Here is a 230,686-nt window from a genome sequence, read left to right on the forward strand (position 1 = left end):
CAGGGTGCCCCAGCTTCTTTCGCTACTCGACGTACTTACTTGCGTTTTCACACAGCCTGGGTCGAAAGCGGTCGGTCGCGATCAGCTACCTGCGACCTGTAGCCGGTCAGCGGCGACACAGGCGGGGACGTTGTAATCGACCACTCGCTTGACGCTTACCAATACCCTCATAGGTTCTCCAGTCATTGATGTTGGGGCGGCGGGCAGGGGGTTGGCAACGACGGCAGCGCAGTATTGGCGGGCGGGGATCGTCCGTTTCGAGTAGCGGGGTGAATCAGGAGGAGCCGGGCTGGGAGGCGCAGGCATCGAGGTCTTCGAGGAACGCCTGCAGGATGGGTGGGCGCGACACGCCGCGGCGGGTGACCACATCGAACGGCGAGCAGAGGTCCAGCAGGCTGGCACCCAGGCGGCGCATGTCGCCGGTCTTGATCCATTGCTCGGCGAAGTGCACCGGCAAGAAGCCGATATAGGCGCCGGAAATGATCAGGATCGCCGCTGCCTCGATGTTCTCCACGGTCGCATCGGCCTTGGTGATGCCCAACTGCTCCAGGTCGTACTGCTGCATGTAGCCGCGCACCACGATCCGGCTCTGGCGCACGTCCTCCATCAGCCGACCGTTGCTCGCGTTGCTGGCGAACAGCGGGTGGCGCCGGCCACAGTAGAGTCCCAGGGCCTCGTCATACAGCGGCTGGTAGGACAGCCCCGCGACCCGCAATGGGAAGTGGCCGATGGCCAGGTGCAGCCTGCCGTCGAGCACGCGCTCTTCGAGTTCCGCCGGGGCACCGATATAGATGTGCAGGTGGGCATCGTGCCCACGCGAAACAAAGCGCTGGGTGGTGCGCGGCAGGGGCGAGACGGGGTCGGTCAGGGTGGAGTCGATGATGCCCAGGTTGAGCTTGCCGCTGATGTGCTGCTTGAGCACGTCGGCGTCCATGCAGAAGCTCTCCACGGCACTGAGCAGGCGCAGGGTCGCTTCATGGATGGCCACCCCTTGCTCGGTCAGGCGAAAGCCACTGCGCCCGCGCTGGCAGAGCTTGACCCCCAGGCGGGTTTCCAGATGCGACATCTGTTCGCTTATGGTCGACTGGCCGGCATTGAGCGCGGCCTGTGCCGCAGAAAAGCCGCCGCACCTGACGATCGTGGTGAATACCCTGAGCAGTTTAAGGTCGACATCGTGCAGCTGGATCACCGTAGCCTCCCGGCCGGGTGTCACATCGCCAGTGCTGATATGAACACCCGTGCATTGTTCTTGTCGCGCAAGCTAACCATGAGTACCTGGCCGCTGCAATGCCTGGTATCGCCGGGTTTAACCACCGGCAGATACTTCGGATAGGGCGATGTATGTATCTGCACTTGCGCATTTTTCCTTGCTGGCACGGTTGCCATAGTGGATCGCAACGGTGGTCGAGCAGTCGCCCCGTCTCCTGAAACAGAACAAGAACTGGAGAAACCAGAACATGGCAAAGCACGGTTACGAGTCCGGCCGCCTGAACCTGCCCTTCGTGGGCCATTGCACGTTTGCCAAGGCCCCGGTGTGCACCGACTGGGCGGCGATCGACGCCGATGTGGCAATCCTCGGCGCGCCCAACGACATGGGCACCCAGTGGCGTTCGGGGGCACGTTTCGGACCCCGCGGCATTCGCGAGGCATCGACCCTGTTCTCCTTCGGCCATGCCGGCGCCTACGACTTCGAGGATGACACCACCTACCTGACCGAAGACCAGGTCCGCATGGTCGACGTTGGCGATGCCGATATCGTGCACACCGACATGGCCAGCAGCAACGCCAACATCGAGTCGGCGGTGCGGCAGATCCTTGCCGCGGGGGCCATGCCGGTGGTGCTGGGTGGTGACCATTCGGTGCACGCCCCGGTCATCAAGGCGTTCGAAGGCCATGGGCCGATCCATATCGTGCACTTCGATGCCCACCTGGATTTCGTCGACGAGCGCCATGGCGTGCGCTACGGGCACGGTAGCCCGCTGCGCCGCGCTTCGGAGCTGGAACACATTGTCGGCATGACCCAGATGGGCATCCGCAACGTGTCGTCCTCCAACCGCGACGACTACGATGCCGCACGTGAGGCCGGTTCGCAGATCCTGTCGGTACGTGACGTGCGCCGCCTGGGCTGCGCGGGCGTGCTGGCGAAAATCCCCGAAGGCCGCAACTACTACATCACCATCGACATCGACGGCTTCGACCCGTCCATCGCCCCGGGCACCGGCACGCCGAGCCATGGCGGATTCTTGTACTACGAAGTGCTGGAAATCATCCAGGCTCTGGCGCAGCGCAGCCACGGCCGGATTGTAGGCATGGACCTGGTAGAAGTGGCCCCGGCCTACGACCCCACCGGCATGACCTCGATCCTCGCCGCGCAACTGCTGATGAACAGCATCGGCTTCATCTTCCACGCGCGCGCCAAAGCCCGCTGACCCGGAGACTGTCCTGTGGACCACAAGGTAAAAGACTACTTGCAGGCCTTTGGTGTATCCGAGGCGACCCAGCACTTTCTCGGCAAACCGCAGCGCATGTTCATTGCCGGCGCCTGGCTTGAGGCCAGCGACGGCGGCAGTGCCGAGGTGGTCGAGCCGTCCACCGAGGGTGTGCTGACGCGCATCCCCATGGCCACTGCGGATGACCTTGATCGCGCCGTGCGCGCAGCACGTGCGCAGTTCGATGGCGGTGCCTGGAGCCAGCTCAAGCCACTGGAGCGCGAGCGCCTTATCCATCGCCTGGCCGACCTGATCGAGACCCACGGCGACGAGCTGGCGCAGATCGAAGCCATCGACATGGGCAAGTCGGTCGCCCAGGCACGCGCGGTCGATATCCAGGGCACGGTCGATACCCTGCGCTATTTCGCCGGCTGGGCCAGCAAGATCCACGGCCGCACGGTCGAGCCTTCGCTGCCTGGGAATTACCTGGCGTACACGCGCAAGGAGGCGGTGGGGGTGGTCGGTGCCATCGTGCCGTGGAACTTCCCGCTGCAGACCATGGCCTGGAAGCTCGGTGCGGCGCTGGCGACCGGTTGCACGGTGGTGGTCAAGCCGGCAGAGCTGACTTCGTTGTCGGCGCTGCGCTTTGCCGAGCTGGTGCAGGCCTCGGGTATTCCCGACGGGGTGGTGAACATCGTGACCGGGCGCGGCAGCGTGGTCGGCGAGGCGATGTCCCGTCACCCGGGCATCGACAAGCTGAGTTTTACCGGTTCGACACCGGTCGGCTGCTCGGTGGGCAAATCGGCGATGGACCAGATGAAACGCCTGACCCTGGAGCTGGGCGGCAAGTCGCCAGTGATCGTGTTCGCCGATGCGGACATCGAGGCAGCGGCGCAAGCCGTGGCCAACGGGGTGTTCTTCAACTCCGGGCAGGTGTGCGACGCCGGCACCCGTGCGTATGTCGAACGCAGTGTCTACCCGGCGTTCCTCGAAGCGCTGGCCAGGTACACCGCCACCCTGAAGATAGCCCCGGGCCTGGATCCGGACTGTTTCATAAGCCCCATGGTGTCGCTCCAGCAACAGCAGCGGGTGCTGGACTACATCGCCCTGGGCAAGGCCGAAGGCGCGCAGGTGTACTACGGCGGCGAGCCGCTCGACGGCCCGGGCTTCTTCGTGCAGCCCACGATCTTCGCCAACTGCAGCAACGACATGCGGGTGGTTCGCGAGGAGATCTTCGGCCCGGTGCTGGTGACCCAGCCGTTCGACACCCAGGAACAGGCGCTGGCCCTGGCCAACGATTCGGAGTTCGGCCTGGCGGCGGCGATCTACTCCAACGACCTGGGCAAGGTCCATGGGCTGATTCCGCGCCTGCGTGCGGGCACGGTGTACGTCAATGCCCACAGCACCCTGGACCCGTCCATGCCGTTCGGTGGTTACAAGCAGTCGGGCTATGGCAAGGACATGGGCGCAGAACAACTGGAGTTCCTGCTGGAGACCAAGGCGGTCTGGATCACCTTGCCCTGAGGTAACAGGGCCGTCCTGCGCCGCTGAAGGTTGGCGAGCGGCGCAGGTTTATCGAACGCATCGAATTTCAAGAACAAGAACCTGTCGAGGTGATGCCGATGAACAGCCAAGTGGATATCGAGCGAGCGCAAGACCTGGAAAGGCGCTTGCGTGCCTATGAAGAACTGGAGAACAAAGCGCACTGGCCGGGCGCATTGACGGTGGCCGACGTGGTGGCACTGGCCCTGCTGACGCTGGTGATGGTTGCCGGCGCGTACTACCTGGGAGGCCAGCCATGAGTGCTTCCCGCGAGCAAGAATTTCGCCTGAGCGCGGAACGTGGCGACACCCCCTTGCTGCCCAATGAGCGGGTTTGGGGTTTCTGGGGGTTTGCCTACGCCAACTCGGCGCTGGCGGTGGCCACCTGGGTGTTCCTGATCGGCGGCGCCACCGCGCTGTTCGTCGGGCCCTTGCAAGGGATTGCCGCAATCATCATCGGCAACATCATCGGCGTGGTCCTCGCCGCGTCGTCCACCTGTCTGCCGTGTGGCAAGTACGGCGTCGAGCAGTTCACCTTCCTGCGTAGCATGTTCGGCCTCAATGGCAGCCGCCTGGTGTACTTCCTCTCGGTGGTGGTGCTGACCATGGGCTGGCTGGCGGTGCTGGGGCTGATGTGCGGGCGGGCGCTGGACAACCTGGAAACCCTGGTGCAGCAGAGCCAGCCCAATGGTGATGGCTGGCTGGTAACCGCGGGAGGCTTGCTGGCCATCGTGCTGGCGGCGCTGGTGGCCATGCGCGGGCCGGACATGATCCGCCGGCTGAGCGCGGTGATCGCGCCCAGCCTGATCCTGATCATGCTGGCACTGATGTACTTCATCTCCGGTCGCTACAGCTTCGACGAACTGCTGGCCATGCCGCCTTTGCAGCCACCGTTCGAGAACCCGCACGTCAACTTCATGGTCGCGGTGGAGATCAACATCGCCGCGGGCTTCTCCTGGTGGCCCTACATCGGCAACCTGTCGCGCCTGTGCAGCAACCAGCGCACGGCCTTCTGGCCCAACCTGGTGGGTATCTTCGCTGCGGCGTCGCTGGGCGAGTCAATCAGCCTGTTCGCCGCCACTACCCTGGGCAGCAGCGACCCTACCGCGTGGATGCGCCTGGCCGGCGGCATGGGGTTCGGCGTCATCGCGCTGAGCTTCCTGGCGCTGGCCAACCTGACCGGCATGGTCAACATCCTCTACACCGCGGTGATCGGCTTGCGCCAGCTGGGCGGCGAGCGCCTGCGCAGCGTGGGCTGGGGGGTACTGATCGGGCTGTTCTGCATCATCCCGGTATTGATCGTGGTGTTCCTGCCGGGGATCTACGACGGCTTCTTCATCTTCCTGGTGTGGACCTCCGCGCTCAACAGCGCCCTGGCCGGCATCGGCATCGCCGATTACTTCTTCCTGCGCAAGCAGCGCCTGAACCTGCGCCAGCTCTACGCCGAACAGAGCGTGTCGCCGTTGCGCTACTGCAAAGGCTTCAACCCCATCGCGCTGCTGGCGCTGGTGGCGGGCTTCGCGATCTATGTGGTGGTGTTCAACCCGCAGACCCTGGCCCATACCGACTTCTTCACTTTCGCCACCGCCTCGCTGCCGTCCTGCCTGCTGGCCGGGCTGGTGCATTACGGCCTGACCCGGCTGCTGGCGACGCGCCTGGGCTGGGGCGGCTACCCAAAGCGCAATGAACACAACATCCAGGCTGCCGGCCTTCGTGTACAGGACTAGAACCATGACCAAGCGATACGACTACATCATCATCGGCGCAGGCTCTGCTGGCTGCGTCCTGGCCAACCGCTTGAGCGAAGACGCCGGTACCTCGGTGCTGGTTCTGGAGTTCGGCGGCAGCGACCGCAGTGTGCTGATCCAGATGCCCAGTGCCTTCTCGTTGCCGATGAACACCAAGAAGTACAACTGGCGCTACGAGACCGTCGCCGAAGCGCACCTGGACAACCGCCGCCTGCATTGCCCGCGGGGCAAGGTGCTGGGCGGCTCGTCCTCGATCAATGGGCTGGTCTACATCCGTGGCCATGCCTGCGACTTCGATGAATGGGAAAGCCTGGGGGCGAAGAACTGGAGCTACCGTAACTGCCTGCCGTACTTCAAGCGTGCCGAGCAGTACAAGTTTGGCGGTGATGACTACCGCGGCGGCATGGGGCCGCTGGCCACCAACAACGGCAACAACATGCAGAACCCGCTGTACGGCGCCTGGGTCGAGGCCGGTGCCGAAGCCGGCTATATCAAGACCGACGACTGCAACGGCTACATGCAGGAAGGCTTTGGTGCCATGCACATGACGGTCAAGGATGGCGTGCGCTGGTCCACGGCCAACGCCTATCTGCCCCCGGCCATGAGCCGGCCGAACCTGACCGTGATCACCCATGCCATGACCCGGCGCATCCTGCTCGATGGCAAGCGGGCGGTGGGCGTGGAATATGATCACGGCGGCCAGACCCACAAGGTCCTGTGCAACCGCGAGGTGCTGGTGGCGTCCGGCCCGATCGGTTCGCCGCACTTGTTGCAACGGTCCGGCATCGGCCCCGAGGCCGTGCTGAAGAAGGCTGGCATCGAGGTGCGCCACCCCTTGCCTGGGGTGGGCGAGAACCTTCAGGACCACTCGGAAATCTACATCCAGTATGCGTGCAAGGAGCCGGTGACCCTCAACGGCAAGATGAACCTGCTTGGCAAGGCGATGATCGGTCTGCGCTGGTTGCTGTTCAAGGACGGTCTGGGCGCCAGCAACCACTTTGAGGCGGGCGGTTTCATCCGCTCATCCAAGGGCCTGCGCTGGCCGGACATCCAGTTCCACTTCCTGCCGGCGGCCATGCGCTATGACGGCGACAAACCGTTCAAGGGCCATGGTTTCATGGTGCTGACCGGGCCCAACAAGCCCAAGAGCCGTGGCCATGTGCGGGCGCTGTCGGCCGACCCGTACCAACATCCGGAAATCCGCTTCAACTACCTCGAGAGCGAGGAAGACCGGGAGGGCTTTCGCCGCTGTGTGCGGCTGACCCGCGAAATCATCGCCCAGCCGGCCATGGACCGTTTCCGCGGCGAGGAGCTGGCGCCTGGGCCGCAAGTGCAGACCGATGAGCAAATCGACGCATTCGTGCGCGCCAACATGGAAAGCACCATGCACCCGTGCGGCTCGTGCCGGATGGGCGAGGATGACATGGCAGTGGTCGATTCGACATTGCGTGTGCATGGCCTGCAGGGGCTGCGGGTGATCGACTCCTCGGTGTTCCCGAGCGAGCCCAATGGCAACCTCAACGCGCCGACCATCATGCTGGCCGAACGCGCTGCCGACCTGGTGCGCGGGCGCCAGCCGCTGGCACCGAGCGATGTGCCGGTTGGCCTGGTTGGGGGCTGGGAGGAGCAGCAACGCAGCCGTGCGCCGCTGCGCGAGATGCCTGTCCGCTAAATAGCCGGGCTGACGCTCCTGCAGGGGATCGCGTCAGCCTGGCGGACTGAATGCGCTCCATTGGAATGATTTCGATACAGAACGGGGAGGGGTAGCGCTCAGTGTGCCCGGGGCTGCTCGAACGCCTGATTGGCACGGTTTTCTGGAGTGACTTCTTTACAGCCACGAAAGCCCTGATTGAATAAAACCCCGCCAACTAGCGCTATTGGCGTTTGGCACAGAGCTTGCTCCCTACCTTGCACGCGATCGGACTTGAAAGTTGTTCATCCGGTCTCGAGGTTTGAACTTGTGACGTTATAAAAACAATTAGACTAGCAAGGTAGAAAACAATGAATAACTTGCCCCACGGTCACCGCCCGCCTGATGGTGACGCACACGAACTCAAGCGTAACCTGTCCAACCGCCATATCCAGTTGATCGCCATTGGCGGTGCTATCGGCACCGGCCTGTTCATGGGCTCTGGCAAGACCATCAGCCTGGCGGGGCCCTCCATCATCTTTGTCTACATGATCATCGGCTTCATGCTGTTCTTTGTCATGCGGGCAATGGGCGAACTGTTGTTGTCCAACTTGAAGTACAAGTCGTTCATCGATTTCTCGGCTGACCTGCTCGGCCCGTGGGCGGGGTTCTTCACCGGCTGGACCTACTGGTTCTGCTGGATTGTCACCGGTATCGCCGACGTGATCGCCATCTCTGCCTATTCGCAGTTCTGGTTCCCCGACATCCCCTTGTGGATACCGGCGTTGGCGTGTGTCGGCCTGTTGCTCAGCTTGAACCTGATGACGGTGAAGATGTTCGGCGAAATGGAGTTCTGGTTCGCCATGATCAAGATCGTCGCCATCTGCGCGCTGGTCTGCACCGGGTTCTACATGGTGGCGCTGGCTTACCAGTCGCCGGCCGGGCATGCGGCATCGCTGGCCAACCTGTGGAATGACGGTGGCATGTTCCCCCATGGCGCCATGGGCTTCTTTGCCGGCTTCCAGATTGCGGTGTTTGCTTTCGTAGGCATCGAACTGGTGGGGACCACCGCCGCCGAAACCAAGAACCCGGAACGCAACCTGCCACGGGCGATCAACTCGATTCCCTTGCGCATCATCGTCTTCTACGTGCTCGCGCTGGTCGCCATCATGGCCGTCACGCCCTGGCGTGAAGTGGTGGCCAACAAGAGCCCCTTCGTCGAGCTGTTCGTACTGGCCGGTCTGCCGGCAGCCGCGGGCATCATCAACTTCGTGGTGCTGACCTCGGCCATGTCGTCGGCCAACAGCGGCGTCTTCTCGACCAGCCGCATGCTTTACGGCCTGGCAGTGGATGGCGATGCGCCTGGCAAGTTCGGTGCGCTGTCCCGCCGCGCGGTACCTTCCAACGGCCTGATCTTTTCCTGTGTGTGCCTGACGGGCGGGGCGCTGGTCATCTACCTGGTGCCGAACATGCTCGAGGCCTTCACGCTGATCACCACGGTGTCGGCACTGCTGTTCATGTTCGTCTGGTCGATCATCCTGCTGTCGTACCTGGCGTACCGCAAGCAGCGTGACCCGTTGCACCAGGCGTCGACGTACAAGATGCCGGGCGGCACGTTCATGTGCCGGGTGTGCCTGGTGTTCTTCGCCTTCATTCTGGCCTTGCTGGCGCTGGAGGCCGACACCCGCAGCGCGCTGTACCTGATGCCGGTCTGGTTTGCCGTGCTGGGCCTGGCCTATCGATCGATCTGGCGGAAAAGGCAGCAGGCCATGCAGCTGTCATTCGATGCCGATTGATCACCTTGTTCACGTTTTGCCCAAGGGGGACGGCGCGCTGCGCTGTCCCCCTGTCGTCTTTTTGCCAAGCAGGGAATCTTTATGAGAATCCACGTCAACTTTGTCGACCGTGTCGGTATCACTCAGGAAATCCTCTCGCTGCTTGGGGCGCGCAACCTCAATCTTGATGCGGTGGAGATGATTCCGCCCAACGTCTACATCGATGCCCCAACCTTGTCCCCGGTGGTGCTGGACGAACTCTACGCTGCCCTGATGGAGGTGGACGGCGTGCAGGAGGTGGCGCTGGTCGACTTCCTCCCCGGCCACCGCCGGCGCCTGCAGCTGGAGGCATTGCTGGCGGCGATGAGCGACCCGGTGCTGGCGGTGGACCCTGGCGGTCATGTGCTGCTGGCGAACCCGACCCTGGTCGCCCTGGTGGGGCGCGAGCCGGCCGGTGAGCCGTTGAACAGATTGTTTGCCGAGCCGGACCTGGCCCAGACCCTGATCGACAAGGGCTTCCGCCTGCCAATGTGCGAGGTGGGCTTTCAGGGCCAGGCCCTGCTGCTGGAGGCCACGCCGATCAGCGGTGGCGCCGATGGCCTGGTGGGTGGCCTGCTGACCTTGTACCCACCCAGCCGCATCGGCGAGCGCCTGGCCTCGCTGCTGCATGACAACAGCGAAGGCTTGGGGGCGTTGCTGGGCGAGTCGGCGGCGCTACAGGCGCTCAAGGCCCGCCTGCACAAGGTGGCGAGCCTGGAGGCGCCGGTATTGATCCAGGGCGAGACCGGTACGGGCAAGGAACTGGTGGCCCGTGCCTGCCACGCGCTGAGTGCCCGGCGCGATGCCTCGTTCCTGGCGCTGAACTGCGCGGCGTTGCCCGAGAGCCTGGCCGAAAGCGAGCTGTTCGGCTACGCCGCCGGTGCCTTCACCGGCGCCCAGCGGGGCGGCAAACCGGGCCTGCTGGAACTGGCCGATGGCGGTACGGTGTTTCTCGATGAAGTGGGCGAGATGTCGCCGTACCTGCAGGCCAAGCTGCTGCGTTTTCTCAATGACGGCAGTTTTCGCCGGGTGGGCGGTGGCAGCGAAGTGCAGGTGAATGTGCGGGTGGTCTGCGCCACCCACCGCAACCTGGAAAACATGGTGATCGAGGGCGGCTTTCGCGAAGACCTCTACTATCGCCTCAACGTGCTCAACCTGCAGGTGCCGCCGCTGCGTGAGCGCGGCAAGGACATCCTGCTGCTGGCCGAGCATTTCCTGCGCCAGGCCTGTGCGCAGATCCAGCGCGCCCCTTGCCGGCTCGCGCTGGCCACCCATCCGCTGCTGCTGGGCAATCGCTGGTCCGGCAATGTGCGCCAGTTGCAGAACGTGATCTTCCGTGCGGCGGCCATCAGCGAAGGGGACGTGATCGACTGCGATGACCTGGAGCTGGCTGGCACCGCCCTGAGCAGCCAGCAAACCGAGGGGCAGGAGATCGTCAGCCTGGAAGCGGCCGTGCAGGCATTTGAAAAATCCTTGCTGGAAAAGCTGTACACGAGCTACCCCTCGACCCGGCAACTGGCGGTGCGCTTGCAGACTTCGCACACGGCGATCGGCCAGCGTTTGCGCAAGTACGGCATCGCCAGTCGGGTCTCGTAGCCGGCCCGGTGCGAATACGCTCCGCTGGAGTGATTGTGCTCCAGGCGGGCGTGGTCCCGGCTTCATTGGCCCGTGCTGTCAGGGTTGGCTGCCGGGGCCAGGCCACGGAGCGAATACGCTCCATCGCGCAGGCTTGGGATGGACCGAAATAGAACAGTAAGACATTGATTTATAAGGGTTTTAGTGAGTTGGCATCACCCTTGCTCTGTATCAGTCGGTCCTGCATCAGGACCTATCTGATAACAAGAGAGGAAGATCCATGAGCACGCTGCGTTTTACTCCTGAACACGAATGGCTGCGTCTGGAAGCGACTGGCGAGTTGACCGTCGGCATCACCAGCTATGCCCAGCAGGCCCTGGGTGACGTGGTGTTCGTGCAACTGCCGGAGCCGGGCGAGTACGGAGAGGGCAACGAAGTCGCGGTGCTCGAGTCGGTCAAGGCCGCCAGCAACATCACCATGCCTTTGCGCGGCACCGTGGTGGCCGTCAACCAGGCCCTGGCCGACGACCCCGAGCTGGTCAACACCTCGCCCATGCAGGACGGCTGGTTCTTCCGCATCCAGGCGGCCAACCCGTCGGAGCTCGACAGCCTGATGGACCAGGACGGCTACGACCGCTTCCTGGCCGACAACGCCTGAGCCAGGGGGCAGAGATGACCAACGCATCCATCCCGCTGGGCACTGACAACGAATTCATCGCCCGCCACATCGGCCCGCGCGAGGGCGACATCGACGCCATGCTGGCGCTGGTCGGCCATGACTCACTGGAAGCCCTGATCGACAGCGTCATCCCCGCCAGCATCAAAGGCAGCAGCGTGCTCGAGCTGAGCAAGGGGCAGGGCGAGGCTGAAGCCCTGGCCGCACTCAAGGCCATCGCTGCGAACAACCAGCTGTTCAGCAACCACATCGGCCAGGGTTATTACCCTTGCCACACGCCCACGCCGATCCTGCGCAACCTGCTGGAAAACCCGGCCTGGTACACCGCCTACACGCCGTACCAGCCGGAAATCTCCCAGGGCCGCCTGGAGGCGTTGCTGAACTTCCAGACCCTGGTCAGCGACCTCACCGGCATGCAGATCGCCAACGCCTCGTTGCTCGACGAAGCCACCGCCGCCGCCGAGGCCATGACCTTCTGCAAGCGCCTGGCGAAGAACAAGGCCCCGGCATTCTTCGCGTCCAGCCATTGCCACCCGCAGACCCTCGATGTGCTGCGTACCCGTGCCCAGCCACTGGGTATCGAAGTGGTCATCGCTGATGAAGCGTTGCTGGATGGCCAAGCCCTGGACGGCTATTTCGGCCTGTTGCTGCAGTACCCGGCCAGCACTGGTGCCATCACCGACCACCGCGCCCTGGTACAACGCGCCCATGCGGCGGGTGCGCTGGTGGCTGTGGCCGCCGACCTGCTGGCACTGACCTTGCTGACCCCACCGGGTGAGTTCGATGCCGATGTGGTGCTGGGCAGCGCCCAGCGCTTCGGCGTGCCGCTGGGCTTTGGCGGCCCGCATGCGGCGTACTTCGCCACCCGCGATGCGTTCAAGCGCGACATGCCCGGCCGCCTGGTCGGCGTATCCATCGACCGCTTCGGCAAGCCGGCCCTGCGCCTGGCCATGCAGACCCGTGAGCAACACATCCGCCGCGAAAAGGCCACCAGCAACATCTGCACCGCGCAGGTGCTGCTGGCCAACATCGCCAGCATGTATGCGGTCTACCACGGTCCCCAGGGCCTGGAGCAGATCGCCCGGCGGGTGCACCGCCTGACCGCGATCCTGGTGCAAGGGCTGAAACAGCTCGGGCACAAGGTCGAGCAGGCGCACTTCTTCGACACCATCAGCGTGGTCACCGCGAGGCCTTTGGCCGATGTGCTGGCTGCCGCCAATGCGGCACGCCTGAACCTGCGCCTGATTGACGAACTGCGGGTTGGTGTGTCGCTGGATGAAACCTGCGAACAGGCCAGTGTCGAGGCCCTGTGGCAGGTGTTCGCCGAACCCGGCCAGGCGCTTCCAAGCTTCACCGCGTTGGCCGCCGGCAGCAGCGATTGCCTGCCCGTGCCACTGCTACGCGCGACCCCGTTCCTGCTACACCCGGTGTTCAACCGCTACCATAGCGAAACCGAACTGATGCGCTACCTGCGCCGCCTGGCCGACAAGGACCTGGCCCTGGACCGCAGCATGATCGCGCTCGGCTCGTGCACCATGAAGCTCAATGCCGCCAGCGAGATGGTCCCGATCACCTGGCCCGAGTTCGGCGCCCTGCACCCATTCGCCCCGGCTGAGCAGTCGCAGGGTTACCGCCAGCTGACCGATGAACTGGAGGCCATGCTCTGCGCGGCCACCGGCTATGACGCCATGTCGCTGCAGCCCAATGCCGGTTCCCAGGGTGAGTATGCCGGCCTGCTGGCGATCCGCGCCTACCACGCCAGCCGTGGCGAGGCAGGGCGCGATGTATGCCTGATCCCGTCGTCGGCCCATGGCACCAACCCGGCCACGGCGCAGATGGCCGGCATGCGGGTGGTGGTGGTCAACTGCGACGAGCGTGGCAACGTCGATGTCGCCGACCTGCAGCTCAAGGCCGAGCAGCACAGGGCGCAGCTGGCTGCGCTGATGATCACCTACCCCTCGACCCACGGCGTGTTCGAAGATGCCATCACCCGCATCTGCGACATCATTCACGAGCACGGCGGCCAGGTGTATCTGGATGGCGCCAACATGAACGCCATGGTCGGCCTGTGCGCCCCGGGCAAGTTCGGTGGCGACGTGTCGCACCTGAACCTGCACAAGACCTTCTGTATCCCCCATGGCGGTGGCGGCCCCGGTGTCGGCCCGATTGGCGTCAAGGCGCACCTGGCGCCGTTCCTGCCCGGTCACGCCCATCTGGCGAGCCCGCAGGGCGCGGTCAGCGCGGCGCCTTATGGCAGTGCCAGCATCCTGCCGATCACCTGGATGTACATCCGCATGATGGGCGGGGAAGGGCTCAAGCGCGCCTCGCAGCTGGCGATCCTCAATGCCAACTACATCGCCCGCCGCCTGGAGGAACACTACCCGGTGCTGTACACCGGCGAGAACGGACTGGTCGCCCACGAGTGCATCCTCGACCTGCGCCCGCTCAAGGACAGCAGCGGCATCAGCGTCGAGGACGTGGCCAAGCGCCTGATCGACTTCGGCTTCCATGCCCCGACCATGTCCTTCCCGGTGGCTGGCACGCTGATGGTCGAGCCGACCGAGAGTGAGTCCAAGGAAGAACTGGACCGCTTCTGCGCAGCGATGATCTGCATCCGCGAGGAAATCCGCGCCGTGGGAAACGGCACCCTGGACAAGCTCGACAACCCGCTGAAGAACGCCCCGCATACCGCCACCGAGCTGGTGGGCGAATGGCCCCACGGCTATGCCCGGGAGCTGGCGGTGTACCCGCTGGCCGAACTGCGCGACAGCAAGTACTGGCCGCCGGTGGGGCGCGTGGACAACGTCTACGGCGACCGCAACCTGGCCTGTGCCTGCCCGCCGCTGTCGAGCTATCAAGATGCCTGACCCTGCTGGCCCGGACGCTTCCGGGCCGTGCTTGCCGACCGAACAACAAGGAATCTCACCCATGTTCCACAAGAGCCTGACCCTGTCCGATTTCGACCCTGCACTGTCCGCGGCCATCGGCCGTGAAGTGCAGCGCCAGGAAGACCACATCGAGCTGATCGCTTCGGAAAACTACACCAGCCCCCAGGTGATGCAGGCCCAGGGCACCGAACTGACCAACAAGTACGCCGAAGGCTACCCGGGCAAGCGTTACTACGGGGGCTGCGAGCATGTCGACGTGGTCGAGCAGCTGGCCATCGACCGCGCCAAGCAGTTGTTCGGTGCCGGTTATGCCAACGTCCAGCCACACTCGGGCTCCCAGGCCAACGCGGCGGTCTACCTGGCCCTGCTGCAGGCCGGTGATACCTTGCTGGGCATGAGCCTGGCTCACGGCGGCCACCTGACCCACGGGGCCAAGGTGTCGTCCTCGGGCAAGCTGTACAACGCCGTGCAATACGGCATCGATGCCAACGGCCTGATTGACTACGACGAAGTCGAGCGCCTGGCGGTCGAGCACCAGCCGAAGATGATCGTGGCTGGTTTCTCGGCTTACTCGAAGACCCTCGACTTCCCGCGTTTCCGGCAGATCGCCGACAAGGTCGGGGCCTACCTGTTCGTCGACATGGCCCACGTCGCCGGGCTGGTCGCGGCAGGCCTGTACCCCAGCCCGCTGCCGTATGCCGATGTGGTCACCACCACCACCCACAAGACCTTGCGCGGGCCGCGTGGCGGCCTGATTCTGGCCAAGGCCGACCCGGAGCTTGAGAAAAAGCTCAACTCGGCGGTGTTCCCAGGCGGGCAGGGCGGGCCGCTGATGCACGTGATCGCGGCCAAGGCGGTGTGCTTCAAGGAGGCCCTGGCGCCTGGTTTCAAGGATTACCAGCGCCAGGTCATAAGCAACGCCCAGGCCATGGCGCAGGTGTTCATGCAGCGCGGTTTCGACGTGGTTTCCGGTGGCACCGACAACCATCTGTTCCTGGTCAGCCTGATCCGCCAGGGCATCACCGGCAAGGATGCCGACGCGGCACTGGGCCGTGCGCACATCACGGTGAACAAGAACGCGGTGCCCAACGACCCGCAGTCGCCGTTCGTGACCTCGGGCCTGCGCATCGGTACCCCGGCAGTGACTACCCGTGGGCTCAAGGAGGCAGAATGCCGCGCCTTGGCGACCTGGATCTGCGACATCCTCGACCATCTCGGTGATGCCGACGTCGAGGCCCAGGTGGCGCGCCAGGTGGCAGCGCTGTGCAAGCTGTTCCCTGTCTATCCGGCCTGACCTCAGGGCTTGGCGGCTGCCGGCAGTGTGCCGGCAGCCCATATCATCGAAGGCCAGGAGCCAGCCATGACCACAGAACAACTGCAACAAACCCCGCTGCACGACCTGCACCTGGCGCTGGGGGCACGCATGGTGCCATTCGCCGGTTATGCCATGCCGGTCCAGTACCCGCTGGGTGTGCTCAAGGAACACCTGCACACCCGTGAACAGGCTGGTCTGTTCGACGTTTCGCACATGGGCCAGATCCGCCTGCGTGGCGCAGAGGCCGCCAGGGCGTTGGAAGCGCTGGTGCCGGTCGACATCATCGACCTGCCGGTGGGCATGCAGCGCTATGCGCTGTTCACCAATGACGATGGCGGCATCCTCGACGACCTGATGGTGGCCAGGCTGGGTGACGACGAACTGTTGCTGGTGGTCAACGCCGCCTGCAAGGAGCAAGACCTGACCTACCTGCGCCAGCACCTGGAAGGTTATTGCGAGGTCGAGTCGCTGTTTGCCAGCCGGGCCTTGCTGGCCCTGCAAGGCCCGGCGGCGGCCAAGGTACTGGCGCGACTGGCGCCCCAGGTTGCCGGCATGACTTTCATGCAGTTCGCCAGTGTGAGGCTGCTGGGTGTCGACTGTTACGTCAGCCGCTCGGGCTACACCGGCGAAGACGGCTACGAAATCTCGGTACCGGTCGAGGCGGCGCCCATGCTTGCCCGTTCGATGCTGGCCGAAGCCGAGGTCCAGCCCATCGGCCTGGGGGCCCGTGATTCGCTACGCCTGGAGGCCGGGCTGTGCCTGTACGGCCATGACATGGCGGTGCACACCACGCCGATCGAGGCCAGCCTGGGCTGGGCGATCTCCAAGGCCCGACGTGCCGAGGGTGAGCGCGCTGGCGGCTTCCCCGGCGCCGAGCGCATCCTTGCCCAGCAGCAGGAAGGCGTGGCCAGCAAGCGCGTGGGCCTGCTGCCTGCAGAGCGCGTGCCGGTGCGTGAAGGGGCAGTGATCGTCGATGCTCGGGAGCAGGTGATCGGCCGGGTCACCAGTGGCGGTTTCGGACCCAGCCTGGGCGCGCCGCTGGCGATGGGCTACCTGCAGAGCGAGCAGGCAGCGCTGGGCACGCAAGTGTTCGCCCAGGTGCGCGGCAAGCAAGTGCCGATGCAGGTGGTGCGCACACCGTTCGTGGCGCAACGTTACTACCGTGGCTAAAGGCCAGACTGTCGGAGCATGAGCATGAGTGAAATCCAGACTGCCCCTAAGCGCCCGCAGCCCTTGCAGGCCGGGGTGAAACTGCGCGGCGCCGACAAGGTGGCGCGCATCCCGGTGAAAATCCTGCCCACCGAGCAGGTGCCGCGCAAACCCGACTGGATTCGCGTGGAGATTCCCACCACGCCGGAAGTGGCACGGGTCAAGGCCCTGCTGCGCAAACACAAGCTGCACAGCGTGTGCGAAGAGGCGTCCTGCCCGAACCTGGGCGAGTGTTTCTCGGGCGGCACGGCGACGTTCATGATCATGGGCGATATCTGTACCCGCCGTTGCCCGTTCTGCGATGTCGGCCATGGCCGGCCCAAGCCACTGGATGCCGATGAGCCGACGAACCTTGCCATCGCCATTGCCGACCTTGGCCTGAAGTATGTGGTGATCACCTCGGTGGACCGTGACGACCTGCGCGATGGCGGTGCCCGCCACTTCGCCGATTGCCTGCGCGAGATCCGCAGGCTGTCGCCGGGTATCCAGCTGGAAACCCTGGTGCCGGATTACCGTGGCCGTATGGACGTTGCTCTGGACATCACTGCGCAAGAGCCGCCAGACGTGTTCAACCACAACCTGGAGACCGTGCCGCGCCTGTACCGGGCGGCACGGCCGGGCTCGGACTTCGAGTGGTCGCTGGACCTGCTGGAGCGCTTCAAGCAACGCCTGCCGGCGGTACCGACAAAGTCCGGCCTGATGCTCGGCCTGGGCGAGACCGATGCCGAGGTGGTCGAGGTGATGCAGCGCATGCGTGAGCATCAGGTTGACATGCTGACCCTGGGGCAGTATCTGCAACCGTCTCGCAGCCACCTGCCGGTGCAGCGCTTCGTGCACCCTGACACCTTCGCCATGCTTGCCGAGCAGGCCTTGGCGATGGGGTTCAGAAACGTGGCCTCCGGGCCGCTGGTGCGCTCGTCTTACCACGCTGACCGGCAACTGCAAGCAGTTTAAGGGTTCAGATCAGCATCATTCGCGGTAAGTGCCTTTTTGCTTGGCGGCGTGAACCGCGAGTGCATCCATGAGTGGGGGCGACAAGCAGTCGCAAGGTTCCAGGCCAAGTTCACGCAGACGCTCGCGAATCGCCGACCATCTGTGCCGGTGGCGTGCCGCTTTCGATCACCGAGGACACGAAAGCGGCAAATGCCAGGATGAGGCCTCAGTTCACCATCACTTCGTCCAGTGCCTGCTCAAGGGTGCTGACCGTGCGCTCGATATCGTGCAGTTTTTCGAGCCCGAACAGACCGATTCGGAAGGTCTGGAAGTCGGCCGGCTCGTCACATTGCAACGGCACTCCGGCGGCTATCTGCAGGCCGTGCTCGACAAATTTCTTACCGCTCTTGATATCGGCATCATCGGTGTAGCTCACCACTACGCCCGGGGCCTGAAAGCCGGCGGCGGCCACGCTCTTGATGCCTTTGCCGGCCAACATGGCGCGCACCCGATCGCCCAGAGCCTGCTGTTCGCCGCGGACCTTGTCGAAACCGTAGGCTCGCATCTCGTTGATTACTTTGTTAAATCGCGCGAGAGAGTCGCTGGGCATGGTCGCATGGTAGGCATGCCCGCCCTGTTCGTAGGCCTGCATGATCTGCAGCCACTTTTTCAGGTCGCAGGCGAAACTGCTGCTTTGCGTCTGCTCGATGCGCTCCAGAGCCAAGGCACTGAGCATCACCAGGGCGCAGCAAGGGGAGGCGCTCCAGCCTTTCTGTGGAGCGCTGATCAGCAGGTCGACTGCGCACTTTTGCATATCAACCCAGATCGTGCCTGAGGCGATGCAGTCGAGCACGAACAGGCCGCCCACCGCATGCACAGCGTCGCCGACGGCCCGCAGGTAATCGTCGGGCAGGATAATCCCGGATGAGGTTTCAACGTGGGGGGCGAAGACAATCTGCGGCTTGTGCGCCTTTATCGCCGCCAGCACTTCGTCCAGAGGGGGCGGAGCGTAGGCAGCCTGGCGACCAGTGTCGACCGGTCGGGCTTTCAGCACCGTGGTGGCCGCCGGGATGTTGCCCATCTCAAGGATCTGGCTCCAGCGATAACTGAACCAGCCGTTGCGTATCACCAGGCATTGCTGACCGGTGGCAAACTGGCGCGCTACCGATTCCATGCCGAATGTACCGCTGCCGGGCACTACCGCAACAGCCTGGGCGTTATAGACCTGTTTCAGGGTCCTGGAAATGTTCTTCATCACGCCTTGAAACGTCTGCGACATGTGATTGAGCGAGCGGTCGCTGTACACCACCGAGTACTCGACCAGCCCCTCAGGATCAATGCTGGGATAAAGCTTCGACATGGGTGACTCCTTTGGCAGAGATGTCATTGGTATCGACCCTGTCCTTAGCCTTGTCAAATGCCAAGATTGACCGGGACTGATGAAATCCATGTGATACCGCGGCGCCTGCTTCGCGGCTGAAGCCGCTCTCACAGGGGGGGCGTGGCGTTATTGCCGGCCAAGCGTGAAAGCCCATGCTGGGCCGAGGTTGCAGCAAAGCATCGGCCGCTGGGCCGCCTGGCATCGTGTTGATCTGCGACCGATTGTGGGTGTCTTTCGTCAGCTTGTATTGGCTGGTGTGGTGCATTAAGCACCATCGAGGAACGTCTCGGCGTGCCGCTGTTCGTGCGCCAGCACAATGCCCTGATGGCGAATGATGCCGGGCTTTGTGTGGTGCACTATGCACTGTTGATCCATAGCCTGGGCTATTTGCGCGATGAGGTGCTGGGGATCGTGCTCAGAGGCTGTCAGGATCCCCAAAGAACATTTGGACATCCATATAAATCAAAAGGTTACGAATGGGGAGTTGATTTTGTACTCCAGATGTACCCTTTTTTACAGCAGCTGCGAGTGGATTACAGTGCACGCACCGAGGGGAGGGCCGGTGTCAAACGTGCAATCCCTCACCAGTCGCGCAGCTCATGCTTTGGGCTCATCCCAGTCGCTACGCGTTGCAGTAATCAGCGCATCCCAGTCATCAGGAGGGTTGCCGCGGCCGAGCATCTTCAATACGGCGTAGGGATCGGATTTGCTGCCTGCGGACCGTAAGGTGTTTTCGTCGTTGACCCATGCATAGACGATGACCTTGGACCTTGAGTCGTAGCGAAAGAACAGCCGAAAGCGCCTGCCGATTTTTGCGCGGCGCCAATGTCTGTAGGCGGTGCCCAGCGTGTTGCCTTGGCGGAACTCATCACGGCCCGGGTCGGCAGGCACAGCCTCCATGATCAGATGGCTCAATGCCCGAAGCAGCTTGACGTTGGCGTTGCTTTCAAAACCTTGCGGATCGTTCTGCTCGGCCCGGGCGGCGGCTTCTTGCAATTTGCGTAGCTGTAAAGTCACACCCTCATGGAACAACAGTGTCCAGCCATGTCGCAGCATCAGATCGCGACCTCACCGTCGATATCTTCGTCCAGGTTTACAGGGTGGTTTGCATTGGCGAGCATGGTTTGCGCTAAGTCTTCCGGCAGGGTGGTGAGGTTGCGTCCGTTTCGGATATCAGCCTCCAGCAAACCCAGGAACGCACCGATGGCAGGGTCTTCGTGAGTGGTTTCTACGCGGCTGACCACGATTTCACCCCCGCGCACGTCGAATGCAATCTTGCCACCTGTGTCAACGCCCAGTAGCTGGCGAACGGATTTTGGCAGTGTGACCTGTCCCTTCGAGGTCAACGTGGCGATTTCGTGGATGGCAGGCATGAGTGTTCTCCCGGATGTATTGATCGGATGGTAAGGAATAATCCTTACTCGGTCAATCTTGGTTTTCTGCTGATCAAGGATAGGCGGGGAGGACGCTCAATAGCGCCGCAGGATGAGTTACACCACTTCCAGGGACGCGATCGGCGCGAAGCCCCTAAAGACTGTCCGGGTCGCCGAAGAACATCTGTATCCGCGACCGCAACCACCGCTCTGCCGGGTCATTGTCCTGCGCCCCGCGCCAGGCCATGTGCAGCTCGAAACTGCGCACATCCAGCGGCAGATCCTCAGCCCGCAACCCACCCGCCGCGGTCAACGCATCCGCCGTGTAGTCCGGCACCGTAGCGACAATATCGGTGCCCGCGAGCAAGCTCCCCAGCCCGTTGAACTGCGGCACCGCCAGCACCACGTGGCGCTTGCGGCCAATCTCGTCCAGCGCCTCGTCGATGAACCCCGACAGGTCCCCGGCAAACGACACCAGCGCATGCGGCCGCGCGCAGAAGTCGTCCAGGGTGATGGCGCCGGGCACGCTGTCGGCGCGCAGCAGTTTCGGCATGCTGCGGCGCAGCACCTTGCGCTTGGCGTTGGCTGGCAGTTCGCTGGTGTAGCTGACCCCCACCGAGATCTCGCCCGAGGCCAGCAGCGTCGGCATCAGCAGGTAATTGACCCGGCGTACCACCAGCACGATACCCGGCGCTTCGGCGCGGATGCGCTTGAGCAGCTGCGGCAGCAGGGCGAATTCGGCGTCGTCCGACAGGCCGATGCGAAACACCGCATTGCTGGTGGCCGGGTCGAATTCGGCAGCGCGGCTGACGGCGGTGGAAATCGAGTCCAGCGCCGGGGACAGCAGGGCGAAGATTTCGTGGGCCCGGGCCGAGGGCTCCATGCTGCGGCCGGTGCGCACGAACAGCGGGTCGTCGAACAGGTTGCGCAGGCGCGACAGGGCCGCGCTGATGGCGGGCTGGCCGAGGAACAGTTTTTCCGCGGCACGGGTCACGCTGCGCTCGTGCATCAGCGTTTCGAACACGATCAGCAGGTTGAGGTCTACGCGACGCAGGTCGTTTCGATTCATCGGTGCGCTTCGCCTAAAGTGGGGCAGAGGTGAATCTTAAGGCCAAAGGCTGGTACCCTGCACGGGTTTAGGGGGACCAATCGCAGGGAAAGTCAGGTGCCCAATCGATGACAAGCATGTCGACTATTAATGACCACTGATGGTCTAACCGGCAAAGCCCGGATAAAGTCCGTGGTAATTAGAGGTTCACAAAGGCGAGGTATGCGATGTCCCGCATGATCCGTTTCCACAAGTTCGGCGCTGCCGATGTGCTCCGTTGCGAGGAGCAGGCCGAACCGTCACCTGCTGCCGACGAGGTACAGATCCGCGTCGAGGCGGTTGGCGTCAGCTGGTATGACGTGCTCTGGCGCCAGAACCTGGCACCGTCCCAGGCACGCCTGCCGGCGGGGATCGGCCACGAGATGGCCGGGGTGGTGACCGCGGTCGGCGAAGGGGTCGAGGATATTGCGGTGGGTGACCGGGTTGCCAGCTTCCCGGCCACCAGTGCCAACGACCACCCGGTGTATGGCGATGTCATCGTGCTGCCGCGTTCGGCCATTACCCGTTATCCGGATGTGCTCACCCCGATCGAGGCCAGCGTGCACTACACGCCGCTGCTGATCGCCTATTTCGCCTACGTCGACCTGGCCCGGGCCAAGGCCGGGCAGACTGCGCTGGTCACCGACGCCAGCCACTGCGCGGGCCCTGCCTTCGTGCAACTGGGCAAGGCCCTGGGGCTGAAGGTGTTTGCCGCCACAAAAGAGGCGGATCAGCGTGAGTACCTGCTGGGCCTGGGCGCCGACAAGGTGATTGTCACCGAAGAGCAGGACCTGTTGCTGCAGGTTGGCAAGTACACCGATGGCCGTGGCGTGGACATGGTCCTCGATGGCATGGGCGGGCCGCAGATGTCGCTGCTGGGCGATGTCCTGGCACCGCGTGGCAGCCTGGTGCTGTATGGCCTGCAAGGCGGCAATCAGACGCCGTTCCCGGCTTGCGCGGCGTTCCAGAAGAACATCCAGTTCTATGTGCACTGCATTGGCAACTTCACCGGCAAGCCGGAGCTGGGTATCAGCCAGGACCAGGTGGCGCTGCAGCGCGCACTGCGTGATATCAACCAGTTCACTGCCGACCAGTTGCTGACACCGCAGATCATCAAGGTGTACCCGTTCGAGCAGGTGGTCGAGGCGCATCGCTACATGGACCAATGCCCGTGCGGCGGGCGTGTGGTGCTGGACATGGCGCAACGCTGACAGCAGTCTGCATCTATCAGGAAACCCGGGCAGAGTCCCGGGTTTTTTGTGCCCAATACAGACTGGGTTTACGTTAAAAAAAGAAATTTCCTACAAGTAAATACGACACGGACTATCTTTTAATTGTTTGCTCCGTGGCTTGCCGAAATATCCCGCCAAGTTTTTTGTCTTGTACTGTTCCCGCCTGGCAGTCAATGTGTTTTCTCACTTCCGCTGAATGGTTTTTTTACCCTGATCTGTATCTTCTATTCGCTTTGCATCCCTCGATAATGGCTCAATGATAGTTTGCGCAAGGAGCGTGGAATGAGCATGGCTATGCCCAGGCCAGGGCGGTGTATGGCAGCGGCGGGGCGTCGCGACGATGCGTTTTTCTCGATGTCATGGCGACAGTGATGGTTACGTCATTACTTCCAATTAGTTGTAGGAAATTTCTTCTGAAAAAGTTCAGGGCATGTTGATGTTCAGGTCCTCTGATCAACGTGCGCTGGCTGCATGAAGTTGATGAGGTGATCTCGTGACTGCTATTCACGACCAGGCAATGCACTATATCTACCAGCAAGTACTCGAGCGCTTGCTCAGTCATATGTCACAAGCGCAGCGTGCTTCCTTGCAATTGCTGATACAACGGCTGCTGGTTGCTGCAGGCGGGCCCGACTACATCGGTACCTGCCGCTTGCTGGTGCTGCAAGGCAACGATCGCCGCAGCGCCCGGCTGCTGGCCATGCTGCGTGCCGCACAACTGAGTATCGCCCTGCGTGCGCCGGTAACCTTCCAGCTGCGGGTGCTGGTGGTGAGCCTGCCCGTGGCTGACAGTGCCACGCTCGAATGCCATGAGCGCAGCTTCAATGCGCTGTTCTTGCAGGATGACCCGCGGGTGCAACTGCAGATGATCAAGGGGCGTGAAGTGGTGCCGTTCAGCCGGCATGCCCCTGCCGCGCCCGACAACTGGCTGTTGGCGAGGGACGCCATGCTGATGTTCGGTCACCTGGTCGACGCCAGGCCCGAAGCGCTGCTGGGGTGTCGCCTGCACCTGGAACTGGCAGCGGCCGTGGGCTTTGCGCTGCAGGCCCATTCACCTGCGGATGTATTTATCACCGCCATCCCTGCGCGCCAGCGCCGCCGGTACCTGGCCTGGGCACGGCGCAGCTTGCGCCTGGCAGGGGAGCGTGGCCCGCATGTGGTGCACCAGTGCCTGGCGACGCTGGCACAGGGGCTGAGCCGCCTGCACGGCAGTATCGGGTTGCCATCGGGTGCCTTGGCGGGGCCGACCTCGGCGAGCGTGCCGCAGAGTACGCCGGTGCGGTTGATTGCCATTGACGACCTGCTGCCGCCATTGCTCGAAGAGCAGCAACTGGATCTCATGCTCGGTTGTCGCTTCGAGGGGGGGCAGGACGCCTGGCCATTGGCCGCGTTCGTCGAGCCGTTGGCCCCGGTGCAGCTGCGGGAGCTGCATGCACGCAGTCTCGAGCCGCAGGCCAGTCGCCCGGCATTGCGGCTGGCTGGCCAGCCGGGCGCCAACAAGCGGCGCGACACGCATCAGCTGCAGTTCGGCAAGGCATATGGCATCAACCAGATCCAACAGGTGTGCCTGCTGTTCAGCCCGTTTGCCCGGCAGGGGAAGAACCTGGAGCGTTTTCTGCAGTGCTGGCATGCCGACATGCTGGTGGCGCTGCCGTACCTGCATCGAGCCTTGCAGGGTAAACCCTGCCCTGAAGCGGTGAAAAACTGGCTGGTGAATACCAGCGGCCTGCCGCTGGGGCAACTCCGGTTGATCTATGGCGGAGGCCTGCCGCTGGCCTCCTGGCGCCTCATGAGCCACCTGGCCCGTCGCGATGTACAGCTGAGGTTGCTGCCACGGCGGGCAGCGGGGCGGCGGCGTGGTCATGCGGGGCCGCCTTGATGGAGCAATCGGGCTCCGGCGAGTTCGCCTATCGCAAGGTCTATCGCTACCTGGAAGCCCTGATCGACCAGGCGCCACGCAGTGGCCCGTGCCGATTGCCGTCGTTGCGCGTGTTGGCCCGGCGGTTACGGGTGTCATTGGCCACCGTGCAGAGTGCCTACAGCCTGCTGGAAGAAGAGGGCCGCGTGCAGTGCCTGCCCAGGTCGGGCTATTACGTACAGGGCGCTGCCAAGGGGGATGCTGCGGCCATGCCCCGGCAGGCACCCTTGCCGGCACAGCCGATGCTTGAGCGCACCCTGTTCACCCACGAGCGGCGCCTGGCACGTCAGCGCACGCACAGTGTCGCCCCGTGGGACGCGCCCGGCAGCGCCCGCCTGCGCAATGCCGTCGCCGAACGCTATACCCGTTCCTCCAACCAGTACTGGCGTGCCGAGGACGTCCAGCTGGCGCCAGATGTGCAGGCGTTGCTGGAGACTTTGCTGGCGGCGCTGGCCCTGCAAGGCGGGACCGTGGTGGTGCACTCGCCCTGTTGCTGGCAGGTGCTGCGTGCGTTGGCCCGTGCCGACATGCGAGTGCTGGAGGTACCACTGGATACCCGCGGTAACCCGGACCTGCGCGCCCTGGCCCGGCTGCTGGCCAACGAGCCGGTGTGCATGCTGGTCATGCCGTCGTGCCTTGGCATGCCGCAGGGGCGGCTGGTTTCACTGCACTATCAGCAGCAGCTTGGCCAGCTGCTTGGCCAGCACCCTGTATGGTTGCTGGAGAACGACCTGGACAGCGAGCACTGTTACAGCGGGCCGCCGAATACGCGCCTGCGCGATTGGGTCGACCCGCGTTGGCTGTTGGTGATGGGGGCGTTCGATGCCGCAGTGGGGAGCGAGGCGCCCTATGCCTACCTGCTGGGCCATGATGCCGGCCTGACCAGGGCTTTCGCTGAGCGTGCATTTCGGCTTGCACCGCTACGCCTGCAAGCGCTGGCGCACATGCTGGGCAAAGGCGAAATCGAGGCGCAACTGGTGCGGCTGCGCACCGACCTGCAAAAGCGCATGCAATGCCTGGCGCGTGAGTTGCAGTTGCAGTTCGGCCAGCGGGTGGTGTTGGAAATGCCGGAGGGTGGCCGGACACTGTGGGTGCGCTTTCGCCAGCCACTGCCGTGGGAGGGTATTGCAGCAGCGCTGGCTGGTTCAGCACTGCATGCCCTGCCGGGCGAGCAGTTCAGCCTGCAGGGTCGCTACCAACAGTGTCTGGCGATGGCGTGGCTGGGTGATCACCCGGGGGAGCTGCAACAGGCGGTAGAGCGCCTGGCCCAGGTGCTGGAACTGCGCTGTGGCCGGCCTGCCGGCGCTACACCTTGAGCCGCCGGGGTTGCGTTGCAACCCATCGCCGGCAAGCCAGCTCCCACGGGGGCAGCGATGAACTCAAGGTTGTCGCTGTACCTGTGGGAGCCGGCTTGCCGGCGATTAGGCCCTGGCAGGCAAACGCCTCCTGTCAGCAATTCACTTGCTCCTGCCCTTGCCGCAAGCGGGTACTGACCAGCGCTGCCACCACCAGCAACGCGGCGATGATCCACAAGCCATTGCGGGTACTGCCGGTGGCCTGCTCGATCAGGCCCATCACCGATGGGCCGACGAAACCGCCAAACAGGCCGCAGGTGGTGACAAAGGCCAGCCCTGCCGCCAGGGCGCTGCCACTCAGGCGGCTGGAGGGGAAGACGAAGATGATCGACTGCACCACGAACAGCATCAGGGCAGTCAGCGAAAACCCGATCAGGCCGATGAACGAGTTGGCCAGCGACGCCAGCAGCAGCCCGGCCGCCATGGTCAGCAGGCCGCAGAACAGCAGGGTGCGGCAACGACTCGGCGAGGTGGCCAGGCGTGGGAAGGTGGCGGCGCCGATGGCGGCAGCAATCCACGGTAAGGCGGTCAGCAGGCCGACCTGGAAGGGCGACAGCGCGCCGTAGGTGCCGATGATGCCCGGCAGGAAGAAAATCACCGTGTAGATGGTGATCTGGTGCACGAAGTACACCACGATCGCCAGCCAGATCTGCCGGTCGCGGAACATCTGCCCCAACTTGCTCTGCTGCGGTGCGGCGGCCCGCTCCGCAGCCAGGCGGCGCTCGATGTCCTCGGCTTCGGCGGCCGACAGCCAGGGCGCCGAGGCCGGGCCATCGGGCAGTTTCTTCCATACCACATAAGCCAGCGCCACTGCCGGCAGGCCCTCGAGCACGAACAGCCATTGCCAGCCGTGCCAGCCCAGCACACCGTCCATTTCCAGCAGGGCACCCCCCAGCGGGCCGCTGAGGATGTTGGCCAGGCACACGCCCAGCAGGAAGTAACCCGTGGCGCGGGCACGCTGTTCACGGTCGAACCAGTAGGTCAGGTACAGCATCACGCCGGGGAACAGGCCCGCTTCGGCGACCCCGAGCAACAGGCGCATGACGTAGAACGAGGTTTCGCCCTGGACGAAGGCCATGCCCGCCGAGAGCAGGCCCCAGGTGATCATGATGCGGGTGATCCAGAAGCGTGCGCCCACCCGATGCATGATCAGGTTGCTGGGTACTTCGGCCAGGGCATAGGTGAGGAAGAACAGGCCGGCGCCCAGGCCATAGGCCGCTGCCGACAGACCGAGGTCGATGCCCATGCTGGCCTTGGCCAGGGCAATGTTGGTCCGGTCAAGGAAGCTCATCACGTAGACAACGATGAGCAGTGGCATCAATTTGCGCAGCAGCAGGCCGTTCAGGCGCTGTTCGGTGGTGGCGGCAGGGGCGGGCGCCGCTGCAGTACCGGTGAGGATTGTCATTGTTTTTTCCCCGTGAAAATTGCTGGTGGCGTGCCGCGCAAAGGCGGCACACCCAGGTAGGTGGGTCAGGAACGGTTGATGTCGAGCCACACCGCGCCGTTGGGGTACTGGTAGCGCTCCAGGGTCTCCGCATGCATTTCGATGCTGTAGCCCGGGCGTCGCGGTGGCATGTAGCGCCCGCGGCGGATCACCACCGGGTCGATGAAATGCTCGTGCAGGTGGTCGACGTACTCCAGCACCCGGTTGTGCAGCGAGGCCGACACCGCGATGTAGTCGAACAGGGCAATGTTCTGCACATATTCGCACAGGCCGACACCGCCGCCGTGCGGGCACACCGGTACGTCGTACTTGGCAGCCATCAGCAGCACGATCAGCACTTCGTTCAGGCCACCCAGGCGGGCCGCGTCCAGTTGGCAGAAGTCCAGCGCGCCGGCCTGGAACATCTGCTTGAACATCACCCGGTTGTGGCAATGTTCACCGGTGGCCACGCCAATCGGCGCAATGCGCTGGCGGATGGTGGCGTGCCCGAGGATGTCGTCCGGGCTGGTCGGCTCTTCGATCCACAGTGGCTCGAAGGCGGCCAGGCGGCGCATGTTGGCGACGGATTCCTCGACGCCCCATACCTGGTTGGCATCCATCATCAGGGTGCGCTCCCAGCCAATTTCGTCGCGCAGGATGCGGGCGCGGCGAATGTCTTCCTCCAGGTCCGCACCGATCTTCTGCTTGATGTGGGTCCAGCCATCTTCCACCGCCTCGCGGGCCAGCTTGCGCATCTTTTCTTCGCTGTAGCCCAGCCAGCCCGGCGCGGTGGTGTAGCCGGGGTAGCCTTCGCGCAGCATCTGCGCTTCGCGCTGGGCCTTGCCCGGGGCCTGGCGGCGCAGTAGGGCGATGGCTTCTTCGGGGGTGAGCACATCGGTGACGTAGCTGAAGTCCAGGCAGCGCACCAGCTGTTCGGGCGTCATGTCGGCCAGCAGCTTCCACACCGGCTTGCCTTCGTGCTTGGCCCACAGGTCCCACACGGCATTGATGATCGCGGCGGTGGCCAGGTGGATCACGCCCTTTTCCGGGCCCAGCCAGCGCAACTGGCTGTCGCTGACGGTGAAGCGGTGCCAGAAACCGCCCATGTCGGCCGTGATTTCCTCCAGGGTGAGGCCGACGATCAGCGGCGCCAGCGACTGCACTGCGGCCGCGCAAATCTCGTTGCCACGGCCGATGGTGAAGGTCAGGCCGTGGCCTTCCAGGGCCTCGGCGTCGGTGTGCAGCACCACGTAGGCCGCCGAATAATCGGGGGCGCTGTTCATGGCGTCGGAGCCGTCCAGCGACAGCGAAGTGGGGAAACGAATGTCGCGAACGCTCAGGTGGGTAATACGTATGCTCATGGTCGACTCTTGTTCTGTTCAAGCACTGGGAGGCCTGACTGTAGGTTGTCGAGCGATACAGGCATAATCGCCAAATCTTAACCAGCGATACCGGATTCGATATGTCTCGCTTGCCACCCGATAGCGCCCAGGCGCCTGCCAGCCTCGGCGCATTGAAGATCTCCAGCCGGCAGATCACGCTGCTCAACGCCTTGGGCGAGTTCGCTAACCTGCGCCGTGCTGCCGCGGCGATGCACACCACGCAACCGGCAGCGAGCCTGTTGCTGCAACAGCTCGAGGAGCGCCTTGGCGTACGCTTGTTCGAGCGTTTGCCACGGGGCATGCAAGCGACGCTGTATGGCGAAGTGATGATCCGCTATGCGCAGAACGCGCTGCATGAGTTCGAGCACGCCCAGGCGCAGATTGCCGAGCTGGCGCGCGGGGCTCAGGGCCTGGTGCGGGTGGGCAGCGTCATGGGGCCGGTGCCGGGCGTGCTGACCAAGGCGGTGCTGGCCTACAAGCGCGACCACCCCAAGGTGCGCATTTCCCTGGAGGTCGGCACCAGCGACACCTTGCTGCCGGCCTTGCTGCGGGGCGACTTCGACATGGTGGTGGGGCGCCTGCCGGACCAGAGCGACAGCCAGGACCTGAACATCGAGCTGTTCGAAGGCGGTGAGCAGATGCGTGTTATCGCTCGCGCCGGCCACCCGTTGGCCAATGCCGCCGGGCTGCAACTGGCCGACCTGGTGGCCTTGACCTGGATCCTGCACCCCATCGGCAGCCCGATGCGCCGCCGCGTCGAAAGCGCGTTGCAGGCTGGCGGCATGGTGCAGTCGCTGGATATCGTCGAAACCGCCTCGATCCTGGCTACCACCGCCATGCTCGAAGCCTCCGAGATGATTGCGGTGGTGCCCGATGACGTGGCCAAGCATTATGCCCGCTATGGCATGGTCGCCATCCTGCCGGTGGAACTGCCACTGGCCATGGCCAACCTGGGCGTGTTGACCCTGCGCTCGCGGCCCAACTCGGTTGCCCTGGACACCTTGCTGCACTACCTGCGGGCGCAATAGCCCTGCCTTTTCACTTGCCTGAGGCCCTGCGTCAATGCCGCCGGACATGACCCATTCCAGCTTTTGCAACTGGATCCGCTACAAGCACCTGGTGCTGATCGACACCCTGGCGCGCACCCGCAACATGCACGCCACCGCCACGCGCATGAACCTGAGCCAGCCGGCACTGAGCAAGATGTTGCGTGACCTTGAGGAGCAGTTCGGCTTCGCCCTGTTCGAGCGCCTGCCGCGGAGCATGCCACCCACCGAGCTGGGCGAATATGTGGTGCGTTATGCCCAAGGCGCGCTGGCCGAGTCGCAACAGTTCGTCGATCAGGTAAACCGCCTGCGCAACGGCGGGCACGGTTTTATCCGCGTCGGCGGGATCTTTGCCGCCACCGCACTGGTGCTGCCGCAGGCCATCGCCGCGATCAAGGCGCGCAGCCCGTTGCTGTCGATCGAAGTGGTGGAGCATTCCAGCGATCACTTGTTGACCATGCTGGAGCAGAACAAGCTCGACATCATGATTGGCCGCTTCACTGAAGAACGCTTCAGCCAGCTGTTCGACTTCCAGCCCCTGGAGCCGGAACCGTTCAGCCTGGTGGTCAACAGCGAGCACCCGCTCAACCAGCTGGAAAGCACGCCGCTGACTGCGCTGGGCGACTGGCCGTGGGTGCTGTACCCGGTGGGCACGCCGATCCGCAACCGCCTGGAGCAGGCCTTCCGGGTTGCCGGCATCGCCACGCCTGCCGACAGCGTCGAAACCATATCCATGCCGATGTTCCTGCAATTGCTGCAGGCGGCGCCGATGATCGCCATGTTGCCGCGCTCGATGGTTGCCGCGCAGCTGGCCAGCGGCCAACTGAAAGAACTGCGCAGCCCCTTGCACCTGGCGGCGCTGGAGTACGGCGTGGTTACCCGCAAGGACGAGCCGCTGAGCGCTTCGGCCCGGGCTTTTGTCGAGATTTTGCTGGAGGGCGCGCGGCGCCGTCAGCAGGAGCAGAGATAAAGCCCATGGGGCCGCTGCGCAGCAGCGCATGGCTTGATGCCAATGCAGTCGGTGTGGGAGCGGGCAAGCCCGCGAAGGGCTGCGCAGCGGCCCCAATGGCCCTCAAATGTGATTGATAAACGCGCTCTGATACCTGTTTTTGATAACCCAAGGTTATCGCACGATCGGATCATCTCATTGGGAATGTTGCCCAAGGCTTCTTACAGTGGTCGCAGCCATAACAAGAAGCCAGCCGCAGCGCCCTGAGAGGTCTCATGCAACTGATTGCCAAGTCCGGTGACCTTGCCGTCATCCGCCTCAACCCGCTGGACAACGTGCTCATCGCCCGCCAGGCCCTGCCGCAAGGCCTGCGCCTGGACGCCGAGGCGATTACCGTGCGCCAGCCGATCCCCTCGGGCCACAAGCTTGCTACCGAACGTGTGGAGCAGGGCCAGCCCCTGCGCCGTTACGGGCAGATCATCGGTTTTGCCTCGCAGGCCATCGACGCCGGCGAACACGTGCATGTGCACAACGTGCAGATGGGCGATTTCGCCCGTGACTACGCCTTCGGTGTCGACACCCGCAGCCAGCCCGGCCGCGAGGCGCAGTTCCAGGGCATCGTGCGCGCCGATGGCCGGGTCGCCACCCGCAACTACATCGGCATCCTCACCTCGGTGAACTGCTCGGCAACCGTGGCCCGGGCCGTGGCCGACCATTTTCGCCGCGACATCCACCCTGAAGTACTGGCCGATTACCCGAACATCGACGGCGTGGTAGCGCTGACCCACGGCGCCGGCTGTGCGGTGGACCCCAGCGGTGAAGCCTTGGGCCTGTTGCGTCGCACCCTGGCCGGGTACGCCGTACACCCCAATTTCGCTGCCGTGCTGATCATCGGCCTGGGCTGCGAAACCAACCAGATCGAAAGCCTGCTGGAAACCCAGGGCCTGCAGGCCAGCGCCCAGCTGCGCGCCTTCACCATCCAGGGTATCGGCGGCACCAGCAAAACCATCGCCGCCGGTATCGAGCAGGTCAAGGCGCTGCTGGCCGAGGCCAACCAGGTGCAGCGCCAGCCGGTCAGTGCGCGGCACCTGGTGGTCGGCCTGCAATGTGGCGGTTCCGATGGCTATTCCGGCATTACCGCCAACCCGGCGTTGGGCAATGCCGTCGACCGCCTGGTGGCCGCCGGTGGCACCGCGATCCTCTCCGAAACCCCGGAAATCTACGGTGCCGAGCACCTGCTGACCCGCCGTGCGGTCAGCCGCGAGGTCGGCGAAAAGCTGGTGGCCCGCATCCGCTGGTGGGAAGACTACTGCCAGCGCATGAACGCCGAACTGAACAACAACCCCTCGGCCGGCAACAAGGCCGGGGGCCTGACCACCATCCTCGAGAAGTCCCTCGGTGCGGTGGCCAAGGCCGGCTCCAGCAACCTGGTCGATGTGTACCAGTACGCGGAAGCGGTACGCGCCCAGGGCCTGGTGTTCATGGATACCCCCGGTTACGACCCGGTTTCGGCCACCGGCCAGGTGGCTGGCGGGGCCAACCTGATCGCCTTCACCACCGGCCGTGGCTCGGCCTACGGCTGCGCTCCGGCGCCGTCGATCAAGCTGGCCACCAACAACCGGGTGTTCGAGCACCAGGAAGAAGACATGGACGTCAATTGCGGTGGCATCGCCGATGGCTCCACCAGCATCGAGGAGCGCGGCGCGTTCATCTTCGAACAGATGCTGCGCATCGCTTCCGGTGAGCGCAGCAAGAGTGAACTGCACGGCTACGGGCAGAACGAATTCGTGCCCTGGCAGATCGGTGCCGTGACCTGATCGCCAGCCCTGTTCCATTTCCGAGGCAACCGCAATGACTCAAGCCACACATTACAACGTGCAAGCGCTGACCACCTTCGTCGAGCGGCTGTTCGAAAAGGCCGGCGCCGATGCCGAAGTCGCCCAGGTAGTGACCCGGGTACTGCTCGAAGGCGAATTGCTGGGCCATCGCACCCATGGCCTGAACCTGGTCAGCCGCTACATCGACGGCATGCTCGGCGGCCAGGTCAAGGCCCGCGCGCTGGCACTGGAGCAGGTGTCGGACAGTGGCATTTCCAGCCTGTTCGATGGCCACTACGTGCTGGGGCCGTACTGCGTCAGCCGTGCCCTGGACTGCGCGGCAAAGGGCGCCACTTCGCAGGGCATCGGTATCGCCGTGGTGCGCCGTGCCGCGCATATCGGCTGCCTGGCAGCCTACCTCAAGCCCTACACCGACCAGGGCCTGGTGGCCATGCTGTATTCCTCGGACCCATCGGTAGGGCTGGTCTGCGCCCATGGTGGCGCCGACCCGGTGTACACCCCCAACCCGATTGCCGCGGGCATCCCGACCCAGGGCGAGCCGATTCTGCTGGACGTCAGCATGTCCACCGTCACCCTCGGTCTGGTCGGCCAGTGCCGCGATGCCGGCAGCCGCCTGCCGCACCCGGTGCTGGTGAGCAATGACGGGCAACTGAGCGACGACCCGCGCGACTTCTTCGCCAGCCCGCAAGGCAGCATCCTGCCCTTGGGTGGCCAGGCTTTTGGCCACAAAGGTTTCGCCCTGGCGCTGCTGGTCGAAGCCCTGACCTCGGGGCTGGCCGGTCATGGCCGCAAGGATGCACCAGACCAGTGGGGTGCATCGGCCACCGCCGTGGTCATCGACCCGCGTTTCTTCGGCGGCCTGCAAGCGTTCACCGACGAAACCAGCTTCCTCGGCCGGCTGGTCCTGGCCAGCCGGCCACTCGATCCCGAGCGCCCGGTGCGCCTGCCTGGGCAGGCTGGCCTTGCCTTGCGCCGCCAGGCACTGGAGCAGGGCGCAAGCCTTTCGTCACAGCTGGTGGCCGACCTTGACCGCCTGGCCGGGCAGCTGCAACTGCCGGCACTTTCCCAATGAATGACAGTAAGGGTACACAGATGACTGATCGAGCGAACGGCAAGCGACCGCTGCCTCTGAATCACGATGCCAGCGCGTTCGACAGCGGCAGTTGGGTAGGGCGGGTCTGGCTGCCGGAGCAGGGCCCTGCGGTGGTGCTGGTGAAGGCCGGCGCCGTGCACGATATCAGCGCCCATGTAGCCACCGTCTCGGCCCTGCTGGAAGTGGCCGACCCGGTGGCCTACCTGCGCAGCCTGCCGCTGGCCGAGCCGCTGATCGGGCTGCCAGCCTTGCTGGGCAACAGCGACCCGGCCCGGCGTGACCCGCACCAGCCATGGCTGCTGGCACCCATCGACCTGCAGGCGGTGAAGGCTGCTGGAGTGACCTTCGCCACCAGCCTGCTGGAGCGCGTGGTGGAAGAGCAGGCCAAGGGCGACCCGGCCAAGGCCGATGCGATCCGTGACACCTTGGCCAGCCGCATCGGCGCCGACCTGTCGCAGATCGTGCCGGGCTCGGCCCAGGCCGAAGCGCTGCGCAAGGTGCTGGTGGAGCAGGGCCTGTGGTCGCAGTACCTGGAAGTGGGTATTGGCCCGGATGCCGAGGTATTCACCAAGGCCCAGCCGCTGTCGGCGGTCGGCCACGGCGCCGACATTGGCATCCACCCCGAGTCGAGCTGGAACAACCCCGAGCCTGAAGTGGTGCTGGCGGTGTCGAGTGATGGTCGCATCAAAGGTGCGATGCTCGGCAACGACGTCAACCTGCGCGATTTCGAAGGCCGTAGCGCCTTGCTGCTGTCAAAAGCCAAGGACAACAATGCCTCCACTGCGCTCGGCCCGCTGCTGCGCCTGTTCGACGAAAGCTTCGGCCTGGATGACGTACGCGCCGCCGAGGTGGACTTGCAGGTGGTGGGCGAAGACGGTTTCATCCTCGCCGGGCGCAGCTCCATGCGCCAGATCAGCCGCGACCCGCAGGACCTTGTGCAGCAAACCCTCAACGAGAACCATCAGTACCCCGACGGCCTGGTGCTGTTCCTCGGTACCTTGTTCGCCCCCCAGCAGGACCGCGACCAACTGGGCAACGGCTTCACCCACAAACCGGGCGATGTGGTGAGCATCAGCAACCCGCAACTGGGTACCCTGTGCAACCGCGTGACCACCAGCAACCTGGCACCGCAGTGGCACTTTGGCCTGCGTGCGCTGATCGACAGCCTCGGCCGGCGCGGGCTGCTGGACGTTGCAACAACCGCACGCCAGCCTTGAGCGGCGCGCTGCGTCAGGGAGGGCGCAGCTTGAACGAAGGACCGCCAAGGCGCTGACAGCGCGGCAACAATAATAATAAAGGTCATCACATGAACCCTATGAAGAAGTACCAACGCGTCACCGTCGTGTTCCTGCTGTTGATCGGCATCGTCAACTACCTGGACCGTAGTGCGCTGTCGATCGCCAACACCTCGATCCAGAAAGACATGATGATCAGCCCGTCGCAGATGGGCATCCTGTTGTCGGCGTTCTCCATTGCCTATGCCTTTGCCCAGCTGCCGATGGGCATGATCATCGACCGCCTGGGCAGCAAGATCGCCCTCGGCGCCTCGCTGCTGGGCTGGTCGGTGGCCCAGGCAGCGTTCGGCATGGTCAACAGCTTTGCCGGCTTCATGGGCCTGCGGGTGCTGCTGGGGATTGGCGAGGCGCCGATGTTCCCGTCGGCCGCCAAGGCCCTGTCGGAGTGGTTCGATGCCAATGAACGCGGTACTCCGACCGGCGTGGTCTGGTCCTCTACCTGTCTGGGGCCGTGCCTGGCGCCACCCTTGCTGACGCTGTTCATGGTCAACTTCGGCTGGCGCGGCATGTTCATCATCACCGGCGTGATCGGCGTGGTGCTGGCGCTGTGCTGGCTGACCTTCTACAAAAGCAAGGCCCGCTACCTGGCGGAGCTTGCTGCCGAGGGCAAGCCGTTGCCGAGTGGGCAGCAGGCGCCTGCAGCTACTGCACAAGCGCCGAAGGCCTCGTACTTCGCCGGCTGGCTCGACCTGTTCAAGCACCGCAGTACCTGGGGTGCGGTGCTGGGCTTCATGGGCGTGATCTACATGCTCTGGCTGCACCTGACCTGGCTGCCTGGCTACTTCGAGCGTGAGCACGGCCTGGACCTGTACAAGACCGCCTGGGTAGTGTCGCTGGCCTATGGCTTTGGCGCAGCGGGCACGATCGTTGCCGGGCGCTTCTGCGACGTGCTGGTGAAGCGCGGCATGAGCGTGCTGGCCAGCCGCAAGTTCAGCGTCATCACCGGGCTGGTGCTGGCGGCGCTGTTTACCCTGCCGCTGTCGTTCGTCACCGGCCTGACCGGTTGCATCGTCCTGCTGTGCCTGGCGCTGTTCAGCATCAACATGGCCAGTGCCACTGCCTGGATGATCGTCAACACCATCGTCGACAGCCAGCGCGTGGCCTCGTTTGGCTCGATCCAGAACTTCGGCGGCTACATTGCCGGCTCGGTGGCGCCGATCGTCACCGGCTTCAGCATCCAGTACTCGGGCTCGTTCACCACGGCGTTCATGATAAGTGCGGTGGTGGCGCTGTGTTCGGCGGTTGCTTACTTCCTGCTGCTGCAGGCGCCGATTGGCAGTGCCAAGGTCAAGGTGGCGGAGATGGTCGGGGCGACGGAACAGGGGTGAATTCCGGGGGGGCGCTTTGCGCCCCAATCGCGACGCAAGGCCGCTCCCACAGGTATCGCGCTGGTTTCAGCAGCACTGCAATACCTTGTGGGAGCGGCCTTGCGTCGCGATTGGGCTGCAAAGCAGCCCCCAAGCCGACAGCCGATCGTTGAGCGACCCACGGCACTTGCCAGGCATACTGGTCTGTATGTATAACCAGTATCCATTCCAGCCGCCTGACCCCCAGCCCGTGATCGCCCATTCCGTCGACGACCCGTTCTACTACCTGCACAACTTCCGCCAGGTGCTGCTGTGGGTCGAACAGCGCTACGAAGACCTGCTCGACGATCAGGAACTCGCTTTCATCCGCACCTTCAGCCAACTGGACGCCCCGGCACAGGCCCTGATGGTGCGCATGGTCATGCGCAAGGGCGAGCTGTTTCGCAGCGATCGCCTCGACTATGCCGAAATCGGCGATACCGGGCAGGCCCTGCAGCCGTTGCTGGCCCTAGGCTGGGTACGGGAGCCCGCGCAACTGGAACTGCAGCAGCTGTTCGCCCTGCTGCGCAAGGACGAACTTGCCCGTTGTTTTGCCCCGCAGCTGAGCCGACCTCGCGCTGCCAAGCATGACCTGCTTGCACAACTGCAACCCCTGGGCCTGCAAGCCCGTTCATTGGCCGAGTGGTTTCCGGACAGCGGCGTGCGCATCCTCCAGTGGTGCCTGCAACCCTTGTGCGACCGCATGCGCCTGCTGTTCTTCGGCAACCTGTACCAGGACTGGTCGGACTTCGTCCTCGCCGACCTCGGCTTGTTGCGCTACGAACAGGTGCCGTTCAGCACCGATTCGCGTGCCCTGCAGCAACGCGCCGAAGTCGACCTGGCCATGGCCTTGCACCAGTGCGCCGAGCGCCTGGAGCAGGGCGACGACCCGCTGTCGATCCTGGCAGCCATGCAGGGCCTGCACAGCGACAACCCATGGTTGGCCCGGCGCCATGCTCGCCTGCAATTCGCCCTGGGCCAGCAATGCGAGCGCCTGGGCGACTGGGCGCAGGCCATGGCTGTGTACACGCAGTGCAGCCATGCCCAGGCGCGCATCCGCCAGGTACGGGTGCTGGAGCGCAGCGAGCAGTGGCCCCAGGCCCATGCACTGGCGCTGCAGCTGGCGGCGGCGCCGGCCAATGCCCTGGAAGTGCAGGCGCTGGAACGCATGTTGCCACGCCTGGCACGCAAGCTCGGTGGCCCGCCACAGCGGCGCCAGCGTGTCGCGCCCCTGGAGCTGATCGAGCTGGAACTGCCCCGGGAACTGGCAGCGCTGGGTGTGGAGGAGGCGGTACGCCAGCACCTGGCCGAAGCCGGTGGGCCGGTGCATTACGTGGAGAACACGCTGTTCAACAGCCTGTTCGGCCTGCTGTGCTGGGAGGCGATCTTCGCCCCGGTGCCTGGCGCGTTCTTCAACCCGTTCCAGGCCGCCCCGCAGGACCTGCACGACGGCGACTTCCAGCAACGCCGCAGTGCTCTGTTCGAACGTTGCCTGGGGCGGCTGGACGATGGCAGCCATCACCGGGCGATTCTCGACTGCTACGCCGCCAAGCAAGGGCTGCAGTCGCCGTTCGTGTTCTGGTCCGTGCTCAGTGAAGCGTTGCTTGAGCAAGCCTTGGCCTGCCTGCCGGCGGCCCATTTGAAACAGTGCTTCCTGCGCCTGCTGCAGGACATCCGCAACAACCGCGCCGGCATGCCCGACCTGATCCAGTTCTGGCCCGAGCAAGGTCGCTATCGCATGGTCGAGGTCAAGGGCCCTGGCGACCGCCTGCAGGACAACCAGCTGCGCTGGCTGGAGTTCTGCCGGGCCCACGGCCTGCCTGTCGCGGTGTGCCACGTGCGCTGGAGCGAAACACCGTGAGCTACAGCGTGGCGGTACGCGCCTTGTGTGAATTCAGCGCCAAGGTCGGCGACCTGGACCTGCGCTTCACGCCATCACCCACCGCCCAGGAGGGGATCGAGGGGCATCGGCGGGTGGTGGCGCGACGTGCTGCGGGCTATGAGTCGGAAATTGCCCTTGAAGGCCAGTTCGAAACCCTGAAAGTGCGTGGCCGCGCCGACGGTTACGACCCCGCCTGCAACCGCCTGGAAGAGATCAAGACCCACCGTGGCGACCTGTCGCGCCAACCGGCCAACCATCGCCAGTTGCACTGGGCGCAGGCCAAGGTCTACGGCTGGTTGATGTGCCAGGCACGGCAACTGCCGGCCATCGAGGTAGCGCTGGTTTACCTGGACGTGGACAGCGATGGCCAGACTCTGATCAGTGAACACTGCACGGCAGCCGAACTGCAGGCCTTCTTCGAAACCCAGTGCCAGCGCTTTTTGGCGTGGGCACAAGGGCAGGAGCAGCGCCTGGCCGAGCGTAACCTGGGCCTGCAAGCACTGGGCTTCCCCTATCCGGCGTTCCGCCAGGGCCAGCGACAACTGGCGGAAACCCTGTACAAGGCCGTGAGTACCGGCCGTTGCCTGATGGCCCAGGCCAGCACCGGAATTGGCAAGACCGTCGGTACCTTGTTCCCCCTGCTCAAGGCCATGGTGCCGCAGCAGCTGGACAAGCTGTTCTTTCTCACCGCCAAGACCCCGGGCCGGGCCCTGGCCCTGGATGCCATGCGCCAGATCACCGATGCCACGCCGCAGCCGGCCTTGCGCACGCTGGAGCTGATCGCCCGCGACAAAGCCTGCGAGCACCCCGACAAGGCCTGTCATGGCGAGTCCTGCCCCTTGGCCGCAGGCTTCTACGACCGCCTGCCGGCCGCGCGGCAGGCAGCGGCAGCGTTGCCCTTGCTCGACCGCGCCCAGCTGCGCGAAGTGGCCCTGGCGCACCAGGTATGCCCGTATTACCTGGGCCAGGAAATGGCGCGCTGGGTAGACGTGCTGGTGGCTGACTACAACTACTACTTCGATGCCCATGCCTTGTTGTTCGGCCTGACCCAAGCCAACCAGTGGCGGGTCGCGGTACTGGTGGACGAGGCGCACAACCTGGTCGAGCGCGGCCGCGGCATGTACAGCGCCAGCCTCGACCAAGGCCAGTTGCAGGCCCTGCGCCAGAGCAAACCGCCCGGGCTGGTCAGTGCGCTGGACCGGTTGAACCGGCAGTGGAACGCCCTCTACAAGGAGCAGCGTGCCCCGTACCAGGCCAGCGAGTCGCTGCCAGAGGCCTTGCTGCGTGCCCTGCAGCAATGCATCGGGCTGATCCAGGAACAAATGAACCAGGCGCCTGCGCAAATGGACCCGCAGGTGCTGCAGTTCTTCTACCAGGCGTTGCAGTTCAGCCGGGTTGCCGAGCTGTTCGACGAGCACTTCCTGTTCGACATCAGCCAGCGCCAGGGTCCGCGCAAGCGGCGGCTGGCCACCCTGTGCCTGCGCAATGTCACCCCGGCGCGCCTGTTGGGCCCACGCATGCAGGCGGCGCGCAGCGTGACGCTGTTTTCCGCCACCCTGAGCCCACGGCATTTCTACAGCGACCTGCTGGGCATGCCGGCCGATACCGCCTGGCTGGAAGTGGCCGCGCCGTTTCGCGCCGAACAGCTGGAAGTGCACATCGCCAGCCAGGTATCCACCCGTTACCAGCAACGCCAGGCTTCGCTGGCGCCAATCGTCGAGCTGATTGCCCGGCAGTATGAGCGCATGCCGGGCAACTACCTGGCGTTCTTCAGCAGTTTCGAGTACCTGCAACAGGTGGCCGGGCTGCTGGCCGAGCGGCATGCACAGATACCCATGTGGGCCCAGGAGCCGGGCATGGACGAAGCGGCCCGCCAGGGCTTTCTCGACCGTTTTGTGGCGGATGGCCGTGGGGTGGGCTTTGCGGTGCTGGGTGGTGCATTCGGGGAGGGGGTGGACTTGCCGGGCACACGGCTGATCGGCGCGTTTGTCGCCACCCTTGGGCTACCCCAGGTCAACCCGGTCAACGAGCAGTTCAAGCAGCGCCTGGGGCGGCAGTTTGGTGCGGGGTTCGATTACGCCTATCTCTACCCGGGCGTGCGCAAGGTCATTCAGGCGGCAGGCCGGGTCATCCGGGGCGACCAGGACCGTGGCGTTCTGGTCTTGATCGACGAGCGCTTCGCCGAACCCCGGGTGCAGCAGATGTTCCCGGGGTGGTGGCCAGCGCCGGGAGGTTAACGCGGTCCCGGCAATTTGTGCGTCTGCGCTGAAACCTTGGGGCTGCTTCGCAGCCCATCGCCGGCAAGCCAGCTCCCACAGGTACAGCGCAGGCCTTGAAGTCGGCGCGGTCGGTGTGGGAGCCCATCGCCGGCAAGCCGGCTCCCACAGGTACTGCACAATGCTTGAGGTCGATGCAGTCGAGGTGGGAGCTGGCTTGCCGGCGATGGGCCGCAAAGCGGCCCCAATCTGGGCATCAAGGCTAGCCAGGCATACCGTCAGCCCGTGGCCGCAGCAAGATGGGCAGGTAATGTTGCAGGAACAGCAGCAGCGCCAGGCTCCAGCACACTACTGAAAGGCTCACCCCCAGCGGCGTGAACAGCGGCAGCACCACCCGCGCCAGCGTCGCCAGTTGTATCAAGGCAAAGGCCCAGGCAATGCTGGTCGGCACCTGCAGCGGCCTGCCGGTGTGGCCCAGGCTGACCCGTGCCATCATCGCCAGGATCAAGCCGCTCATGGCGCCCACGGTCAGGGCGTGGGTCACCAGGCTCGGGCTCACCGCCACCCCGGCATGCCACAGCGCCATGCCCAGGCAGGCAATGGCAATCCAGGCATAGGCCAGGTGCAGCGACCACAGCAGGGGCACCCGCCACAAGCCACGGTCATGCCACAAGGCCAGGCGGGCCGTATGCAGGGCGAACAAGGCGCTGAACAGCAGGGCCAGGGCGATACGTGGCGTATCGGCCAAGCCCGAGGCAAAGGCCAGCGGTACCGCCACGCTCAGCAGCAGGCAGGCCCGGTCCAGCCAGGGGCGGGCAGGGGCCGGGGCCATGTTGCCCAGGCCGCGCCGGGTGAAGAACGGGATCACCCGCCCGCCAAGCACGGTCATCATCGCGGCTACCAGCCACAACCCGGCAAACACCCCGCGGCGCTGCCACAGTTCGTCCTGGCGCAGCCAGCCGACCAGCGTCAGCCACTGGCAGGCGGCGATCAACAGCACCAGGCCGACGATCGGGTAGTTGTTACGCAAGCGCCGTTGCACGATCGGCCGTGCCAGGGCCAGTGCCACCAGTGGCAGGAAGCTGCCCTCGATCACTACCAGCAAGCTGCCCGGTAATGGCAGGAACCAGCTCGCCCGGGCCAGCAGCCAAAGCAGGAACAAACCCTGCAGCGCACGCCCGCTCAAGCCTGGGGTGCCGCTCCAGTTCTGCACGGCAGTCAGCAGGAAACCGGCGATGATGGCGGCAGCAAAGCCATAGAGCATCTCGTGGCGGTGCCAGGCAAGCATGCCGCCGGGGGGCGTGGGCTCCAGCGCCCCGGCCAGTACGCCGGCCCACAACAGCAAGGCGAGCAGCGCAAACAAACTGCCACCCAGGAAGAATGGGCGGAAACCCAGGCCCCAGACGGCCTGGCGTGGGCGTGAAGCGATCGGCTGCACAAGCATGGGCGGACCTTCGTTCGTTCAGTAGGCTCAATTGGGGTAAGATCACGATCCGTGCCAGCTCCGAACCCCTTGTATATCAAGGTGATGGCACCTCTCCGGGTCCGAATGACATGCGTTTTCTGCTGTTATTTGGACCTGCTTGTATGTCGTATTGACTTGCTTCAGGGTCTGGCCGGTTCGCCGCTGGCCAACGCTTCGCTACAGGATTCACGTTTTGTCCGACCTCTCGAAAAATCCACTGCTGCAGTACATGGCCCGCCTGGCCCCATCCAGCCAGCAAACCATGCGCTACATCCTTCAGGACGCTGCCGACCGGCTGGGTTTTGTCGACTGCAATATCGTCGATGTGCCCTGGCATCGGCTCGAGCCCGGCCATGTGATCGCCCTGGTGGCGGCGCTGCGTGCCGACGGTTACGCACCCAACAGCTCGTCGCTGTACGTCAACGCCATCCGCGGTGTGATGAACGAAGCCTGGCGCCAGGGCCTGATCGATCACGAGCAGTTGTTGCGCATCCGCGAGGTCAAACCGGCCACCGGCAGCCGCCTGCCACCGGGGCGCAACCTGCGCCGCAGCCTGATTCGCGAGCTGATGGATGTGTGCGCGGCCGACCCACGGCCGCAGGGTGTGCGCGACGCGGCGATCATCGCCTTGCTGTACGGCACCGGCATGCGCAAGTCGGAGTCGGTGGACATCGACCTGGACCAGGTCGACTTCGAGGCGCGCAGCCTGCAGGTGCTGGGCAAGGGCAACCGCCAGCTGATCAAGTACGCCCCGCCATGGGCGTTCGAGAAGTTGCAGGCGTGGCTGGACCTGCGCCGCCAGGACTTGCCGGCAGGGGCCGAAGACGACCCGTTCCTGTTCAACCGCATCCGCCGTGGCAGCCATATCACCCGGGCGCGCATCACCAAGCATGCCATTTACTACATCGCCCGCCAGCGTGGTGCGCAGGTGGGCGTAAAGATCATGCCGCACGATTTCCGCAGGGCATTCATCACCCGGGTGATCGAAGAGCACGACCTGTCGATTGCGCAGAAGCTGGCGCATCACGCCAACATCCAGACCACGGCCATCTATGACCGGCGTGATGACAACGAACGCCGGCGTGCGGTGGACCGCTTCGATTACTGAGTTTCGTCACACTTGGGGCTGCTGTGCAGCCCATCGCCGGCAAGCCAGCTCCCACGCCGACCGCGCTGACCTCAAGCCATGCGCGATCCCTGTGGGAGCTGGCTTGCCGGCGATGGGCCGCGTAGCGGCCCCAGCATTCTCTCAGTCCAGCACCTAAACAGGGCCTGAGTGCGCCCCCACTTTGTGCGCCATCCCCCTGTATGCCCGATGCCAGAGCGGCTTGGGCAAAAGTTTCATCTTCGTTCACCTGCGGAGTTGGCCCGCAACCTGCTATATCCAGCCTGCGAATTTGATCGAGTGGTCAGGCCGCGCGCGCCGTAGCCGTGCGTGCCTGCCCTTCTAAACGGCCAGCAGGCCACGGATTTCAGGGGCCGCAGGATGTCGCTCGCGGAGCAGATCGAACAAAAACACGACGATGCCGGCTGGAGCGCTCACCTGCAGTTGCGTTTCGTCAGGCGTGACGAGGTGACCCGCCTTGGTGCGTGGCGGCATTTCGGACCTCTTTTGGTGCAGCGCCCGTTCTATCCGGAAGGTGCACCGTGCCATGTCTACGTGCTGCACCCACCCGGTGGGATCGTCGCCGGCGACCGCCTGGAGCTGGATATCCAGCTGGAGCCGGGCAGCCACGCGCTGCTGACCATGCCAGGCGCCAGCAAGTTCTACCGCAGCATCGGCCCGACCGCGCGGCTGGCCCAGCGCTTTCACCTGGCCGCCGGCAGCACCCTGGAGTGGCTGCCGCAGGACAGCATCTTCTTCTCCGGCGCCCGCGCCAGCCTCGACAGCCGTTTCACCCTCGAACCGGGGGCGCGCCTGCTGGCCTGGGAAACCCTGTGCCTGGGGCGCCCGGTGATGAACGAGCGTTTCGAGCAGGGTGCCCTCGACAGCCGCCTGCACATCGAACTGCCTGGCGAAGTGGGCCTGCACGAGCGCCTGCGCGTCGAAGGCGGGCGCCTGGACAAGCTTGGCGGGCATCCGTTGCTGGCCACCTTCTGCGCCGCACCCGCCGACCAGGCCGTGCTGGATCTGGTGCGGCCGCTGCTCGACGAGATGGCCAACCCGGCCGGCGCGACCCTGCTTGGGTCGTTGCTGGTGATCCGCGTGCTCGACCATGACAACCAACACCTGCAACGCACCCTGCAACGCCTGTGGCATGTGCTGCGCCCGGCCGTCCTCGGCCTGCCGGCCTGCCCGCCGCGTATCTGGGCCACCTGAGAGAGCGCCATGGAGCTGACCCCGAGAGAGAAAGACAAACTGCTGCTGTTCACCGCCGCGTTGCTGGCGGAGCGGCGCCTGGCCCGTGGCCTGAAGCTCAACTACCCGGAAGCGGTGGCGCTGATCAGTGCCGCCGTGCTCGAAGGCGCCCGTGATGGCCGCACCGTCGCCGAGCTGATGAGCCTGGGGCGCGAAGTATTGAGCCGCGAGCAGGTAATGCCTGGCATCGCCGAAATGCTCCACGACGTGCAGGTCGAAGCGACCTTCCCGGATGGCACCAAGCTGGTGACCGTGCATGACCCCATCGTCTGAAACTGCCCAGGAGCCCCGCATGATCCCAGGTGAAATCCAGGTCGCCGCCGGCGACATCGAGCTGAACAGCGGCCGTGCGACGGTCAGCGTCAGCGTGGCCAACCATGGCGACCGGCCGGTGCAGGTCGGCTCGCACTACCACTTCTATGAAGTCAACGAGGCGCTGGTGTTCGAGCGCGCACCGACCCTGGGCTTTCGCCTGGACATTCCCGCCGGTACCGCCGTGCGTTTCGAGCCGGGTCAGGCGCGTACCGTGCAACTGGTGGCCTACGCCGGCAAGCGCGAGGTCCATGGCTTCCAGGGCAAGGTGATGGGCGCGCTGGAGGGCAGGGCATGAGCCGCATTTCCCGCCAGGCCTATGCCGACATGTTCGGCCCCACGGTAGGCGACCGCGTGCGCCTGGCCGACACCGCGCTGTGGGTCGAGGTGGAGCGCGACTTCACCATCTATGGCGAAGAGGTGAAGTTCGGTGGCGGCAAGGTCATCCGCGATGGCATGGGGCAAGGCCAGATGCTGGCCGCCGAAGCCATGGACCTGGTACTGACCAATGCTCTGATCATCGACCACTGGGGCATCGTCAAGGCCGATATCGGCATCAAGCACGGGCGTATCGCGGTGATCGGCAAGGCTGGCAACCCCGATGTGCAGCCGGGCGTGAACGTGCCAGTGGGCCCCGGCACCGAGGTGATCGCGGCCGAGGGCAAGATCGTCACCGCCGGTGGTGTCGACTCGCACATCCACTTCATCTGCCCCCAGCAGGTGGACGAGGCGCTGAACAGCGGTGTCACCACCTTCATCGGCGGCGGTACCGGGCCGGCCACCGGCACCAACGCCACCACCTGCACGCCCGGCCCCTGGTACCTGGCGCGCATGCTCCAGGCCGCCGACAGCCTGCCGATCAACATCGGCTTGCTGGGCAAGGGCAACGCCTCGCGGCCGGAAGCACTGCGCGAGCAGATCGCGGCCGGCGCCGTGGGCCTCAAGCTGCACGAAGACTGGGGTTCGACACCAGCTGCCATCGACTGCTGCCTGGGCGTGGCCGAGGAAATGGACATCCAGGTGGCGATCCACACCGACACTCTCAATGAGTCCGGCTGCATCGAAGATACCCTGGCGGCCATCGGCGACCGTACCATCCACACCTTCCACACCGAGGGCGCTGGTGGCGGCCACGCCCCGGACATCATTCGCGCTGCGGGGCAGGCCAACGTGTTGCCGTCCTCGACCAACCCGACCCTGCCGTACACGGTCAACACCGTGGACGAGCACCTGGACATGCTCATGGTCTGCCACCACCTGGACCCGAGCATCGCTGAAGACGTGGCCTTTGCCGAGTCGCGCATCCGCCGCGAAACCATCGCCGCCGAGGACATCCTCCACGACATGGGCGCCTTTGCCATGACCTCGTCCGACTCCCAGGCCATGGGCCGGGTTGGCGAGGTGGTGCTGCGCACCTGGCAGGTGGCCCACCAGATGAAGCTGCGCCGTGGGCCACTGGCGCCGGACACCAGCTACAGCGACAACTTCCGGGTCAAGCGCTACATCGCCAAGTACACCATCAACCCGGCGCTGACCCACGGCATCGGCCACGAAGTGGGCTCGGTGGAAGTCGGCAAGCTGGCCGACCTGGTGCTGTGGGCGCCGGCGTTCTTTGCGGTCAAGCCGGCCCTGGTCATCAAGGGCGGGATGATCGTCACCGCGCCCATGGGCGACATCAACGGTTCCATCCCCACGCCGCAACCGGTGCACTACCGCCCGATGTTCGGCGCCCTGGGCGCGGCGCGGCATGCCACGCGCATGACCTTCCTGCCCCAGGCGGCGATGGACCGTGGCCTGGCCGAGGAGCTGAACCTGCGCAGCCTGATCGGCGTGGCCCACGGCTGCCGCCGGGTGCGCAAGCCCGACATGGTCCACAACACCTTGCAGCCGCTGATCGAGGTCGATGCGCAGACCTACCAGGTGCGTGCCGACGGCGAACTGCTGGTCTGCGAGCCGGCCCGCGAACTGCCGCTGGCCCAGCGTTACTTCCTGTTCTGAAGGAGCACCGATGATTGTCTTGACCCGCCGTATCACCGACCCCGGCCAGCTGGGCGAAACCGGCACCGTCACCCTGGACGTGGACAGCCGCATCAAGAGCCGCCTGCGGGTGACCCTGGATGATGGTCGCGAGGCCGGGCTGATGCTCGAGCGCGGCCACCTGCTGCGCGGGGGCGAACTGCTGGCCGATGCCGAGGGCACCCAGCTGATCCGCGTGCTGGCGGCGCCCGAGGCGGTGTCCACGGTGCGCTGCGCCGACCCGCACCTGCTGGCCCGCGCGGCCTATCACCTGGGCAACCGCCATGTGCCGCTGCAGATCGAGCCCGGCCTGTTGCGCTTCCAGCACGACCACGTGCTGGACGACATGTTGCGCGGCCTGGGCCTGACGGTAGAGGCCGAACAGGCGCCGTTCGAGCCTGAAGCGGGCGCCTACCAGAGCGCGCCGCACAGCCACAGCCATGCCCACGGCCACGATCACCCGTTCGTGCGCCTGCCTGCCCATTCCTGAACTGCCTGGAGCAACCGATGAAAAAGACTTTCGCCCTGTTTCTGCTGATGCTGGCTCTGCCTGCCTTCGCCCACCCCGGGCACGACGCCAACCCGCTGCAGGACGGCCTGCTGCACCCGCTGACCGGTCTTGACCACCTGCTGATGCTGCTGGGCACCGGTGTGCTCGCCGCGCTGACCCGGCGCAGCCTGACGCTACCCCTGGCAACCCTGGCGGCGATGTTCGGCGGCGCGGTGTGCGGCCACCTGTTCGGCGATGTACTGGGCATGGAAACCCTGATCGCCGTGTCGCTGCTGGTGGCTGCCGGTGCCGTGCTACTGCCCAGCCGCCAACTGCTGCTAGCCATGGCCATGCCGGTGTTCGCCCTGTTCCATGGCTGGGCCCATGGCGTGGAAGCCACGCCAAGCGCGTTCTGGCAGTTCAGCGCCGGCTTCGTCACGGTCAGCGGCCTGTTGCTGGCGGCCGGCTTTGCGGTCGGTTGCCTGTTGCGCAGGCATAGCGGCCTGCAGAAGGCCTTTGGCGGTGGCCTGCTGGCCGGCGCCGCGCTGGTACTGGCCGGTTGATGGACAGTGACCTGGCGTTGTTGCGCCTGCTGCAGCTGGCCAGCCCTGGCTTGCCGGTGGGTGGCTTCACCTACTCGCAAGGCCTGGAGTGGGCGGTCGAGGCGGGCTGGGTACGGGGCGTGGATGGTTTCGCTGCCTGGCAGCGCGAGCAGATCGACGACACCCTGGCCTGCCTCGACTGGCCGGTGCTGGCGCGCCTGTACCACGCCTGCCAGGCCGAGGACGCCGAGGCCTTCGGCCACTGGAGCCGCTTTCTGCTGGCCAACCGCGAAACCGCCGAGCTGCGCCTGGAAGAACAGCAGCGCGGCGCGGCGCTGGCACGGCTGCTGGACGGCTGGCAACTGGGCCAGGCGCCGGCCTGGCGGGCCAGCCTCGAACTCACCCAGCTGGGCGGTATGGCCTGGCTGGCTGCGCATTGGGCGATCCCTCTGCGCCAGTTGGCCCTGGGCCATGGTTTTGCCTGGCTGGAGGGCGCGGTAATGGCCGGGGTCAAGCTGGTGCCGTTCGGCCAGCAGGCTGCCCAGACCTTGCTGCGCGACCTGGGGGCGGGGCTGCCCGCGGCCCTCGACCAGGCACTGGGCCTGGGCGATGACCAGCTTGGCGGCGGCCTGCCGTTGCTGGCCATTGCCTCATCGCGACACGAAACCCAATACACCCGATTGTTCCGTTCCTGAGGACTGCCTGCATGCAAAGCTATCAACAACCCCTGCGCGTCGGTGTCGGCGGCCCGGTCGGCTCCGGCAAGACGGCGCTGCTCGAAGCCTTGTGCAAGGCCATGCGCGATCACTACCAGATCGCAGTGGTCACCAACGACATTTACACCAAGGAGGACCAGCGCATCCTCACCGAAGCCGGGGCCCTTGAGCCGGAGCGCATCGTCGGTGTGGAAACCGGCGGCTGCCCGCACACGGCGATACGTGAGGACGCCTCGATGAACCTGGCGGCGGTCGAAGCCCTGGCGCGCAAGTTTGGCAACCTCGAGGTGATCTTCGTCGAAAGCGGCGGTGACAACCTGAGTGCCACTTTCAGCCCGGAACTTGCCGACCTGACCATCTACGTGATCGACGTGGCCGAAGGCGAGAAGATCCCGCGCAAGGGTGGGCCGGGGATTACCAAGTCGGACTTCCTGGTGATAAACAAGACCGACCTGGCGCCCTATGTGGGGGCTTCGCTGGAAGTGATGGAGCGCGATACCCAGCGCATGCGCCCGCAGCGGCCATGGACCTTCAGCAACCTGAAGAAAGGCGAGGGGCTGCAGGCGGTGATCGACTTCATCGTCGAGCGCGGGATGCTGGGTGTGCGTGGCTGACATTTCGCGGCCCCAGTGGGAGCGGGCGCGCCCGCGAAACAGGCGACGCGGTGCCTGGCACCGGCTGTGCCGGTGTTCGCGGGCATGCCCGCTCCCACAAGGGATATGTGTTGCCTCACGTTATTTGTGGCAGCAGTTGGGCTTGTCCGGCTGCCCTTCATAACGATCATGGTACTGCACCCAGTCCATGGTCCCGGCCTCGTTGCGCCCCAGTGGCGCAATGTCGAGGAAGTTGTAGGTGTTGACCAGGATGTCCAGCCCGCGGGCATAGGTCGAGTAGGTGTGGTACACGCTGCCATCCGGCTCGCGATAGAACGCACTCAGCCCGGGAAGCTCGCTTTCATCGCCCTCGTATGGCTCATAGTTGTACTGCCGCTGGCCCTCGCTGCCAACGCTGACGCCAAAGTCCTCGTTGAACCCGCTGCCATGTGACGAATACCAGGGGAACTGCCAGCCCATGCGCCGGCGGAAGGCCTGGAACTCGGCATACGGTGCCCGCGACACCGCCACCAGCGACACGTCGTGATGCGCCAGGTGCAGGTTGGCGCCGTCAAAGTGGTCGGCCAGGAACGAGCAGCCGTGGCAGCCTTCGCTCCAGCCCTCGGCGAACATGAAGTGGTAAACCAGCAACTGGCTGCGGCCCGCGAACAGGTCGGCGAGGCTCAGTTCGCCGTCCGGCCCCTGGAAGCGATAGTCGTGCTCCACCTTGACCCAGGGCAGGGCGCGACGGGCTGCGGACAGCGCGTCGCGGTGGTGGGTGAAGGCCTTTTCGTGCAGCCACAGCTGCCGACGGGTCGCCAGCCACTGGCTGCGGGAAACCACCGGGTGCCTGCTTTCGCTCGTGCTCATGGTGCTGTCTCCACATTGGGGGATTCACACACTAGTCGAGCACGGGCGGGTCGAATCGACAGGCCGCGGCGGCCGGGCGATGAGTGGTACTGTTCAGCCCGAATGGGCGATATGCCCTTCGGTCAGTTCATCCGCTGCTTCATCTTCCCCAGGCAGCGCGGTGATCACGCTGAAGTCGCTGACTTCCACCTGGCCACCGCCATAGCCCAGCAAATGGAAGGAAAACGCCTTGCGCGCGGTCGGGTTGTCGAAGCTGAACTCCATCTCCAGCGGCTCGTCGGCGGTGACTTTCACTTCGTCAGGCAAGCCCAGCGGTACGTCCTGCTCCAGCTGCTTGGCCTTGAGCTGGATATAGGCTGCTCGCTTGGGGTCCAGCGAACGTACCTTGACCCGTACGCGGGTATGCGAACCCTCTGGCATTTCCAGGTACTGGGCGCCGATCAGGTTGTCGGCCCAGTCATCTTTGATGCGCTTGCGCAGCCGGATCGGCGATGGGCCACCGAACTGGTAACGCAGGTTGAGTGGTGTCTGCAGCAGGGACTGGTCGAGCACCCCGGCGAGGGCACCGAGCTGCTGGCCGAGCAGGCTGTCGCCGGGGCCAAGGTAACGTGCCTGGTCGGCGATGAAGCCCTCGCTGGCGTAACGCCGGCAGCGCTGCTGGAAGTCGCATTCGGTGAACACACCCTGGCCGTCGTGATAACGCAGCATGCCGTTGGTGTAGGAGATCATCTCGCGACCGCTGTCGTAGTCGCGGTACAGCGAACGACCGCCGAGCGCCATGGGGATGGGCAGGGCAAAGTAGTCGAGCAGGGAGGTGGCCAGGTCGATATGGCCATAGGTACCGCGCTTGATCCGTGGCAACTGCGCCTGCTCCGGCGCCAGGGTGAGGTTGAAGCCCCAGGACGAGGCCAGGCGCACACCGTCGATGCCGTGGGATTCGTCGGAAGTCACCACCACCAGGGTGTCCTTGAGTACGCCCTGGCGTTCGAGGTTGTCGAGGAATGCACCGAGTGCGTCGTCCAGGTAGGCGACTGCCGCCTGTTTCGGCGTGTCGTAGCGCTCCAGGTACTCGGCCGGTGCCGAGTAGGGCTGGTGGGTGCCTACGGTGAGCAGGGTCAGCATCCATGGCTTGTCCTGCTTTTGCAGCCGGCCGACGTAATCCAGCGCACCCTCGAAGAAGGCTCGGTCATCCTTGCCCCAGGGGAAGTCCAGGTAGTTCTTGTTGCGAAACCACTCCTGGCCGTGCACCGCGTCAAAGCCGATGTGCGGCATGATGCGGTCCTTGGCCATGAAGCGCAGGCCGGCGCCCTGCAGGTAGTGGGTGGTGAAGCCGGCCTGGCGCAACTGCGCCGGCAGGCAGGCCTGGTTGCGTTCGTTCTGGGTCAGCAGTTCCATGCCCTTGGGCGTGCCGTTGGCCAGCTTGTCGTAGTCACCGCACAGCATTGCGTACAGGCCACGGATGGTCTGGTGGGTATGCAGCACATAGTCCGGGGTGTTCATGCCGCGCTCGGCCCACTGGCTGAGCTTGGGCATCAGCTCTTCGTCGAAGCGGCTGTGCAGGGCCTGGCGGTTGGGCCGCAGGTAGGCCCCGGGGATGCCTTCAACGGTGATGACCAGCAGGTTGCGGGCGTTGCCTGGCCCGGCGAGCAGGCGCTGGCCATGCAGGTCGGACTGGGTCAGGCCGGTGCTGGTCAGAGGGGTGAAGGTTTGTGTACGGCCCATCCAGCCTTCGACCTGGCGCTGCAGGTTGCCGGCCCCGGCCGACAGCAGCTGGTGGGTAAGGTTGTATTGCCGCCATTGGTCGGCGTCGGAAGGTACCAGTTGCTGGCTGCCCCAATGCGCGCCGAAAAGCAGCAGCGGAATGGTCCAGGCCGTGCGTGGCAGCGGCTGGCTGGGTTGGGTACGGCTGCGCCAGGCGCTGGCCAGCCAGGCCAGCAGGCCGGCGCCCATGGCCCAGGGCAGCCAGGCATGGGCCAGGCCGCCACCGGTCGAGTTTTCCATGAACTGCGGGTCGAGCAGGTACGTCAGGTCGGCGCTGGTGGGCAACCGGCCCACCGCGCTCACCAGTTCGGCCGAAGCCACCCAGAGGGCCGCCCAGGCCAGCAATACGGGGAACGCCAGCCACCACGGCCGACGGTGCAGCAGCAAGACCAGCAAGCTGCCGAGGGCGAGGTCGGACAGGTAACCGAGTGGGTTGGACCAACCCAGCATGGCGCGCGTACCCAGTGGGATCACCAGTACCAGGGTCGCCAGGGCGACAAGCCGGGTACGTGGGTAATCTGACAGGTTCTTCACAAAAACATCCCTTTTGCCATTAAATCGTCATGCAACTGTGCTTGATGATAACAGGCCGTGGCAGGGAAGGCGGTCCGGGACAAGGCTGGTAACCAAAAGCCGGGCCCGTTCGCGAGGGCCCGGCCGCTGGCAAGTATCAGAAGTAGTAGGGGAATTTCAGGCTGAAGGAAAAGTCCGGTGCGTCATCGGTCAGACCAATGGCCAGGTTGGGAACGATGGTCAGGTTGTCGGTGGCGGCGAAGGTCATGCCGATGTTGAAGTTGGCCGCGTTGTAGTCGCTGTTGGAGATCGACTGCCAGTCGCCGCCATCCGGTTTTATCTTGCTCTTGCGGGCGAACTGGTCGGACACCGAGAACGACATGCTCATCTTCTCGTTCAGGGCAAAGGCGATACCGCCGCCGATCTGCCACGAGTCGCCCAGCTTCACATCGCCCGGCACCTTGCTGTTGACCTGTGGACTGATGTCGCTGAACGAGTCTTCCATGTTGTAGGTGTAGGACAGGCTGCCGAACAGCACGGCGGGGTCGAAGGTCTTGACCAGCGAGATGCCCGGCGTGATCGACCAGACGCCGTTGCCGGTCGGCAGGCTTTCCGGTACCGACAGGTTGTCGTTGCCCTCTACCTGGCGCAGTTTGATGCCATAGGGGTCTTTGCCGGTCGGCGCCTTGATGCGCAAGGTAGCGACGGCGTCAGGCCAGGTCTCGTCTTCGTCGAGGAACTTGTAGGCGACACCGACGTTGACGTCGCCGATTTCCGGGTCGCGGGTTACGGTTTCGTCCGAGGTGCTCGCCCCGGCGCCGCCCGCACCGCCGGAAGAGTAGGTAGATTCGCGGTACACCACCGGGACGTTGATATCGAACTGCCAGCGCTGGGCGAGGTTGTAGCGGGCAGTCATGTCAAGGGTCCAGTTATCTGCCTTCACCCGGTCAAGGTTGATACTGCCGAGGAAGATCGAGTCCAGTGCCAGGAAGCCGTTGAGCACCAGCGCCCGGGTATCGTAGTGGGTATAGGTGACACCGGTCTCGAAGCTGAACTTGCCGCCACCGAAGAAGCCGCTGGCCTCGTCGTACAGGTTGGACACGCTTTGCGCAGGCTCCGCGTCGTCGGTCAGTGCCTGGCCATAGGAGCTGCCGGTGGTGCCCGGTGCGCCCGAAGCCACCGTCTGTGCGCCCTTGACCCCTTCGGCCGGGGACCTGACCAGGCGTTTGGGTGGGGGGGCTGCCGGGGTTTCTTCTACCTGGCGCACGCGCTGCTCCAGCACCATCAGCGCTTGCTGCTGGGCTTCGTAGCGTTGTTTCAGTTCCATCAGTTCCTGCTTGAGAGCCTCGACCTGAGGGTCGGCTGCGGCGTAAAGCAATGTGGCCGGGGTCAAGGTGGTCAAACACACAAAAGCTTTGAGCGATAAAGATCGGTGCATGGAATTGCCGTCCCTGCCGACTACTTTTGATGAGACTGAGCGTAGATCAGTATCCAAATGTGCGAAGACCTTTGAGCTGATCGAGGCTACCGTTCAGCGACGCGGCTGTCGGCACGCTTTCGCGCATCACCACATTGAGCGTGGTGACGTTATTGACCCGGTTGCCATTGCCCAGCAGCGTCGAGTTCTGCATCAGGCCACCCTGCGCCAGGCGCTGCACGCTGCTGCCCTGGTTGTTACTGGCACTGATATTGAACTGCACCCCTACGCCGCTGGCGGACACACTCAGCGCCCCTGCGCCGTTTGCGCCTGTCAGTGTCTGGCCGTTGGCCAGTGCCTGGCCCTGTGGCTGCACGGTGGGCGCCTGGTCGGCCTTGGAAACATTGATGGCGACATTGTTGTAGGCGGTATTGTTGTCGCCAGCTGCGCGTACCACCTGGGTAACACCCTCTGTGGTGTTGAGGCCGGCACCGCCTGTAACGGTACCGGTGCCCGGTGCCGTGGCTCCAGCTGACGCTGTGCCAGTGCCGCTTTCGTCGATCAACGACACGTAGAATTGCGGTTTGATGGTCGACTGCTGAATCTGCATCGTGCTCGTCGCACCGATCACGTCCCCTTTGGCATTCTGCCAAGTGCTGGACATGACAATACCGAAACTCACGATCCGCCCCGGCATCACGTAGCGGCCACGCAAGGTCGCCAGCTCATGGTCCTTCAGCTCGATGGGCTTGAAGGTTTCGGCCTGGGTAGGAAGGCTGACGGTCAGGCATGCGATTGCAAGCCAGAATGCATTCTTCATTGGGGTGCTCCCCGGAGCCTCGTGCTCCTTGTCGTTGCAAGCGTCGTTAGAAGAAGTCGCTTTTGATGAACCCGAAGTCCAGCAGTTCTGCATCGCGTACCGGAGTGAAGTTGCTCACCCGGCCCTTGGCGGTCAGGGGCAGGGGCGGGTCAAGCAGCACATTGTTCTTGTCGTAGCCCTGGCCGATCACGGCGAAGATGATGCCGTTCCAGCCCTTGAGAAAGTCGTCGACCTTGTAGCGCTTGTGGCCCAGTACCGGGTCGCCGATATACACCCAGCCCTTGTCGACCTTCTGCATGACCACGAAGTGCTTGTAGCCGCGCACATCCATCAGCACCACGACCGGGATGCGCACGCTGTGCAGGGTCTCGGGCGCCACCCGGTAGCCGCGGGCACGCATCCCCAGGCTTTCCACGTAGCGTTTCATGTCGAGCATCGAGAAGCCTTGCGTTCGCACCAGGGCCTGGTCGGCGTGGGCCAGCATGCCTTCGATGATCTGTTGCTCGTCTACGTCCAGCCAGTAGGCCTGGCGCAGGATGGTGGCCAGCGCGGCGGCGCCGCAGCTGAAGTCGGTCTTCTGTTGCACCAGGTCGGCGAACTTGCGCTCGCGTACGCTCTGGATGGGCTTGAACACAACGGCGCCACCCGGCAGGACGGACAGCGGCATTTGTGCCGCTTCGCTCACGCTGGCCAGGCACAGCAAAAACGCCAGGGCAATGATGCGCATGATCGGATGCCTTCCGGTTCTGTTGAAGAAAGGCCCCCCGAAGGGGGCCTCAAGCACAGCGATCAGAACGAGGTGTTGGAGATGGCCAGCGAGTTGCTCTGCTGGTTGCCCACACCGGCCGCCACGTTCACACCCAGGTTGCCGCTGCCACCGTTCACCGAACCGCTAAGGGTTGCAGTGTTGGTAACAGGGTTGGCCCAGCCGGTCGGGGTCAGCACTTGGAAGGACACGGTATTGCTCAAGTCGTAGGCACTGCTTTCGCTGTAGCTCTTCGACACGTCGTTCGACGATTGAGACGATTTCTCGCCAGACTTTTCAAACGCCGATTCCGATGCATTGGCATAGGACGACTCGTGAGCCTTCTCATACGAGGAGTCGCGAGACTTCTCGTAGCTCGATTGGCGGGCCTTGTCGTACGACGAGTCGAACGCCTTCTCGAACGACGCGTCGTGCGAGCTTTCCCGCGAACGGTCGACATCTACATTGAGCGAGGCATTGAGCGAGGCATCGAAGCTATCGGTGCGGGTGCGCTCGCGACGGCCGTCATCGGTGGTCACGGTACGGGTCGCATCGGCAGCAGCGGCCAGGGTGGCGTTCAGGCTGGAACTGCTGGACGAACTGGCGTTGCTGGCCATGGAACCACTGGCATTCCAGCTATTGGAGCCGCTGGCAGTGGAGCTGCGCGAACCACTGGCGTTCATGCTGCTCGAACCGCTGGAGTTCCAGCCACTGGACCCACTGGAGCTGGCGCTTTGCGAGCCGGCCACGCTGAAGCTCGAGGACGAGCTGCGGTCGTCGGTCGAGTTGAACGTGCCCTCACGCGAGCTGGAGCCGCTCTTGGTGGTGGTGATGGTCAGCGTATCTACCCGGTAGGTGCGGTCGGCGCCGTTGTTCACCGTCAGGCCTGGGCCGTTCTGGTCGGCAGAGGCGGTGGCAGTGGCATTGCCCAGCGGGGCACCGGTGTTGGCGATGGCCATGGTGTTTTTCTGCTGGTTCAGGTCGCCGCCAGCGATGTTGACGCCGACGTTACCCTCTGCACCATCGGCCGAGCCAGTCATGACCGCCGAGTTCTGGGTGGACCAGTTGTCGACACGGTTGTTGTTGCTGAACTGGCGAACGTCAGCGGTGGCTTCGGCGGAGCCGAACACGAAGCTGTTGTCCAGGCTGGATTCGGACGATGCGTTGGCAATGGCCGCAGCGTTGTCCTGTTGGTTGCCGTTACCGGCCGCCACGTTGACACCTACGTTGCCGCTGGCACCCGAAGCCGAGCTGCTCATCTCGGCTTCGTTGATGGTGCCTTGGTTGGTGATGGTATTGCCCGTACTGCTCTGGCTGTCAATGGCATTGGCAGTGGCATACACAGGGATCCTGGTGGGAGGAGGCGTGTGCTGCCCGTTGTTGTGGTGACCATTGTGGTGCCCGCCACGCCGGTCGTTCTGATCAGCTTGTACAGCAACAGCCATGACCGCAGCAATTGCGAAAACCAGAGGCTTGATTGCCATCGAGGGTTTCATGGTGATTCTCCGTACGTTTAGGTTAAGTGTCGTTCTTGACTGGTAGGGTCAATCCGCGACCCGGATGCTCAGGGTGTTGGCCATGCGGTTTCCCACCCCGGCACTCTGGTTCAACTGAATCACTCCACGGCTACCGGTGAAGGCCTGGTCACTGGTGGTGACCTGGCGATGGCCAGTTGAAGTGTCAATCGGACCGGAGTTGTTGAGCAGCGCCACGTTCTGCTGCATGAGGACGCTGTCGTCGATGCTTTGCGGCTGGGCACCGATACTGATGCTCAGTGCGTTCGCTTGCTGGGTGTTGGCGCCGGCGCTCTGGTTGATCCCGAGGGCGCCGCTACCGTTGCTGAAGGCGTCGCCCTGTATGGTCGAGCGTGCGTTCATTGCGGGGTCTGCAGGGGTGTTCAGGCGCTGGCGGATCTGCGTGGTGGCACTGGCCTCGGGCCCAACGGCGAAGGCGCGTGCGTTGGCCTGTTGCTGTTGGTCGCCAGCCGCCTGGTTGACCGACAGGTTGCCCAGGTAACGGCTGCCCGAGCTGTCGATTTCGGCATTGTTGATCACGGGAACCGGGGATTGCGCGAAGGTCGATGTACTGCACAGCGTGATCAGGATCAGCAGCGTGTGCTTCATCTCACTTGCCTCCGGTCAGGATCTGCAGCGGCGCCAGGCCGCGCTGCACGCTCGAATTGACCATGTTCGAGATGCCATTGCCCGAGCCCGTGCCTCGGCCACCGGCCAGGTTGGGCAGTTGGGTCTGGTTGTTTAGGTTGCCGCCCAGGTTGTTGGTCTGCTGGGTAATCAAGGTGCTGATACCCGCACCGCTGGTGATGTTGGCGAAGTCGCCATCACTCAGTTCGTTGGTTTGCTTGAGGATGTGGGCGGAAGGGTTGGTATTGACGGTGGTGGGGTTGGGGTCGGGTCGCAACGGCGGGACAACGGCGTTGCGTGTCTGCACGTCACGGGTTATCACGATGATGCCGTTGTCGGCCTGGGCCGTCAGGCTCAACGAGCCCAGCACAGAGCCCATCAGCAACAGGTGATAGAGGCGTTTGTCAGTTTTCCTCACGACGGCAACTCCTTCAATGAGCGCTGGCCCGGTTCAGCGATGCGAACCAGGCAGCAGAAGGTGTGCCGCTTTTGAGAAGCGTTTTCAGATCAAAAGCTTAAGGTGAGTACCATGACAAGCTGCGGCGTATTCTGTCTCAGGGTTGAAACAGGCAGCGGCGAGCGGTGCAGGCAAAGCCCGTGTTGGCCTTGATTGGAAGGGTTTTTGCAGGAGTGTTTCAGCGCCTTGACACTACCTCCGACGCTCCGCAAAACCCCATGTTTTCAGGGGCTTCGCCCCACAGGGGTGTGTCGGTAGATTAACACTCGGTGGGGCAGGATGGCGCATCGCTACCAATGAGCGTAGCCACTGTTTGCAGTGCCAGCAACTGGCGTTGTGGCCAATTGCCCTCAATTATTTTGTACGCCTGGTCATGCCGTTGCAGCCAGTGCAGGCTGTCATCGAAAAAGCGCTGGCGGTCGCGCAGTTCGGGCTGGCTGCGCTGGCCATCGGCAACCCAATCCACCCCTTGCGGGCTCAGCAGCAGGTGCAGGTGGTAATGCCGTGCCAGCAGCGCCTGCTCCAGCCAGGCCGGGCAGTCGCCGAACAGGGCGTGGCTCCAGAGCATGTTGCTGAGCAGATGAGTGTCGAGAATCAGCAGCGGCGGTGCCTGCTCGCGGGCGTGGTCTTCCCAGGCCAGCTGGCCGCGGGCGATGGCAGGGATGTCGGCATAGCAGGTGTCGCGGCATTCCTGGTCGATGAAGTGGCGCACGTATTCGGCCACCACCACGCCGCCGAAATGCGCCTGGATCACCCCGCTGAGCCAGCTCTTGCCGCTGGATTCCGGGCCGCACAGCACCACTACTTTCATGGATTGTGCCGCGCTCATGGCTGCACCAACGCCGGGTCACGGCGCCATTCCAGCCAGCCGCGCACGGCAATCAGGGTGAGCACGGCGAAGAAGCCTGCGGTGAAGTACAGCTGCTGGTGCAGGTACTGGCCCACGTAGATGATGTCTACCACCACCCACAGCGGCCAGCACTGCAGGCGCTTCTGCGCCATCCACAGTTGTGCCACCAGGCTGAAGCCGGTCAGGGTAGCGTCCAGCCAGGGCAGGGCGGCGTCGGTCCAGGTGGCCATCGCCGCGCCCAGGGCGGCACTCAGCAGCACCCCGCCGGCCAGGCCGGCGAGCAATGCCGGGCGCTGCAGGCGGGTGACCTGGCGGGCGTCTTCAGCATGGCCCGGGCGCTTCCATTGCCACCAGCCGTAGACCTGCAGGATGGCATAGGCCACTTGCAGCAGCATGCCCGAGTACAGCTTCACCTCGTAGAACAGCCAGCCATAGATCAGCACCATGACCAGGCCGATCGGCCAGCACCAGGCGTTCTGCTTGACCGTGAGCCAGACAGCGGTGACGCCGAGGACGGCGGCGATGAGTTCAAGGCCGGACATCGGCGATCCTTGGAGACTGCGGGGGAGGGGCGCGATTGTAGCGGGTCGGCCGGCGAAGGTGTAGGGCGTTGGGGCCTTTGAGGCCACTCCCATAGGACTGCACATAGCTTTGAGTCAGCAGGGATCCTGTGGGAGCGGCTTTAGCCGCGAACACCGGCGCAGCCGGTGCCAAGCACCGCGCTGGATTCTTCGCGGCTAAAGCCGCNNTGTGGGAGCGGCTTTAGCCGCGAACACCGGCGCAGCCGGTGCCATGCACCGCGTTGGATTCTTCGCGGCTAAAGCCGCTCCCACAGGGTACGCGGATTGCTTGCAATTTCAGTTATCTAGGCGACAGCGCAGCCCAAAGGGCTCGGCCATCTCCCACAGGGGCTGGTCTTATACCCGGAACTGCCGCAACAACTGCTCCAGCTCTTCGCTCAGCTGCCCCAGCGCCATCCCGGCATCGCTGGACTGCCTCGCCGCATCGGCGGTCTGCTGGGACAACCCGGCAGTATCCAGCACGTTGCGGTTGATCTCTTCGACCACGTGCGACTGTTGCAAGGTGGCGCTGGCAATGGAAGCATTCAACGCAGTGAGGTTGTTCAGCGACTGGTTGATGGCATCCAGGCTGGCACCGGCCTCGCGGGCCTGCTCGACGGTCTGGCGTGAGGCCTCGCTGCTGGTGTCGATGGCCTTGACCGCAGCGTCCGACTGGCTTTGCAGGTGCTCGATCATGGTATGGATCTCGGCCGTCGACTGCGCCGTGCGCTGGGCCAGCAGGCGCACCTCATCGGCGACCACGGCAAAGCCACGGCCTTGCTCGCCGGCCCGCGCCGCCTCGATGGCTGCGTTCAGCGCCAGCAGGTTGGTCTGTTCGGCGATGGAGCGGATCACGTCCAGCACACCACCGATGCGCGTACTGTGCCCGGCCAGGTCGCGGATCACCTGCACGGCCTGGTCGATGGTCAGCGACAGCCGGTCGATCTGCGCCAGGCTGCCGTGAATGGCTTCCTGGCCGTGTGCTACCTGCTGTTGCGCGGTGCGCATTTCGCCAGCGGCCTGTTCGGCGGTCTTGGCCACGTCCTGCACGGCGTAGGTCACTTCGTTGACCGCAGTGGCCACCTGGTCCATCTGCAGCGATTGCTGGGCGCTGTGCTGTTGCGCGGCACCGGCATTGTCGCCGACATGCCCGGCGGACCGGGCCAGGGCATGGGCCGCCCCTTGCAACTGGCCGACCACCCCTTGCAGCTTGCCGTTGAAGCGGTTGAAGTGTTCGCCCAGGTGGGTGATTTCGTCACGGCCGTGAGTGTCCAGGCGCCGGGTCAGGTCGCTTTCGCCGCTGGCGATGTTGCCCATGGCCTGCACCGCTTCCTGCAACGGGCGGGCGATGCTGCGGGCAATCAGCATGACCACCAGCGCCATCAGCAGGGCAATGGCCACGCCCACCAGCGAGGCGTCGCGCAACTGGCGGGCGAATTCGGCCTGCACGTCGTCGACATACACGCCTGAGCCGATGATCCAGCCCCAGGGCTTGAACAGCTGGATGTAGGACGTCTTGGCCACCGGCTCGCTGGCACCGGGCTTGGGCCAGCGGTAGTTGACCGGCCCGGCGTCCTGCTGCCGGGCCAGGGCGACCATCTCGTTGAACACGGCAAAGCCGTCGGGGTCGCGGATGGCCGACAGGTCCTGGCCGTCGAGCTTGGGGTTGGCCGGATGCATGATCATCTTCGGCCCCAGGTCGTTGATCCAGAAGTAGTCGTTCTGGTCGTAGCGCAGCGCGCGTACCACTTGCAGCGCCTGTTGCTGGGCCGCTTCGCGGCTGAGTGTGCCGGCTGCTTCCAGGCCTTGGTAATAGGCCAGCACACCGGCTGCGGTCTGTACCACGTGGCGGGTCTTTTCCGCTTTGGCCTGGTACAGGTCACCGTGGATCTGGCGCAGCATCAGCAGGCCCAATACCACCAGCATGGCCACCGCCACCAAAAGGATCAGCCACAGACGGCGGCTGATAGACATCGATCTCAGGGTTTTCATACCACAGCTCCCGCATTGTTCTTTTTATTCAGGCGCATCCAAGCATGCTTTGCGCCACGCCCCCACTCGACTAATGGCTAAGTGCTATCCATCCAATAGTCTGCAGCAGTTTGTACAAGGCGATTGCAAAGGCGCTCTGTCAGGATTTCGGCCGCGCAAGATGAAACCTTTAGGCGGCGTGAACTTTTCTACTGGCATTGCGCCCAACAGTCGCTGTAAAACAGCCGGGCCGCGTGCGGCAACTTCAAGCAAATCAAGAACAAGGGGCCTGCACGAGCAGCGCTCCATCGGGGGAACGATGGATTTTTGGACTGCCTTCCAGGCAATCATCTTAGGCGTGGTCGAAGGGCTGACGGAGTTTCTGCCGATCTCCAGTACCGGCCACCAGATCATCGTCGCCGACCTGATCGGGTTTGGTGGCGAACGGGCCATGGCTTTCAACATCATCATTCAGCTGGCGGCGATCCTGGCGGTGGTGTGGGAGTTTCGCGGCAAGATCTTCGACGTGGTCTTCGGCCTGACCAGCCAGCCCACGGCGCGGCGTTTCACCGGTAACCTGTTGCTGGCGTTCCTGCCGGCAGTGGTGCTGGGCGTGCTGTTCGCCGACCTGATTCACGAATACCTGTTCAACCCGATCACCGTGGCGGCTGCGCTGGTGGTGGGCGGGGTGATCATGCTCTGGGCCGAGCGCCGCGAGCACCGTGTGGAGGTGGACCACGTGGACGACATGCGCTGGAGCCACGCGCTGAAGATCGGCTTCATCCAGTGCCTGGCGATGATCCCGGGCACTTCGCGCTCCGGCTCGACCATTATCGGTGGCCTGCTGTTCGGCCTGTCGCGCAAGGCGGCGACCGAGTTCTCGTTCTTCCTGGCGATGCCGACCATGGTCGGTGCGGCGGTGTATTCGGGCTACAAGTACCGCGACCTGTTCCAGCCCGGCGACCTGCCGGTATTTGCCATCGGCTTCGTGACCTCGTTCATCTTTGCCATGATTGCCGTGCGTGGCTTGCTCAAGTTCATTGCCAACCACAGCTACGCGGTGTTCGCCTGGTACCGCATTGCCTTTGGCCTGCTGATCCTGGCGACCTGGCAGTTCGGCTGGGTTGACTGGGCGACGGCTCATGGCTGAGGCAGCGCGGGGGCAAAGGGGGGAGGGCGTACGTAATGTGCGCCTGAAGCTGCTGCTGTTGGGCCTGCTGTGCCTGCTGCCGGGCCTGGGCGCGGCGCGCATGGCCTGGGTCGACCAGGCCTGGTGGCCACTGGCGCTGTACCCGGCAATGAGCCTGATCAGCCTGTTGCTGTATTGGCAGGACAAACAGCAGGCGCGTACCCAGGCCTGGCGTACGCCCGAGAAGGTGCTGCATGCCAGTGAGCTGCTGGGCGGCTGGCCGGGGGCACTGCTGGCACAGCAGCTGTATCGGCACAAGACGCGCAAGGTGTCGTATCAGCTGGTGTTCTGGGGAATTGTGCTGGTGCACCAGGTGTTCTGGGCGGACTGGCTTTTTCTTGGTGGGCGGTATCTGCCTTTCAGTTGATGTTTGACTGTGCTGGCCTCTTCGCGGGCTTGCCCGCTCCCACAGGTATTCCACTGGTCTTGAGGGCAGTGAGAACCCTGTGGGAGCGGGCAAGCCCGCGAAGAGGCCGGCACAGGCTAGCTAGATTACCAACCCCACCTGCAACCGCTTTGGCAACCGCCGCACCACCAGCTGGTGCGAGCGCTGCAACAGATCACACAGCTCCTCACGCCCCATGGGGTAGGGCGATGCCATGCTGATCCACCGCGCCCGCGCCAGGTACGGCGCAGGCCGCACCCCCGGGCGATCGCAATAGCCGAGAAACAGTTCGTCGGCCACCTTGAACGACAACCCCGCACCCGCCAGGTCGAGCACCGCGAACATCTTGTTGCCGGCCACCGAGAACACCCGGATGCCACCCCATTTGTAGTCTTCCCGCGCACCCGGCAGGCTCAGGCAGAACGCTGCCACCTGGGCTTCGCTCATGTTCCGCTCAGACATACTTTTCTCCACAGGCCTCGAACGACGCCGCCAGGTGGTCGATCCATACCCGTACCGCAGGCAGCAAGCCGCGCCGGTGCGGGTACACCGCCTGCAGGTAGCCACCCGGCAGCGACCAGTCCGGCAGCAGGCGCACCAGTTCGCCGCGCGCCAGTTCTTCTTCACAGAACATGCTGGGCAGCGCGGTAAACCCGAGGCCTGCCCGTACAGCAGCATTACGTACTACGAAATCATCGATGGCGAGGCGCGGTTCCAGGGCGATTTCCTGCTGTTTGCCATGGGGGCCGAACAGGCGGAAGTGTACCAGCCGGTCCGCCTCGGCAGCGCCCAGCACCGGCAATGATGCCAGTTGGCCCGGTTCGCGGATGTGGTCGGCGAAACCGGGCGCTGCAACCAGCTGCATCTGCGCCTGGCGCAGGCGGCGGGTGACCAGTGCCGGGTCTTCATCGCCCAGGTCGCGTACGCGCAGGGCCACGTCGATACCTTCGGAAATCAGGTCGACCCGGCGGTTGAGCAGCACCATGTCCAGTTGCACCAGCGGGTACTGCGCGAGAAAGCGGCTGATCACATCCGGCAGAAAGGCGTGGGCCAATGCCACCGGGCAGGACACCCGCAAGCGCCCGCGCGGTTCGCTGCTCATGCTGGCCACGGCCTCGTCGGCGGCTTCGGCTTCCAGCAGCATGGCCTGGCAGTGGTGCAGGTAGCGCTCGCCCACCGCGGTGAGCTTCAGTTGCCTTGTAGTGCGTTGCAGCAGGCGCGTGCCCAGGCGTTCTTCAAGCTCGGCGATACGCCGCGACAGGCGCGACTTGGGGATGCCCAGCTGGCGGCCGGCTGCGGCGAAACCGCCGGCTTCGACCACGCGGGCGAAGTAGAAGAGGTCGTTGAGGTCTTGCATGGGAATGTCTCACTGTTCCACCTGTAGGACAAACTAACGCATTTTTGCTGCCTTATCAGCTATTGTTGATGTCGGTAGGATTCTCCCCATCGTGATCGCCCAACGTCGCGGTCTTCATTCACAGGAGAGTCCCATGAAACTGTTGCATATCGATTCGAGCATCCTGGGCGACAATTCCGCCTCCCGCCAACTGAGCCGCGAAGTGGTCGAAGCCTGGAAAGCCGCCGACCCGAGCGTGGAAGTGGTGTACCGCGACCTGGCCGCTGACGCCATCGCCCACTTCTCCGCGGCTACCCTGGTAGCGGCTGGCACCCCGGAAGACATGCGCGACGCAGCCCAGGCCTTCGAAGCCAAGCTGAGCGCGGAAACCCTGGAAGAGTTCCTGGCTGCCGATGCCGTGGTGATTGGTGCGCCGATGTACAACTTCACCGTGCCGACCCAGCTCAAGGCCTGGATTGACCGCGTTGCCGTCGCCGGCAAGACTTTCCGCTACACCGAAGCCGGCCCGGAAGGCCTGTGCGGCAACAAGAAGGTAGTGCTGGTGTCCACCGCCGGTGGCCTGCACGCTGGCCAGCCGACTGGCGCCGGGCATGAGGACTTCCTCAAGGTGTTCCTGGGCTTCATTGGTGTCACCGACCTGGAAATCGTCCGCGCCCATGGTCTGGCCTATGGCCCTGAGCACCGCAGCCAGGCGATCGATGCTGCCCAGGCGCAGATTGCCAACGAGCTGTTTGCTGCTGCCTGATCCTGCTGTCTTGCGCAAGCTTCAAAGGCTTGCGCGAACTCTGTGGGAGCGGCCTTGTGTCGCGAAAGGGCCGCAAAGCGGCCCCAGAGATCTCGGTGTAAACGCTGACATCCTGGGGCCGCTGTGCGGCCCTTTCGCGACACAAGGCCGCTCCCACAATCAACCTCAGGCCACTGGAATACCCGGATCAGCCGCTGCCAGCGCTGCAGCACGTTCGGCCGCTGGCGGGTAGATCCACACGGTATTGATCTGCGCCTTCAACACCTTGGCCTCGGCCTTGTCTTCCGGTGGCGACACCGTGCGTTCCCACCCTTCTGTATACACCGCCCCCCAGGCCCCAAGGTCCAGGCAGGTCACGTACTTGGGCTGGCTGTAGGTCTTCGGTGCCACGCCAATCAGCTCGGCCGCCGCATTGTTGCCCGCATGACGCCCCAGCGGAATCGCATGCTGGCAGGACATCACCGCGTAATTGCCAAGCTCGTCGCAGGCGGCATAGGCCACATCACCTGCCGCGTACACGGCATCATTGCCTTTCACCTTGAGATTGCCATCGACATGCAAGCGGCCCTGGCGGTCGCGCTCGCCACTGATCTGCTCGGTGAGCGGGTTGGCCTTGAAGCCCACGGTCCAGATCACTGTGCTGGCGTCGATGCGCTGGCCGTTGTCCAGCAGCACGCCGGCAGGGTCGACCGAGGCTACCGTGGCGCCACAGATCCACTCCACGCCCAGGGCCTCGGAGGCCTGCTCGATGGCGGGGCGGATGCCGTCACCCAGGGCCGCGCCAATCCTCGCCCCACGGTCGACCACCACCACGCGCAACGCCGTGTCCTCCCCGAGGATTTCGCGCAGGCGGGCCGGCAGTTCGGTGGCGGTCTCGATGCCGGTAAAGCCACCGCCGGCCACCACCACGGTATTGCGCGCCGGAGTGTCGGGCAGGCTTGCCAGAGACTTCAGGTGGGTTTCCAGGCGCGCGGCGCTGTCGAGCTTGTCGACATCGAACACATGCTCGATGCCAACCATGTCGGGCCGGTTGAGCACGCTGCCGCAGGCCATGATCAGGCGGTCGTAGGGCAGGGCGCACTGGGTACCGCTGCGGGTGCGGTAGCTGACGCGGCGGGCCGCTTCATCGATGTGGAAGGCCGTGCCCTGCACGAAGCGGACGTTGACGGCATCGAAAAGCTCTTGCAACGGCGCGGCCATGGCATGGACGTCGGGCTCGTAGAAGCGCGGGCGCACATGCAGCTCGGCCTGGGGTGCAAGCAAGGTGACCTCGACATCCTTGCGGCCATGGAGGTCAAGCTGGCGGACGGCGCTGAGCGCGCTCCACAGGCCGGCAAAGCCCGCGCCAATGATCAGGATCTGCTTCATGGTTGTGCTCCTCTGAAGTTCGGGTAACAAGGTAGACCCTGTTGCTGGATGTTGGGGAGCGAGCATGCTTCAGAATGTTGGCGGCGTGATCACCCAGATCACCACGGCATCCACCTCGCCGGGGTTGCCATAGCGGTGCGGTTCCTGGCTCGAGAAGCTGAAACTGTCCCCTTCACCCAGCTGGAAATGCCGCTCGCCCACCCACAGCTCGAAGCTGCCGCTGAGGATGTAGCCGGCCTCTTCACCGTCGTGGCTGTAGCTCTGCTGGCTGTAGCTGCCCGGAGGGAATCGCGAATGCAGGATTTCCAGCTGGCGGTTGGGCTGGGGCGTGAGCAGTTGATCGACGATGCCATCTTCGTAATGCACGCTCAGGCGGCTGTTGCGCCGTACCACATAGCCCTGGTCCTCGGGTGCAGTGGTGGCTTCGCTGGCGAAGAACCACTGGATGGTCACCCCCAGGCTGCGGGCGATGTTGAACAGCGCCGGAATCGATGGATAGGAGAGGTTGCGCTCCAGCTGGCTGATGTAGCCAGCGGTCAGTTCACTGTGCGTGGCCAGCTCCGCCAGGGTCATGCCACGGCGTTTGCGCAGGCCGCGAATGCGGCTGCCGAGAAACTGCGGCGCGGCGCCCCCGGCTTCGCTGGCGGGGGGCTGGGGGAGTTGGCTCATGTACGTCGGTCCATCGTGAAAAGCCGCAGTATGTACAGTCTCAGAGCGCCCAGGCAACCGTCAGGCCATCGTGAATCGCTTCTTCGGCGGTACGCGGCGCCAGGCAGTCGCCAATGCGGCGCACCTCGACCAGGCCGGCCAGCTCCGTGGCCAGGCGGTCTTCCGGTTGATGGCCCAGGCACAGTACCAGGGTGTCGATACCTTCGAAGATCATCGGTTCGCCGCTGGCGGTGTGCTGCAGGTACACCGTGTTGTCGTCGCTGCCATACAGGCGGGCATATGGTGTGACGGGAATACCCAGGCGATGCAGCTCGCCGGCCAGTTGGTCGCGCACGTACAGCGGCAGGCTTTCGCCGCAATGGGTGCCATTGACCGCCAGTTGCACCTGGTGGCCCTCGCGTACCAGGCGTTCGGCGATGCCTGGGCCGATCCAGTCGCAGCGCCAGTCGATCACCAGCACCGAGCGCCCCGGTTTTACTTCATTGCGCAGTATTTGCCAGGCATCCACCACCTGTAGCTCACCGGTGCGCTCGAAGGCCGGCCAGTAGGGGGTGGCACCGGTGGCCGCGATCACCAGGTCGGGGCGTTCTCGTTCGACCAGTGCGCGGTCGACCCGGGTATTGCGCACCACTTCCACGCCCGCCAGGGCCATTTCCCGCTGCAGGTTGGTGCTGGCGCCACCGAACTCGCTGCGCCGTGGCAGCAACTGGGCCAGCAGCACCTGGCCACCGAGCTGCGGGCCAGCCTCGTACAGCGTGACCTGATGACCGCGCGCAGCGGCCACGGCGGCGGCTTTCATGCCGGCAGGCCCGCCACCGGCCACGAGGATGCGCTTGGGGTGGGTGGTGGGGGTCAATTGCCCGTACTGCAACTCGCGGCCGGTCTCCGGTCGCTGGATGCAGGAAATGGGCAGGCCGCGGTGGAAGTGCCCGATGCAAGCCTGGTTGCAGGCGATACAGGCACGTACGTCCTCGACCTGGCCCTGCTCGGTCTTGTTCGGCATCTGCGGGTCACAGATCAGCGCACGGGTCATGCCGCAGACATCGGCCTGGCCACGGGCCAGGATCAGTTCGGCTTCCTGGGGCTGGTTGATACGCCCGGTGACGAACAGCGGGATGCCCAGGTGCTGCTTGAAGGTGCCGGCCTCCCGGGCCAGGTAGGCCGGTTGAATGGCCATCGGCGGCACGATATGCACGGCGCCGCCCAGGGAGGCCGACGTGCCGGCAACGATGTGCAGGTAGTCGAGCTGGCCCTGCAAGGCAACCGCTGCAGCCAGCGATTCGTCCTCGCTCAGCCCCTGGCTGTCGCGCTCGTCGGCACTGATGCGCAGGCCGATGATGAACTGCTCGTCGGTGGCCGCGCGTACGGCGGCCAGCACTTCGCGCAGGAACCGCAGGCGCTGCTCGAGCTCACCGTTGTAGCCATCCGTGCGCTGGTTCACCCGCGGGTTGAGGAACTGCGCAGGCAGGTAGCCATGGCTGGCCACCACTTCAACGCCATCCAGCCCGGCCTGGTGCAGGCGGCGGGCAGCGCTGGCATAGCCCTGGACGATCTCGTCGATCATTGCCTGGTCCAGCGCGCGCGGCATCACCCGGAAGCGTTCATTGGGCACCGCGGACGCCGAGTAGGCCACCGCCAGCAAGCCGTCCGCCGACTCCATGATCTCCCGCCCGGGGTGGAACAGTTGCGACAGCACCACGGTGCCATGCTCATGGCAGGCCTCGGCAAGCTGGCGATAGCCGTCGATGCAGGCATCGTCGGTGGCCATCAGCACATGCGAGGTGTAGCGGGCGCTGTCATGCACCCCGGCCACCTGCAGCACGATCAGGCCGACGCCACCGGCGGCGCGGGCGCGCTGGTAGGCGATGAGCTTGTCGTTGACCAGGTTGTCGGTGGGCAGGCAGGTGTCGTGGCCGGTGGACATGATGCGGTTCTTCAAGCGTTTGCCGCGGATCTGCAAGGCTTCGAACAGGTGAGGGAAGGCGGTCTGCATACAGGCGGCTCCGGTGCGGTGTTGTTCTTGTTTTTGTATGAAAGTGTAGCGTCAGTTAAAAATCAACTTGTTTTTTTACTGGTCGACGACTAGGTTTTTCTCACCCTCATGGCGAGGGCGTGACCTCACAACAACAAGAAAACGGGCCCCTCGGGCACCGGCAGGAGGCAACTACGATGCAGGTATTCCCACGTGTAAGCAGCCTTTGCGCAGCGTTGCTGGCCATGGGCCTGGGCAGTGCGCAAGCGGCACCGCAGATGGTCGTGGTCGGCTATGGTGGTGCCGGCCAGAAAGCCCAGGACGAGGCGATCTTCAAACCGTTCAGTGCCCAGGATGGCAGCAAGCTGATCCAGAGCGAGTACAACGGCGAAATGGCACGGATCCAGGTAATGGCCGACACCGGCAATGTCGACTGGGACGTGGTGCAGATCGAAGGGCCTGACCTGATGCGTGGCTGCGACGAGGGCATTTATGAGCAGCTGGACTGGCAGCGCATGGGCCATGCGGGTGAACTGATTGCCGATGCGGCACAAGCCTGCGGCTCGGCCGCGCTGGTATGGAGCGTGGCCATTGCCTATGACCGCAGCAAGCTGGCCCAGGCGCCTGCGTCGTGGGCCGACTTCTGGGACGTTAGCAAGTACCCGGGCAAGCGCGGTCTGCGCAAGCGTGCGGTGTACAACCTGGAGTTCGCCCTGATGGCCGACGGGGTCAAGGTCGAGGATGTCTACAAGGTACTGGCCACTCCGGCCGGGGTCGAGCGTGCCTTTGCCAAACTCAGCGAACTCAAGCCGCATATCCAGTGGTGGGACGCCGGGGCCCAGCCTGCCCAGTGGCTGGCGGCGGGTGACGTGGTGATGACCTCGACCTACAGCGGGCGCATCGCCGTGGCGGCCCAGCAGGGCAGCCCGCTGGCAGTGGTCTGGCCTGGCAGCCTGTATGGCATGGATTACTGGGCGATCATCAAGGGCTCGCGGCATGTCGACCAGGCCAAGCGGCTGATTGCCTACGCCAACCAGCCGGACACCCAGGTGCGTTATGTGCAGCAGATCCCCTATGGGCCGACCAACACCCAGGCGGCAGCGAAGCTCGACCCGTCCCTGGCCAGTTGGGTGCCTACTTCGCCGCAGAACCTGCAGGGGGCGTTGGCGATGAATGTGGAATTCTGGGTCGACCATGGCGAAGAGCTGGAACAGCGCTTCAATGCGTGGGCCAGCAAATAGCGTTCTGCAAAGGAATAACAATGATGACCGCAACGGAACAAAGCCTGCGCCAGGAGCTGGCCGCCTGCTATCGGCTGATCGCCCATTTCCGCATGAGCGACCTGATATTCACCCATATTTCCCTGCGCCTGCCGGGGCCGGAGCACCACTTCCTGATCAACCCGTACGGCTTGCTGTTCGATGAGATCACGGCCTCCAGCCTGGTGAAGATCGACCTGCAAGGCCGGCCAGTGGAAGCGACGCCGCACCCGGTCAACCCGGCCGGTTTCGTCATCCACAGCGCCATCCATGCTGCCCGCGAGAATGCCCGTTGTGTGCTGCACACCCACACCCGGGCAGGTTGTGCGGTGGCGGCGCTGGAATGTGGGCTGCTGCCGCTCAACCAGATGTCCATGGAGTTTTATGGCAAGGTGGCGTACCACGCCTATGAAGGGATTGCGCTGGACATGGATGAGCAGCGAAGGCTGGTAGCCGACCTGGGCGACAAGCCGGTGATGATCCTGCGTAACCATGGCCTGCTGACCACCGGGCGCAGCGTGGCCGAAGCGTTCCTGCGCATGTACTACCTGGAGAAGGCGTGCGAGATCCAGTTGGCGGCACAGAGTGCCGGGCAGGTGATGTTACCGCCCGCCGAAGTGTGTAGGCATACCGAGCGGCAGTTCAATGATCCGGGGCGGGGGTTGAAGCAGGGCGAGCTGGCGGATCCGGATGCGCTGCAGCTGGCGTGGGCGGCGTTGTTGCGGATGCTGGAGCGAGTCGCGCCGGACTATCGTCGTTGACATTGGCGCGCTCGCGGTGAAAGCCGTCTTGCCCTCGCATCGCGTTTGCGGCGCGAGGGCAAGAATTTCTACGTTGATGGCGAGAGGGCTCAGTGTGCGTCAGGCACGATCATCGCTGGCGGTGCCTCTTGCGCCCGACGCCGCGCCACCCAGTAGTACAGCACGCTCGGCACTACCAGGCCGATCAGCCACGAGATATCCACACCGCCCAGGTGCGCGACCAGCGGCCCTGTGTACAGTTTGGTGTCGATGAACGGCATCTGTATCAGCACGCCCACGGTGTAGACGATGATTCCAGGCCAGTTCCAGCGGCCGTATCGGCCTTGCGGGTCGGCGAGGGCGGGGATGTCGTAACGCTCCTTGGTGATGAAGTAGTAGTCGACCAGGTTGACCGCGCTCCATGGCACGAAGAACGTCAGCAGGAACAGGATGAACGACTTGAACGCACTGAGAAACGAATGCTGGCCAAGCAAGGCCACCAGAGTGGCGGCGCCGACGATGCCCAGTACGAACAGCAGGCGTTGCGCACGGCTGATCGCCAGGTGGCCGCGGAAGCCGCTGATGATGGTTGCAATGCACATGAAGCTGCCATAAGAGTTCAGCGTCGAGATGGTCACCTTGCCAAAGGCGATGCAGAAATACAGCAGCGCTGCGGTGCTACCGGCGCCACCCAGGCCGACAATGTAGGCCACTTCGTGACCGGAGAACTGGGCACCGGCGATGGCGGCGGCGAACACCCCGAGGATCATTGATGCCTGGGCGCCAATCACCGAGCCCAGGCCTGCGGCGAGGAAGGTCCTCACTGGCGATGTACTGCTTGGCAGATAGCGCGAGTAGTCGGCTACATAGGGGCCGAAGGCGATCTGCCAGGACGCAGCCAGTGATACGGCGAGCAGGAACGATGCCCAACTGAAGTGGCGGTTGTCGAGTAACTGCCCGATGTCGGCCAGCATCATGATGCGACTGAACAGGTAGACGAAGGCAATGATGCCCAGCACGCTGGCGACTCGGCCGATCCAGTGGATCACCCGGTATCCGGCCAGGGTGGCGAGCACGATTATGCTGGCGAAAATCAGGATGCCAGTGCTGTCGCTGACGTCGAGCAATTGGCCGATCGCCTGTCCGGAGAGCACCGTGCCGGTGGCGGTGAAGCCCAGGTACATCAGGCATACCAGCACCATCGGTATGGCCGCGCCGTAGACCCCGAACTGCACGCGGCTGGAAATCATCTGCGGCAACCCCAGACGAGGACCTTGAGCGGCATGAAGGGCCATGACCGCGCCGCCGATCAATTGACCGAGCAGCAGGCCGATCAGCGACCAGAACACGTCGCCACCGAGCACCACGGCCAGGGCGCCGGTCACGATTGCCGTGATCTGCAAGTTGGCTCCGAGCCACAGGGTGAACTGACTGTACACGCGTCCATGGCGTTCAGTCTCGGGTATGTAGTCGATCGAGCGCCGCTCGAGTACGGGTTTGCTGGACATTCAGTGGCTCCGCTTCATTGTTTTTGTGTAAGCGAGTCAGTCATCGGCGGGACGCAAGGCGGATGACCTCGCATGATATGAGCATGTATATACAAGTGCGGTCAAGTCATCTCTTGCGAGTGAAACAGTCATGCTGTTGCGCAATGATGGGTTGCAACTGTGCTGGTCCCTGTCGAAGGAATAGCCTTATGCTGTAACGAAATATGTCTAGAAAGCTTGAAGAAGGATGTCGCAATGCCGCTCAAGGACCTGCTCATCGCCCTGGTGGTGATTGTTGCCTGGGGAGTCAACTTCGTGGTCATCAAGGTTGGCCTCGATGGGTTGCCGCCGATGTTGCTGGGGGCATTGCGCTTCTTGCTGGTGGCGTTCCCGGCGATCCTGCTGGTCAAGCGCCCCAAGCTGCCCTGGCGCTGGCTGATCGCCTATGGTGCGACCATTTCGTTGGGCCAGTTCGCTTTTCTGTTCCAGGCCATGTACAGCGGCATGCCGCCAGGGCTGGCCTCGCTGATCCTGCAGTCGCAAGCGTTCTTCACCCTCGGCTTTGCCGCGCTGTTCCTTGGCGAGCGGCTGCGCCTGGCCAGCGTGCTGGGGCTGCTGGTGGCCGCCAGCGGCCTGGCGCTTATCGGCAGCGAAGACGGCGGCCATGTACCGATGCTGGCGCTGGTGCTGACCCTGTGTGCCGGCGCCATGTGGGGCATGGGCAACATCATTACCCGGCGCTTTGGCTCGGTTGACCTGGTGGCGCTGGTGATCTGGGGCGGGTTGATTCCGCCACTGCCGTTCCTGGCATTGTCCTGGTGGCTGGAGGGGCCGGAGCGTATTGGCCATGCCCTTGCCAATATCAGCTGGAGTTCGGTGTTGGCCCTGGCTTACCTGGCGTTTGTCGCCACCATGCTCGGCTACAGCCTGTGGAGCAAGCTGCTGTCGCGCCACCCGGCCGGCAAGGTGGCGCCGTTCTCGCTGCTGGTGCCAGTGATTGGCCTGAGTTCGTCGGCGTTGTTGCTGGGCGAGCGTTTGACCGCGACCCAGGGCTGGGGCGCATTGCTGGTGATGGCAGGGTTGCTGGTGAACGTGTTCGGCGCCCGCATTGGCCAACGGCTGCGCGCGGTCAGCGCGTAGTTGATCCTTCAACCACTGCCCGACTGAAAATCGCAAGCCCTGTGGGAGCGGGCGTGCCCGCGAACACGGGCGAAGCCCGTGCCAACCACCGTGTTGCCTGCTTCGCGGGGCACGCCCGCTCCCACAATGACGGCATATCTGCGGGGGGATTTGCGCTCTGTTAGAATCGGCCTCTTTTGCCAGGCCAATGGAGTGCACCCCATGATCATTTCCACCACCAGCCAGCTCGAAGGCCGCCCGATTGCCGAATACCTGGGCGTGGTCAGCTCCGAATCGGTGCAGGGCATCAACTTCGTGCGCGATTTCTTTGCACGTTTTCGCGACTTCTTCGGTGGCCGTTCGCAAACCCTGGAAAGCGCACTGCGCGAAGCCCGGGAACAGGCCACCGAAGAACTGAAGGCGCGGGCACGCCAGTTGCAAGCCGATGCGGTAGTGGGGGTGGATTTCGAGATCAGCATGCCGTCGGTACAGGGCGGCATGGTCGTGGTATTTGCTACCGGCACAGCGGTGCGCCTGAAGTAGAGCGTCTGCCGCTGGTCGGGTCCAGGGCCTCGGTCCGGGCGGTCCGCAAATGACCAGCTAGTCTCACTTTCACAGGTCGCGTTTGGTGGAGCAACTGTTCTGGTTGCCGACGCGTCCGCCACTGGAGGGAGACAGGGCATGAGCGAATCCTTTTTCGAAGACCTGAACGACGCGTTCCCCATCAACAGCCAGGTGCGTTGCGGCCAGGCGGCATTCCGCCTGGGCTTCGCCCACATGACGCTGGATGATTCCGAACAGCTCCAGCCTGCACACCTGCAGCGCAGCAAAAAAGGCCGCTTCATGCCGCGGGTTCCGCTGAAGAAGTGATCCCGCTCCAGCACAACCCCGCCGAATGGCGGGGTTTTTATTGCCATTTCTTGATCCGCCTCATGGCATTGCCGGGTAGCGCTCGCAGGATGGCCAAGGCTGTGGTTTTCTTGCGCGGCATTCCAGCAACGGAGGATTGAATGCTCATGCGAGTCAGGGAAGAGACCTATTGGCAATGGGCCGACGCCCAGTTGCACAGCCGCTGCCACGACGAAGCACTCAGTGACGGCACCACGCTGGACGTGCAGGTGCGCTTGTCGCGCCTGGGGGCGACCCAGCTGTTCCTGGGGCTGTATGCCGGGGATGGGCGAGCATTGCTGGAGGAGTATTACCCCGCACGGCCAGGCGAGACCATGACCCGCGCCCTGGTGTGGGGTGTCGACCGTGCCCGGGCGATGGCAACCGGCGCCTTGCCGCTGCCAGCGCCCCGCAGCCAGCGGCGCCAGGCATGAAAAAGCCCGGCCTATGCGGGCCGGGCTCAGGTAAGGGTGGGAACCCTCAGTTGAGCGGTTCGATCACCTTGACTGCCTGCTGCTCACGGGCAGCGGGCCATTCTTGTTGCAGGGTCTGCAGGACGCGGCCAACGAACTCGGTGTCGGCGGCGGCCTTCTTGCCGACGTAGCCTTGGCCACGGCGGTAGACCTTGAAGCGGGCACGCATGCTGGGCAGGTGCTCTTCGAATTCATCTTCGACGGTGTTCGGTGGCAGGCGGTCGAGGCGCACTTCACCGGTCTGGCTGACCCACAGCAGATGGTCGTCAAGGCTGTCCTTGCGTACGGCGAACAGCTGGGCCAATTGGTCGATAGTCGGATTGTTGTTCAAGTTCATCATAAAGCCCCCATTACCCATTCGTAGGTGATTTTTCACAGTTGGCGCTACCACGGTGTAGCGCACTACCAAGGCTGCTACAGCAGCATCGCAACAGGGGCTTTCTCACGCTGCCTTTTGGACAGTTTCCCTCTCCACGGACGGCCTGCGTTACCGCGCAGGCCGTCTGGAACACCCTTGCCACCGCTCCCGATCGGGGAGACGGCTTCATCATGCCCAAGGGCGATGAACGGCGTCAACCATTTTGTAGTGAATATTTTTAGCCACTACATCGTGTCGTTTTGTTCGACAATCGCTGCCCGCACTAAAGCCCGGACAGAATGTCGAAGGCCGCGCGCACCCGGGCTTCGTTCGGGTAATTTCGGTTGGCCAGCAACACCACGGCCAGCTGTTCGGCGGGCACGAACGCGGCGTAGGCGCCGAAACCATTGGTCGAGCCGGTCTTGTTGTACCAGGCTGCCGGCAGCGGCGGCAGGGCTGGATGCAAGCGCGTGGTTGCCTGCGGTTCCCGGATAAGCTGCGGGCCGTTGCCATCGACCAGTGTGCCCAGCGTGACCGGGTAGGGGTAACGCTCCCAGCCCAGGCCCTGGGTCATGGCGCCGACCTGGAAGTAGCCCCGCTGGGTGATGGCCGTGGCTTGCGCCAGCGCCGGTGGCAGCCCCTCCGGCTGCATGTGCAGGCGCACATAGCGCAGCAGGTCGCTGGCGCTGGTCTTGATGCCGTAGGCTTCGTCGGCGTAAGGGCCGGGGCCGACACGCACCGGCTTGTCGGCACTGTCGTAGCCCTGGGCATACAACCCTTGGGCGCTGGCCGGGACCTGCAGATAGGTGTTTTCCAGGCCCATCTGTTTCAGCAGGCCCTCGCTCATCAGCGTGGAAAACGGCTGATGCTGCGCGCGGGCGGCCAGGTCACCGAACAGGCCCAGGCTGGGGTTCGAGTAGCAGCGCTGGGTGCCAGGTTTGGCGCGGGGTTGCCAGTGCCGGAAGAAATCGACCACCTGCTGCGGCGTCTGCACCGCATCCGGGAACTGCAATGGCAGGCAGTCGGCACTGTAGGCGCCCAGCTCCAGCACGCTTGCGTCGCCGATGGGGGCGCCGGCGAGGGCCGGGTGATAGCGCTTGGCCGGGGCATCGAGGTCCAGCTTGCCTTCGGCGCTGGCCAGTGCGGCCAAAGTGGCGGTGTAGGTCTTGCTCAGGGAGCCGATCTCGAACAGCGTGTCGCGGCTGACCGGCACATTGTCGGCCTTGCTGGCCACGCCATAGCTGAAGTAGTGCGCGTGGTTGCGAGCATAGATGGCCACGGCCATGCCGGTGATGCCTTGCTCCTGCATCAGCGGGCGGATGATCTGGTCGACCTTGGCCTGCAACTGGTCGTCGGCCTGGGCGGCACTGTAGCCCAGGGTGAGCGTGATGGCGGCTGCAAGTGCAGCCAGGCGGGAGAGGGGCATGAGCGGGTCCTGTGCTGGAGCGTGTCCGTTGAGCGACACCGGTGGGGGTTCCGGCGTTAGCGGCGAAAAACCGAAGACCTTATCGTCTGCCCTTGCACAATGACAAGACGGAAACTGTGATGAAGTATTTGCGCATGTTATTCGACAATTTCACCCTGGCCTTGCTCGGGGTGGTGCTGATTGCCACCGTGCTGCCTTGCTCGGGCGACGGCGCGGTGTACTTTGGTTGGCTGACCAACCTGGCCATCGGCCTGCTGTTCTTCCTGCACGGCGCCAAGCTGTCGCGCGAGGCGATCATCGCCGGTGCCGGGCACTGGCGCCTGCACTTGCTGGTGTTCTCCTGCACCTTCGTGCTGTTCCCGTTGCTGGGCCTGGCGTTCAAGCCACTGTTCGTGCCGCTGGTGGGCAACGAGCTGTACCTGGGCGTGCTCTACCTGTGTGCCTTACCGGCCACCGTGCAGTCGGCCATCGCCTTCACCTCGCTGGCGCGTGGCAACGTGCCGGCGGCCATTTGCAGCGCGGCGGCATCCAGCCTGCTGGGTATCTTCCTCACGCCGTTGCTGGTGATGATGTTGCTGGGGGCCAGCGGCGATACCGGTTCCGGCCTGGATGCGGTGCTGAAGATCACCCTGCAGCTGCTGGTGCCGTTCGTGGCCGGGCAGGTCGCCCGGCGCTGGATCGGTGCGTGGGTCAAGCGCAATGCGCGTTGGCTCAAGGTGGTGGACCAGGGCTCGATCCTGCTGGTGGTTTACACCGCGTTCAGCGAGGCGGTGGTCACCGGGCTGTGGCACACGGTATCGCCGCAGCACCTGGCCGGGTTGTTTGCCGTGTGCGGGATTTTGCTGGCAGTGGTGCTGTACGGTACCCGGCTGCTCGGCAAGCTGCTGGGCTTTGACCTGGAGGACCGCATTACCATCCTGTTCGCCGGCTCGAAGAAGAGCCTGGCTACCGGGGTGCCAATGGCGCAGGTGTTGTTCGTCGGCAGTGGCATTGGCGCGATGATCCTGCCGCTGATGCTGTTCCACCAGATCCAGCTGATGGTCTGTGCGGTGCTGGCGCAGCGTTATGCCAGCCGTGAGCAGGTGGCTGAAGAAGTTTCTGCGGCGTCCTGACAGGGCCCTATCGCCGGCAAGCCAGCTCCCACCTCGACCGCACAGCTCTCAAGGCCTGTGCAGTCCCTGTGGGAGCTGGCTTGCCGGCGAAGGGCTGCAAAGCAGCCCCTGGCTTATCTAGCCTGCCCCGAACCACGCTCGCGCAGCGCCTTGCTTACCTCGCCCTCGATCTTGTAGGCCGGCGCTTCCAGGTCGTCGTAGTTGCGCGTGTAGCGCCGGGCGAACTCTTCCACACCCAGTTGCTGATACTGCTGCACATGCTTGAGCTCGTGTGCCCACAACGCCACGTTGTCCTCGGCATCGGCGGGGCGGCGGAAGATGATCGTGTCGATCAGCGTCACGGCGTTCACGTCGGGGTTCTGCAGCAGCGCATTGGCTGCGCTCATCTGTTGTTCGTCACCCACCCGGAAGCGCGCCGCGTCCAGCACGGCAAAGTCGTACCAGGGTTCGAGTTGCGCACGGATATGCAACGGGATCGGCTCGACGCCGCTGGCGGTGGCTTCGTCGCGGGCCTGCTGCAGGGCGTAGGTCAGGCTGGACGAAGCCAGCACTTCCACGTCCTTGAAAATCTGCCCGGCCTGGCCGGGGTCGATGGGCGCACAGAAACACCCCATCAGGCACACCTGGTACTGCCCTGGCGGGCAGGCCTGTTCGGCCAGTGCAGGCAGGCTCAGCAGTAGCCCCAGCAGTAGACTAATCCGCTTCATGCAGGGCCTTCTCGACAAAGTTGCGGCTGGCGTCCAGTACCTGCGACTGCACGCTTTCAGTGGCCAGCATGCGCCCGACCAGCAAGGCGCCGACGCACTGGCTGATCAGCACCCAGGCCAATTCGTCGTCCTCCAGGGTCGCGCTCCAGGCCTGGTGCAGCTCCACCAGCCAATGCTCGGCCACGGCGCGCACGGGTGCTTCTGCCCGGGCAATCTCCACCCCCAATGGCGGCAGCGGGCAGCCACCTTCGGCATTGTGCAGGTGGGCCAGGCTCAGGTACTGCTGCAGGCACCGGCCCAGGCGTTCGCGGCTGGCGCCCTGGTTGGCCAGGCGCGCCAGCGGGCTGTTGCACAGTTCCTGCCGCACTACCTCGGTGAACAGGTCGTCCTTGGATGGGAAGTGGTTGTAGAAGGCGCCGCCGGTCAGGCCGATCGCCTTCATCAGCCCGGCCACGCCAGTGCTGGAAAAACCCCCGCGTTTGGCCAGCGCGCCGCTGCTGGCCAGCAGCCGCTCGCGGGTTTGCTGCTTGTGTTCGTTGGTGTAGCGCATTCAGTTGCCTCTGCAGGCGGGCTTGACGGTGGCGGCGATCATAACATAGCGTTCGTTTACTAAACGATCATTCACCAATGGAGGCAGGCATGACAGAACAACAAAAAGTGGTGCTCGTGATTGGCGCCGGGGATGCTACCGGCGGCGAGATCGCCAAGCGCTTTGCCCGCGAGGGCTACATTGCCTGTGTTACCCGGCGCCAGGCTGACAAGCTGCAGCCGCTGCTGGACGAAATCCGCGCTGCCGGCGGCCAGGCCCACGGTTTCGGCTCCGATGCGCGCAAGGAGGAGGAGGTGGCGGCGCTGGTCGAAACCATCGAGCGTGATATCGGCCCGATCGAAGCGTTTGTGTTCAATATCGGTGCCAATGTGCCCTGTAGCATTCTCGAGGAAACCCCGCGCAAATACTTCAAGATCTGGGAGATGGCCTGTTTTGCCGGTTTCCTCACCGCCCAGGCGGTGGCCCGGCGCATGGTCCAGCGCGAGCGCGGCACCATCCTGTTCACCGGCGCCACTGCCGGCACCCGTGGCGCGGCGGGCTTTGCGGCATTCGCCGGGGCCAAGCACGCCTTGCGCGCCCTGGCCCAGAGCATGGCGCGCGAGCTGGGGCCGCGGAACATCCATGTCGCCCACGTGGTGGTTGACGGGGCCATCGACACCGCCTTCATCCGTGACACTTTCCCCGAGCGCTACTCCCTCAAGGACCAGGATGGCATCCTCGACCCGGCCCACATCGCCGACAGCTACTGGTTCCTGCACGCCCAGCCCCGCGACGCCTGGACCTTCGAGCTGGACCTGCGCCCCTGGATGGAACGTTGGTAAGCCCCTTTCACCGAGCAAGGACCGTAACCACATGAACAAGACTGTCGATTTCTTTTTTGACCTGGGCAGCCCGGCCAGCTATCTGGCCTGGACGCAACTGCCTGGCCTGTGTGCCCGCCAGGGTGCCACGCTGCGTTACCGGCCGATGCTGCTGGGCGGGGTTTTCCAGGCCACCGGCAACGCCTCGCCGGTGATGATCCCGGCCAAGGGCCGTTACATGTTCACCGACCTGGCGCGCTTCGCCGCGCGCTATGGGGTACCGTTCGAGTTGCCGCCGGGGTTCCCGGTCAATACCTTGACCCTGATGCGCGGGGCAGTGGGCACCCAGCTGCGTTCGCCGGAGCGGTTCGAGGCGTTGCTGGCGGTGCTGTTCAATGGGCTGTTTGCGCAGCGCCGCAACCTGGGCGACAACGCCGTCCTCGACGACACGCTGAGCCAAGGCGGCTTCGACCCGCAGGCATTTCGCGCGCTGGCGGGTGATGACGAGGTGAAGGCCGCGCTCAGGCACGCGACCGAAGAGGCAGTGGAGCGCGGGGTGTTCGGCGCGCCGACCTGCTTTGTCGGTGACGAGATGTTCTTCGGACAGGACCGCCTGGACTTTGTCGAAGAGGCCCTGCGTCAGGGCGCCGACAGCCGTTCCAGCTGAGTGCGCAAGCGGTGTGGGAGCGGGCGTGCCCGCGAAACGGTCAACGCGGTGTATGGCACCGGCTGCGCCGGTGTTCGCGGGCATGCCCGCTCCCACAAGGGATTGTGACACGCTCTCGAATATTGTTCCCTGTGCGACAGCGCAGCCCAAAGGGCTGGGCAATCTCCCACAAAGACCGCGTACGTCGGGGCTGGGAAAGGGCAGCCCCTGCGCCACCCAATCAGAAGTTCGCCGGGGTATTGGCGCTGATGATCTCGGCCTCGTCCGGGCCGATGTTCTTGAAACTGTGCGGCAGGGTAGTGGGGATGTAGTACCCGTCGCCCGAGTTGAGCACGCTCACCTGGCCATCGACCCACAACTCGACGGTGCCGCGGGTGACCAGGCCACACTCTTCACCCTCGGCATGCACGATCGGTTCGCCCGAATCGGCGCCCGGTGCATACAGTTCCCGCAGCATGCGCATCTGCCGGCCTTCGACACTGGCGCCGACCAGCAGCATGCGCAGGCCGTTGCGGCCCAGGTCTGGCTGCTCGCCGCCACGGAACACGTAGCGCTCTTCGCGCACCGGCTCGTCGAAACTGAAGAACTCCGCCAGGCTCATCGGAATGCCTTCGAGCAGTTTTTTCAGGGAGCTGACCGAAGGGCTGACGCGATTCTGCTCGATCTGCGAGATCGTCGAATTGGTCAGCCCGCTGCGGCGGGCCAGTTCCCGTTGGGAGAGGTTGTTGCGTTCACGCACCAGTTTGAGTCGCGTCCCCGTGTCCATAGCCGCCTTGTAATCAGAGGTGTCAATAATAATGAGCGATGCGCATTAAAACACACTCTGCGCGCTTGCGCGCTGTGCTTGTCAGGCCCGCTGATCGCGGGGCATCGGCCATGACCCGACCAGCAGCAACAGCGCCGCCACCGCCAGGAACGGCAAGCGTGGATCGACGGCATAAACCAAGGTGCCGGCCAGCGGCCCGATCACTGCGCCCATGCCCTGGGCAGCACCGATGGAGCCGGCCGTGGCGCCTTGCTCGGAGGCGTGCATGGCATTGGCCGCCAGCGCCGAAAACGCCGGGAAGACGAAGCCCATGCCCGCCGCCGCGACAAAGTAGCAAGCCCACAGCCAAGGCGCTGTGGTCGCCAGCGAGCCGCAGGCAAAGCCCAGGGCCGAAACCGTGGCGCCGACCCGGATCATCTTCAACGGCGGCCATTCCAGCTGGCGCAGCAGCACCTGCGCCAGGATCAGCGCCACACCCACCGTGGTCAGGGCGATGCCGGCTGCCTGGGCCGCCTCGGCAGGGCCCAGGTGCAGGCGGTCGAGGGCAAAGAAGCCGACGATGATCTGCGATACCGTGACACTGAGCATGGCGCTGAACGCCACCAGCAAAGGTCGGCGCAGGCGCGGGTCGTTCAGCCGCACCGGGCTGGGGGCATGGCTGTGCGGCAGCGTCTGCGGCTTGAGGGTGAACAGCAGGACCAGAAAGGCACTGGCCGGCAGCAGCGACATGATATGGAACGGCAGGCTCAGGCTATGCCGCGCCAGCAGCGCTGCCAGCGCCGGCCCCACCACCAGGCCGACGGCGTTGGCCGCTCCCAGCGAGGCCATGGCCCGGGCCCGGCGTTGCGGTTCGACATGGTCGGCGATCAGCGCATTGCAGCCCACCGGGATGGCAGCATAGAAGGCGCCGATACAGCCGCGCGCGACCATCAGGCCGATAAAGGCCAGGGTCGCCCCCGGCAGCCAGCGCAGCGCACCTTCGACGAACAGGCACAGCAGCCAGTAGGCAAGGGTGAAACCGGCGCTGCCCAGCAGCAGGATGCGCCGACGGCCCAGGCGGTCTGCGGCGCGCCCCCAGGGCCGGGCCAGCAGCACCCAGACCACGCCCGCCACGGTCACGGCGGCACCGGCTTGCCAGGTGGCCATGCCGAGCTGGCGGGCGATCGGGCCGATCAGGGCGACGAAGGCCATCATCGACATGGTACAGGCCATGTTGGCCAGCAGCAGCGGACGCAAGTCCAGGGCGCTGGCGGGTGCGAGTGTGGCAGGATCCTTTGCGACATTCATAGGGCAGTCCAGGGCGGTACGGCAAATAGAAAGCCGATCTTGTTGGGAATTATTATCGATTGTCGACCCCCTGGGCTGCCGAGCGTCATTCGCTGCGGCGCAGTGGGCCAGGCCACATGCTACGCAACACGCCATCACGGCGCACCCACGCGTGCATCAAGGCCGCCCCCACATGCACCAGCACCGTGGCGAACAGCAGGTAGCCTGCCCAGCCATGGGCCTGACGCAGCACGGCGTACAACTGCAGGTCATGCGGGGCAATCGCCGGCAAGCCCAGCGGGCGGGGATAGCCACCGGCCGACAGCATGGCCCAGCCCAGCAGCGGCATGGCCAGCATCAGGCCATAAAGCAGCAGGTGCGAGGCCCCGGCGGCCCAGCGTTGCAGTGTGGGCAGGTCGTGCGGCAGGGCTGGGTGGGGCAAGGCCAGGCGAACGGCGATGCGCAGCAGCACCAGCACCAGCAGGGCCAGGCCGGTTGCCTTGTGCAACCCGATCAGCACGGGGTGGCGCGGCGACAGGTCGGCGACCATGCTCACACCGATGAACAACATGGCCAGGATCAGCACGGCCATCAGCCAGTGCAACAGGCGGACGAGGGGGTGGAAGGCGTCGGTTTTCATGGGTGGGCTCCGGTGCCGAGCGATTCGCGGCTGCGGCGGTTGAAGGATTCCGAGTAGGCGGCCGAACGGGCGGCGAGGATCGGGTCGGCGGAGGCCTGGATGCCCCGGGGCAGGATCAGTGGGTCGAAGTTGAGGTCACGGCAGGCACCTTGCTCGGGGCCGTCGACCTGCTCCAGTACCAGCGTGCCGGCGTCCACGCTGCGCCGTTCGGCAGGCCAGGGGCTGGCAGGGTCGTCCACCGCGTCGCCAGGTTCCGCCAGCACCAGGCGCAGGGTCCAGCGCAGCGGGCCTTGGGCCAGCCTTTGCTGCAGGTCGTGCTGCAGGAACTGTTTGTCATCGACCTGGGCAGGCAGGGCGGCAAACGCTGTTTGCGGCTCCAGTTGCCAACGCACGGGGTGGGCCGCGCCGCTTGCATCGATCAGGCGGAAGGCGTTGATGCTGTGGTACTGCGTGCTGGCGAAGCTGTTGCTGGGCTTGTAGCCTGCCGCCCATTGGCGAAACGCCGCGCTTTCCGGGTGGGCGGCGAAGAACGCCTGCAGTCTGCCCGGGTCCGGCTTGCCGGTGGCCGGGTCTGGCGCCCCGGCCAGCACCTGTTCATAGAAGGCTTGTGGTGTGCTTACCGCCAGCACCGGCGGGTTGTTCATGCCGGTACGCCAGATCTGCCCGTCGTCGGTGCTCAGCTCGATGGCCAGGCTGCGCACCGGTATGCCGGTATCCGGCGCGAACGGGTTGGCGCCGCCGATGGCGAAGCGGCCGATCACCGGCACCCGCGGCTGGCTGAAAGCCCGTGCTGTGGACAGGCTGGCGGCTTGCCCGCTGGGCTGGAAGTAGCCGCTGACGCACAGGCCCTTGGCGTGGTTCTTGCGGTAACCCGGGTAATGCCCGGCCTGGGCTTCGAAGGTGTCGATGATGCGCTGCGGGGTCAGGCGGGTTTCGCCAAGCCAGCCGGCAGCGTAGGCAAAGGCGGCGCCCGCGCCCAGCATCACGGCGCCGATGGCGGCCAGGCGCAGGGCCTTGGCCGGGCCGTGCAGGGGTGAGTTCATGGTCATTGTCCGGTTCGGTGAAGGTGCCGGTACGACGGCGCAGGGAAAAACTTATTCCCTTGCCGGGAATAGATTTTCCTCACAGGCGTCTGCCTCTTACACTGACAGCCCCAGAGGCCGGGACTTTGCCATGCATGATCTGGACGACCACCAGTGGCGCGAGCTGCTGGCCCGCCTGCGCCGCTTTGCCGTGTGGCTGACCCGCGAGCCGGGCAGCGCCGACGACCTGGTGCAGGCCACGGTCGAGCGGGCCTTGAGCCGGTGCGACCAGCAACGCGACGCCGATGCCCTGCGGGCCTGGCTGTTCACCATCCTTTATCGGCTGTTCCTCGACGGTAAGCGCCGCGAGCGCCTGCATGCGCGCTGGCTTTCCTGGTTCGGCCGTGGCGAGCGCGACGACGAGCCGGTTGGCGGCAATCTCGAGGCCATTGTCCTGGCCCAGGCCGACCTGCAGGCTTTCGCCCGGCTCACGGCAGAACAGCGGGCGCTGTTGCTGCTGGTCAGCATCGAGGGTTTGAGCTACAAGGAGGCCGCCCAGGCCCTGGGTATCCCTATTGGCACTGTGATGTCGCGCCTGTCGCGCGCCCGCAATGCCTTGCGCGAACTGACCGAGGGCAGCCCCCAGCCCCCGGCCTTGCGGAGACTGAAATGACGCGCCTGATCCCCAGCGAAGACGAACTGCACGCTTACGTCGACGACCGCCTGGAGCCTGAGCGCCGGGCCGAAGTGCAGGCCTGGCTGGCGGCCAACCCGCAGGCCGCGGCCAAGGTCGAGGGTTGGCGTGCCGACGCCCGCCGCTTGCGTACGGCACTGGCCGGGTTTGGCGAAGTGCCCGGGGCGGCGCAGCTGGACCTTGGGCAGTTGCGCCGGCAATTGCGCCAACGCCGCCAGCGCCGCTGGGCCACGGCGGCGGTGTTGCTGCTGGCATTGGGCGTGGGTGGCCTGGGAGGGTGGCAGGTGCGCGACGCGACCTTGGCGCGTGCCGACCTGCCGATGGCCGATGCCGTCCAGGCACACCGCTTGTTTGCCGGTAGCCAGGCGCTGGATATCCAGGCCAGCGACCCGGGCCAGTTGCGTGACTGGCTGGGGCGCCACTTCAGCCGCGTGGGCCAGTTGCCGGACCTGGCGGGCTACGGCTTCAAACCGGTGGGCGCGCGCCTGCTGAGCAATGAACAGGGGCCGGCGGCGCTGCTGGTGTTCGAGGATGGCAAGGGCCAGCGCATCAGCCTGTTCCTGCGCTCACCAGGTGATCAGTATCGGCGCATGCCGGACGGGCAGCGGGTGGATGGCCAGCTGGAGGCGCGGTATTGGTCGCATGGGGCCTACAACTTTGCCCTGGTCAGCGCGGCGGACGATGTGCGCGGGGCGGGGGTGGGGGAGGCGTTGCGGTTGGGTTTGTAACAGATGCGCGGTCCCTGTAGGAGCGGCCTTGTGTCGCGAAAGGGCCGCAACGCGGCCCCAGGATGTCAGCTTCGATGCACAATTTGCTGGGGCCGCTATGCGGCCCTATCGCGACACAAGGCCGATTACAGCGGATAGTGCTTCAACTCCCGCGCAATCAGCATCCGCTGGATCTCGCTAGACCCTTCATAGATCTGCGTGATCCGCGCATCGCGGTAGTAGCGCTCCACCGGGTAATCCTCCAGGTAGCCATACCCGCCATGCACCTGGATCGCCATCGAGCACACCCGCTCGGCCATCTCCGAGGCGAACAGCTTGGCCTGCGAGGCCTCCGACAGGCACGGCTTGCCGGCACTGCGCAGGCGCGCGGCATGCAGGATCAGCAAGCGCGCGGCATTCACCTGCACCTGCATGTCGGCCAGCAGGTTGGCGATGCTCTGATGTTCGTTGATCGGCTTGCCGAACTGCACCCGATCACGCGAGTAGGCCAGCGCCGCCTCGAACGCGGCGCGGGCAATGCCCAGTGCCTGGGCAGCAATGCCGATACGGCCGCCCTCGAGGTTGGACAGGGCGATGGCAAGGCCCTTGCCACGCTCACCGAGGATGTTGGCGGCAGGGATGCGGCAGTTGTCGAAGGTGACCGCGCAGGTGTCGGAAGCGCGGATGCCCATCTTGTGCTCGCTGCGATCGACCTTGAAGCCCGGGTTGTCGGTGGGCACCAGGAACGCCGACAGGCCCTTCTTGCCCAGCTCCGGGTCGGTCACCGCGAAGACGATGGCCAACCCGGCGCGGCGGGCGTTGCTGACGAACTGCTTGGCGCCGTTGATCACCCACTGGCCATCCACCAGTTCGGCGCGGGTGCGCAGGTTGTGCGCCTCGGAACCGGCCTGTGGCTCGGTCAGGCAGAAGCAGCCGATCACCTCGCCGGTGGCCAGGCGTGGCAGCCACTGCTGTTGCTGTTCGGCCGTGCCGTAGGCCAGCAGCGGGCCGCAGCCCACCGAGTTGTGGATGCTCATCATCGCACCGGTGGCACCGCAGCCGGCTGCGATCTCTTCCACCGCCAGGGCATAGGCGACGTAGTCGGTGTAGCTGCCGCCAAAGTCTTCCGGCACCACCATGCCCAGCAGGCCCAGTTCGCCCATCTTGCGTACCACGCCATCGTCGATCCAGCCGGCCTTTTCCCAGGCCTGGGCATGCGGGGCGATCTCGCCACGGGCAAAGTCCCGGGCCATGTCGCGGATCATGATCTGTTCTTCGCTCAGTTCCAGGTCTTGCATCTGTGTACTCCCGGGCTCACAGGCCTTCGAAGAATTGGTCGACCCGCTGGCGTTGCAGTGCGGCCAGGGTCGGCGGGTTCCAGCGTGGCTGCTTGTCCTTGTCGATGATCAGCGCGCGCACGCCTTCGATGATGTCGCCGTGCTGGAACCACTGGCGGTCCAGGTGCAGCTCCATGGCAAAGCAGTCGTCAAGGCTCAGGTGGCGACCCCGGCGCAGCATCTCCAGAGTAACCGCCATGGCCAGCGGCGAGCGGCTTTCCAGCTGGTCGGCGGTGGCCACGGCCCAGGCGTGGCTGTCGCCAATGCTCACCGCACGCAGTTGCTCGACGATGGCAGGCATGTCGGGCAGGGCGAAGAAGTGGTCGATGACCGGGCGCAGTTTTTCCAGCGGCGCATCGTCGAGCACCTGGGTGCCGAGCCTGGCCAGCAGGTTCTGCAGGTCCTTGAGTGGGTTGTCGCCGAAACTGAGCTGGTTCAGGCCCTGATCGAGGGTGGCGATCTGGTCGCTGGGCAGGTACCAGTTGGCCAGGCCGCAATACAGCGCATCGGCTGCCTGGATCTGGCTGCCGCTGACGCCCAGGTAGATGCCCAGTTCGCCGGGGATGCGCGACAGGAAATAGCTGCCACCCACATCCGGGAAATAGCCGATGCCCACTTCAGGCATGCCCAAGCGGCTGCGTTCGGTGACCACGCGCAGGTCGCAGCCCTGGGCCAGGCCCATGCCGCCACCGAGGGTGAAGCCGTCCATCAGCACCAGCACCGGCTTGCGGTAGCGGTGGATGGCCAGGTCAAGGGCGTATTCCTCGACGAAGAACGTTTCATGCAGCGTTTCGCCAGCCTTGAAGCTGTCGTGCAGCGAGCGGATATCGCCACCGGCGCAGAAACCCTTGGGGCCCTCGCCACGCAGTACCACGGCGTGCACGTGCGGGTCTTCCGCCCACAGGTCAAGGTGCTGGCGCAGGCTGCGGACCATGTCCAGGGTCAGGGCATTGAGGCCGGCGGGGCGGTTCAGGGTCAGATGGCCGATCTGGTTGCGGACCTCGGCCAGCACATGGTCGGTTGCCGAGGTATGAGCGTGCGCAGTCATTGCGTTCTCCCTGCTTTGTTATTGATTTTCCAAGTGAAGTCTGGAGTTCGCTGGAGGATCGCAGGATCCTGTCATGCGAATTTGCCTTGCACAATCGACAATTGTGCAAGGGCATCGTGCATTTTTGCCCTGCCCGAAGGTAGCGCGCTCCAATCATTAACCTGACAGTAACGAAAGCGCCAGTAGCTTGATTGATCCCCCCACCACCCCAGCCCTAAGGTGACCCCACGACAGCGAACCCGTGGAGTCACCATGACAACAACCAAGAATCCACCGCCGCAATGGTCGCGGCGGCGCGCCGAAAAGCAGCGCCGCCTTGACCGGGTCCGCCACCTCGCCGACGGCGTGGTGCTGCCCACCGAGCGTATCGTCGAAGCCCTGGAACTGCTGCTGGCTCCCGGCGACCGGGTAGTGCTCGAAGGCAACAACCAGAAGCAGGCCGACTTCCTCTCCCGCGCGCTGGCCAAGGTCGACCCTGGGCGCCTGCACGACCTGCACATGATCATGCCCAGCGTCAGCCGCGCCGAGCACCTGGACCTGTTCGAACGTGGCATCGCCCGCAAGCTCGACTTCTCCTTCGCCGGCCCGCAGAGCCTGCGCATTGGCCAGCTGCTGGAGGACGGCCTGCTCGAAGTCGGTGCCATCCACACCTATATCGAACTGTACTCGCGGCTGCTGGTCGACCTGATCCCCAACGTCACCCTGGTGGCTGGCTTCATGGCCGATCGCGACGGCAACCTGTTCACCGGCCCCAGCACCGAAGACACCCCGGCACTGGTGGAGCCGGCCGCGTTCAGCGACGGCATCGTCATTGCCCAGGTCAACCAGCTGGTGGACCGCGTGGATGACCTGCCACGGGTCGATATCCCGGCATCCTGGGTCGATTTCGTGGTGGTTGCCGACCAGCCTTTCTATATAGAGCCGCTGTTCACCCGCGACCCGCGTCATATCAAGCCGGTGCACGTGCTGATGGCGATGATGGCCATTCGCGGCATCTACGAAAAACACCAGGTGCAGTCGCTGAACCATGGCATTGGCTTCAACACCGCCGCCATCGAACTGATCCTGCCCACCTATGGCGAGTCCCTGGGCCTGAAGGGCAAGATCTGCCGCAACTGGACACTCAACCCGCACCCGACGCTGATCCCGGCCATCGAGACCGGCTGGGTGGAAAGCGTGCACTGCTTCGGCACCGAACTGGGCATGGAAGACTACATCGCCCAGCGCCCGGACGTGTTCTTCACCGGCCGTGATGGTTCGCTGCGTTCCAACCGCATGATGTGCCAGCTGGCCGGGCAGTACGCCGTCGACCTGTTCATTGGCGCCACCCTGCAGGTGGATGGCGATGGCCATTCCTCGACCGTGACCCGCGGCCGCCTGGCCGGCTTCGGCGGTGCCCCGAACATGGGCCACGACCCCCGTGGCCGGCGCCATGCGACCCCGGCCTGGCTCGACATGACCGTGCCGGAAACCATGCTCGAACGCGGTCGCAAACTGGTGGTGCAGATGGTCGAGACCTACCAGGAAGGCGGCAAGCCCACCTTCGTGGAAACCCTCGATGCCGTGGAAGTGGCCAGGAAAGCCGGCATGCCGCTGGCGCCGGTGATGATCTATGGCGACGACGTCACCCACCTGCTGACCGAGGAGGGCATTGCCTACCTGTACAAGGCCCGCAGCCTGGAAGAGCGCCAGCAGATGATCGCCGCCGTGGCCGGGGTTACCGCCATCGGCCTGCGACACGACCCCAAGGACACTCAGCGCCTGCGCCAGCAAGGCCTGGTCGCCTTGCCCGAAGACCTCGGCATCCGCCGCACCGACGCCAGCCGCGAACTGCTGGCTGCGCGCAGCATCGCCGACCTGGTCGAATGGTCCGGCGGCCTCTACAACCCGCCTGCACGGTTCAGGAGCTGGTGATGAAAGCACTCGACTTGCAACCGCGTGGGCTTCTTCGCGAGCATGCTCGCTCCCACAGGGAAAGTGATGCACTTGAAGATTGCGCGGTCCCTGTGGGAGCGGGCGTGCCCGCGAAGAGGCCGGCACAGGCAACCAAATTACCCCTGGCCGACCACCTGGCCGACCTGGCCGTGGAAGCCCTGATCGACGAAGCAAACCTGTCCCCCAAGCCCGGCCTGGTCGACCGCCGTGGCAACGGCGCCCACCACGACATGACCCTGGCCCTGATGCATGCCTCGGCCCTGGCCCTGTGGCCATGCCTGCGCAACATGGCCGAAGCCGCCCAGGCCATCGGCACCCTCGGCCAGCCCCTGCGCGCCACCCTGGGCCAGCTCGGCCGCGAAGGCGAGGCGGCGATGCTGGCCGCCACCGGCGGGGTCAACACCCACCGCGGCGCAATATGGGCCCTCGGCCTGCTGGTAGCATCCAAAGCCCTCGACACCCAGGCCGATACCAACACCCTGGCTGCCCGTGCCGGTCGCATCGCACTGTTCGACGACCCCGCCATGACCACCCAAGACAGCCATGGCCTGCAGGTACGCCGCCGCTATGGCACTGGCGGCGCCCGCGAACAGGCGCAACAAGGTTTCCCGGCGGTTATCGGTCACGGCCTGCCGCAACTGCAGCGCAGCCGCGCCGCCGGTGCCAGCGAACCTCACGCCCGGCTCGACGCGCTGTTGGCGATCATGGCCGTGCTCAACGATACCTGCGTGCTCTGGCGCAGCGGCCCGACCGGACTGGCTGCCGTCCAGCACGGCGCCCGTACCGTGCTGAGCGAAGGCGGCAGCGCCACGCTGGCCGGGCGCCGGCAGCTGCGCCGGCTGGACCAGCACCTGCTGCACCTGAATGCCTCACCGGGCGGCGCCGCCGATCTGCTGGCCGCCTGCCTGTTCCTCGACAAAGCCGGGAGCCTGTGACATGGAAACCCTGACCTTTCAATTCCCCGCCGCCGCACCTGGGCGTGGCCGCACGCTGGTGGGCTGCGTCAGCTCCGGCGACCTTGAAGTGCTGATCGAACCCGGCACCGCCGGCAGCCTGCAAATCCAGGTGGTGACCTCGGTCAACGGCAGCGCTGCCCGCTGGGCGCAGCTGTTCCAGCGCCTGTTCGAGGGCCGCACCTGGCCGGCCGTGAACATCGACATCCATGATTTCGGCGCCACCCCAGGCGTGGTGCGCCTGCGCCTGGAGCAAGGCTTCGAGGAGATCGCCCATGACTGATATCGCACGCCTGCTGCACAGCCGCAGCTTTGTCGAACTGGGCGCCCGCCAGCGCGCCCGCGCCGTGCTCGACCCGGGCAGCTTCCGTGAACTGCTGGGCCCGTTCGACCGGCTGATGTCACCCTGGCTGCCGCGCCAGGGCATCGTGCCCCAGGCCGATGATGGCGTGGTCATCGCCAAGGGCCTGCTGAACGGGCGCAACGCTGTGGTTGCCGCCATCGAAGGCGGCTTCCAGGGCGGCAGCATGGGCGAGGTGGGGGGGGCCAAGATCGCCGGTGCGCTGGAGCTGGCTATCGAAGACAACCGCAACGGCATCCCCACCTGCGCCGTGCTGCTGCTGGAAACCGGCGGTGTACGCCTGCAGGAAGCCAACCTGGGCCTGGCGGCGATTGCCGAAATACAGGCGGCGATTGTCGAGCTGCGCGCCTGGCAGCCGGTGGTCGGCCTGGTCGCAGGTTCGGTCGGCTGTTTCGGCGGCATGTCCATCGCCGCCGGCCTGTGCAGCCACTTGCTGGTCACCCGCGAAGCCCGCCTGGGCCTCAACGGCCCGCAGGTGATCGAGCAGGAAGCGGGCATTGGTGAATACGACGCCAAGGACCGCCCCTTCATCTGGAGCTTGACCGGCGGCGAGCAGCGCCACGCCAGCGGCCTGGTCGATGCCTATGTGGCCGATGACATCGAGGCGTTGCGCGAACGCTTGCTGCAGTTGCTCGACGAGCCTTCAAGGGATCGCGCCGGTCAACACGCCTGGTTCCTCGAACGCCTGGCCCGGCTGGACGATGGCTGCCCGCAACTGGATGCCGCTGCCGTGCGTGACCTTTACCAAGGAGAAGCCAAATGAACCGTGCCTTGAACTGGCTGCCGGGCCTGGCCGGCGGGCAAGCCTTGCCCGGCTACCCCGCGTCGTTGCGGGTAGTCGATGGCGAACTGGACAACCGCCTGGCGCGTTTCATCGCCGTGGTGCCGGACGCCGACAACCTGTTCCCCCGGGCGCGCTCGGGCGAAGTCGGCCTGCTGGAAGGCTGGGGGCTGGCCAAGGCCGTGAGCGAAGCGGTCGAGGCTGACTGCCATGGCCAGAAGCGCGCCATCGTCGCGGTGATCGACGTGCCTAGCCAGGCCTATGGCCGCCGTGAGGAGGCGTTGGGGATTCACCAGGCTTTGGCCGCTGCGGTGCAGGCCTATGCCCAGGCGCGGCTGGCCGGGCACCCGGTGATAGGCCTGCTGGTCGGCAAGGCCATGTCTGGTGCCTTCCTGGCCCACGGTTACCAGGCCCAGCGCCTGATCGCCCTGGATGATGCCGGGGTCATGGTGCACGCCATGGGCAAGGCGGCGGCGGCGCGCATCACCCTGCGCAGCGTCGAGCAACTGGAAGCCCTGGCCGCCGAGGTACCGCCAATGGCCTACGACCTGGCCAGCTACGCGTCGCTGGGCCTGCTGTGGCGCCGCCTGACGGTGGACAACGCCGAGATGCCGAGCAGTGCCGACATCGCCCAGGTACGTGCCTGCCTGGCAGATGCGGTGCGCGATATCGGCAGCTCGAGCGACCTGTCGTCGCGGCTGGCGGGCGAAAACCGCAGCGCCTCGCGCAAGGTGCGCGAACAGCTGCGCCGCCAGTGGCAGGGCGCTTGATATGAACGCGCCAAGGCCGCACGACCTGCTCTGGGGCATGCCCGTATCGGGCCTGCCTGCTGATGCGCCGCGTTGGGCGCAGGATGTGCTGCTGAGCGGCCAGCCGGTGGTGGTGCGCCGTGCCACTTGTGCGGACGGCTGGGTGGCGGTGGGGCTGCGTGGTCAGGGCAGGGCGCAGCGGTCCGGTGTACTGATGCGGCTGGCCGATATCCAGTGTCAGAAAGGCCCCGAAGTGCTGCGCTGGCAAGCTGAGAGCCCTTGGCCTGCATTGCAGGCCCTGGCCTCGGTCGCCCCGGTACTGGATGCCAGCGGCCTGGCCTGGGGGCCGACAGGTGGGGTGGGGTACCAGATCGCCAGCGGTATGGAGGTGGTACACGCCGACAGCGACCTGGACCTGCTGCTGCGCACGCCACAACCGCTGGCCCGGGCGCAGGCGCGTGAGTTGCTGGATATCCTCGATTGCGCGCCTTGTCGTATCGACCTGCAGCTGGAAACCCCGGCGGGCGCTGTCGCCCTGCGTGAGTGGGCCGGCTTCGCCCGTCGCGTGCTGCTCAAGTCGGCCCATGGCCCACGTTTGGTCAGCGACCCATGGGCAACGATGGAGCGTGCAGCATGAGCAGCCTGTTCGCCTTCCCCGGCCAGGGCGCCCAGCAGGTGGGCATGCTGCAGCGCCTGCCTGAGGGTGCCGGGCAATTGCTGGAGGAGGCCAGTGACACCCTCGGCCAGCAGGCCCTGGCGCTGGACAGCCAGCAGGCCCTGCAGACGACCCGTGCCGTGCAACTGTGCCTGCTGCTGGCTGGCGTGGCCTGGGCGCGCTGGCTGATGCAGCGCAGCCCCGCGCCGGATTACGTGGCGGGCTTGTCGATTGGCGCCTACCCGGCGGCGGTCACGGCGGGCGCCCTGGGCTTTGCCGATGCCGTGCGCCTGGTTGCCCTGCGTGGCGAACTGATGCAGCGCGCCTATCCGCAAGGCTACGGCATGACCGCACTCAGCGGCCTGGACCTGGCCTGTGTCGAACGCTTGTTGAGCGATACGGGCGGCGAGGTGTATGTCGCCAACCTCAACAGCGACAACCAGATCGTCATCGCCGGCAGCGATGGCGCGATGGCTGCGGTTGCCGCCAAGGCACGCCGCCTGGGCCAGGGCGTGGCCCGGCGCCTGGCGGTCAGCGTGCCGTCGCATTGCCCGTTGCTGGATGGCCCGGCGACCGAACTGGCCAGTGCGTTCGCCACGGTCGAGCTGCAGCGACCGCGTATCACCTACCTCAGCGGCAGCAGTGCACGGCCGGTGTTCGACCCACAGCGTCTGCGCGACGACCTGGCCGGCAACATGGCGCGGGTGGTCGACTGGCGTGCTACGTTGCGCAACGCCTATGAGCGTGGTGTGCGCCTGCACCTGGAGCTGCCGCCCGGCAACGTGCTCGGCGGGCTGGCCCGGCCGGTGTTCGAACAGGGCAGGGTGGTTGCTGTTGAAGGCACCCGCTGGGACACCCTGGATGCGCTGCTGCGCCAGGAGGTGGCCAACGAACGATGACAGCGGCACCGCGGCGGATGGCGACCCCTGTGGGAGCGGGCGTGCCCGCGAAGCAGGCACCTCGGTGAATGGCACGGGCTTCGCCCGTGTTCGCGGGCACGCCCGCTCCCACAATGACCGCGAAACCCGCACAAAAGTGTGTTTACGAAGAACAACAACAAGCAACTTCGACACTACCTGAGGACAACAACAATGATCATCTATGGTGTGGCACTGCTGGCGGTCTGCACGCTTGCCGGCGTCATCGTCGGCGACTTCCTGGGCGTGCTGCTGGGCGTCAAATCCAATGTGGGCGGGGTCGGCATCGCCATGATCCTGCTGATCTGCGCACGCCTGTACATGCACCGCAACGGCGGCATGAGCAAGGAATGCGAGTTCGGCGTGGGCTTCTGGGGCGCCATGTACATCCCGGTGGTGGTGGCCATGGCTGCCCAGCAGAACGTGGTCACCGCCCTGCACGGCGGGCCGGTGGCGCTGCTGGCGGCAGTGGGTGCGGTACTGGTGTGCGGTGCGACCATTGCCCTGATCAGCCGCAGCCACCGCGGCGAACCCCTGCCGGCAGTGGAGGCCGGCCCCGAAAGCAATGTGCAGGCCGCCCCTGCAGGAGGGCGTTGATCATGTGGCCGATCATTGACAATGCCCTGGAACATAACGGTTTGATCACTGCCTTTGCGGTGGTGGGCGCGATCATGTGGTTGTCGGTGGTGCTGTCGAAGTACCTGACCTTCGGCCGCGTGCACGGCTCGGCCATCGCCATCGTCATCGGCCTGGTGCTGGCCTGGGTCGGCGGCACCATTACCGGTGGCCAGAAAGGCCTGGCCGACATGGCGCTGTTCTCCGGTATCGGTCTGATGGGCGGGGCCATGCTGCGCGACTTCGCCATTGTCGCCACGGCCTTCGAGGTGCAGGCCACCGAGGCGCGCAGGGCCGGGATGATCGGCGCGGTGGCGCTGCTGCTTGGCACGGTGCTGCCGTTCATTGTCGGCGCTGCGGTGGCCTACGCCTTCGGTTACCGTGATGCGGTGAGCATGACCACCATCGGTGCAGGTGCGGTGACCTATATCGTCGGGCCGGTGACCGGTGCGGCGCTGGGGGCCAGCTCGGACGTGATGGCGCTGTCGATTGCCACCGGGCTGATCAAGGCGATCCTGGTGATGATGTTCACCCCGGTATCGGCGCGCCTGCTGGCGCTGGACAACCCTCGTTCGGCGATGGTGTTCGGCGGGTTGGCGGGGACGGTGTCGGGGGTGACGGCCGGGCTGGCGGCGACCGACCGGCGCCTGGTGCCGTACGGGGCACTGACAGCCACGTTCCATACCGGGTTGGGTTGCCTGATGGGCCCGTCGATCCTGTACTTCTGCGTACGCGCTCTGGTCGGTTGACAACAATCTGCTGGACTGCGCAGACCACTTGCAGGAGCGGCCTTGTGTCGCGAAAGGGCTGCTCCCACAGGTACAGCGACAACCTCGAGAGCAATGCTGTACCTGTGGGAGCTGGCTTGCCGGCGATGAGGCCAGTCGACTCTACTTCAATGCCAGGTGATATCCCCGGCGGAATGGAACTACCACCTGAATCTTTCTCATGGATTGAAGGTGGCAGCCGTACGCAGGTGTGAGAAAGCCGAGAAGAAGCTAGCAAAGACCCGGCCAGGCGAAAGCCCGCCCACGTACGGCCACCATAGAGGTGCTGCTAGCTTATCTGTCGGGTTCTCATGCCCGGTCACCGAAGCGACCCGGAAACGTTATCCGTGAGGTGTTTCCCCGACAACAGCGATAGTTCGGCAGCGCGCGTAGGATAATTCCCAAGCGGGTCGTTTCTGAAGTATTTGGTTTTATGTTCAGAAATGTCTTACAGGCGCTGAAAATCTTGTGACGAACACCAGCAACCCACCCCCCGTTTCGGGGAAAACCGCTGGGGAATCCTCCCCAATCTGTTTCGTTTGCCGCTGCAACCAACTGAAAACAAAAGCAATCCGCTCCTGGCATACACCTTGCTCCAGCTCCACGCAGAGATCCTGTGTCCCGGAGGTGCAGCATGTCTATGCCACTCAAAGGCCCCATCCTGTCATCACTCGTTCTGGCCTTGCTCGGCTGGGAGTCGACCAGCGAAGCCGCCGTGCAGTGCCAGCGCACCCTGGTCGCCAACGTGGTGGCGCTGGATCAGCCACTGATGTTCAACCGCCTTGGCGCGCAAAACGCCAACGGCATGATGTTCGCCCTGCGCGAGGATGTGGTGGACGACAAGATGGTCCCCCTCAGCAGCGGCGGGGCGGCGGTACCGGGCAAGGTCACCCTGCGCCCGGACAAGCGCCCGCGGCCCATCGTGCTGCGGGTGGCCGCCGGTGAATGCCTTACCGTCAACCTGACCAACCTGCTCGACTACAAGGCCAACCCCAACAAGCACGGCATCGAGGCCGAAGAGGCTGAGGGCGAAGAGGAGGGGCCCGAGCTCGAAAACGAAGTCGCCGAAGGCTTCGTCGCCGACGAGCAGGTGGCCGAGCGCATGGTCGGCTTCCAGGTCAACGGCATGCAGGCGGTCAACAGCATCGCCGACATTTCTGCCTACACCGGGCGTAACGGCAACTTCTTCGTCAGCCCCGGCAGCACCCGCAGCTATACCTTGTACGCCGAACGCGAAGGCGCTTTCGCCGCTACCAGCAAAGCCGCCACCTTCGGCGGCGAGGGCACTGCGGGCAACGTTGCCAACGGCCTGTTCGGCCAGGTAGTGGTGGTGCCCAAACTCGGCCGCACCTACCGCAATACCCTCACCGAAGAAGAAATGCGCCTGGCCACCACCGGCCGTACCGCCACCGGCCAGCCGGTGATCGACTACGAAGCCCGCTACCCGCAAATGCAACCCTGGATCGCCGAAGGCAAGGCTGGCAAGCCGATCATTGCCATGGTCGACGGCAACCAGATCATCAACAGCGAAACCGATGCCATCGTCATGGGCCCCAACCCCGATGGCAGCTTCCCCAAATCCACCTACCCGCTGGAAAGCCTGGGCAAGCGCAACCCGGCGTTGCCCAACCGCCTGGAGGCGTTCCGTGACTTCGCCTCGCAGTTCGCCGACGAGGTTGCCGGCACCCAGGCGTTCCCTGGCTACTGGGCCGACCCGGTGATGGGCCACGTACTGGAACCCACTCGCGACTCGTTCATGATCAACTACGGTTCCGGTGGCATGGGCGCCGAAGTGGTGGCCAACCGCCTGGGCGTGGGGCCGATGCACGACTGCCTGTCGTGCGCCTATGAGGAGTTCTTCCTCAGTGCGCACACTGTCGGTGACGTCGGTACCTTGGTGGACGTGCCGGCCAACGTCGGCCTGGAGCACATCCGCCCTGGCGAGGTACCACCGGCCAGCGCCGTCGGGGTCAAGGCCAGCATGGCCCTGTTCCCGGCAGAACCGGCGAACGTGCACCACAGCTACATCGGTGACTTCACCAAGTTCCGCAACACCCACAACGGCCATGAACAGCACATTTTCCACCTGCACGGCCACCAGTGGCTGTTCAACCCCAATGACGACAATTCCGACTACATCGATGCCCAGGGCATCGGCGCGGGGGTCGGCTACACCTACGAAATCGCCAACGGCGGTTCGGGCAACCGCAACCGGGTGGCGGGCGATGCCATTTACCATTGCCACTTCTACCCGCACTTCGCCCAGGGCATGTGGGCCATGTGGCGGGTACACGACGTGTTCGAGGAAGGCACCCGCCTTGAGGTGAGCGGGCAGGGCGAGAACGGCTTCCACAACACTCCGTTCGCCCTGCGCAGCGGCAAGCCGGCGGTTGGCGCCCGGGCCCTGCCCGATGGCGAGATCGTTGCCGGCACGCCGATCCCGGCCATCGTGCCGCTACCTGGCAAGGCCATGGCGCCGATGCCAGGCAAGGTGGTGGTGGTACCGAAGCTGTCCGAAGAGCTGGTTGCCGCCAATGATGACGACGACGAGCCCGAGGAAGAAGAGGATGAAGAGCCAGCCAACCAGGCGCCGGTCCGCAAGGCCATCGGCTCGCTGGCGCTGGTCGACCGCAGCGACGCCAACCGCAACGCCGACGGCACCTTGAAAAACCCCGGCTATCCGTTCTGGATCGGCGGCATGGAAAGCAGCGTGGGCAACCGCCCACCAACCCCGCCACTGGACATGCTCGACCCGGCCATGGCACGCCAGCTCAAGGAAAGCGGCAAGGCACTGTGGGCCAACCTCGACCCGAACCAGGTCGATGGCTGGGACGGCGGCCTGGGGCGTCACGCGCTGGACGGCGTATCCGCCGGCGGCGAGGCCGAAACCACCACCACCAAGCTCGATTTCACCAAGGTGGTACACAAGGCCAAGCCGATCTACCTGCCCGAAGAGGGCACCGATGTCGAGCAGGCGGCCATGCAGTTCCACGCCCTGGCCGAACACCCAAGCTTCGCCCTGATCCCCGGCAGCCAGCCGGTGGCCAAGGCGTTCCGCACCAACGGCGCCTTGCCGACTGCCGGCGCGCCGTTCTACGAGCCGTGCATGGATGACCGGGGCAAACGCCTGACCCAGTCTTCCGGGGTAGGCGAGTACTTCAGCGGCGAGAGCCTGGCGGGCCTGAACTTCCGTGGCGCCTCGGCCTTCACCGCCGACCGCCCACGCATCTACAAGGGCGCCAACATCCAGTTCGACGCGGTGTACAACAAGGTCGGCTACCACTTCCCGCAGGCCCGCATCATCGCCCTGTGGGAAGACGCCTGGCCGGTGATCACCAAGCAGCGCCCGCCAGAGCCGCTGGTGATGCGCATGAACACCTTCGACTGCACCATGTACCAGCACACCAACCTGATCCCGAACATCTACGAGATGGACGACTACCAGGTGCGCACCCCGACCGACGTGATCGGCCAGCACATCCACCTGCCCAAGTGGGACCTGACCGCCGCCGATGGCTCGGCCAACGGCTGGAACTACGAAGACGGCATCCTCTCGCCCGGCAGTGTGGTCGAGCGGGTGCAGGCCATTCGTGCCTACAACGGCTGCACCCAGGGCGATAGCCGCGACGGCACCGCCGCCTGCCCGCAAGCCCGGCAGCACCCGTACTTCGGCCGCTTCGGCAGGGCCGACTGGCTGGGCGCACGCACGGCCATGCAGCGCTGGTTCGCCGACCCACTGGTGAACGTGTACAACGTCGACCGTGGCCTGGGCACCATCTTCACCCACGACCACCTCGGCCCATCGACCCACCAGCAGCTTGGGCTGTATGCCACCGTATTGGCCGAACCGGCCAACTCCACCTGGTACCACGCCGAAACCGGCGAGAAGCTTTACAACCCGGCCACGCGCCAGGACGGTGGCCCGACCTCGTGGCAGGCGGTGATCCAGACCGGTGACCACGATGGCGACGGCAAGAACGACAGCTACCGCGAGTTCTTCCTGGAATACAGCGACTTCCAGCACGCCTACGAGGCCGGTGTGTATGTCGGCGCCGGGCCGGACGGCATCCCCAATGCCCAGTCGTACCCGGCCACCGCCGACAGCTTCCGCTACGCCATCAACCCGCCGGTGCGCGGCAAGGCGTCGAACCTGCTGGAGGCCATCGTCGAGGAACGCGGCGGCATCAACCCCGGTTGCCCAAGCCGGCCCTGCCCGCAGGCGATCTCGGTGGATGACCCGGGCATGTTCGTCGTCAACTACCGCAACGAGCCCCTGGCCCTGCGTGTGTACGACCCGAACAAGGTCGGCCCGGACGGCAAGCGTGGCATGCAGGCCGACGGCCTGGCCGGCGACCTGAGCTACGCCTTGCAAACCCGTACCGACCGCGCCATCCCGGCACTGAACCTGGCGCCCTCGGCGATCACCTCGGCGGTCGGCCCCACCGGCGGCACCACGCTGTTCCCGCCGCACATCAACGCGGCCGGCAGCGAACCGGGCGACCCGTTCACCCCGATGCTGCGCACCTACTCCGGTGACAACGTACGCCTGCGCATGCATGCCGGTGGCCATGAAGAGGAGCACAACATCACCTTGCATGGCGTGAAGTGGCTGCAGAACGGCACCGGCTACGGCAACAGTTCCAACTCGGGCTGGAAGGCATCGCAGATGATCGGTATTTCCGAACAACTGGGCTTCATGGCGCCGGTGTCGATGATTTCCAGCTCGGCAGCCACCAACGGTGACTACCTGTATTCGCTGGATGCGGCCCTGGAGGGCTACTGGAACGGCATCTGGGGCATCATGCGCAACTACACCGCGCAGCGTGCCGACCTGTTCCCGCTGCCCAACAACCCGCAGCCGGTGGCCATGCGCAACACCGTGAACTTCGATGGCATCTGCCCGAAAACCACGGCCAACCCCAACGGCATCGGCAGCCGCCCCACGGTCAAGCGCAGCTACGAAATCGTCGCGGCACTGGCCAACGACATCCTCGAGAACCGCAACGGCGTCAGCATCAACGACCCGGCCGGTGTCGGCCAGCATGTCGGCGGCCCGCTCAAGGCCAACGGCGGCACCCTGGTGTTCAACAGCCGCAAGACTGCCATCCCGCTGGTCAGTGGGGTAGACCCCGAAGATGGGGAACCCTTCACCATCGGTGGCCACAGCGCGCCGCTGCACGACCCGACCGCGATCCTGTACGTGCGCAAGGCCGACTTGGACGCCACCACCGGCAAGCTGAAGGCGGGTGTGCCCGTGGAGCCGCTGGTGCTGCGCGCCAACGCCGGCGAGTGCATCAGCATCACCCTGGAAAACCGCCTGCCACTGGTGATGCCGGACCTGCCCAGCACTGCGGTGATGCACAACGTGGTCAAGCGTGACCGCTTCGACAGCGAGGGTGCCACCGCCTTTGCCAACAACCTGATGCGACCGTCCAGCCACGTGGGCCTGCATGCCCAGCTGCTGGCCTACGACATCACCAAGTCCGACGGCGCCAACGTCGGCCTCAACCCGGTGCAGACCGTGGCCCCGCGTGCCGGCACCAGTGGCGCCTGGCCGACCCGTACCTACCAGTACTATGCCGGCCACCTGGAGCGTGAAGGCAAGCCGGTGTCGCAACTGGGCCGCACGGTGGACAACATCAACACCACGGCCATCGAGTTCGGCGGCCTCAACCTGACCCCGTCGGACTTCATCAAGCAGCCGCAGAAAGGCCTGGTGGGTGCCATGAGCATCCTGCCGCAGACCGCCACCTGGACCGAGGACGGCGCAACACGGGCCCAGGCCACGGTCAAGGTCACCGGCCAGCCGGACTACCGCGACTTCGTCACGGTCTGGCAGCGTGCGCTGAACATGCGCTGGGCCGACGGTCGCCCGGTGGAGGGCATCAATACCGAAGGCAACGGCGCCGCCGGCGACCCGCAGGACAACGGCAACATGGCAGTCAACTACAAGACCGAGCCCCTGTGGCTGCGCTTCGGCATGGCCCCCGACTCACCCTTCGGCCGCGCCGGTGGCCTGGGCTTTGGCGATGTGCCCAACGCCCACATGGCCTACGCCAACGCCCTGGTCGGTGGCGACCCGCAAACCCCGGTGCTGTACGCCAAGCCCGGCCAGCCAGTGCGCAACCATATCGTGATGCCCAGTGGTGGCAGCCGCGGCATGGTCTACCAGCTGGATGGCCACTTGTGGCCGCTGCACAACTACCAGGCCGAGAAGAACGACGTGGACGGCTACCCGCTGAGCCTGCCTGGCATCGGCTCGGTGCGCTTCGCCTACAACCCGATGGCCATGTACATCGGTGCCCAGGAAAGCGTGCTGCCGGCTGCGCACTTCAGCTTCATGCTGCCCAGTGCCGGCGGCGCCAACGCGGTGGCGGGTGACTACCTGTTCCGCGACTACGCCGCCTACGGCAACCTCTCGGGGCTGTGGGGGATCTTGCGGGTGACCAACGAAGCGCCGCCGGCAACGGCACCGGCGCAGTGACGGTAAATGGGGGCGCGAACATGAACAAGAAGACCCGCCTTGCATACATGGGGGTAGCACTGGGGGCTGTGCTGATCGGCCTGGGCGTGGCCTATGAAAGCCTCTGGTGCGATCCACGCGAGTATTTGCAGGGCTCTGACGACCCGCAGGCCCCGCACCGGCTCAGCCGCGACGGCGTGACCGTGGAGTTCGAGGCCCGGCCGCTGGCGGGGGGCGAGCTGCAGGAGGGCAGCTTCGCCAACATCCGTTTCAAGGTCAGCGACCAGGCCAGTGGCCAGCCGCTGTCGGGCATGGCCCCGGGGGCGTGGATCGACCCGACACAGTCGGCCCCGGAGGGCGACCGCGACCAGAGCTGCAAGGCCCGTGTCGCGCTGTTCCTCAAAAGCAGTATCGGCGCCCGGCCGTTGCTCGACCTGAACAGCTACTTCCTGTTGATGATGAACAAGGACGCCAGCCTGACGGTGATCGACCCGACCGTTTCGGTGGGCGGCGTGACCAGCACCATGGCCCGCATCGACCTGCCTGGGCGGCCCATGGACTGGGTGGCCACCGGTGACGACAAGCTGGTGTTCGTGTCCATCCCGGAGCGCGGCAAGGTCTCGGTGATCGACACCGAAACCTTCACCCGCGTGGCCGACCTGAACGCTGGCGACCAGCCCCTGCGCGTGGCCCTGCAGCCGGACCAGCACCGGCTGTGGGTAGGCAACAACAGCAGCGACCCGGCCAAGGGCGGGGTAACGGTGATCGATGTACCGGGGCGCAACACCCTGAAAACCTTCAACACCGGCGGCGGCCACCACGAAATCGCCTTCAGTGCCGACTCGCGCTACGCCTATGTCAGCAACCGCGACAGCGGCACCCTGAGCGTCATCGACATCCCGGAAATGCGCCTGGCCAAGACCATCAAGGTTGGCCCGCACCCGCTGTCGGTCAGTTATTCGGCGTTGTCCCAGGCGGTGTACGTGGTCGATGGCGAGGAGGGCAGCGTGCGCGTGTTCGACGCCCGCAACCACCAGCTGCGCCACACGGTCCAGGCCGCCCAGGGCCTGGGGCCGATGCGCTTCAGCAGCGATGGCCGCTACGGCATCGTGCTCAACACCCTGGAGAACCAGGCCCTGGTGATCGACGCCAGTACCGACAAGCTGATCCACCAGATCCCGGTGGCGGCCGAACCGTACCAGCTGACCTTCACCAAGGGCTATGCCTACGTGCGCGGCCTGGCTTCGCCGAAGGTGAGCATGATCAACCTGGCCAGCCTGGGCGAAGGGCGTTCGCCGATCATCCAGGGCTTCGAGGCTGGCCCGGCGGCGCCACGCCAGGCCGGTGACCTGCCGCTGGCCCAGGGGCTGTCGGTGTCGCGTGACGACAATTCAGTGTTCGTGGTCAACCCGGTGGACAACACCACCTACTTCTACGCCGAAGGCATGAACGCACCGATGTCCGGCTACAACAACCGTGGCCACCAGGCCCGCGCCGCCATCGTCGTCGACCGCAGCCTGCGCGAACTGGCCCCGGGCGTGTACGGCTCGACGGTGAAGATGCCCGCCGCCGGCAAGTTCGACGTGGCCTTCCTGCTCAACCAGCCGCAGATCATCCACTGCTTCAGCACCGATGTGGCCGCAGCGCCGAATGCCGGCAAGCGCAAGGGCGCCCACGCCGAGTTCATCGGCCTGGACCGGCCGTTGTCGCAGCACAGCGCCGTTACCGCGCGGGTGCGCATCGTCGGCGACGACGGCCAGCCGCGCCTGGGCCTGAGCGACCTGAGCCTGCGCTACTTCCTGGCGCCTTCGTCCATGCCGCAAAACCTGCAACTGGAGGAGGTGGGCGAGGGCATCTATCAGGCAGCCCTGACCCTGCCCGAAGCCGGTGCCTGGTACCTGCACGTGCAGTCGCCGTCGCTGGGGCGCCGGTTCGCCGAGGAAAACTACACCAGCCTGCGCGTCCTGCCGGCCGCAACGTCCACCGTTTCCGAGAATGACGTGAGGAACCTGCGATGAACGCCAAGCATGCTTGCAAACTGTTGGCCCTGAGCCTGGCTTTTGCCGGCAACCTGGCCCAGGCCCATGGTGGCCACGACCACAACGGCCACGCCGAACAGCCGCCGGCGGCGCGCCAGGAAAAGGCCAGCGTGCGCTTTGCCGATGTTTCGCTGCTGAACCAGGACGGCATGCCGGTACGTCTGGAAAAAGACCTGGTGGGCGACCACCTGGTGGTCATGGGCTTCATCTACACCAGCTGCACCACGGTGTGCCCGGTGGTGTCGTCGATCATGGGCAAGGTCCAGCAGCAACTGGGTGGCCGGGTAGGGCAAGACATTCATCTGGTGTCGATCAGCGTCGACCCGCAACGTGACGACGCCAAGCGCCTGCAGGACTACGCCAAGGCCTTCCAGAAGGGGCCGGGCTGGAGCTGGCTGACCGGTACGCCGTACGCTATCAGCGAAACCCTCAAGGGCCTGGGCAGCTTCAGCGCCGACCTCAGCCAGCACCCACCGCTGATTATGGTGGGGGACGGGCGCACCGGGCACTGGACGCGCTACTACGGGTTCACCGACCCGGCAGTGCTGATCGACGAAATCAACCGCCTCGGCGCCCGCCGGGTGCATGCCAAGAGCACGGCCATTGCCGACCATCACGAGGTGCAACCATGAGCCAGGTAAGCAACCGCCGCGTTGGCATGCGCGGTTTTGACTGGCTGGTGCTGGGTGGCTGCCTGTGGATCCTCGCCTCGGTGGCGTTCGCCCATGAAGGCCATGCCCCGCAGGCACCAGAACCGCAGCCGGCACCGCAGGCGATGACTAGTGGCGGCGGCACCCGCGATGCCCAGACCTGGTTCACCGACACTGTGCTCAAGGACCAGAACGGCCGCGAGCTGCGCTTCTACAGCGATGTGCTCAAGGACAAGGTGGTGATGCTCAACGTGATCTTCACCCACTGCACCGACGCCTGCCCGCTGATTACCCGCAAGTTGCGCGAAGTGCGCGAGACCATGGGGCCGCAGCTGGCCAGCCAGGTGACCTTCGTGTCGATCAGCAGCGACCCGCTCAACGACACCCCCGAAGTGCTCAAGGCTTTTGCCGAGAAGCAGGGCGTGGATGGGCCCAACTGGTTGTTCCTGACGGGTGACAAGGCCAATGTCGACCTGGTGCTCGGCCGCATCGGCCAGTTCCTGCCCAGCCCCGAGCAGCATTCGACACAGCTGATTGCCGGCGACGTGGCCGGCAAGCGCTGGAGCAAGATCCGCCCGGATGCACCGCCTGCGGCGATTGCCCAGCGCATGCAGTTGCTGGCACTGCCTTTGGCAGGGCGGTGAGCATCATGAATGCCTTGGTGGCCTTGTGCTGTTGCTGCCGGCCTCATCGCCGGCAAGCCGGCTCCCACAGGTATGACACTGCCTTCAGGCACGCTGCGATCTTTGTGGGAGCTGGCTTGCCGGCGATGAGGCCTGAGCAGGCTGGAAAAGCCATGAGCACGATCCTGGTTGTGCTTTTGAGCCTGATGTTTTGTGCTCCGGCCTTTGCCCTGGACCTCAGCGCCAACGAACAAGCCGGCAAACACCTCTACCGCGAAGGCGTCTCCAGCAGCGACGCACAACTACAAGCCCGTGTAGGCGCCAGTGACATGACGGTCCCCGCCAGCGTGCTGCCCTGTGCCAGCTGCCACGGCAACGATGGCCGCGGCCGCGCCGAAGGGGGAGTACGCCCGCCCAGCCTCGACTGGCAGCGCCTGGCGCAAGGCCAGGGCGAACGCGAGGTCAACGGACGCCGCTATCCGGCCTATACCAACAGCAGCCTGGCCCGGGCCATTCAGCACGGCGTCGACCCGGCCGGCAATCGCCTGGACCCGGCCATGCCACGCTTCGAGCTGACCCTGGCCGACCAGCGCAACCTCACGGCCTACCTCAAGCGCCTGGCCCAGGAACGCGACCCCGGCGTGGAGGAGGGCGTGCTGCGCCTGGGCACCTTGCTGCCGGCATCCGGCCCACTGGCCGAGGCCGGGCAGGTGGTGCGTGCGGTACTGGAAGACGGCCTGACGCAACTCAACCGGCAGGGTGGCATCCACGGGCGACGCCTGGAACTGGTGGTGCTCGACCCGGGCGCCGACCCGGCCAGCGCCGAACGGGCACTGCAGCAGTTGCTGGAGCAGGAGCGGGTGTTCGCCCTGATCGCGCCATTGGTACCCATGCTCGACCAGCGCCTGGCAACCTTGCTGGCGCCACACAATGTACCGCTGATCGGCAGCACCCCACGCAGCGGCGGCAGCCCACAGATTTTCGACCCGTTGCCCGGCTTGCCCGCGCAATTGCTGAGCCTGGCCGGCCACGCCCGCGCGTCGCTGGGCCTGGCAGCGGGCGACCTGCGTGTGGTGTATGCCGGCAATGAACATGCGACGTTGGCCGAGCAGGTGCGCGAACGCCTGCAGCAGCAGGGCTGGGCAACACCTGCGGCCCAGGCCTTTGCCGGCCAGGCCGTGGACGGGCAGGGCATTGTCTTCCTCGGCCGTGCCCAGGCCTTTGCCGAACTGGCTTCGGCGCTGCAGTCAGCCGGCCGCCAGCCATACCTGTTTGGCGCCTCCAGCCAAGTGACCGGCGCCGTGGCGCGCTTGCCCGAGTTCTGGTCGCAAAGGGTGTTCCTGGCTTATCCCTACGTGCCCGAGGACTGGACCGAACAGGGCCTGGCGACCCTGGCCGGCCTGCAGCAGCGCCAGGGCCTCGACCCCCGCCAGGCGTCGTTGCAGGTCAACACCCTGTGCGCCCTGCGCCTGTTGAGCGAAGCGTTGAAGCAGACTGGCCGTGACACCAGCCGCGAGCAGCTGATTGCCGCGCTGGAAGGCCTGCATGATGTGTCCACCGGCCTGACCCCGGCCCTGGGCTTCGGCCCCGGTCGCCGCCAGGGCATGGCCGGTGCCCATGTGGTGGCGGTGGCCCTGCCCGGGCCGCGCTTTACCGCGGTCACCCCGTACCGGCCACTGCCGGACAGCCCTTGAGCGGAGGTTGCCATGCGTGTTCTGTTGTTGTGCCTGTTGCAGGTGCTGGCCAAGGCAAGCTGGGCCGATATGCCGGCGGCGCGGGTCAACGGTGTGGAGATCGAGACGATGCGCCTGGAGCGCTATTTCAGCGAATACCTGGACGCCCAGGGCCGCGCGGTCGCCAGCATCCGCAACCCGAACCTGTACCAGCGCCTGCGCGATCAGGCCCTGGATGAACTGATCGACAAGGAGCTGTTGTGGCAGGAGGCTCAGCGCCTCGGCATAGCCATCAGCGACGAGCAGGTGTCGGCACATGTGGGCGAGATCGAGGCCGCGCTTGGCAGCCCGGCAATTTTTGAGCGGCGGCTGGCGGAAGCGGGCTTCGATAGGGCACAGTACAATGAGTACACCCGGCGCGAGCTGGCCGCGCAGCAGGTGTACGCCCAGCTCAGCGCGGTCGCCGCGCCCAGCGAGGCCGAAGTGGAGGCATTCTATGATGCCAATTCGCAAAACCTGCAAGGAGTGCAGCAACAAAGTGACGAGCCTTCGGTCATACGCGAACAGGGCCTGGTCCTGGCCAGGGCCACGCTCATCGGGCAGCGGGAGGCGCAGGCGCGCCAGTCCGTGCGCCAACGTTTGCGTGCGTCCGCTACCGTGGAGATCGCCGACTGAGGCCCCTGATGGCGTTTCCCCAATGCTGGGGAATAACGAAATGGCAGTGTGCCATCAGTTTCCCCGCATGTGGGGAACGGGGCCGGTGCGCCTGTTTGCCGCGTTGCGGGGAGTGATCGGTGCTCCTGCAAAATCAATGAGTTACGGTTATTCAGCATGACTATTCACGCCTGGCACGAAGCCTGCTCAAGCCTGTACAGGGGCGCACTTCGCAGACCGGGTTACCGGGCAGTTCTTGGGAGTCGACCTTGGTGAACAGAGTATTGGTAGTCGATGACGAACAGACTCTTGCGCAGAACCTGCAAGCGTACCTGCAGGCGCAAGGCCTGGAAGTTCATGTTGCCCACGACGGTGCCAGTGGTATCGAGCAGGCTGCAAGCCTGGCACCGCAAGTGATCGTGCTGGATTACCGCTTGCCCGACATGGAGGGGTTTCAGGTTCTGGAGACCGTACGCAGGAACAGGCAGTGCCACTTCGTGCTGATTACCGCCCACCCCACCGTCGAGGTGCGTGAGCGGGCCGCCGAACTGGGTGTGAGCCATGTCCTGTTCAAGCCGTTCCCGTTGGTGGAACTGGCCCGTGCAGTCTTCGACCTGATGGGCATCGAGCGCCGGCGCAGGGCCACGGACAACCCGGCTGAAGGGTTCGTCGAACGACGCCAGAACAGGAACGAATCGTTCCCCCTGCAGTTGTACGATGGAAGCTGGGTATTGGCCGACCGCCGCCGTAATGGCGCCAAGCCCCCAGGGCCCGACGACGATCAACTGCTCACAGGGGAATAGCGGCGCCCGCACCCCTGGCCGAGCCAGCCTGCGACGCGCCCCTGAGCGGAGTCGCAGGCCATGCCAGAAGCATTCGATGCAACCGTTACGGCCTTATCGCCGGCAAGCCAGCTCCCACAGGATTCGCGTTGCCTTCAGGATTGCGCTGTACCTGTGGGAGCGGGCATGCCCGCGAAGAATCCAACACCATTCTCAGCCTACCCCCGCGACCTGCTGGCCCAGGCCCGCCTGCAAACCAGCGACGAACGCCTGCTCACCCGCCTGGAACAGCTGGCCGGCGACACCCCCGACACCTTCACCCAGCGCCTGGGCCTGACCCTGCATTACCCGGTGCTGGGCAGCCACACCCTGCTGGCCAGCAGCCCACGCTTCGACAAGGTCAGCCTGGCGATGTGCCTGAAGCGTGAATTCGTGCTGATCGAGCAGGGCGGCCAACTGCTGGGCGTGTTCGCCGACCCCTTCGATCACGCCCGCCTGGCCTGGATCGACGACGTGCTGCAAGGCGCACCGCTGTACCTGGCCCACGCCGCAGACCTGGCCACCTTCCTGGCCCGCCACGAAGAAAGCTTCCACGCCGTGGACGCCCTTGACCACGACGCCGAAACCAGCAGCGAAAGCGACCCGCTGCAGCGCCTGTCGCTGGCCAGCATCAGCGAAGACCAGAGCCGCGTGGTCAAGCTGGTCAACTCCACCCTGTACGACGCCCTCAAGCTGCACGCCAGCGACATCCACCTGGGCATGACCGGCCAGGGCCTGACCATCAAGTACCGTATCGACGGTGTGCTCAACGGCGCCGGCAAGGCCAGCGGCAGCGCCTTCGCCGACCAGGTGATCTCGCGCATCAAGGTGATGGCCGAGCTGGACATCGGCGAAAAACGCGTGCCCCAGGACGGCCGTTTCAAGGTTGCCGTGGGCGACCGGCAAATCGACTTCCGGGTATCGATCATGCCCAGCATCTTCGGCGAAGACGCGGTGCTGCGGGTGCTCGACAAGCAGGACCTTTCCGACCGGGTCAGCGGCGTGCAGCTGCAGGCCCTGGGCTTTGCCGAGGAAACCCTGCGCGCCCTGCGCCGGCTGGCCGCCGAGCCCTATGGCATGATCCTGGTCACCGGCCCCACCGGCAGCGGCAAGACCACCACCCTGTACGCCATGATCAGCGAGATCAACCACGGCGTGGACAAGATCATCACCATCGAGGACCCGGTCGAATATCAGCTGCCCGGCGTGTTGCAGATCCCGGTCAACGAGAAGAAGGGCCTGACGTTCGCCCGCGGCCTGCGCTCGATCCTGCGCCACGACCCGGACAAGATCCTGGTCGGTGAAATCCGCGATCCGGACACCGCGCAAATCGCCGTGCAGTCGGCGCTCACCGGCCACCTGGTGTTCACCACCATCCACGCCAACAACGTGTTCGATGTGATCGGCCGCTTCAGCCAGATGCAGGTCGACCCCTACAGCTTCGTCTCTGCGCTCAATGCGGTGCTGGCCCAGCGCCTGATCCGCCTGGCCTGCCCGCACTGCGCCACGCCGTGCGAAGTCGATGACGACACCCTGTACGGCGCAGGCCTGACCCGCGAGGGCGTGGCCGGCTGGAAGTTCGTCCGCGCCCAGGGTTGCGGCCAGTGCCGCGGCAGTGGCTACCGCGGCCGCAGCGCCATCGCCGAACTGCTGCACCTGGACGACGACCTGCGGCAGATGATCGTCGAGCGCCGCCCCCTGTCGCAAATCAAGAACCTCGCCTGCCAGCGCGGCCTGCGCCTGCTGCGGGCCTCGGCCCTGGACCTGGTCCGGGATGGCCGTACCACTCTCGAGGAGATCAACCGTGTCACATTCATCTGATCGTGGCGCTTACAGATACAGTGCCGTACTCGGCGCCGAAGGTGCAGGCCTGGGTAGCTGGCACGCCAATCACCACCAATGGCTGGGCAGCCGCGACTTCACCTGCGATGCCACCCAACCGGCCTGGGAGGCCGCCGTCGATGCCCTGGCCACGCTGCTGGCCGAGCATGCCGTGCGCGGTGCCCAGTTGCGGGTGCTGCTGTCGGCCCGCTACAGCCGCTTCTGCCTGGTGCCCTGGAGTGATGCCATCAGCCACCCGCGCGAACTGGACGCCTACGCCCGGGCCTGTTTCGAAAACCTCTACGGGCAGCCGCTGGACGACTGGCGCATCGTGCTGTCGCCCGAGCCGGCCGGCGCCGCGCGCATCGCCACGGCGCTGCCCGAAGCCCTGCTGCAGCGGCTGCAGGCGCTGGGCCGGGAAAGCCACCTGAGCCTGCGCTCGGTGCAGCCGTACCTGATGGCCGCCTACAACCGCTGCTCGGCGCAGCTGGGGCAGGGCGACTTCCTGTTCGTCCTGGCCGAACCGCGCCGCAGCGTGCTGCTGCTGGCTGCTGGCGGGGCCTGGCAGCAAGTGCTGGCGCAAGGCTGCGCCGACAGCGACCAGGCCCTGCAAGCATTGATCGAGCGCACCTGCGAGCTGTACGGCGAGCACCTGCCACGGGTCTACCTGCATGCCCCGGGCCGGGGCGAAGTGCCGCAACTGGCGGCGGTGCAGCTGTGCCAGCCGGCCAGCGACGCCGACCCGCTGTGCGCCATGTGGCGGGCGGTGGCCTGACATGCGCCGCCTCGACCTGGAATTCCAGCCCCGGCGCAACAGCCCGTTGGCCTGGTCGCTGCTGGCCGTGGCGAGTGCCATGGTCGCCGGCCTGGTGCTGCTGCAACAAAGCTTGCAGGCCGAGCAGGTCGAAGTGGAGGCCAGCGTGCACAGCCTGGAGCAGCAACTGGGCCGTCGCCCGGCCACTGTCGCACCGCTGGGCAGCGCCGCCAACCGCGAACAGGCCGAGCGCCTGGCGCAGATGCAAAGCGTGTCGCAGCAGCTGCAACGGCCCTGGCAGCAGCTGTTCGCCATGCTTGAAGCGCAACCCCAGGACGACGTGGCGCTGCTCAGCCTGGCCCCCGACGCGCGCAAAGGCCAGCTGCGCATCACCGCCGAGGCGCGCAACCTGGAAGCGATGCTGCAGTACCACCAGCGCCTGGAAGCCAGTGCCGAGCTCAGCGATGTGTCGCTGCTCAACCACGAGGTGCTGGCCGCGCAGCCCGAGCACCCGGTGCGCTTCACCCTCACCGCTACCTGGGAGACCGGCCATGCGCGCCCGTGAATCGCTGAACAGCCTGATCCTCCAGGAACGCCTGCGTCGCGTCGGCCCGGTCGGCCTGGCTGCGGTTGCGGTGGGCCTGCTGGCCTTGGGCGTGCTGTGCGCCGGGGTGTTGCCGCAATGGCAGAACCTGCGCGAGCTGCGCGCTGCTGAAGCGGACGCCAGCGTGCAGGTCGAGCGGGTCAGGCGTGGCGAGCTGAAAATCGCCATCAAGCCCGAGCAGCAGGCCCTCGACAGCCTGCGCCAGCAACTGCCGGGGCAGCCCCGGGCCAGCGAGCTGATCGAGCGCCTGTACCACTTGGCCAGCGCCGAGCATATCAGCCTGGCGCGTGGCGAATATGCCCTGGGCATCGACCCCAGGACGCAACTGGCGCGCTACCAGATCGTGCTGCCGGTACGCGGCAGCTACCCGCAGATTCGCGGTTTTCTCAAGGGCCTGCTCAAGCAGTTGCCGACCCTGGTGCTGGAAGACCTGGAGCTGCAACGCAAACGCATTGGCGACAGCGAGCTCAATGCCCGCCTGCGCATGACCCTTTACCTGTCGAGGTCGTGATGAACACACAACGTGCTGTCATCTGGGTTGGCTTCCTCGGCGTGAGCGCGGCGCTGGCCTGGGCCCCGGGCCATTGGTTCGGCGAGGAAGACAGTGTTGCCCCCTTCGCGGGCGCGCCCGCTCCCACAGGAGCTGTGGGCGCCGCCGACCCTGTGGGAGCGGGCGCGTCGGGGCGCCGAACCACCGCGAAAGGGCCGGAACAAGCCTCCAGAGATCTCTTCCCGACCCAGCAATGGACCAAACCCCAGGCCCTGGCCACCGTCACCGAACAACCCGTGGTCACCGCACCCGCCGTAGCCGCAGCCCCGACTGCCCCGGCCCTGCCATTCCAGTTCATTGGCCGCATTGGCGACCGCGACGACCTGCAGATCTTCCTGCAGAGCGGCGAAAAACTCTACGTCGTGCGCCAGGGCGACGTGATCGAAGACACCTACCGCCTCGAACGGGTATCGGCCAGCGAGCTGCACCTGGTCTACCTGCCTTTGCATCAGTCGCAGACTTTGTCTGTAGGGAGCGCACCATGAAGTCGTCAAAGCTGTGCAAACCGGCTCCGTTCCTGCTAGTGGCGCTGTGCGTGGCCATTGCCGGCTGCGGCTCCAGCGCGGTACGCAAGGACAGCGACCAGCTGATGAAGGAGGGCCAGTACGAAGCCGGCATCGCCCGCCTGGAAGAAGCCCTGCGCGAGGACCCGCGTGACACCGAGCTGAACATCGCCCTGGCCCACAGCCGCCAGGCCGCGGTCGAGGCGCTGCTGACCCAGGCCGACGCCGACCGCATCCGCCACGACTTCGCCAGCGCCCGCATGGGCTATGGCCGGGTGCTGACCCTGGAGCCGAACAACCGCCGCGCCCAGGAAGGCATCCGCCAGCTGGAGCTGATCCGCACCCTCGACGAGCGCGTGGCGCTGGGCCAGGCGGCGCTGCGCCAGGGTGACCTGTTCGGTGCCGAGCGCTACATGCGCGAAGTGCTGCGACTGGACCCGCAGAACCAGAAGGGCATTGCCCTGCGCAGCGACATCGAGAACGTGCAGGCGCGCACCGCGCAACCGTTCCCGCAGCTGCGCAGCAAGCTGGAGCGGCCGGTGACCCTGGAGTTTCGCGATGCCAACCTGAAGACCATCTTCGAGGTGCTGTCCCAGGTCGCCGGCATCAACTTCATCTTCGACAAGGACATGCGCCCGGACATGAAGGCCACCATCTTCGTGCGCGAGTTGCGCATCGAGGACGCCGTGGCGCTGCTGCTGGAACAGAACCAGCTGCGGCAGAAGATCGTCAACGAAAACACCCTGATGATCTACCCCGACTCGCCGCAGAAGACCAAGGACTACCAGGAACTGGTCATGCGCACCTTCTACCTGACCAGCATCGACTCCAACACTGCGCTGAACATGGTCAAGACCATGCTCAAGACCCGCGACGTGTTCGTCGACGAACGCCTCAACACCCTGACCATGCGCGACACCCCCGATGCCGTGCGCATGGCCGAGAAGCTGCTGCAGTCGCAGGACCAGTCCAACCCCGAGGTGGTGCTGGAAGTGGAAGTGATGGAAGTGGCCACTTCGCGCATCCTCGACCTCGGCCTGCAATGGCCCAACACCTTCGGCGTGCTGAGCTCCGACGGCCAGCCGGTGAGCGTGCTCGACCAGCTCAAGGGCATCGACTCCAGCCGCATCAGCATCGCGCCGGCGCCGCAGGCCAAGATCAACGCCCAGGACAAGGACATCAACACCCTGGCCAGCCCGGTGATCCGCGTCAGCAACCGTGAACAGGCGCGCATCCACATCGGCCAGCGGGTACCGATCATCAGCGCCACCTCGGTGCCGTCCACCCAGGGCCCGGTGATCACCGAAAGCGTCACCTACCTGGACGTGGGCCTGAAGCTCGAGGTGCAGCCCACCGTGCACCTGAACAACGAAGTGGCGATCAAGGTAGCCCTGGAGGTGAGCAACGCCACCCCGCTGGAAGCCACGCGCCAAGGCACCATCCCGGTCCAGGTAGACACCCGTAACGCCCAGACCACCCTGCGCCTGCACGATGGCGAAACCCAGGTGCTGGCCGGCCTGGTGCGCAACGACCACAACGCCAGCGGCAACAAGATCCCGGGCCTTGGCGACATCCCTGGCCTGGGCCGGCTGTTCGGCAGCAACAAGGACGACATGAGCAAGTCGGAGCTGGTGCTGGCGATCACCCCGCGCATCGTGCGCAACCTGCCGTACCAGAGCCCGTCGGACATGGAGTTCGCCACCGGCACCGAGTCGGCCATGCAGGTGCGGCAGATGGCGCCGTTGCCGCCGGAGGATGTGCCTGGCAATGCCCCGGCCACCGATGCCCCGGTGGTGGAAAGCCAAATGGCGATCGCCCCGGCCAAAGGGAGCCCGCGGCCATGATCGCGCAGCGCCGCATGCAGGGCTTCAGCCTGATCGAGGTGGTGCTGACCCTGGCACTGCTCGGGCTGCTTGCCAGCATGGCCGCGCCGCTGACCGAAACCGTGGTGCGCCGCGGCAAGGAACAGCAGCTGCGCGAGGCGCTGTACCAGATTCGCGACGCCATCGACGCCTACAAGCGCGCGTTCGATGCCGGCTACATCGAGAAGCGCCTGGACGCCAGTGGCTACCCGCCGAACCTGCAGGTGCTGGTCGACGGCGTGCGCGATGTGCGCAGCGCCAAGGGCGCCAAGTTCTACTTCCTGCGGCGCATCCCGCACGACCCGCTGGTGGCGGCCAAGGGTGAGGACGAAGGCGGGTGGGGGCTGCGCGCCTACGACAGCAGCCCCGACAACCCGCGCGAAGGCGAAGACGTGTTCGACGTGTATTCCAAGGCCCGCGGCAAAGGCCTGAACAACATCCCCTACGGGCAATGGTGACAGCCATGAAACGCAGCAAAGGCTTCACCCTGATCGAACTGCTGGTGGTGCTGGCGATCATCGCCACGCTGATGACCATCGCCATGCCGCGCTACTTCAACAGCCTGGAAAGCTCCCGCGAAGCCACCCTGCGCCAGAGCCTGGCGGTGCTGCGCGAGGCGCTGGACCACTACTACGGCGACACCGGCCACTACCCGGACTCGCTGGAGCAGTTGGTGGAACAGCGTTACCTGCGCAACACCCCGATCGACCCGATCACCGAGCGCAGCGATGCCTGGCAGCTGGTGCCACCGCCTGAAGGCGTGGCCGGCGGCGTGGCCGATATCAAGAGCGGTGCCACAGGGAGGGCGCGCGATGGCAGCCTGTTCGCGGAATGGTAAGGCCGACGCCGGCTTTACCTACCTGGGCGTGTTGCTGCTGATTGCGGTCAGCAGCGTGGCCCTGGCCGCCACCGGCACGCTCTGGGCCAGTGCCGCCCAGCGTGACCGCGAACGCCAGCTGTTGTGGGTGGGCAGCCAGTATGCCCAGGCCCTGCGCAGCTACTACCGCGCCTCGCCGGGGCTGGCCCAGTATCCGCAGGAACTGGCCGACCTGCTGCAGGACAACCGCTTCCCGCAGGCCAGGCGGCACATTCGCCGGCTGTACCCCGACCCCATCACCAACAGTGACGATTGGGGCCTGCTGCGCTCGATCGATGGCCGCATCACCGGCGTGCACAGCCGCTCGGACGCCACCCCGTTCAAGCGCAGTGGCTTCAGCGCCGAATGGAGCGGTTTCGATGGGCTGGAACATTACAGCGACTGGCAGTTCGTCGCCGAGCAGGCCTTTACCGAAAGTGCCGGTGGCGTGCAGACCCATGCCGGCCCGGGAGACACGCCATGAGCCGCCTGGCCGCGCTGTGCCTGGGCCTGCTGCTGGTGGCAGTGCTGGCCACCTCGGCCAGGGCCAGGGCCGGGGACGAGGACGAGATGCAAGGCTTCATCGTCGACAACACCATCTCGCACATCGGCCACGACTTTTACTACTACTTCGCCGACCGCCTGCGCGCCACCAGCCGGCTTGATTTCAACCTGGTGGTGCGCGAACGCCCGGATGCCCGTTGGGGCAGCCTGGTCACCGTGGAATTCGAGCGTGAGGTGGTGTACCGCCGCTTCCTGCCGCCGAACACCACCGAGCTCAAGGACGAGGCCGTTGCAGCAGCCGACCTGGTCAAGCAGCAAATCATCCAACGCAAGTTGCAACGCCTGCTGCAGGACACCACCGATCTGGAGAGGGACGAGCTATGAAGCACCACATACCCTGTTGCATCGCCGCCTGCCTGTTTGCCAGCGCATGTGCCGCCCAGGCCACCGAGCTGGTGTACACCCCGGTCAACCCGGCCTTTGGCGGCAACCCGCTCAATGGCACCTGGTTGCTGAACAACGCCCAGGCGCAGAACGACTACGACGACCCCGACCTCAAGGACCGTTCCTCGGCCTTTACCGGCACCACGGCCCTGGAGCGCTTCAGCAACCAGCTGGAGTCGCGGATGTTGTCGCAGTTGCTGGACAACATCAGTAACGGCAACACCGGCAGCATGGCGACCGATGCGTTTCTCATCGACGTCATCGACGATTCCGGGGCCCTGAGCATCAAGGTCACCGATCGCGCCACAGGAGAAATTTCGATCATTGAGGTCAGCGGCCTGAACCCTTGAGGGGCAAGGCTATTTGTTGGGGAGAGAACACCATGAAACGTCTGCTGAGCACGCTGCTGATCCTCACCGCCCTGGGTCTGCACGGTTGTGGCCTGCGCGAACCGATGCCCGCCGAACAGGACTCGGAAACCCCGACCCTGACCCCCCGTGCGTCGACCTACTACGACCTGATCAACATGCCACGGCCAAAGGGCCGGTTGATGGCGGTGGTGTACGGTTTCCGCGACCAGACCGGGCAGTACAAGCCGACCCCGGCCAGCTCTTTCTCCACCAGCGTCACCCAGGGCGCGGCAAGCATGCTGATGGACGCCCTGAACGCCAGCGGCTGGTTCGTGGTGCTGGAGCGTGAAGGCCTGCAGAACCTGCTGACCGAGCGCAAGATCATCCGAGCTTCGCAGAAAAAGCCCGACGTGCCGGAAAACATCATGGGTGAACTGCCACCGCTGCAGGCCGCCAACCTGATGCTGGAGGGCGGCATCATCGCCTACGACACCAACGTGCGCAGCGGCGGCGAAGGTGCCCGCTACTTAGGTATAGACATCTCCCGCGAGTACCGGGTCGACCAGGTGACCGTGAACCTGCGCGCGGTGGACGTGCGCACCGGGCAGGTGCTGGCCAATGTGATGACCAGCAAGACCATCTATTCGGTCGGCCGTAGTGCCGGGGTGTTCAAGTTCATCGAGTTCAAGAAGTTGCTCGAGGCCGAGGTGGGGTACACCACCAACGAACCGGCGCAGCTGTGCGTGTTGTCGGCGATCGAGGCGGCGGTGGGGCATTTGCTGGCGCAGGGGATTGAACGGCGGCTGTGGCAGGTGGCGGGGGATGCGGGGGAGGGACAGGCTACGGTGGACAAGTACCTGAGCCAGAATCAACAGCCTGATTGAGCTTGAGGGCCTCTTCGCGGGTGAACCCGCTCCCACAGGTTCAGCACCAACTCGAAGCCCGCGCCGTCCCTGTGGGAGCGGGCGCGCCCGCGAAGCAGGCGACGCGGTGAATGGCACCGGCTTTGCCGGTGTTCGCGGGCCTGCCCGCTCCCACAGGTACCGCGTGATCTCAAGTGCGACGCCGTCCCTGTGGGAGCGGGTTTACCCGCGAATGGGCCGGTGCCGGGTGTCTGGCGGGCGCCTGGGCTTTGTTGAAATCAAGCGGTAGCCGTGATTGAGCTTGAGGGCCTCTTCGCGGGTGAACCCGCTCCCACAGGTTCAGCTTCAACTCGAAGCCCGCGCCGTCCCTGTGGGAGCGGGCGCGCCCGCGAAGCAGGCGACGCGGAGGATGGCACCGGCGTTGCCGGTGTTCGCGGGCATGCCCGCTCCCACAGGTACCGTGTGATCTCAAGTGCGACGCCGGCCCTGTGGGAGCGGGTTTACCCGCGAATGGGACGGTGCCGGGTGTCTGGCGGGCATCTGGGCTTTGTTGAAATCAAGCGGCAGCCGTGACCGAACTCGAGGGCCTCTTCGCGGGTGAACCCGCTCCCACAAAGCTTGCGCAAGCTTCCAGATCTTGAGCAAGGCGGCGCTCCTGCGTGTCCCTTTACGTAAACGTCACCATATGCCACCTTCTACCTCAGCCTGATGACGGCCAGGGATTTCTCCCGCACACTGCGGAAAATTCCCAAGCCCGTTCCCCGCCACCTAGCGGGGCACAGCCGGAGTAGAAAATGGCGCGACAACTAATAACAAACGCCCACGACCCGCTGCACGAATCCCGCCAGGCCCGCCTGAAGCTGGCCAGCGAAGGCGAGCTGCCACTGGGCATGCTGCGCGACGAGATCGATGCCTCCTGGCGCCGCAGCCTGGGCCATGGCCTGGACTGCCTGCAGGGCGAGCAGGTCGGCCTGGGCCTGGAGCATGGCCACGACCTGCGCATGCTGCTGGAGCGCAACCGCCTGCTGGTCGACGCCGTTACCCCGGAACTGGACTACCTGGTCGCGCGCCAGGGCAAGGCCGGCATCGTTATCCTCGGCGACGCCCAGGCCAATGTGCTGGCCATCGAAGGGCAGAAGCACGTGCTGCAACGCGAGGGCCTGCGCGACCTGCATCCGGGCAGTTGCTGGAGCGAATCACTGCGCGGCACCAACGCCATCGGCACGGCAGTGGTGGAAGGCCGGCCGACGCTGATCAACTGCGGCGAACACTATCTCGACCGCCTCAGCCCGTTCTCCTGCACCTCGGTACCCCTGCGCGACCCGCGCGGCGAGGTGATCGGCGTGCTCGACATCACCCGTGAAGGGGTGATGGCGCAACCACAGGACAGCCTGTCGACACTGATGCTGGCGGCCGGCAACATAGAAAGCCGTATGTTCGGCCTGTGCCACCCGGAGCAATTGGTGCTGGCCTTCCACAGCCGCCCGCAATACCTCAACAGCGCCTGGCATGGCCTGCTGGCGCTGAGCCTGGACGGTGAAGTGCTGGCTGCCAACGACAGTGCCTGCCAGCTGTTGCAGGTGCCGCGCCATGAGCTGTTGGGCCGGCGCAGCAGCGACCTGCTGGGTGAACGGTCACCGGCCTTCATCGCCCGCCTGTGGCAGGGCGGGGTGAGCAGTGTGCAAACGGCCAAGGGCGAGTTCTACTTCCGCGCCCTGCAGTTGCCGCGCCACGGCCGGGTCAACGGCAGTACGCCGGTGAGCAAGCCGGCGTCGGGCAAGCAGTCCCCGGCGCTCGACGCGCTGGCCGGTGGCGACCCGCGCCTGGCGCGCAACCTGCGCATGGCCCGCCAGGGGCTGGGCAATGGCCTGCCGGTGCTGCTGCTGGGCGAGACCGGTACCGGCAAGGAAGTCGTCGCCCGGGCCCTGCACCAGGCCAGCCCGCGCGCCGACAAACCGTTCGTGGCCGTCAACTGCGCGGCCATCCCCGAAGGGCTGATCGAGTCCGAACTGTTCGGTTACCGTGAAGGCGCGTTCACCGGTTCGCGCCGGGGCGGCATGGTCGGCCGGCTGATGCAGGCCCATGGCGGCACGCTGTTCCTCGACGAAATCGGCGACATGCCGCTAGCGCTGCAGGCGCGCTTGTTGCGGGTACTGCAGGAACGGCGCGTGGCACCACTGGGGGCGGGCGACGAGCAGGACATCGACGTGGCATTGATCTGTGCCACGCACCGCGACCTCAAGCGCCTGGTGCAGGAGCAGCACTTCCGCGAAGACCTTTACTATCGAGTCAACGGCGTGTCGCTGCGCCTGCCGGCACTGCGCGAGCGTGATGACCTGGCGGCGATCATCCAGGGGCTGCTGGACAAGTCAGATGCCCGTGGCGTGACCTTGGACCCGGCCCTGACCGCGTTGCTCGAAGGCTTCGACTGGCCGGGCAACATCCGCCAGCTGGAAATGGTCGTGCGCACCGCGCTGGCCATGCGCGAGGACGGCGAGCAGGTGCTGACCCTCGATCACCTCACCGACTGCCTGCTGGACGAACTGGCCAGCGGCACCGCGCCTTCCGGAAGCCTCAAGGACAACGAGCTGGAGCTGATCCGTGGCGCCTTGGCGCGCCATCAGGGCAACGTGTCCGCGGCGGCCGAGGCGCTGGGTATCAGCCGGGCGACGCTGTACCGCAAGCTCAAACAGTTGCGCGGCTGACGTGGGCGGCCTGTTCGCCCGGCTGGTGGAGACCAGCGACCCTGTGCTCATGCGCCAGGCGTTGGCCTGGCTGTATGGTTTCGTGCGCCCCCATCGACGTGCCATCGGCCTGTTGCTCGGTTTGTCGCTGGGCGCCTCGTTGCTGGCGCTGGCGCAACCCTGGCTGGTCAAGACGCTGATCGACGAGGGGCTGCTGGCCAAGGATTACCAGACCCTCTGGCACATGGCCGCGATCATGATCGGCGCGGGCCTGCTGGGTACCGTGCTGGCCGGGGTCAACCGCTACCTGCACACGCGCTTGTCGGGGCGCATCCTGTTTGCCCTGCGCGACGACCTTTACCGCCACCTGCAGCAGCTGTCGCCGACGTTCTACGGGCGGCGGCGCATCGGCGACATCCTTTCGCGGCTGGATGGCGATGTGGCGGAAATCCAGCGCTTTGCCGTGGATTCGCTGTTTTCGGCGGTGTCGGCGGTGATCGGCCTGGTGGGCGCGGTGGTGTTGATGCTGATGCTGTCGTGGCAACTGTCGCTGCTGCTGGCGCTGCTGGTGCCCATCGAAGTGCTGTGGCTGCGCTGGATGCGGCGCAAGGTGGAGCGCGAAGTACGCAACCTGCGCGAACGCTCGGCAGATGTGTCATCGTTCCTGGTCGAAACCCTGCCGGCAATGAAGTTCATCCAGGCCGCCGGCCAGCAAGGCCGCGAGGCGGGGCGCCTGGACCAGCTGGGCCAGGGCTACATGCGCCAGCTGCTCAAGGTGCAGGTGACCGAATTCTTCACCCAGGCCATCCCTGGCACGCTGACCTCCTGGTGCCGCGCCTGCGCGTTCCTGGTCGGCGGTTGGTGGGTAATCCAGGGCACTTGGCAACTAGGTGCGCTGATCGCCTTTTCCACCTACATGGGCATGGCGGTAGGGCCGGTGCAGAGCCTGCTGGGCCTGTACGTGGCGGTGCAGCGCATGGCGGTGAGCCTGGGGCGGGTGATGGAACTGAAGCAGGAGGCCGTGGCCGTGCGCCCGGCAGCCAACCCGCAGCCGGTGCCCGACGGCCCGGGCGAATTGCGCCTCGAGGGGGTGAGTTTTGCCCATGAAGGGCGCCAGGGCGCGGTGCTGAACAACGTGCAGGTGTGCGTGCCGGGCGGCCTGAAGGTAGCCATCAGTGGTGCCTCGGGGGTGGGCAAGTCGACCCTGATCGACCTGCTGCAGCGCTTCTACGACCCGGACGCCGGGCGCATCCTGCTGGACGGCACCGACCTGCGCGAACTGGACCTGGCTGCGCTGCGCCGGCGCATTGCGGTGGTCAGCCAGGATATCGTGCTGTTCCGCGGCACCCTGGCACAGAACCTGGCCTACGGCGTGCCCGAGGCCAGCCGTGAGGAGCTGGAGCGGGTGGTGCGCCTGGCGCGGCTGGACAGCCTGGTCGACAGCCTGCCGCTGGGCCTGGACGGCCTGCTGGGTGAGCGTGGCCAGCAGTTGTCGGGCGGGCAGAAACAACGCATTGCCATTGCCCGCGCGGTGCTGCAGGCGCCGGCGATCCTGGTGCTGGACGAGGCCACCTCGGCGGTGGACGAAGCCACCGAGCGCGAAGTGATCGCGGCCATCGACCAGCTGTTCGCCGGCCGCACGCGCATCCTGATCAGCCACCGTGCTTCGACCCTGGCCGATGCCGACCTGCACCTGCAGCTGCACGCTGGCCAGTTGCAGGTGCTGCCCGAGGAGGTGATCAAGCATGGGCACTGACGTGCGTGTTGGCGTGATCGACAGTGGTTGCACGCCGGAGCAGGCCAGCGCCTTGCTGGGCGCGCGCCGCTTCTGGCTGGAGGACGGCCAGTTGCGCGAAGGTGACATGCTGCCCGACCAGCTTGGGCACGGTAGCGCGGTGCTCGCCGGCTTGCAGCGGGAGGCCGGGCCGGTGCCCGTGCTGCTGGCCCAGGTTTTCGGCGCCCAGGCCAGCACCAGTGCCTTGCAGGTGGCGGCCGCGCTGCTGTGGCTGGTGGAGGCGGGGGTTACGCTGGTCAACCTCAGCCTTGGCTTGCAGCAGGACCGGCCAGTGCTGCACCAGGCCTGCGCCGAGGCTTTGGCCGCGGGTGTGCTGTTGTGCGCCTCCAGCCCGGCCCAGGGCGGGCCGGTGTACCCGGCCAGTTACCCCGGGGTGATCCGGGTTACCGGCGATGCCCGCTGTGCACCGGGCCAGTGGTCCTGGCTGGGTACCCGGCAGGCGGACTTCGGCGGTTATGTGGGCGCGGGCGGCAGGGCGGGCGCGAGCCTGGGCTGTGCGGCCCTGAGTGGCAGGATCGCTGCGTTGCTGCGTGATGAGCCGGGCATGGACCACCAGCAGGTTCATGACTGGTTACGCCACCACGCGGCGTTTACCGGCCCCGAGCGACGAGGTGCCGGCCATGGCTGAACCGCGCATCGTGGTGCTGGGGGCAGGCCCTGCGGGTGCGGCCACGGCCATTGGCTTGCGGCGGCAGGGCTATGCGGTGACGGTGGTGTCCGAGTGGCGCCGGTTCGCCGCGGTCGAAGGGGTTTCGCAGCGGGTGCTGGACGGGCTGCGCCATGCCGGCCTTGGCGGGGCGTTGCGCCAGGCGGCGATGCCGGCGACTCGGCAAGTGCACTGGAACGGCCAGCAACTGCAACTGAACCAGGAGTTTCTACTCGACCGGCAAAGGTTTGACCGGGCGCTGCGCGACGACCTTCAGCGTGCGGGTGTGAGCGTGGTCGAGGGGCGGGTGCGTGAGGTGGTTCGCGAAGTCGGTCATGGCATTCGCCTGGACGACGGGCAGGTACTGCAGGCCGATTTCCTGGTCGAAGCCCGAGGCCGCCAGGCCCCGCTGGCTGCCGATCGCCTGCGCGGACCGGAGACGGTCAGCTTGCTGAATGTCTGGCAGGCCGCCCCCGGGGCGCCCGCGTCGGCAGTGGAAAGCCTGGCGGATGGCTGGGCGTGGATGGCGCGCCTGGAAGACGGCCGCTGCTACTGGCAAGTCACCCTGGACGCGGCCGGGCTGCCGGGCAAGGCCGGCTTGGCGGATTATTGCGCGGCGCGGCGAGCCGACAGCGCGCTGGTGGCCGAGCTGTTCGATGCCAGGGCATTGGCGCCGGCAGAGGTGCATGCGCGCAGCAGCACCGCGATTCTGGCCGGTGAGTGCGTCGGGCAGGACTGGATACGCGTGGGCGATGCCGCGATGGCCGTTGACCCACTGTCGGGCAACGGGATCTTCCAGTCGCTGTCTTCGGCGCTGCAGGCGCCGGTGGTGATCAATACCTTGCTGCGCAGGCCCGAGCGGGCCGGGTTGGCGCGGCAGTTTCACCAGCAGCGGATCGAACAGCTGTTTTTGCGTTTTGCCCGGATCGGGCGGGATTTCTATGGGCAAGAGCAGGGTCGGGTGGGGCAGCCATTCTGGGCGCGGCGGCAGGGTTGGCCGGACATGCAGGCATTGCACGTGGCGGCGGACTGGAGCGCGGTGAGGGTCGAGCGGCGGCCGGTGTTGCGTGACGGGCTGGTGGATGAGGCCGAGGTGGTGGTGACGGCGGATCAGCCGTTGGGGGTGTGGCATTTGCAGGGGGTGGAGCTGGCGCCGGTGGTGCGGGGGCTGCGTAGCGGCCGACCTCTCGAGGCAGTGTTGTCAGGCCTGCCAGGGGAGCAGCAAATGATGGTGCGGCGGTGGTTGTTGGAGCAGGGCTTGGCTTGAGATTGCCGGGGCCGCTTTGCGGCCCTTTCGCCGGCAAGCCAGCTCCCACAGGTTGCCACAGAGCCGGAGGCTTGTACTGTACCTGTGGGAGCTGGCTTGCCGGCGATAGGGCCCTCGAATCAGAAGAAAGTCCCGACGATCAGCTGCATATAGGTCCCGGTATCCCGCCCGCCCAACTGCGTCCCGCCATTGGCCGCGCTGCGCTCCGGCTTGTAGAACCCTACCAGCGGGCTGATCAGCAGGTGGTCGTTGACCATCCATTCCACATACAGGTCCAGCTCCCGCCCGCCCAGGTTGCCCTGGTCGGTGTCCAGCGTATCGAAGTCGAAGTACAGCGCGCCGACGGTCAGGTTGTCCCGTGGTTTGCCCTTCAGCGCCACGTGATGCACCTGGCTGTTGCTGTTGAACGGCCCGGCATAGTTGGCTGCCACCTCACCCTGGAACCAGGTGCCATAGCCACGGCTCAGGCCGTAGAACAGCGGGTCGAAGTCTTCGGAAAAGCGGCTGTAGCGGTAGGTGGCGGTGGGTGACCAGGGCAGTTCGGAAAAGGTCCAGTTGCCTTCCAGGTACCAGGCGTTCTCCCGCCCGCCGGTTTTGTCCTGGGTCACGTACTCGGCGGCCAGCTCCAGGTCTTTCACCCCCAGGTTGCCACGCCCGCGCAGGCTGGCGGTGTCCATGCCGTCGCGGTGTTCCAGGCCCATGATCTGCGCGTAGCGCTGGTCCACGTCGAGGCCGCGGATCCAGCTCAGGCCGACGGTGCCGGCTTCGGCGACGTGCTCCAGGTTGGCCACCGCCAGCGAGGTGTCGGCCTGGTAGTGGTTGTCAGACTTCAGCCACATCAGGTCGCTGCGCCAGCCTTGCTTGCCGCCCAGGCGCAGCACGGCGGTGCGGTCGAAGGCCTTGCGTGCGGCCAGGTAGTAGGCGCCGCCGCGGTCGAAGTTGGCGCCCAGGTCGACCTTGCCCAGGTTCACCGGGTCGCCCTGGATCAGGAAGCCGTCGCCCAGGGTCACCACCTGGCGGCCGCCGGAAATGTCCACGCCGTCTTCGCCCAGGGCCGGGAACAGGTTGGCCGAGTGCCAGCCCAGGTACAGGTCTTCGATGGCGGTGCGGCGCTCGTCACCCAGGGTCAGGCCGGCGGCATCGCCGTCGCCCCAGGTGGCGGAGCTGAGCAGGTTGAAGGCGCCGTAGAGCGCGCCGCTGTCGGCCAGGGCTTGGCTGCCGCTGAGGCCATATTTGACGTAGCCTTCCTGCCAGGCGGTGCTGCCGGGCTTGCGGTTGCCGGCCAGGTTGAAGCTTTCGTCGCTGTGGAAGGCGCCGAACAGGGCTTCGAGGTCGGCGTTGAGGGTGGTGCCGTCGTGGTTGTACAGCTCGTAGGCCTGGGTGACCGGGGCGGCGAACAGCAGGGCCAATGTGCAGGCGAGTTTGTGCCTCATGGTTTGCTCCATGTTTTTGTTGTTGTTTTCGGGTTGCCTGTACCGGCCTCTTCGCGGGCTTGCCCGCTCCCACAGGATTTCCTCAGGTCGTGAAAGGAGTGCAATACCTGTGGGAGCGGGCGAGCCCGCGAAGAGGCCGGTACAGGAAAATGATCAGAGCTTGATCAACACCGACTTCAGCTCGGTGTAGTGCTCGATGGCAGCCGCCCCCATCTCACGGCCGACGCCGGACATCTTGTAGCCGCCAAAGGGCAAGGCAGGGTCGAGGGCGCTGTGGCAGTTGACCCACACCGACCCCGACTTGATGCGCGGGATCATCCGGTGCACGGCGGCCAGGTCGTTGGACCAGATGCTCGCACCCAGGCCATAGGGGTTGTCGTTGGCCATGCCGATCACTTCGTCGATGTCATCGAACGGCATCGCCACCAGCACCGGCCCGAAGATCTCTTCCTGCACCAGGCGGTGGCGCTGGTCGACATCGACGATCACCGTCGGCTTGACGAAGTAGCCCGGCCCGAAGCCTTCGCCACCGCAGGCGATGGTCGCGCCCAGCTCGCGGCCAAGCTCGATGTAGCCGGTGACGCGGTCCTGCTGCTTGGCCGAGATCAGCGGGCCCATCTGCACCGCCGGGTCCAGGCCGCTGCCCAGCTTCATGCCGTTGGCGATGCCGGCGATGTCGGCCACCACGTTGTCGAAGTGCTTGCGGTGCACGTACAGGCGGGACCCGGCACAGCACACCTGGCCCTGGTTGAAGAAGATCGCCGTGGCCGCGCCGGCGGCGGCTTCCTGCAGGTTGGCGTCGGGCATGACGATGGTCGGCGACTTGCCGCCGAGTTCCAGGGTGACGCGGGTCATGTTGTCCATGGCCGCCTTGCCGATCAGCTTGCCGACCTCGGTGGAGCCGGTGAAGGTCAGCTTGTCCACGCCGGGGTGGCGGCTGAGTGCGGCGCCGGCGTTCAGGCCGGTGCCGGTGACCACGTTGAACACGCCAGCCGGGTAGCCGGCTTCGTCCACCAGCTCAGCCAGCTTGAGCACGCTCAGCGGTGTTTCGTCGGCGGGCTTGAGCACTACGGTGCAACCGGTAGCCAGGGCCGGGCCGAGCTTCCAGCAGGCCAGCAGCAGCGGGAAGTTCCAGGCGACGATGGCGCCGACCACGCCCACTGCCTCGCGCCGCACGAAACCATGGAACTGGTCGTTGGGCATCAACGGCATCGAGGCTTCGACGGTGCTACCCTCGATCTTGGTGGCCCAGCCGGCCATGTAGCGCAGGAAGTCGATGGCCAGTTGCACGTCCATCACCTGGGCAACGGCGGCGCTCTTGCCGTTGTTCAGGCATTCCAGTTCGGCCAGCTGGCGGGCGTCGCGCTCCATCAGGTCGGCCAGGCGCCACAGCAGGTTCTGCCGTTCGCGTGGGCGCAGGCGGCTCCACGGCGAATCATCGAAGGCCTGGCGCGCGGCGCGCACCGCGCGGTCGACATCTTCGGCCTCGGCGGCGGGCACTTCACCCAGTACCTCGCCAGTGGCCGGGTTGCGGAACGACAGGGTGCGACCGCTGGCGGCGTCCTGCCAGTCGGCGCCGATGCGCATCTTCAGCTTGCGTTCGAGAAAGGCGCGGGTGGCGGGCAGGATGGGCAGTTCGGAAAGCATGGGACGGTGCCTCTTGTCATTGGATGTGACAGGCATAGGCGCAATGGGCGTGCCAAGGTCGGTAGATGGCTGCAAACCCTTGAGCGGGTTGGGTTTTGTCCTTGTGCAAGGTTGAGATTGCAGGGTTGCGCTGTTGCACATTGAGACGGTGTGAGACGGTGGTGAAACAGTGGCTGTTCCGGCCTCTTCGCGGGCACGCCCGCTCCCACAGGGAATGCACAATGCCTGGAGCCGGTGCGATACCTGTAGGAGCGGGCATGCCCGCGAAGGCCTGCGCAGCAGGCCCTTGTCTCAGGATGAAACACCCTGTCGCGAAATGGCACGCTGCAATTGGCCATGCCTGCTGCTGGCCAAGGCCGGAAAACTGGCTAAAAGGTTGAAAGAAAACACTTTTACATCACCTGGCACAGTTCCTGTATCACAACCGTCACATGCACACCTGCTGTACCAAAGCGTGCGAAAACGATAAGAACAACAACCGTGGAGGTCTGACCTTGAAGACGACTCGACTCCGGCGGCATGCGGGCAAACTGGCGCTGGTCGCCGCCGCGCTGCTGAGCACCCAGGCCATGGCGGCCGAGCAGGGCCCGAGCCTGTTGCAGAACAAGTGCATGGGGTGCCATATCCCCGAAGGCAACGACACCTACAGCCGTATCAGCCACCAGCGCAAGACGCCGGAAGGCTGGCTGATGAGCATCGCCCGCATGCAGGTGATGCATGGCCTGCAGATCAGCGACGACGACCGCCGCACCCTGGTCAAGTACCTGGCCGACAAGCAGGGCCTGGCGCCCAGCGAAACCGATGGCGTGCGTTATGCCATGGAGCGCCGGCTGAATACCGTCGAGCAGTTCGACACCCAGCTCAGCGAAACCTGTGGCCGTTGCCACTCCGGTGCCCGTGTCGCCTTGCAGCGGCGCCCGGCCAAGGAATGGGAGCACCTGGTCAACTTCCATCTCGGCCAGTGGCCGTCCCTCGAATACCAGGCCCAGGCGCGTGACCGCGACTGGCTGCCGATCGCCCTGCAGCAAGTGGTGCCGGACCTGGCCAAGCGCTACCCGCTGGAAAGCGCGGCGTGGGCCGAATGGCAGAAAGCCAGGCCCAAGGCCAACGCGCTGCCGGGCCAGTGGGCATTCAGCGGTCACATGCTGGCCAAGGGCGATGTGCGCGGGGTGATGAGTGTCACGCCTGACCAGGGCGATACCTTCAAGGTCGAGGTCAAGGGCGCTTATGCCGACGGCACGCCGTTCAATGGCAGCGGTTCGGCGATCCTCTACAACGGCTATGAATGGCGTGGCAACGTCAAGGTCGGCGACGCCAACCTGCGCCAGGTGTTCGCCGCGCTGGATGGCGAAATGAAGGGCCGCATGTTCGAGGCCGAGCACGACGAGCGTGGCCTGGACTTCACCGCGGTGAAGGAGGGCAAGGCGCGCCTGCTGGCGGTACAACCGGCATTCATCAAGGCCGGTGGCGAAAGCGAGATCACCTTGGTCGGCAGCGGCCTGGCCGGCAAACCGGACCTGGGCGCTGGCGTGGAAGTGACCGAGGTGCTGGAGCAGACCCCAACCCTGGTACGGGTGAAGGCCCGCGCCGCGGCCGATGCCAAGCCTGGCCAGCGCGAAGTCGCCGTAGGGGCGCTCAAGGGCGTCAACCTGGCGGTGTACGACAAGGTCGAGGAAGTGAAAGTGGTGCCGGCGTTCTCCATCGCCCGCATCGGCGAAAACGGCGCCTCGGTGCCCAAGGTGCAGGGCCGTTTCGAGGCCGAAGCCTGGGGCAAGGACGCCAATGGCCAGCCGCTGCGCATCGGCTACCTGCCGGCCAGCTGGAAGGTCGAGCCGTTCAACGAGCGTGCGGTCGAGGACGAAGACGTCAAGTTCGCCGGGAAGATGCAGGCCGATGGCGTGTTCGTGCCAGGCGGTGCCGGCCCCAACCCGGAGCGCAAGATGATGACCAACAACGCCGGCAACCTGAAGGTCATCGCCACCCTGGCCGACGGTGGCCAGACTGGCGAAGGGCACATGATCGTCACCGTACAGCGCTGGAACAACCCGCCGCTGCCGTAACGGCAGGGGCTTACGGTTTTCCAACGGATCGATTATCGGGAGGTCGCCATGGGCGCGCTACTGAACCTGGTCGAACGCAACCTGCATGAAGTGCAGGTCGACGCCGACCGCATGCTGTTCCATATCCCCAGCAGTTCGCTGTTCACCGCTGACGCGGTGACCGGCGGCATCATCGACACCCTGCGCCAGCAAGGCTGCTCGGCCGAGGAGCTGATGCAGCGCCTTGGCCAGCAGTTTGCCGGCAGCGATATCCAGGACACCCTGCGCGAGCTGATCGCGCTGGAACTGGTCAGCGACGGCTCGCCGCTGACCCCGGAAATCGCCCTCAAGCAGGTCGAGCGCACGGCGCTGAACACCGTGGTGCTCAACGTCAACACCGGCTGCAACCTCAGCTGCACCTACTGCTACAAGGAAGACCTGGACAAACCGTCCGCGGGCAAGAAGATGAGTATCGCCACCGCCGAGGCTTCGGTGGAGATGCTGCTCAAGGAGTCGCCCGACGAGCAGCGCTACAGCGTGGTGTTCTTCGGTGGCGAGCCGCTGTCCAACCGGCCACTGATCGAGCACATGGTCGCCTACTGCGAGCGGCGCTTCGCCGAGGCCGGCAAGCAGGTGGAGTTCATCATGACCACCAATGCCACCTTGCTCACCGAAGAGATCATCGACTGGCTCAATGCCCACCGCTTCGGCCTGTCGATCAGCATCGACGGCCCCAAGACCGTGCACGACCGCAACCGTATCACCGTGGGCGGGCAGGGCACCTATGACGTGGTGCGGCGCAAGGTCGACATGCTGCTGTCGCGCTACCACAGCCGCCCGGTGGGTGCGCGGGTCACGCTGACCCGTGGCATCACCGACGTCGAGACCATCTGGAACCACCTGTTCAACGAACTGGGCTTCGCTGAAGTCGGCTTTGCCCCGGTCACCTCCGGTGACATGGCCAACTTCAACCTCACCGGCGAAGAACTGGTGCAGGTGTTCGCCAACATGAAGGCGCTGGGCCGGCGCTACCTGGAGGCTGCGCTGGAGCACCGCAACATCGGCTTCTCCAACCTGCACCAGCTGATCACCGACATCCACGAAGGCCACAAGAAGGCCCTGCCGTGCGGCGCCGGGCTGAAGATGCTGGCCGTGGACCATGAGGGCGAGCTGAACCTGTGCCACCGCTTCACCGGCTCCAGCCTGCCGACCTTCGGCAATGTGCACCAGGGCGTGAAGCAGGCGCAGCTCAACGACTTCCTGTCGCAGCGCCTGGACCGCAGCAACACCGGCTGCGACAGCTGCCGCATCCGCAACCTGTGCTCCGGCGGCTGCTACCACGAAAGCTATGCCCGCTATGGCGACCCGCAGCACCCGACCTACCACTATTGCGAACTGATGCGCGACTGGGTCGACTTCGGCATCGAAGTCTACAGCCGCATCATGGCCGCCAACCCGGCCTTCATCGATCGCTACATCACCCCGCGGAAGGCGCACTGACATGAAGCACTTGAAGCCCCTGAACAACAAGGCGCGCATCCTCGAGCAGGCCGCCGCCGAAGACCGCGTCGAAGAAGTCATGGCCATGAGCGCAGTGGCGGGCTGCACCGCCACCACCGACCCGGGCTGGGAAGTGGACGCCTTTGGTGGCGTGAGCTCGCTGTGCCAGCCGATGGAGGCCGACCTGTATGGCTGCTCCGACCCTTGCTGGTGGCCGGCCCAGGTGCCGGACATGATGAGCACCTACCAGGACTGGAACGCCCAGGCGAGCAACTCGGCGGAAGACTGGCGCAACCTCGGCACCGTGTTCCCGAAAGACAAGTGACCGGCCCAACAAGAATGACAAGGGGAAACCGCATGAAAGCTGGACGCTGCGCGTCACTCGCGCTCACCATCGCCGCCACGGCCTGTGCCGGGCTGGCACAGGCCGCCGACACCGGGCCGGCGCTGAAGGCTGGCCACGAATACATGATCGTGACCAACTACCCGAACAACCTGCACGTGGTCGATGTGGCCAGTGACACGGTGTACAAGAGCTGCGTGATGCCCGACAAGTTCGGCCCCGGCACCGCGATGATGGCGCCGGACAACCGCACCGCCTACGTGCTCAACAACCACTACGGCGACATCTACGGCATCGATCTGGACACCTGCAAGAATACCTTCCACGCCAACCTGTCCAGTGTGCCGGGTGAGGTGGGCCGGTCGATGTACTCGTTCGCCATCAGCCCGGACGGCAAGGAAGTGTACGCCACGGTCAACCCGACCCAGCGCCTGAACGACCACTACGTGGTCAAGCCACCGCGGCTGGAAGTGTTCAGTACCGCCGATGGCCTGGAGGCCAAGCCGGTGCGCACCTTCCCGATGCCGCGCCAGGTGTACCTGATGCGTGCGGCGGACGATGGCAGCCTGTACGTCGCCGGGCCGGACATCTACAAGATGGATGTGAAGACCGGCAAGTACACGGTGGCCTTGCCGCTGCGCAACTGGAACCGCAAAGGCTACAGCGCCCCGGACGTGCTGTACTTCTGGCCGCACCAGAGCCCGCGCCACGAGTTCTCGATGCTGTACACCATTGCCAGGTTCAAGGATGACAAGCAGGACCCGGCCACCGCCGATCTGCTGTATGGCTACCTGAGCGTCGACCTGAAGACCGGCAAGACCCACACCCAGGAATTTGCCGACCTGACCGAGCTGTACTTCACCGGGCTGCGTTCGCCGAAAGACCCGAACCAGATCTACGGCGTGCTCAACCGCCTGGCCAAGTACGACCTCGAACAGCGCAAGCTGATCAAGGCGGCGAATCTGGACCACACTTACTACTGCGTGGCCTTCGACACGAAGGGCGACAAGTTGTACCTGGGCGGCACCTTCAACGACCTGGCGGTGTTCAACCCGGATACGCTGGAGAAAGTGAAGAACATCAAGTTGCCGGGTGGGGACATGTCCACCACGACGCCGCAGGTGTTCATCCGTTAAACCGGTGTTGGCTTTTTCGCGGGCTTGCCCGCTCCCACAGGGGCTGCACAGGCCTGGAAACCTGTGTGGTACCTGTGGGAGCGGGCAAGCCCGCGAAGAGGCCGGTACAGACAACACAAGAACAACAAGAGACCGCCCATGCCCCAGCCAAGCTACTCCCAGGGCAACCAGGACAAACCCCTGCTTACCCAGTGCATCGGCGACGCCTTCGACACCACCGTCGCCCGCTTCCCCGACCGTGACGCCCTGGTCGTCCGCCACCAGGCCCTGCGCTACACCTGGCAGCAACTGGCCGAAGCCGTCGACCAGCATGCCCGTGCGCTGATGGCCCTGGGCGTGCAGCCCGGTGACCGCCTCGGTGTCTGGGCACCCAACTGCGCAGAATGGTGCATCACCCAGTTCGCCAGCGCCAAGGTGGGCGCGATCCTGGTCAACATCAACCCGGCCTACCGCTCCAGCGAACTGGACTACGCCCTCGGCCAGTCCGGCTGCCGCTGGGTGATCTGCGCCGACGCGTTCAAGACCTCCGACTACCACGCCATGCTGCTGGGCCTGGTCCCGGGCCTGGCCGGCGGGCAGCCGGGCGCCCTGATCTGCGAACGCTTCCCCGAACTGCGCGGTGTGGTCAGCCTGGCCGTCGCGCCACCGCCGGGCTTCCTGGCCTGGCACGACCTGCAGGCCCGTGCCGCGGCCGTCAGCCGCGAAGCCCTTGCCGAGCGCCAGGCACAGCTGCGCTGCGACGACCCGATCAACATCCAGTATACCTCGGGCACCACCGGTTTCCCGAAAGGCGCCACCCTCAGCCACAGCAACATCCTCAACAACGGCTACATGGTCGGTGAAAGCCTGGGCCTGACCGAGCATGACCGGCTGGTGGTGCCGGTGCCGCTGTACCACTGCTTTGGCATGGTCATGGCCAACCTCGGCTGCATGACCCACGGCAGCACCCTGATCTACCCCAACGACGCCTTCGACCCGCTGGCCACCCTGCGTGCGGTGGCGGAAGAAAAGGCCACTGCGTTGTATGGTGTGCCGACCATGTTCATCGCCGAACTGGACCACCCCCAGCGCGGCGAGTTCGACCTGTCGAGCCTGCGCACCGGGATCATGGCCGGTGCCACCTGCCCGATCGAAGTGATGCGCCGGGTTATCGGCGAGATGCACATGGCCGAGGTGCAGATTGCCTATGGCATGACCGAAACCAGCCCGGTGTCGCTGCAGACCGGCGCCAGCGACGACCTGGAGCGCCGCGTGACCAGCGTCGGGCGCACCCAGCCGCGGCTGGAGAACAAGGTGATCGATGCCGATGGCAACAGCGTGCCGCGTGGCGAGATTGGCGAGCTGTGCACGCGGGGTTACAGCGTGATGCTGGGCTACTGGAACAACCCCAAGGCCACGGCCGAAAGCATCGATGAGGAAGGCTGGATGCACACCGGCGACCTGGCGGTGATGGACGAGCAGGGCTATGTGCGTATTGTCGGGCGCAGCAAGGACATGATCATTCGCGGCGGCGAGAACATCTACCCGCGCGAGCTGGAGGAGTTCTTCTTCACCCATCCGGCGGTGGCTGATGTGCAGGTGATTGGCGTGCCGTGCAGCAAGTACGGTGAAGAGATCGTGGCCTGGGTGCGGCTGCACCCGGGGCATGCGGCCAGTGCGGAGGAGCTGCGCGAGTGGGCGAAGGCGCGGATAGCGCACTTCAAGGTGCCGCGGTACTTCCGCTTTGTCGATGAGTTCCCGATGACGGTGACCGGCAAGGTGCAGAAGTTCCGCATGCGCGAGATCAGTGGCGAGGAGCTGTCTGCCGGGTGATGTGTCGCCTGTGCTGGCCTCTTCGCGGGCACGCCCGCTCCCACAGGAAATTCACTACCCGTCAGACCTGTGACATACCTGTGGGAGCGGGCGTGCCCGCGAAGAGGCCAGTACAGGCAGCAGATGACCTCAGCCTTGCAGCAACTCCGGGCTGTTGAAGTTGCTCAACCTGCGATCATCGTCGGCACATTCCAGCCCTTGCACCGCTTCACGCAGTAAGGCCTTCTGCAAACTCCGCTCGCCCGCCGCCCAGGCCTGCTCCAGCACTGGCAACACCCGGCGTGGCAGCACGCTGAACATCGGCTGCCAGTACCCACCCTGGCGCACCATGGCCGCACTGTCACTGGTCACCGCCAGCCTTAGCAGGTCCTCGATCAACCCCCGGTCAACCAGCGGTGCATCACAGGCCAGCAGCACCACCCATTCATGCCGCGCCACCTTGAGCCCGGCAATCACCCCCGCCAACGGCCCGGGGTAGTCCGCCTCGGCATCGCCCACCAATTGGTCGGCATACGCCCGGTAAGCCTGCTGGTTACGGTTGCAGGAAATCACCAGGTCATCGCTGAGCGGCCGTACCACGCGCTGCACATGCGCCACCAGCGGTTCGCCCTGCCAGTCGACCAGGCCCTTGTCGCGGCCGCCCATGCGCTGGCCGCGGCCACCGGCGAGAATGAGGATGGAGCAGGGGGGAAGGGCATCAGGCATGAAAAAGGGTTCCGGGCAGTCATTGCCGGGAACCCTCCCATTTCACGCGGGGCTTGTCCAGTCAGCTTTCGCTGGTCACGGCCTGCGTGTCGGCATTACCCGCCTGGCGTCGCCCGGCAAGGCGCATCACCACCACGAAGAACACCGGCACGAACACCACTGCCAAGGTGGCGCTGAGCATGCCGCCGATCACCCCGGTGCCGATCGCCTGCTGGCTGGCCGAACTGGCGCCGCTGGCAATGGCCAGTGGCACCACGCCCAGGATGAACGCCAGCGAGGTCATCACGATCGGCCGCAGGCGCAGGCGCGCGGCCTGCACGGCGGCGTCGGCGGCATCGAGGCCCTGGTCGACCAGGCTCTTGGCGAACTCGATGATCAGGATGGCGTTCTTCGCCGACAGGCCGATCAGGGTGATCAGGCCGACCTTGAAGAATACGTCGTTGGGCATGCCGCGCAGGGTCACCGCCAGCACCGCACCGAGCACGCCCAGCGGTACTACCAGCAGTACTGCGGTGGGGATCGACCAGCTTTCGTACAGCGCTGCCAGGCACAGGAACACCACCAGCAACGACAGCGCCATCAGCATCGGTGCCTGGCTGCCGGACAGCCGCTCCTGCAGCGACAGGCCAGTCCATTCCAGGCCGGCGCCGGCCGGCAGCTGGGCTACCAGGCGCTCGATCTCGGCCATGGCTTCGCCCGAACTGTAGCCGGCCGCCGGTTCGCCGGAAATCGACACCGCCGGGTAGCCGTTGTAGCGGGTCAGCTGCACCGGGCCGCTGACCCACCTGGCCTGGACGAAGGCGCCCAGTGGCACCATCTTGCCGCTGTCGTTGCGCACGTGGATCTTCAGCAGGTCTTCGACCTGGCTGCGCTGGTCGCCTTCGGCCTGCACCACCACCCGCTGCATGCGGCCCTGGTTGGGGAAGTCGTTGACGTAGCTGGAACCCACGGCCACATCCAGCACCGAGCCGATATCGGCAAACGACACGCCCAGGGCGTTGGCCTGGCGGCGGTCGATTTCCAGCTGCACCTGCGGGCTTTCTGCCAGCGAGGCTTCGCGCACGTTGGTCAGCACCTTGCTCTTGCCGGCATTGGCCAGCAGCTCGTCGCGGGCGGCCATCAGCTCGGCGTGGCCCATGCCGCCGCGGTCCTGCAGGCGGAACTCGAAGCCGGTCGACTCGCCAAGGCCGTCGATCGGCGGCGGCAGCACGGCGTAGGCCACGGCGTCCTTGAGCTGGGTGAAGGCCATGGTCGCGCGGTCGGCAATCGACTGGGCGCTGTCGTCGGCGCCGCGTTCGGACCAGTCCTTGAGCGTGGTGAAGGCCAGTGCCGCGTTCTGCCCGCTGCCCGAGAAGCTGAAACCCAGGATCAAGGTGGTGTTACCCACGCCGGGCTCTTCGGCGTTGTGCGCCTCGATCTGTGCCGCCACCTGTTCGGTGCGCATGCGGCTGGCGCCCGGCGGCAGCTGGATATCGGTGATGGTGTAGCCCTGGTCTTCGGTGGGCAGGAACGCCGTGGGCAGCTGGCTGAAGCCATAGCCCAGCACCGCCAGCAGCAACGCGTATACCAGCAGGTAGCGGCCGCTGCGCTTGAGCGCCTGCATCACCCAGCGCTGGTAACCGTTGCTCATGCCCTCGAAGCGGCGGTTGAACCAGCCGAAGAAGCCCTTGCGTTCGTGGTGCTCGCCCTTGGCCACCGGCTTGAGCAGGGTGGCACACAGCGCCGGGGTCAGGCTGAGGGCCAGGAACGCCGAGAACAGGATCGACACTGCCATCGACAGCGAGAACTGCTGGTAGATGACCCCCACCGAGCCTTGCATGAAGGCCATGGGCAGGAACACCGCCACCAGCACCAGGGTAATGCCGACGATCGCACCGCTGATCTGGCCCATGGCCTTGCGCGTAGCTTCCTTGGGCGGCAGGCCTTCCTCGGCCATGATCCGCTCGACGTTTTCCACCACCACGATGGCATCGTCGACCAGGATGCCGATGGCCAGCACCATGCCGAACAGGGTCAGCACGTTGACCGAGAAGCCCATGGCCAGCATCACGGCGAAGGTGCCCATCAGGGCCACCGGCACCACCAGGGTCGGGATCAGGGTGTAGCGCAGGTTCTGCAGGAACAGGAACATCACCGCGAACACCAGCAGCATGGCCTCGAACAGGGTGTTGATGACCTGCTCGATCGACACCTTGACGAATGGCGAGGTGTCGTAGGGGATGTCGTACTTGACGCCTTCGGGGAAGTAGCGCGCCAGGTCCTGCATCTTCGCCCGCACCAGGGTGGCGGTTTCCATGGCGTTGGCGCCCGGCGACAGCTGCACGCTGAAGGCGGTGGCCGGCTTGCCGTTCAGGCGTGTGCCGTACTGGTATTCCTGGGCACCGATCTCGACCCGGGCGACATCGCCGATGGTCACCGTGGAACCGTCCGGGTTGGCACGCAGGACAATCCCGGCGAACTCCTCCGGGGTGCTCAGCTGGCCCTTGACCACCACGTTGGCGGTGATTTCCTGGGTGCCACGGGTGGGCAGGTCACCAATGCTGCCGGGGGCCACCTGGGCGTTCTGCGCGGCGATGGCCTCGGCCACGTCGTTGGGCGTGAGGTTGAAGCCGATCAGCTTGCGCGGGTCGATCCAGATGCGCATGGCGCGTTCCGAACCGTACAGCTGGGCCTTGCCGACGCCCTTGAGGCGGCGGATCTCGTCCATCACGTTGCGCGCGAGAATATCCGACAGGGCGGTTTCGTCGAGCTTGCCGTCTTCGGAGGTGAGGGTGGCCAGCAGCAGGAAGCCGGTGGAGACCTTTTCCACCTGCAGGCCTTGCTGGGTCACCGGGCGCGGCAGGCGCGACTCGACCACCTTCAGGCGGTTCTGCACGTCGACCTGGGCCAGGTCCGGGTTGGTGCCCGGGGCGAAGGTGGCGGTGATGGTGGCGCTGCCCAGGCTGCTCTGCGACTCGAAGTACAGCAGGTTGTCGGCGCCGTTGAGCTCCTGCTCGATCAGGCTGACCACGCTCTCGTCCATGGTCGCCGCCGAGGCGCCAGGGTACACGGCGTAGATTTCCACCTGCGGCGGGGCCACGTTGGGGTACTGGGCCACCGGCAGCTGCGGGATGGCCAGGGCACCGGCCAGCAGGATGAACAGGGCGACCACCCAGGCGAATACCGGGCGGTCGATGAAGAATTGCGGCATGAATCAGGCCCTCACTGGCCAGTGTGCTGTGCGATGGGCGATGCCCCTGATGCGTTGTCGACCTGCACCTGGTCACCGGCCTTGACGTGTTGCAGGCCCTCGACCACCACCCGCTCGCCGGGGGCCAGGCCTTCGCTGACGATCCAGCGATCGCCCTGGGCGCTGCCCAGTACTACCTGGCGGTCGCTGACCCGGGCCTGCGGGTCGACCACCAGCACCTTGGGCACGCCAGCGCTGTCGCGCAGGATGGCGCGCTGCGGCACGCTCAGGCCCTTGGGCTGCACGGCCTGCTCCAGGCGCACGCGCACGTAGCTGCCGGGCAGCAGGTCGAGGTCCGGGTTGGGGAACTCGCTGCGCAGGGTGATCTGGTTGGTGCTGGGGTCGACGCTGATGTCGGAGAACAGCAGTTTGCCCGGCAGCGGGTAGGTGCTGCCATCGTCCTGGATCAGCGTGGCCCGGGCCTGGCCGTCACCGACCTGCTGCAGCTCGCCGGCACGCAGGGCGCGGCGCAGGGCGTTGAGCTCGCGGGTCGACTGGGTGACATCGGCGTGGATCGGGTCCAGCTGCTGGATGGTCGCCAGTGGCGTGGTCTCGTTCTGCCCGACCAGCGCACCTTCGGTGACCTGGGCGCGGCCGATACGGCCGGAAATCGGCGCGGTCACGGTGGCGTAGCCGAGGTTGAGGCGGGCGCGCTCCAGGGCGGCCCTGGCCTCGGCCACTGCGGCATCGGCCTGCAGGTAGCTGGCCTTGGCGTTGTCGTATTCCTGGCGGCTGACCGCCTTGTCGTCGACCAGCTCGCGGTAGCGCTGCTCCTGCAGGCGTGCCTGGTACAGGGTGGCCTTGGCCTTGGCCAGGGTGGCGCGGGCGCTGTCGTGGTCGGCCTTGAACGGTGCCGGGTCGATCAGGAACAGCACATCGCCCTGCTTGACGTCGCTGCCTTCGCGGTACACCCGCTTGAGCACCACGCCCGCGACGCGCGCACGCACTTCTGCGGTGCGCGGTGCGAGGATACGGCCGCTGAGCTCACTGCTGATGGCCAGTGGCTGCAGTTGCAGGGTTTCCACCCGCACTTGCGGGGTGGGGGCCTGTTCTTCCTGTTCGGCGCTGTCGTCGCAGCCGGCCAGGGACAGGCTCAGGAACGCCAGAAGCGCCAACGGGCGCAAGCGTGGGGAGAGGGTAGTAGACATACGGATCTTCCGATGATGACCACCGGTATGCTACGGCAGGCGTTCCTTGGGTGGCTGTTAATACCTGTAGGACGAGTGTGAAAAAGTGTGAAGAACAATCCTGTCTGCCTGTAGTGTTCTATATCCTGAGTATTCCTGTGCCGGCCTCTTCGCGGGCTTGCCCGCTCCCACAGGGACTGCACAGCTTTCAAGTGCTGTTGGGTCCCTGTGGGAGCGGGCAAGCCCGCGAAGAGGCCGGTGAGGTCTTACCCCAACCCAGATTCCCAAGCGCCTATGCCGAATATTTTCCTGGTCGAAGACGACAGCGCCCTGTCCGAGCTGATCGCCAGCTACCTGCAACGCAACGACTTCCATGTCCAGGTGATCGCCCGTGGCGATCATGTGCTGGACGAGTACCGCCGGCAAAAGCCCGACCTGGTCATCCTCGACCTGATGCTGCCGGGCATCGATGGCCTGCAGCTGTGCCGCCTGCTGCGCCAGGAGTCGCAGGGCCTGCCGATCCTGATGCTGACCGCCCGCGACGACAGCCACGACCAGGTCCTGGGCCTGGAAATGGGCGCCGACGACTACGTGACCAAACCCTGCGAGCCGCGGGTGCTGCTGGCCCGCGTGCGCACCCTGCTGCGCCGCAGCAGCGTCAACGAGCCGCGCCTGGACAACGACCTGATCCTGATCGGTGGCCTGCGCATCGACCTGGCCGAGCGCACCGTGAGCTGGCGCGGCGAAGAGGTGGAGCTGTCCAGCGGCGAGTACAACCTGCTGGTGGTACTGGCGCGCAATGCCGGCGAAGTGCTGAACCGCGACCGCATCCTGCAGCAACTGCGGGGTATCGAGTTCAACGGCACCGACCGCTCGGTGGATGTGGCCATCTCCAAGCTGCGGCGCAAGTTCGATGATAACGCCGGCGAAGCGCGCAAGATCAAGACCGTGTGGGGCAAGGGCTACCTGTTCAGCCGTGTCGAGTGGGAGTGCTGACCGCCCATGCTGAAGATTCTGGTGCGGCTGTACCTGGTGATCATCGTTGCCTATGCCGGTGCACTGTTGTTCATCCCCGACACCATCGTCGGCCTGTTCCAGGACCGCTTCATGGCCTACAACCTGGACCAGGCCAAGGGCGTGCAGTCGCTGATCGTGCGCCAGTTCCGGCAGGCCCCGCGCGAGCAGTGGCCGGCGGTGGAGCAAGAGCTGGCCAGTGATTTCGCGCCGCTGGAACTGCAGCTGCTGCGCATGGACCAGGCCGACCTGAGCGAGGACGAGCAGGCGCGCCTGGAGCATGGCCTGTACGCCGTGCGCATCGCCGAATGGGGCTACTACGAGACGGTGCTGGCGCCGTTGGACAAGGAATGGCTGGTGCGCCTGCACTCACCGCCAGACCCGCTGGATATCAACGTGCTGTCGTGGGGCGTGACCGTACTGATCGGTGCAGCCATGCTCGGTTGCCTGCTGCTGTGGGTATGGCCGCACTGGCGCGACCTGGAGCGCCTCAAGGAGACCGCCCGGCGCCTGGGCCAGGGGCAGATGGCCGAGCGTACGCACATCTCGCCGCACTCCAACATCGGTGAGCTGGCCGGGGTGTTCGACACCATGGCCAGTGACCTGGAGCGCCACGTCAACCAGCAGCGCGAGCTGCTCAATGCGGTGTCGCACGAGTTGCGCACGCCACTGACCCGGCTGGATTTCGGCCTGGTGCTGCTGTTCGACGAAGTGCCGCCGGCCAGCCGCAAGCGCCTGCTGGAACTGGTGGGGCATGTGCGTGAGCTGGATGAGCTGGTGCTGGAGCTGTTGTCCTACAGCCGGCTGTACAACGCCGACCAGGCCCGCGAGCGGGTCGAGGTGTCGTTGCTGGAGCTGGTCGACAGTGTACTCGGCGGCTTTGCCGAGGAACTCGATGGCCGGGGTATCCAGTGGGAGGTGCGGGCCGAGGGAGATTTGCCGCGTTTTGTGCTGGACCCACGGCTGACGGCACGGGCGGTGCAGAACCTGGTGCGCAATGCCATGCGTTACTGCGACGAGAGCCTGTTGCTGCGCTTGCGCCTGGAAGACGATGGCGCCTGCCTGGTGACGGTGGAGGATGACGGGATTGGGATTCCGGTGGAGGAGCGCGAGCGGATTTTCCAGCCGTTCTACCGCCTGGACCGTAGCCGTGACCGCAATACCGGAGGGTTTGGCCTGGGCTTGGCGATCAGCCGGCGGGCGATCGAGGGGCAGGGTGGCACCTTGACCGTGGCGCAGTCGGCGCTGGGTGGTGCACAGTTCCGGATTCGCTTGCCTGCCGGGTGAAGGGCTGCCTGTACCGGCCCTTTCGCGGGCTTGCCCGCTCCCACAGGGCATTCACAGGGTTCGAAGCCGGTGCGGTCCCTGTGGGAGCGGGCTAGCCCGCGAAGAGGCCGGGCCTGCTAATCACTTTCTGCCAGCCGGGCAGACCACAGCACAAACCGGTCCTTGCCACTGTGCTTGGCCTCGTACAGCGCCTGGTCGGCGCGCACCAGCGCCTTGGTCAGGCTGTCGCCCTGGTCCACCCGGGCCAGGCCGATGCTGACAGTCACCGGGTGCTCGCCAACGTCTTCGCGCACCCGTTGGCACAGCGCCGCCACCCGTTGCTCGGCGCCTTGCTGATCCAGCCCCTGGAAAAAGATCGCGAATTCCTCGCCGCCCAATCGGGCAAACTCGTAACCGGCCATGCTCGCCTTGATATGCAGGGCCACGCGCTTGAGCACTTCATCGCCCACGTCATGGCCGAAACGGTCATTCACCCGTTTGAAGTTGTCGATGTCGATCATCGCCAGGTACTGCTCGGCCGTGGCCAGGCGCAGATGGCGGTCGGCCTGGGCCATGAACGAACGGCGGTTGGGGATTTCGGTCAGGGCATCGACATAGGCCTGGTCCAGCAGCACCTTGGACAGGTAGAAGTTGTGCAGCTTGGCCTTGCGCATCTGCAGGTAGCTGTAGATGACCAGGCCGCTGAGGAACACCGCGTAGCTGATCAGCATGGCGCCTTCGAGTTCGTCCGGCCCGATGCGGGTGTGGTAGAACGGGTTGAGCACCACCCAGGTGATGGCCATGGCGCAGAAGAACGACCAGCGCCGCACCGGTAGCACCGACACGGCATACAGCACGGTGGAGACCCCGAGCACCAGCCACACCGGGCGCAGGGCCACCGGGATGCCTTCGATCACCAGGCGCATGCCCAGGGTGATGGAGGCGATGAACAGCAGGTTGAGCACATCGAAATGATGGCTGCGACGGGTGAACCGCAGCACCACGGTGAGGGCGCCGAGCAGGGTGATGAACAGATAGGACAGCCAGGTGAAACCCTGGCCGCCGAGGAAGCTGACGATCAGGTCGAAGACCAGCCAGATCAGGATGCTGACGCAGAATACCAACAGGCAGAATGGGCGCATGGCCTCGAATTCGTGCTGGCGGAATTCGGCGCGCAGGGCGGCGGGGGCGACCTGTTTGCGAACGTGGGCTTCGATGGTCCTGAACATTCGGGCTCCTGTGAGTACTGCTATGCCTGGCCCGGCCCTTTCGCGGGCACGCCCGCTCCCACAGGGACAGGAACCTGTGGGAGCGGGCGTGCCCGCGAAGAGGCCGGGCCTGGAGACTCAATTGGTGGGCAGAACACCCCGGGCCCATGGCCGGTAACGCAGGTCGAACACCGCCTCGGCATGGCACCCGCCGGTCAGCTTCGGCTGGGCAGGCTCAGCCCGAAACGCCTGGCCTGGCGCGCTCACCTGGCGGAACGCCTCGCGCACCACGCCTACCCGGCACGGCAAGGCCTGCTCGTAGCCCTGGCGCACCAATGCGGGCAAGCGCCCGGTCCCGGCGCCATCCTGCCACCACACAGTCAAGCCCAACCCGGCCAGTTGATCCAGCCATGCGGCATTGACCCGCGGTGAGAGTTTGCCGGCGCTGAAAGCGCTGATATGCAAAGGCTTGTCCAACTGCCGGTTGAAGGCCTGCAACTGGGTGTGCAGGGCATCACGGCGCTCGGCCTCGCGAAAATGATGGTCGTCCAGTTCCATGGGCAGGTACCAGCCGTCCACCGGCAACTGCCACGCCTGGCGCAGTTGCTGGTACTGGCTGAGCGAGCGCCCCAGCTGCGCCTTCCAGTAGCTATTCAGGCCTTCACCGTCCAGCTCGTCGATGCGCTGGTAATAGGCCGGGTCCATGTACAGCCCCAGTACCAGTTGCAGGCCCTGGGCACGCGCGCTGCGCAGGCTGTCGGCCAGCCAGCCTTGGGCACCGCCGAAATCGCTGTCGCCATAGGCGCTCCACTGCACGATCAGGGTCTTGCCGCCCTGGGCCACGGTGGCGTGCCACAGTTGCTGCCACTGGGCGGGGGTGACATTGGCGTCGCGGTTGAGGGGTTGGTAGAACAGGCGCTGGTCGGCGCTGGCTGGCAGGCACAGGGCAAGCACGCAGAGGGCCAGGAACGTACGCATCAGAAGGTCATCTCCGCACCGACCAGCACGCCGTTGGCGCGCTCGTATAGATTGCCGCCCAGCGATTGCTGGTATTCGGCACGCACTTTCAGCGAACCGCGGTAGGCGTTGTAGCGGTCGTCATCGAACCACCATTGCCAGCGCACACCAACCCCGGCCCGGGCGTCCTGGCGCCAGTCGTTGCTCGGGTCCTGGCTGGAAAACTCGACAAAGCCATAGGGCATGATGGTTTGCGGCGAGCTGCCCGGCAGCTTCCAGGCGTGCCCCTGCTGGTAGCGCGACAGCCAGGCGTGGTCGCCGGCACGGGTCCACCAGGCGGCGTCGAGGTAGAGGAAGCGCTCGTTCCAGTCGTCTTCATCGACCCGCCAGTCGTTGCGCCAGTCGCCCTGGTCGAGGAACGAGGCGGTGGCACGCAACAGCAGGTCGTTGCTCGATTCGGCATGGTGACGCAGGTCGCCCCAGTTGCCGCCGACCTTGGCCGGGCTCAGCAGCTGGCCCAGGCTCAGCCCGCGATAGTGCTCTTCGTCGATCTGACGCTGGTGGTACAGCTCGGCATACAGGTTGAGGTTGGCCTGGCCGAATGGCTTGTAGCGCAGGCCGACACCGGTACCCATGCTTTGCGCGTAGTCGGTGCGGCTTTGCCCACCGAACAGCACGCGGCCATACACAGACAGGGTGCTGCCGTTGCGGCTGGGTTCTTCGCCCAGGGCGTGGTCCCACATGGCCAGCTGCACGTTCTGCGATTGCGCGCGGCGCGAAGTGCCGCTGCGCTGGCCATTGTCGAGGAACTTGTCGTTGGTCGAGGTGCCGGCCGGCGACCAGGTGCTGGCCAGGGTGATGGTGTCGCGCCGCGACAGGCTTTCGTGGGCGCGGCGCTGGCGGTACTTGCGGGCTTCCAGGCTGCCGTATTCGTCGTCGCCGTCGACCAGGTCCTGCTCCACATCGAGGATGCGGCGCAGTTCGCGGCGCGCCGAAGCGCTGTCTTCGGCTTCGTCATAGCGCAAGGCCAGCGTCTCGCCAAGGCGGTAGTCCTCGGGGAAGTCGTGGGTGGCGCGTTCCAGGTAGGGGATCGACTGGCGGCGCTGGGCCTTGTCCGTCGAGCTGGCCAGGCGCATGCCGTAGTCGGCGCGGTAGCGTGGCTGGTCGGGGGCCAGGCGCACGGCTTCGGCCAGCCAGGCGCTGCTCTGGGCACTGTCGCCAGCCAGTTGCGCGGTGCTGGAGGCAGCGTAGTAGTGGTCGGCCCGCGGGTTGTGTGCCAGGGCCTGGCGCTGGAAGCCCAGCGCGGCCTGGTAATCGCCTTGGCGCTGGGCGATGGCGGCACCCAGGGCCCAGTCGTCGGCGCTATCGTGCGCGGCGGCGTCCCAATAGCGCCGGGCCGCTTGTGCGTCGCCGGCGTTCAGCGCGCCACGGGCGGCGGTGAGGCGGGCGTTGTCGGTCCAGGCGCTGTCCGGCTGGGTGCGCCAGATGGGCAGGGCCGCTTCGGAGTCGCCAGCGGCTTCCAGGGCATAGGCCAGGGGCAAGCGGCTCTCGCTGTCGCCCAGGCGCTCGGCAGCCTGGTAGTAGACCACCGCTTCGCCGGGCTGGTCGGGCATGGCGCAGCGGCCCAAGGCGCGGTACTGGCCGGGCTCGCTCGGGGTGGCCGGTACGGCCTGGCGCACGGCATCGCACTGGCCAGCCTCGGCCAGGCGGCCGAGCAGCTGGGCCCGGGTACTGGCGTCGACCCGAGGGATCAGGCCGAGCATGCGGCGGCTGTCCAGCGGCCCGTCGTTGCGCGCATACAGATTGCCCAGGCGCTGCAGCAGCGACGGTGCAAGGCGGCCCTGGTGGCGGTCGTAGGCCTGCTCCAGCAGTTGCCGGGCGTGTTCGCCATGGCCCTGTTGTATCAGCAGGAAGGTGGCTTGCTCCAGTGCGGCCATATCGCCGCTCTGCCGATAGCGCTGCTCCCATTCGGCGGCGGTGCGTGGTTGCGGCGGCTGGGGCGGGTCGCCGTACAGGCGTTGCTTGAGCACGGCGTAGGCCCTTGGGTCGGTGCTGGCGGTGCAGCCCTTGAACTGCTCGCGCGCCAGCTCCGGGTCGCGGCGCGACAGCCAGTCGACGGTTTCCAGGCAGGGGCGTTGCAGTTCGTTGCTCAGGCGCTGTACCAGCGGCGCGTCATCGCCTTCGCGGGCCAGCTCCCACAGTTGCTGGCGCTGCTCGGGCTGGTTCAGCTGCGCGGCGGGCAGTGCCTGCAGCCAATGCCGGGCCTGCTGGTTCTGGCCGACGGCGATGGCGCGGTTGGCCATGGCCAGGCGGGCCTGGTTGGCTGCTTCGGGGGAAGGGGCGCTGGGCAGCAGCGCGTTCAGCCCTTTTTCATCCACCTGCTGGATATAGGCATTGGCCAGGCGCTGCCAGTCTTGCGCAGGCAACTGGCCTTGGTCGGCCAGCGGCTGCAGCTGTTCGATGGTTTCCTTCCAGTTGCGCAGTTGCTCGGCGAAATTGGCCCGGGCCAGGCGCAGCACTTGGCCGTCCCCCTGAGGCGGCAGATGGTTGAGCCAGTCCAGCGCCTTGGCGGCACCACCGAATTTGGCCAGGCTCAGGCTATAGGCCTGCCACAGGCGCACCCGGTGGGAGCCGTCGCTGCTGGCCACCCACTGTTCCACCTGGCTGGCCGGCGGCGGGTCTTGTTCGATCCAGGCCAGGCGCAGTTCAAGCAGGGCGTTGGCGTATTCGGGGCTGTCGCCCAACTGTTCGGCAAGGGTTTCGGCCTCCTTGTAGCGGCGCTGGTGAGCCAGGGCCTCCACAAGCAGCGCGCGGGCTTCGTCGTTGTTCGGCACCCGGCCCAGCACGTGGCGGGTCAGGCGTTCGACCTCGGGCCAGTTGTCCTTCTTCGCTTCGCGGTAGCTGCGCTCCATGAACGGGTAGCTGGTGAACCGCTGAAAGTCGGTCATCGGCGCCGAAGCGGCGCAGGGCAGGGCAGCGGAGCACAGCAACAAGCCAGTGAAGGTGAGGGAAAAGCGCGGCTTCATGCCACCTCCCGGGTCAGGTCAAAGGCGGCCTGCTGTTCGCTGGCCTGTTCGATCAGGGCCTGCTGCAGCACCTGCTCGGTGATGATGCCGCGGGCAATCAGGTGCTCGCCGAGGCTCTGGTGTTCCGGGTCGAAGTCGATCAGCGCCTGGTTGAACAAAGTGACCGGGACCATGCCGCGTACCTGTAGCAGGGCGCCGAGCATCACCTGGTGGTGGCTGACCTGTTCCAGCAGCACTTCGTCGTCCTGGTGGCGCTCGAGGATGGCCAGCATGTCGCGGGTTTCCGGCTTCTGCCAGGGGCTTGGGTAGTGGTAGCGCAGGCCCAGGGTCACCCGGCCCTGGGGCGCCAGGCGGGCGCTGACCGGGCGCTTCAGGTGGCGGCTGATTACCCCCAGCGATACCTGGCTGACCGGGCTTTCGCTGGCCAGCACCAGCGTGTCGCCGTCTTCGGCCACCGGCAGCACGCCATAGTGCGTCGCCAGCTTGCGCGGCAGTTTGGCGATCAGCTGCGGGTCGAGCTTGAACGGGTTGAGCGGTGCCCAGGGCAGGTCCATCTGCTCGGCCAGGGTGGCGACCAGCTGTTCGCTGTTCAGCCAGCCGCGCAGCAGCAGTTCGCGGCCCAGGCGCCGGCGTACCGGGCTGGTGATCGCCTGTTGCAGCTGTTCGTCGCTGATCAGGCCCTTGGCTACCAGGCGCTGGCCCAGCGGCGTGCGGGCGGGGGCGGCGATGGCGGGGAATTCGTGAGTGGTCTTGTCCCAGGCCACGCGCCGCGAGTCACCCATTTCCATCACCTGGCGCAGGGCACGCAGGTTGGCGAAGAAGTTGACGAAGTTGCTCCACATCATCCGCGGTGCCGACAGCAGCCCTTCGCCAATACCATAGAAGCGGGTGACGAACCAGGCGCGCTGGAACAAGCGGTTGAACAGCATCAGCCCGTTCAGCCATAGCAAGGTGGTCAGCAGCCAGCTGTCGCTGAGGATCGACATGAAGCGCCACGACTCCGGCGCAATCACCGTGACCAGCCACATGGCCAGCAACACCAGCAGCAACAGGTTGACCAGGAAGCTCAGCAGGTAGGCGAACAGGCCGCGGCGGTCACGCCAGAGGAAGTAGTTGAGCGCGCCCTTGCGGCTCCAGCCGAGGTTGCTGGTGCCCTGGAACACGATGCCGACGATCCACCGCGACTTCTGCCGGATAGCATGCTGCCAGTCGCGCGGGAAGTGCTCGCGCACGCAGATCACCTGGGAGAATTCGCGGCTCATGCCCGGGCGCCATTCCTGCTTCAGGGTCAGCGCCGGGTCGGTGATGGAGTAGCGGGCGAAAATGCACTTCATGCCCTTCTGCTTCAGGCGGAAGCCGATGTCGTAGTCTTCGGTTAGGCTCTGTACGTCGAAGGCGATGCCGTCGCCGTCCTCGAGCAGCGCACTGATGGCGCGGCGGCTGAAGCAGGTGCCGACCCCGGCGCTGGGCACCTGGCCGGTCAGCGCCTCGCGCACGATCACGTCCTTGCCGTGGTTTTCGGCGAACTCGTCGACATAGTGGCCGGCGGTGAAGCCTTTCCATTCCGGTGCGTAGGGGTACACCGGGATCTGGATCATGTCCTTGTTCGGCAGCAGGTAGTTGAACAGGCGCAGCTCCATGGGCGAGATCACGTCTTCGGCGTCGTGCAGGATGAAGCCGGCGAACTGGATGCCGGCGTCCTGCTGGAAGCGCAGCAGCGCGTCGATGATGTTGTTCAGGCAGTCGGCCTTGCTGGTGGGGCCGGGGCGAGCGCAGACCACCTTGTGCACGTTGGGGTAGTGCAGGCACACCGCGTCGACGTCGGCCTGGGTTTGCGGGTCGTTGGGGTAGGTGCCGACGAAGATCTGGTAGTTCTCGTAGTCGATGGTCGAGGCTGCCAGGCGCGCCATCTCACCGACCACGCCTACTTCGTTCCAGGCCGGGACCATGATGGCCAGGGGCTTTTCCGCTACCTCGAACAGGCGTTTTTCGTCGGCTTTTTCGTACTTGTCGTAGATGCGAAAGCGCCGGATCAGCTTGCGGCCCCAGTAGCAGAGGTCGATGAACAGGTCATCCAGACCGAGCAGGAACATCAGCGAGGCCAGGACGATCGCGAGGATCTTCAGGCCGAACAGCACATAGGTGAGAAAATCGATGAATGCCAGGCTCATGTGCCGGTCACCGGCAGGAAGGGGTGGGCCATCGTCTATATCCTCGTTCGATTCCCTGGACGAAGTTGTACGACTTGTCGCCGTTTGTACTGGATAGATACAAGCAGCCGAACGCGGGGTTGTCCAAATTTCAGGCTTTTTCTTGTGGGCCACTTCTTGTAGTTTTACAGGTCGTTTACCCAGGGAGCTGAACATGCAAGGCAAGGCACGCAAGATCGTCCAGGCCATTCTTTACGAAGCCATCGCTGTCGCCTGCGTGGCGCCCGCGCTGGAGCTGGCGTTCGGTGCCGGCATGGCGCAGTCGACCGTGCTGTCGGTGCTGATGTCGGGCATCGCGATGAGCTGGAACATGGCCTACAACTGGGTGTTCGAGCGCTGGGAGGCGCGCCAGCACCGGCGTGAGCGCACTTTCCTGCGGCGCCTGCTGCATGCACTGGGCTTCGAGGGCGGGCTGGTGCTGATCCTGCTGCCGCTGGTGGCGTACTGGCTGGATGTCAGCCTGTGGGCGGCGTTGCTGACCAACCTGGCGTTGTTCGTGTTCTTCTTCGCTTACGCGTTCGTCTTCCAGTGGGGCTTCGACAAGGTGTTCGATGTGCCGCTTTCGGCGCAGCAGGCGAAGTGTTGACTTTGTGCCGCACTACCGGCTAAGTTCCTACCCCATGAATACTTTCCAGCACGTCAACGCCATTATTATTACCGCCATTATCAGTTTGGCGGGCTAGCGCGTACGTGCACCGAACCCGCCCTGGAGGCGGGTTTCTTCTCTCTGACTCCTGGGCAACGTGAACACAGCCAAGGAGTCATCGATGACCAGCTTCGTCAGCCCTCGTTCTACCGTCACCCCCCAGCAACTGCTGTCGGAGCAGGTGCGGCGCATTCTTGCCGCCCCGGTGTACGACCTGGCCATCGAAACGCCCTTGCAAGCTGCGCCTGCGTTGTCTGCCAGCCTGGGCAACCAGGTGTTGCTCAAGCGGGAAGACCTGCAGCCTACTTTCTCGTTCAAGATCCGCGGTGCGTATACCCGCCTGTCACGCCTGAGTACCGTGCAGCGCGAGCGTGGCGTGATCACCGCCTCTGCGGGCAACCATGCCCAGGGTGTGGCTCTGGCGGCATCGCACCTGGGCATGAAGGCCACCATCGTCATGCCTACCACCACGCCGTCGCTGAAGGTGGAAGGGGTACGTTCGCGCGGTGGCCATGTAGTGCTGCACGGCGAGAGCTTCCCTCATGCCTTGGCCCATGCGCTGAAACTGGCCGACAGCGAGGGTGCCACCTTCGTGCCACCGTTCGACGACCCGGATGTGATCGCCGGGCAGGGCACCGTGGCCATGGAAATCCTGCGCCAGCGCCCGGGTGCGCTGGACGCCATCTTCGTGCCGGTGGGTGGCGGTGGGCTGATCGCTGGCATTGCCGCCTATGTGAAGTACCTGCGCCCCGAGGTGAAGGTGATCGGCGTCGAGCCGGAGGACTCCAACTGCCTGCAGGCTGCCATGGCCGCTGGTGAGCGGGTGATCCTGCCGCAGGTCGGCACCTTCGCCGATGGTGTGGCGGTGGCACAGATCGGCGCCCATTGCTTCGAGCTGTGCCGGCACTTCGTTGACGAAGTGGTGACCGTGAGCAGCGACGAGCTGTGCGCGGCGATCAAGGACATCTATGACGATACCCGCTCGATCACCGAACCGTCCGGGGCCCTGGCCGTGGCCGGGATCAAGAAGTACGTGGCGCGCGACGGCGTGCAGGGGCAGACCCTGGTGGCGATCGATTCCGGGGCCAACGTCAATTTCGACCGCCTGCGCCATGTGGCCGAGCGTGCCGAACTGGGCGAGCAGCGCGAGGCGATCATCGCTGTCACCATTCCGGAACAGCCGGGCAGCTTCCGCGCCTTCTGCCAGGCACTGGGCAAGCGGCAGATCACCGAGTTCAACTACCGCTATTACCCCGGCAAGGAGGCGCGGCTGTTCGTGGGTGTGCAGACACACCCGCTGCACGACCCGCGCGATCAGTTGCTGGCCAGCCTGCGCGAGCAGGGCTACAGCGTACTGGACCTGACCGACAACGAACTGGCCAAGCTGCACGTGCGCCATACCGTTGGCGGCCATGCCGCACCCGGGGCTGACGAGCGGGTGCTGCGCTTCGAATTCCCCGAGCGCCCGGGGGCCTTGCTGGGCTTTCTGGAGCGGCTTGGCAAGCGCTGGAACATCAGCCTGTTCCATTACCGCAACCATGGTGCGGCGGAGGCACGGGTATTTGCGGCGCTGGAAGTACCGGGGGATGAGTTGGCGGGGTTGCCTTTGGCGCTGGATGAGATGGGGTACCGGTACTGGGATGAGACCGACAACCCGGCGTACAAGCTGTTTCTGGGTTGATACGCAAACCTCATGCAGCCTGTACGGGCCTCTTCGCGGGCACGCCCGCTCCCACAGGGACGGCGCATGGCTTGAGGTGGGTGCGGTCCAGGTGGGAGCTGGCTTGCCGGCGATGGGCCGCGATGCGGCCCCTGGGTTTCAGCACTAGTGCATGAATTGCCGGGGCTGCTTTGCAGCCCATCGCGACACAAGGCCGCTCCTACAAGGTTTTGTGTGTGCCGGTAGATGGGCTCAGCGCTCACGCATGAAGAAGCCGGCAACGAATTTGCGGAAGGTTTCCAGGCTCTTGAAGTCGGCGTAGCGCTTGAAGTTCTCGGTATCCGGTTCGGGGCCGATTGGCTGCTCCAGCAACGATACCGACAACACCCGGTCCTGGTCCGAAGTCATTACCAGTTCATCCATCACCTGGCCGCCGATCACCGGGCGGCGCATCTGTACTTTCACACCTTTGCCGGCCATCCAGTCGACCAGCGATACCAAGGCCTTGAGCGGCTCGCGTTCTTCGTCGCGATACACCGGGAACAGGTGGGCGCGGGACAGCACCGGTACGCTGGCGACATGGATCAGCTCGTAGAAATGGCTGCCGGCACTGGTCGGTGAGTACAGCGCCAAGGCCAGCAACGGCCCGGCGGTGCGGTTGCCGCCCCAATACAGGTGGTGGCCCTGGAAGTCGAAGCCGTCTTCACTGCGGTTGTTGAACAGCTTGCGCCCCTTGATCTGGTCCACGCAGTCCAGCAGCAGGCCGTGGCGGCGGTGGTTGCCGAACACCGTGGCTTCACGCAGGCGGGACTTGAGCATCATCATGTGCTTCATGTCCAGGCGGGTTTCCAGGTAGTTGCTGGCGGGCACCCGTTCCAGCAGCGGATAGCGGCTGGCAACGCTGCGCAACTCGGCAAACTGCCCGGTCAGGTCCTTTTTCAGGTGTGTGGCATACAGGTTCAGGCCGCTGGTCTCGATCCAGGTCAGCAGCAGTGACAGCAGGCGCTGCTGGTCGCGTCGCTCGCTGCCATCGCCGCCGGCACCGGCGGTGCCGCTGCGAAAATCGCCGATCAGGCGCAACGGTGTGTCAGGCGGCAGCCAGGCAGCGGGTGGCGCGGGGTCGTTCTCGCGCTCGGCCGCTTCCCGCTCGTCCTTGGTGAACGGGCAACCGGGCGCGTGTTCGGCGGTACCCGGGTTGTTCTTGAGAAACAGCGTACCGGTGCTGCCGTTGAGGGTGACATTGAGTACCGGCAAGGCGTCGTTGCGGCAGTCGCAGGCCAGCCACTGGTTGGCGTTGCGCACCTTCATCAGCAACTGGTTGGCCTGCAGCAGGCGCGGGCCGGCGAGGCTGCCGGTGGCAAAGCCGACCAGCAGCTCCTCTTCTGCAGGGGTCAGGCTACGGACCTGTGCGGCGGTTTTGTCGATGATTCGCATGAAGCAGCTCCCAGCTACGAGCCCCAAGCTTCAAGCAAAGTCGCGCCGCTTTCAACTTACCGCTCAGTTGCCACCGAACATCTTCGCCGCGCGGGCGCGAATTTCGTCGGGGGTCAGGTCCTCCTTGTGGGTGGAAACGAACCAGATGTTGCCGAACGGGTCTTTCAGGGTGCCGCTGCGGTCGCCGTAGAACTGGTCGGTCAAGGGATGCAACTGGGTGCCGCCGGCGGCCAGGGCCTGGGCGTAGACCTTGTCACAGTCTTCGACATACAGGTGCAGGCCCACGCCTGTGCCGCTCAGCTTCTGGCTGGCGGTGAGGCCGCCTTCCATGTCGCAAGGGTCGCCCAGCATCAGCGACGAATCACCGATTTTCAGCTCGGCATGGCCAACGCGGCCGCCAGGGGCATCGAGGCGGAACATTTCCACTGCGCCGAAGGCCTTCTTGTAGAACTCGATGGCCTTGGCGGCGTCGTTGATGGCCAGGTAGGGCGTGATGCTGTGCTGGCCTTCGGGAATGGGTTTGGCTGCCATGTTCGACTCTCCTTGGAAGTGGGCGCCGGTTGGCGCCCTGTTGCTTAGAGTCGTTTGCGCGGATGGAAAATCGACAGGGCCGATAGACCGATTCTCTATAAGCGCGGCGGTCAGAAGATGTAGTCGGTGGTCAGGAAGCTCGACTGCCGGTTGCGAATGATCTCGCTGATCAGTTCCTTGTTGGCCTCCTGGAAGCGCGTTGCGACCAAGGTGCGGATCGAGAACACCCGCAGGGCGTCATGTACCGACAGGGTGCCTTCGGCGCTGTTCTTGCGGCCGTTGAACGGGTAGGTGTCGGGGCCGCGCTGGCATTGCGCGTTGATGTTGATGCGCCCGACCTGGTTGGCGAAGATGTCGACCAGGCTGCCGATGGTCGCCGGGTCATTGCCGAACAGGCTCAGTTGCTGGCCGTAGTCGGAGTCCAGTACATAGTCGATCACCGTCTGCAGGTCGCGGTAGGGCACTACCGGCACCAGCGGGCCGAACTGCTCCTCGTGGTACACGCGCATGTCGCTCTTCACTGGGTACAGCACGGCCGGGTAGAAGAACGAGCCACGGCTGTGCCCACCACCTTCGTTGAGCACGCGTGCGCCCTTGGCGGTGGCATCGGCGACCAGGCCGTCGAGGTAGTCGACCTTGCCGGGCTCGGGCAGCGGCGTCAGGGCAACGCCTGGCTCCCAAGGCATGCCGGGCTTGAGCGCGGCCAGCTTGCGCTGGAACTTGTCGAGGAAGGCATCGACCACGTCCTCGTGGACGAACAGGATCTTCAGCGCCGTGCAGCGTTGGCCATTGAACGACAGCGCACCGGTGACGGCCTCTTCGACGGCGTTGTCGAGGTCCACCTGGGGCAGCACGATGCCCGGGTTCTTGGCATCCAGCCCAAGCGCGGCGCGCAGCCGGTGTGGGCGCGGGTGCAACTTCTTCAGGTCGCTGGCGGCCTTGTGCGTGCCGATGAAGGCGAACACATCGACCTTGCCGCTGGCCATCAGCGCGCTCACCGTTTCCCGGCCACGGCCGTAGATGACGTTGATCACCCCCGGCGGGAAGCTGTCACGGAAGGCTTCGAGCAATGGCCGAATCAGCAGCACGCCGAACTTGGCGGGCTTGAACACCACGGTGTTGCCCATGATCAGCGCCGGGATCAGCGTGGTGAAGGTTTCGTTCAGCGGGTAGTTGTATGGCCCCATGCACAGGGCCACGCCCAGTGGTGCACGGCGGATCTGGCCCAGCGTGCCCTGTTCCAGCTCGAAGCGGCTGGAACGGCGGTCGAGGTCCTTGAGGGCGTTGATGGTGTCGACGATGTAGTCGCAGGTGCGGTCGAATTCCTTTTCCGAATCCTTGAGGTTCTTGCCGATCTCCCACATCAGCAGCTTGACCACGGCCTGGCGCTGTTCACGCATGCGTGCCAGGAAGGTCTCGACGTGCTGGATGCGCTCGGCCACGCGCATGTTCGGCCAGGCGCCACGGCCTTTGTCGTAGGCCTGCACGGCGGCATCGAGGGCGGTGAGCGCGGTGTCGGCATCGAGCAATGGGGCGCTGCCCAGCACTACCTGATGCTCATCGTTGCCTTCCTTGAGCCAGACCGGGCTGCGCACCGTGGCCAGGGGGCCGTCCCAGCGCCTGAGCTCGCCGTTCACCAGATAGTCGCGTTGTTCCAGGGGGGCTTCCAGGCGCCAGGTTTCCGGGATGTTCTCGGCGCTGGGGAAGAGTGAATCGAGCAGACGGTCCATGGGTACTGCACCTCACATTGCTGGGCGGGTTTCAAGCCGGGTGAATCGCTTCAGCTGCGAGCATGCACCGGCCGCCGGAAAAACACCAGTCTGGCTTAACCTGGCCGCAAATGCCTGCCTGTTGTGCAGGCAGGCACCCGGTGGCGGTCAAAGCGGGAGGTTGAACAGGTCGTACGGTGGGTGCGTAAACCATTGCTGACGCAGGGCGGGGTCTGCCTCGATCAGGGCCAGGCGCCGCCAGAACTCTGCACGGGCTTGCCTTGGGTGGGACAGGAACGGTTCAAGTTCAAGCAAGGGCCTGAGGTCGCGCCGATACTGCAGCGGCAAACGCTGCCACAGGGCCAGTTCCGCCGGGCCGGTCTGTTCGAAGAATTCCTGATAGTCGCTTGCGCATACCATCAGGTCCACCTGATGCGCAGCGTTGTAAGCCTCGATCTGTGCAACCACGGGGGCGCCCAGCCATTCGCTTTCCAGGCGCAGCGCCTCTGCGACTGGCCTTGGCACGGTGAAACCGTCTGGCAGCCGCAGCAGCTGGTTGTCGGCAATATCCACGATGATGGGCTCGATCATCTGGTCCAGGCCTTGCGGCAATTCGCTGAGCGCACAGTCGTTCAGGAACAGGGTCCTCAAAAAGGCCAGGCCGCGCAGGTCCGGGGCCTGCAGCAGCGGGTTGCCCGAAAGGTCCAGCACGTTGAGGCCGGTGCAGCGGTTCAGTGCCTGCTGAGCCTGGCTACTCCAGGTAATGCGGTTGCCTTCCATATCCAGCCAGGCGAGGTGCTCAGGGTTACCCAGGCGGGGCACGGTGTCGAACCGGCAGTCGGCCAGCAGCAGACGATTGAGGTTGGGGAAGCGCTCGTAGAACTCGGCCGGCAACTGGCTGAGCGAACGGTTGTAGCTGAGTGACAGGTGCTGCACATGGGTGAAGTCGTCTGGCAAGGCCAGGCTGGCCAAGTCCTGGTTGTCCAGCTCCAGGCCGGACAGGTCCAGGCTGTGCAGGCTGCCACCCCCTTCAAGCGCTACGGTCGACAGCCGCCGCCAGGCGTTGAGGATGGGGCGGATGGCCAGGTGCCGCTGGTGAGGGCGCTGCGGATCGGGCCGGGCCCATTCATGCAGGTCGCGGCGCAACGTATCCAGCCGCTGCTGCAGGTCGTGCAGCCGCTGTGTGGGTGAGCGAATGTCATCGACGTACGGGTTGTCCTCGTCGTTGCCGAGCCAGTTTTCGAATTCCCAGTCGGTGGCGTCGGGGAACAAGCGCCGATAGGCCCCGGCCAGCGAGCCTGCCAGGCGCGGCTGAGGCGGTTCGGGGTCAAGCGGCCGACCGCCGCGCAAGCCGCCCATGGGCTTGCGCACCAGCGCGCGGTGACCCCAGAAGCGTTGGGCCAGTGTCTGTCTGTGCAGGTCGACCCAACCCAGTACGCGCTGGCGTAGCGAGCTGCCATCGGCCGTCGGGATACCCAGCGTATCGCGATGCGAGCGTGGCAGTGCCTGCTCTATGGCACGGCAGAGGTCCGGATCACGCGGTCCAGGTGCAGGGCGCTCGCCTCGGTCGACCTCATAGCCTTCGGCCGTTTTGATCACACGGCGCAGGGTGCTGGCCTGGTCGCTGCCGACATGCTCCAGCAAAGGGCCTTGGGGGCTTGCGCCATGCAGCTCCAGGCGCAGGTCCGCAGGCCAGTCGGGCATGGCATCCAAGGCGCTGAACAGCAGGCGTTCGCTGTCGCTGCTGGCCCGGGCTGGCTGAAGCACACCCTCCAGGGCGCGTACCAGAGGCAGCTCGCTGTGCACCTGTTCCAGTGCCTGGCGAACCTGAATGGGTAGCTGACCCTGCTGTTGCCAGGCGAGCGATTCAGCCTCGCCCAGCGGTGTCAGCAAACGCGTGGCCAGGGCAGGGGAAAGCCGCGGATAGGCAGCGAGCAGTTTCTGCGTTGACGGGGTGGTGGGCGCGCTGCCGTTGTAGAGGCGCTCGAACAGGCCCGGCGGGGCCCTGTCGGCCAACGCCTCTACCTCGGCCTGTGCCGCCATGCGTAGCAGGACATCGAGCAACAGCGCGGGCGTTGCTCGGCCTTCCAGGTGCACCCGGCGCAACTGCGCGGCGTCGATGCCGCAGAGGCGGCCGGCCTGCGTTAAGTGCTCTGGCGTGAAAGCGGCATATGCAGGGCCGAGACGGCGCGCCAGCTTCGCGAATGGCCACTGGCCGGGCTGTTCATGCTGGCCGCGCCAGGCACCTTGGGCATTGTGCGTCAGCGGTGGCTGCCAGGCGTCGGGCGTGTCGGGGTGAATGACCCGCCATTGCTGCAGGTCGTGATCGAAGCGTTGTTCGAAGACCTGGCCGTCCATGCTGATGAAATACCGGCCCTGATACAGGTACTGGCCAAGTGCATTGGGCTGCAGGGTTTCGGGCAGTGTCACGGCACTGCGGTAGGGGCTGAGGTCTTCATTCCAGAGCCGGTAGCGCCCGTCGTTGCCGCGTACTTGCTGCAGGCTTTCCATCAACGGGCTGTTGAACAGCTTGGGCACGACCTTGCCCGCTGCCACGAACCCTCCGATCAGGGCCAGGTTCAGGCCAACCGCCTCCAGGTGGCGCAGCGCCAGGTGGCGGTCGCCTTCATGCCAGGCCTGGTAGCCCTCGAAGGCCTCGCCGAGCAGTTGGCAGGCAGTGACGGCCAGCATCAGGGTGCCTGCACCCGGAACGAAGAACGCGGCAATACCGAGTGCATCCAAGCCAAGGCTTTCCCATTCCTCCAGGCGCCTGCTTCGCGCGTTGGCATCGGCCATTGCTGTCGGGACCGCCAGCAGGCTGGCTTCGTGCTTGAGGCGGGCAAGGTGCAGGTCCTGGTAGTGGCCGAAAGGCTCGGCCGTGATGGCCACGCGTGTGGGGCGCAGGTCCGCTTGCGCTGCGCGCTGCCAAGGGCGGTCAAAGGCCGTGTTACCCGTGGCGTCGAGGTTCTGCTGCAACAGGTCGAGAAAGTGCGTGCGTTGGTCCTGCCTGATGTAGGCCGTGAAGGCCTGGCGGGCATCGGGCTCCAGCAGCAAGGTCGCCAGCGTGTCGTGTACCGCTTCCAGGTTGCTGCATTGACGCAGGGCCGGGTCATGGCCGGGCAGGTATAGCGCCAGCCCCGCACTGCCGGCATCGATCAGCATGACCTCGTGCAGGGGCGTGCCGAACAGCGCCAGTTGCCAGCACCTCACGGCAGCACCCTGCAACAGCTGTTCGACCTGATCGCGCGTGCTGCCGTCAAGCAGGTGCCGCAGATAGGCAAGGTCGGCCGCCAGGCGCAGGCGGTCTTTCTGAACCCTGATGGCCAAGGCTCGGGTAGCGGGCTGGGCAAGGTGTTGTTCCAGATGGGCCTGGTAAGCCTCACCCAGGTCGAGGTCACGGCACTGTGTGGCGAAAGCGGCCGGCTCAAGTGGCAGCCGTTCCACCTGATAGTGCTCCGACTGCAATGGAAAGTGCGCGACGGGTGATTGCATGCCGAAGGGGGCGGAGCCTTGTACCAGAATCGGCGTGACCTGAATGTTGTCACCCAGGGCAATGGCACTTTCAGCGGTGAACACCTCGTCGCTGGCGAAGTTCTGCAGGGCGGCCTGTAGCAGGTTATCGCGACGATGGCGGTAAAGATAGCGCAGGGCGGCCCAGTGCCAGTTGCGCTCGACCCGCAGCAGTTGGCTATTGCGCAGCGGCGCGTGAAAGCCTTGTTCGGCAAGACGCCGTTGCAGCAATGGCTCGGCGAATTCAGTGATCTGTTTCAGGCCTTTGAGCGAGCTGGCCAAGGCTGCTTGCGCATGCATCAGGCGCGCCTGGCTGGCATGCACTGTGTCACGCAGGTCGGGGGCAGCATTGGCGAACCAGTCCTGCGCCTTCCACGGGGCGATCTGGGTTCGCTTCAACGCGGCCCATTGATTGGGCGTTACCTGGCGTGCCCAGTGCGGCAGCTGCGCCTCGAGCAAGGGTTGATGAGGGTTGATGGCTGGCATGTCGATGCTCCTTTCATGCAAAGAGGGGGCATCAAACGGTATTTATCGATGGCCAAGTGGTAATGGGATAACGCGGGCTGGATATATGGCCTGCGGTTGCCTGCTGATTCCGTGACAAGCGTGTAGTATCCAGGCGCATGGCAGCGGCGAGCGGGGTGAGGGATGATCGAAGTATCACGGTTCTGGCGCGACCCGGCGTTGCCCTTCGTCGAAGCCCGGCGGGTAGGGGACGGGCGCCAGGTGTGCTACGCCGCGCATTCCCACGAGAGCTTTTCCATCGGGGTGATCACGGGTGGGCGCAGCACCTACCTGTACGGTGACCAGTGCATCGAGGTGGCGGCTGGTGCCACGGTATTGATGAACCCAGGCGTGGTGCATGCCTGCAACCCCATCGCCGGGGAGCCATGGTCCTACCTGATGTTGTTCGTCGACATGCCCTGGTTGCAGGCGCTGGGGTTTGCCTTGCCGGCCCAGGCCTGGAGTAGCTCGCCGGTATTGTACCGGTGCCTGTTGCAGGCCTTTGCCGAGCTGTTCGACGCCAGCGTGCCGGACCGCGAAGGCCGCCTGGCGGCACTGTTTGGCGCACTGCCGGGCATGCTTGGCGGTAATGCCAGCGTGAACGACGAGGGCAACCCGCGACTGGACGCGGCGGCAGCGTTCATACGCGCCCATCGGGGCGACCCGCTGAGCCTGGACGACATCTGCGCAGCGTGCGGCCTGTCGCGGTCCTACCTGATTCGCGCGTTCCGCCAACGCTTCGGCCTGACGCCGCATGGCTACCTGCTCGACCAACGCGTGCAGCTGGCCAGGGCGCAACTGCGCCAGGGCCGGGCAATCGCCGAAGTTGCGCAGGAGGCCGGGTTTGCCGACCAGGCGCACCTGCAGCGGGCCTTCAAGCAGCACCTGGCGGCGACGCCGGGGCATTACCGCAATGCATTCGGCTGAGTTGCCATTTTTGCTGTGATGGCCCTATCGCCGGCAAGCCAGCTCCTACAGGTACAGCGCAGGTCTTGAGGGCAGCAACAGGGCTGGTGCAGCTAGCCTTGAACGACCAGATAAACCGCGCTGCCCACGAGCAGCACTGCCAAGCCCCGATTCAGCAGGCGCATGTGCCGTGGGTTGCCCAGGTATTGGCGAACCACGCTCCCAGCCCACGCCCAGCTGGCCACCGAAATGAAACAGATTGGTCCGTAGATCCAGGCAAACAGCCACAGTAACTGCTGCTCGCCGCCGGTGTAGGCGCCAACCCCGGCCACCGCTGCCAGCCATGCCTTGGGGTTGAGCCATTGCATTGCCGCGCCGTGCCAGGCCGAGGGGGCCTGGGCGGGATGGGCGCTGCCCAGCTGCCCATCGTCGCTGGCGAGCTTCCATGCCATGTACAGCAGGAACGCCACGCCGCCCCAGTGCAACAGCAGGCCCAGCAAAGGCCAGCGCAGCAACAACTGATGCAGGCCCAGGCCGACCAGCACCAGCAACAGGCAGAAGCCCAGCGTGGCGCCAGCCACATGCGCCAGGCTGGCACGCAGGCCATGACGGGCACCGCTGCCCAGCGCAACGATGTTGACCGGGCCGGGGGAGATCGAGGCCGCCAGTGCGAAAGCGGCCATGGACAGGGACAGGCTCATGAGGGGGATCCGTTTGGTTGAGGGTGGCCTCCATGCTCGGGCATCGACAGCCTGCGGTATTGAAGAAAAGTACCCACATTGGGCTTATGCCTTTCTGTGGGAGCGGCCTTGTGTCGCGAAAGGGCCGCAGAGCGGCCCCAGCGATGTTCGCAGAGATGCTGCAATCCAGGGGCTGCTGCGCAGCCCTTTCGCGACACAAGGCCGCTCCCACAGGGGAATGCGTGGCTCTGGAGGGGGTTGTTACAGGTTTTGTAATAGTTTTGCGCTATTCCGGAAAGCTGCTGTGCTAGTAGGATCGTTTTCCCAATTTGCTATCAAGGTCCATATGAGCACCTTCGCGGAGCCCCCCAGTCCCCGGCCTTCAAGGCCTTCCTTCTCCCGTCCTCGTGACGCTGCCCTCGTGAGTACCCGCTAATGGAATGGCTAGCCGACCCCACGGCCTGGCTGGGCCTGCTGACGCTTATCGTCCTCGAGCTGGTGCTGGGTATCGACAACCTGGTGTTCATCGCCATCCTCGCCGACAAGCTGCCGCCGCATCAGCGCGACCGCGCGCGGGTCATTGGCCTGAGCCTGGCGTTGATCATGCGTCTGGGCCTGTTGGCCAGTATCTCGTGGATGGTCACGCTGACCGCGCCGTTGTTCGAGGTGTTCGCCAAGAGCTTCTCCGGCCGTGACCTGATCATGCTGTTCGGTGGCGTGTTCCTGCTGTTCAAGGCCACCATGGAACTGCACGAACGCCTGGAAGGCCATGTGACCCAGGCCAGTGGCGCGGTGCGCCATGCTGCGTTCTGGCCGATCGTTGCGCAGATCGTGGTGCTCGATGCGGTGTTCTCGCTGGACGCGGTGATTACCGCGGTGGGCATGGTCGAGCATTTGTCGGTGATGATGATCGCGGTGATCTTCTCGATCGGCATCATGATCGTTGCCAGCAAGCCGCTGACCCGCTTCGTCAACGCCCACCCTACGGTGATCATGCTGTGCCTGGGCTTCCTGATGATGATCGGCTTCAGCCTTACCGCCGAAGGCCTGGGCTTCCATATCCCGAAAGGCTACTTGTACGCGGCCATCGGCTTCTCGATCCTGATCGAGCTGTTCAACCAGCTGGCCCGTGCCCGCCGCAAGCGCAGCCTGCAGCAGCACCGGCCGCTGCGTGAGCGCACCGCGCATGCCGTGCTGCGCCTGCTGGGGGGCCGCCGGGTCGAGGCGGACGAGGTGGGCGAGGAAATCGCCGACCTGGTCGAAGGCGGTGAGGAGCAGGTGCTGTTCGACCGCCGTGAACGGGTGATGATCAGTGGCGTGCTGAACCTGGCCGAGCGGCCGATCCGCACGGTGATGACCGCCCGCGCCGAGGTCGATGTGATCGACCTGGCGCAGCCGGCCGACGCCATTGCCCAGGCCCTGGCCAATTCGCCGTACTCGCGCCTGCCATTGATCCGCGATGGCCGCGTGGACGAGCCGCTGGGCTTCGTGCACAAGAAGGAGCTGCTCAAGGAACTGCTGTCGGGTAGCCAGCCCGATCTGGAAGGCATGGCCCGGGTACCGCTGAACCTGCTGGAAAGCTTCAGCATCCTCAACGCCCTGGAGCAGATGCGAGGCCAGTCGACGCACATCGCCTTCGTCGTCAACGAGTTCGGTGACTTCACCGGCCTGCTGACCATGACCGATATCCTCGAGTCGATTGCCGGCGAGCTGCCGGATGCCAGCGAGGTCGAAGGCCCGGGCATCGTCCAGGAAGGTGAAGGCTTTGTGGTCAGCGGTGCGTTGAACCTGAGCCAGGTGCAGGCGCGTACCGGCTTCTGCGCCCGCGCCAACGAGGACTACCAGACCCTCGCGGGCCTGGTGATGAGCCTGCTCGACCGCCTGCCCATGGTGGGTGACCGCCTGGCCTGGAATGGCTGGACGCTGACCGTGGAGGCGGTCGAGGAGCGACGGGTGCGCCAGGTTCGGCTTACACCGAGCGGCGACGTTGACGCAGCAGGTGCTTGAAGCCCTCGATCACCAGCACCAGCACCGCGGCCCAGATCGGCAGGTAGGTCAGCCACTGATCCGGGCCGATGGTTTCGCCCAGCAGCAGCGCCACACCCACCAGCAGCACCGGTTCGACGTAGCTGAGCAGGCCGAACAGGCTGAATGGAAGCAGGCGGCTGGCCAGCACGTAGGCGATCAGGGCCGAGGCGCTGATCGCCCCCAGGATCGGGATCAACGCATACAGCCCGGGGTGTGCCTGCAGATCGGCAGGGGAAAGCGGGCCCTGGATCACGAAGTACAACGCCCAGGGCAACAGCAGGCACATGTCGCACCACAGGCCGCCCAGGTGTTCGGTGCGGCAGCGCTTGCGCAACACGAAGTAGATCGGGTAACCGATCGTCACCATCAGGGTCTCCCAGGCGAAACTGCCATGCTGGTACAGCTCGTGGCCCACGCCCAGCGCGGCGCAGGCCACGGCCACCTTCTGCAGGCGTGACAGGCGCTCGCCATACACCAGCCGCCCGGTCAGGACCATGGCCAGCGGCAGCAGGAAGTAGCCCATCGACACTTCCAGGCTGCGCCCGTGCAGGGGTGCCCAGAGGAACAGCCACAGCTGCACGCCCATCAGCCACGATGTGGCGACCATGCCCAGTAACAGCAGCGGCGTGCGTTTTACCCGGGCAAGCAGTTCACCCACCCGTTTCCAGTCTTTCGAGACAAGCATGAACAGGGTCAGGCAGGGCAGCGTCAACAGGGTGCGCCAGCCAAAGATCTCTTCGCTATCGAGCGGCGTGAGCAGAGAGGTATAGAAGTACATCACGGCGAACAGACAGGACGCCATGACCGACGAAAGAATGCCTTTTGACACGAATGCCTCGAATAGGGAATTGAGCGGGTGGATCAGCCGCGCATGATCTCAGGGGGCGCGGCTTGCGGCAACCGCGACGCAGCCGGGCGTGCCGCCAGCGCCTCGAGGAATTGGGCAGCCGGCATGGGCCTGGCGAACAGGTAGCCCTGCTGGAAGTCCACCTCGTGACGGGCCAGGTAGTCGCGCTGGGCTTCGGTTTCCACGCCCTCGGCAACGATGCCCAGGCCCAGCTTGGCCGACAGCTCGATGATGGTCTCGAGGATGTGCACCGACAGCGCGTCGGCACCGATCATGGCGACGAAGCTCTGGTCGATCTTCAGGTAGTCGACCTTGAACTGGCGCAGGTAGTTGAGGCTTGACTGGCCGGTGCCGAAGTCGTCCAGGGCAATCTTCACACCCATGGCGTCGAGCTTTTCGAACAGTTCCAGAGCCACTGGCGTGGCCTCGATCAGCTTGCGCTCGGTCAGCTCCAGGGTCAGCACCACCCGGCCTGGCGGGAAGTGCTGGAGGAAGGTGCGGCAGTCGTCCAGCAGGCTGAAGTCGCGGCAGTGGTCGGCAGTGATGTTGATGCCGATATGGAAACCGTCCTCCAGCAGCCCGGCATAGGGTGCCAGGTTCTGCGCGGTGTGCATCATCAGCGCACGGGTCATGGCGACGATCTGCCCGCTGTGTTCGGCGTAGGGGATGAACAGGTCGGGGCGTACCAGGCCTTCGCGCGGGTGGTTCCAGCGCATCAGCACTTCGGCGCCGGCCCAGCGGTAGTCGCCTTTGCGAACCACCGGCTGGAAGTACGGCAGGAACTCGTCGGCCTCCAGGGCCCGGCGCAGTTCGGCACGGGGCGAGGTGGCGCGGCGAACCTGCCAGCGGCACACCAGGGCGGCCACCGCGCCAAGTACCAGCAGCAAGCCGAACAGGGCGGGGTAGTGGCTGCGCCACAGCTGGCCCTGCTTGTCGGCGCCATAGCCGCCATGCACGCTGAACGGGTAACGGGTCGAGCCAAGCTGCACATTCGCGCTGGCCGCGGCAGGGGGCACGCCCTTGTGCACGATGCCATCCTTGCCCAGCCAGGCATCGCCCACGCGGATCTGCAGCTCTTCATCGGGGCCGATCAGGCGCAGCGCCGTCAGCAGGTGTTCGCCATCCACCGTACTGATGGCGCCGCGATCGCCGTCGCTGGCCCGATACACCAGCAGCGGGTGGCCCGGGGTGACCGAGTTGCCATCCATCAGCCACAGCTTGCCGTCGATGTAGTCGCCGGGGTTGACCGGCTCGTCGAATGCGCCGAACAGCGAGGTGCAATAAAGGGCGTTGTGCCGGAACAGGTTGGTCGAGCGCACGAAGGCTTTGCGCGTGACCTGGGCGCGCAGCATGAGCTGGGCCTCGTCGCACGGGCTGTCGACAAGTGGCAGCAGGGCATTGGCGGCGCTGGACAGGTTGTCGAGAATGCGCTCGACGTGTTCCACCACCTGGCGGGCGGTGGCCTGGCTGCTGGCCTGCATTTCGCGCTCGATCTGCCAGTTCATCACGGCCAGGCCGCACGCCACCGGCAGCACGCCGACGACCCAGGGCAACAGGGTGCGCCAGCCGAAGCCGGCGCGGCGTTTGACGGTAAGGGGCATGCTGACCTGATCTGTAGGAAGGATTACGAGAGGATAGCCGCTTGTCGGAAGCCGTGAGCAACTAAAGCGCGACAAACCATTTTACGCAATGTAGAATCGATTTACGAATACAACAATAAGGTCCTTCGATACCGAAGGATCAAGCCCGCCGAGAATGGGTCCATATGACATACCATGGGTTCAAGCTGATAATAGGTGACTTCCTCGCCCGCAGCGTGCGGGGTATCCCGTGCTCACCGCCGTTTCCGTGCCACATCCCACGCAATCAATAATTTTTCGCTGCAGATGAGGACACGAACATGGCTGATATCTTCGACAATCCAATGGGCCTGATGGGCTTCGAGTTCATCGAACTGGCTTCGCCTACCCCTGGCGTACTCGAGCCGGTATTCCAGATGCTGGGCTTCACCAAGGTGGCTACCCACCGTTCCAAGGATGTGCACCTGTATCGCCAGGGTGACATCAACCTGATCCTGAACAACGAACCCAAGAGCATCGCCTCGTACTTCGCCGCCGAACACGGCCCGTCGGTATGCGGCATGGCGTTCCGCGTGCGCAACGCCCACGAGGCCTATGCCCGCGCCCTGGAACTGGGCGCCCAGCCGGTGGAAATCGAAACCGGGCCGATGGAGCTGCGCCTGCCGGCGATCAAGGGTATTGGCGGTGCGCCGCTGTACCTGATCGACCGTTTCGAGGAAGGCAGCTCGATCTACGATATCGACTTCAAGTTCATCGAGGGTGTGGACCGCAACCCTGTGGGTGCCGGCCTCAAGATCATCGACCACCTCACCCACAACGTTTATCGCGGGCGCATGTCGTACTGGGCCGGCTTCTACGAGAAGCTGTTCAACTTCCGCGAAATCCGCTACTTCGACATCAAGGGTGAGTACACCGGCCTGACTTCGCGTGCCATGACCGCACCGGATGGCATGATCCGTATCCCGCTGAACGAAGAATCGTCCAAGGGCTCCGGGCAGATCGAAGAGTTCCTGATGCAGTTCAACGGCGAAGGCATCCAGCACGTCGCCTTCCTGACCGATGACCTGCTCAAGACCTGGGACGCCCTCAAGGGCTTCGGCATGCGTTTCATGACGGCACCGCCGCAAACCTATTACGAGATGCTCGAAGAGCGCCTGCCAGGTCACGGCGAGCCGGTCGACCAGCTGAAAGCACGCGGTATCCTCCTCGATGGCGCCTCCCAGCCTGACGACAAGCGCCTGCTGCTGCAGATCTTCTCCGAGACCCTGCTCGGCCCGGTGTTCTTCGAGTTCATCCAGCGCAAGGGTGATGATGGCTTTGGCGAGGGCAATTTCAAGGCCCTGTTCGAATCCATCGAGCGCGACCAGGTACGCCGTGGTGTGCTGAGCACCGACTGATCCCCGAGAGTACCGCCGTCACGATTCGATGGCGGCGGTATCAACCCTTCTTCTTGCCCGAAATGGTCAGGCCCAGGTACATGATGAACATGCTGGCGACCCCGACCAGTACCAGCGAGGGCAGCACCTGGTGCAGGGATAGGCGAAACTCCTGGGCGGCGTACCCTTTTGGATAGCCGCCGATCACCATGTAGCCATATTTCTGGGATACCGTTCGCTCGGTGAATTCGGCCTGGGAGGGGCGTCGTGCGTCGCGGCTGTCTCCCTCGCTCCAGATATACAGGTCGTTGAACTCCAGAAGCAATGTCAGGCCGTCCTGGAAAGCACGCAGTTCGTCACGCAACTGCCGACCGTATGCTGTCGCGATTATCCCGGGGTCGCTGTGCGGTCTCTGGATCTTGATGATCGCCGCGTTAGGCGACGATGGCGCGTCGAATGCCAGCTCCGTCTGCCGTCCGGACAGGGAAAAAGCCGAGATATATGCCAACGGGTCCATGTCCGTCGCACAATAGGCTTGTTGGTCGCGGGTGAGTATCAATGAGCGAAGATGTGGGCTGTTGGCGACTCTCTGCTCCAGCGTACCGAGCACTTCGTCACAGGGCTTGCCTGCCAATGGCAGGATCATGTCCAGATCGGCTTCCATGCGGCCCAATGCCTGGTCGATGCTGAAAACCGCCTCTTGAACAGAAACCTTGGCATTCTCCTCAAGTTTTCTTTCCAACTGATAGTTCATCATCAGTAACCCGGATAGCACCGGTATTGCGCCGATGGACAATATCAGCAGTAGTTTCCGCCAGTTGATGCCGACACTCGGTATTGCTGCCATAGGACCGCCGCTCCGTTGAACCTTGCTGTTCGGGTTGAACAGGTCAGCGCTGATCCTATGTGCTTGATGACGCCCCCGGCTGTAGGCCAAAAGTGTTGCAGTTTTACAGAAAAGCAGAACCTCGTTGTCGGCTTTACTTCAGCTTAGCGAGCACTTTTTCGGCCAGTAGTGCCGTGGAGGCCGGGTTCTGCCCGGTGATCAGACGATCATCGGACACGACGAACGGCTGCCACGGGTCATCATGCTTGATGTAGTTGCCGCCGCGCGCGCCCAGCTCGTTTTCCGTCAGGAAGGGGACCACCTTGTCCAGTTCGACCAGTTTCTCCTCGGTATTGGAGAAGCCGGTCACCTGACGGTCCTTGAGCAACAGGCTGTTGTCGCTGAGCTTGATGTTCAGCAGCCCGACAACGCCATGGCAGACCGCTGCGACTATGCCCTTGTTCTCGTAGACCCGGCGTGCCAGGTCTTGCAGCGGCTGGTTGTCGGGAAAGTCATACATCACCCCGTGCCCGCCGGTGTAATAGATGACGCGGTACTCTTCTGCCTTTATCTGGCCAGGGCTCAAGGTGTTGCCCAGGCGGGTCATGAAGCGCTTGTCGTCATACCACTGCCAGTCCAGGTCGGGGGCCATTTGCAGGCTATGCGGGTCGACGGGTACGTAGCCGCCCAGCGGGCTGACATAATCGACCGTATAACCGGCTTTCTCGACTTTTTCGACAAAGTGCACGGCTTCCCCCAGCCACAACCCGGTCGCCCGCTTGAGGGTCGGATACTTGGCTGTATTGGTCAGCACCACCAGCATTTTCTTGCTCATGAGCACGCTCCCGTCGGCAACCTGAATGGGCCGTTGCTCCCTGGCCCGAGGGAAAACCTAATGAGCATAGCTCTCAGGTGCAAGTACGCCATATTGCGTGGCGTGTGTTGTGCTACCGTGAACCACATTCACGGGGCGCCCGTACTTTTCCTGAACCATGCTGGAGTCACGATAGTGGTCGAAAATGGTACGCCGCGCGAGCCTGCGTCGCCGGTCATTCTGCAGGCGCCTGTGCTGGCACCGATCGACCCCATGGGCGAACGGATTGCACAGTTCGACTGGGGGCGCACATCGCTCGGGCCGCTGCCGCGCTGGCCGGCCTCGTTGCGCATTGCCGTCGACATGATGCACTTGTCACCGTTCCCGTGTGCCGTGGTCTGGGGGCCAGACCTCAACGTTGTCCACAATGCTGGCTACCGGGCGTTGCGACCGGTTGCCCCGGATGCATTGGGCATGGCCTTCGATGCGCTTTGGAGCGATGTATGGCCGGCGATGGGGCCGTGGGTGTTCAAGGCGCTCGAAGGGCACTCGAGTTTTGTCGAGGACCCACCACTGCCTGTTGGCTGCGGCGAAGGCGGGGAGCCGTTGTGGTATGCGTTCGGCTACACACCGTTGCGCGATGAACTGGGCAACGTGGCAGGTTTTCTGCACGCGGTGATCGAGACCACGGCCAGCGTTGAGGCGCACAGCCACTGGCGCGAGCAGGCGCAAGGCTTCGAGCAGCAGGTCGAGCGACACCTGGTGGAGCGTGAGCAGTTCTGGCAGTTGTCGCGTGATGCGATGATGACGGTTACGCCCGAGCTGAAGGTGCATGCCGCCAACCCCGCCTGGTACCGCATTCTGGGCTGGGCCGAGGAGCAGGTACAGGGTGTTCCGGTATTGGACCTGGTACATCCGGCTGATCGCGCCGAGGTTGAGGTGGCCGTTTCCGGGTGCCTGCAATACCACAATGCCGAGCAGATAGAGACGCGCCTGCGTCACTGCGATGGCCATTACCACTGTTTTCGCTGGAGTGCGCGGTTCGATGGCAGCCTGCTGACTGCCGTTGGCCGGGACATCACCGAGGAGCGTGAGGAGGCCGCGCGTCAATCCGAAGCCCTGATGCGCAACAACGAACGCCTGGAAGTGGTTGGCCAGTTGGCCGGGGGCATGGGCCATGAACTGAACAACTTGTTGTCCGGCATCGGCGGCAGCCTGGAGTTGCTGCAACGGCGTCTGCAGGAAGGACGGCTGGAGCGCGTGGAGACCTATGTCGAGGTGGCGCGTGATTCGGTGCAGCGTGCCATGGAGCTGACCCATCGCTTGCTGGCGTTTTCCCGTCATCAACCTTTGGCGCCCAGGCCGCTGGATTTCAACCGGCAATTGCGCTTGAGCGAACCACTGCTGCGCAGCACGCTGGGCGCCGAGATGCGTTTGCACTGGCAGCTGGATGTCACGCCGTGGGCGGTGAACCTTGATGTTTCCCAGCTTGAAAATGCCTTGATCAATCTTTGCACCAACGCCCGCGAAGCGTGCCTGGATCGCGGCAATGTCACGCTGCGCAGTGTCAACCAGCGGCTGACGACGTGTTTCCCGGACGAGGGCGGCCTGCCGCCAGGCGACTACGTTGCCTTGCATGTGGAGGATGATGGCCGCGGCATGCCGGCGGTGGACATTGCCAGGGCCTTTGAACCGTTCTTCACCACCAAGCCGGTCGGGCGTGGCTCAGGGCTTGGCTTGTCGATGGTGTATGGGTTTGTCGGCCAGTCGGGGGGCTACGCCTGGATCGAGTCGGAGCCGAACCAGGGCACCAAGGTCTGCATGCTTTTCCCAAGGTGCCATGACCCGGTGCCCGAGGCGCCCGCGCCGGTGCAGCGCTCGCAACGCATGGCCGGGGGGCAGCGCCTGTTGCTGGTCGATGACGAGCTCGGTTTGCGTGCGGTGATGCGCGAGTACCTGACCGAGCGTGGTTTCGAGGTCATTGATGTGGGCGACGCCAATAGTGCGCTGGAGCGCTTCCGCCATGACGGCCCGTTCGACCTGGTCATCACCGACATCGGCTTGCCAGGTGGTTTCAGTGGCCGCCAGGTGGCCAAGGCCATGCGCATGCAGCTGCCGTTGCAGAAGATCCTGTTCATCACCGGCTATGCGGGTCAGCCGATCGAAGCGCAGTTGCTCGAGCAGCCGGGCACGGCATTGATGAACAAGCCGTTCGCGCTGGCGGACCTGGTGGATGAGGCGCTACGCATGCTGGAGGAGTGAAGCGGTTCAGGGCTTGCCCAGTATCTGGGTCACCTGGGCCTGCAGTTGCTTCAGCTCGAAGGGCTTGCAGATCAGGTGCATGCCCGCCTCCAGGAAACCCTCGCGGGCCATGGCCGTTTCCGCATAGCCGGTGATGAACAGTACTGGCAAGCGTGGCCGCAGGTTGCGTGCAATCTCGGCCAACTGGCGGCCATTCATGCCGGGCAAGCCGACATCGCTGACCAGCAGATCCACCGGTTGTGTCGAACGCAGAACCTTCAGGCCCTCGTTGGCGTCGGCGGCACTGTGGCAGGCGAAGCCATCCTCGCGCAGGGCCTGGCATAGCAATTGGCGTACATGCGGGTCGTCCTCGACCACCAGCACGTGATGGCCCTGGTAGCCTCGCACGGGCTGCACGGGGTTGACCGGTGCCTGGTCCTGGTCGACATGGCGCGGCAGGTACAGGTCCACCCGGGTGCCTTGGCCGATCTGGCTGTGCAGGGTGACATGGCCGTGGGATTGCTTGCTGAAGCCGTACACCATCGACAGGCCCAGGCCGATGCCCTGGCCGATCGCCTTGGTGCTGAAGAACGGCTCGAAGACATGCTCCAGCGTGCTTTGCGCCATGCCCTGGCCGTCATCGACAATTCGCAGGCGTACATAGTCGCCGGCGCACAGGGCACCGCCGGGGAATTGCCCGGCGCCGATGTGCTGGTTACTTGCCTCGATGCGCAGCTGGCCGCCACTGGGCATGGCTTCGCAGGCATTGAGCAGCACGTTGTCGAGGGCTTCCTGCAACTGCTGGTCATCGGCTTCGACCGACCACAGGTCCTTGGCGATTTGCACGTGCAGGTTCACGGCCGGGCTCAGGCAAGCCTTCAGGCGCTTGGCCTGGAGCAGGTCGTGCAGGTCGACCTGCTGGCTGTGCAGCGATTGCCGGGAAGAGAAAGCCAGCAGGCGGTGGGTCAGGCGGGCGGCGCGTGACACCGCCTCGCGGCCCATGCGCAGCACGTTGTCCAGGCCATCGCTGCGGCCCTGGCGCAAGCGCCGGTCGATCAGCTCGAAGCTGCCGCCAATGCTGGTGAGCAGGTTGTTGAAGTCATGGGCGACCCCCCCGGCCAGTTGGCCGATGGCCTCCATCTTGCGCGTCTGGTGGCGGGCGAACTCGCTGCGCTGCTGGTCTTCGCCGGAAGGCGTGGCCTGGGCGTCAAGGCGTTGCTGCAGGTCATGCAGCTGGTCGCGCGCCAGGTACTGCCGGCGCCGGTTGCGAAGGGCGGACTGGGTCGTGTGCAGCAGCTGGGCGTTTTCGAACGGTGTGGCCAGCAGGACAAGGTTGCCCACCGGGTGGTTGGTCGAGCCCTCGGCCGCTTGGCTCCCTTGACCGAGCAGCACGATGGGCAGGTCCGACCAGCACGGTTGCTGGTCGATAAATGCCTGCAGCAACGCGCTTGGGCCCTGTTTGAACACTTGCTCGGCAATGATCGCCAGGCCCGCGCCTTCGGCCAGGCAGGCTTGCAGGTTGGCCAGGTCGACCGCGCACAGGCTGTCGATGCCCGCAGAAGCGAGCAGGCGAGCGGTATCCGCGGCTATTGGCGGGGGCGCCAGGATCACTGCACGTTCGTCCAGCGCCAACGAACTGGCCAAAACGACTCTCCTGCAGGGTGGTCTGATATCCACTGGACCTTGGGCACAGCCCCAGGGTTCAACAAATTTTCGGACGTTGCCTACAGGCCCTGTTGCAGCACGGGGTCGTCCGGGTTCTGCCGCTCCAGTTCGGCCAGCAGTACCTGCACGTTCTGCAACTGGCCGGTTTCCTTCCAGTACTGGATCAGCAACACCCGTGCCCGGCGATTGGCCGGCTGGCGGCTGAGCACGGTTTCCAGTTGCTTTTGCGCGGCGTCGAGTTGTTCCAGTTCATGCAGGGTGACCGCCAGTGTATAGCGGTAGTCGGCGTTGTCCGGGTCCAGCTCGACCGCGCGGGACAAGGCCAGCAAGGCGTATTCGCGCTGCTCGTGACGGTTCAGCCAGAGCCCCAGTTCGTACTGCAGAAAGGCTGAGTCGGGGCTCAGCGCCAGGGCTTTGCCCAGTACCTGACGCGAGGCGTCGTGATGGCCCTGGCGTTCCAGCAGGCGTACCTGGGTCGCCAGTGCGTCGAGGTTGCCTGGCGCTACCGTCAGGGCCCGTTGCAGGGCTGTGGCGGCCAGGGTGTAGTCGTTTTCGTGCAGGTACAGGCGCGCCAGGTGGACCTGGGCGTCTGCGTCTTCGGGTTGTTGCTCCAGGGCCTGCTGGTATTGCTCCAGGGCGACCTGCAGCGGGCCGAAATACAGGCCGATGTCATCCGGGGCAAGGCCGAGCAGGGCATCTACCGCGGCAAAGCGTACGCTTTGCTCGTCGTCATCCAACAGCGGGCCGAGTACCAGGCTGCGCTGCGCCGCTGGCAGCAGGCGGCGGATGCCGGCAATGGCTGCACGGCGCACCAGCGGGTCGGCATGTTCCAGGTCCTGGCGGGCGAGTTTCAGGGCCAGGGGCGAGGGGTAGTTGGGCAGCTCGGCATACAAGGCCGCTCGGCGGATGGGCGGCAGATCGGTGCGCTGCAATTGTTGGTACAGCACCCGTGCAGCGCCGGGTTGGCCCTCATGGGCCTGGCGCAGGGCCTTGGCGTAGCTGTGCGCGGGCAGGGTTGGCGGGGCTGGCGGAGTGTCGCGCCACAGGTAGCCGAACAGGGCCGATACCAGGATCAACAGCAGCAGGGCGATCAGGTAGCGGTTGCGTCTGGGCATCGGACGATCCGTGGCGGCGGGAAGGGCAGAGCTTGGGCTAGCTGGGGGGTAAATGCAACCAGGTGCCTGTCTCGACATTTTCTGCGCCTGTGAGACCGATCGCCGCCCGCGCGGCGCATCGCCGGCAAGCCAGCTCCCACATCTGTTTCGGGCCAGTCTCTTCTGTGCCTGGCGCGCGCGACCCCTTGTTTGTACGACACGATATCGAAGGTAGCGCTTGGTTTCAGGTTCGGAAATGTCTTACGACGCCTCAGTTCGGTGCGGGTTGAAAACGGCAAGGCCTGGCCCTCATGGTCCAGCCACCGATTCAGGCGAGCTTTTCCTTCACCGTGAAATCCACTTCCAGATCGGCATTGGCCAGCAGATTTACCAAGGCATCCAGGGAAAACTTGTCAATCTTCCCATTCAACAGCTCACTCAAGCGCGGTTGAGTGACATGTAGCCGACGCGCCGCATCCTTCTGAGGTAGATCCCAGGCACGCACCGTCTTGACCAAAATCCGCATCAACTGCGAGCGCAGCCGAAGGTTGTCGGCCTCTTCTGGCGTATCAGCCAACGCGTCCCATACAGATGCCGAGCGTTCATTCGCCATTGTTGATCACCTCTCAGTCCAGCGACTTGAAACGGGCTTTCGCCACATCAATATCGCGCTTATCCGTCTTTTCAGTTGTCTTGCGGAATGCATGCAGCTTCCGGGCGGTTCACAACATAGAACACGCGAAAAGCACCGTCTTTACACTTGATGCGGATCTCCCGCACACCCCGCCCCACATTCTCCATCGACTTCCAGTCGGTAGGTTCTTCACCGGACTGGATCAAGTCCAGCTGATACCCAGCCCGCTGCCTCGCCACTGGTGGAAACCTGCGCACATCATCCTTGCTGCCGCCTACCCATTCGATAGGCTTCTGACCGTCCCACATGCCGCATACCCCTTCGCCATCGCTCCAATCGCCAGCTGCGCTTGCGCCTCATGCCTCACCCGTGTGTTTGGTCATGCCGCTGCACCTTTCTGGCGTACATGGCAATGCACAGATTCCAGGAGCCTGCACACAAATTATATCGATACCGATATAACATCAAGCCTGTAAATGTCCATTATCGACACCGACTAAAACAGAAAGGAATGGGCAACAGAAGTGAGGCAAATCACCTGAAAAGGCGAGCCGAGGACATTAAACCTGGTGTGCTTCCCAGCCAAGACAGCACCTTCCGACAGGTGCTGTAGGATAATTCGACAGGGCCTTCGAACTGAAGCATTTGGTTTCTGGTTCGGAAATGTCTTACAGCTCTAGAACCTAGGCGAGGGCTTTGCCCTCGATCGCCAGCAAGCCAGCTCCTACATGGTCCGCACCAACTTCAAGGCATGCACAAGCAAGCTTCCACAGGTGAACCACAGGTCACAAAAGCGGTGGAGTACCTGTGGGAGCTGGCTTGCCGGCGATGCGCCGCGCGGGCGGCGCTCGGTCTCATAGGCGCTGAAGATTCAGAGGCATGCACCCTGCACACACCCTCAATCAGCATAAAAAAGCCCCGCAGACCAAGGCCTGCAGGGCAAACGGTTGGGGGAGGAGCCAACCAAAGGAGTCGTTGAAACGGGTGTATCAGCGCGCGCTGGCTACAGTCTCCGGTTGCCAGCCGCCGCCCAGGGCCTTGTAGATGGAGACGATGCCGCGGTACAGCTCGACCTCGCCCTGGGCTTGTGCATCTTCGGCGCTCAGCCGCTCACGCTCGGCATCGAGCAGCACCAGGTAGTCCACCGTACCCTCGCGATAACGAATCGAGGCCAGTTCCGCCGCCTTGCGGCTGGCATCGCTCTGGCGCATCAGCGACAGCAGCCGCTGCTGGGTCTTGTCGTAGTCGCTGAAGGCGTTGGCCGATTCTTCCAGGGCCAGCAACACCTGCTGTTCATAGTTGGCCAGTGCCCCTTCGGCATCGGCCTTGGCACCGCGCAGGCGGGCGCGCACGCTGCCCAGGTCGAAGGCCGCCCAGGTGATGCTCGGGCCCAGCGCCCAGGCATTGGCTGCCGAGGAGCCGATCTGCGAGCCACGGGCAGCAGTAAAGCCGAGGAAGCCGCTGAGGCTGACGCGGGGGAACAGGTCGGCCGTGGCCACGCCGACGTTGGCGGTGGCAGCCGCCAGCTGGCGTTCGGCGCTGCGGATGTCCGGGCGGCGGCGCAGCAGTTCTCCCGGGTCACCCACCGGTAGCGCCTTGGCGATGGCCGGCAGGGCCTTGGGCGACAGGTCGACACTGAGCGCCTCGGGGCGCTGGCCGAGCAGGGTGGCGATGCGATGCCGGGCCCGCGCCTGTTCAGCCTGCAGTTGCGGCACGGTGGCTTCGACCCCGGCCAGGCGCGCGTCGGCCCGTACCACGTCAAGGTCGTTGCCCACGCCGGCATCGCGCAGGGTTTCGGTGATGGCCCGCGATTCCTGCTGGGTCTTGAGGTTGGCCAGGGCGATCTTCTCGCGCAACTGCGCGCCGCGCAGCTGGCCGTAGGCATCGACCAGCTCGGCGATCAGGCTGACCTGCAACTGCTGCAGGTCGGCCGCGGCTACCGCTTCCTGGGCTTCGCTGGCTTCGATCTGGCGCTGGATGCGGCCGAACAGGTCAAGCTCCCAGGCCATGTCCAGGCCCAGGTCGTAGCGCTCGCTGTTCACCCGTTGCGTGGTCTGGCCGGGGATCTGGCCCTTGCCGAGGTCGCTGCTGGCGCGGCTGGTGACCACCGGGAACTGATCGTTCTCGGCGTCTTCACGGATCGAACGGGCCGACTTCAGGCGGGCGAAGGCCACGCGCAGGTCACGGTTGCCATCCAGCGATGCCTGCACCAGCTGGTTCAGCACCGGGTCGTCGAACTGCTTCCACCACAGGCTTTCGAAACGGCTACGGTCGTAGGCCTTGGCCTGTACATCGCTGGCCAGCTGCGCGGGCTCGGTGGCCGGCGCCTGGTAGTCCGGGCCTACCGCGCAGGCCGCCAGGGCCAGCGCCAGCAGGCTCGGGGTCAAGGGTTTGAGCAGGTTCATGCATGGCTCTCCAGCGAGTGGGCGCGTTCGGCCTTGCGGGCCTGGCGACGCTCGACGAAACGGCGAATCAGGAAGAAGAACACCGGGGTCAGGAACAAGCCGAACACGGTCACGCCGATCATCCCCGAGAACACCGCCACACCCATGGCATGGCGCATTTCAGAACCTGCACCGGAGCTGAACACCAGTGGAACCACACCCATGATGAAGGCGATCGAGGTCATCAGGATCGGCCGCAGGCGCAGGCGGCAGGCTTCCAGTACCGCTGCCAGCGGGTCGAGCCCCTTGGCCTGTTCGTCCTTGGCGAACTCGACGATCAGGATCGCGTTCTTGCACGCCAGGCCCACCAGTACGATCAGGCCGATCTGGGTGAAGATGTTGTTGTCACCACCCGACACGATCACCCCGGTGATGGCCGACAGCAGGGTCATCGGCACGATCAGGATCACCGCCAGCGGCAGGCTCCAGCTTTCGTACTGGGCGGCAAGCACCAGGAATGCCAGCAGTACGCACAGCGGGAACACGAACAGCGCAGTGTTGCCCGAGAGGATCTGCTGGTAGGTCAGGTCGGTCCACTCGAAGGTCATGCCGTTGGGCAGTTCCTCTTTCAGCAGCTTCTCGATTGCAGCTTCGGCCTGGCCGGAGCTGTAGCCTGGTGCCGCGGCGCCGTTGATCTCGGCGGTGATGAAACCGTTGTAGTGCATCACCCGGTCAGGCCCGGAGGTGTCGCTGACCTTGAGGAAGGTCGCCAGCGGGATCATCTCGCCGAGGTTGTTGCGCACCTTCAGTTGGCCGATCTGCTCGGCATCGAGGCGGAACTGCTGTTCGGCCTGGACGTTGACCTGGTAGGTACGGCCAAAGCGGTTGAAGTCGTTGGTGTACAGCGAGCCCAGGTAGACCTGCAGGGTGTCGAAGATATCGGTGATCGCCACGCCGTGGGTCTTGGCCTTTTCCCGGTCGATGGCGGCATCGACCTGCGGCACGTTGACCTGGTAGCTGGTGAACAGGCCCGCCAGTTCCGGCACGTTGTGGCTCTTGGCGATGATGTTCTGGGTTTCCTTGTACAGCGCCTCGTAGCCCAGGTTGCCACGGTCTTCGATCTGCAGGCGGAAGCCGCCGATGGTGCCCAGGCCTTGTACCGGCGGTGGCGGGAAGATCGCGATGTAGGCGTCCTGGATGTCGGCGAACTGGGCATTCAGCGCAGCAGCGATGGCCGCCGCCGACTGGCTCGGGTCCTTGCGCTCGTCGAACGGCTTGAGCGGGGTGAACACGATGCCGCTGTTCGGGCTGTTGGTGAAACCGTTGATCGACAGGCCTGGGAAGGCTACCGAGTCGGCCACGCCAGGCTGCTTCAGGGCGATTTCGCTCATGCGCTTGATCACCGCTTCGGTGCGGTCGAGGCTGGCCGCGTCAGGCAACTGGGCGAACGCCACCAGGTACTGCTTGTCCTGGGCCGGTACGAAACCGGTCGGGGTGGACGAGAAGCCCAGGTAGGTCAGGCCCATCAGGCCGGCATACACGAACAGGGCGATGCCGCTGGAGCGGATGACCCGACGCACGCCGCCGACGTAGCGGTTGGAAGCACGGTCGAAGAAGCGGTTGAACGGGGCGAACAGCCAGCTGCCCAGCAGTTTTTCCAGGAACCGCGAGAAACGGTCCTTGGGCGCATGGTGGTCCTTCAGCAGCACGGCAGCCAGGGCCGGCGACAGGGTCAGCGAGTTGAATGCCGAGATCACCGTGGAAATGGCGATGGTCAGGGCGAACTGCTTGTAGAACTGCCCGGTCAGGCCGGAAATGAACGCGGCAGGCACGAACACGGCGCACAGCACCAGGGCGGTGGCGATGATCGGCCCGGTCACTTCGCCCATGGCCTTTTGCGTGGCCTCCAGCGGTTTCAGGCCCAGGCCGATGTTGCGTTCGACGTTTTCCACCACGACGATGGCGTCGTCCACCACGATACCAATGGCCAGGACCAGGCCGAACAATGACAGCGCGTTGAGCGAGAAGCCGAACAGGTGCATCACGGCAAAGGTACCGATCAGCGATACCGGCACGGCCATCAGCGGGATGATCGAGGCACGCCAGGTCTGCAGGAACAGGATGACGACCAGCACCACCAGCACCAGCGCTTCGAACAGGGTGTGCACCACGGCTTCGATGGAACCACGGACGAACACGGTCGGGTCATAGACGATGCTGTAGTCCATGCCCTCGGGGAAGTCCTTCTTCAGCTCGGCCATCTTCGCCCGCACTTCGTCGGAGATCTCGATGGCGTTGGAGCCTGGACGCTGGAAGATCGGGATGGCCACCGCCGGCTGGTTGTTCAGCAGCGAACGCAGGGCGTACTGGCTGGAGCCGAGTTCGACCCGGGCGATGTCCTTCAGGCGGGTGATTTCGCCATCAGCACCGGCGCGGATGATGATGTTCTCGAACTCTTCCTCATTGACCAGACGACCCTGGGTGTTGATCGACAGCTGGAAGCTGGTCGAACCCGGGGCGGGTGGTGCGCCCAGCTGGCCGGCGGCCACCTGGCGGTTCTGTTCGCGGATCGCAGCCACCACATCACTGGCGGTGAGGTTGCGCGAAGCGGTCTTGTTCGGGTCCAGCCACACGCGCAGCGAGTAGTCGCCCATGCCGAACAGCTGCACATCGCCCACGCCGCCCAGGCGCGCCAGCTCGTCCTTGATGTTGAGGATGGCGTAGTTGGACAGGTAGAGCATGTCGTAGCGGTTGTCCGGCGAGGTCAGGTGCACGACCATGGTCAGGTCGGGCGAGGCCTTGTCGACGGTGATACCGATGCGGGTCACTTCCTCTGGCAGCTTGGGCTGGGTACGGGTGACGCGGTTCTGCACCTGCACCTGGGCGTTGTCCAGGTCGGTGCCCAGGGCGAAGGTGATGGTCAGCGTCAGCTTGCCGTCAGCGGTGGACTGGGAGGACATGTACAGCATGTTCTCCACGCCGGTAATCGCCTGCTCCAGTGGCGCGGCGACGGTTTCGCCGATGACCTTGGGGTTGGCGCCGGGGAAGTTGGCGCGCACCACCACGGTGGGCGGCACCACTTCGGGGTATTCGCTGATCGGCAGCTGGAACAGCGAGATCGAACCCGCGATCAGCAGCACCAGCGACAGCACCGCGGCGAAGATTGGCCGGGTAATGAAGAATTTCGAGAAGTTCATCGGTGTGGTCCCTTAACCGCGTGGCGCCTGGGCGCTGGCGACTTTCACGTTGTTGCCCGCCACCTTCGGCGCCGGGTTGCTGGCCTCCAGGGCCTGGCGCTGCTGGGCGAGGGCGGCGAGGGTCTGTTCGCTGGCCATCGGTGTCTCTTCCGGGGTGACCGGTGAGCCAGGGCGTACGCGCTGCAGGCCCTTGACCACGATGCGGTCGTCCTTGCCCAGGCCGCTGCGCACGATGCGCAGGCCTTCCAGCTTCGGCCCCAGCTCCACGGCGCGGTAGGCGGCCTTGTTGTCCTTGTCCATGACCAGCACGAACTTCTTGCCAAGGTCGGTGCCCACGGCTTCGTCGTTGATCAGCACGGCCTGGTACTGGGCGCTGCCCACCAGCTTCAGGCGTGCATACAGGCCTGGGGTGAACTGGCCGTCGCTGTTGTCGAACACCGCACGGCCACGGATGGTGCCGGTGCGCGGGTTGACCTGGTTGTCGACGAAGTTCATCTGGCCCAGGTGCGGGTTGCCGGTTTCGTTGGTCAAGCCCAGGTACACCGGGGTGCTCTGGCCGCGCTGGCCTTCGCGGGCCAGCTGGGTGTACTTGAGGTACACGCGCTCGTCGGCGTCGAAGTAGGCGTAGACCTTGTCGGTGGAGACTACGCTGGTCAGCGGGGTGACATCGGCGGTAACGATGTTGCCGGCGGTGAACTGGGCGCGGCTGACGCGGCCGCTGATGGGCGCGGTGACACGGGTGAAGCTGAGGTTCAGGCGTGCCAGGTCGAGCTGGGCCTGGATCGCGTCGACCCCGGCGCGGGCTTCGGCGGCGGCGCTGCTACGCGATTCGGCCAGCTCTGCGGAAATGGCGTTGCTGTCACGCAGGCGTTCGCCACGGCGGGCTTCGTTGGCGCTGCGGATGGCGGTGGCCTTGGCTTGCTGTAGCTGGGCTTCGAGGCGGCGGACGTCTGCCTGGAACGGGCGTGGGTCAATCTGGAACAGCAGGTCGCCTTTCTTGACCTGGGCGCCTTCAGTGAAGGCCACCAGGTCGATCTGGCCGGAGACCCGTGGGCGAACCTCGACGGTTTCCGGGGCTTCGAGGCGGCCGGTGAACTCGTCCCATTCGTTGATCGGTTGCTCGATCACCTTGGCCACACTGACCTTCGGCGCGGCGGGAGCCTGCACGGCGTCGGGGGTTCGACCGCAAGCGCTGATCACCACCACTGCCAGGGCAGCGAGGGGGAAGCGCAAGGGTTTGAGTGATTGTTCCATGGAGAACTCCGCCAATGTATTAGTAGTGGGCGGAGTGTGAGTGTCTTGCGCGTGATGCACGAATCGAACGGGGCGAAGGTTATTATCACGATGAATGATATGTGTGGGTCGTTCATCGATTTGCGGCATGATCTTGTTGTAGTGGGTATAGGTATGGCACCGGCTTTGCCGGTGTTCGCGGGCTTGCCCGCTCCTACAGGTACGGCGCTGGATTTGGAAAATGCGAGGTCCCTGTGGGAGCGGGCATGCCCGCGAAGGGCCGCAAAGCGGCCCCATTTGCTAACCCGGCAATGTCAGCTCGATACGCGGAACCCATGGGTGCCATCGCGCTCCAGTTGGGCAATCAAGCCGAACTCCCAGTCCAGATACCCCTGCATCGCCTCGTGCGGGTTGTCCGTCCCTTCATAAGGTCGGCGATAACGGTCGGTACGCGCCACGGCCAAGCGCGTTTCGCCGCTCTCCAGCGCCTTGCCCGCCGCAATCCAGCGCGCCGTTCCGCCGTCCAGCACGTACACCGGGGTTTGCGTCAGTGTCTGCAAGTCCAGCGCCGCAAAGCGCGCCAGCTGGCTGCTGCCGCAGGTCAGCACATAGCGCTCGGCTACCGGCAAGCGCTCCAGCACCTGTGGCAACTGCGAGCGGATCGCCCAGCAGGCGCCTGGAATGTGCCGTTTCACATAGTTGGCACTGCTGGTGAAGTCCAGCAGCACGGTGCCTGGCGCTTGCAGCCAGTCCTCCAGCTGCTCGACACCGATTTCGGTCACCGCCGGCAACGCCGGCTGCGGCGCCTGCCACTCGCCGGCTGCACTGAAGTCTGCCGCTGACAAACCGTCCAGCACTGCCACCTGCCAGCCCATCTGCGCCAGCCACGCAGCGCTCATGTTGGCCCGCACGCCGTCATCGTCCACCAGCACGATGCGCGCCCCGCGTACGCTGGCGACATGGTCGGTTTCCTGCACCAGCTGCCCGCCCGGCACGCTGCGGCTGGCCGGCAGGTGGCCCTGGGCGTATTCCTCGGGCGTGCGCACGTCGAACAGGTAGGTGGTGCGGCTGGTATCAGCCTGCCAGGCGGCCAGGCCTTCGGGCTCCAGGCGGGCCACGCCAGCACGGTCGGCCACGCTGCACGCGCGCTGTGCGGCATCGGCACGGGTGCTGTCGGTAACCTCGGCGAAGCGCCGTTGCTGGCCGTGGGCCAGGGTTTGCCCGGCCAGGGTCCAGCCAATGGTGCCGTTGCGCAGCGCGGCCACCGGGTTGGGGATGCCGGCGTTGACCAGCGACTGGGTGCCGATGATGCTGCGGGTGCGCCCGGCGCAATTGACGATCACTTGGGTGGCAGGGTCGGGCGCCAGCTCGGCAACCCGCAGCACCAGTTCGGCACCTGGGACGCTGATGCCACCCGGGATGCTCATGGTCTGGTATTCGTCGAAGCGGCGGGCATCGAGCACCACCACATCGGCCTTGGCATCCAGCAGCGCTTGCACCTGTTCGGCTGCCAGCGATGGGGTGTGGCGCACGCTTTCCACCAGTTCGCCAAAGGCCTTGCTCGGCACGTTGACGTCGCGGAACAGTTCGCCACCTGCTGCGCGCCAGCCGGCCAGGCCACCTTCGAGCAGCGCCACATCGCTGTAGCCCAGTGCCGTCAGACGCTGGCCGGCCTGGGCCGCCAGGCCTTCGCCGTCGTCATACAGGGTGATGGCGGTGTCGCGCCTGGGGACCCGGGCAAACACCTCCAGCTCCAGCTTCGACAACGGAATGTTGGCGGCGAACAACGGGTGTGCCTGGGCGAACGGGTCTTCCTCGCGTACATCGATCAGCGCCAGTTCTTCATGGGCCAGCAATGCCCGACGAATGTCGTGGAAGGCGCGGGTGGCTACGGTACTCATGGGGCAGGGTTCTCTTTGGACAGGTCCCAGATATTGGGCAGAAGGGTGTTGGAATAGCCGGAAATGAACGGTTTCTCGCTGCCGTCGGGCAGGTACACGGCACGGCTGACGGCGCCGATGTTGGCACCATACACGTGAATGCTGATCGACACCTCGTCGGCGAAGGCGTTGCTGACCTGGTGGATATCACCGATGCGCGGCGATACGGCCTCCACGTGGCCGGGGTCGATGCGCACCGGCTCGCCTGCCGGCAGCAACGTACCGTGCTCGCTACGGACAAAGCCTTGCGAGTATTCGGCGCCACGCAACATGCCGATCAGGCCCCACACCCGGTGGTCGTGGATCGGCGTCTGCTGGCCTGGCCCCCAGACGAAACTGACGATGGAAAAGCGCTGGCGCGAATCGCAATGCAGCAGGTATTGCTGGTAACGGGCCGGGTCCGGCTGCGCCAGCGCCTCGGGCAGCCAGTCGTCATGGGCGACCAGGCTGTGCAGCAGGCCCTGGCCCTGGTCGAGGAGGGTAGCTTCGTCGGTTTCCCGGTCCAGCAGTTGCGAAAGTGCGCCGATGAAGTGACGCAGGCGCTCGAGGCGCAGGGGTTGGCTCATGGTTCAGGCTCGGCTGACGGTTTGGTTAAACCCTAGCAAATGCGGTGAGTATTCTTAAAAGTAAAAATATTCATAAGCTAATATGCAAAAAATGCATTTACAGCTTGGCTGATCTGTTTTGAAATGGGCGCAACGAACAGCAAGCCCCGCGATTACCCCACGAGACCGCACGCGCGGATCGGCCTTATGTACCTCGACGGTACCTGGAGACGAACGTGCGATACCTCAAGCAATTGGCCGCCGGTGTGCTGGCCAGCTCCCTCAGCCTGGCGGCCGCCGCGCAAACCCTGGTGGTTGGCGACCAGAGCTTCAATGCCCGCGCCGTGATGGAAGCGGCCGGCGTGCTCGACGACCTGCCCTATACCCTGGAATGGAAGCAGTTCACCGCCGGCTCGCCGGTGGCCGAGGCGCTGAACGTGGGCAGCCTGGACATCGGCCTGCTGGGCGATGCGCCGCCGTTGTTCCTCGGTGCGCTGGGTGCGCCGATCAAGGTGATTGCGGTCAGCCGGCAGAACCTGGAGGGCGTGGCCATCCTGGCACGCAAGGACTCGAACATTCACCGCCTCGAAGACCTGCGTGGCAAGCGCGCGGCAATCTGGAAGGGTTCCTGGAGCCAGCAGCTGTTGTTCAGTGCGCTGGACAAGGCTGCGGTGCCGCGTGACGCCCTGGAGCTGCGCTACCTCAGCGCCCTGGATGCGTCGCATGCCCTGGATGGTGGTTCGGTGGACGTGATCGCCACCTGGGAACCCTATGTCACCCAGCAGGAGCGCCAAGGCGCCCGGGTGCTGGCCACGGCCGAAGGGCTGATCCCGGCACAGAGTTTCGTGGTGGCCAATGCCAAGGCGGTGGAGGCCAAGCGGGCGCAGATCAGTGATTTTCTCCAGCGCCTGAAGAAGGCCCGTGACTGGACCCTGAGCGACCCCGCCCACACCGAGGCGTATGCCGATGCCTGGGCCAAGCGCACCCGTGCCGACCGCGACATCGCCCGGGCCTGGTTTGCCAGGGCGCGTACCGATGTGGCGGCGCTGAACCCGCAGGTGATCGTGGAGGCGCAGAAGACCGTGGACTTCTTTGCCGGGCTGGGGCTGATCAAGGCCTACCCGGCGGCCAGCCTGTTCGATACCTCGTTCGCGGCGGCGTTCGAGCACTGAGTACTCCTGTACCGGCCCTTTCGCGGGCATGCCCGCTCCCACAGGGACTGCATGAGTTGCCTGTGGGAGCGGGCGTGCCCGCGAAGAGGCCGGTACTGGCGACATCTTTACTGAGGATTTCCCATGACCCGCAAGATCAAGCTTGGTGCCCTGACCATGGGCTGCGGCGGCCCTGGTCGGCACAACCTGTGGCTCGACCCGGAGCTGCCTGCCGACGCCAGCGTCAATATCGACTGGTACATCGACATCGCCCGCCAGGCCGAGGCGGCGTTGTTCGACCTGATGTTCATCGTCGACAGCCAGTACATCACCCCCGGCTCGCCGTCCCATTACCTCAACCGCCTGGAGCCGCTGACCCTGCTTTCGGCGCTGGCGGTAAGCACACGCCACATCGGCCTGGTCGGCACCCTGACCACTTCCTACAACGAACCCTTCAACGTCGCCCGCCGCCTTGCCTCGCTGGATCTGATCAGCAAGGGCCGCGCCGGCTGGAACGTGGTCACCAGTGGCGACGCCGGCACCGCCGGCAACTATGGCCGTGACGAGCACTACGACTACGACACCCGCTATGCCCGCGCCCAGGAGCACGTCGCGGTGGTGCAGGGCCTGTGGCGCTCCTATGAAGACGGCGCCTTCCCGCGCAACCGGGCCACCGGGCAGTTCCTCGACCCCAGCCGGATGCATGCCCTGAACCACAAGGGCGAGCACTTCTCGGTGGTGGGGCCGTTGAACATCCAGCGCTCGCCACAGGGCCAGCCGGTCATCTTCCAGGCCGGCGATTCGCAGCAGGGGCGTGACCTTGGGGCTGCCACGGCGGATGTGATCTTCACCCACGCCGCCAGCATCGAGCAGGGCCAGGCGTTCTACCGTGATGTGAAGGGCCGCGCCGCGCGGCTGGGGCGTGACCCCGAGCAGCTGCTGGTATTGCCCGGGGCCGAGATCTATGTCGGCGACACCGATGAACACGCCCGCGAGATCGAGCGCCATTACCACCAGCAGGACCACAGCTTCGAGCTGGCGCTCAAGGAGTTCGGGCGCAACTTCGGCTGGCACGACTTCAGCAAGTACGACCTCGATGCGCCATTCCCGCAAGAAAGCCTGGAGCACGCGCGCAGCAGCTTCTTCACCAACGCAAGGCGCATTGCCGACCAGGCGCGGGAGCAGGGCTTGAGCTTGCGCCAGGCGGTGGAGTTCGGCCGCCAGTTGCGGCCGGGGGCCTTCGTCGGTTCGCCGGCAACGGTAGCGGCCAGAATGGCCGAGTGGTTCGAGGCGCGGGCCCTGGATGGTTTCAACATCTATATCGGCCACCCCGGGCAGTTCCGCCGCTTTACCGAGCAAGTGGTGCCGCTGCTGCAGGAACGCGGGGTATACCGCACCGCCTACGAGGGCACCACCCTGCGTGAAAGCCTGGGCCTGGCCATTCAGTGAATGCTCGAGGCCAGTTCGAAGATCGGCATGTACATCAGGATCACGATCAGGCCGATCAGCAGGCCGATGAAGGTCATCAGCAGTGGTTCGAACAGCTTGACGAACCATTCCACCCAGCGGCCGATTTCCTGGTCATGGAAGTCGGCGCAGCGCTCCAGCATCTCGCCCAGGTTGCCGGACTGCTCGCCGGCCCGTAGCAGGCGCAGCGATACCGGCGTGACCAGTTGCCCGGCCTCCAGCGCGTCGGACAACGGCAGCCCTTCGCCGACCCGCTGGCTGGCGTGCTCCAGGCCCTGGGCCGCCGCGCTGCCGAGCAGGCCGCGGGCCATGCCCATGGCGGTGAGGATGGGGATACCGCCTTGCAGCAGGATGCCCAGCGAGCGGTAGAAGCGCGCCAGTTCGTACATCATCAGGCGTTGGTGCAGTGCCGGCAGGCGCCGCAGCTGGCAGGCTGCCCAGCGCCGCACCCCTGGCTGGCGGCGCAGCAGCCACAGCGCCATGACCACGCCGAGGGTGCCCAACGCCAGTGGCAGTTGCTGGGCATGCAGGAACAGGCCGATCTGCATCAGCAGCCGAGACAGCCAGGGCAACTCGGTGCCCATGCCCTCGAATACCTGGCTGAAACGCGGCACCACGTAGCCAAGCAGGAACAGCACCACGCCACCGCCCACCAGCAATAGCAGCAACGGGTACACCGAGGCGCCCACCAGCTTCTGCCGTACCAGGTCCAGGCGCTGGCGGTAGCTGATGTAGCGGGCGAGGGCGTCGCCCAGCGCGCCGGTACGCTCGCTGGATTGCACCAGCGCCACGTACAGCGGCGGGAATACCCGTGGCTGCTGGCCCAGGGCCTGAGACAGCGAGCGGCCTTCGTACAGTTGGCGGACCAGTTCGGCGAGCACTTTGCGCGTTGCCGCTGCAGGGGCCTTTTCCGCCAGGCTCTCCAGCGCGTCGATAAGCGGCAGGCCGGCGTTGAGCAGGGTTGAAAGTTCCTGGCTGAACAGCACCAGGTCAAAGCTTGCTTCGCGGCGCCAGGCCATGCCGCGCAAGGCGCCGCCGTGGCCACGCAGGCTGAGCACGCGCAGGCCCTGGTCCTCGGCCTGGCGGCGGGCCTGGTCGGCGTCCTCGGCGTCGATCTGCAACTGCACCACACCCTGCCTGCCCAGGGCCTTGAGGCTGTAGCGCATGGCCGTTCTCCCTACTGCCAACTGGTGATTTCGGCGTTTTCCCCGTCGCCACCGGGCTGGCCGTCCTTGCCCATCGACAGCAGGTCGTACTCGCCGCCGTTCTCGCCAGGTTGCCGGTAGATGTACGGGCGGCCCCAGGGGTCTTGCGGCACGGCCTTCTGCAGGTACGGGCCGGTCCAGCGCGCTTCGCCACTGGGGGCGATCACCAGGGCCTGCAGGCCTTGCTCACTGCTGGGGTAGTGGCCGACTTCGAGGCGGTACAGGTCCAGGGCCTTGCTCAGCCCCTCTATCTGCGCCCGCGCCACCTTGGCCTCGGAGCGGCCGAGCTGGCTGAAGTACTTGGGCGCGACGATACCGGCCAACAGGCCGAGCACCACCAGCACCACCAGGAGTTCAAGCAGGGTGAAGCCACGTTGAGGGTTGGTTCTGCGCTGCATGGTGAAGCCCTCCGCTGCATGGGGACAAGCTTTTGCAGGCTCCATGCAACAGCCGTGCACGCCTGCGCTGGCGCCTTGCACCATGCGGTATGCAAAGCGGCACAGTGCTTGCGTCGTGGTCATCGACCTCGGGTTTTCCGGGGTATATCCCCCAAATTTGGGGGTACCACGAAGAGGCGACCGACATGCGTGGACTCATTCTCGGTTTGATCTGGCTGGTGGCAGGTGCTGCCCAGGCCGATGTGTACATTTCCATCGACGCCAAAGGCAGCTACATACTGACCAACGTCCATCGACCCGGGCGCCTCTATGAAACGGTGATCAGCGAGCCGAAGGCCCAGGCCGGCCCGGCCCACGCGCAGCTCATCACCGGCCGCCCCTACGCCAAGCTGGTCGCCGCCGCGGCGCGTACCCACGACGTCCCCCCGGCGTTGCTGCATGCGGTGATCAAGGCCGAGTCCGGCTACAACCCCAAGGCCCGTTCACCGGCGGGCGCCGTGGGGCTGATGCAACTGATGCCGGATACCGCCCGCGAGATGGGCGTGGAAAACCGCCTGGACCCGGAAGACAACGTGCAGGGCGGGGCCCGCTACCTCAAGCGCATGCTCAACTTGTTCGACAATGACATCACTCTGGCCGTGGCGGCCTACAACGCCGGCCCCGAAGCTGTGCTGCGCCGTGGTGCGGTACCGCCGTTTGCCGAGACCCGGCGCTATGTACCGAATGTGCTGCGGGAGTACCGCCGGTTGCAGGGGTTGACGGGTGATTAGCCTTTGCAATTTTCCCTGTGGGAGATGGCCCAGCCCTTTGTGCTGCGCTGTCGCGCAGAGAACTCAGTGCGCAAGCGATCCGCGTACCGTGTGGGAGCGGGCGTGCCCGCGAAGAATCCAACGCGGTGCCTGGCACCGGCTCCGCCGGTGTTCGCGGCGGTTCGACGCCTCGACACGCCCGCTCCCACAGGGGCCGCGCGGCATCTGGATTTTTTTCAGCGCGAGCGCCACTCGGCAAGGACAGAAACAATACCCTTCGGCGGATGCCACCAAGCTGACCCGATGTTTTCCCCAACTCTGGGCTATAACCTTCTGAAGGTGCCCAGTTGTGGAGTCCGCCATGGACATCGCCCCTCGTTCCGACGCTATTGAAGTACCCGCCGGTAACGAACTGGCCACCCCACGCAAGCCGTTCAACCTGCTGCGCTGGTACGCCTGGGTCAGCCTGGCCATCATCCTCTCGGTAGCGGTCGGGCTGGGGTTGATTTCCAGCCGTTTCATCATTGACGAGAGCATCGAGCGCGATGCCTTGCTCACCGCGCAATTCATTACCTCCATCGCCGATGCCGAAGTGCGCCATGTGTCGATCCCCAATGTGCGCACCATGGGTGAACTGCTCGACCCGCGCATCGACCGCGCCAACCTGCTCGATGTCGACCCGGACGCCCGGCGCAGGGCGCGTGGCGAGTTCCTCGACCACATCGCCCACCTGCCCGACATGCTGCTGGCCAACATCTATGCCCCGGACCGTACGGTGGTCTGGTCCAGCAACCCGGCGCTGGTCGGCAAGCTGATCGAAGGCGACCAGGACCTGGAGAAGGCCTTCGAGTACAAGATGCGAGTCTCGGCCAGCTACCACAACTTCGAACAGGCCCGCGCCGAGCAGAAGTTCGTCATCCCACCCGAGCAGTTGTTCATCGAGAACTACATCCCGCTGTTCGATGCCGATGGCGAGCAGGTCACGGCGATGGTCGAGATCTACAAGGAGCCCCATGACCTGATCGTGCGCATCGAGCATGGCTTGATCCTGATCTGGCTGGCGATCACCGTCGGTGCCGGGCTGGTCTACGTCGGCCTGTACGGCATCATGCACCGCGCCGCGCGCCTGCTGTCGGTGCAGCAGAAGCGGCTGATCAGCAACGAAACCTACGTGGCACTGGGCGAGGTGTCCTCGGCGGTCGCCCACAGCCTGCGCAACCCGCTGGCCAGCATCCGTTCCAGTGCCGAGCTGGCCCAGGCGTTCGACGACGGCCCGGCGCAGCGCAATGTCAACGACATCATCAGCCAGGTCGACCGCATGTCGCAGTGGATCCGCCAGATGTTGCAGTCATTGCGCCCGCTCAACGATGAGGCAGTGGCGGTGGATTTGCCGCTGGCATTGCAGGAAAGCCTGCAGACCTACGCGGTTCTGCTGGCGCGTGGCGGCGTGAGCCTGGACCTGCAACCGCTACCGGCGGTGCAGGTGCTGGGGCACCCGGTGTTACTGCGGCAGATTTTCAGCAGCCTGATCGCCAACGCCCTGGAGTCGATGGAGCAGGGTGGCCGGTTGCGTGTCGAGGTGGTGCGCCATGACCGGCGTAACTTGACCCTGCGCCTGTCCGACAACGGCAAAGGCATGAACGAAGAGCAGCAGCGCATGGCCTTCCGGCCTTTCTTCACCACCAAGCAGGGTGGGTTGGGTGTGGGCCTGGTGTTGGTGAAACGCATCATGGAACGCTTCGGTGGCAGCGTCCGGCTCAGCAGCAGTGAAGGCCATGGCACCCGGGTTTCGTTGAGTTTCCGGCTGATGGAATCCTCATGATTTACATCGATAAATATTCGTATCTTGTTGTTTATAAAGGATTTATGTTTTTGGGGTGAAAATCCCCAAATGTGGGGGATTATCCTCCATGCGAATCTAGGAAAATTCATTAACCTATTGATTATAAAAAACTAATCAAATCAGCCGGGTGGCTGGCTGGGTTCTTGCAACGTGACAGGCGGAGCGCAACACACGACAAATGGCAGCTGCGGCTGCACGGGTGGAGTGCTATCAATTGGCTACTGTTCGTCGCCTTGATGCATTTCTGAACGGACGCCCTGCGCGGGAAGCACGCGATGCAGATGCTGGATAATGAAGTGCCAGACAAGGCCAGTACTACCGCCAGCGGTGTGGCCGTGCCATTGCGCGAATTCAACCTGCTGCGCTGGTTCTCGGTCATCAGCCTGCTGATCATCGCCTCGGTGGCAGGCGGGCTGGGTTATGTGTCGACGCGTTTCGTGGTGCGCGACAGTGTCGAGCGCGATGCCATGCTCACCGCCCAGTTCATCCAGGCCATGGCCCAGGCCGAAGTGCGCCATTCGCAGTTGCCGCCGGGCACCACCATGGGCGAGTTGCTTGACCCGCGCCTGGACCAGCAGCACCTGCAGTTCACCCCGGACCTGGCTGAATCTACCCGGGTCGAGTTCCTCGACCATGTCGAGCACCTGCCGGACACCTTGCTGGCCAACGTTTATGCCCGCGACCGTACCATCGTCTGGTCGACCAACCGGGAGCTGATCGGCAAGCGCATCGAGGCCGATGGCGACCTCGACCGCGCCTTCCGCTCGCGCAAGGCGGTGTCGGCCAGCTACCACCAGGCCGACGATGACCGCGAAGAGCAGAAGTTCCAGCGTGAGCCGCGTTACCTGTTCATCGAGAACTACATCCCGCTGTTCGACAGCCAGGGCGAGCAGGTGCTGGCCATGGTGGAGATCTACAAGGAGCCTCAAGACCTGGTCCGGCGCATCCAGCGCGGCTATGTGCTGATCTGGGCCTCGACCCTGGTGGGCGGGGCGCTGGTCTACTTCGGCCTGTTCTGGATCGTGCGCCGCGCAGCGCAACTGCTGCACCTGCAGCAGGACCGGCTGGTGGCCAGTGAAACCTATGTGGCCCTGGGCGAGATGTCCTCGGCGGTGGCGCATAGCTTGCGCAACCCGCTGGCCAACATCCGCTCCAGCGCCGAACTGGCCCAGGAAATCGCCAACCCCGCGGCTCAGAAGAACATCACCGACATCATCAGCCAGGTCGACCGCATGTCGCGCTGGGTGCGTGACTTGCTGGTGTCGCTGCGCCCGACCAGTGACGACGCCGAGGCCGTGGACCTGGTGACGGCCATCGAGGACACCCACCTGGCCTTCGCCCAGCAGATCGAACGCAACAACGTGCGCTTCTGCTACGAAGGCCCCGGGGCACAATGGGTGGCCAGCCAGCCGCTACAGCTTACGCAAATTCTCAACACCCTGTTCTCCAATGCCCTGGAAGCCATGCCCGAAGGCGGCATGCTGCGTGCCCAGGTCAATGTGCAGGATGGGCAGCGTGCCGAGTTCGTCCTCAGCGATACCGGCAAGGGCATGAGCCAACAGCAGGAACGGATGGTGTTCAAGCCGTTCTACACCACCAAGCAGGGCGGCCTCGGCGTAGGCCTGGCCCTGGTCAAACGCATCATGGAACGTTTTGGCGGCTCGGTCAGCCTGAGCAGCCGCGAAGAGGAAGGAACCCGCGTCAGCCTCACATTCAATATCGCAGCGGGAGGGGACCATGGAGCACAGCATCCTGGTAGTCGAGGATGATGAAATTCTCGCCGACAATATTCGCACCTACCTCAGCCTCAAGGGCTTCGAGGTCACCGTGTGCCACAGCGCGGAACTGGCGCTGGAGCAGATCAAGCGGGGCCAGCCCGATGCGGTGCTGACCGACAACTCGCTGCCGGGCATGAGCGGGCACGACCTGCTGCGTACCTTGGTGGCGCAGGTGCCGGACCTGAAAGTGATCATGATGACCGGCTACGGCAATGTCGAAGATGCCGTGCAGGCAATGAAGGAGGGCGCCTTCCATTACCTGACCAAGCCGGTGGTGCTGGCCGAGCTCAAGCTGACCCTGGACAAGGCGCTGGCTGCCGAACGCATGGAGCGCACGTTGTCGTTCTACCAGGAGCGCGAGGCGCAGAAGTCGGGGTTGCAGGCGTTGATCGGCGAATCACCGACGATGCTCACCCTCAAGCACACCCTGCGCCAGGTGCTCGATGCCGAGCGGCGCATGGCCAGCGACGACTTGCCACCGGTGCTGATCGAAGGCGAGACCGGTACCGGCAAGGAGCTGGTGGCCCGCGCCCTGCATTTCGATGGTTCGCGCAGCAAGGGGCCGTTCATCGAATTCAACTGTGCCTCGATCCCGGCCAACCTGCTGGAGGCCGAGCTGTTCGGCCACGAGAAGGGCGCCTTTACCGACGCCAAGGAGCGCCGGGTGGGCCTGGTGGAGGCTGCCGATGGCGGCACCTTGTTCCTCGACGAGATTGGCGAGATGGACCTGGTGCTGCAGGCCAAGCTGCTCAAGTTGCTGGAAGACCGCAGTATCCGCCGGATCGGCGCGGTAAAGGAGCGCAAGGTCGACCTGCGGGTGATCAGCGCTACCAACTGCAACCTGGAGCAGATGGTGCAGCAGGGCAAGTTCCGCCGCGACCTGTTCTTCCGCCTGCGCATCATCGCCCTGAAGGTACCGCGCCTGTATGCCCGCGGGCAGGACGTGCTGCTGCTGGCGCGGCATTTCCTGGCCCATCATGGCCGGCGTTATGGCAAGCCGAACCTGCGTTTTTCCGCCGAGGCGGAAAACCTGATGCTCGGTTACAGCTGGCCAGGCAATGTGCGCGAACTGCGCAACATGCTGGAGCAGACCGTGCTGCTGGCACCGAACGAGGTGGTGCAGGCGCATCAGCTCAACCTGTGCATGACCCTGATCGACGAGCCGCTGGTGCAACAGGCGGCGCCTGCGGTGTTCGAAATGCCCCGGCACGAACCCGAGCCCGGCACCAGCCTGCCGGACATGGAGCGCGACCTGGTGTGCAAGACCCTGGACCGCACGGACTGGAACGTGACCAAGTCGGCGCGCATGCTCGGGTTGTCGCGGGACATGCTGCGTTACCGGATCGAGAAACTGGGGCTGACCAGGCCGGACAAGCGCCAGTGGTGAGCAAAGGATAACGGGCCGTACAGGGGCCCCTGTGGGAGCGGCTTTAGCCGCGAACACCGGCGCAGCCGGTGCCATGCACCGCGTTGGATTCTTCGCGGCTAAAGCCGCTCCTACAGGGATTGCGCCAACTTTTGGAATTTGAGCAAGACAGTTGCATTCAGGGGCATTGATCAACGCTGATTATCGGCTGCTCCCTGCCGCCCGGTACCTTCCGAGCCACTGCCATCCATACCCGGCAAATCCCGGTTGTCATTCTGTTCAGCGGGCGGGCTGTCCGGGTCGTTGCCTTTTATGCGTGGGTCGGTGTCCCGCGGCATGGGCTTTTCGATCGGGTTGAGGGTGCTGTCCGCGCCCGGCTTGGGCGCCGGGTTGTGCGGGTCGTCGGGGTAGGTGGGGCCGGTGCCGGCAGCTATGGCCAATGGCGCGGCGAGCAGGGCAATCAGCAGGATGCTTGGGCGGGGCATGGCAGGCTCCTTTGCTTCTGGTAGGGCTGATACTTCCGTTCGGCCCTACCCGAAGCTTCAAGGTGCCATTACCCCGATCAACGGTTACACCACCAGCGACAGCAACATGATGAAGATGATGCCGACGATCGACAGGATGGTCTCCATCATGCTCCAGGTTTTGAAGGTTTCCGCCACGGTCATGTTGAAGTACTGCTTCACCAGCCAGAAACCGGCGTCGTTGACATGGGACAGGATCAACGAGCCGGCGCCGGTGGCCAGCACCAGCAGCTCACGGTTGACCCCAGGCACCAGGTCGATCACCGGTGCGACGATGCCCGCGCCGGTGATGGTGGCGACCGTCGCGGAACCGGTGGCGATGCGGATTACCGCCGCTACCAGCCAGGCCAGCATGATCGGCGAAATCTCCGCCTGCACGGCCATCTGCCCGATCACGTTGCCCACGCCGGTGTCTACCAGCATCTGCTTGAAGCCGCCGCCGGCACCCACGATCAGCACGATCGCCGCGGTCGGTGCCAGGCTCTGGTCGAGCATCTTCATGATCTGCTGGCGGTTGAAGCCACGGGCCGAGCCGAAGGTGTAGAAGGCCAGCAGCAGGGCAGCGAGCAGGGCGGTGATGGGGTGGCCGATCAGGTCCATCCACTGGCGCACGATGTGCTCGGCTGGCAGCACCACGTCGGCGAAGGTCTTCAGCAGCATCAGCACCACCGGCAGCAGCACGGTGACCAGGGTGATGGTGAAGCTTGGCAGGTTGCCCTGGTCGGACTCCTTGGCGATCTGGTCCATCAGCTCCTGGGACGGGGTGCCCGGGATGTAGCGGGAAATGAAGTTACCGAACAGCGGGCCGGCGATGATGGCGGTAGGCAGCGCCACGATCAGGCCATAGAAGATGGTCTTGCCGATGTCGGCATGGAAGATGCCGATCGCCAGCAGCGGGCCCGGGTGCGGGGGCACCAGGCCGTGCACCACCGACAGGCCGGCCAGCAGTGGAATGCCGATCTTGATCAGCGATACGCCGGAACGCCGGGCGACGATGAACACCAGCGGAATCAGCAGCACGAAGCCGATTTCGAAGAACAGCGGAATGCCCACCAGGAAGGCGGCGAACATCATCGCCCAGTGCACGTTCTTCTTGCCGAAGGCACGGATGAGGGTTTGCGCGATCTGGTCGGCCCCCCCGGAGTCGGCCATCAGCTTGCCAAGCATGGTGCCCAGGGCAAGCACGATGCCGACGAAGCCCAGCACGCCGCCAAAACCGTCCTGGAACGATTTCATGACCTTGGCCACCGGCATGCCGGAGGTCAGGCCAAGGAAGCCGGCCGCGATGGTCAGGGCGACGAAGGGGTGGACTTTGAAGTGGGTGATCAGCAGGATCAGCCCGACGATGGTAACCAGCGCGTCGAGCAGCAGGAAGGTATCAGTAGCCAGTCCGAACATGGTTTGAAGGCCTCGGTCTTATCGTTGTTTTGGCGTAGCTTTTTTGTAACTTTGCTTGCGCTTATGGGGCAGGGTAGCGCTGTCTTGGGTGGGCCGGGAAAGCCGCCACGGTCAGGCGGTTTGTGCCAGGCCCGGCTCACCGCGGCCCTTTAGCCAGCTGTCCACCGCTTCGGCAAGCGCTTCGATGGGCTGGGTGGCGTCAAGTGCCAGGGTCAGGGGTTCGCCGTGTGGCGCCTCGAGGGCAGCGAACTGGCTGTCGATGAGGCTCGCCGGCATGAAATGCCCTGGGCGGGCCAGCACGCGTTTTTCCGCCTCGGCGGGTGACAGCTCGAGGAACACGAACACCAGCCCGGGCATGGCATCGCGCAGGGAGTCGCGATAGCGGCGCTTGAGGGCCGAACAGTTCAGGATCGGACGTTCCCCGGCCTGGGTCGTGGCTTGCAGCTCCTGACCAAGACGCACCAGCCAGCCGGCACGGTCGCTGTCGTCCAGGGGGATGCCAGCGCTCATCTTGCGGATGTTTTCGGCAGGGTGGAAAGCGTCGCCTTCGATCAGGCGGCCGCCGCTTCGGGCGGCGATTGCAGCGCCGATGCAGCTTTTGCCGCAACCGGCCACGCCCATCACCACGATGGCGGACAGGGGAGAATTCATCAGTACCTCCTGCGGGTGAGATAGCGCTGTCTCGTCGTCGACGAACAGCCACCTCCCCGGTGTTATTGATCTTGTCCTTACGCAGTATGGACGCTTGGCCGCGCGCGCGGTGGCTGCTACCAAAGATTACATTGCCTGCGTCCTGAGACAGCGCTACCTTAGTGGCCGTTCCCTTTCCTTGCAAGTAGTAAAATTACAACATCCATGTCCCGCACCGGCTCCCGCACCACAGGTCGTCCCACCCTGGCAGAAGTTGCCAGGCTTTCCGGGGTTTCCCCGATTACCGCCTCCCGCGCCCTGCGTGGGGTCAGCACGGTTGCGCCGGAGCTGGTGGAAAAGGTCGTTGCTGCCGCAGCGAGCCTCGGCTACGTGGCCAACCCGGCGGCCCGTGCCCTGGCGTCGGCGCGCAGCCAGTCGGTGGTGGTGTTGATCCCGTCGCTGTCCAACCAGCTGTTCATCGACACGCTGGAAGCCATTCATGAGGTCATGCGCCCGCGTGGGCTCGAGGTGCTGATCGGCAACTATCACTACGATCTTGCCGAAGAAGAGAACCTGATCCGCAACTACCTGGCCTACCAGCCCTGCGGCATGCTGCTGACCGGTTTCGAGCGCAGCGAGGCATCGCGGCAGATGCTGGCGGCCAGTGGCGTGCCCTGTGTGCACATGATGGAACTGAATGGCGAGGCCGGGGCGTTGTCGGTCGGTTTCTCGCAGCAGCAGGCCGGGCGCGCCGCGGCCCGCCACCTGATCGAGCGCGGGCGCAAGCGCCTGGCGTTCATTGCCGCGCAGCTCGACCCGCGGGTGATGCAGCGTGCCGAAGGGTTTCGCCAGGCATTGGCCGAGGCCGGCTTGCAGGCGGCCGAGCTGGAAGTGCTGGCGCCGGAGCCTTCTTCCATTGCCCTGGGCAGCGCGTTGTTCAGCCAGTTGCTGCAGCAGGCGCCGGATGTCGACGGTATCTTCTTCTGCAACGACGACCTGGCCCAGGGCGCGGTGCTGCAGGCATTGCGCCAAGGGGTGGAGGTGCCGCGGCAGGTGGCGATGGTCGGTTTCAACGACCTGCCGGCTTCGGCGCACATGGTGCCGCGGCTGACCTCGATTCGCACGCCTCGGGCCGCCGTGGGGCGCGGTGCTGCGCAGGCGCTGCTGGCGTTGCTAGATGGCAAGCGGGTGCCGAATGCGCAGCAGGACCTGGGCTTCGAGTTGATGGTGCGGGAGAGTTCCTGAGCCCGGACGCTTGCCCATCCTGGTCAAGAAGCGCGCTCCGTACTATGAATGCATTAATTACAAGGTGATAGCACTGTGCTTGCATGGCGCTAACGGCGATCTATGCTCAGGACACCGCGCATACAGGAGCCCGGCGTCATGTTCGATTTCCACCGCAAGTCCGATCTGGTCGAGATCCAGCGCAGTCATGAGGCCTTGGCCAGCTTGCAGGCCAAGCTGGCGGCGATCAGCCGCTCCATGGCAATGATCGAGTTCACCCCCGACGGCACGATCCTCGATGCCAATGAGCGCTTCTGCCAGGCCATGGGCTACAGCGCCGAGGAGTTGCGCGGCAAGCATCACCGGCTGTTCTGCGACCCTGGCTACGCGAAAAGCGCCGAATACCAGCAACTGTGGCGTGAACTGGGGCTGGGCAAGGCCATCAGCGGTACCTTCGAGCGCATCGACAAGGCCGGCCGCGAAGTCTGGCTGGAAGCCAGCTACATGCCGGTATTGGACGAGCAGCGCCAGGTCACCAGCGTGATCAAGGTGGCATCCGACATCAGCCAGCGGGTGATGGAGGAGCACGAGAGCGAAAGCCTGCTCAAGGCCATCGGCCGCTCCATGGCGGTGATCGAATTCACCCCGCAAGGCCGGGTGATCAAGGCCAACCAGAACTTCCTCGACACCATGGGCTATCGCCTGGACGAGGTGGTCGGTCGCCATCACGGGCTGTTCTGCCTGGCGCATGAGCGCGAATCGGCCGAGTACCGCGAGTTCTGGGCTTCGCTCAACCGCGGCGAATACCATTCGCACCGTTTTGAACGCGTCGACAAACATGGCCGGACGGTCTACCTGGAGGCGTCCTACAACCCGATCTTCGACAGCAAGGGCCGCTTGTACAAGGTGGTGAAGTTCGCCAGCGACATCACCCATCAGGTCAGCACCCAGCAAAGCGCTGCCGATGCTGCCCATGCCAGTTCGGTACAGACCGATGCCTGCGCGCGCAAGGGCACCGAGGTGGTACAGCAGGCGGTACAGGTGATCGAGCAGATTTCCCATGAACTCAACGACGCGGCACGCAGCATCGATGCGGTAAGCAAGCAGTCGGATGTGATCGGGCAGATCGTGCTGACCATCCGTGGCATTGCCGACCAGACCAACCTGCTGGCTTTGAACGCGGCCATCGAGGCGGCCCGCGCCGGCGAGCACGGGCGCGGTTTTGCCGTGGTGGCCGACGAGGTGCGCAACCTGGCGGCGCGAACCAGCAAGGCCACCCTGGAAATTGTCGACGTGGTGCGGCAGAACCACGACCTGTCGCTGTTGGCCGTGGCCAGTATGCAGTCGAGCCTGAAACGCACCGATCATGGCGTGGCGCTGGCCAACGAGGCCGGCACGGTGATCATGGAAATCCAGCAGGGTTCACGGCACGTGGTAAACGCCATCAGCCAGATCAGTTCGACGCTGCAATTGCATTGAGCGCATCGCCCAACTCGTCCAGCAGGGTCTCCAGGCTGGCCTGCAATTGCAGGCGCAGGTCAGTCGTCGGCAGGCCTTGGCCTTGGGCCTGTTCGATGGCTTCGCAATCGTGGACCAGCGTGCGTACCTTGAGCATCTTCGCCCCACCCTTGATCCGGTGAGCCAGGGCGCGCACAGCCTCGCCGGGGGCATCTGCTGCCAGTGTGCGCAAGGTGGCCAGGTCTTCGCTGACGCTTTGTGCCAGCTGTTCCAGCAGATTCCGCGTCAGCTGTTCGTCGTCCTGGGTCAGGTGCCGCAGTTCGCCAAGGTTGAACCCGCTGGCGCGTCGCGCTGGCGGCTGTTGCCGGGGGTGAGCGTGGGGCAGGTGGGCCTTGAGCGTACGCAGGCCAATGGGTTTGAACAGGCATTCGTCCATGCCGCTGGCCAGGCAGCGGGCACGCTCCTCGGCCTGGGCGTTGGCGGTGACGCCGAGAATGCGGCATGCCGCCAGGCCGCGTTCGCCCTCGAGGCTGCGGATGCGGCGGGTCAGTTCGTGGCCGTCCATGACCGGCATGCTGCAGTCGGTGATCACCAGGTCGAAGCGCGCTGCCTGCCAGCGTGCCAGCGCGATTTCCCCGTTCTCTGCCAGCGTGACCCGATGCCCCAGGGTATGCAGTTGCCGCTCCAGCAGCAGCAGGTTGGCGGGGTAGTCGTCGACCACCAGTATGTTCAGCGGGCCGCTGCTGCTTTCCAGCTCCGGGGCGTGCTGTTCGACCTGTACCGGTGCTGCGCACGCGGGCAGCCGCACGCTGACCTGCACCTTGGTACCTACGCCTTCGACGCTCTGCAGGCTCAAGGTGCCGCCCATCAACTCGGCCAGGGTGCGGCTGATGACCAGCCCCAGGCCGGCACCCTGGCGTGCCCGGGGGCCATCGGCCTGGACGAAGGCATTGAACAGCCGGGCCTGGTCGGCTGGGCCGATGCCGATACCGGTGTCTCGCACATTCAGTTCCACTGCCAGGCTGTCATTGTCGGCGGGCGAGAGCAGCAGACTGGCCTGGACTTCGCCGCGGTCGGTGAACTTGATGGCGTTGCTGATCAGGTTGGACAAGACCTGTTTGAGGCGCAGCGGGTCAGCCAGTACCCAGACCGGCGCAGCGGGCAGCTCGCTGTGCAAGTGCAGGCCTTTGGCCCGTGCATTGCCTTCGAACACCCTTACGGTGGCGCGTACCAGTTCGACCAGGTTGGTGGGTACCGGCTGCAGGGTGATGTGCCCGGATTCGATGCGGGAAATGTCGAGAATATCGCCGATCAGCTCAAGCAGGCCGATGGCCGAATCGTGGGCGGTCTGCAAGGTCTGGGTGTCGCAACGGCCGCCGCGGCTGTCTTCCAGGGCCAACTCCAGCAGGCCGATCACGGCATTCATCGGGGTACGGATTTCATGGCTCATGGTGGCCAGGAAGGTGCTTTTGGTCTGGCTGGCCTGTTCGGCGTCGTCCTTGGCCTGGCGCAGCTGCTCGAGCAGGCCGCGGCTGAGCGCCAGCTGCGCTTGCAGGGCATGCTGGGCCTCGGTGCGCTGGTTGATCAGCTTGCGCAAATAGCTGTTCCAGAACACTACCCCGGCCAGCAGCAAGGCCGACAGCACCAGCACCTGCAAGGCCAGGGTGCGGTAGTCGCGCCAAGGGCTGTCACTGACCAGGGTGGTGGTGCGCCAGCGGTTGATCAACTGGTCCAGCTCTTCGGGCGGAATGCTCAGCAGCGCCTTGTCGAGGATTGCCTGCAACTGCGGCTGGTCCGCGGCCACGGCGAAGGCGGCGATGGCCGGGTCGTCGTCGAGCACGCTGGCAATGCGCAGGCGGTCCTTGAACACATGGCTGATGTAGTAGGCGGCATTGATATGGCTGCTCAAGGCGACGTCGGCGGCACCGTTGGCCACGGCTTCCATCAGGCCGAGGGGGTTATCCACTTCGACCATCCTGGCCTGCGGGTAGCGTTGTTGCAGCACGGCCCGTTGCGGCGAGCCGCGCACCAGGGCGATGCGCTGGCCGTCCAGCGCCATGGTCTGCGCCGGTAATGCATTGTCGCTGCGGGTGACCAGCACCCGCGGGCTGACCAGGTAGGGGCGGGTATAGCGCAGTTGTTTCGAACGGTCTGCGCTATAGCCCAATGCGCCGATCATCTGCGCATCGCCGCGCGCCAGGCGCTCGACCATTGCCTGCGCCGACGGGCTTTCGACCGGCTTGAAATGCAGCCCCGTGCGCAGCGAGATCTGCTTGAGCAGGTCGAGGGTAATGCCGCTGGGGCGGTGCTGGGCGTCGTTGAAGGTCAGTGGTGCCAGCGATGTGTTGACCAGCACGCTGATGCTGGGGTTTGCGCTGATCCAGGCTTCTTCTTCGGTGGTCAGGGCGGTGAGGTGGCGTTGCAGCAACAGGCTGGTGTTGCCACTGCTCCAGCGGCGCAGGATGTTCAGGCGTTCGCTTTCGCTGATGCGCGCCAGTGCCTTGTCGACCAACTGGCGCAGGCGCGGGTTGTCATTGGCCAGGGCAAAGGCAAACGCCCCGGGGGCGACCTGGCAGAAGTGGTCGATCTTCAGTGTGCCCTGGTAACTCTTGCCAATCGCGAAGTCGGTACTGATGGCATCTCCCAGGTAGGCGTCGGCCTCGCCCAGTTCGACGGCGGCCAGCCCGGCCAGCGTCGAGCGATACAGGCTCAGTTGCGCCTTGGGGTACAGGCTGCGAACGCTGCTGGCCGGCAGGTAATGATCGACCATGGCCAGGCGCAGGCCGGCGAGGTCGGGGGTGTTCTTCAGGCTGTGCCCCTCGCGGGTGACGATGACCGGCAGGTCGTCGGCGTAGCTCGCGCTGAGGCTGAGCTGGGCATCCGCTGCCTCGAAGGCGTTGGAGCTGCCCAGCAGGTCGATACGGCCGTCGCGTAGCGCAGCGATGGCTTCGTGGCGGCTGTCGTAGCGTCGTACTTCGATGGTGGTGCCCAGCTGTTCAGCGATGATGCCTGCGTAATCGGCGCTGAGGCCTTCATAGTCGCGCTGGCTGACATTGATTTCCAGCGGTGGGTAGTCGGGCCGCGAGCTGCCAAGCACCAGGTGCTGGCGTTGCTGGAGCCATTGCCGCTCTTCGCTGGACAGCGCCAGCGGGGCGGCGGCGCTGACCGAGCGTGCCAGCAACTGGCGGGGTTCGCTGTTGGCCAGCAGCGCGCCGGAACTGGCCAGGCCGATGACCAGAAGGGCGCTTGCCAGCAGGCGCTTCATTGCCACCGAGCGCTCAATAGACGCTGTTGCGCTTGGCCAGGTCGACCATCTCAACCAGCGATTCGGTCTTGAGCTTTTCCATGATGCGGCCCCGGTAGGTGCTGATGGTCTTGGCACTGAGGTTCATGCAGGTGCCGATATTCTTGTTGTTCTCACCGCGCGCCAGGCGTCGCAGCACTTCCATTTCCCGGTTGGACAGGCTGTTCAGGCGCACCGGCTCGCTTTCAAGCGAGTTGCTGTTGACCGACATCTGCGGAAAGGTCGAGTAGCCCTTGACCAGGGCCTTCAGGGCAAACAGCAACGCTTCGTGGTCTTCTTCCTTGGTGACGAAAGCGCCGATGCCGGCATCCAGGCAGCGCCGCACATACAGGTCGGTGGCCTGACCGGTCAGCACCATGATCTTGGGCGCCGGCTCCAGGCATTGCAGGCGCTTGATCACTTCCATGCCATCCAGGCCGGGCAGGCCGATGTCGAGAATCACCACGTCCGGGCGCAGGTCGCGGGCTACTTGCGCCACCTCGCTGCCATTGGCGACCTCGCCGACGACACGGAAGCGCTCGCGTTCGAGCAACATGCGCAAGGACAACCGGACGATGGGGTGGTCGTCGACGATCAGCACGGTAGTCATGAAGAAAACTCCTGTCAGGATGTGGTCCGCTTCCTGGATCACTCAGGAATACGTCTGCAAGTGGGGTTATCGGAAGCGCTGCACGATACGACCATTCCCGAAATTTGGTAATGCCGAGTATAGAAGTGTTGAAAGTCTCCGCACTTGTTGTTGAAAAGTCCTACAAAAAATAGGAAAGACATCACCCTGGCAAAGCGGCGATGTCTGTTTTTTTGAATGTTTTGAAGTAGATCACGCGCAGGCGGAGTGTGCTTTGCTCACGCGCTGGGTCGAGGCAGGGTTGTTGGCCAGCGCCTGGCCGACCCGTGTCGGGCGTGCCACCAACTGGCCGGTGCAGTTCGGGCAGCGGCCCTGGAAACGGGTTTCGGCGCAGGTGCGGCAGAAGGTGCATTCGAAGGAGCAGATCAGCGCATCGGGGCTGTCACCCGGCAGGTCGGTATCGCAGCACTCGCAATTTGGGCGTAGGTCCAGCATGGGCATGACTCCTGTTTGCAGGCGGGAAACCGGAGTCTGCTACGCCCGTGGCGAACCTGGCAATGCTCAGTCGCCAGGGCGATACAGGTGGGCATGCCCGGCGCGATACAAGGCCGATTCGGCAAACGGTGTGTCGCCCAGCACATGGCCGACCAGGATCAGCGCCGTGCGCCGGAAGCCCTTGGCCGCGACGCGTTCGACGATATCGCCGAGGGTGCCGCGCACCCAGTCCTGGTCCGGCCAGGTGGCGCGATGCACCACCGCCACCGGGCAGTGCGCGCCGTAGTGCGGCAGCAGTTCTTCGACGATACGCGACAGGTGCTTGACCCCCAGGTGGATCGCCAGGGTGCTGCCATGGCGCGCCAGGTCGCCCAATTGCTCGCCGGGCGGCATCGGCGAACTGTCGCCATAGCGGGTAAGGATAACGGTCTGCGCTACCTGGGGCAGGGTCAGTTCGCAGCCGAGCAGGGCGGCGCTGGCCGCCGTGGCAGTGACCCCGGGAATGATCTGGTAATCGATGCCCAGCGCCTGCAGATGGCGGATCTGCTCGCCGATGGCGCCGTACAGGCTGGGATCGCCACTGTGTACCCGGGCCACATCCAGGCCTTGCTCATGCGCGCTGCGCATGGCGGCAATGATCTGCTCCAGGTGCAGTTCGGCGCTGTTGATCACGGTCTCGGCCTGGTGGCCCTCGAGCACGGCGGCCGGTACCAGCGAGCCGGCATAGATGATCACCGGGCACTGGCGGATCAGCCGTTGGCCCTTGATTGTGATCAGTTCCGGGTCGCCGGGGCCGGCGCCGATGAAGTAGACCGTCATGGAAAGTCCTTGCAGGAAAGAGGGGAAACGTTCAACAGGCCAGGGCGAGGGTAGCCGGGCCCAGTACCTGGCGTGTCAGCAGCAACCTGGCCGTGCCGAGCCGCTGGCTGGCCAGCGCCAAAGCCGCGCTCTCCGCCACGCCCCAGCAGCCGCAGTGGGCATGGGCAGCGGCGGAGCGGTGGCTGAGCTGGAGTTCGTAGGGTTGCAATTGCGCGGTATCGTACAACACCAAGGGCACGCCGAGGCGTTCGGCCAGTTGCTGCAAGCCGGGTTCGTCGGCCTTCAGGCTGATGCTTGCGATACCGTGCAGGTCGGCCAACGCCAGGCCCTGGTTGGCCAGGGCCTGGCTTAGCAAGGTTTCCAGCGTCTCCGCCGGGCAACCCCGGCGGCAGCCGAAGCCGGCGTAGAAGGCAGGCATCAGGCCTGGCTGGAGCGCCGGAACAGCCAGGCGCTGAGCAGGCCCAGGGCCAGCCAGAAGGCGGCGTTGGTCAGCCAGGAGGCCACTTTGAACTGGGTTTCCAGTGCGGCGGGGGCCAGGCTCTCGTGCACCTCGGGTTGCGGCGCACCGATCACATGGGGAATGACCAGCAGCACGGCGCCCAGCGCCTTCAGCAACCAGTGGCGGGCGAACACCAGCAGGGCAAGGCCCAGCGCGGTGGCGCTGGCGGTGCCGATCCACCAGGCCTGACGTTGCCCCAGGTCGGCGGCTGCAGTACCTGGCAGTTCCGGCGGCAGGCCCAGGGTCGGGGCCAGGCAGAACACGGCGAAGCCGGCCAGGCCCCACAGTGCGCCGGTGCCGGCACGCTTGGGTTCGCGCAGGCTGTACAGGGCGGTGAGGATAAGGGCGAAGCCGACCGCGACCACCAGGTTGCCGCCGGTGGTGGACAGCACCCGCTGCCAGCCATCTTCCGGCGACCAGGCTTCGGCGCTGTGTTCATGGGCGGCCACTTCGCCGGCATGCTCGTGCTGGGCGACCGGGGCCGAGGATTCGTAGGTTTCTGCCTCGAGGATCAGCGGGGCGACCCAGAAGCTTTGCAGCAAGGTCAGCAGCAAGGCCGCCAGCAACCCGCTGAAGCCCGCGGTACGGGCAATGCGTGTGATCATCGGGCGTACTCAGTGGCAGGGGAAGGCGGCGCTGTGGCGGGTGTCGTGGGCGGCGTTGTGCACGGCCTCGATGTGCGAGAAGCCGGCGAAGTACACCAGGCACAGGCCCAGCAGGCTGGCGCCGACGGCGATGACGACACGCTGGCTGAGGGTGACGGGGGTGGTGATGCTGTGTTGCTTGGCGCTGGTGACGGGCATGACGCGTTCCTCTGCTTTTTGTGGGCAACGGGCAAGCGCGGCAGCCCCGAGCGTGGCAGCCCAGGGGAATGCAACAGCGCCCGCCCACCGCGGGGTGTTCATGAACGCCAGGCCGGTCTCCGGGCTTGCGAGGAGGAGCCAGGCTCCTGAAAGGCGTCACCTTCCCATGCCGGGTGATCGGGCACAGTGGTACAGACGCTTCGCTCGCTTACCGTTGCGGGGGCAGCACCGGCCTTGTCCGGCCCTGCTGGAGGGCCTGTGACGCACCGGTTTCCCGTTTCACCCCCATCGGGGGCACCTGAACGCGAGGCATAAGGAGACCATGGGGCGGGGCTGCCGTCAATTGCCAGAATCGAGTTTGCGGGCGCTGCGGGTACTCTGTGGGAGCGGCTGAGTTATGTGCAAAGAGAGCGGGCTTGCCGTAATGCCGGTCAGTTAACGTTTGCCGGCTTGAATGGGGCTGCTTTGCAGCCCTTCGCGGGCTTGCCCGCTCCCACAGGTTTAGCGCTAGGCTTAGAAAATATGCGGTTCCTGTGGGAGCGGGCGAGCCCGCGAAGGGCCGCAAAGCGGCCCCATTTTTGCTTGCCTGACCGGCATTAGGGCTTGCCCGCGAACCGGACGCGAAGCGCTCCCGGTCAGCCCCGGGCAAACGCCGCCAGCTTCTCCCCATCCAGCCGGTAGCGCACCCACTCATCCTGTGCTTCGGCCCCCAGCTTCTGATAGAAGCCGATCGCGGGCTCGTTCCAGTCCAGCACGCTCCATTCCAGCCTCCCGCAATCATTCGCCACCGCTTCGCGGGCAATATGCCGCAGCAATTGCCGCCCGGCACCGTCGCCGCGCTGCTCGGGCGTTATGTACAGGTCTTCCAGGTAGATGCCGTTGCGCCCGAGCCAGGTCGAGTAGCTGTAGAAATACACGGCAAAGCCGATCGCCCGGCCATCGCGCTCGCAAATCAGGCTGTGCACGGTGCTGCCCTCGCCAAAAAGGCTGCGCTCGATATCGGCAACGCTCGCAATCACCTCGTGGCGAGCGCGTTCGTACTCGGCCAGTTCGGTGATGAAGGCCAGGATCTGCTCGGCATCGGCGCGAACGGCAGGGCGAATGGTAAGGCTCATGGTGACGGCTTCCTTGGTCTGGTGGCAGCAGTACAGCGATGTGTATCTACACAATTTAGTGAAACTGTATCGGTCGCAGAGGAGGGCGACTCCGTTAGTGTGACAGCACCCATAAAAAATGTGGAATGCCTGCCATGCTTGCCTCTGCCGATCTGCTCACCGCCTTCGTGCTGTTTGCCTTCGTGTCCTCCATCACTCCTGGCCCCAACAACACCATGCTGCTGGCCTCGGGCGTCAACTTCGGTGTGCGCCGCTCCATCCCCCACGCCATGGGGATCAGCGTCGGTTTCATGGTAATGGTGCTGGCCGTTGGCCTGGGCCTGGGCGAGGTGTTCAAGGCCTGGCCGCCGCTGTACACGGTACTGCGCTACAGCGGCGCCGCCTACCTGCTTTACCTCGCCTGGAAGATCGCCACCTCCGGGCCGGTCGGCACAGCCTCGTCCAGTGCCCGCAAACCGCTGGGCTTCTGGGGGGCGGCGGCGTTCCAGTGGGTCAACCCCAAGGCCTGGGTGATGGCAGTCGGTGCAATCACCACCTACACGCCGGCGCAAGGCTATGTGACCAACGTCATTGTCATTGCTGCCTTGTTTGCCCTCGTCAACCTGCCCAGCGTGGGGGTGTGGGTGATGTTCGGCAGCGCCCTGCGCAACCTGTTGCAGAACCCGCGCTGGCTGATGCTGTTCAATGTCCTGATGGCCTTGTTGCTGGTGATTTCACTGTACCCGCTGCTGTTTGTAGAATCGGTGTTTTCCTGACCCCGCGAGTACAGCAAGCCGATGCAGTTGATTCCCTGGTCCCACGAATGCGCCGAAGGCTTCACCCTGCGTGGCTGGCGAACCCCGGCCAGTGGCAAGCCGCTGCTGCATTTCCTGCACGGCAACGGCTTCTGCTGCCTTGCCTACCAGCCATTGCTGATGCGCCTGGGCGAACATTTCGACCTGTGGCTCAGCGATGTCCAGGGCCATGGTGACAGCGACCATGGCGGGGTGTTTCGTGGCTGGAACCGCACCGCTGCGCTGGCGGTGGAGGCTTTCGCAGCCGGGCGGGGCGAGTATGGCGACGTACCGCGCTTTGCCGTCGGGCACAGCTTCGGTGGCGTGCTAACCGGCCTGATCCTGGCCAGTGAACCGCAACTGTTCACCCGTGCCGTGCTGCTTGACCCGGTACTGTTCAGCCGGCGCATGCTGGGTGTGATGGGGGTGGCAGCCCTGGTCGGCTTGCACCAGCGTCACGCCCTGGCGCGCAAGGCCGCCAGCCGCCGCAGCCACTGGCCCGACCGCGAGGCAGCCCTGGCTTCGCTGCATGGGCGGGGCATCTCCAAGGGGTGGACCGATGCGGCGCTGCGGGCCTACGTCGAGCATGCCATCGGCGACTGTGGCGAAGCGGTGGTGCTCAAGTGCCGGCCCAGCCGCGAAGTGGAAATCTTCAGTTCCTTCCCCAAGCGCATGTGGGCAAGCCTGACGGCGATCCGCACGCCCACGCGGGTGCTGTACGGCGAGCACACCTACCCCTTCGTGCCCCATTCGGTGAACCGCCTGGTGGCGCTCAACCCTCAGGTGACCGCCAGGCAGGTTGCAGGTGGGCATTGTTTCATGCAGGAAGACCCGGTCATTGCTGCCGAACAGGCGCTCGGTTTCTTGCAAGGCTGACTGTTCCATGAGTGGAACGATGAATGCCAAACAAGCCTGCTACCGCCTGATTGGCATCATTGATAAGGTTATCTCAACCAAGAGAGGAGCCTTCTCATGAAAACGATTCTGGGTATTCACCGCAGCCCCCACGCCCACTGGGTAGGTGATGGTTTCCCGGTGCGCAGCCTGTTCACCTACGACAACCTGGCCAGCAAGATCAGCCCGTTCCTGCTGCTGGACTATGCCGGCCCTCATGACTTCACCCCGACCAGTGCCCGGCGCGGCGTTGGCCAGCACCCGCACCGCGGCTTCGAGACCGTGACCATCGTTTACCAGGGCGAGCTGGAGCACCGCGACTCTACCGGCGCTGGCGGCTTGATCGGCCCCGGTGACGTGCAGTGGATGACTGCTGCCAACGGCATCATCCATGAAGAGTTCCACTCCCCAGGCTTCGCCCGCACTGGCGGTACGCTGGAGATGGTACAGCTGTGGGTCAACCTGCCGGCACGGGACAAGCGCGCAGCGGCTGGCTACCAGACGCTGCTGGCCGAGGACATCCCGGTGGTGGCGCTGGACGGCGAGGGCGGCAGCCTGCGGGTGATTGCAGGTGAGTATCGTGGGCATTCGGGGCCGGCGCGAACCTTTACCGCCATGGATGTCTGGGACATGCGCCTGAATGCCGGTGCAACCTTGCAGCTGCCGGTTGCCGCCGGCCGCAATGCGGCGCTGGTGGTGTTGCGCGGCAATGTGCGGATCAACGGCGAGCGCGAAGCCGGCCCATCCAGCCTGGTGCTGCTTGACCGCAGCGGTGAGGATGTTGCCGTCGAAGCGCTGGAAGGTGCCAGCCTGCTGCTGCTCAGCGGTGAGCCGATCGACGAGCCGATCGTGGGCTATGGCCCGTTCGTGATGAACAGCCAGGCAGAAATTGCCGAGTCGTTCGACGACTTCCATGCCGGGCGGTTCGGGCAGATGCAGGATGCACGGGACGGTGCGGCGCATTGATCCTGGTTGATTGAATGGCTTGTCCGGCCCTATCGCCGGCAAGCCAGCTCCCACAGGTACAGCGATGCTCTCGAGATTGTCGCTGTACCTGTGGGAGCTGGCTTGCCGGCGATAGGGCCGGTACAGGTATTACATTTGCTGGCATGATGCAGCCATGCCCAAGCTCACCCCCCTGCACGCCGTGCGCCGATCATTGCCCACCCCCGGCCACCACACCCTGTGGCTGCGCTACCGCGCCCCTTACCACTGGCCCTCGACCCTGGCCTTCCTCGCTGCCCGCTGCATCCCCGGCATCGAGACCTGCCTCGACGGCACCTACCGCCGTACCCTGGTAATTGCCGGCCGCCACGCCGTCTTGCACGCCACACCTTCGGGCAGCCAGTACCTGCGGGTCCGCCTTGAAGGCGTCCCGGCCCACGCGCTACCCGGCCTGACCGCCAGGCTGAGGCGAGTCTTCGACCTTGATGCCGACCCCGCGCGCATCAATGCCGAACTGTCCCGCGATCCGCTGATGGCCCGCCTGCTACAGGAGCGCCCGGGCCTGCGTGTGCCACAAGGCTGGGACGCCTGCGAGCAGGCCATGCGCACTGTGCTGGGCCAGCAGGTCAGTGTGGCCGGTGCCATGACCCTGGCCGGCCGCCTGGTGCAACGCCACGGCGTGCCCTTGCGCTGGCCCGCACCAGGCCTGAGCCACGTGTTTCCGGCGCTGCCGGTATTGGCGGCTGCGCAGTTCGAGGATATGGGCATGCCGCGGGCGCGCGCCGCCACCCTGGGCACGCTGGCCAGTGCCTTGCTGGCCGAGCCCGGGCTGCTACGCCGCGGGCAGGTGCTGGATGAACTGCTGCGCAACCTGTGCCAACTCAAGGGGATCGGCCCCTGGAGCGCGCACTACCTGGCGTTGCGCCAGGCCGGCGCGGCCGATGCCTTGCCGCTGGGCGACGTGGCGCTGGTCAAGGCGTTGCGCCTGCTCGAAGGCGACGACGCCCAACTGGCGCAACGAGCTTTGGCCTGGCGACCGTGGCGAGCCTATGCGGCGCAGCATCTGTGGGCATCGCTGGGGCCTGCCGGCACCGCTCGTCGCTAAGTCTGCCATCGCGTTCGAACACTCGAACTGCGCAGGCAATCTTCCACTAAGGTGCTAGAGGATTCCCCGCATGATCATTGCCCAGGCGCATGGACGCCTGCTCCGGCATGCGCAATATCAATTGGCGCCTCGCCCGACAAAGGCGTACTCACACAACAGGCCATCCCAAAGAGAGGGTCGTACCATGTCGTTGATAGGAGTTTCGATGCTAGAAATGCGGCAGATGATCGAGCAGGCCTGCCTGCCCGACCGTTGCGAAGTCAGCTGCACGGACGGCGCCAACCTGACCATCCGCCTGGGTCAGGGCCAGAGTCTCGACGAGGGCGTGACCCTGAGCGGGGTCCCCCTGCATAGCCTCAACAGTTGCCGCGACCTGGTCAACCTGGTGGGGCAGCTGCACGCGTTGCGTGACAGCCACCCGGCGCCACTCAAGGCGATTGCCTGAGGCGCCTGCCGCGCCCCGGTCAGCCCAGGCTGGCCGGGCGCACATATTCCGGCATCAGGCCGTTGAACCAGAACAGGATCATCGCCACCAGGATGGTCACCAGCAGCAGCAACCCCACTCCCCACACGCAGGTCGCGAACAGCATGGCCTGTTCCTTCTTCAGGCGCAGGAAGGTCTGCAACCCGCCATACAGCAACACACTGGCGTAGGCCGAGGCTGCCAGCAGCGCCGCCAGCGCCAGCCAGCGGATCGGCAGCAGGCCGACCACTCCGGCAAAGAACCATGGCGTGGCGCAGTAGGCGGCAAAGCCGATGCACTGGTTGAGGCTGGGCTGCGCATCGAAACCGCGCGACATCCAGCGGATCATCGTGCCCATCAACATCACCCCGACGACCGTGGTGGCATAGAGCAGGCCAGCCAGTTGCGCAGCGCTGGCCATGCTCAGGCGCACCCGCTCCTCGGCCGCCAGGCTCCAGCCGAAGGTGGTGGTGCCGACGAACAGGCACACCGCGGGGATCAATGCCAAGGCCAGCAGGCGCGGCAGATATTGCTGCGGGTGGTCTTCCTCGGCCTGGCGAATATCCAGCCAGGCGTCGGCGGGGTGAGTGAAGAGCTTGAGCAACGGACTGTTCATTGGCGTTCTCCGCGTTCTCCGGCGGGCGTGGGCCCTTTTGCTATGGAGATGTGACGCGCCCCGTGGGTTCAGCCGGGTTGATCGCCGTTGATCGTCTTACAGCAGTTCCAGCAGCAGGTTCAGGCCGCCATCACCGCACTTGCCCTGGTCGCGGACCACACCGTGGTAGCTGCGCCCGTCCCAGACGAAGGCCACGCTGTGGGCACGGTCGACCTTGTCGGGCAGCGGCGGGCAGATGTGCAGGCGCAGGCCCGGGCGGCCTTGCAGGTTGAGGGCGGCGAGTTGGCACTGGCATTCCACGCTTTGTGCCACCGGGCCGAACAGGGTGTCGCGTACGTAATCGAGTTGCAGTGAGGCGTTGGGCGCGCGGCAGGGCATTTTCATGGGCGCGCGGCTCCGCTGTGAGGGGTTGGGGAACAGGGCTGGCAGGGCATGGCGGGCTCCAGGCTGAAGAGGGCATGGCATATCGTTTGAAGCTTGCCTGGCCAAGATGTTCAACGTGTTTCATGCGCGTTCATCCTGTTTGCGCCGGGTGGCGGGCCGTTGGTCCGATTCAGCCACCGGCCTTGCGCAAGGTCAGGTTGATCCGCCGTTCACCCAGGCGCGGATGCACGCCGGGCTTGATCGGGAGCACGCCGTGAAAGCGCAAGCGGTCCTCGCCGCCCCAGACCAGCACATCGCCATGGCTCAGTGGGATGCGCTGGGTCTTGTCGGCGCGCTGCAGGCCACCGAACAGGAACACCGCCGGCAAGCCCAGCGACACCGACACGATCGGCTGGCCGAAGTCCTGCTCGTCGCGGTCCTGGTGCAGGCTCAGGCGGGTGCCCGGCAGGTAATGGTTGACCAGGCAGGCATCCGGCACGAAGCCGTCGAACCCGGCCATGGCTGCGGCGCGGTTGGCCAGTTCGAGCAACACGGGGGGCAGGGCGGGCCAAGGTTTGCCGCTGAGCGGGTCGCAGGGGCTGTAGCGGTAGCCGTGTTCGTCACTGACCCAACCCAGCGTGCCGCAGTTGGTCAACCCTACCGCCATGCGCAGGCCGCCCGGGGTGTGCATGTGCCGGAACGGCGCGGCACGCAGCACCGGGCGCAGGGCATCGAGCAGAGGCTCGATCTCGGCCAGGGCGAAGCCGGGCAGCAGCACGGTGTGGCTGGCCAGGCGTTGCGGCTGGGGGCCGAACAGGTCGAGGTCGGACTGGATCATGGGTCAGGCATCGGTTGGGGTGTGGACCATTGTAATGCGCTTGGCAGGCTTGGCCTATTCGCGGGCATGCCCGCTCCCACAGGGTTGATGCAGGCTTTGACGGCAGTGGAGTACCTGTGGGAGCGGGCGTGCCCGCGAACTAGTTGGCAAAAAAAGAAGTTCTGACAGGAATAAAAAGGAACCGCGGCACCAGGGAGAGGAGCACCGCGGTTCAAGGGGGGAGCGATCTACTGCTGGGTCACGGTGGCCACGTTCGCGCTGCCCAGCTGGCTGATGGTCGCGGTCTGGGTGACACCGCTCTGGTCGACGTACGCCTTGTTGCCCTGGCCTCCCTGGGTCACGTAGGCGACGTTGTAACTGTCAACCTGCTTGATGGTGGCTTCGTTGCCGCCACCGTACAGCTGATTGGTGTAGCTCTGGTTGCTGTAGCCGGACTGGTCCAGGTTGATGACGTTGCCGTTGCCCTGGCTGTTGCCGTAGGCATAGTTTTCGGTGCCACGCTGGTCGGCGATCAGGATGTTGTCAGTGCCGTTCTGTTCGAAGTACAGCTCGTTGTTCATGTCGGCCTGCTTGGTCTCCATCTGGTTGCCGGTGCCTTTCTGGGTCAGCGTGGCCAGCTGGTTGTCACCGTTCTGGGTCAGGTTGGCGCCGTTGCCATTGCCGTTCTGGTTGATGGTGGCGTTCTGGTTGGTACCGAACTGGCCGCCCATCTTGGCGCCTTTCCAGTTGCTGGCAGTGACGCTGTTGCCATTGCCCTTGGTGTTGGTGGTCAGGTTGAGGTTTTCACCGTTCTGGTAGGTGAAATGCAGGTTGTTGCTACCGGTCTGGGTGATGGTGGTGGTCGAGTTGTTGGTCTCGAACTGGTCCGACCAGCTGGCGTTGGCCGTGCCCTGTTGCGACAGGCTGACCTTGTTGTTCATGCCGAAGCTCTGGTCGATATAGCCTTCGTTCAGCTGGCCGGACTGGGTTACCGATGCCTGGCTGGCAGTCTGGTTGTCCTGCCACACTTCCACCGAGTTGCCGCCACCGTACTGGCCTATGCCGATGGTGCCGCCGGTGCCGTCGCGCTGGTCGCCATACGCCCAGTTGCCTTTGCCATCCTGGTAGACCTGGATATCGCCATCGACGTAGCTCAGGTGCTCGGCGGCGGCGTAGTTGTCCTGGCCGGTCTGGTTGATGCTGCTGCTGTTGTTGCTGCCACCAAAGGTCTGCTCGATGAAGGCCTCGTTGCGCTGGCCGGATTGCCAGGTGGTGGCCTTGCTGCCTTCCTGGCTGTCCTGCCACACGGTCGAGGTGTTTTCGGCGCCTTGCTGGGTTTGCAGCGACTGGTTGCCCAGGCCCAGCGACTGGCTGACGAAGGCATCGTTGTAGCTGCCGCTGGCGTGCTGGGTGACCTGGCTGCCGTTCTCGAACAGTTGGTCGGCGTAGCCGGCGTTGTACTGGCCGCTGGCACTCTGCTGGATATCGCTGGTGCTCTCGGATTGCACCGCCAGGTGGTTGTTGCCCTTGCCGGTCTGGGTCTGGGTGGCCGAAGCGAATGGCGCCAGGGACTGGCTGACTTCGGCGATGTTTTCCTTGCCGTCCTGGGTCTGGGACGAGGTGCTGTCAGCAGCCATGGCCTGACCTGCAAGGGCCAGGACGATAGCGGCACTTAACGGAGCGAGCTTGTACATGGGGGTGCCTCCAGGTCTATCGGTATTGGGTGATCTGAACGTGCTGGCCATTGCCGGCCTGAGTCACGGAGCTGTTGAGGCCAGTGCCGGACTGCACGATGCTGGCGCTGTTGTCGTTGCCGATCTGCTCGATGGCCGCGCTGTTGCTGCTGCCGCTCTGGCGGATCGACGCGCTGTTGCCATTTCCCTGTTGGCTGATAATGGCCATGAGGTCACTACCTTCCTGCAAGATGTACGCTTCCTGCGCGCCTCCGGCCTGGACGATGCGGCCCAGCAGGGCCTGGCCGTTCTGGTCGAGGGCGGCGCGGTTGCCCGCGCCTTGCTGCTCGATCACCGCAGCCTGGCCGGCGCCGGCCGGCAGCAGGCGGATGATCACCGGGTCGCCGAGGTCGTTGCCGGGCGCGAGGTCGGCATTGTCCAGCAGGTCGTCGGCCCAGCAGGCCTGGCCCACCAGGGCCAGGCCGAGCAGCAGGGGGTACAGGCGTTTCATTGCAACCTCCGGCCTTTACTGCACGGTTACGTTGACGGTGCGTGTGGTGCCCTGGCTGGTGGTGATCGTCGCCGTCGGTGCCGCAGTCGGGATGATCGTGGTGCTATTGCTCACCGCCAGGCGCCAGCGGCCGGTCAGCGCTACCGTGGCGGTGCCAAGGGTTTGCACGCCGGTAGTGGTGGTAACCCGCACGGTGACGGTGTTGCCGGTGGTGACCGACGAGGTACCGCTGAGGTCCCAGTTGTAACGGTTGTTGGAGCGTGCCGTGACCGTGGCAGCCGTGACCGTGAAGGTTTCGGCGGCGGGCCGTGGCGACACGTTGACGGTGACGGTGGTGGGGTTGGACAGCGCCCCCAGCGAGTCACGCGCCTGGTAGGTGAAGGTGGTGGTGAAGGCGGTGGTCACCGTGGCCGGTGGGGTGTAGGTCACCGTGGTGCCGTCGGTGCTGACCGTGCCCCGACCGGTAGCCGGCTGGGTGAGGGAGGTAGCGGGGACAGTCAGCGGCACGTTGCCTTCCGGATCGGTGTCGTTGGCCAGCACGTTGATGGTCAATGGCACGCCCAGGGTGGCGACGGTTTCCGGGTTGGCGGTTGGTGCCCGGTTGGGCGCGACGTTGATGGTGACAGTAGCCGGTTCCGACTTCAGGCCCTTGGCGTCCACCGCCCGGTAGCTGAAGGTGGCCACCACGGGTTGCGTGGCCCCGGCTGGCGGGGTGTAGGTGACCGAGGTGGTGCCGTTCATCACCACGCCGCCAAGGCCGGTACCGGGCTGGGTCAGGTCGCTGATGGTCAGCGGTACGTTGCCGTCCGGGTCGCTGTCGTTCTGCAGCAGGTTGAGGGTGATCGGGATACCGACGCTGGTGCTGCCGATATCAGCCTGGGCCAGCGGTGGCTGGTTGGCCGCCTCGACCGGTGCGTTGCCGACCACGACCACCGGTTCGACATCGCTGCCGCCACGTGCCGACTTGACCGTGATGGTGGCCGGCGGCTGCGGTACGTCGTTGACGGTCAGGCTCTGCAGCGTGCCTGCCTTGGACAGGCGACCGTAGCCCTGGGCGAGCAGGTCGGGGATCGCCACCTCATCACTGGAACTGGCCTCGATCAGCAGGCGCTTGTTGGCCCAGTCGTAGCGTGCGGTGCTGACCTTGACCACGTCGGTGAGCTTGCTCGACAGCGCGGTCGGCTGGGTGCCGCCGGCGCTGTTGCTGGCGGTGACCACCACCACTGCAGGCGGTGCTTCCTGGCCGAACTGCTGGTGGAAGAACAGCCCGTTGTTGTCGGCGGTGAGGGTGTACTGGCACGGCGAAGGCGGGGTGCCGACCAGGGCGATGCCATTGCGCATGCACAGGCTGGCTGCGCTGGGCGCCTTGGCGAACACTTCCGTGCGGGTGCCGGTGGCATTGCGCGAGTAGGTGGCGCGTTCCAGGCTGACCGGGGTCTGGGCACGCTGGTCCAGTACCTTGCCTGAAACAGTGAAGGTGTTGGTCTGGATGGTGCCAGCGGGGCCTTGAATGCGCACGAAGTTGGTATTGAAGGGGCTGCCGGTCACCGCTTCGGTGATATTGGGGTCGCCGATGTAGGTTTCGATGGCGCCGGTATCGGGGTTGACCGCGGTGTAAGGCCCGCCAACACCCTTCAGCCAAGGGCCGATCGCCCCCGCCAGCGCTCCCCGGAAGTTGCCAGGAGCACCAATGCCTATGTCCCGGGTGATGTTGATCGCCCGGCGCCCAGCCGTGGTGACGTTGACCGTCTCCACCCCGTAAGGGTGGGTGATGGTGTAGGTACCGGTACTTGGGACCGAAGCGCGGATACGGATGCGGGCGAAGCTCTGCTGGTCACCATCGACCGGGTTTTCAGCGGCGAAGGCTGCCTCCACCCCGGCTACATAGACCTCCAGCTCGTAGCCGCTGTTGCCGACCTGCGGAATGGCGGTTTCAGCCAGGAACCAGAACATCTCTGGCGGCCAGTTGCCCGGGAACACCAGCGGCAGGGCATCGTCATAGATGCCGGGCTCGGGCAACAAGGTACACATGTAGGCGGGAGCCCCTGGCGCGCCGGGTGCTCGCGTACTGGTGGCACGGGACTGGCACAGCTCCAGGGACTGGTCGAGGCTGTCCTTGTACCACATCGGATAGCCACCGGTGGCGAAGGTGTAGGGCCCCGGGTCGACATCGGACAGCGCGGCAAACGCGGCGCTGGTAACGGTAAGAGAAAAACCGGCGGCCAACAGCGCACGGCGCGACCAAGTGTTCATGCTGCCTCCTTGAAGGCTGAGCCTTTGTCTGTTCATGGCACCAGCACCACGTCTTCGGTGTCGCTACCGCCATTGGCACTGGTGACCTGCACCTTGGCCGGCGGGATCGGCGACAGGCTGGTGCTCAGCGTCTTCACGGCGCCAGTTCCGCTCAGGTTGCCGATCAGCGCGCCGTTGCCGGTATGTGCGGTGAGCACTGGCGGCGTGGTTTCGTCGCTGGTGCTGGCCACCAGGGTCAGCTCGCCGGTGGACAGGCGGTACTGGGCCTGGGTGATGGTGACCAGGTCGGTCAGCGGCACGTTGGCGGTGGTCAGGCTGCTGGTGGGGATCGCCACGCTGTTGTCGGCGGTCAGCGTCAGGATCGTCCCGGCGGCCGGGTCGAGCACCGACTGGGCGTACCAGGCGCCGGTACCGTTGGCCTCGGTGAGGTTCAGGTTGGGTGTCTGGCTGGTCAGGGTGACGCTGGCCGGTGGCGGCGGGGCCATCACGAAGATGTCCTGCTGGGCGCGCAGGTCGCCGTTCTCGGTATGCCGCGAGTAGGTAGTGCGTTGCGGCATCAGCGGGGTTGGCAGGGCCACTGCGGAAAGCTTGCCCGAAACCGCGAACAGCTCGGTGCGCAGGTCGATGCCGCCGGGGCCTTCGATGCGCACGTAATTGGTGTTGAACGGGCTGCCGGTCACCCGTTCTTCCAGGTTCGGGTCGCCGATGAAACGCTCGCTGCCTTCGGTGTAGGGGCCGTTGACACTGCGCAGGAACGGCCCGACATCGCCTTTCAGGGCACCGGTGAAATCACCTGCGCCGGCAATGCCGATGTCGCGGGTCATGTTGATCGCCCGGCGCCCGGGCGCAGGTACGTCGAACACTTCGACGCCGTAGGGGTGAGTGACCACGTAGGTGCCGGCGGTTGGCACGTCGACCCGGATACGCACCCGGGCGAAGCTGACCTGGTCGCCGTCGACCGGTTCTTCGGCGGCGAATGCCGCTTCGATCGCGGTGCCGTAGCTGAGATCGATGCCGCGAGTGGCGTCGACGATGGCGGCGTCGGCGGTGAACCAGAACGCCTCGTCAGGGAAGTTGGTGGGGAAGACGATAGGTTGGGTATCGTCGAACACGCCGGGGGTAGGCAGCAGCGTGCACATGTACGACGGTGCGCCAGGCGCGCCAGGCACCCGCGAGCTGACCGCCTTGGTCAGGCACAGGTCGAGGGTACGACCGTGGCTGTCCTGGTACCAGGCGGGGAAGCCGCCGTTGGCGGGCACATAGGCGCCTGGATCGACAGCGTTCAAGGCAGCCTGCGCCGGGAGCTGGAGCATGCCGGCGAAAATCGCCACTGCCAGCGGGTGGGGTATCGGTCGGTGCATGAGTCATTTCCTCCTGCAAACGGGCCCATGGACTTGGGGCGTCTGGCAGGAGATCGGCAATAGGCGTGCCAAACCGGAAAAAATGCGCTGCAGCCCTTGCAGGGCAAGGGATCCAGTTCCTTTTCAACGGTATTGGTAGGCGTGTGTCGTTGGGCACCGTGCCCCAAGGTTGGGGAGTGGGGCAGGTGGTACCGACCCATTCGTAGCATCAGCTCCTCGGTCGCTGCACCTTCGATCTCGAAGTACTTAATTTGCGTGGCTTTTTCTCTGGACGCTTGCCGGGTTTGAGATGCCAGCGATCGGCATTAGCGAGCAGGCGCTCCTGGATCTCAGGTGGGTAGTCGCTCAGCGTTGTCACCGCTGGAACGGGCTTACCGGGCATGCCAGCTTCGCGGATCACTTTCGGCCAGCGCGGTCGCCAGCACAACAGCAGGCTCAGCCAATGGCCGGTGCCGATGATGACGAAGGCGGGACAGACCAAGAGCAGGACGACTTTGAACAGCCAGCTGCTTTTCCGGAAGAAACGACCCAATCCTTCGAACTGGGCACTGAATGCCTGGACGGGCGAGGGGAGTTGGGTGCTCAGGCGGGGACGGGGGACGGCCTGTGGGCCATCTTCCATATAGCGGCGAATGAATTCCCACTCGTCCCGAAGTTCACTACCGCCTTGGCCTTGCTTGCCGAGTAGGGCCATTTCCATGTGAGGGAGGCCGGTGCGGTTGGGGTGCCAGACTAGGCACAGCCTCATGCCCGCGCTGAGGGAGTCGTCTTCGGGGTTGAGGCCTGTGCTTCCGGTTGTTCTCCAGGGGAATGTTGCTATACCGCCGCAGCAGCTTGGTCTATGGAGGTGAACCTGCTGGGTTTTTCGATTGAAGCGAATGAGCAAGTGGCGACTGGTAAGCATTTCCAGTCGCGTAAAACGAAATCCATATTTGGCATAAAAATAATAAACGGCTCCGCCTAGCGATAGCATGTATGTGCTGAATAGGACCGAGAACACGGAAAAGAAGTCGGGTTGAGTTATGTTGGTGTAGATGGAGCTCAATGTTATACTCAGCCATGCGTAAGTCATCGGAACTAAACTGCCAAGCGTCATTATAGTGATGATTCCGCGTTTTTCCTCTGATCCGCCACAGCGCATTTCCATATAGGTATCGTTAAAAGAAAATATCGGGCCGCGTGCATTGGGGTTTTCGCTGACACTGTTGAAGTGTATGTGTTTGCTCATGTCATTTTCATTGAAATCCTTGTCAGCGCGCTTTTCAATCAAGCTTCTCTGCGCGTCAAATACCTTGCGCTTCGCTTTTGACTCAATTGCCATCTCCCACAGCCCCCGCTCGATAAGATACATCAAAGGACCTCGCTGAAAGCTGAGTGCAGGGCTGCTAACTCTTCTAGTTCATCGTAAGGTTTAGGGCTTTTATCCAAACGATAGCTGCTTCGCTTGCACCACTTTTCCAGCGCATCGTCCTCAAGCAAGAAAATAATGGCAGTGAGGATCAGACCTACCCAAAACGCTCCTAAAATTAATTTGGTTAACAGCAAGCGAGCCGCCTGCGTACCCAGTCTGGTAGCCAGGCTGCCTAATGATCGCCCTACAAGACGTATGAGTTTGCTCTGGTTATTGATCGTGAGACGATCGAAGAGGGGTTTAGCTATTCCTATGGCCGTTCCCAATTCTCCGACAGATAAAGCGAGCGTAGCCAGTGCGCGCGTAAAATAGGCCCCACTCAATGCCCAGGATTTCGTTGAGGCACTATGTTGAGTGTGATTTTTTACCCCATCGGCGAAGTCCCACCAAGCTAGTACGAACCCCCCCATCCCCGCTAATCCGGCGCCCCAGAGTTTCAACCTCCCCAAGGTCGCAACTGCACCTCTACCGGTCACGCTATTTGCGCCGTAACGCGTCACCACCTGCTCCACATAGCTGGCCCCGATCTCGAAACCCGCCGCAGCCGTGGTCATGGCGGCCGCAATGAGTTCGGTCTTAATCCGTACATCACTGTCGGGCAGTTCGCGGGCCTTGAACGCCATCAGCATCCCTTCCAGCAGGCATACAAGACCGGAGACACGTACTTTGTAGAAGTCGCTCTTATGGGCTTGCATCAATCCTTCGGCCCAGGCCTAGTCCAAGTAACGTCCTGCCTGGCCAGATCCTTGGCTTGCCCAGATCCAGTGCTGGAGCGAGGTAGCGGGTTCCCTTGGATATCCTCCAGCAGGACCGGCTTTTTCTTCCTGTGTAGTGTTTTCACAGTTACATCGGGCTCATCGGACATCCTTAATCCTCGTTTGTCGGCGCGCCATCGCTGCATGGTGGCATGGAGTATCCACGCGGCTAGTCGCAGGCATTTGGCTGAAGCCCGAACGTAAACCAGGAATCAATCTATCTGGAATCCCGAAACGTCCGATGCGATCGTAGGAAGATTCTTCTTTTGTGCATTTCAGAATCTGAAGATGCAGCTCAAAGCGTCCTTAGTGTGAAAAATACCCTTGGCTGGATGCATAGGCTTAGGAGCATCTTTCATGGCAGGCAAGCGCGGCATGAAACCGGTTTCAAAAAAATTCTGAACGCGCTAGATTATCCGGCTGTTTTTTTGATGGCCTATCAAGACCACCCCCCATATTGAAAATCAGATGCCGCTTTTCAAGGCCGCACACAGCCGATGAGGATTCGCAATGCCTGACCATGCCCCAGACAACCCGCGCAGGGACTTTCTGCGCAAGACCTTGACCTTGATCCCTGTGGTCACCGTGGCCAGCACGGGGCTTGGCGTGGGTGCCAGTCAGCTGCTTGCGGCCCCGCAACACGAGCCCAAAGTGCCGGCCACGCCGCCAGCGGGCGACTACCAGCCGACGTTCTTCACTGCCGAGGAGTGGGCCTTCGTGCAGGCGGCCGTCTCGCGCATCATCCCGGCCGACGAGCTTGGCCCCGGTGCACTTGAAGCAGGCGCTGCCGAGTTCATCGACCGGCAGATGAACACCCCCTACGCAACCGGCGCGCAGTGGTACATGCAGGGCCCGTTCAAGGCCGACGCCGCGCCCGAACTGGGTTACCAGCTGCAACTCAGCCCGCAACAGATCTACCGCCTGGGCATCGCCGCCGTGGACGGCTGGTGCAAGGCCAATTCCGGGCAAGTTTTTGCTGCGCAAGATAGCGCTACCCGGGACCACGTTCTCAGCAAGGTCGAGGCTGGAGAGCTGGTTTTCGACACCGTGCCGGCCAAGGTGTTCTTCAGCTTGCTGGTGCAGAACACCCGTGAAGGGTTCTTCTGCGACCCGATCCATGGCGGCAACAAAGGCATGGTCGGCTGGACCCAGATCGGCTTCCCCGGCGCCCGCGCCGATTTCATGGATTGGGTCGAGCGCAACGAGCCTTACCCGTTCCCGGCTGTTTCGATCCGTGGCGAGAGGGCCTGAGGCATGGCGACCGTAATGAAGAAAGTGGACGCGGTAATCGTGGGCTTCGGCTGGGCCGGTGCGATCATGGCCAAGGAACTGACCGAGGCCGGGCTGCAGGTGGTGGCCCTGGAGCGTGGGCCGATGCAGGACACCTACCCGGAAGGCAGCTACCCGCAGGTCATCGACGAGCTGACCTACAGCGTGCGCAAGAAGCTGTTCGTCGATGTGTCGAAAGAGACCGTCACCATCCGCCATGGCATGAACGATGTGGCACTGCCCAATCGCCAGCTCGGTGCCTTCCTGCCGGGCAAAGGTGTAGGTGGCGCAGGCCTGCACTGGTCTGGCGTGCACTTCCGGGTGGACCCGATGGAGCTGCGCATGCGCAGCCACTACGAAGAACGCTACGGGCGCAAGTTCATCCCCGAAGACATGACTATCCAGGACTTCGGGGTCAGCTACGAGGAACTGGAACCGCACTTCGACTTTGCCGAAAAGGTATTCGGTACCTCTGGCCAGGCCTGGACCGTCAACGGCCAGGTCGTTGGCGAAGGGAAGGGCGGCAACCCCTATGCGCCGGACCGTTCCAGCCCGTTCCCGTTGCCTTCGCAGAAAAACGTGGTGTCGGCCAGGCTGTTCGAAAAGGCAGCGGCCAGCCTGGGCTACAAGCCCTACAACCTGCCGTCTGCCAACACCTCCGGCTCGTACACCAACCCGTACGGGGCGCAGATGGGGCCGTGCAACTTCTGCGGTTTCTGCAGCGGCTACGTGTGCTACATGTACTCCAAGGCCTCGCCCAACGTGAACATCCTGCCGGCGCTGCGCCAGGTGCCGAACTTCGAACTGCGGCCCAACGCCCATGTGCTGCGGGTGAACCTGGACGACAGCAAGCGCAAGGCCACCGGGGTGACCTACATCGACGCCCAGGGGCGCGAAGTGGAGCAGCCGGCGGACCTGGTGATCCTGGCGGCGTTCCAGTTCAACAACGTGCGCCTGATGCTGCTGTCCGGCATCGGCAAACCGTACGACCCCATCAAGAACGAAGGCGTGGTCGGGCGTAACTTCGCCTACCAGAACATGGGCACGGTCAAGGCTTTCTTCGACAAGGACACCTACACCAACAACTTCATCGGTGCCGGTGGCAACGGCATTGCCATCGATGACTTCAACGCCGACAACTTCGACCATGGCCCGCACGGCTTCGTCGGTGGCTCGCCGATGTGGGTGAACCAGGCCGGCACACGGCCGATTGCCGGCGGCGCCACCCCGCCTGGCACACCGGCCTGGGGCAGCGCCTGGAAGAGGGCCACCGCCGATTACTACACCCACCAGGTGTCGATGGACGCCCACGGCGCCCACCAGTCCTACCGTGGCAATTACCTGGACCTCGATCCGACCTACCGCGACGCCTACGGCCAGCCGCTGCTGCGCATGACCTTCGACTGGCAGGAAAACGACATCAGGATGAACCAGTTCATGGTCGACAAGCTGAGCAAGATCGCCCAGGCGATGAACCCCAAGACCATTGCCGTGCTGGGCAAGAAGGTCAAGGACCACTTCAACACCGCCAGCTACCAGACCACCCACCTGAACGGCGGCGCGATCATGGGCACCGACCCGAAAACCAGTGCGTTGAACCGCTACCTGCAAAGCTGGGACGTGCACAACGTGTTCGTTCCGGGGGCTTCGGCGTTCCCCCAGGGGCTGGGCTACAACCCGACCGGGCTGGTGGCTGCGCTTACCTACTGGTCGGCCCGCGCCATCCGCGAGCAGTACCTGAAAAACCCTGGCCCGCTGGTCCAGGCTTGAGGAGCGATGCGCATGAAGACAATGTTGATCGCAACCCTGCTGGGTGCCAGCGTGGCTGCACAGGCTGCGCCGAATGACGATGCGCAGGTGCGCCAGGGCGAGTACCTGGCCCGCGCCGGCGACTGTGTCGCCTGCCATACCGCCAAGGGCGGCAAGCCGTTCGCCGGTGGGCTGCCGATGGAGACACCGATCGGCACGGTGTACTCCACCAACATCACCCCGGCGGCCAGTGGTATCGGCCAGTACAGCTTCGAAGACTTCGACCAGGCGGTGCGCAAGGGCATCGGCAAGGACGGCAGCACCCTGTATCCGGCCATGCCATACCCGTCCTATGCGCGCGTCAGCGAGCAGGACATGCAGGCGCTGTATGCCTACTTCATGAAGGGCGTGGAGCCGGTCGAGCAGCCGAACAAGGCCACCGACATCCCCTGGCCGCTGAGCATGCGCTGGCCGCTGGCGGTCTGGCGCGGGTTGTTCGCGCCGGAGGCCAAGCCCTGGCAGGCATCGGCGGCGGCCGACCCGGTGGTCAACCGCGGTGCCTACCTGGTCGAGGGTCTGGGGCACTGTGGCGCGTGCCATACACCGCGGGCGCTGACCATGCAGGAAAAAGCACTGAGCCCACAGGATGGCGAGCAGTTCCTGGCTGGCAGTGCACCGCTGGAAGGCTGGATTGCCAAGAACCTGCGTGGCGACCACAAGGACGGCCTGGGTAGCTGGAGCGAAGAGCAGCTGGTGCAGTTTCTCAAGACTGGCCGTAGCGACCGCAGCGCCGTGTTCGGTGGCATGAGCGACGTGGTCGAGCACAGCATGCAACACATGAGCGACGCCGACCTGACCGCTATCGCCCGCTACCTGAAGACGCTGCCGCCGAGCAACCCTGACGACCAGCCGCACGTGTACGACAAACAGGTGGCGGATGCGCTGTGGAAGGGCGACGACACCAAGCCCGGGGCGGCGGTGTACATCGACAACTGCGCGGCCTGCCACCGTACCGATGGCCAGGGCTATACCCGCGTGTTCCCGGCCCTGGCCGGCAACCCGGTGGTGCAGACGGCAGATGCCACATCGCTGATCCACGTGGTCTTGGCGGGGGGCACAGTGCCGGCGACGCACGCGGCACCGTCGAACTTCACCATGCCGGCGTTCGGTTGGCGCCTGAGTGACCAGGAGGTTGCCGAGGTGGTGAACTTTATTCGCACCAGTTGGGGTAACCAAGGGGATGCCGTCACCGCCGGTGACGTGAAAGCCCTTCGCTAACACCCAATCCTGGGCGCTGGGACTTGATCTTGTGGGAGCGGGCGTGCCCGCGAAGCAGGCGACGCGGTGGATGGCANNCGGGCCCGCCCGCTCCCACAAACGTTGTATAGTCTTATATATCAATTTATTACCCGATATTCTTCATGCTGTCTGACATATTCTTGCAATGGAATCGACCAACGGCATGTTGACGAACGCGTGCGATTTTGCTGTATTGAAACCGGTTTCATCGCTATCACAACAATCATAAGGACAGCCCATGACCGACGCGCCTGCCCATGCCCGCGAACGGGTCACCATCAGCGAAGTAGCGCGTGTCGCTGGCGTTTCCAAGGCCACCGTCTCCCGTTACATCGGCGGTGACCGGCAGTTGCTCGCCGAAGCAACCGCCAAGCGCCTGGAAGAGGTCATCGAGCGCCTCGGTTACCGCCCCAACCAGATGGCCCGTGGCCTGAAGCGCGGCCAGACGCGCCTGATCGGCATGCTGGTGGCCGATATCCTCAACCCCTATTCAGTGGCCGTGATGCATGGCGTGGAAACTGCCTGCCGCCAGCACGGCTACAGCCTGGTGGTGTGCAACACCAACCGCGACGACGAGCAGGAGCGTCACCACCTGGTGGCCCTGCAGTCCTACAACGTCGAAGGGCTGATCGTGAACACGCTTGGCCATCACCCCGGCGAATTGCTCAACCTGCAGCGCGACATCCCCATGGTGCTGGTCGACCGCCAGTTGCCCGAACTGAATGTCGACCTGGTGGGCCTGGACAATGCCGACGCGGTCGAGCAGGCCCTGGACCACCTGCAGGCGCAAGGCTACCGCGACATCCTGGCGGTAACCGAACGCCTCGATGGCACCAGCTCGCGCCTGGAGCGGGTACAAGCGTTCGGCACATCGATCAGCCGGCGCCCCGGCATGCGCCAGCAGGTGCTGGAAATCGGCGCCGGGCTGGATGGCCAGCTGGCTTCGTTCCTCGCCGGCAGCGGCCATGGCCCGCAGGCCATCTTCACCTTCAACGGTGTCGCCACCCTGGCCGTGAGCCGGGCCCTGCACCAGGCAGGGCGCAATCTGTTCGCGGACGTCGGGTTGATCGCGCTCGACGACCTTGACTGGTACCCCTTGGTCGGCAGCGGCATCACTGCACTGGCCCAGCCCACCGAGCGAATCGGCGTGGCAGCGTTCGAGAGCCTGCTTGGCCGCCTGCGCGGCGACAGCGGGGCAGCCCGGCGCATCGACTTCAAGGCCGAGCTGATCATCCGAGGTTCAACCCAGCCACAGTAGTCACAGGCAGGCACCCGCGTGCCTGCTGTCATCAAAAAATGAAACCGGTTTCATAAGGACAACAACAATGCACTCGAGCCCCGTTTCCATCAGCCTCTCCAGCTACGGCGCCGACTTTGTCCGGCAACGTGGCCAGGAGCAGTTCCTTGACCTGCTGGCTGCCGCTGGCGTTACCCGCGTGGAACTGCGCGAAGAACTGTTCACTCGTGCGCCGGACACTGCAGCGCTGGCTGCAGCCATTTCCGCGCTGCGCCTGGAGTGCCTGTATTCCACACCCCTGGAGCTGTGGACCGCAGAAGGCGAGCTTGACCCGCAATTGGCGCAAAAGCTGGAAACCGCCCGAGGCCTTGGCGCGGTAGCGCTCAAGGTTTCCCTGGGCCACTACCATGCGGGCTGTGACGTCGCGGCCTTGGCGACGCTGTTGCCGGCGCACGGGCCGTTGCTGCTGGTGGAGAATGACCAGACCGCGCAAGGTGGACGAATCGAACCCCTGCAGCAGTTTTTCCAGCGTGCCGACGAGCTCGGGCTGAGCCTTGGCATGACCTTCGATATCGGTAACTGGCAGTGGCAGGGCGAGCCTGCCCGGCACGCCGCACGCCAGCTTGGCCGCTGGGTGCGCTATGTGCACTGCAAGGCCGTGCAGCGCCGGGCCGATGGCCGCCTGGTAGCCGTCCCGCCAGAGACTGCGGACCTGCAGGAGTGGGCCGAGCTGATGGCCGAGTTCACCCCCGGCGTGGTGCGTGCTGTCGAGTACCCGTTGGTGAGCGACGATCTGCTGGCGCTGACCCGTGCCCAGGTGCGCGACCTGGCGGCGCTGGGGCAGGGCGTATCGAGTGAGGAGCTGAGCCATGCATGAGCATGACGTGCTGTGTTTCGGCGAGACCATGGCCATGTTCGTCGCTGAGCAGGCCGGCGACCTGGCCAGTGTCGGCCAGTTCGGCAAGCGCATCGCCGGCGCCGACAGCAACGTGGCCATCGGCCTGGCGCGGCTGGGCTTCAAGGTCCGCTGGCTGAGCCGGGTGGGCGACGATTCGCTGGGCCGCTTCGTGCTCGACAGCCTGCGCCGCGAAGGCCTGGACTGCTCCGGCGTCGAGGTGGATGCCAGCTACCCCACCGGTTTCCAGCTCAAGGCCCGCTGCGATGACGGCAGCGACCCGGCGGTGGAGTACTTCCGCCGTGGCTCGGCGGCCAGCCGGCTGTCGCCGGCGTTGCTGCGCCCGGGCTCTTTGCAGGCCCGCCACCTGCACGCCACCGGCATCCCGCCGGCGCTGTCGGAGGGCTGCCGGGCGCTGTCGCATGCGTTGATGGACGCCATGCGTGCCGCCGGGCGCAGTATCTCGTTCGACCCCAACCTGCGCCCCTCGCTGTGGCCTGACCAAAGCAGCATGGTGCGCGAAGTCAATGCCCTGGCGGCCAAGGCCGACTGGGTTCTGCCAGGCCTGGAAGAGGGCCGCCTGCTGACCGGCCAGCACACCCCGGCGGACATCGCCGCGTTCTACCTCGACCAAGGGGTGGAACTGGTGGTGATCAAGCTGGGCGACGCCGGTGCCTACTTCCGCAGCGCCAAGGGCGAAGGCCAGGTTGCGCCAGTGCCGGTCAGCCATGTGGTGGACACCGTTGGCGCCGGCGATGCCTTTGCCGTCGGCGTGCTCAGTGCGCTGCTGGAGGGCCACCCGGTAGCCGAGGCAGTGTCGCGTGGCAACTGGTGCGGCAGCCGTGCCGTGCAATCGCGTGGCGACATGGAAGGGCTGCCGCTGCGCCATGAGCTGCAAGCCCACGACCTGCGCAGAAGCGCGTGAACACTTGACCCCGAAACACCTGTTGCAACAAAAACAACAAGCTCAGGAGAAACGAACCATGCAAAGCCAAAGCCTGGCACCTCGCCGCTGGTGGTACATCATCCCAATCGTGTTCTTCACCTATAGCCTGGCGTACCTGGACCGCGCCAACTACGGGTTCGCCGCCGCTTCCGGCATGGCTGAAGACTTGCACATCACCCCCGCACTGTCTTCGCTGCTGGGGGCACTGTTCTTCCTTGGTTACTTCTTCTTCCAGGTACCTGGCGCCATCTACGCCGAAAAGCGCAGTGTGAAGAAGCTGATCTTTGTCTGCCTGATCCTCTGGGGTGGCCTTGCCACGCTCACCGGCGTGGTCAGCAACGTCTACATGCTGATCGGCATCCGCTTCCTGCTCGGGGTGGTGGAGGCGGCGGTGATGCCGGCCATGCTGGTGTACCTGTGCCACTGGTTCACCCGCGCCGAGCGTTCACGCGCCAATACCTTCCTGATCCTCGGCAACCCGGTGACCATCCTGTGGATGTCGGTGGTGTCGGGCTACCTGGTCAAGCATTACGACTGGCGCTGGATGTTCATCATCGAAGGCCTGCCCGCGGTCATCTGGGCGTTCTTCTGGTGGCGCCTGGTGGATGACCGCCCGGCCCAGGTGAACTGGCTGAGCGAGCAGGAAAAGGCCGCCCTGGAGCAGGCGCTGGCTGCCGAGCAGCAAGGCATCAAGCCGGTGAAGAACTACCGCGAGGCGTTCCGCTCGCCGCAGGTGATCATCCTTTCGCTGCAGTACTTCTGCTGGAGCATCGGTGTGTATGGCTTCGTGCTGTGGTTGCCGTCGATCCTCAAGCAGGCGGCCAACCTCGACATCGTGCAGGCCGGCTGGCTGTCGTCGGTACCTTACCTGGCGGCGGTGTTGGGTATGGTGGGTGTGTCGTGGGCGTCCGACCGCCTGCAGAAGCGCAAGCGCTTCGTCTGGCCGCCACTGCTGATTGCCGCCGTTGCGTTCTATGGCTCGTACGCCCTGGGCAGCGAGCACTTCTGGTTGTCGTACGCGTTGCTGGTGGTCGCCGGCGCCTGCATGTACGCACCCTATGGCCCGTTCTTCGCGATCGTGCCCGAGATCCTGCCGGCCAACGTCGCGGGCGGTGCCATGGCGCTGATCAATAGCATGGGCGCGCTGGGCTCGTTCGGTGGCTCGTGGCTGGTGGGTTATCTCAATGGCGTCACGGGCGGGCCCGGTGCCTCCTACCTGTTCATGTGCGGTGCGCTGCTGGCCGCAGTGGCGCTTACCGCCGCACTCAATACTTCCCAGACATCCGGCCGGGCCAAGCGCGGCAACTCGCGCCTGGCCATGAACCATTAGGAACCTGTGCAATGAAGAAGCGAATCGTCCTGTACAAACGCCTGTCCGACGACTTGATGGCACGCCTGCAAGAGCGCGTCGAGGTGACCTGGGTGGACACCTCCGGGCCCGATGGCCTGGCGCGCCTGCGCGATGCCTTGCCGGGAGCGCACGGGCTGCTGGGGGCCAGCCTGCGCCTGGACGCCAGCTTGCTCGACCTGGCGCCACAGCTTGAAGTGGTGTCCAGCGTTTCGGTCGGTGTGGACAACTACGACATCGCCGAGCTCAGCCGGCGTGGCGTGATGTTGACCAACACCCCCGACGTGCTGACCGAAACCACTGCCGACACGGGCTTTGCCTTGATCCTGGCCACCGCCAGGCGGGTGGTGGAGCTGGCGAACTGGGTGCGAGACGGGAACTGGCAGGCCAACCTCGGCCCGGCGCATTTCGGCAGCGATGTGCACGGCAAGACGCTGGGCATCGTCGGCATGGGCCGCATCGGCGAGGCCCTGGCCCGGCGTGCCGCGGCCGGCTTCGGCATGCGTGTGCTGTATCACAGTCAGCGTGCCAAGCCTGAGGTGGAGGCGCGCCATGCGGCGCGTCAATGCAGCCTGGACGAGCTGTTGCAGCAGGCGGATTTCGTTTGCCTGACCGTGCCGCTGAGTGCCAGCACCGAAGGCCTGATCGGCGCGCGGGAGCTGGCGCTGATGAAGCCGCAGGCAATCCTGGTGAACATTTCCCGCGGGCGCGTGGTGGATGAGCCGGCGCTGATCGAAGCGTTGCGTGCTCGGCGCATCCGCGGCGCCGGCCTGGATGTGTTCGTGCAGGAGCCGTTGCCGGCGCAGTCGCCGTTGTTGCAGCTGGACAACGTGGTGGCGACCCCGCATATCGGCTCGGCGACCGAGGAAACCCGCCAGGCCATGGCGCGCTGTGCGGTGGACAACCTGCTCAGTGCGCTGGCTGGTGAGCGCCCGGCCAACCTGGTGAATGGCTAAAGCCAGATCCACAAACCTGCGCGGCCCCTGTGAGAGCAGGTTTACCCGCGAAGCAGGCGACGCGGTGGATGGCACCGGCTACGCCGGTGTTCGCGGGCGCGCCCGCTCCCACAGGTAGGGCGCATTCCTTAAGCTGGTGAGGTCCCTGTGGGAGCGGCCTTGTGTCGCGAAAGGGCTGCAGGGCAGCCCCCGGAGTCAATGCGATTCTGAACGCTGCGCCTGCGCTGGCGCAGCACTCTCCACCGGCTCCAGCGGCGGGTGCTCCTGCGCCGCATGCATCAGGTCTTCGGTCACCCGCAGCTCGGCACCGGTCGGCGAGAAGGTGGTCGAAGCGGTGAACGGGGCCGGGTGCTCTGCCGCCGGGCGCTTGCCACGGCGCCACATGAAGAAGCACACCATGGCCAGGTTGACCACGGCAAAGGCCCAGAACAACCCGGCCTCGCCAAACTCGGTCATCATCGGCGAAATGGCCACCGGCGCCATGGCCGAACCCAGCGAGTTGATCAGCAGCAGGCCCTGGATCATCGGCACCAGTGCATCCGATGGCGCCCGGTCGGCCGCATGGCTGACCGCCACCGGGTACAGGGTGAACACGCCACCACCCAGCAGGAACAGCATCGCCGGCAGCAGGATCGAGTCCGACGGCAGGAACACCGTGACCAGCGACAGCAGCACGCACAGCGCGGCCAGGGCGATCAGCACATCCTGGCGGTCCTTGCGGTCGGACCAGCGCCCGACCGGGTATTGCAGCAGCATGGCACCAAGAATCACCCAGGCCATCATGTTGCCGACCTCGCCCACATCCAGGCCGATGCGCTGCAGGTACAGCGGCAGCAAGGCATAGATGCCGGCAATGGCCACACCCGAACCGAAGCAGCCGACCAGGCCCGACGGCGCAACGCCCAGCAACTGGCGCGGCTTGAGCGGTTCGACCTGGTCCAGCAGTGGCGACACCCGCGGCAGGATCACGATGGGCAGTACCGACAGGGCGGCGAGCACGCCGGCCAGCATGAACGGTGCGGTGTCGCCCATGTGGGTGATTTCGCCAAGGCCGGCCTGGGCGATGACCCCGGCGCCGTAAAAGGCGATCATGTACAGCGCCAGCAGACGGCCGCGGATCTTGGCGTCACCGGCCAGCAGCAGCCAGCTTTCGATCACCAGAAACACGCCCACCGCCGCCCAGCCGTTGATCAGGCGCAGCACCGACCACCAGGTGACGTCGTAGAACAGGCCTTGCAGCAGGATGGTCACGGCGATCAGCGAGGCGAAGCTGGTGTAGGCGCGGATATGGCCGATGCGCAGGATCAGCCGGTCGTTGAAGATGGCACCCAGGGTCAGGCCGATGAAGTAGGTCGAGGAGACCACACCGATGGTGGTGGCCGACTCGCCGGCAGCGCCCAGGCGCAGGGTGGTAAGGGAAGACATGAAGCCGTTGCCCAGGGCAATGATGAACAGCCCGAGCAGGGGCGCCAGCGCCATGGCCAGCAAACGCGGAGACATACGTACCTCTAGTTGGATGAGCGGAATGAGCGCCT

Annotated in this window: 194 protein-coding genes, 6 pseudogenes and 1 riboswitch; of the genes and pseudogenes, 113 read left to right on the forward strand and 87 right to left on the reverse strand. The window is 65.0% G+C overall.

What is annotated here, in order from left to right; all coding sequences use genetic code 11:
* Window positions 1-274: 274 nt before the first annotated feature.
* Window positions 275-1,189, reverse strand: coding sequence for a LysR family transcriptional regulator (locus B2790_RS14485; RefSeq protein ID WP_286919058.1), 915 nt, complete (start codon window positions 1,187-1,189; stop codon window positions 275-277).
* Between the two features lie 268 nt (window positions 1,190-1,457).
* Here B2790_RS14485 and speB point away from each other — a divergent pair, with 268 nt between their 5' ends.
* The 12 genes from speB to lipA all read left to right on the forward strand — a co-directional run bounded on the left by speB (window position 1,458) and on the right by lipA (window position 17,779).
* Complete coding sequence (gene speB, locus B2790_RS14490; protein ID WP_075045427.1) at window positions 1,458-2,429, forward strand: agmatinase; 972 nt, start codon at window positions 1,458-1,460, stop codon at window positions 2,427-2,429.
* A gap of 15 nt (window positions 2,430-2,444) precedes the next feature.
* Window positions 2,445-3,953, forward strand: coding sequence for an aldehyde dehydrogenase family protein (locus tag B2790_RS14495; RefSeq protein WP_084785202.1), 1,509 nt, complete (start codon window positions 2,445-2,447; stop codon window positions 3,951-3,953).
* A gap of 98 nt (window positions 3,954-4,051) precedes the next feature.
* Window positions 4,052-4,231 carry a hypothetical protein gene (locus tag B2790_RS14500; RefSeq protein WP_031325569.1) on the forward strand — a complete coding sequence of 60 codons (180 nt, stop codon included), beginning with the start codon at window positions 4,052-4,054 and terminating at the stop codon, window positions 4,229-4,231.
* Window positions 4,228-5,697 carry a purine-cytosine permease family protein gene (locus B2790_RS14505; protein WP_286919059.1) on the forward strand — a complete coding sequence of 490 codons (1,470 nt, stop codon included), beginning with the start codon at window positions 4,228-4,230 and terminating at the stop codon, window positions 5,695-5,697. The genes B2790_RS14500 and B2790_RS14505 overlap by 4 nt, the downstream gene beginning before the upstream one ends.
* Window positions 5,698-5,701: 4 nt before the next feature.
* Entirely contained in the window at window positions 5,702-7,390 is a 1,689-nt protein-coding gene (gene betA, locus B2790_RS14510) for a choline dehydrogenase (RefSeq protein WP_286919060.1), read from the forward strand.
* Between the two features lie 329 nt (window positions 7,391-7,719).
* On the forward strand, window positions 7,720-9,144 hold the full coding sequence (cycA, locus tag B2790_RS14515; protein WP_075045424.1) for a D-serine/D-alanine/glycine transporter: 1,425 nt from the start codon (window positions 7,720-7,722) through the stop codon (window positions 9,142-9,144).
* A gap of 81 nt (window positions 9,145-9,225) precedes the next feature.
* Window positions 9,226-10,758, forward strand: coding sequence for a sigma-54-dependent transcriptional regulator (locus tag B2790_RS14520; protein ID WP_286919061.1), 1,533 nt, complete (start codon window positions 9,226-9,228; stop codon window positions 10,756-10,758).
* A gap of 259 nt (window positions 10,759-11,017) precedes the next feature.
* A complete protein-coding gene (gene gcvH / locus B2790_RS14525) occupies window positions 11,018-11,395 on the forward strand; it encodes a glycine cleavage system protein GcvH (RefSeq protein WP_075045422.1) in 378 nt (125 codons plus the stop codon).
* A gap of 14 nt (window positions 11,396-11,409) precedes the next feature.
* Complete coding sequence (gcvP, locus tag B2790_RS14530) at window positions 11,410-14,280, forward strand: aminomethyl-transferring glycine dehydrogenase (RefSeq protein WP_286919062.1); 2,871 nt, start codon at window positions 11,410-11,412, stop codon at window positions 14,278-14,280.
* Between the two features lie 61 nt (window positions 14,281-14,341).
* Entirely contained in the window at window positions 14,342-15,595 is a 1,254-nt protein-coding gene (glyA, locus tag B2790_RS14535) for a serine hydroxymethyltransferase (protein ID WP_075045420.1), read from the forward strand.
* A 66-nt stretch (window positions 15,596-15,661) separates the two neighbouring features.
* Window positions 15,662-16,786 carry a glycine cleavage system aminomethyltransferase GcvT gene (gene gcvT, locus B2790_RS14540; RefSeq protein ID WP_286919063.1) on the forward strand — a complete coding sequence of 375 codons (1,125 nt, stop codon included), beginning with the start codon at window positions 15,662-15,664 and terminating at the stop codon, window positions 16,784-16,786.
* Between the two features lie 24 nt (window positions 16,787-16,810).
* A complete protein-coding gene (gene lipA, locus B2790_RS14545; protein ID WP_413697930.1) occupies window positions 16,811-17,779 on the forward strand; it encodes a lipoyl synthase in 969 nt (322 codons plus the stop codon).
* 15 nt (window positions 17,780-17,794) lie between these two features.
* Here the strand turns inward: lipA and B2790_RS14550 are convergent.
* The 5 genes and pseudogenes from B2790_RS14550 to B2790_RS14570 form a co-directional block, all read right to left on the reverse strand.
* Window positions 17,795-17,969, reverse strand: a pseudogene (locus tag B2790_RS14550) (glutathione-dependent formaldehyde-activating protein); the annotation flags it as partial.
* Window positions 17,970-17,984: 15 nt separating this feature from the next.
* On the reverse strand, window positions 17,985-19,118 hold the full coding sequence (locus tag B2790_RS14555; RefSeq protein ID WP_286919168.1) for an aminotransferase class V-fold PLP-dependent enzyme: 1,134 nt from the start codon (window positions 19,116-19,118) through the stop codon (window positions 17,985-17,987).
* Between the two features lie 618 nt (window positions 19,119-19,736).
* The gene (locus B2790_RS14560) at window positions 19,737-20,195 is read right to left on the reverse strand and encodes a type II toxin-antitoxin system YhaV family toxin (protein WP_286919064.1); all 459 of its coding nucleotides are present in this window, start codon (window positions 20,193-20,195) and stop codon (window positions 19,737-19,739) included.
* A complete protein-coding gene (locus B2790_RS14565) occupies window positions 20,195-20,512 on the reverse strand; it encodes a type II toxin-antitoxin system PrlF family antitoxin (RefSeq protein WP_075045414.1) in 318 nt (105 codons plus the stop codon). The genes B2790_RS14560 and B2790_RS14565 overlap by 1 nt, the downstream gene beginning before the upstream one ends.
* Before the next feature lie 154 nt (window positions 20,513-20,666).
* Complete coding sequence (locus B2790_RS14570) at window positions 20,667-21,581, reverse strand: LysR family transcriptional regulator (RefSeq protein WP_038409468.1); 915 nt, start codon at window positions 21,579-21,581, stop codon at window positions 20,667-20,669.
* Between the two features lie 206 nt (window positions 21,582-21,787).
* On the opposite strand from B2790_RS14570, the gene B2790_RS14575 reads away from it, so the two are divergent.
* The 3 genes from B2790_RS14575 (at window position 21,788) to B2790_RS14585 (ending at window position 26,065) form a co-directional block, all read left to right on the forward strand.
* Entirely contained in the window at window positions 21,788-22,810 is a 1,023-nt protein-coding gene (locus tag B2790_RS14575) for a zinc-dependent alcohol dehydrogenase family protein (RefSeq protein WP_286919065.1), read from the forward strand.
* A 514-nt stretch (window positions 22,811-23,324) separates the two neighbouring features.
* Window positions 23,325-24,710, forward strand: coding sequence for a hypothetical protein (locus tag B2790_RS14580; RefSeq protein ID WP_286919066.1), 1,386 nt, complete (start codon window positions 23,325-23,327; stop codon window positions 24,708-24,710).
* Complete coding sequence (locus B2790_RS14585; RefSeq protein WP_286919067.1) at window positions 24,710-26,065, forward strand: aminotransferase class I/II-fold pyridoxal phosphate-dependent enzyme; 1,356 nt, start codon at window positions 24,710-24,712, stop codon at window positions 26,063-26,065. The genes B2790_RS14580 and B2790_RS14585 overlap by 1 nt, the downstream gene beginning before the upstream one ends.
* 133 nt (window positions 26,066-26,198) lie before the next feature.
* Here B2790_RS14585 and B2790_RS14590 read toward each other — a convergent pair whose 3' ends face one another.
* Window positions 26,199-27,509, reverse strand: coding sequence for an MFS transporter (locus B2790_RS14590; RefSeq protein WP_286919068.1), 1,311 nt, complete (start codon window positions 27,507-27,509; stop codon window positions 26,199-26,201).
* A gap of 65 nt (window positions 27,510-27,574) precedes the next feature.
* Window positions 27,575-28,888 carry an L-fuconate dehydratase gene (locus tag B2790_RS14595; RefSeq protein ID WP_286919069.1) on the reverse strand — a complete coding sequence of 438 codons (1,314 nt, stop codon included), beginning with the start codon at window positions 28,886-28,888 and terminating at the stop codon, window positions 27,575-27,577.
* Between the two features lie 101 nt (window positions 28,889-28,989).
* Here B2790_RS14595 and B2790_RS14600 point away from each other — a divergent pair, with 101 nt between their 5' ends.
* The 8 genes from B2790_RS14600 to B2790_RS14635 all read left to right on the forward strand — a co-directional run bounded on the left by B2790_RS14600 (window position 28,990) and on the right by B2790_RS14635 (window position 40,595).
* Window positions 28,990-29,937, forward strand: a complete 948-nt coding sequence (locus B2790_RS14600) for a LysR family transcriptional regulator (RefSeq protein ID WP_085705759.1) — start codon at window positions 28,990-28,992, stop codon at window positions 29,935-29,937.
* Window positions 29,938-29,971: 34 nt separating this feature from the next.
* A complete protein-coding gene (locus B2790_RS14605; RefSeq protein ID WP_025339435.1) occupies window positions 29,972-30,925 on the forward strand; it encodes a LysR family transcriptional regulator in 954 nt (317 codons plus the stop codon).
* Window positions 30,926-31,179: 254 nt separating this feature from the next.
* On the forward strand, window positions 31,180-32,721 hold the full coding sequence (locus tag B2790_RS14610) for a UxaA family hydrolase (protein ID WP_286919070.1): 1,542 nt from the start codon (window positions 31,180-31,182) through the stop codon (window positions 32,719-32,721).
* Between the two features lie 34 nt (window positions 32,722-32,755).
* Window positions 32,756-33,814, forward strand: a complete 1,059-nt coding sequence (locus tag B2790_RS14615; RefSeq protein ID WP_286919071.1) for an Ldh family oxidoreductase — start codon at window positions 32,756-32,758, stop codon at window positions 33,812-33,814.
* 20 nt (window positions 33,815-33,834) lie between these two features.
* Window positions 33,835-35,052: a fumarylacetoacetate hydrolase family protein gene (locus tag B2790_RS14620; protein ID WP_286919072.1), complete on the forward strand. Its 1,218-nt coding sequence runs from the start codon at window positions 33,835-33,837 to the stop codon at window positions 35,050-35,052.
* Between the two features lie 98 nt (window positions 35,053-35,150).
* Window positions 35,151-36,458, forward strand: a complete 1,308-nt coding sequence (locus B2790_RS14625) for an MFS transporter (protein ID WP_286919169.1) — start codon at window positions 35,151-35,153, stop codon at window positions 36,456-36,458.
* A 229-nt stretch (window positions 36,459-36,687) separates the two neighbouring features.
* Window positions 36,688-38,337 (forward strand): VRR-NUC domain-containing protein, encoded by a 1,650-nt coding sequence (locus tag B2790_RS14630; RefSeq protein WP_085619331.1) that lies wholly within the window; start codon window positions 36,688-36,690, stop codon window positions 38,335-38,337.
* Window positions 38,334-40,595, forward strand: coding sequence for an ATP-dependent DNA helicase (locus B2790_RS14635; RefSeq protein ID WP_286919073.1), 2,262 nt, complete (start codon window positions 38,334-38,336; stop codon window positions 40,593-40,595). Before B2790_RS14630 ends, B2790_RS14635 begins: the two co-directional genes overlap by 4 nt.
* Window positions 40,596-40,836: 241 nt before the next feature.
* Here B2790_RS14635 and B2790_RS14640 read toward each other — a convergent pair whose 3' ends face one another.
* A complete protein-coding gene (locus tag B2790_RS14640; protein ID WP_286919074.1) occupies window positions 40,837-42,018 on the reverse strand; it encodes an NnrS family protein in 1,182 nt (393 codons plus the stop codon).
* Window positions 42,019-42,232: 214 nt separating this feature from the next.
* Here B2790_RS14640 and B2790_RS14645 point away from each other — a divergent pair, with 214 nt between their 5' ends.
* The 9 genes from B2790_RS14645 (at window position 42,233) to ureG (ending at window position 49,088) form a co-directional block, all read left to right on the forward strand.
* A complete protein-coding gene (locus B2790_RS14645) occupies window positions 42,233-43,147 on the forward strand; it encodes a site-specific integrase (protein WP_015270152.1) in 915 nt (304 codons plus the stop codon).
* Window positions 43,148-43,525: 378 nt separating this feature from the next.
* Window positions 43,526-44,359 carry an urease accessory protein UreD gene (locus B2790_RS14650; protein ID WP_286919075.1) on the forward strand — a complete coding sequence of 278 codons (834 nt, stop codon included), beginning with the start codon at window positions 43,526-43,528 and terminating at the stop codon, window positions 44,357-44,359.
* A gap of 9 nt (window positions 44,360-44,368) precedes the next feature.
* Window positions 44,369-44,671 (forward strand): urease subunit gamma, encoded by a 303-nt coding sequence (locus B2790_RS14655; protein WP_003256923.1) that lies wholly within the window; start codon window positions 44,369-44,371, stop codon window positions 44,669-44,671.
* A 19-nt stretch (window positions 44,672-44,690) separates the two neighbouring features.
* A complete protein-coding gene (locus tag B2790_RS14660; protein ID WP_025339426.1) occupies window positions 44,691-45,008 on the forward strand; it encodes an urease subunit beta in 318 nt (105 codons plus the stop codon).
* Window positions 45,005-46,708, forward strand: coding sequence for an urease subunit alpha (gene ureC / locus B2790_RS14665; protein ID WP_025339425.1), 1,704 nt, complete (start codon window positions 45,005-45,007; stop codon window positions 46,706-46,708). The genes B2790_RS14660 and ureC overlap by 4 nt, the downstream gene beginning before the upstream one ends.
* A gap of 10 nt (window positions 46,709-46,718) precedes the next feature.
* The gene (gene ureE / locus B2790_RS14670) at window positions 46,719-47,216 is read left to right on the forward strand and encodes an urease accessory protein UreE (RefSeq protein ID WP_085663694.1); all 498 of its coding nucleotides are present in this window, start codon (window positions 46,719-46,721) and stop codon (window positions 47,214-47,216) included.
* A gap of 17 nt (window positions 47,217-47,233) precedes the next feature.
* Window positions 47,234-47,779, forward strand: a complete 546-nt coding sequence (locus B2790_RS14675; RefSeq protein ID WP_025339423.1) for a HupE/UreJ family protein — start codon at window positions 47,234-47,236, stop codon at window positions 47,777-47,779.
* Window positions 47,779-48,453, forward strand: a complete 675-nt coding sequence (locus B2790_RS14680) for an urease accessory protein UreF (RefSeq protein ID WP_075045400.1) — start codon at window positions 47,779-47,781, stop codon at window positions 48,451-48,453. Before B2790_RS14675 ends, B2790_RS14680 begins: the two co-directional genes overlap by 1 nt.
* An 11-nt stretch (window positions 48,454-48,464) precedes the next feature.
* The gene (gene ureG, locus B2790_RS14685) at window positions 48,465-49,088 is read left to right on the forward strand and encodes an urease accessory protein UreG (RefSeq protein ID WP_010953755.1); all 624 of its coding nucleotides are present in this window, start codon (window positions 48,465-48,467) and stop codon (window positions 49,086-49,088) included.
* 120 nt (window positions 49,089-49,208) lie between these two features.
* Here ureG and B2790_RS14690 read toward each other — a convergent pair whose 3' ends face one another.
* The 12 genes and pseudogenes from B2790_RS14690 to mcpP form a co-directional block, all read right to left on the reverse strand.
* Window positions 49,209-49,937, reverse strand: coding sequence for a DUF899 domain-containing protein (locus B2790_RS14690; protein ID WP_286919076.1), 729 nt, complete (start codon window positions 49,935-49,937; stop codon window positions 49,209-49,211).
* A gap of 93 nt (window positions 49,938-50,030) precedes the next feature.
* Complete coding sequence (locus tag B2790_RS14695; protein WP_286919077.1) at window positions 50,031-52,232, reverse strand: LTA synthase family protein; 2,202 nt, start codon at window positions 52,230-52,232, stop codon at window positions 50,031-50,033.
* Window positions 52,233-52,368: 136 nt separating this feature from the next.
* The gene (locus B2790_RS14700) at window positions 52,369-53,649 is read right to left on the reverse strand and encodes a hypothetical protein (RefSeq protein ID WP_286919078.1); all 1,281 of its coding nucleotides are present in this window, start codon (window positions 53,647-53,649) and stop codon (window positions 52,369-52,371) included.
* A gap of 46 nt (window positions 53,650-53,695) precedes the next feature.
* Window positions 53,696-54,448 (reverse strand): hypothetical protein, encoded by a 753-nt coding sequence (locus tag B2790_RS14705; RefSeq protein ID WP_085591262.1) that lies wholly within the window; start codon window positions 54,446-54,448, stop codon window positions 53,696-53,698.
* Window positions 54,449-54,494: 46 nt separating this feature from the next.
* Complete coding sequence (locus B2790_RS14710; RefSeq protein ID WP_286919079.1) at window positions 54,495-55,175, reverse strand: C39 family peptidase; 681 nt, start codon at window positions 55,173-55,175, stop codon at window positions 54,495-54,497.
* Between the two features lie 62 nt (window positions 55,176-55,237).
* Entirely contained in the window at window positions 55,238-56,689 is a 1,452-nt protein-coding gene (locus B2790_RS14715; RefSeq protein ID WP_075045394.1) for a heme utilization protein, read from the reverse strand.
* Between the two features lie 48 nt (window positions 56,690-56,737).
* Entirely contained in the window at window positions 56,738-57,316 is a 579-nt protein-coding gene (locus tag B2790_RS14720) for an adhesin (protein WP_286919080.1), read from the reverse strand.
* 1 nt (window position 57,317) lies between these two features.
* Window positions 57,318-57,752, reverse strand: a complete 435-nt coding sequence (locus B2790_RS14725) for a hypothetical protein (protein ID WP_286919081.1) — start codon at window positions 57,750-57,752, stop codon at window positions 57,318-57,320.
* Window positions 57,753-58,050: 298 nt separating this feature from the next.
* The gene (locus B2790_RS14730; protein WP_137164173.1) at window positions 58,051-58,620 is read right to left on the reverse strand and encodes an AAA family ATPase; all 570 of its coding nucleotides are present in this window, start codon (window positions 58,618-58,620) and stop codon (window positions 58,051-58,053) included.
* The gene (gene pnuC, locus B2790_RS14735; RefSeq protein ID WP_025339412.1) at window positions 58,617-59,183 is read right to left on the reverse strand and encodes a nicotinamide riboside transporter PnuC; all 567 of its coding nucleotides are present in this window, start codon (window positions 59,181-59,183) and stop codon (window positions 58,617-58,619) included. Before pnuC ends, B2790_RS14730 begins: the two co-directional genes overlap by 4 nt.
* Window positions 59,184-59,558: 375 nt before the next feature.
* Window positions 59,559-60,293: a methyl-accepting chemotaxis protein gene (locus B2790_RS25025; protein ID WP_410902999.1), complete on the reverse strand. Its 735-nt coding sequence runs from the start codon at window positions 60,291-60,293 to the stop codon at window positions 59,559-59,561.
* Between the two features lie 138 nt (window positions 60,294-60,431).
* A pseudogene (gene mcpP / locus B2790_RS25030) lies at window positions 60,432-61,193 on the reverse strand (methyl-accepting chemotaxis protein McpP); the annotation flags it as partial.
* Between the two features lie 298 nt (window positions 61,194-61,491).
* Here mcpP and B2790_RS14745 point away from each other — a divergent pair.
* Entirely contained in the window at window positions 61,492-62,322 is an 831-nt protein-coding gene (locus tag B2790_RS14745; RefSeq protein ID WP_025339410.1) for an undecaprenyl-diphosphate phosphatase, read from the forward strand.
* Complete coding sequence (locus B2790_RS14750) at window positions 62,315-62,728, forward strand: DUF1294 domain-containing protein (RefSeq protein WP_025339409.1); 414 nt, start codon at window positions 62,315-62,317, stop codon at window positions 62,726-62,728. The genes B2790_RS14745 and B2790_RS14750 overlap by 8 nt, the downstream gene beginning before the upstream one ends.
* A 120-nt stretch (window positions 62,729-62,848) precedes the next feature.
* Here the strand turns inward: B2790_RS14750 and B2790_RS14755 are convergent, their stop codons facing one another.
* Both B2790_RS14755 and B2790_RS14760 read right to left on the reverse strand, forming a co-directional pair.
* Window positions 62,849-63,208, reverse strand: coding sequence for an MmcQ/YjbR family DNA-binding protein (locus B2790_RS14755; RefSeq protein ID WP_043935581.1), 360 nt, complete (start codon window positions 63,206-63,208; stop codon window positions 62,849-62,851).
* Window positions 63,201-64,103, reverse strand: a complete 903-nt coding sequence (locus tag B2790_RS14760) for a LysR substrate-binding domain-containing protein (RefSeq protein ID WP_013972466.1) — start codon at window positions 64,101-64,103, stop codon at window positions 63,201-63,203. Before B2790_RS14760 ends, B2790_RS14755 begins: the two co-directional genes overlap by 8 nt.
* Window positions 64,104-64,236: 133 nt before the next feature.
* Between B2790_RS14760 and B2790_RS14765 the strand changes: the two genes are divergently transcribed.
* The gene (locus B2790_RS14765) at window positions 64,237-64,848 is read left to right on the forward strand and encodes an FMN-dependent NADH-azoreductase (protein ID WP_049277030.1); all 612 of its coding nucleotides are present in this window, start codon (window positions 64,237-64,239) and stop codon (window positions 64,846-64,848) included.
* A 165-nt stretch (window positions 64,849-65,013) separates the two neighbouring features.
* On the opposite strand, the gene B2790_RS14770 is transcribed toward B2790_RS14765, so the two are convergent.
* The 3 genes from B2790_RS14770 to B2790_RS14780 all read right to left on the reverse strand — a co-directional run bounded on the left by B2790_RS14770 (window position 65,014) and on the right by B2790_RS14780 (window position 68,878).
* Window positions 65,014-66,216: an NAD(P)/FAD-dependent oxidoreductase gene (locus tag B2790_RS14770; RefSeq protein ID WP_286919082.1), complete on the reverse strand. Its 1,203-nt coding sequence runs from the start codon at window positions 66,214-66,216 to the stop codon at window positions 65,014-65,016.
* A gap of 69 nt (window positions 66,217-66,285) precedes the next feature.
* Entirely contained in the window at window positions 66,286-66,885 is a 600-nt protein-coding gene (locus tag B2790_RS14775) for a helix-turn-helix domain-containing protein (protein ID WP_025339404.1), read from the reverse strand.
* Between the two features lie 40 nt (window positions 66,886-66,925).
* Window positions 66,926-68,878, reverse strand: a complete 1,953-nt coding sequence (locus B2790_RS14780; protein WP_286919083.1) for an FAD-dependent oxidoreductase — start codon at window positions 68,876-68,878, stop codon at window positions 66,926-66,928.
* A gap of 176 nt (window positions 68,879-69,054) precedes the next feature.
* Here B2790_RS14780 and B2790_RS14785 point away from each other — a divergent pair, with 176 nt between their 5' ends.
* A complete protein-coding gene (locus tag B2790_RS14785) occupies window positions 69,055-70,098 on the forward strand; it encodes an ABC transporter substrate-binding protein (RefSeq protein ID WP_286919084.1) in 1,044 nt (347 codons plus the stop codon).
* 23 nt (window positions 70,099-70,121) lie between these two features.
* Window positions 70,122-70,877, forward strand: a complete 756-nt coding sequence (locus B2790_RS14790; RefSeq protein WP_286919170.1) for a class II aldolase/adducin family protein — start codon at window positions 70,122-70,124, stop codon at window positions 70,875-70,877.
* An 89-nt stretch (window positions 70,878-70,966) separates the two neighbouring features.
* Here the strand turns inward: B2790_RS14790 and B2790_RS14795 are convergent, their stop codons facing one another.
* Entirely contained in the window at window positions 70,967-72,364 is a 1,398-nt protein-coding gene (locus B2790_RS14795; protein WP_286919085.1) for a purine-cytosine permease family protein, read from the reverse strand.
* A 234-nt stretch (window positions 72,365-72,598) separates the two neighbouring features.
* On the opposite strand from B2790_RS14795, the gene B2790_RS14800 reads away from it, so the two are divergent.
* The 4 genes from B2790_RS14800 to B2790_RS14815 all read left to right on the forward strand — a co-directional run bounded on the left by B2790_RS14800 (window position 72,599) and on the right by B2790_RS14815 (window position 74,784).
* Window positions 72,599-73,483 (forward strand): EamA family transporter, encoded by an 885-nt coding sequence (locus B2790_RS14800; RefSeq protein WP_025339399.1) that lies wholly within the window; start codon window positions 72,599-72,601, stop codon window positions 73,481-73,483.
* A gap of 201 nt (window positions 73,484-73,684) precedes the next feature.
* Window positions 73,685-74,005: a YbjQ family protein gene (locus tag B2790_RS14805; protein ID WP_003258990.1), complete on the forward strand. Its 321-nt coding sequence runs from the start codon at window positions 73,685-73,687 to the stop codon at window positions 74,003-74,005.
* A 138-nt stretch (window positions 74,006-74,143) separates the two neighbouring features.
* Complete coding sequence (locus tag B2790_RS14810) at window positions 74,144-74,332, forward strand: hypothetical protein (protein ID WP_003253897.1); 189 nt, start codon at window positions 74,144-74,146, stop codon at window positions 74,330-74,332.
* Window positions 74,333-74,472: 140 nt separating this feature from the next.
* On the forward strand, window positions 74,473-74,784 hold the full coding sequence (locus tag B2790_RS14815; RefSeq protein ID WP_025339398.1) for a hypothetical protein: 312 nt from the start codon (window positions 74,473-74,475) through the stop codon (window positions 74,782-74,784).
* A 46-nt stretch (window positions 74,785-74,830) separates the two neighbouring features.
* Here B2790_RS14815 and B2790_RS14820 read toward each other — a convergent pair whose 3' ends face one another.
* Complete coding sequence (locus tag B2790_RS14820; RefSeq protein WP_003253895.1) at window positions 74,831-75,163, reverse strand: hypothetical protein; 333 nt, start codon at window positions 75,161-75,163, stop codon at window positions 74,831-74,833.
* A 301-nt stretch (window positions 75,164-75,464) separates the two neighbouring features.
* Window positions 75,465-76,607 (reverse strand): class C beta-lactamase, encoded by a 1,143-nt coding sequence (ampC, locus tag B2790_RS14825; RefSeq protein ID WP_085663680.1) that lies wholly within the window; start codon window positions 76,605-76,607, stop codon window positions 75,465-75,467.
* 119 nt (window positions 76,608-76,726) lie between these two features.
* Between ampC and B2790_RS14830 the strand changes: the two genes are divergently transcribed.
* The gene (locus B2790_RS14830) at window positions 76,727-77,719 is read left to right on the forward strand and encodes a bile acid:sodium symporter family protein (protein ID WP_286919086.1); all 993 of its coding nucleotides are present in this window, start codon (window positions 76,727-76,729) and stop codon (window positions 77,717-77,719) included.
* 113 nt (window positions 77,720-77,832) lie between these two features.
* On the opposite strand, the gene B2790_RS14835 is transcribed toward B2790_RS14830, so the two are convergent.
* Both B2790_RS14835 and B2790_RS14840 read right to left on the reverse strand, forming a co-directional pair.
* Window positions 77,833-78,426: a DUF4157 domain-containing protein gene (locus B2790_RS14835; RefSeq protein WP_085616665.1), complete on the reverse strand. Its 594-nt coding sequence runs from the start codon at window positions 78,424-78,426 to the stop codon at window positions 77,833-77,835.
* On the reverse strand, window positions 78,413-78,976 hold the full coding sequence (locus tag B2790_RS14840; protein WP_286919087.1) for a TetR/AcrR family transcriptional regulator: 564 nt from the start codon (window positions 78,974-78,976) through the stop codon (window positions 78,413-78,415). Before B2790_RS14840 ends, B2790_RS14835 begins: the two co-directional genes overlap by 14 nt.
* 89 nt (window positions 78,977-79,065) lie before the next feature.
* On the opposite strand from B2790_RS14840, the gene B2790_RS14845 reads away from it, so the two are divergent.
* Window positions 79,066-79,797 (forward strand): SDR family oxidoreductase, encoded by a 732-nt coding sequence (locus B2790_RS14845; protein ID WP_286919088.1) that lies wholly within the window; start codon window positions 79,066-79,068, stop codon window positions 79,795-79,797.
* Window positions 79,798-79,828: 31 nt separating this feature from the next.
* The gene (locus tag B2790_RS14850) at window positions 79,829-80,443 is read left to right on the forward strand and encodes a 2-hydroxychromene-2-carboxylate isomerase (protein ID WP_286919089.1); all 615 of its coding nucleotides are present in this window, start codon (window positions 79,829-79,831) and stop codon (window positions 80,441-80,443) included.
* A gap of 220 nt (window positions 80,444-80,663) precedes the next feature.
* Here the strand turns inward: B2790_RS14850 and B2790_RS14855 are convergent, their stop codons facing one another.
* The 4 genes from B2790_RS14855 to B2790_RS14870 all read right to left on the reverse strand — a co-directional run bounded on the left by B2790_RS14855 (window position 80,664) and on the right by B2790_RS14870 (window position 84,164).
* Window positions 80,664-81,209, reverse strand: coding sequence for a cupin domain-containing protein (locus B2790_RS14855; RefSeq protein ID WP_003248033.1), 546 nt, complete (start codon window positions 81,207-81,209; stop codon window positions 80,664-80,666).
* Window positions 81,210-81,290: 81 nt separating this feature from the next.
* A complete protein-coding gene (locus B2790_RS14860) occupies window positions 81,291-82,496 on the reverse strand; it encodes an MFS transporter (RefSeq protein WP_286919090.1) in 1,206 nt (401 codons plus the stop codon).
* 85 nt (window positions 82,497-82,581) lie between these two features.
* Window positions 82,582-83,115, reverse strand: a complete 534-nt coding sequence (locus B2790_RS14865) for a cytochrome b (protein ID WP_286919091.1) — start codon at window positions 83,113-83,115, stop codon at window positions 82,582-82,584.
* Window positions 83,112-84,164, reverse strand: a complete 1,053-nt coding sequence (locus B2790_RS14870; RefSeq protein ID WP_286919092.1) for a catalase family peroxidase — start codon at window positions 84,162-84,164, stop codon at window positions 83,112-83,114. The genes B2790_RS14865 and B2790_RS14870 overlap by 4 nt, the downstream gene beginning before the upstream one ends.
* Window positions 84,165-84,288: 124 nt before the next feature.
* On the opposite strand from B2790_RS14870, the gene B2790_RS14875 reads away from it, so the two are divergent.
* Together B2790_RS14875 and B2790_RS14880 are read left to right on the forward strand one after the other, a co-directional pair.
* A complete protein-coding gene (locus B2790_RS14875) occupies window positions 84,289-84,810 on the forward strand; it encodes a sigma-70 family RNA polymerase sigma factor (RefSeq protein ID WP_137164159.1) in 522 nt (173 codons plus the stop codon).
* Window positions 84,807-85,559: an anti-sigma factor family protein gene (locus tag B2790_RS14880; protein ID WP_286919093.1), complete on the forward strand. Its 753-nt coding sequence runs from the start codon at window positions 84,807-84,809 to the stop codon at window positions 85,557-85,559. The genes B2790_RS14875 and B2790_RS14880 overlap by 4 nt, the downstream gene beginning before the upstream one ends.
* 125 nt (window positions 85,560-85,684) lie before the next feature.
* Here the strand turns inward: B2790_RS14880 and B2790_RS14885 are convergent, their stop codons facing one another.
* Both B2790_RS14885 and B2790_RS14890 read right to left on the reverse strand, forming a co-directional pair.
* Window positions 85,685-86,836 carry an acyl-CoA dehydrogenase family protein gene (locus tag B2790_RS14885; RefSeq protein ID WP_003258582.1) on the reverse strand — a complete coding sequence of 384 codons (1,152 nt, stop codon included), beginning with the start codon at window positions 86,834-86,836 and terminating at the stop codon, window positions 85,685-85,687.
* 16 nt (window positions 86,837-86,852) lie between these two features.
* Window positions 86,853-87,923: an enoyl-CoA hydratase/isomerase family protein gene (locus B2790_RS14890; RefSeq protein ID WP_137164157.1), complete on the reverse strand. Its 1,071-nt coding sequence runs from the start codon at window positions 87,921-87,923 to the stop codon at window positions 86,853-86,855.
* A gap of 252 nt (window positions 87,924-88,175) precedes the next feature.
* Here B2790_RS14890 and mdcA point away from each other — a divergent pair, with 252 nt between their 5' ends.
* From mdcA to qhpG, 32 genes are all read left to right on the forward strand, one after another.
* A complete protein-coding gene (mdcA, locus tag B2790_RS14895) occupies window positions 88,176-89,837 on the forward strand; it encodes a malonate decarboxylase subunit alpha (protein WP_015270609.1) in 1,662 nt (553 codons plus the stop codon).
* A complete protein-coding gene (locus B2790_RS14900) occupies window positions 89,837-90,793 on the forward strand; it encodes a triphosphoribosyl-dephospho-CoA synthase (protein WP_286919094.1) in 957 nt (318 codons plus the stop codon). The genes mdcA and B2790_RS14900 overlap by 1 nt, the downstream gene beginning before the upstream one ends.
* A 1-nt stretch (window position 90,794) precedes the next feature.
* On the forward strand, window positions 90,795-91,094 hold the full coding sequence (locus B2790_RS14905) for a malonate decarboxylase subunit delta (RefSeq protein ID WP_024087234.1): 300 nt from the start codon (window positions 90,795-90,797) through the stop codon (window positions 91,092-91,094).
* Window positions 91,087-91,935 (forward strand): biotin-independent malonate decarboxylase subunit beta, encoded by an 849-nt coding sequence (locus tag B2790_RS14910; RefSeq protein ID WP_286919095.1) that lies wholly within the window; start codon window positions 91,087-91,089, stop codon window positions 91,933-91,935. Before B2790_RS14905 ends, B2790_RS14910 begins: the two co-directional genes overlap by 8 nt.
* A complete protein-coding gene (gene mdcE, locus B2790_RS14915; protein ID WP_286919096.1) occupies window positions 91,932-92,723 on the forward strand; it encodes a biotin-independent malonate decarboxylase subunit gamma in 792 nt (263 codons plus the stop codon). The genes B2790_RS14910 and mdcE overlap by 4 nt, the downstream gene beginning before the upstream one ends.
* Before the next feature lies 1 nt (window position 92,724).
* The gene (locus tag B2790_RS14920; RefSeq protein ID WP_286919097.1) at window positions 92,725-93,339 is read left to right on the forward strand and encodes a malonate decarboxylase holo-ACP synthase; all 615 of its coding nucleotides are present in this window, start codon (window positions 92,725-92,727) and stop codon (window positions 93,337-93,339) included.
* A complete protein-coding gene (gene mdcH, locus B2790_RS14925) occupies window positions 93,336-94,256 on the forward strand; it encodes a malonate decarboxylase subunit epsilon (RefSeq protein ID WP_286919098.1) in 921 nt (306 codons plus the stop codon). Before B2790_RS14920 ends, mdcH begins: the two co-directional genes overlap by 4 nt.
* A gap of 192 nt (window positions 94,257-94,448) precedes the next feature.
* Window positions 94,449-94,871, forward strand: a complete 423-nt coding sequence (gene madL, locus B2790_RS14930) for a malonate transporter subunit MadL (protein ID WP_003258591.1) — start codon at window positions 94,449-94,451, stop codon at window positions 94,869-94,871.
* Between the two features lie 2 nt (window positions 94,872-94,873).
* Window positions 94,874-95,638 (forward strand): malonate transporter subunit MadM, encoded by a 765-nt coding sequence (gene madM / locus B2790_RS14935; protein ID WP_286919099.1) that lies wholly within the window; start codon window positions 94,874-94,876, stop codon window positions 95,636-95,638.
* 652 nt (window positions 95,639-96,290) lie between these two features.
* Window positions 96,291-102,140 carry a manganese-oxidizing multicopper oxidase MnxG gene (mnxG, locus tag B2790_RS14940; protein ID WP_286919100.1) on the forward strand — a complete coding sequence of 1,950 codons (5,850 nt, stop codon included), beginning with the start codon at window positions 96,291-96,293 and terminating at the stop codon, window positions 102,138-102,140.
* A 20-nt stretch (window positions 102,141-102,160) separates the two neighbouring features.
* Window positions 102,161-104,137: a cytochrome D1 domain-containing protein gene (locus tag B2790_RS14945; protein WP_274079796.1), complete on the forward strand. Its 1,977-nt coding sequence runs from the start codon at window positions 102,161-102,163 to the stop codon at window positions 104,135-104,137.
* Entirely contained in the window at window positions 104,134-104,790 is a 657-nt protein-coding gene (locus tag B2790_RS14950; protein ID WP_075045040.1) for an SCO family protein, read from the forward strand. Before B2790_RS14945 ends, B2790_RS14950 begins: the two co-directional genes overlap by 4 nt.
* Complete coding sequence (locus B2790_RS14955) at window positions 104,787-105,452, forward strand: SCO family protein (protein WP_075045041.1); 666 nt, start codon at window positions 104,787-104,789, stop codon at window positions 105,450-105,452. The genes B2790_RS14950 and B2790_RS14955 overlap by 4 nt, the downstream gene beginning before the upstream one ends.
* Before the next feature lie 152 nt (window positions 105,453-105,604).
* Window positions 105,605-107,125 carry an ABC transporter substrate-binding protein gene (locus B2790_RS14960; RefSeq protein WP_286919101.1) on the forward strand — a complete coding sequence of 507 codons (1,521 nt, stop codon included), beginning with the start codon at window positions 105,605-105,607 and terminating at the stop codon, window positions 107,123-107,125.
* 12 nt (window positions 107,126-107,137) lie between these two features.
* The gene (locus B2790_RS14965) at window positions 107,138-107,779 is read left to right on the forward strand and encodes a SurA N-terminal domain-containing protein (RefSeq protein ID WP_085588441.1); all 642 of its coding nucleotides are present in this window, start codon (window positions 107,138-107,140) and stop codon (window positions 107,777-107,779) included.
* A 248-nt stretch (window positions 107,780-108,027) separates the two neighbouring features.
* Complete coding sequence (locus B2790_RS14970) at window positions 108,028-108,561, forward strand: response regulator (protein WP_031325917.1); 534 nt, start codon at window positions 108,028-108,030, stop codon at window positions 108,559-108,561.
* A gap of 165 nt (window positions 108,562-108,726) precedes the next feature.
* The gene (locus B2790_RS14975) at window positions 108,727-110,400 is read left to right on the forward strand and encodes a GspE/PulE family protein (protein ID WP_286919102.1); all 1,674 of its coding nucleotides are present in this window, start codon (window positions 108,727-108,729) and stop codon (window positions 110,398-110,400) included.
* Entirely contained in the window at window positions 110,384-111,175 is a 792-nt protein-coding gene (locus B2790_RS14980) for a hypothetical protein (RefSeq protein WP_274079794.1), read from the forward strand. The genes B2790_RS14975 and B2790_RS14980 overlap by 17 nt, the downstream gene beginning before the upstream one ends.
* Before the next feature lies 1 nt (window position 111,176).
* A complete protein-coding gene (locus B2790_RS14985) occupies window positions 111,177-111,719 on the forward strand; it encodes a PilN domain-containing protein (protein WP_274079793.1) in 543 nt (180 codons plus the stop codon).
* The gene (locus tag B2790_RS14990; protein WP_286919103.1) at window positions 111,706-112,269 is read left to right on the forward strand and encodes a GspMb/PilO family protein; all 564 of its coding nucleotides are present in this window, start codon (window positions 111,706-111,708) and stop codon (window positions 112,267-112,269) included. The genes B2790_RS14985 and B2790_RS14990 overlap by 14 nt, the downstream gene beginning before the upstream one ends.
* Window positions 112,269-112,793: a hypothetical protein gene (locus B2790_RS14995; protein WP_286919104.1), complete on the forward strand. Its 525-nt coding sequence runs from the start codon at window positions 112,269-112,271 to the stop codon at window positions 112,791-112,793. Before B2790_RS14990 ends, B2790_RS14995 begins: the two co-directional genes overlap by 1 nt.
* Complete coding sequence (locus tag B2790_RS15000) at window positions 112,790-114,655, forward strand: secretin N-terminal domain-containing protein (RefSeq protein WP_137164141.1); 1,866 nt, start codon at window positions 112,790-112,792, stop codon at window positions 114,653-114,655. Before B2790_RS14995 ends, B2790_RS15000 begins: the two co-directional genes overlap by 4 nt.
* Window positions 114,652-115,131, forward strand: coding sequence for a type II secretion system protein (locus B2790_RS15005; protein ID WP_015270589.1), 480 nt, complete (start codon window positions 114,652-114,654; stop codon window positions 115,129-115,131). The genes B2790_RS15000 and B2790_RS15005 overlap by 4 nt, the downstream gene beginning before the upstream one ends.
* Before the next feature lie 5 nt (window positions 115,132-115,136).
* A complete protein-coding gene (locus tag B2790_RS15010; protein WP_024087221.1) occupies window positions 115,137-115,511 on the forward strand; it encodes a type II secretion system protein in 375 nt (124 codons plus the stop codon).
* The gene (locus B2790_RS15015; protein ID WP_013972856.1) at window positions 115,486-116,013 is read left to right on the forward strand and encodes a type II secretion system protein; all 528 of its coding nucleotides are present in this window, start codon (window positions 115,486-115,488) and stop codon (window positions 116,011-116,013) included. Before B2790_RS15010 ends, B2790_RS15015 begins: the two co-directional genes overlap by 26 nt.
* Window positions 116,010-116,417, forward strand: a complete 408-nt coding sequence (gene csgE / locus B2790_RS15020; RefSeq protein WP_286919105.1) for a curli production assembly/transport protein CsgE — start codon at window positions 116,010-116,012, stop codon at window positions 116,415-116,417. The genes B2790_RS15015 and csgE overlap by 4 nt, the downstream gene beginning before the upstream one ends.
* The gene (locus B2790_RS15025) at window positions 116,414-116,827 is read left to right on the forward strand and encodes a curli assembly protein CsgF (RefSeq protein ID WP_286919106.1); all 414 of its coding nucleotides are present in this window, start codon (window positions 116,414-116,416) and stop codon (window positions 116,825-116,827) included. The genes csgE and B2790_RS15025 overlap by 4 nt, the downstream gene beginning before the upstream one ends.
* Window positions 116,828-116,859: 32 nt before the next feature.
* Window positions 116,860-117,711 carry a CsgG/HfaB family protein gene (locus B2790_RS15030; protein ID WP_085615427.1) on the forward strand — a complete coding sequence of 284 codons (852 nt, stop codon included), beginning with the start codon at window positions 116,860-116,862 and terminating at the stop codon, window positions 117,709-117,711.
* 773 nt (window positions 117,712-118,484) lie between these two features.
* A complete protein-coding gene (locus tag B2790_RS15035; protein WP_286919107.1) occupies window positions 118,485-120,395 on the forward strand; it encodes a sigma-54-dependent Fis family transcriptional regulator in 1,911 nt (636 codons plus the stop codon).
* Between the two features lies 1 nt (window position 120,396).
* Window positions 120,397-122,130 (forward strand): ABC transporter ATP-binding protein, encoded by a 1,734-nt coding sequence (locus B2790_RS15040; protein ID WP_286919108.1) that lies wholly within the window; start codon window positions 120,397-120,399, stop codon window positions 122,128-122,130.
* Window positions 122,120-122,797, forward strand: a complete 678-nt coding sequence (gene qhpE / locus B2790_RS15045) for a subtilisin-like serine protease QhpE (RefSeq protein ID WP_286919109.1) — start codon at window positions 122,120-122,122, stop codon at window positions 122,795-122,797. The genes B2790_RS15040 and qhpE overlap by 11 nt, the downstream gene beginning before the upstream one ends.
* A complete protein-coding gene (gene qhpG, locus B2790_RS15050) occupies window positions 122,790-124,082 on the forward strand; it encodes a flavin-dependent monooxygenase QhpG (RefSeq protein ID WP_286919110.1) in 1,293 nt (430 codons plus the stop codon). The genes qhpE and qhpG overlap by 8 nt, the downstream gene beginning before the upstream one ends.
* 119 nt (window positions 124,083-124,201) lie before the next feature.
* On the opposite strand, the gene B2790_RS15055 is transcribed toward qhpG, so the two are convergent.
* Together B2790_RS15055 and B2790_RS15060 are read right to left on the reverse strand one after the other, a co-directional pair.
* Complete coding sequence (locus tag B2790_RS15055; protein WP_286919111.1) at window positions 124,202-125,515, reverse strand: hypothetical protein; 1,314 nt, start codon at window positions 125,513-125,515, stop codon at window positions 124,202-124,204.
* A 153-nt stretch (window positions 125,516-125,668) separates the two neighbouring features.
* Window positions 125,669-127,162: an aldehyde dehydrogenase family protein gene (locus tag B2790_RS15060; RefSeq protein WP_046614337.1), complete on the reverse strand. Its 1,494-nt coding sequence runs from the start codon at window positions 127,160-127,162 to the stop codon at window positions 125,669-125,671.
* Window positions 127,163-127,656: 494 nt separating this feature from the next.
* Between B2790_RS15060 and peaA the strand changes: the two genes are divergently transcribed.
* From peaA to B2790_RS15085, 5 genes are all read left to right on the forward strand, one after another.
* Window positions 127,657-129,222 (forward strand): quinohemoprotein amine dehydrogenase subunit alpha, encoded by a 1,566-nt coding sequence (gene peaA / locus B2790_RS15065; protein ID WP_286919112.1) that lies wholly within the window; start codon window positions 127,657-127,659, stop codon window positions 129,220-129,222.
* Window positions 129,223-129,270: 48 nt separating this feature from the next.
* A complete protein-coding gene (peaB, locus tag B2790_RS15070; RefSeq protein ID WP_286919113.1) occupies window positions 129,271-130,701 on the forward strand; it encodes a quinohemoprotein amine dehydrogenase maturation protein in 1,431 nt (476 codons plus the stop codon).
* A gap of 1 nt (window position 130,702) precedes the next feature.
* Window positions 130,703-131,026 (forward strand): quinohemoprotein amine dehydrogenase subunit gamma, encoded by a 324-nt coding sequence (qhpC, locus tag B2790_RS15075; RefSeq protein WP_004375838.1) that lies wholly within the window; start codon window positions 130,703-130,705, stop codon window positions 131,024-131,026.
* 32 nt (window positions 131,027-131,058) lie between these two features.
* Window positions 131,059-132,180: a quinohemoprotein amine dehydrogenase subunit beta gene (gene peaD, locus B2790_RS15080; protein WP_286919114.1), complete on the forward strand. Its 1,122-nt coding sequence runs from the start codon at window positions 131,059-131,061 to the stop codon at window positions 132,178-132,180.
* A gap of 138 nt (window positions 132,181-132,318) precedes the next feature.
* A complete protein-coding gene (locus B2790_RS15085) occupies window positions 132,319-133,992 on the forward strand; it encodes a fatty acid CoA ligase family protein (protein ID WP_286919115.1) in 1,674 nt (557 codons plus the stop codon).
* 129 nt (window positions 133,993-134,121) lie between these two features.
* Here B2790_RS15085 and mobA read toward each other — a convergent pair whose 3' ends face one another.
* The 3 genes from mobA to B2790_RS15100 all read right to left on the reverse strand — a co-directional run bounded on the left by mobA (window position 134,122) and on the right by B2790_RS15100 (window position 139,074).
* On the reverse strand, window positions 134,122-134,697 hold the full coding sequence (gene mobA, locus B2790_RS15090; RefSeq protein WP_085665539.1) for a molybdenum cofactor guanylyltransferase MobA: 576 nt from the start codon (window positions 134,695-134,697) through the stop codon (window positions 134,122-134,124).
* A 61-nt stretch (window positions 134,698-134,758) separates the two neighbouring features.
* Entirely contained in the window at window positions 134,759-137,887 is a 3,129-nt protein-coding gene (locus B2790_RS15095) for an efflux RND transporter permease subunit (protein WP_286919116.1), read from the reverse strand.
* 11 nt (window positions 137,888-137,898) lie between these two features.
* Window positions 137,899-139,074: an efflux RND transporter periplasmic adaptor subunit gene (locus B2790_RS15100; protein WP_286919117.1), complete on the reverse strand. Its 1,176-nt coding sequence runs from the start codon at window positions 139,072-139,074 to the stop codon at window positions 137,899-137,901.
* A gap of 273 nt (window positions 139,075-139,347) precedes the next feature.
* On the opposite strand from B2790_RS15100, the gene B2790_RS15105 reads away from it, so the two are divergent.
* Both B2790_RS15105 and B2790_RS15110 read left to right on the forward strand, forming a co-directional pair.
* Window positions 139,348-140,049 carry a response regulator transcription factor gene (locus tag B2790_RS15105; protein WP_003259958.1) on the forward strand — a complete coding sequence of 234 codons (702 nt, stop codon included), beginning with the start codon at window positions 139,348-139,350 and terminating at the stop codon, window positions 140,047-140,049.
* A 6-nt stretch (window positions 140,050-140,055) separates the two neighbouring features.
* On the forward strand, window positions 140,056-141,354 hold the full coding sequence (locus B2790_RS15110; RefSeq protein WP_013972839.1) for an ATP-binding protein: 1,299 nt from the start codon (window positions 140,056-140,058) through the stop codon (window positions 141,352-141,354).
* A 116-nt stretch (window positions 141,355-141,470) separates the two neighbouring features.
* Here B2790_RS15110 and B2790_RS15115 read toward each other — a convergent pair whose 3' ends face one another.
* The 4 genes from B2790_RS15115 to nrfB all read right to left on the reverse strand — a co-directional run bounded on the left by B2790_RS15115 (window position 141,471) and on the right by nrfB (window position 148,695).
* The gene (locus B2790_RS15115; protein ID WP_286919118.1) at window positions 141,471-142,562 is read right to left on the reverse strand and encodes a GGDEF domain-containing protein; all 1,092 of its coding nucleotides are present in this window, start codon (window positions 142,560-142,562) and stop codon (window positions 141,471-141,473) included.
* Window positions 142,563-142,679: 117 nt separating this feature from the next.
* Window positions 142,680-143,519, reverse strand: a complete 840-nt coding sequence (locus B2790_RS15120) for a DUF4434 family protein (RefSeq protein ID WP_286919119.1) — start codon at window positions 143,517-143,519, stop codon at window positions 142,680-142,682.
* Window positions 143,519-146,524: a phage receptor gene (locus B2790_RS15125; RefSeq protein ID WP_286919120.1), complete on the reverse strand. Its 3,006-nt coding sequence runs from the start codon at window positions 146,522-146,524 to the stop codon at window positions 143,519-143,521. Before B2790_RS15125 ends, B2790_RS15120 begins: the two co-directional genes overlap by 1 nt.
* Window positions 146,521-148,695 (reverse strand): cyclic di-3',5'-guanylate-activated glycosyltransferase NrfB, encoded by a 2,175-nt coding sequence (gene nrfB / locus B2790_RS15130; protein ID WP_286919121.1) that lies wholly within the window; start codon window positions 148,693-148,695, stop codon window positions 146,521-146,523. The genes B2790_RS15125 and nrfB overlap by 4 nt, the downstream gene beginning before the upstream one ends.
* 193 nt (window positions 148,696-148,888) lie before the next feature.
* On the opposite strand from nrfB, the gene B2790_RS15135 reads away from it, so the two are divergent.
* The gene (locus B2790_RS15135) at window positions 148,889-149,320 is read left to right on the forward strand and encodes a PACE efflux transporter (protein ID WP_025339342.1); all 432 of its coding nucleotides are present in this window, start codon (window positions 148,889-148,891) and stop codon (window positions 149,318-149,320) included.
* 181 nt (window positions 149,321-149,501) lie between these two features.
* Window positions 149,502-151,061 (forward strand): threonine ammonia-lyase, biosynthetic, encoded by a 1,560-nt coding sequence (gene ilvA / locus B2790_RS15140; RefSeq protein ID WP_085615464.1) that lies wholly within the window; start codon window positions 149,502-149,504, stop codon window positions 151,059-151,061.
* Window positions 151,062-151,292: 231 nt separating this feature from the next.
* On the opposite strand, the gene B2790_RS15145 is transcribed toward ilvA, so the two are convergent.
* From B2790_RS15145 to B2790_RS15160, 4 genes are all read right to left on the reverse strand, one after another.
* Window positions 151,293-152,474, reverse strand: coding sequence for a hypothetical protein (locus tag B2790_RS15145; RefSeq protein ID WP_085588495.1), 1,182 nt, complete (start codon window positions 152,472-152,474; stop codon window positions 151,293-151,295).
* A 63-nt stretch (window positions 152,475-152,537) separates the two neighbouring features.
* The gene (locus tag B2790_RS15150) at window positions 152,538-153,005 is read right to left on the reverse strand and encodes a VOC family protein (protein WP_025339339.1); all 468 of its coding nucleotides are present in this window, start codon (window positions 153,003-153,005) and stop codon (window positions 152,538-152,540) included.
* Between the two features lie 110 nt (window positions 153,006-153,115).
* A complete protein-coding gene (locus B2790_RS15155) occupies window positions 153,116-154,735 on the reverse strand; it encodes an NADP-dependent glyceraldehyde-3-phosphate dehydrogenase (protein ID WP_025339338.1) in 1,620 nt (539 codons plus the stop codon).
* A gap of 147 nt (window positions 154,736-154,882) precedes the next feature.
* Window positions 154,883-158,710: a leucine-rich repeat domain-containing protein gene (locus tag B2790_RS15160; protein WP_286919122.1), complete on the reverse strand. Its 3,828-nt coding sequence runs from the start codon at window positions 158,708-158,710 to the stop codon at window positions 154,883-154,885.
* Window positions 158,711-158,872: 162 nt separating this feature from the next.
* On the opposite strand from B2790_RS15160, the gene B2790_RS15165 reads away from it, so the two are divergent.
* Complete coding sequence (locus B2790_RS15165; protein ID WP_286919123.1) at window positions 158,873-159,655, forward strand: AraC family transcriptional regulator; 783 nt, start codon at window positions 158,873-158,875, stop codon at window positions 159,653-159,655.
* A 92-nt stretch (window positions 159,656-159,747) separates the two neighbouring features.
* On the opposite strand, the gene B2790_RS15170 is transcribed toward B2790_RS15165, so the two are convergent.
* The gene (locus B2790_RS15170) at window positions 159,748-160,335 is read right to left on the reverse strand and encodes a LysE family translocator (protein ID WP_286919124.1); all 588 of its coding nucleotides are present in this window, start codon (window positions 160,333-160,335) and stop codon (window positions 159,748-159,750) included.
* Window positions 160,336-160,749: 414 nt separating this feature from the next.
* Here B2790_RS15170 and B2790_RS15175 point away from each other — a divergent pair, with 414 nt between their 5' ends.
* Window positions 160,750-162,321 (forward strand): TerC family protein, encoded by a 1,572-nt coding sequence (locus tag B2790_RS15175; RefSeq protein WP_286919125.1) that lies wholly within the window; start codon window positions 160,750-160,752, stop codon window positions 162,319-162,321.
* Here B2790_RS15175 and rarD read toward each other — a convergent pair.
* Window positions 162,284-163,171 carry an EamA family transporter RarD gene (gene rarD, locus B2790_RS15180; RefSeq protein ID WP_286919126.1) on the reverse strand — a complete coding sequence of 296 codons (888 nt, stop codon included), beginning with the start codon at window positions 163,169-163,171 and terminating at the stop codon, window positions 162,284-162,286. The genes B2790_RS15175 and rarD overlap by 38 nt on opposite strands.
* Window positions 163,172-163,203: 32 nt before the next feature.
* Complete coding sequence (locus B2790_RS15185) at window positions 163,204-164,790, reverse strand: EAL domain-containing protein (protein ID WP_085588510.1); 1,587 nt, start codon at window positions 164,788-164,790, stop codon at window positions 163,204-163,206.
* A gap of 299 nt (window positions 164,791-165,089) precedes the next feature.
* Here B2790_RS15185 and hppD point away from each other — a divergent pair, with 299 nt between their 5' ends.
* Window positions 165,090-166,166, forward strand: coding sequence for a 4-hydroxyphenylpyruvate dioxygenase (hppD, locus tag B2790_RS15190; RefSeq protein WP_025339331.1), 1,077 nt, complete (start codon window positions 165,090-165,092; stop codon window positions 166,164-166,166).
* A gap of 40 nt (window positions 166,167-166,206) precedes the next feature.
* On the opposite strand, the gene B2790_RS15195 is transcribed toward hppD, so the two are convergent.
* Window positions 166,207-166,992 (reverse strand): CSS-motif domain-containing protein, encoded by a 786-nt coding sequence (locus B2790_RS15195; protein WP_286919127.1) that lies wholly within the window; start codon window positions 166,990-166,992, stop codon window positions 166,207-166,209.
* Window positions 166,993-167,125: 133 nt separating this feature from the next.
* Window positions 167,126-167,806, reverse strand: coding sequence for a type 1 glutamine amidotransferase domain-containing protein (locus B2790_RS15200; RefSeq protein WP_286919128.1), 681 nt, complete (start codon window positions 167,804-167,806; stop codon window positions 167,126-167,128).
* A gap of 174 nt (window positions 167,807-167,980) precedes the next feature.
* Here B2790_RS15200 and B2790_RS15205 point away from each other — a divergent pair, with 174 nt between their 5' ends.
* Window positions 167,981-170,047, forward strand: a complete 2,067-nt coding sequence (locus B2790_RS15205; RefSeq protein ID WP_274079194.1) for an ATP-binding protein — start codon at window positions 167,981-167,983, stop codon at window positions 170,045-170,047.
* 6 nt (window positions 170,048-170,053) lie between these two features.
* Here B2790_RS15205 and B2790_RS15210 read toward each other — a convergent pair whose 3' ends face one another.
* From B2790_RS15210 to B2790_RS15250, 9 genes and pseudogenes are all read right to left on the reverse strand, one after another.
* On the reverse strand, window positions 170,054-171,670 hold the full coding sequence (locus B2790_RS15210) for a response regulator (protein ID WP_286919129.1): 1,617 nt from the start codon (window positions 171,668-171,670) through the stop codon (window positions 170,054-170,056).
* A gap of 80 nt (window positions 171,671-171,750) precedes the next feature.
* Entirely contained in the window at window positions 171,751-172,806 is a 1,056-nt protein-coding gene (locus tag B2790_RS15215) for a tetratricopeptide repeat protein (protein WP_286919130.1), read from the reverse strand.
* Window positions 172,807-173,113: 307 nt separating this feature from the next.
* Complete coding sequence (locus B2790_RS15220; RefSeq protein WP_003260206.1) at window positions 173,114-173,398, reverse strand: helix-turn-helix domain-containing protein; 285 nt, start codon at window positions 173,396-173,398, stop codon at window positions 173,114-173,116.
* Window positions 173,399-173,411: 13 nt separating this feature from the next.
* A pseudogene (locus B2790_RS15225) lies at window positions 173,412-173,727 on the reverse strand (type II toxin-antitoxin system RelE/ParE family toxin).
* Window positions 173,728-174,408: 681 nt separating this feature from the next.
* The gene (locus B2790_RS15230) at window positions 174,409-175,824 is read right to left on the reverse strand and encodes an efflux transporter outer membrane subunit (protein WP_025339325.1); all 1,416 of its coding nucleotides are present in this window, start codon (window positions 175,822-175,824) and stop codon (window positions 174,409-174,411) included.
* Complete coding sequence (locus tag B2790_RS15235) at window positions 175,821-179,000, reverse strand: efflux RND transporter permease subunit (protein ID WP_025339324.1); 3,180 nt, start codon at window positions 178,998-179,000, stop codon at window positions 175,821-175,823. Before B2790_RS15235 ends, B2790_RS15230 begins: the two co-directional genes overlap by 4 nt.
* A 12-nt stretch (window positions 179,001-179,012) precedes the next feature.
* Window positions 179,013-180,254: a multidrug efflux RND transporter periplasmic adaptor subunit MexE gene (mexE, locus tag B2790_RS15240; RefSeq protein WP_025339323.1), complete on the reverse strand. Its 1,242-nt coding sequence runs from the start codon at window positions 180,252-180,254 to the stop codon at window positions 179,013-179,015.
* Between the two features lie 293 nt (window positions 180,255-180,547).
* On the reverse strand, window positions 180,548-182,134 hold the full coding sequence (locus tag B2790_RS15245) for a rhodanese-related sulfurtransferase (RefSeq protein ID WP_286919131.1): 1,587 nt from the start codon (window positions 182,132-182,134) through the stop codon (window positions 180,548-180,550).
* Entirely contained in the window at window positions 182,131-182,739 is a 609-nt protein-coding gene (locus B2790_RS15250) for a cysteine dioxygenase (protein ID WP_286919132.1), read from the reverse strand. The genes B2790_RS15245 and B2790_RS15250 overlap by 4 nt, the downstream gene beginning before the upstream one ends.
* 215 nt (window positions 182,740-182,954) lie before the next feature.
* On the opposite strand from B2790_RS15250, the gene B2790_RS15255 reads away from it, so the two are divergent.
* Both B2790_RS15255 and B2790_RS15260 read left to right on the forward strand, forming a co-directional pair.
* A complete protein-coding gene (locus B2790_RS15255) occupies window positions 182,955-183,890 on the forward strand; it encodes an ABC transporter substrate-binding protein (RefSeq protein WP_075045351.1) in 936 nt (311 codons plus the stop codon).
* A 123-nt stretch (window positions 183,891-184,013) separates the two neighbouring features.
* Window positions 184,014-185,318 (forward strand): LLM class flavin-dependent oxidoreductase, encoded by a 1,305-nt coding sequence (locus B2790_RS15260; RefSeq protein ID WP_286919133.1) that lies wholly within the window; start codon window positions 184,014-184,016, stop codon window positions 185,316-185,318.
* On the opposite strand, the gene B2790_RS15265 is transcribed toward B2790_RS15260, so the two are convergent.
* Together B2790_RS15265 and gspG are read right to left on the reverse strand one after the other, a co-directional pair.
* Window positions 185,312-186,502, reverse strand: coding sequence for a type II secretion system F family protein (locus B2790_RS15265; protein WP_286919134.1), 1,191 nt, complete (start codon window positions 186,500-186,502; stop codon window positions 185,312-185,314). The two genes, B2790_RS15260 and B2790_RS15265, sit on opposite strands and share 7 nt — an antisense overlap.
* A gap of 11 nt (window positions 186,503-186,513) precedes the next feature.
* Entirely contained in the window at window positions 186,514-186,939 is a 426-nt protein-coding gene (gspG, locus tag B2790_RS15270; RefSeq protein WP_085588532.1) for a type II secretion system major pseudopilin GspG, read from the reverse strand.
* A 185-nt stretch (window positions 186,940-187,124) separates the two neighbouring features.
* Here gspG and B2790_RS15275 point away from each other — a divergent pair, with 185 nt between their 5' ends.
* From B2790_RS15275 to B2790_RS15290, 4 genes are all read left to right on the forward strand, one after another.
* Window positions 187,125-187,709, forward strand: a complete 585-nt coding sequence (locus B2790_RS15275) for a lytic transglycosylase domain-containing protein (protein WP_286919135.1) — start codon at window positions 187,125-187,127, stop codon at window positions 187,707-187,709.
* 340 nt (window positions 187,710-188,049) lie between these two features.
* Entirely contained in the window at window positions 188,050-189,510 is a 1,461-nt protein-coding gene (locus tag B2790_RS15280; RefSeq protein WP_286919136.1) for a sensor histidine kinase, read from the forward strand.
* 296 nt (window positions 189,511-189,806) lie between these two features.
* Window positions 189,807-191,300 carry a sensor histidine kinase gene (locus tag B2790_RS15285; protein WP_286919137.1) on the forward strand — a complete coding sequence of 498 codons (1,494 nt, stop codon included), beginning with the start codon at window positions 189,807-189,809 and terminating at the stop codon, window positions 191,298-191,300.
* Complete coding sequence (locus tag B2790_RS15290; RefSeq protein ID WP_025339314.1) at window positions 191,269-192,696, forward strand: sigma-54-dependent transcriptional regulator; 1,428 nt, start codon at window positions 191,269-191,271, stop codon at window positions 192,694-192,696. The genes B2790_RS15285 and B2790_RS15290 overlap by 32 nt, the downstream gene beginning before the upstream one ends.
* A gap of 170 nt (window positions 192,697-192,866) precedes the next feature.
* Here the strand turns inward: B2790_RS15290 and B2790_RS15295 are convergent, their stop codons facing one another.
* From B2790_RS15295 to B2790_RS15305, 3 genes are all read right to left on the reverse strand, one after another.
* Window positions 192,867-193,160, reverse strand: coding sequence for a hypothetical protein (locus tag B2790_RS15295; RefSeq protein ID WP_286919138.1), 294 nt, complete (start codon window positions 193,158-193,160; stop codon window positions 192,867-192,869).
* Window positions 193,161-193,244: 84 nt separating this feature from the next.
* A complete protein-coding gene (locus B2790_RS15300) occupies window positions 193,245-194,597 on the reverse strand; it encodes a GntP family permease (protein WP_015270532.1) in 1,353 nt (450 codons plus the stop codon).
* Between the two features lie 111 nt (window positions 194,598-194,708).
* Window positions 194,709-195,248, reverse strand: a complete 540-nt coding sequence (locus tag B2790_RS15305) for a gluconokinase (protein ID WP_286919139.1) — start codon at window positions 195,246-195,248, stop codon at window positions 194,709-194,711.
* A gap of 204 nt (window positions 195,249-195,452) precedes the next feature.
* Here B2790_RS15305 and B2790_RS15310 point away from each other — a divergent pair, with 204 nt between their 5' ends.
* From B2790_RS15310 to B2790_RS25040, 3 genes and pseudogenes are all read left to right on the forward strand, one after another.
* Window positions 195,453-196,472, forward strand: coding sequence for a LacI family DNA-binding transcriptional regulator (locus B2790_RS15310; RefSeq protein ID WP_025339312.1), 1,020 nt, complete (start codon window positions 195,453-195,455; stop codon window positions 196,470-196,472).
* A gap of 237 nt (window positions 196,473-196,709) precedes the next feature.
* Window positions 196,710-197,393, forward strand: a pseudogene (locus B2790_RS25035) (PAS domain-containing protein); the annotation flags it as partial.
* 114 nt (window positions 197,394-197,507) lie between these two features.
* Window positions 197,508-197,930, forward strand: a pseudogene (locus B2790_RS25040) (methyl-accepting chemotaxis protein); the annotation flags it as partial.
* Here the strand turns inward: B2790_RS25040 and B2790_RS15320 are convergent.
* The 8 genes from B2790_RS15320 to B2790_RS15355 all read right to left on the reverse strand — a co-directional run bounded on the left by B2790_RS15320 (window position 197,905) and on the right by B2790_RS15355 (window position 205,512).
* Window positions 197,905-201,174 carry a transporter substrate-binding domain-containing protein gene (locus tag B2790_RS15320; RefSeq protein ID WP_286919141.1) on the reverse strand — a complete coding sequence of 1,090 codons (3,270 nt, stop codon included), beginning with the start codon at window positions 201,172-201,174 and terminating at the stop codon, window positions 197,905-197,907. The pseudogene B2790_RS25040 and the gene B2790_RS15320 overlap by 26 nt on opposite strands.
* Window positions 201,175-201,187: 13 nt before the next feature.
* Window positions 201,188-201,802 carry a response regulator transcription factor gene (locus tag B2790_RS15325; RefSeq protein ID WP_286919142.1) on the reverse strand — a complete coding sequence of 205 codons (615 nt, stop codon included), beginning with the start codon at window positions 201,800-201,802 and terminating at the stop codon, window positions 201,188-201,190.
* 231 nt (window positions 201,803-202,033) lie between these two features.
* Window positions 202,034-202,276, reverse strand: coding sequence for a DUF1272 domain-containing protein (locus tag B2790_RS15330; protein WP_137164101.1), 243 nt, complete (start codon window positions 202,274-202,276; stop codon window positions 202,034-202,036).
* A gap of 66 nt (window positions 202,277-202,342) precedes the next feature.
* Window positions 202,343-203,095, reverse strand: a complete 753-nt coding sequence (gene cobM, locus B2790_RS15335) for a precorrin-4 C(11)-methyltransferase (RefSeq protein WP_085615512.1) — start codon at window positions 203,093-203,095, stop codon at window positions 202,343-202,345.
* A 31-nt stretch (window positions 203,096-203,126) separates the two neighbouring features.
* Complete coding sequence (locus B2790_RS15340) at window positions 203,127-203,513, reverse strand: cobalamin biosynthesis protein (protein WP_286919143.1); 387 nt, start codon at window positions 203,511-203,513, stop codon at window positions 203,127-203,129.
* On the reverse strand, window positions 203,513-204,199 hold the full coding sequence (locus B2790_RS15345) for a CbtA family protein (RefSeq protein WP_075045338.1): 687 nt from the start codon (window positions 204,197-204,199) through the stop codon (window positions 203,513-203,515). Before B2790_RS15345 ends, B2790_RS15340 begins: the two co-directional genes overlap by 1 nt.
* Window positions 204,200-204,208: 9 nt before the next feature.
* Window positions 204,209-204,397, reverse strand: a complete 189-nt coding sequence (locus B2790_RS15350; protein ID WP_025339304.1) for a CbtB domain-containing protein — start codon at window positions 204,395-204,397, stop codon at window positions 204,209-204,211.
* Between the two features lie 93 nt (window positions 204,398-204,490).
* Window positions 204,491-204,714: riboswitch (cobalamin riboswitch) on the reverse strand.
* 318 nt (window positions 204,715-205,032) lie between these two features.
* Window positions 205,033-205,512 carry a GNAT family N-acetyltransferase gene (locus tag B2790_RS15355; protein ID WP_025339303.1) on the reverse strand — a complete coding sequence of 160 codons (480 nt, stop codon included), beginning with the start codon at window positions 205,510-205,512 and terminating at the stop codon, window positions 205,033-205,035.
* 125 nt (window positions 205,513-205,637) lie between these two features.
* Between B2790_RS15355 and B2790_RS15360 the strand changes: the two genes are divergently transcribed.
* The 5 genes from B2790_RS15360 to B2790_RS15380 all read left to right on the forward strand — a co-directional run bounded on the left by B2790_RS15360 (window position 205,638) and on the right by B2790_RS15380 (window position 209,674).
* A complete protein-coding gene (locus B2790_RS15360) occupies window positions 205,638-206,267 on the forward strand; it encodes a LysE family translocator (RefSeq protein WP_286919144.1) in 630 nt (209 codons plus the stop codon).
* Between the two features lie 21 nt (window positions 206,268-206,288).
* Window positions 206,289-207,161, forward strand: coding sequence for an alpha/beta fold hydrolase (locus tag B2790_RS15365; RefSeq protein WP_286919145.1), 873 nt, complete (start codon window positions 206,289-206,291; stop codon window positions 207,159-207,161).
* Between the two features lie 96 nt (window positions 207,162-207,257).
* Window positions 207,258-208,145 carry a pirin family protein gene (locus tag B2790_RS15370; RefSeq protein ID WP_286919146.1) on the forward strand — a complete coding sequence of 296 codons (888 nt, stop codon included), beginning with the start codon at window positions 207,258-207,260 and terminating at the stop codon, window positions 208,143-208,145.
* Between the two features lie 154 nt (window positions 208,146-208,299).
* The gene (locus tag B2790_RS15375; protein WP_286919147.1) at window positions 208,300-209,229 is read left to right on the forward strand and encodes a DNA-3-methyladenine glycosylase family protein; all 930 of its coding nucleotides are present in this window, start codon (window positions 208,300-208,302) and stop codon (window positions 209,227-209,229) included.
* Between the two features lie 184 nt (window positions 209,230-209,413).
* On the forward strand, window positions 209,414-209,674 hold the full coding sequence (locus B2790_RS15380; protein WP_025339297.1) for a DUF1652 domain-containing protein: 261 nt from the start codon (window positions 209,414-209,416) through the stop codon (window positions 209,672-209,674).
* Between the two features lie 19 nt (window positions 209,675-209,693).
* Here the strand turns inward: B2790_RS15380 and B2790_RS15385 are convergent, their stop codons facing one another.
* The 9 genes and pseudogenes from B2790_RS15385 to B2790_RS15425 all read right to left on the reverse strand — a co-directional run.
* Window positions 209,694-210,308 carry a Yip1 family protein gene (locus tag B2790_RS15385; protein ID WP_286919148.1) on the reverse strand — a complete coding sequence of 205 codons (615 nt, stop codon included), beginning with the start codon at window positions 210,306-210,308 and terminating at the stop codon, window positions 209,694-209,696.
* A 96-nt stretch (window positions 210,309-210,404) separates the two neighbouring features.
* On the reverse strand, window positions 210,405-210,692 hold the full coding sequence (locus B2790_RS15390) for a hypothetical protein (protein ID WP_025339295.1): 288 nt from the start codon (window positions 210,690-210,692) through the stop codon (window positions 210,405-210,407).
* A gap of 169 nt (window positions 210,693-210,861) precedes the next feature.
* Window positions 210,862-211,509 carry a DNA oxidative demethylase AlkB gene (gene alkB / locus B2790_RS15395; protein ID WP_075046985.1) on the reverse strand — a complete coding sequence of 216 codons (648 nt, stop codon included), beginning with the start codon at window positions 211,507-211,509 and terminating at the stop codon, window positions 210,862-210,864.
* Window positions 211,510-211,736: 227 nt separating this feature from the next.
* Window positions 211,737-213,182 (reverse strand): curlin, encoded by a 1,446-nt coding sequence (locus B2790_RS15400; RefSeq protein WP_286919149.1) that lies wholly within the window; start codon window positions 213,180-213,182, stop codon window positions 211,737-211,739.
* A gap of 16 nt (window positions 213,183-213,198) precedes the next feature.
* Window positions 213,199-213,672 carry a curlin gene (locus B2790_RS15405; protein WP_025339292.1) on the reverse strand — a complete coding sequence of 158 codons (474 nt, stop codon included), beginning with the start codon at window positions 213,670-213,672 and terminating at the stop codon, window positions 213,199-213,201.
* A gap of 15 nt (window positions 213,673-213,687) precedes the next feature.
* Window positions 213,688-215,925: an Ig-like domain-containing protein gene (locus B2790_RS15410; protein WP_286919150.1), complete on the reverse strand. Its 2,238-nt coding sequence runs from the start codon at window positions 215,923-215,925 to the stop codon at window positions 213,688-213,690.
* Window positions 215,926-215,957: 32 nt separating this feature from the next.
* Entirely contained in the window at window positions 215,958-217,286 is a 1,329-nt protein-coding gene (locus B2790_RS15415; protein ID WP_085615532.1) for a hypothetical protein, read from the reverse strand.
* A gap of 208 nt (window positions 217,287-217,494) precedes the next feature.
* A complete protein-coding gene (locus B2790_RS15420; RefSeq protein ID WP_286919151.1) occupies window positions 217,495-218,637 on the reverse strand; it encodes a DUF6708 domain-containing protein in 1,143 nt (380 codons plus the stop codon).
* A pseudogene (locus B2790_RS15425) lies at window positions 218,637-219,446 on the reverse strand (hypothetical protein); the annotation flags it as partial. The gene B2790_RS15420 and the pseudogene B2790_RS15425, both read right to left, overlap by 1 nt.
* Before the next feature lie 516 nt (window positions 219,447-219,962).
* Between B2790_RS15425 and B2790_RS15430 the strand changes: the two are divergent.
* The 8 genes from B2790_RS15430 to B2790_RS15465 all read left to right on the forward strand — a co-directional run bounded on the left by B2790_RS15430 (window position 219,963) and on the right by B2790_RS15465 (window position 229,151).
* Window positions 219,963-220,703 carry a gluconate 2-dehydrogenase subunit 3 family protein gene (locus B2790_RS15430; protein WP_085615546.1) on the forward strand — a complete coding sequence of 247 codons (741 nt, stop codon included), beginning with the start codon at window positions 219,963-219,965 and terminating at the stop codon, window positions 220,701-220,703.
* A 3-nt stretch (window positions 220,704-220,706) separates the two neighbouring features.
* Window positions 220,707-222,491, forward strand: coding sequence for a GMC family oxidoreductase (locus tag B2790_RS15435; protein WP_286919152.1), 1,785 nt, complete (start codon window positions 220,707-220,709; stop codon window positions 222,489-222,491).
* 12 nt (window positions 222,492-222,503) lie between these two features.
* Window positions 222,504-223,748 (forward strand): cytochrome c, encoded by a 1,245-nt coding sequence (locus tag B2790_RS15440; protein ID WP_286919153.1) that lies wholly within the window; start codon window positions 222,504-222,506, stop codon window positions 223,746-223,748.
* Window positions 223,749-224,007: 259 nt separating this feature from the next.
* Window positions 224,008-225,027, forward strand: coding sequence for a transcriptional regulator PtxS (gene ptxS, locus B2790_RS15445; RefSeq protein WP_286919154.1), 1,020 nt, complete (start codon window positions 224,008-224,010; stop codon window positions 225,025-225,027).
* Window positions 225,028-225,094: 67 nt separating this feature from the next.
* Entirely contained in the window at window positions 225,095-225,883 is a 789-nt protein-coding gene (locus tag B2790_RS15450; RefSeq protein ID WP_286919155.1) for an AP endonuclease, read from the forward strand.
* Window positions 225,876-226,826 (forward strand): sugar kinase, encoded by a 951-nt coding sequence (locus B2790_RS15455; RefSeq protein WP_085692517.1) that lies wholly within the window; start codon window positions 225,876-225,878, stop codon window positions 226,824-226,826. Before B2790_RS15450 ends, B2790_RS15455 begins: the two co-directional genes overlap by 8 nt.
* 58 nt (window positions 226,827-226,884) lie before the next feature.
* Window positions 226,885-228,177 (forward strand): MFS transporter, encoded by a 1,293-nt coding sequence (locus B2790_RS15460; RefSeq protein WP_054571847.1) that lies wholly within the window; start codon window positions 226,885-226,887, stop codon window positions 228,175-228,177.
* Between the two features lie 11 nt (window positions 228,178-228,188).
* The gene (locus tag B2790_RS15465; RefSeq protein ID WP_085664766.1) at window positions 228,189-229,151 is read left to right on the forward strand and encodes a 2-hydroxyacid dehydrogenase; all 963 of its coding nucleotides are present in this window, start codon (window positions 228,189-228,191) and stop codon (window positions 229,149-229,151) included.
* Between the two features lie 195 nt (window positions 229,152-229,346).
* Here the strand turns inward: B2790_RS15465 and B2790_RS15470 are convergent, their stop codons facing one another.
* The gene (locus B2790_RS15470; RefSeq protein WP_063914168.1) at window positions 229,347-230,651 is read right to left on the reverse strand and encodes an MFS transporter; all 1,305 of its coding nucleotides are present in this window, start codon (window positions 230,649-230,651) and stop codon (window positions 229,347-229,349) included.
* Window positions 230,652-230,686 lie beyond the last annotated feature (35 nt).

It is taken from the genome of Pseudomonas sp. UBA6753 (assembly GCF_002453565.1).
Lineage (GTDB): Bacteria > Pseudomonadota > Gammaproteobacteria > Pseudomonadales > Pseudomonadaceae > Aquipseudomonas > Aquipseudomonas putida_Z.

Bases quoted from the DNA above. Each gene is read 5' to 3' on its own strand.
- gspG (WP_085588532.1), bottom strand. From the start codon at position 186,939: ATGCAGCGCAGAACCAACCCTCAACGTGGCTTCACCCTGCTTGAACTC.
- B2790_RS15230 (WP_025339325.1), bottom strand. From the start codon at position 175,824: ATGAACCTGCTCAAACCCTTGACCCCGAGCCTGCTGGCGCTGGCCCTG.
- B2790_RS14675 (WP_025339423.1), top strand. From the start codon at position 47,234: ATGAAAAAGACTTTCGCCCTGTTTCTGCTGATGCTGGCTCTGCCTGCC.
- B2790_RS14965 (WP_085588441.1), top strand. From the start codon at position 107,138: ATGCGTGTTCTGTTGTTGTGCCTGTTGCAGGTGCTGGCCAAGGCAAGC.
- B2790_RS14720 (WP_286919080.1), bottom strand. From the start codon at position 57,316: ATGAAGCACACGCTGCTGATCCTGATCACGCTGTGCAGTACATCGACC.
- B2790_RS14770 (WP_286919082.1), bottom strand. From the start codon at position 66,216: ATGAAGCAGATCCTGATCATTGGCGCGGGCTTTGCCGGCCTGTGGAGC.
- B2790_RS14855 (WP_003248033.1), bottom strand. From the start codon at position 81,209: ATGGACACGGGGACGCGACTCAAACTGGTGCGTGAACGCAACAACCTC.
- B2790_RS14615 (WP_286919071.1), top strand. From the start codon at position 32,756: ATGACTCAAGCCACACATTACAACGTGCAAGCGCTGACCACCTTCGTC.
- B2790_RS15460 (WP_054571847.1), top strand. From the start codon at position 226,885: ATGCAAAGCCAAAGCCTGGCACCTCGCCGCTGGTGGTACATCATCCCA.
- mobA (WP_085665539.1), bottom strand. From the start codon at position 134,697: ATGCCTGATGCCCTTCCCCCCTGCTCCATCCTCATTCTCGCCGGTGGC.
- B2790_RS14885 (WP_003258582.1), bottom strand. From the start codon at position 86,836: ATGCAAGACCTGGAACTGAGCGAAGAACAGATCATGATCCGCGACATG.
- B2790_RS15200 (WP_286919128.1), bottom strand. From the start codon at position 167,806: ATGAGCAAGAAAATGCTGGTGGTGCTGACCAATACAGCCAAGTATCCG.
- peaD (WP_286919114.1), top strand. From the start codon at position 131,059: ATGAAAGCTGGACGCTGCGCGTCACTCGCGCTCACCATCGCCGCCACG.
- B2790_RS15360 (WP_286919144.1), top strand. From the start codon at position 205,638: ATGCCTGCCATGCTTGCCTCTGCCGATCTGCTCACCGCCTTCGTGCTG.
- mdcH (WP_286919098.1), top strand. From the start codon at position 93,336: ATGAGCAGCCTGTTCGCCTTCCCCGGCCAGGGCGCCCAGCAGGTGGGC.
- B2790_RS14795 (WP_286919085.1), bottom strand. From the start codon at position 72,364: ATGTCCAGCAAACCCGTACTCGAGCGGCGCTCGATCGACTACATACCC.
- B2790_RS14960 (WP_286919101.1), top strand. From the start codon at position 105,605: ATGAGCACGATCCTGGTTGTGCTTTTGAGCCTGATGTTTTGTGCTCCG.
- betA (WP_286919060.1), top strand. From the start codon at position 5,702: ATGACCAAGCGATACGACTACATCATCATCGGCGCAGGCTCTGCTGGC.
- ampC (WP_085663680.1), bottom strand. From the start codon at position 76,607: ATGCCCCTCTCCCGCCTGGCTGCACTTGCAGCCGCCATCACGCTCACC.
- B2790_RS14985 (WP_274079793.1), top strand. From the start codon at position 111,177: ATGCGCCGCCTCGACCTGGAATTCCAGCCCCGGCGCAACAGCCCGTTG.
- B2790_RS14715 (WP_075045394.1), bottom strand. From the start codon at position 56,689: ATGAAACCCTCGATGGCAATCAAGCCTCTGGTTTTCGCAATTGCTGCG.
- peaB (WP_286919113.1), top strand. From the start codon at position 129,271: ATGGGCGCGCTACTGAACCTGGTCGAACGCAACCTGCATGAAGTGCAG.
- glyA (WP_075045420.1), top strand. From the start codon at position 14,342: ATGTTCCACAAGAGCCTGACCCTGTCCGATTTCGACCCTGCACTGTCC.
- B2790_RS15195 (WP_286919127.1), bottom strand. From the start codon at position 166,992: ATGGCAGCAATACCGAGTGTCGGCATCAACTGGCGGAAACTACTGCTG.
- B2790_RS14610 (WP_286919070.1), top strand. From the start codon at position 31,180: ATGCAACTGATTGCCAAGTCCGGTGACCTTGCCGTCATCCGCCTCAAC.
- B2790_RS15235 (WP_025339324.1), bottom strand. From the start codon at position 179,000: ATGAACTTCTCGAAATTCTTCATTACCCGGCCAATCTTCGCCGCGGTG.
- B2790_RS15465 (WP_085664766.1), top strand. From the start codon at position 228,189: ATGAAGAAGCGAATCGTCCTGTACAAACGCCTGTCCGACGACTTGATG.
- gcvT (WP_286919063.1), top strand. From the start codon at position 15,662: ATGACCACAGAACAACTGCAACAAACCCCGCTGCACGACCTGCACCTG.
- B2790_RS15175 (WP_286919125.1), top strand. From the start codon at position 160,750: ATGGAATGGCTAGCCGACCCCACGGCCTGGCTGGGCCTGCTGACGCTT.
- B2790_RS14910 (WP_286919095.1), top strand. From the start codon at position 91,087: ATGACTGATATCGCACGCCTGCTGCACAGCCGCAGCTTTGTCGAACTG.
- B2790_RS14565 (WP_075045414.1), bottom strand. From the start codon at position 20,512: ATGCCTGCCATCCACGAAATCGCCACGTTGACCTCGAAGGGACAGGTC.
- nrfB (WP_286919121.1), bottom strand. From the start codon at position 148,695: ATGAGCCTGGCATTCATCGATTTTCTCACCTATGTGCTGTTCGGCCTG.
- B2790_RS15300 (WP_015270532.1), bottom strand. From the start codon at position 194,597: ATGTTCGGACTGGCTACTGATACCTTCCTGCTGCTCGACGCGCTGGTT.
- B2790_RS14760 (WP_013972466.1), bottom strand. From the start codon at position 64,103: ATGCAAGACCTCAACGACCTCTTCTACTTCGCCCGCGTGGTCGAAGCC.
- B2790_RS14705 (WP_085591262.1), bottom strand. From the start codon at position 54,448: ATGAAGAATGCATTCTGGCTTGCAATCGCATGCCTGACCGTCAGCCTT.
- B2790_RS14655 (WP_003256923.1), top strand. From the start codon at position 44,369: ATGGAGCTGACCCCGAGAGAGAAAGACAAACTGCTGCTGTTCACCGCC.
- ureG (WP_010953755.1), top strand. From the start codon at position 48,465: ATGCAAAGCTATCAACAACCCCTGCGCGTCGGTGTCGGCGGCCCGGTC.
- B2790_RS15060 (WP_046614337.1), bottom strand. From the start codon at position 127,162: ATGCTTTCCGAACTGCCCATCCTGCCCGCCACCCGCGCCTTTCTCGAA.
- ureC (WP_025339425.1), top strand. From the start codon at position 45,005: ATGAGCCGCATTTCCCGCCAGGCCTATGCCGACATGTTCGGCCCCACG.
- B2790_RS14660 (WP_025339426.1), top strand. From the start codon at position 44,691: ATGATCCCAGGTGAAATCCAGGTCGCCGCCGGCGACATCGAGCTGAAC.
- B2790_RS14905 (WP_024087234.1), top strand. From the start codon at position 90,795: ATGGAAACCCTGACCTTTCAATTCCCCGCCGCCGCACCTGGGCGTGGC.
- B2790_RS15010 (WP_024087221.1), top strand. From the start codon at position 115,137: ATGAAACGCAGCAAAGGCTTCACCCTGATCGAACTGCTGGTGGTGCTG.
- B2790_RS15160 (WP_286919122.1), bottom strand. From the start codon at position 158,710: ATGCCAGCCATCAACCCTCATCAACCCTTGCTCGAGGCGCAGCTGCCG.
- B2790_RS15280 (WP_286919136.1), top strand. From the start codon at position 188,050: ATGGACATCGCCCCTCGTTCCGACGCTATTGAAGTACCCGCCGGTAAC.
- mdcE (WP_286919096.1), top strand. From the start codon at position 91,932: ATGAACCGTGCCTTGAACTGGCTGCCGGGCCTGGCCGGCGGGCAAGCC.
- B2790_RS15120 (WP_286919119.1), bottom strand. From the start codon at position 143,519: ATGCGTACGTTCCTGGCCCTCTGCGTGCTTGCCCTGTGCCTGCCAGCC.
- B2790_RS15025 (WP_286919106.1), top strand. From the start codon at position 116,414: ATGAAGCACCACATACCCTGTTGCATCGCCGCCTGCCTGTTTGCCAGC.
- B2790_RS15370 (WP_286919146.1), top strand. From the start codon at position 207,258: ATGAAAACGATTCTGGGTATTCACCGCAGCCCCCACGCCCACTGGGTA.
- B2790_RS15085 (WP_286919115.1), top strand. From the start codon at position 132,319: ATGCCCCAGCCAAGCTACTCCCAGGGCAACCAGGACAAACCCCTGCTT.
- B2790_RS15310 (WP_025339312.1), top strand. From the start codon at position 195,453: ATGTCCCGCACCGGCTCCCGCACCACAGGTCGTCCCACCCTGGCAGAA.
- madL (WP_003258591.1), top strand. From the start codon at position 94,449: ATGATCATCTATGGTGTGGCACTGCTGGCGGTCTGCACGCTTGCCGGC.
- B2790_RS15330 (WP_137164101.1), bottom strand. From the start codon at position 202,276: ATGCTGGACCTACGCCCAAATTGCGAGTGCTGCGATACCGACCTGCCG.
- B2790_RS14800 (WP_025339399.1), top strand. From the start codon at position 72,599: ATGCCGCTCAAGGACCTGCTCATCGCCCTGGTGGTGATTGTTGCCTGG.
- B2790_RS14590 (WP_286919068.1), bottom strand. From the start codon at position 27,509: ATGACAATCCTCACCGGTACTGCAGCGGCGCCCGCCCCTGCCGCCACC.
- B2790_RS15320 (WP_286919141.1), bottom strand. From the start codon at position 201,174: ATGAAGCGCCTGCTGGCAAGCGCCCTTCTGGTCATCGGCCTGGCCAGT.
- B2790_RS14785 (WP_286919084.1), top strand. From the start codon at position 69,055: ATGCAGGTATTCCCACGTGTAAGCAGCCTTTGCGCAGCGTTGCTGGCC.
- B2790_RS15415 (WP_085615532.1), bottom strand. From the start codon at position 217,286: ATGCACCGACCGATACCCCACCCGCTGGCAGTGGCGATTTTCGCCGGC.
- B2790_RS15165 (WP_286919123.1), top strand. From the start codon at position 158,873: ATGATCGAAGTATCACGGTTCTGGCGCGACCCGGCGTTGCCCTTCGTC.
- B2790_RS14810 (WP_003253897.1), top strand. From the start codon at position 74,144: ATGAGCGAATCCTTTTTCGAAGACCTGAACGACGCGTTCCCCATCAAC.
- B2790_RS15380 (WP_025339297.1), top strand. From the start codon at position 209,414: ATGTCGTTGATAGGAGTTTCGATGCTAGAAATGCGGCAGATGATCGAG.
- B2790_RS14745 (WP_025339410.1), top strand. From the start codon at position 61,492: ATGGATTTTTGGACTGCCTTCCAGGCAATCATCTTAGGCGTGGTCGAA.
- B2790_RS14710 (WP_286919079.1), bottom strand. From the start codon at position 55,175: ATGCGCATCATTGCCCTGGCGTTTTTGCTGTGCCTGGCCAGCGTGAGC.
- B2790_RS15325 (WP_286919142.1), bottom strand. From the start codon at position 201,802: ATGACTACCGTGCTGATCGTCGACGACCACCCCATCGTCCGGTTGTCC.
- qhpE (WP_286919109.1), top strand. From the start codon at position 122,120: ATGGGCACTGACGTGCGTGTTGGCGTGATCGACAGTGGTTGCACGCCG.
- B2790_RS14875 (WP_137164159.1), top strand. From the start codon at position 84,289: ATGCATGATCTGGACGACCACCAGTGGCGCGAGCTGCTGGCCCGCCTG.
- madM (WP_286919099.1), top strand. From the start codon at position 94,874: ATGTGGCCGATCATTGACAATGCCCTGGAACATAACGGTTTGATCACT.
- ilvA (WP_085615464.1), top strand. From the start codon at position 149,502: ATGACCAGCTTCGTCAGCCCTCGTTCTACCGTCACCCCCCAGCAACTG.
- B2790_RS15410 (WP_286919150.1), bottom strand. From the start codon at position 215,925: ATGAACACTTGGTCGCGCCGTGCGCTGTTGGCCGCCGGTTTTTCTCTT.
- B2790_RS15135 (WP_025339342.1), top strand. From the start codon at position 148,889: ATGCAAGGCAAGGCACGCAAGATCGTCCAGGCCATTCTTTACGAAGCC.
- cobM (WP_085615512.1), bottom strand. From the start codon at position 203,095: ATGACGGTCTACTTCATCGGCGCCGGCCCCGGCGACCCGGAACTGATC.
- B2790_RS15375 (WP_286919147.1), top strand. From the start codon at position 208,300: ATGCCCAAGCTCACCCCCCTGCACGCCGTGCGCCGATCATTGCCCACC.
- B2790_RS14600 (WP_085705759.1), top strand. From the start codon at position 28,990: ATGTCTCGCTTGCCACCCGATAGCGCCCAGGCGCCTGCCAGCCTCGGC.
- B2790_RS15350 (WP_025339304.1), bottom strand. From the start codon at position 204,397: ATGCCCGTCACCAGCGCCAAGCAACACAGCATCACCACCCCCGTCACC.
- B2790_RS14570 (WP_038409468.1), bottom strand. From the start codon at position 21,581: ATGAATCGAAACGACCTGCGTCGCGTAGACCTCAACCTGCTGATCGTG.
- B2790_RS14790 (WP_286919170.1), top strand. From the start codon at position 70,122: ATGACCGCAACGGAACAAAGCCTGCGCCAGGAGCTGGCCGCCTGCTAT.
- alkB (WP_075046985.1), bottom strand. From the start codon at position 211,509: ATGATCCAGTCCGACCTCGACCTGTTCGGCCCCCAGCCGCAACGCCTG.
- B2790_RS14680 (WP_075045400.1), top strand. From the start codon at position 47,779: ATGGACAGTGACCTGGCGTTGTTGCGCCTGCTGCAGCTGGCCAGCCCT.
- B2790_RS15305 (WP_286919139.1), bottom strand. From the start codon at position 195,248: ATGAATTCTCCCCTGTCCGCCATCGTGGTGATGGGCGTGGCCGGTTGC.
- B2790_RS14755 (WP_043935581.1), bottom strand. From the start codon at position 63,208: ATGTCTGAGCGGAACATGAGCGAAGCCCAGGTGGCAGCGTTCTGCCTG.
- B2790_RS14920 (WP_286919097.1), top strand. From the start codon at position 92,725: ATGAACGCGCCAAGGCCGCACGACCTGCTCTGGGGCATGCCCGTATCG.
- qhpC (WP_004375838.1), top strand. From the start codon at position 130,703: ATGAAGCACTTGAAGCCCCTGAACAACAAGGCGCGCATCCTCGAGCAG.
- B2790_RS14605 (WP_025339435.1), top strand. From the start codon at position 29,972: ATGCCGCCGGACATGACCCATTCCAGCTTTTGCAACTGGATCCGCTAC.
- B2790_RS14500 (WP_031325569.1), top strand. From the start codon at position 4,052: ATGAACAGCCAAGTGGATATCGAGCGAGCGCAAGACCTGGAAAGGCGC.
- B2790_RS15015 (WP_013972856.1), top strand. From the start codon at position 115,486: ATGGCAGCCTGTTCGCGGAATGGTAAGGCCGACGCCGGCTTTACCTAC.
- B2790_RS14945 (WP_274079796.1), top strand. From the start codon at position 102,161: ATGAACAAGAAGACCCGCCTTGCATACATGGGGGTAGCACTGGGGGCT.
- B2790_RS15030 (WP_085615427.1), top strand. From the start codon at position 116,860: ATGAAACGTCTGCTGAGCACGCTGCTGATCCTCACCGCCCTGGGTCTG.
- B2790_RS14780 (WP_286919083.1), bottom strand. From the start codon at position 68,878: ATGCAGACCGCCTTCCCTCACCTGTTCGAAGCCTTGCAGATCCGCGGC.
- B2790_RS14575 (WP_286919065.1), top strand. From the start codon at position 21,788: ATGTCCCGCATGATCCGTTTCCACAAGTTCGGCGCTGCCGATGTGCTC.
- B2790_RS15275 (WP_286919135.1), top strand. From the start codon at position 187,125: ATGCGTGGACTCATTCTCGGTTTGATCTGGCTGGTGGCAGGTGCTGCC.
- B2790_RS14845 (WP_286919088.1), top strand. From the start codon at position 79,066: ATGACAGAACAACAAAAAGTGGTGCTCGTGATTGGCGCCGGGGATGCT.
- B2790_RS14730 (WP_137164173.1), bottom strand. From the start codon at position 58,620: ATGAGCGCGGCACAATCCATGAAAGTAGTGGTGCTGTGCGGCCCGGAA.
- B2790_RS15215 (WP_286919130.1), bottom strand. From the start codon at position 172,806: ATGCCCAGACGCAACCGCTACCTGATCGCCCTGCTGCTGTTGATCCTG.
- B2790_RS14805 (WP_003258990.1), top strand. From the start codon at position 73,685: ATGATCATTTCCACCACCAGCCAGCTCGAAGGCCGCCCGATTGCCGAA.
- cycA (WP_075045424.1), top strand. From the start codon at position 7,720: ATGAATAACTTGCCCCACGGTCACCGCCCGCCTGATGGTGACGCACAC.
- B2790_RS15105 (WP_003259958.1), top strand. From the start codon at position 139,348: ATGCCGAATATTTTCCTGGTCGAAGACGACAGCGCCCTGTCCGAGCTG.
- speB (WP_075045427.1), top strand. From the start codon at position 1,458: ATGGCAAAGCACGGTTACGAGTCCGGCCGCCTGAACCTGCCCTTCGTG.
- B2790_RS15245 (WP_286919131.1), bottom strand. From the start codon at position 182,134: ATGAGTACCGTAGCCACCCGCGCCTTCCACGACATTCGTCGGGCATTG.
- B2790_RS14830 (WP_286919086.1), top strand. From the start codon at position 76,727: ATGAAGTATTTGCGCATGTTATTCGACAATTTCACCCTGGCCTTGCTC.
- B2790_RS14990 (WP_286919103.1), top strand. From the start codon at position 111,706: ATGCGCGCCCGTGAATCGCTGAACAGCCTGATCCTCCAGGAACGCCTG.
- B2790_RS15435 (WP_286919152.1), top strand. From the start codon at position 220,707: ATGGCGACCGTAATGAAGAAAGTGGACGCGGTAATCGTGGGCTTCGGC.
- B2790_RS15115 (WP_286919118.1), bottom strand. From the start codon at position 142,562: ATGTTCAGGACCATCGAAGCCCACGTTCGCAAACAGGTCGCCCCCGCC.
- B2790_RS25025 (WP_410902999.1), bottom strand. From the start codon at position 60,293: ATGGACCAGGTGGCCACTGCGGTCAACGAAGTGACCTACGCCGTGCAG.
- B2790_RS15405 (WP_025339292.1), bottom strand. From the start codon at position 213,672: ATGAAACGCCTGTACCCCCTGCTGCTCGGCCTGGCCCTGGTGGGCCAG.
- B2790_RS14640 (WP_286919074.1), bottom strand. From the start codon at position 42,018: ATGCTTGTGCAGCCGATCGCTTCACGCCCACGCCAGGCCGTCTGGGGC.
- hppD (WP_025339331.1), top strand. From the start codon at position 165,090: ATGGCTGATATCTTCGACAATCCAATGGGCCTGATGGGCTTCGAGTTC.
- B2790_RS14775 (WP_025339404.1), bottom strand. From the start codon at position 66,885: ATGAGCCAACTCCCCCAGCCCCCCGCCAGCGAAGCCGGGGGCGCCGCG.
- B2790_RS14650 (WP_286919075.1), top strand. From the start codon at position 43,526: ATGTCGCTCGCGGAGCAGATCGAACAAAAACACGACGATGCCGGCTGG.
- B2790_RS15185 (WP_085588510.1), bottom strand. From the start codon at position 164,790: ATGCCCCTTACCGTCAAACGCCGCGCCGGCTTCGGCTGGCGCACCCTG.
- B2790_RS15455 (WP_085692517.1), top strand. From the start codon at position 225,876: ATGCATGAGCATGACGTGCTGTGTTTCGGCGAGACCATGGCCATGTTC.
- B2790_RS15150 (WP_025339339.1), bottom strand. From the start codon at position 153,005: ATGGCAGCCAAACCCATTCCCGAAGGCCAGCACAGCATCACGCCCTAC.
- B2790_RS14955 (WP_075045041.1), top strand. From the start codon at position 104,787: ATGAGCCAGGTAAGCAACCGCCGCGTTGGCATGCGCGGTTTTGACTGG.
- B2790_RS14995 (WP_286919104.1), top strand. From the start codon at position 112,269: ATGAACACACAACGTGCTGTCATCTGGGTTGGCTTCCTCGGCGTGAGC.
- B2790_RS14595 (WP_286919069.1), bottom strand. From the start codon at position 28,888: ATGAGCATACGTATTACCCACCTGAGCGTTCGCGACATTCGTTTCCCC.
- B2790_RS15355 (WP_025339303.1), bottom strand. From the start codon at position 205,512: ATGAGCCTTACCATTCGCCCTGCCGTTCGCGCCGATGCCGAGCAGATC.
- gcvP (WP_286919062.1), top strand. From the start codon at position 11,410: ATGACCAACGCATCCATCCCGCTGGGCACTGACAACGAATTCATCGCC.
- B2790_RS14765 (WP_049277030.1), top strand. From the start codon at position 64,237: ATGAAACTGTTGCATATCGATTCGAGCATCCTGGGCGACAATTCCGCC.
- mexE (WP_025339323.1), bottom strand. From the start codon at position 180,254: ATGGAACAATCACTCAAACCCTTGCGCTTCCCCCTCGCTGCCCTGGCA.
- B2790_RS15345 (WP_075045338.1), bottom strand. From the start codon at position 204,199: ATGATCACACGCATTGCCCGTACCGCGGGCTTCAGCGGGTTGCTGGCG.
- B2790_RS14870 (WP_286919092.1), bottom strand. From the start codon at position 84,164: ATGACCATGAACTCACCCCTGCACGGCCCGGCCAAGGCCCTGCGCCTG.
- B2790_RS14880 (WP_286919093.1), top strand. From the start codon at position 84,807: ATGACGCGCCTGATCCCCAGCGAAGACGAACTGCACGCTTACGTCGAC.
- B2790_RS15170 (WP_286919124.1), bottom strand. From the start codon at position 160,335: ATGAGCCTGTCCCTGTCCATGGCCGCTTTCGCACTGGCGGCCTCGATC.
- B2790_RS15400 (WP_286919149.1), bottom strand. From the start codon at position 213,182: ATGTACAAGCTCGCTCCGTTAAGTGCCGCTATCGTCCTGGCCCTTGCA.
- B2790_RS14750 (WP_025339409.1), top strand. From the start codon at position 62,315: ATGGCTGAGGCAGCGCGGGGGCAAAGGGGGGAGGGCGTACGTAATGTG.
- B2790_RS15250 (WP_286919132.1), bottom strand. From the start codon at position 182,739: ATGAGCCAACCCCTGCGCCTCGAGCGCCTGCGTCACTTCATCGGCGCA.
- B2790_RS14815 (WP_025339398.1), top strand. From the start codon at position 74,473: ATGCTCATGCGAGTCAGGGAAGAGACCTATTGGCAATGGGCCGACGCC.
- B2790_RS15260 (WP_286919133.1), top strand. From the start codon at position 184,014: ATGACCCGCAAGATCAAGCTTGGTGCCCTGACCATGGGCTGCGGCGGC.
- pnuC (WP_025339412.1), bottom strand. From the start codon at position 59,183: ATGTCCGGCCTTGAACTCATCGCCGCCGTCCTCGGCGTCACCGCTGTC.
- B2790_RS14850 (WP_286919089.1), top strand. From the start codon at position 79,829: ATGAACAAGACTGTCGATTTCTTTTTTGACCTGGGCAGCCCGGCCAGC.
- gcvH (WP_075045422.1), top strand. From the start codon at position 11,018: ATGAGCACGCTGCGTTTTACTCCTGAACACGAATGGCTGCGTCTGGAA.
- B2790_RS15285 (WP_286919137.1), top strand. From the start codon at position 189,807: ATGCAGATGCTGGATAATGAAGTGCCAGACAAGGCCAGTACTACCGCC.
- B2790_RS14900 (WP_286919094.1), top strand. From the start codon at position 89,837: ATGAAAGCACTCGACTTGCAACCGCGTGGGCTTCTTCGCGAGCATGCT.
- B2790_RS14950 (WP_075045040.1), top strand. From the start codon at position 104,134: ATGAACGCCAAGCATGCTTGCAAACTGTTGGCCCTGAGCCTGGCTTTT.
- B2790_RS15035 (WP_286919107.1), top strand. From the start codon at position 118,485: ATGGCGCGACAACTAATAACAAACGCCCACGACCCGCTGCACGAATCC.
- B2790_RS14890 (WP_137164157.1), bottom strand. From the start codon at position 87,923: ATGACTGCGCACGCTCATACCTCGGCAACCGACCATGTGCTGGCCGAG.
- B2790_RS14505 (WP_286919059.1), top strand. From the start codon at position 4,228: ATGAGTGCTTCCCGCGAGCAAGAATTTCGCCTGAGCGCGGAACGTGGC.
- B2790_RS15385 (WP_286919148.1), bottom strand. From the start codon at position 210,308: ATGAACAGTCCGTTGCTCAAGCTCTTCACTCACCCCGCCGACGCCTGG.
- B2790_RS14820 (WP_003253895.1), bottom strand. From the start codon at position 75,163: ATGATGAACTTGAACAACAATCCGACTATCGACCAATTGGCCCAGCTG.
- B2790_RS14585 (WP_286919067.1), top strand. From the start codon at position 24,710: ATGGAGCAATCGGGCTCCGGCGAGTTCGCCTATCGCAAGGTCTATCGC.
- B2790_RS14560 (WP_286919064.1), bottom strand. From the start codon at position 20,195: ATGCTGCGACATGGCTGGACACTGTTGTTCCATGAGGGTGTGACTTTA.
- B2790_RS15440 (WP_286919153.1), top strand. From the start codon at position 222,504: ATGAAGACAATGTTGATCGCAACCCTGCTGGGTGCCAGCGTGGCTGCA.
- B2790_RS14520 (WP_286919061.1), top strand. From the start codon at position 9,226: ATGAGAATCCACGTCAACTTTGTCGACCGTGTCGGTATCACTCAGGAA.
- B2790_RS14860 (WP_286919090.1), bottom strand. From the start codon at position 82,496: ATGAATGTCGCAAAGGATCCTGCCACACTCGCACCCGCCAGCGCCCTG.
- B2790_RS15430 (WP_085615546.1), top strand. From the start codon at position 219,963: ATGCCTGACCATGCCCCAGACAACCCGCGCAGGGACTTTCTGCGCAAG.
- B2790_RS15110 (WP_013972839.1), top strand. From the start codon at position 140,056: ATGCTGAAGATTCTGGTGCGGCTGTACCTGGTGATCATCGTTGCCTAT.
- B2790_RS15290 (WP_025339314.1), top strand. From the start codon at position 191,269: ATGGAGCACAGCATCCTGGTAGTCGAGGATGATGAAATTCTCGCCGAC.
- csgE (WP_286919105.1), top strand. From the start codon at position 116,010: ATGAGCCGCCTGGCCGCGCTGTGCCTGGGCCTGCTGCTGGTGGCAGTG.
- B2790_RS15295 (WP_286919138.1), bottom strand. From the start codon at position 193,160: ATGCCCCGCCCAAGCATCCTGCTGATTGCCCTGCTCGCCGCGCCATTG.
- B2790_RS14835 (WP_085616665.1), bottom strand. From the start codon at position 78,426: ATGAAGCGGATTAGTCTACTGCTGGGGCTACTGCTGAGCCTGCCTGCA.
- B2790_RS15340 (WP_286919143.1), bottom strand. From the start codon at position 203,513: ATGCCTGCCTTCTACGCCGGCTTCGGCTGCCGCCGGGGTTGCCCGGCG.
- B2790_RS15145 (WP_085588495.1), bottom strand. From the start codon at position 152,474: ATGCGAATCATCGACAAAACCGCCGCACAGGTCCGTAGCCTGACCCCT.
- B2790_RS15220 (WP_003260206.1), bottom strand. From the start codon at position 173,398: ATGGCGAATGAACGCTCGGCATCTGTATGGGACGCGTTGGCTGATACG.
- B2790_RS15000 (WP_137164141.1), top strand. From the start codon at position 112,790: ATGAAGTCGTCAAAGCTGTGCAAACCGGCTCCGTTCCTGCTAGTGGCG.
- mnxG (WP_286919100.1), top strand. From the start codon at position 96,291: ATGTCTATGCCACTCAAAGGCCCCATCCTGTCATCACTCGTTCTGGCC.
- B2790_RS15470 (WP_063914168.1), bottom strand. From the start codon at position 230,651: ATGTCTCCGCGTTTGCTGGCCATGGCGCTGGCGCCCCTGCTCGGGCTG.
- mdcA (WP_015270609.1), top strand. From the start codon at position 88,176: ATGACAACAACCAAGAATCCACCGCCGCAATGGTCGCGGCGGCGCGCC.
- lipA (WP_413697930.1), top strand. From the start codon at position 16,811: ATGAGTGAAATCCAGACTGCCCCTAAGCGCCCGCAGCCCTTGCAGGCC.
- B2790_RS14620 (WP_286919072.1), top strand. From the start codon at position 33,835: ATGACTGATCGAGCGAACGGCAAGCGACCGCTGCCTCTGAATCACGAT.
- B2790_RS15265 (WP_286919134.1), bottom strand. From the start codon at position 186,502: ATGCGCTACAGCCTCAAGGCCCTGGGCAGGCAGGGTGTGGTGCAGTTG.
- ureE (WP_085663694.1), top strand. From the start codon at position 46,719: ATGATTGTCTTGACCCGCCGTATCACCGACCCCGGCCAGCTGGGCGAA.
- B2790_RS15450 (WP_286919155.1), top strand. From the start codon at position 225,095: ATGCACTCGAGCCCCGTTTCCATCAGCCTCTCCAGCTACGGCGCCGAC.
- B2790_RS15125 (WP_286919120.1), bottom strand. From the start codon at position 146,524: ATGAAGCCGCGCTTTTCCCTCACCTTCACTGGCTTGTTGCTGTGCTCC.
- B2790_RS15365 (WP_286919145.1), top strand. From the start codon at position 206,289: ATGCAGTTGATTCCCTGGTCCCACGAATGCGCCGAAGGCTTCACCCTG.
- B2790_RS15095 (WP_286919116.1), bottom strand. From the start codon at position 137,887: ATGCCGCAATTCTTCATCGACCGCCCGGTATTCGCCTGGGTGGTCGCC.
- ptxS (WP_286919154.1), top strand. From the start codon at position 224,008: ATGACCGACGCGCCTGCCCATGCCCGCGAACGGGTCACCATCAGCGAA.
- qhpG (WP_286919110.1), top strand. From the start codon at position 122,790: ATGGCTGAACCGCGCATCGTGGTGCTGGGGGCAGGCCCTGCGGGTGCG.
- B2790_RS14840 (WP_286919087.1), bottom strand. From the start codon at position 78,976: ATGCGCTACACCAACGAACACAAGCAGCAAACCCGCGAGCGGCTGCTG.
- B2790_RS15155 (WP_025339338.1), bottom strand. From the start codon at position 154,735: ATGGACCGTCTGCTCGATTCACTCTTCCCCAGCGCCGAGAACATCCCG.
- B2790_RS14690 (WP_286919076.1), bottom strand. From the start codon at position 49,937: ATGAGCACGAGCGAAAGCAGGCACCCGGTGGTTTCCCGCAGCCAGTGG.
- B2790_RS14865 (WP_286919091.1), bottom strand. From the start codon at position 83,115: ATGAAAACCGACGCCTTCCACCCCCTCGTCCGCCTGTTGCACTGGCTG.
- B2790_RS14625 (WP_286919169.1), top strand. From the start codon at position 35,151: ATGAAGAAGTACCAACGCGTCACCGTCGTGTTCCTGCTGTTGATCGGC.
- B2790_RS14700 (WP_286919078.1), bottom strand. From the start codon at position 53,649: ATGCACCGATCTTTATCGCTCAAAGCTTTTGTGTGTTTGACCACCTTG.
- B2790_RS14555 (WP_286919168.1), bottom strand. From the start codon at position 19,118: ATGTCGAAGCTTTATCCCAGCATTGATCCTGAGGGGCTGGTCGAGTAC.
- B2790_RS15100 (WP_286919117.1), bottom strand. From the start codon at position 139,074: ATGTCTACTACCCTCTCCCCACGCTTGCGCCCGTTGGCGCTTCTGGCG.
- B2790_RS15390 (WP_025339295.1), bottom strand. From the start codon at position 210,692: ATGAAAATGCCCTGCCGCGCGCCCAACGCCTCACTGCAACTCGATTAC.
- B2790_RS14975 (WP_286919102.1), top strand. From the start codon at position 108,727: ATGCCCGCGAAGAATCCAACACCATTCTCAGCCTACCCCCGCGACCTG.
- B2790_RS15420 (WP_286919151.1), bottom strand. From the start codon at position 218,637: ATGTATCTTATCGAGCGGGGGCTGTGGGAGATGGCAATTGAGTCAAAA.
- B2790_RS15005 (WP_015270589.1), top strand. From the start codon at position 114,652: ATGATCGCGCAGCGCCGCATGCAGGGCTTCAGCCTGATCGAGGTGGTG.
- B2790_RS15055 (WP_286919111.1), bottom strand. From the start codon at position 125,515: ATGAGGCACAAACTCGCCTGCACATTGGCCCTGCTGTTCGCCGCCCCG.